The following is a 189,259-nucleotide window of genomic DNA, read 5'->3' on the forward strand; positions in this document are numbered from 1 at the left end:
GACTGCCCTGCTGGCGGCACCTGAGTTCGATACGTCATGAAGAGTTCGTGCCAGAAGGAGCGCGAGAGGAGGGTTCAGAACCACCACTCGAAAATACAGCCCGCCCCGTGCCCGGCAAGTCACGGCCGCGCGGTTATCCCCCTCAGCGGCTGGCACTGAGAGTAGAAATTTACGGTATTTTTGCTTGCCCCTTCACGGCCCGAGTCAGTATTCCTCCCTTCACGTGAATTACTCAGTAGACCGGATTAACTGATTTCACCTGGGGTGGCGCATGAATCGAAGGACCGGCAGGGTCGGAAGCCTTCTGGGAGCGGTGGCGTTGCTGGCGACGTCGGGGTGCGAGAGCTCGGCGGACAGCGACACGGCAGTTGAGCTGGAGGCCACGAGCCAGGCCGTCGTATCCGGCCCGGACTTCGTGGTGTCGGCGGTGACGGGACCGGCCAGCGCCACGCCCGGGCAGCAGCTCACCGCCTCGGTGACCCTGTGCAACCAGGGCACTCAAGGTGGCGACACCCATGTCGAGGTGTATCTCTCGACGGACACCACCATCACCCCCCACGGGCCGACGGCGCCTTCGCCGGATACCTACTTTGGCTCGGCCTCCGCGCAATACCTCAACGCCGGCCAGTGCCAGACGCTGACGGTGCAGGGCTCGGCCTACGTCCCCGCCGACGGCGCCTACTACCTGGGCGCGGTGGCGGATCCCCAGAACTCCGTGGTGGAGGTGCTGGAGACCAACAACGCCAAGGCGGGCACCCGCCTGGGCATCGGCAACAAGCCGGACTTCGTGGTCTCGGCGGTGACGGGGCCGGCCAGCGTCATGCCGGGTGGGCCTGGGCAGCAATTCCCCAGCTCGGTGACGGTGTGCAACCAGGGCACCCAGGGTGGAAGCACGCCGGTGGAGGTGTACCTCTCGGCGGACACCACCATCACTCCCAACGGGCCGATGGCGCCCTCGCCCGACTCCTACGTCGGCTCCGTCCACTCTCAATACCTCAACCCAGGCCAGTGCCAGACGCTAACGCTCCAGGGCTCGCCGTACGTTCCCACCGAGGGGGCCTACTACCTGGGCGCGGTGGCGGATCCTCAGGGCTTCACGGCCGAGCTGCTCGAGGACAACAACATCAAGCTGGGCGGCCGCATCGGCATCGGCAACAAGCCGGACTTCGTGGTGTCCACCGTGACGGGACCGGCCAGCGCTCTGCCGGGGCAGCAGCTCTCCGCCTCGGTGACGGTGTGCAACCAGGGCACCGTGGGCGGCAGTGCTCCCGTGGAGGTGTACCTCTCGACGGACACCACCATCACTCCCAACGGGCCGACGGCGCCTTCGCCTGACTCCTACGTGGGCTCGGCCTCTACGCAATACCTCAACGCCGGCCAGTGCCAGACGTTGACGGTTCAGGGCTCGGCTTACGTCCCCGCCGAAGGCCCCTACTACCTGGGCGCAGTAGCGGATCCCCAGCGCTCCGTGGTCGAGCTGATCGAGGACAACAACGCCAAGGCGGGCACCCGCCTGGGCATTGGCAACAAGCCCGACTTCGTGGTGTCGGCGGTGACGGGACCGGCCAGCATCCGGCCCGGGCAGCAGTTCACCGCCTCGGTGACGGTGTGCAACCAGGGCACCCAGGGTGGAAGCGCGCCGGCGGAGGTCTACCTGTCGGCGGACAACACCATCACTCCTCATGGGCCCACGGCGCCTTCGCCTGACTCCTACGTGGGCGTCGTCTCTCCTCAGTACCTCAACCCGGGCCAGTGCCAGACGCTGACGGTGCAGGGCTCTGCCTACGTCCCCGCTGACGGCCCCTACTACCTGGGCGCCGTGGTGGATCCTCAGGCCTCCATCGCCGAGCTGATCGAGAACAACAACGCCCGGGCAGGTACCCGCCTGGGTATCGGCAACAAGCCGGACTTCGTGGTGTCGGCGGTGACGGGCCCGGCCAGCGTTATGCAGAGCGGACCGGGGCAGCAGTTCCCCACCTCGGTGACGGTGTGCAACGAGGGCACGCAGCCCGGCAGCACGCACGTGGAAGTCTACCTGTCGGCGGACACCACCATCACTCCCTACGGGCCGGCGGTGCCTTCACCGGACCCCTTCCTGGGCCATGCCGCCTCCGAATACCTCAGCCCAGGCCAGTGCCAGACGTTGACGGTGCATGGCTCGGCGTACGTGCCCACCGAGGGGGCCTACTACCTGGGCGCGGTGGCGGATCCTCAGGGTTCCATCGCCGAGCTGCTCGAGGACAACAACATCAAGTTGGGCGACCGCATCGGCGTCGGCAGCAAGCCGGACTTCGTGGTGTCCACCGTGACGGGGCCGGCCAGCGCTCTGCCAGGGCAGTCGCTCTCCGCCTCGGTGACGGTGTGCAACCAGGGCACCGTGGGCGGCAGCGCCCCCGTAGAGGTGTACCTCTCGGCGGACACCACCATCACTCCCAACGGGCCGATGGCGCCTTCGCCCGACGCCTACGTGGGCTCGGCCTCTACGCAATACCTCAACGCTGGCCAGTGCCAGACGCTGGCGGTGCAGGGCTATGCCTACGTCCCCACCGAAGGCGCCTACTCCCTGGGGGCCGTGGTGGATCCTCAGAGCTCCCTGGTCGAGCTGATCGAGGACAACAACGCCAAGGCGGGCACTCGCCTGGGCATTGGTAACAAGCCCGACTTCGTGGTGTCGGCGGTGACGGGACCAGCGAGCATCCGGCCCGGGCAGCAGTTCACCGCCTCGGTGACGGTGTGCAACCAGGGCACCCAGGGTGGAAGCGCGCCGGCGGAGGTGTACTTGTCGGCGGACAGAACCATCACCCCGCATGGGCCGACGGCGCCTTCGCCTGACTCCTACGTGGGCGTCGTCTCCCCTCAGTATCTCACCCCCGGTCAGTGTCAGACGCTGACGGTGCAGGGCTATGCCTACGTCCCCGCGGACGGCCCCTACTACCTGGGCGCCGTGGTGGATCCTCAGGCCTCCATCGCCGAGCTGATCGAGGACAACAACGCCAAGGCGGGCAGCCGAATCGGCATCGGGTACAAGCCGGACTTCGTGGTGTCAGCGGTGTCGAGCGTGAGCACCGTGCAGCTGGGCCAGCAGCTCACGGCGTCCGTGACGGTGTGCAACCAGGGCACTCAAGCCGGCAGCACCTACGTGGAAACCTACCTCTCGGCGGACACCACCATCACCCTCAACGGCCCCATGGGCCCCTCGCCGGATACCCTCATGGGATACAAGTCCACGGCGACGCTGAGCGCGGGCCAGTGCCAGGTGCTGTCGGTGGTGGGCCCCGCCTACGTGCCTGGAACGGGCAAGTACTACGTGGGAGCCGTGGCGGACCCGTATAGCGACCTGCAGGAGATGTTCGAGGACAACAACACCAAGGTGGGCACGCTCGTCACCGTCACGCCTTGAGCAGTTAGCGCTCCTCGAGCCTCGTGACCGTAGCGGCTGGGACGACGCGCGGCAGCCGCACGGTGAAGGTCGTGCCCGTCTCCTCCGTGGAGGAGACGGTGATGTCGCCATGGTGCGCTTCCACGATGGCCCGCACGATGTAGAGCCCGAGCCCCACGCTGCGGGTCGCCTTGTCCACCCCTTCCATTCCACGCTGCATGGGTTGGAAGAGCCGCGCGAACCGCTCGGGTGGAATCGGCGCCCCCTCGTTCTGCACGGACAGCATCACCTCGCCGTCCTCCCCGCGTGTCGTGACTCGCACGGGAGTGTCTTCCGGGCTGTATTTGAGGGCATTGGTGATCAGGTTCTGCACCAATTGCCCCAGGCGATCCACATCCCACGTGCCCCGCCCGTCTCCACTGCTCCGCACCTGCACCTCGCGGGGCAGGTGGGCGATTTCCACCTCTTCCACCGTGCTCCGGATCAGCTCGTGCAGGTCCATGGGCCGGAGTGTGAGCGGGAACCCCCCGCCCACCCGCGCCTGGGTGAAATCGAGCAGATCCTTCACCATGCGGATGGCTCGCTCGGCGGACGTCTGGATGCGCACCACGGCCTTGAGCGCGCGTCCGTCCATATCCTCCCGACGGCTCAGCAGGGTGGCGCCCAGCTGGATGGCGCTCAAGGGATTGCGCAAGTCGTGGCTGACGATACCAATGAGGTGCTGCTCGAACTCCGCCCGCGCGAGGGCTTCCCGCGCGAGCTCCGCCTCCCGTTCTCTCGCGCGCACGCCCTCGGTGACATCATGCGTGAGCACGAGAATGGAATCCATCTTGCCTTCCATCGTGCGGATGGGTTGCCACGTGAAGTTATAGGCGCGCGGCTCCGGCCTTCCCTTGCCCTCGGAGTCGATCCAGTAGCGCACCTCGCGCCCCGTGAATGCCTTGCCGGTACGCAGGGTCTCCAGGAGCTGCACGTCGGCCCCCTGCCCCGCGAGCTCGGGCAGCGCTTCCAGCAAGCCTTTGCCTAGCACCTCGCGGTTGCCGACACTCTTGCGGTAACCCTCGTTGGCGAGCTCGAAGCGCAACTCCGGGCCGCGCAAGACGGCAACCCCGAAGACGGATTGATCGGCGATGGAGGCCAGCAGGCTCGTGCGTGCCGCGTCCAGATCCTTTTGGGCGGTGATGTCCGTGACCGTTCCGAGGAAGCGCAGAGGCTTGCCCGCGGCATCGAAGTAGACCTGGCCCCGTGCGCTGACCCACCTCCGCCTGCCATCGGGCAGGAAGATGGTGCGGTACTCCGCTTCCGAAGCGCCTCCATTCCTGCCCGCGAGCGCCTCCGCGGTGCCGCGCTCCACGACCGCTGCCTCCTCCGGAGGAAGAATGGAGAGCAGGCGCTTCAGGTCGAACGGCTCGTCGAGGCTCAGGCCGAAGAGGACTCGCATCCGCTCATCCGCGATGAACTGGTGCGTCGAGAGATCGAGCTCCCAGGTCCCCGCTCCAGAGACCTCCAGCGCGAGGGCGCGCCGCTGCTCGCTCTCACGAAGCTTCTCCGCTGCCTTCAGGGCGACCTCCCGCGCCTGCACCTGCTCGGTGACGTCGGTGGCCGCCGTCAGCACGCCATACACCTGCCCCGCGGCGTTGCGCATGGGGGCATAGACGAAGTTGAGGATGGCGGCCTCGCCTTCGGCGTGACGGGCGAACTTCACCGGCACCTCCTTGCCGAAGAAGGGCACGCCCTGCGTGAGGACTCCGTCCAGGAGCTTGTCGAAGCCCTGTCCCTCGATGTCGGGCAACGCCTCCCTCAGCGTCTTGCCCACCACGTCGCGCCCTCCGACGAGCTCCCGGTAGAGGGGGTTGGCGAGCGTGTACGTGTGCTCCGGGCCCTCCTGGATGCAGATCGCCATCGGCGCCTGCATGAAGAGGCTGTAGAGCTTCTGCCGCTCGGCTTCGGCCTCTGCCCGGGCCGCCCGCTCGCGCGCGAGGACCGCCTCGCGCTCGGCCTCGGCGAGCTTGCGCGCGGTGATGTCTACGCCCGTGCCGACGAAGCGCAGCGCCTTTCCGTGGGCGTCGAAGTACGTCTGGCCCCGTGCGGCCACCCATTGGTAGCGCCCGTCCGCTCGCGGCACCGTGCGGTAGTCCGCTTCGTAGTGGCCTCCATTCTTGCCGGCGATGGCATCGGCCACGGCGGCCGCGACGGTGGGAGCGTCCTCGGGGTGGATGATGGCCAGCCCCTTCGCGAGGCTGAACGGCTCGTCCTGCGTCAGCCCGAACATCTCGCGGAAGCGGCGGTCCGCCAGGACTTCCTGCGTGCCGAGCTCCACCTCCCACGTGCCCGCCCCCGAGACGGCGAGCGCCTCCGCCAGGCGCTGCTCGCTGATGCGCAGGGCTTGCGCGGTGCGCTGGGCCTCCTGACGGATGAGAACTCGCTCCGTCACCTCCGTGGCGGAGTGGAAGATGCCCGAGGGTTTTCCCTCCAAGTCCTCGATGCGGAAATACCAGGCATCGAAATAGCGGGGGTGGACCACCCCGGTCTGCTTGTCCTGGATGTCGACCCGCCCCTCCGAGACGAAGACAGGCTTGCCCGTCTCGAAGACACTCTTGAGGATGGTGGGGAACTCGGAGGTCGAGAGCTCCGGCACCGCATCCATGACGGGCTTGCCCAGGATGTGACGGTCCCGGAGTATTTCGAGGTAGCGAGCGTTCACCCGCTCGTAGACGAAGTCCGGGCCGGAGAAGAAAACCATCGGTCCGGCGGAACGGGCGAAGAGCTGATCGAGCTCGTGTTCCTTCGCCTTGGCGGATTGCTCGATGCGTCCGAGCTTCTCCTGGGCTCGCTCCGCGAAGCGGGTCGCGGCCTCACGGGTACACTGATCGATGAAGGCATGGAGGATCCGGAGGGCCTCCGGGGCGAGCCCCTGCTGCTGCGCGAGGGTGTCCACGAGCACCTCGCGCAGCACGTGGTACTCGTGGATGAGCTGACCGAGGGTGTAGTCCGGGTGCCGCGAGCGCTCCTCTCCGTGCAGTCTGGCCACCTGGGCGTTGTGGTCCGCCTGGGACGAAGAGGTGGGGGCCGTCAGCGTGCAGGCCAGTTGCTCGAGGAAGTCCGGCAGGGAGTCGATGAGTGCTGGGCGGTCCTGAGCACCTGAGGCGTAGATTTCCCGCAGCACCCGCTGCTCCCAGCGCTGGAGGATCTGGTCCTTCTGCTCGCGAACGAGCGAAGCAGCGGAAGTTCCAGCGAGCCTCTGAGAGACGGAATCCATCAGTCACGGACCCTTTCACGCTTCAGCTCATTCGGGCGAACGTTTATCTCGCGGCGACCGGGGTCAAGAGGCGACGGAATCACAGGACAAGGGGCGCTCTCGGAGCACCCGAGCGACCGAACGGTTGGCCTTCGGTACCCTCCGCGCTTGTGTACCACGTGAAGTGGAGCACGAAAGCCGCAGGTTGGGCTCAGCGTGAGACGGAGCGCGTAAGGATGCCGAGACGAACAAACACTCAGTTCACGGAAGATGAACTTGTCGCTCTCGCATTCGAAGAGCTGCACCTGAGCCGGAACACGTGGCACATCGAGCTGGTGCTCCTTGATGGTTGGATGGGGCTGAAGGTCAGACGCAAGCTGGGGCGAAGCGTGGAGAGAGGCGCCTCGTTCACCGCGAAGACGAGCGCCTCGGAGCGGAAGAAGAAGTTTCTGGAGCTGGTGCGCTCAGCGGTGGACGAGCTGTCCATCGACCCAGGGTAATCGACAAGAGAGGGTTTGACTCAAGGTAGCGGGAACCCTCTCGTTGGAACCTCTCCCTCAACCCGCCTCCTATTCGCCCTATGCGCTTCGGGGCCTCCCAATCCTGATCGCATAACCGGTTCTACCGTCATGTCGAGGGAAGACACGCCTCCTCGTAGCCCCAGCGCTCCTGTGCCTCACCTTCATCCAGGATTGGCTTCAACACCAACTTGACGACGACCTTGACCAGGTCATCTGCACGAGAGGCGGTCACTGTGCTTCCTCGGGTGTCGGGTCCTTGTCGCCCTTCTTGAGGTTACAGTCCCGGCAGCGCACCTGGGCGTTGTTCTCTTCGCCAGGTCCACCTTTCGATCAGCGTGCCGAGGCGCGCCAGATTGCCGGGCAGTGCGGCGAGCCGGATGAGAGGCGGAGCAGCCGCTCTGGCGCACGCCTTCGCGCGGGTGCGCTGCGAGAGTTGCAAGGACGAGCCGGCACATGTCCGCTGCCAGCGTCATGTCGTGCGTGTGCGGCGACGCCGGGTGCGTTCGCGGGGCGGGCACGGCTGGACAGGCAATGGGCGACGTACGCCGAGGTAGCCAGTCACCAGCGCGCGGAGCTCACGCTCGAAGCGTGGGCTGTCCCATGTCGGACAGCCCGGCGAGTGAACCCTGCCGCGAGCGCTCACCCTGGGAACCACCCATGACGATCGGCCTACGCCCCATCTTGAGCACGCCCGGGGTCCCTTGCGCCTTGCTCAAGCGAGGGTGGGGGTTCGACCGGACCGGTGCGGCGCGCGCCTGACGCTTCCGCTCTCGCACGCGATTGCGTAGCGTGAAGCGCCCGAGTCGGGAGGAACGCTCATGGCCAAGAAAGTCGCCGCCAAGAAGCCAGCCAAGAAGGCCCCAGTCAAAACGCAGAAGAACAAGGCCTCAGTCGCCGAATTCATCGCCGCAGTCGATGACGACGCCAAGCGCGCGGACGCCAAAGCGATCGACAAGCTGCTGCGCGAGGTCACTGGCGAGAAGCCCGCGATGTGGGGGCCGTCGATTATCGGCTATGGCTCGTACAAATACACGAACACGATGGGCGAGGCGGATTGGCCGAAGATCGGCTTCAGCCCACGCAAGGGCGCGACCGTGCTCTACATCGTGCCGGACTTCCTCGCGTCCGATCCGCTGATGAAAAAGCTGGGTAAGTACAAGAACGGAAAGAGCTGCCTCTACATCAACAAACTCGCCGACGTGGATCAGAAGGTGCTGCGCGAACTGGCCACGCGTTCGTGGAAGCACATGAGCGAGAAGTACGGATAAGAAAAAGGTATCCCCCTGTGGAACCCCCAGGACGCCAGCGCAACGATCCGGCCCAGGTCCCGGGCGACCTGGGTGCTGGACTTGCCCTCGGCCAGCACCCAGTCCTCCCATCCTTCTGATGCGGAGTGAGGCTCAGTTCAGCAGGGATTGGATGGGGAGCGGGATGTACAGGGGATTTCCATTGCCCAGCTGCCCATCGTCGTTGAAGCCCCAGGCCCAGCCGGTTCCATCCGAACCCACCATCATCGAGTGCAGCTCGCCAGCGGCCAGCTTCAGGCCTCCGCTCAGCCCAAGCACCTGCTTGGGCGTGTAGAGATCGTACGCATCGCCATTGCCCCGCTGGCCCCTCTCGTTGGAGCCCCAGGCCCACACGGTGCCGTCCGACTTCACGGCCATCGCATGGGTGGCGCCAGCGGCCACGAAGGCCACCCCGCTCAGGTTCTTCGTCTGCACCGGCGTCCGGCTGGTGCTCCGAAGGTCGCGGGGCTCGTTCCACCGGGAAAGAACAGCGAGAGGTGCTGGGTGCAGTGTGAAGCAGTCACCACCCAACGCGACGCGATCAATGTGCCCGTACATGCGCCGCCTCCGGTCAGGAACTGGCCCACTTCGGGCCGCGCGGTGGTGGCGGTTCCAGAGAGCAGCGGTTCCTCCACCACGCCGGCTTGAGCGCTCGCCTCTGGAATGGCCACGGGAAAGAGCCAGGCGAAAGCACAGCTGAACCCAATGAAAGCACTTGAAGATCGTGACACGGTGCCCCTCGTGAACAGTTCAAGCAGACAGACGTGGCCAGCAGGCACCGTGAGCGCCGTGAGCTGAGCCCGCTCGCCCACTCGCCCACTCGCCGGACACAGCAGGCCCAAGGCCAGCCACTTCAGGCCCATGGAGACCCACCGCCTACTGGGGGCACATGCGGCCGATCCTATTCGGCACGCTCGAATCTCACCTGCAAGGGACCGGGCTTCCTCAAGGCCTCGACACCGCCGTCGAGCGTTCCGAGCGTGATGAGCCCGCTCGCAGGGTCGGAGTCCTTGTAGAACAGGGCGAGGTTCCCCCAGGGGGCGTAGTAGGTGATGGCCCCGGCCTTGCCACCGGAGCTCGCGGGCGCGCCCTTCGTGGACAGCTTGCGCGGCAGGTAACGGCGTACGCCCGGCCGAGGACCGGGAGCCCGACGAGCGTCACGATGAGCCACTTCATGTCCGTTCTCCAAAGCTGCGCAAGCGGCACGTGCATCCGCCCACTCACCGCGCCGCATCCAGACAGAACAAGGGTGCAAGGCCACCCGCGGAAGCTCAAAAGCTGTACGCCTGGCCATCCGCCGACACCCGCACGCGCACTTGAGGCGCGCCGCGAGACAGCGTGCGGGTGAAACTTGGGCTGCTCGGCTCACGCACTCGGCGCTTCCGGCGGGAGCGCGTTTCGGCCTCGAATCATGTCAGCAGCTTTCTCGGCGATCATGACGGTGGGGGCATGGGTGTTCCCGCCGATCAGCGTTGGCATGACGGAGGCGTCCACCACTCGGAGCCCTTCGAGCCCTCGCAGCTTCAGCGTCTCATCCACGACCGCCAACGGATCGTCCGCCGTGCCCATTCGGCAGGTCCCCACTGGGTGGTAGAGGGTCTCGCCCTCGCGCCGCGCCCAGGCGTCGATCTCCTCATCCGTCTGGACCCGCGGGCCTGGCGAGTACTCCGCCCCGCGGAAGCCATCCAGCGCGCTCCTCGAGGCCACCCGACGGGTGATCCTCACGCCCTCTCGGAGCGCCCGACGATCTCCCTCCGCCGCCAGGTAGTTGGCGCGGATCGCCGGAGTGTCGAAGGGATCGCGCGAACGGAGCCGCACCTCGCCGCGGCTCTCGGGACGCAGATGGCAGACGTACAGGGTGAAACCATCCTTGTCCACGCTCACCTTGCCGTGGTCTCGCATGATGGAGAGCACCACGTGCAACTGCAGGTCCGGCCGATCGAGTTCGGGCCGTGACTTCAGGAAGGCGCCAGACTCCAGGAAGTTGTGACGCCCGAAGCCTTGCTTTCGCAGCAGGTAGTTCAACGCCAGGAGGTATTTGCGGAGGCCTCTTCGGACCGAGTAACCGGTGATCGGCTGGGGGCACTCGTAGGCCACCATGACGTTGAAGTGGTCCTGCAGGTTCCTGCCCACCCCCTTCAGGGAATGCACCACCGGCACCCCGACCTCCTGAAGCTGCAAGGGATCGCCAATGCCCGAGAGTTGCAGGATCTGAGGCGTCTGCACCGCGCCCGCGCAGACAATCACCTCGCGTGAGGCCCGCACCTGCCGCAGCTCGCGCCGCGTGCCCTGGGCATATTCCACGCCGACGGCCCGTCCCTGCTCGATCAGGATGCGCGTCACATGGACTTCCGTCCGAGCATCCAGGTTGCGCCGCACGCCCAGGAGAGGCTTGAGGTACGCCGCTGCCGCGCTCCAGCGCTCGCCGTCCTTGATGTTGAGATGGTAGGGGCCCCAGCCTTCCTGTCGCACGCCATTGAAGTCGTCCGTGACGGGGAAGCCCTCCTCACGCCCCGCCTCGATGACCGCGCGGAAGAGCGGATTGGCCGAGCGCGCGGGGGCCACGTGCAGGGGGCCTGTGCTCCCATGGTAGGCATTGCCCCCAGATTCGAACGTCTCGGCTCGCTTGAAGTACGGCAGTACCTCCGCGTAGGACCAGCCCTCCAGGCCCTGCTGCCGCCACGCGTCGTAGTCACGGGCGTGACCCCGGATGTAGACCATGGCGTTGATCGCGGAAGAGCCGCCCCAGCCCCTGCCCCGAGGCCACCACAATCGGCGTCCCTCCAAGTGCGGCTCGGGCTCCGTCCAGAAACCCCAGTTGCAGGGCCCCTGCACGCTGAACAGGTCGCTCGCGGTCGCGGGCATGCGCACCAACATGCTGTCCGCCTTGCCGCCGGCCTCGAGCAGCAACACGCGCACGTTTGCATCTTCCGTGAGGCGGTGGGCCAGAACACACCCCGCTGAACCCGCGCCGATGATGACATAGTCGTACTGGGTCATGGGCGGGCTCGCGATGGAAGGTGGAGCTTCAGGACGTACAGCATGTCCCGCTCGCTTCGCCCACGGCCCACGATGAGCCCATCGCGCAGCAGGACGCTGGCCTCCATGGCGTCCTGGAAGTGGACCAGGGGCTCGGGCTCCTCCCTCCGGTAGAGCGCGAACGGCCCATCCCCCAGGGCCTCCCAGAACCGCTGGCCCACGGCCTCCCGAGGCGTCACGCTGGCCTGGATCTCCCGCAGCGGCGCCCCCGTGGCGAGCTCGAAGAAGCGCGCGCACTGATCATTGGCCATGGTGACCACCACGCCCTCGCCCAGCGCCACGGAGAAGGCCAGGGCAGGATGGGGCAGCTCACGCACGAGCGCTCCCGTCCGCGCGTCGAAGATGCGCACGACTTCATCCCGGCAGCAGGCCGCCACCCGTGCGCCATCCGCGGACAGGCCCACGCCGATGACGGGCGCTTCCGCCGCCTGGATGACCCGCCGCGTGCCCGTCGGCACCTCGAAGAGCTCGAGCTCCCCCGAGCCCCGGCCCACGGCGATCCACGGGGCGTGGGCCGCCGCCGCATAGGCGGGCGCGGGCTTCACCAAGGCCTCGGTATCCACCACCGCCGTGCCGCCCTTCACCTCGTGCAGCAACAGGCGCGAGCCCTTGGGGGAGCCGGACACCACGCACGTACCATCGGGGGTGAAGTCCACCAGCGTGACGGGGCCCTCATGGCCGCCCAGCGAGTGCAGCAGCGCGCCGTCCGCCACGCGCCACACCCGGACCTTCCCCGGCTCCACCACGCCCGCCAGGAGCTGGCCATCGGGAGAGAAGGCCATGGGCCGCTCCTCGAGGAACAGCGCCCTCTCCCCTTGCTCTCCCCCAGGGTTGACGGACAGCGCCCGCACCGGCGTGAGGCTCTTCACGTCGAGCAGCCGGATCCCCAGGCGCGAGGACTCCTCCTCCATGAGGGAGACGGGGTAGGCCAGCAAGGTGTCATGGGGGCTGGTCTTCCACGCCTGCCCGTACGCCTCCTCGTAGTCAGGAGCGAAAGAGCGGATGTGGCCCCGCGCATCCACGGCGAGCGTCGCATCCATCCTCCGCACGATCGCCACCTCGCCCTCGGGCCGCCCCCACAGGTTCTGCACGCGCTCCTTCTCGGTCAACAGGGTGGGCGCGGGCTCCGAGTCCATCTCGCTCACGCGCACCTTGCCGTCGACCGCCGTGAGGGCGAAGCGCTGGCCCGCCGGATGGAAGGCCACACCGCGCTCGTGCCCGTCGGACTCATAGGGGCGGGTGCGCAGCACGTCTCCGCTCCGTGCGTCCAGCACCTCCAGCCGGTTGTAGGTCAGCACCCCCAGCCGCGCCGTGCCGAGCCACGCCACGTGCGAGTAGGGGTCCTTGCCCCCCGCCTTGCGCACCTGCGTCCAGCCCTCCGTCTCCACCAGGGCGATGCCCTCGCTCGCGGTCAGCGCGAGCCACTCCCCGTCCGAGCTGAACTCCAAGTCCTGCACGAGCGTCCCCGCCTGGATGCAGGCCACCTGGGTCCCCGTCGCCACGTCCCAGATGCGCGCCGTCTCGTCCGACGAGCCCGTGGCCAGCCAACGGCCCGAGGGGTGGAAAGCCACGCACAGCGCGGACTGCTCATGCCCCTCCAGCGTCCGCACCTCCTCGCCCGAGGCCACGTCGAACAGCCGCACCCTCCACCCGAGGTTCGCCGCGGCGAGCAGCCGGCCATCCGGGCTGAAAGCCACCGACGTCACCCGCCCCTCCTGCCCCGTCATCTCATGCAGCAGCTCGCCCGTCTCCGCGTCCCAGAGGCGTGCGTCATGATCGCGCGAGCCCGAGGCCAGCCGCGTGCCATCCGCGCTCCACGCCAGGCCCAGCACCTCGCCCTCGTGCCCCTCAAGCACGTGGATGCACTGGCCCGTGGCCACGTCCCAGATGCGCACGTTCTGCCCATCGTCCCACGAGCCCGTGGCCAGCCGTGTCCCCGTGGGGTTGTAGGCGGCGCACAGCACGTGCGCGCCGTGGGGCAGGACCTGGTCCTCGCTCTCCAGCTCTCCGGGCAGCGGCAACAGGGACTCCAGCCAGGGCGCACCTCCGCGCGCCTCGTGCTGGCGCCGCCACTGCTGGGCGAGCGCGTACAGGTGCGCCTCGGGATGACTCCATGGGCCCTTGCCTTCAGGGGTGAAGTGCGCGGCGGTGTCGGGCGCATCGAACCAGCGCAGGCGGTTGTAGAGGCTCTGGAAGAGCGCCTCGGGGTGCTCACGCAGGAAGCCTGAATCGAGCGCGACCGCGCTCCGGAGGATCCGCAGCGTCCTCGGCCCGACCGTGAGGCTGTCCTCCTTGCGCACCCGGGCGTCCGCGGGAAGGCGCGAGAGCGCCGCGTCCAGGGCGGCCAGGAGCGCCTCCACGCCCTCGGCCTTCACGAGCCGCTCGAGAGTGGGGAGTTCGGTGAGCGCGGAGAGTTCGTCGGTCATGGGAGGCAAGGCTCCTCGGGGGGGCGGCCAGGGGAAAGCGCGTCATATCGCGGGCACTCACCTCACGCTGGAAGTGGAGTGCGGATGGGTCCGCACAAAAAACGTCATGCGCGTGTAACCGGCTGAAAAGGGGGTGCGTATCGGCAGGCATCTCCCGTCCCCCCACCGAGGACACCATGACGATCAAGACCGCCAGCCGTGAGCTCCGCACCCTCTCCAAGCCCGCGCCCCAGCTGCAGACCGCCACTCGGATTGTGAAGCCGGCCACCGTGACCGTGAACCCGCAGGTCCGCGCCCGGCTCCAGAGCGATGACTTCCGGCCGGCGTCCACCCGCACCCGCCCGTTGTCGCTCACCGGTGAGTCGCGGGGCCAGGTGACGCCGTTCGCGGGCCCCTCCATCCGGGCCTCGCAGCTCTCCTCCCTGGAGGGCGGCAGCATCCAGGACCGGCTCGCCGTGAATGGCGGGCTCCTGGCGGACGCGCGCCTCAACACGCTGCTGGGCAAGGACGCCAGGTCCCTCCTGCGCGCCGGTGACATCGCCGGCCTGGAGGGCGCCAGTGCCGAGATCGCTCGCCTCACCGGCTCGGAGCAGGAGAGCGCGGAGGAGGCCATCGCCGAGGCGGTGGACACCGGCGACGCGCAGGCGGTGACCGACTGGCTCCGGGAGCACCCAGATGCCGAGGACCGGGCGGAGTTCTACGACCTCCTCTTCTCCCTGCCGCACCTGGCGGGCGAGGTGCTGAACAACGTGGAGAACCTCTCCACCGCGGACCGGCAACTCCTGGCCAACTCGCTGAACGCGGCCTACGAGAGCGGCGCGGTGACCGACGAGGAGCTGGCGGAGGGGGTGGTGGGCGGCGGCTACGGCGCTTCGTTCGGCGAGACCCACGAGGGCCTGGCGGACATCGTGGCCCGTACCGGGAACCCTGACCTGATCGGCACCTATGCCACGCGCGAGCTGGAGCTGGCCCGGGCCCATGGCGGGCAGGATCTCCAGCGGGTGCAGGCGGCCGCCGCCGCGCTGAACGGGCTGAGCCCCACCGAGCTGCAGGACTATCTGGCCCAGAACGGGGAGGACGTGAACTTCCTGGTGGACAACATCAACCACGACGGCGGCTTCGGCTACGCCGAGACCAGCACCGCCCTGGGGGACCTGCTGGAGACGGCCGCGCGCATCCAGCCGCCGACCGAGGAGTCGCTGGCGCTGTTCGAGCGGTCCATCCCGCAGCTGGGCGAGAACCCGCACTCCCGCGAGGGCGCGGCCAGGTTCTTCGAGCGGAACATCGAGCAGGTCCTGGCCTCGTACACCGACGACTCCGGCTCGTTGACCCTGGAGGGGCAGGAGAAGCTGGGGCACTTCTTCGGCAACACGCTGTTCTCCGAGCCGTCGTTCCCGGGCCAGGAGCAGCTCCAGGAGGCGCTGCTGGGCAAGCTGGATGCGCTGGCCAGCTCGCTCGAGGCGGAGGCCAACGCCAACCCGCCAAGCATCGAGGCGCAGGAGCGGGCCCGGTTGCTGGGCAGTCTGATTGGCACGGTGGAGGGCGGCTTCCAGTTCGCGGTGGACGAGCTGGAGCAGAAGAACCAGGCCATCGAGGGCTTCACGGACTTCCTCTTCAAGGCCGGCGAGCTGATCCCGGACCTCCCGTTCCCCGGCGGTGGACTGCTCAAGGACGTCGCCCTGGAGCAGCTCCAGGAGTGGGTGACGGACAGCCTCACCGAAGAGGCGGAGGAGGCCGAGGACGCCCTGCCGTTCCACGCCGCCTTCGCGCAGGGGATCGACAACCCGGCGCTGCGGACCGCCTACGACGCCGCCCGCGGCGACGTCTTCCAGAACGTGGTGAAGGAGCTGATCAACTAGCCGCGGTTCCTGAATTCAGATTGTTTGGTCCCGACATGTAAGCCCTGCCCCCTTTCTCGGAGGGAGAGCGCTTGAGAGCGGCGGGTTGCTCTGTGCGGAAGCGGCTCCAATCGAACCCGTGTAGGGGGGAAACCGGCCGCTCTGAAAAACGGCGCTCCCCTCGGTTTCCCTCTGAAAATCGGCCCCTCGAAGCGGCGACCATGGCTGCCGTCCTGGAGCGCGCCACTGGCCCGAGCCGGAACTGTCGGACACGGGCCTCCAGCAGAGAACCGGCGTAGCCTTGACCCGCAGCACCTCTCTTGATTGAAGGACGTGGCCATGCGTCCGCGAACTTGCAGCGCCTCCCTGCTCCTTCTCTCGGCCTGCGCCACGATGGATCCGAGCCCAGGAGAGTTGGAGGACCCGAGTCCTCCGAGTCCGAGATTCGCCAATCTTCAGCGGGCGGCGCAGTACCCGTGGACGGATGATGGGAAATGCGTGGTGCGGGAAGCCTCCAACGAGTGGCCGCTCCTTACAGAGCGGTGCTTTCATGCTCTCGATCGCGACAGGGTCAGGTTTCGGGATGTCACCGGAAGATGCGCTGTCGCCTACGCGGGTGCAGCAGTTCCCGCAGCCGTGGCCCTCTGTGTCTTTGCGGCACCCGAGATCGTTGTCGGTGCAGTGATTGTTATTGGCGCGGTAGTGGTGGCAACCGCGATCCAAGAGGGGATTGATGCTTACCAACGCAACGCATCCCGTAAGCGTGCGAAGCCCAAGACTCAAACGCGACCGACCAAGGAACTGTTAGCGAACCGAGCGCCTAAGCCAAAGGGTCCGAGCACCGAAGACCTCTTCCCCTCACTGCCGACAGACTCCAACCCACGCCACCCTGAGTGCGAGCCCATTCCGATCCCACACGCGGGTAAGGATGACCCACATGACGAGTGCGCCGATAAGTTTCCGCCGAACCGTTATCCCGGGATGGACGTGCTCGTGGGCGGTGTGCGCTTCGATGCGCTGCAAGTCGCCGTGCGCGTGCTGTGGGAGATCAAGACCCATCAGTTTGACACGTACAACGCCTTTATCCAGGACCGGGAGATTGAGAAGGAACTCAAGCAATTGCGCGAGGAGCGCGCTGCTGCGCTGGCCTGTGGATATGACTTCGTTGTTGGCGTGAGCACCCAAGCGCACAGAGACGCGCTGCTCGAAGAAATTCCCACGCTCAATGTCGTCATCACGGGATGCACACGATGACCAAGCGTAGAGCCCTCACCCTCATCGTCTACGCGCCTGCGCTCGTGGGCAAGGACGGCCGCACGCTGGATGTCGTCCATGGGATGGAGAAGGCGCTCCCCGGCTTGCGCCTGGAGTGGCGGCTCTCCGAAGGCGGGCGCCCCATCGCATTGCCCCAGCGAGACGCGTGGCTCGTAGAAAGTATTGAAGACGGAGGATTTCCTCTTATGTGCAACGGGGACGAGAGTTACCCCGTGACGGTTATGGGGTGTGAAAACCCGGCGCTCTCGAGCCCAGGCGGTCAGTCCCAGTTTGAAGTGCATGCAAAACTGCCACTGGGCGAACCTGTGATCGCGGCAGCGGCAGCTGTGCTTGAGGCCGTGGCGGAGGGAGCGCGCTCGTTCTGGGGGCATGCATCGCCGTATGGTTACGGCTCGGAAGTCTCGCAGCAGTTTCGCCGCTCCCCTCATGGACCGGAGCGCTCACCTCGTGGGCTTCCCATGCTCAACCTTCCAGAGAAGCTCCCCGCGCCTGAGATTCCCTGGTTCCTTGGCTGGCTGAACTATTGGTCTGCCGCCGCAGCGCAGGCCCTCGGGTTCCCGGATCCCGCTCGCGACGCCGAGCTGATCACGCGGGCGCGGCGCACGCCATCGGGCGGGTGGGTGGTACAGATCACGGATGCGCCGCTCGATTACGACAACCCCGCCCACTTGGACGCGCTAAAGCGGGCCTACGAACGCTTCCCGGAGATCGGCGGGCGCGTCACTCCGCGCTGAAGAAGGCTTCTGCGCGTCTCCTGTCACAACGGCATCGTCCGCCACTTCTCGAGGCCCGGCGCGAGCGCCTCGGCCAGCATCGGCAGCTGGGGCACGAGCGCGTAGCAGACGACATTGCGCAGCATCCCCACGGCATCCATGACGCGCAGCACGGACGGGTCGAGCGGCCTCACCCCCGCCTTCGCCGCCGCCGCGTCGTAGATGGACGCACCCTCTGGGCCGAGGAACGCGAGATCCCACTCGACCGGCCCGAGCGTCACGTCCTCGAAGTCCGCGTAGCGCACTCCCGAGCGCGTGCGGAGGATGTTGTACGACGGCGCGTCCCCGTGAATCGCCTGGACGCCGACCCCCGGGAAGGCCCGCTCGAAGGCCTCGCGCGAGGAGAGCATGGGCCCGAGGACGGCCCATTCGCCCCGGGCCCGCTCCAGGTCAGCGGGGGCCAAGAGCCCTGGGTGCTCCTCCAGGGAGGCGAGGAACAGGGGCACCGTCGCCACGGGGGAGAGGAAGGGAAGTTCGCCCGGGTAGTCCCGCAGCACCGCGTGCAGGTCGGCCGCGAGCGCCGCCTCCGCCAGGTAGTCCGGCTCCCGGGAGGCATCCACTTCCACGTGCTCCCAGAACGTCATCGAGAAGCCGTCTCGCCGCACGGGCTCGCGCGGGACGAGGGGGCTCGGGCGAACGACTGGGAGTCCTCGCTCCGCCAGCCAGGCCACGGCAGACAGCTCGCGCGCCTGCCGGGCCTCCTGCGCCGCTCCCTCGAACCCCGGGGGCAGCACCAGCGGCACACGGACCACCACCGGCGAGGGAGCGAGGTGCACCACCACGGAGAACACGTCATGCAGCACCTTCGGTGCTGTCACGGAGAGTCCGAGCGCTCGGCCCGCGCCCACCGCCGCATCCACCGCCCGCGCCTTACGCGCCGCGAGCTCCGCCGGAGTCAGGTTCACTGGAGGCATCTCCCCCATCGTGCCCTGCGGGCGTGGCCACGGCCATGAATTTGGCACACCCAACGCATTCACAAAAAAGTTGTCTCCTCCCCGAGTCCTTCATGTTGAGTCGACGATCCCCGCACGTCAGTCTCTTGCCGTATCCGCCTGCTGGGCCGGAAGTTGGCATCCCCCACACAACCTGTTTGTCACCTGAAGAGGAGATACAGCCGATGCATCTTCATCCCGTCTGTCCGAAGAGCGTGTTCGAATCCTTGCCGGGCGCAGCCCAGGGATTGTTGTTTCTGGCGATGGTGAGCGCATTGCCGTTGCTGGGATGCGGCGCGGGAGAGGGCTCCCCCTCTCCCCTCATCCATCGCAACCTTTCACTCGCCTCTGAACCCACCCTCTTCACAGGGGTCAACGCGGGTTCTTCCAACAACTGCGGCGTGAAGACGGACGGGACGCTCGCGTGCTGGGGGGACGACTCCGAAGGTCAGTCCTCGCCGCCGACTGGCGGCTTCACGCAGATCAGCGCGGGCAATTACCATGGCTGTGGGGTGGATACGGCCGGGGCCGTCTCGTGCTGGGGGAACAACGACGGGGGCCGGGCTACGCCGCCCACGGGCAGCTTCACGCAGGTCAGCGCGGGCACTGCCCACACGTGCGGCGTGAAGACGGACGGGACGCTCGCGTGCTGGGGAATCAACTCCTACGGCGAGACCTCACCGCCCGCGGGAACCTTCACGCAGGTCAGCGCGGGCATGCAGTATTCCTGTGGCGTGAAGACGAACGGGACCGTCGCGTGCTGGGGACTCAACTTCGGCCGCCAGGCCTCACCCCCAGCGGGGAGCTTCACCCAGGTCAGTGCAAGCTACGGAAGCACCTGTGGAGTGAAGACGGACGGGACGCTCGCGTGCTGGGGCTTCAAGCATGTGCCAGGTTCACCACCGACGGGAACCTTCACGCAGGTCAGCGTGGGCACGTACCACACCTGTGCCCTGAGGCAGGACGGGACGCTGAGCTGCTGGGGAGCCAACGACCAAGGCCAGGCCACGCCTCCAGCCGGCCTCTTCACGCAGGTCAGCGCGGGCGGGTTCCACACCTGCGGCCTGAGGCAGGACGGAACGGTGGAGTGCTGGGGAAGCAACTTCGCCGGCCAGACCACACCTCCGTAGGCCCCAGGACTCCAGCGCAGCGGTCAGGCCCAGGGCCCGAGCGGCCTGGGTGCTGGACTCATCCTCGGCCAGCACCCAGTCCTCCCGTCCTTCTCATGCGCCGTGGGGCTCAGTTCAGCAGGGATTGGATGGGGAGCGGGATGTACAGGGGCTTGCCATTGCCCAGCTGCCCATCATCGTTGAAGCCCCAGGCCCATCCGGTCCCATCCGAACCCACCATCATCGAGTGCAGCTCGCCAGCGGCCAGCTTCAGGCCTCCGCTCAGCCCACTCACCTGCTTCGGCGTGTAGAGATCGTACGCGTCGCCAGTGCCCCGCTGGCCCCTCTCGTTGGAGCCCCAGGCCCACACGGTGCCGTCCGACTTCACCGCCATCGCATGGGTGGCACCAGCGGCCACGAAGGCCACCCCGCTCAGGTTCGTCGCCTTCACCGGCGTCCGGCTGGTGCTCCCACTCTGGGTGCCGAGGCCCAGCTGGCCGAAGCCGTTGGAGCCCCAGCTCCACACGGTGCCGTCCGACTTCACCGCCATGGAGTGGATGTGGCCCGCGGCCACGAACACCACGTCGCTCAGCCCCTGCACCTGCACCGGCACGGAGCGGTTGGTCGTCGTGCCATCTCCCAGCTGCCCGTAGAACATGTTGTGCCCCCAGGCCCACACGGTGCCGTCGTCGCGCAACGCCAGCGAGTGGTTCTTGCTCGTGGCCACGGCCAGCACCCCGCTCAGCCCCTGCACCTGCACCGGCACGGAACGGCTGACCGAGGTATTGCCATCTCCCAGCTTGCCGTATTCGTTGGAGCCCCAGGCCCACACGCTGCCGTCGTAGCTCAGCGCCAGCGAGTGGGTCTTGCCCGCGGCCACGGCCACCACCCCGCTCAGCCCCTGCACCTGCACCGGCACGGAACGGTTGACCGTGGTGCCATCCCCCAGCTGGCCGTATTCGTTGGAGCCCCAGGCCCACACGCTGCCGTCGTAGCGCAACGCCAGCGAATGGCTTCCCGCGGCGGCCACGGCCGCGATTCCGCTGAGCCCTGGCACCTGCACCAGCGCGGAGCGGTTGAACGTGGTGCCATCCCCCAGCTGGCCGGAGGCATTGGAGCCCCAAGCCCACACGGTGCCGTCGGAGCGTAACGCCAGCGAGTGGTCCAGGCCGCCCGCCATGGCCACGGCCCCGCTGAGCCCCAGCACCTGGCGCGAAGAGGAAGAGGCGCTCCCCTTGCCCAGCTGGCCGTATTCGTTGGAGCCCCAGGCCCACACGGTGCCATCGAAACGCCTCACCAGCGAATGGTCATGACCGGCGGCCACCGCCACGGCTCCGCTCACCGCTCCTTGGATCTGGGTTGGCACGGGGTGAGGCAGGGAGTCCCTGCTGCCCGTCGCCAGCTCGCCGGAGAAGTTGGAACCCCAACCCCAGACGGTGCCTCCCGAGCGCACCGCCAGCGCGTAGCCCGAGCCCGCGGACACGGCCGTCGCTCCGCTAAGCCCCTGCACCTGCACCGGTACGAGACGCTCGGTCGTCGTGCCGTCGCCCAGCTGACCGTAGGAGTTGGCACCCCAACCCCAGACGGTGCCTCCCGAGCGCAGTGCCAGCGAGAAGCTGCCCGCGGAGATCGCCACGATGCTGGTGAGCCCCTGCACCTGCACCGGCAAGGTCCGGTCTGTCGTGGTGCCATCTCCCAACCTGCCGCCGTAATTGGAACCCCAGGCCCAGACCGTGCCATCCGAGCGCAACGCCAGCGAGTAGTCCGAGCCCGCGGCCACGGCCAACACACCGCTCAACCCCAGCACCTGGACCGGCGTGGTGCGCTCCAACAAGGTGCCATCTCCCAGGGCTCCGTCATCGTTCTCGCCCCAAGCCCAGACAGTCCCCGTGGAGCTCACCGCCAGCGAGTGGCTCGCTCCCGCGGCCACGGCCACGATGCTGCTCAAGCCCTCCACCTTCACCGGTGTGGTGCGATCGGACCAGTAGCCCGTTCCCAGCTGCCCCTCGAAGCCTCGGCCCCAGGCCCACACGGTACCGTCCGAGCGCAACGCCAGCGTGTGGTAGTCGCCGGCGTCCACGGCCACCACGCCACTCAGCCCTGTCACCTGCACCGCTGTGGCGCCACCGGGCGTCGTGTCGTTTCCCAGTTGGCCATATTTGTCGGAGCCCACGGCCCAGACCGTGCCATCCGGGCGGACGGACACCGAGTGATCCCAGCCCGCGCTCACCAGCAAGCGCGACTGCACGTGCTGCTGGACAGCCCCTAATACCTCTTGCTCTGCCGGGGGGCCTTCAGCGGGCAGGCCACAGCCGCTCACCAGCCACAGGCCCAGCCCCAGGCTCAACACGTGTCTCATCCAAGAACTCGCACCGCTTTGCATCGGAAGACTCCTGATCATGAGGGGTCGAAGGGTGATGCGCCGGCTCCGGGGCTTGTCAGCCAACCCCGCCCGGACGGCGCCCCCAGACGCTCGGAATTTGCGTAAATTCAAACCCATCTGGAAAAACCAGAAATAATGCGGGTGCGTGGTGAGCGTTGCACGGACGGAACTCCGGCCATTTCTGCTCATTCGAGCGCAGGAACAGACCAGAGAGCGCAGGTCCATACCGTGTTTTCGCTCCCGGTCTCGGGCCCAATGATGTCGCCGATTCGTTCGCCCCCTCTCGCCCGGTCGCGCTGTCCGCGCCGCGCCCCGTCTCACCCCTCACCCGGAGTCTCCACACCATGAGCTCGCCCCCTGCCTCCCCCCACCGCGGCCTCGATGCGCTGCTGACACCCCAGAACACCGTGCTGGTGCTCATCGACCATCAGCCCTTCCAGTTCGCCAACCTGCACAGCCACGAGCCGACGATGGTGCTGAACAACGTGATTGGGCTGGCCAAGGGCGCCAAGGCCTTCAACGTGCCGACCATCCTCACCACGGTCCTCGAGGAGCGCGGCGGCTACCTCGTGAAGGGCCTGCAGGACGTCTTCCCCGAGCAGAAGCCCATCGACCGCACTTTCATCAACACCTGGGAGGACAGCCGCGTCGTGGACGCGGTGAAGAAGACCGGGCGGAAGAAGCTGCTGCTCGCCGCGCTGTGGACGGAGATCTGCCTGGCCATGCCCGCCATTCAGGCCGCGGGTGAAGGCTTCGAGGTCTACGTGGTCACGGACGCCTCGGGCGGCGTCAGCGCCGAGGCGCACGACATGGCGGTGCGGCGCATGCAGATGGCGGGCGTGACGCCCATCACCTGGATGGCGGTCATCTCCGAGTGGCAGCGCGACTGGGCCCGCGAGGCCAGTGTCGCGGCGCTCGCCAGCATCATCGGCGACCATGGCGGCGGCAGCTCCGTGGCCTACGCCTGGGAGATGCAACTGCTGGCGGCGGGGCGGGCCAACCAGGGCAGGTGAGCAAGCTGTCTTCCCCTGTTCGGGGATAGCGCTCCTCCGTTCTATTGATATCGTCCTCCTGAGTTCCATTTCCTTCAGGGAGATTCAGGAGGGCGATGTCCGTGGAGACACGCGCGGAGCGACTGAGCCCGCTCAGGCTTGGGTGAACGCCTGGAGCAGGCGTTGAGCTCGGACGCCCTGACCGCGCCGCGCCTGCGCTTCGCCGACGACCGTCTCTGGACACTGATGCGCCTGCTGGCCGGAGCGGTGGAGACCCAGGACCCCTCCACCCAGCTCTACGGTGACGGGCTGACGACCGCCATCTTCGCCTTGGTGGGTTCTCGTCGTGAAGAAAGCCCCGCGGCTCGCAAGGGGCTGGCGCCTTGGCAGCTGCGGTGAGTCATCGACTTCCTGGAGTCGCGCCTGCCCGAGCGGGTCGAGTTGTCGAGGTTGGCCGCGCTGGTGGGCCTGTCTCAAGCGCACTTCAGCCGGGCCTTCAAGGCTTCCACTGGCGTAGCTCCGTATCAATGGCAACTGCAGGCCCGGCTCAAGCGTGCGCAGGAGATGCTGGTGACGACGTCCGCCTCGCTGGAGCAGGTCGCCGAGGAGACAGGCTTCGCCGACGCGGTGCATTTCGGCAAGGCCTTCCGACGGGCGCATGGCACAACGCCCGCGGTGTGGCGGCGGGACCGGAAGCACTAGCACGCCTCCACGCGTCGTCGAACCCGAGCCATGTGACTTCATCCCAAGCCGCTCTCGACAGCGTCCCTGTCACGCCTATGCGTCTAGCGTGGCACGATGGCGTCGATGTCGATGTACGTGTCGATCGAGGCCGGGTGCTTCGTGCCGTTGGCGGAGATGTAGATGGTGGTCCGCTGCGTCCACGGCACGCTGATGCGCACGCTCTTGCCGTACTCGATCGTCGGGCTGTATTGGTCGACCGAGCCCAGCTGCCGCCACTCACCCGTGACGTTGTTGACCGCGACGATGGTGGCGTGCCCGCGGTTGTAGGCGGCGGAGTAGAAGTAGTCGAAGGCGGTCCGGCACTCCAACGAGAAGGACACGGCCTTGTCCATTCCGTACCAGTGGTTGGGCACATCCTTCGTCCAGCTCAGCGTGCCGTACAGCGCGTTGGGGAATGAAGAGGAGTGAGTCCACGCGCCGGTGTAGGTGAAGTCCACGTCCGGGCTGTAGCCGGTGTTGTCCTGGATGGTGCCGGCCGGAGTGCAAGCCGCCTCGGCCGTGGCGCCCATTCCCAGCGTGCCAAGTGCGAGCGCCGCCATCAGCGACTTGACCAGCACCTGACCCGTCTTCACGCTGCGAGAGCTCATCGTGCGTCCCTTCTACTTGAGGAGTGTGTGAGTATGGTTTTTCGAGTCTAGTTGGCAATAACCGCCAAACAGGACAAACTCGATATACACTCTCAGTGATGGAGATGCAACACTCCCAGTCACGACACTCTCGTCCCAAAGGCGTTCAGGGTCACCGTCGCGCTGCCGTTTCCGCGGGAAGACACCTGGCCGCTTCAGGGCCGGGGAGCTGAGAGCAGCAGCTCCCCGAAAAGGGCCAAGTGGCGGCCGGTGCTCCGGAACTGCTGGTCGATGTTCAGCACCGGGTCGTCATTGATGACGTTGTTGAGGGGCGCATTGGTGATGATGTGATCAATGCCGTCATCGTGGGTCAGCACCTGATAGTCGCGATCCAGCTCCTGCATCTCCTCGGTGACATCCTGGACGTTGAAGTCTCCCACGACGACCCAGTCCTCCCGGCGGCCAATGCGTGGAGGCTCCAGCTCGTTCTCGATCTCCTGTTGCAGCTGCGCCACGTGGCCGCGGGCGTGGGTGCCCGCTTCGTTGTGCCACGACAGCAAGCGCAACACGGAGTCCCCCTGGTTGTTGGGGTGATGCACGTTGAACACCGTCCCCACGGGAGGGCGCGCCTGCAGCAGCGCTCCCTCATGGAAGGCCTCGGGGTGATGAAAGGTCAGGCCGCCGTCGATGGGGTCGAAGGGGGGCTGCTGGGGCTCGACCACCGCGGGATTGTAGATGACCACGTAGGCGTTCTGGCGCTCCGCCGTGGGCCGGCGCGGGTTGTTGAAGTCGATGGGAGGGTATTCGTTCCGGATGGCCAACAGCTCGTATCCCGCGCCCGTGACGGCGGCGGACAGTTGCTGGAGACGCGCTGGATCATTGAAGAGGCTGCGAGGCACCTCCTGCAAAGCCATGATGTCGATACGATGGGCATGGCCAAACTGGATCAACCGGATAGCGTGCTCACCTGGCTGGATCCGGCGTTGCTGATGCAGCTCGATTCCACGAAACTCGCCGCAAACGAGAAGGGAGCGACATGGCCACCGCCAAGGACATCAAGACCCAGCCGACAGCCGTCAGCGTCAAGGACTTCGTCGCCGCCGTCGAAAACGACACGCGTCGCAAGGACGCCGAACAGCTCCTCAAACTCTTCGCCAAGATCACCGGCTGGAAGCCGAAGATGTGGGGCCCGACCATCATCGGCTACGGCACGTATCACTACACGTACGACACCGGCCGCGAGGGCGACGCGTGCGTCGTCGGCTTCTCCCCACGCAAGGCCAGCCTCTCCGTCTATTGGGGCGGCTGCGAGGGCGACGAGCCCAAGGCGCTCTTCGCCAAGCTCGGCAAGCACAAGATGGGCGCCGGCGGCTGCCTCTACATCAACAAGCTCGCCGACGTGGACATGGCCGTCCTCGAGAAGATCGTCTCCGGTGGCCTCGCTCACATGAAGAAGAAATGGCCGGTGAAGGGCTCCTAGCCCATCACTCCCGCTTTCACCCACGTCGCGGGCGGCAGGAGACCCGGGAGGGAGAACGCTTCCGCGGCCCTATTTGGGGGCGAGCCAGCCGGTCAAGAAGCTGGAGACCGTGGCGATCCCGCCGCCCACAAGGCTGGCCCCGGGGATGGGGAGCGCCGCGACGACGGACCCCGCGGCGGTGATGCTGTCGCCCCATTTCTTCCCGATGCTGGTGTTGGGATCGGACCAACTCCTGACGGCCTGCGCGGTATCGAGCGCGGCGATGGCCACGTTCGCTCCCGGCACGAAGCGTCCCGCGGTCCTGGCGACGCTGGGTACCACCCGCTGGCCGAAGTCCGCGACGACCTGAGCGCCCGTTGCCACGAGGTTCGCAGCGTGCTGCGCGACCTGGCCGCCGCTGTGCAGCGCGCCAGCGACGTCGCCATTCCTCAGACTGTTGAAGGTCTCGCCCACCTGGCGAGGCGCATTCGCGATCGCGTTGCCCGCCGCGAACAAGAACCCCCCGGCGTTCAACCCCGCCCCCGCCCTCTCCAGGCCCTGTCTGGCCGTGTCTGGAGTCCTCGGCGTTTCGGGAGCGGGGCCCAACCGGTTCGCTATCTGCGGCTTGCCGCCGACGTTCTGGACGCCCGGGCCGTGGAATTCGACCCGCCGGGCGACATCCATCTCCTTCTTGGTCGTGGTGGGGGAGCCGTCGGGGCCATGCAGGCGCAGTCCGTTCTCCGGAACAAAGACGTGAACGACCCTGCCTCTGTAACGGTCCAGGTTTCCTTGCGTGGAATAGTTCCTCGAATGCACGTCGAGATCAGTGTGGATTCGCCCATACCTCTGCTCCAGGCCTGCCCGGACCGCCTCGAACTGGGCTCGCTGAGGGCCGCGGGCAACCTCCTGATTCGTGGACAGGACGTGATTGGGGAGCCTGCTGAGATTGGGCGCACGCCCCATCTTGGCCGTCGTGTTACCCCAGGCCTGCGTGCCTTGCGTGAAGGCATCACCGACGTTCCTGACCGGTGAGACGGTCGGAGCGTCCTCTCGCCGTGGCGCTGGGCCGGAGATGGCCTTGGCCTTCGCCGCTTGGGGGCCACCCGTGAGCGCTTTGCCGGCGGTACCGGTGACGGCGGCTCCGAGCCGGGCCACGGCGCCCTTCACCTTCGCCTTGAAGGGGGACTCCGCCCTCGCCGTGCCCTGCGGCGCCTGGAGATTGGCCGCCTTCGCCTTCGGCGCGGGCCCTCTCACGAAGGTGCTGCGCCCCGAGAACCCTTTGAGCTTCACCAGGCCAGCCTTCACGCCCACCGTCTTCTTCGGTGTGACCGGCGGGGGCGGAGGCGGGGGCGGGGGTGGGGGTGGAGGGGGAAGCGGCTTGGGCGGAGGGGGCCTCGGGGGGAGGGGGCGACCAGTCTTGAGGGCCAAGGGGTGTACCTCAATATGCGTGGGTACCTCCCGGTATACACCATGTACCTACAGGTTACATCCGTTAATTCGATGTATCCGTCGATTTCGGTGAAAGAGCCTTAGCACGAGGCCTGCGCGCTGGCGGCCCAGCCGGAATGAGCTGGAGTCGTGGCGGAGCCCGTCGCCGTCGGGCCATGGTCGCATCGGACTACGCGGTTTCGGAACTTGACAGTTCCGAAACCAAGCAGTACCGAATATTCCATGCGCTACGAAGTCCTCGGAAACAGCGGGCTGTGGATGTTCGCGTTCGCAGCCGCTGCTCGCACGACGTTGCCGCACACCGGTCGTCTCCCACCGAGTGACACCCAGGCACGTTGATGAGCGCCGAGACGCAACACCCTGATGAGGCCGCGCCCGCGCAGCCTGGCCGCAAGCGCGATCCTTCGCTCGACGCGAAGATCCTCGACGCCGCGCTCGACGTGCTCGCGGACGTGGGAGCGGTTGGCTTGACGATGGACCTCGTCGCCGCGCGCGCGGGAGCCGGCAAGGCGACCATCTACCGCCGGTGGACCTCGAAGTCAGAGCTGATCATCGAAGCCGTCGCGCAGATGAAGCGCAACCAGATCGATCTCAAGCACCTCCCTGACACGGGCACCCTTCGCGGTGACCTGCTCGGCTTGTTCAAGCCGCAGTCGAACGAAGAGCGCGACCGGCGGCTGAAGATCATGACCGCGCTTGCCACGCTGCTCTCGCAGGATGAAGCGCTCGCCGATGCCGCGAACGGCGCGGTGGTCGAGCCGTGGGCGGCAGCCCATCGCGCGCTGATGGAGCGAGCCATCACTCGCGGAGAAATCTCCGCGTCCGCCGACATCGTCACGCTGTCGCAGGTCATTCCGTCGATGGCCGCATACCGCAGCCTGGTCCAACGCAAGTCGTTCGACCTGGCGTTCCTCGTCTCGATGGTGGACGGCGTCGTCTTGCCAGCCCTCGGCCTTGTTCCCGGGCACTCCGGCCGCATCGAATCCTCGTCGCCTCGACGAGCCGGGCGTCGAACACGCTCGAAACCCCGAACCGCAAAGAGAGAGTCATGAGCATCGCAGTCACCCACCACCTCAACTTCCGAGGCGAAGCCCGCGCGGCCCTCGAGTTCTACAAGTCCGTCTTCGGCGGCGACATCGCCATCGTCACGTACAAGGACGCTCACAACGTCCAGGTCCCGGCGGAGGCCGATCAGGTGATGTGGGGCCAGGTCGCCGCCAGGAACGGCTTCCGCGTGATGGCGTACGACGTGCCGTCGCGGCAGCCGTGGGAGCCCGGCAAGAACGCGTTCTTCGTCTCGGTGCGTGGCGACTCGGCCGACGAAATCACCGGGCTTTGGGAGAAACTCGCGTTGGGCGCGACGGTCGTCGTGCCCCTCGCGAAGTCGGGGTGGTCACCGCTCTACGGGATGCTCAAGGACCGCTTCGGCATCACTTGGGTCCTCGACGTCGCGGTCGAGGCCAAGGCAGGGTGAGCGCATCCTCGAGGCAGTCGGCACGCCTCTACTTCAGCTCGACCCCGACGATGCCCGTGTAGCTCTGGGTCATCTTCGCTTCCTCGGAGTCGACCGTGAAGTTGAGCTCCGTCCACTCCTTGCCATCCGGCGAGGTCCAGTAGGTATTGGCCCCCTGCCCCACCATCCACCACTTGCCACCGATCCAGGCAATGTCTTGCGGAGTGGCGCGGGTGTACTTCGTCAACTGGGTCCACTTCTCTCCGTCCGGGGAGCTGAGGAAGTTGCCGTACGTCGACGCGGTGATGAAGCCCTGCGGCCCCACGCCCAGCGCCCACTTGCCGCCCTCCCACGGCGACGTACCAGCCGTTCCCGTACGCGACGGAGTGGAGCTCATGGAGCCGGGCCGCCTTCGGGAGCTCCACCTGCTTCCAGTTCTCGCCGTCCGGTGACGTGAGGATTCCGGCCCTGCCGACGGCCACGAACAGCTTCGTCTCGGGCACGTAGATGACGTTCTCGACGCTGGCGCCTTCCTTGTCCTTGTACCAGACCTCCTTGAACGTCTTGCCCCCGTCCCGCGAGAGGCCGATGGCACCCCGGAGGTTGGTGATCCCGGATGTGGAGCCCCTGGGAACAGCGTATGCGGAGGACCGGACTTTCCGTGCTCGTGCCTGGCGGAATTTCCTGAGGCGTGCTGGCTAGCTCTGGCGCAGATCTTCCAAGAGGCGGGTGGCCTGGGCGTGGAGGGGATGCTGCGGCGCCAGGCCATCCACCACCTGTTGCGCCAGGGCAAGCGCCTCGGCCATGCGCTGCGCCTTGACGTATGCCAGGACCAGGTTGAGCGAGGTCTCGGGCATCGTGGGCTCGAGCCGCCGCGCCGTCTCCAGCAACTCGATGGCGCGCGGCATATGCCGGTGGCCCTCCTTCAACAAACACACGCCCAGGCGCGTGTAGGGCTCCCAGTGCTCCGGCGCGAACGCGATCGCTTCCTCATAGGCATGGATGACGCCGGGCATGTCCGGAGGCTGGAGCATCTCGCAAGCTTCGGCCTCCAGGAGCTTGAGTGGCAGGGAGCGCGTCCCCTGCGCCCAGCCCTCCCTCAGGTGCTTCAAGGCTTCACGGCCGCGCTTGCGCTCCAGCAGCCTCGCGGCTCGATGGAACAGTGCCGCCTCCGGCGCCTCGGCGCCCTCCACGGTGGGCTCCTGGCCCGCCGTCAGCGCCTCCAGCAGGAGCTGGGCTTGGGGGACCTGCTTCAAGCCTGCTTCCAGGATGTGCTGGGCCGACCGCATCTTGCCGTGCTGCCTGAGCAGCTGGGCCAGCGCCCAGTAACCGCGTACATCCCGCGGCTCCAGGCGCAGACTTTGAACGAGCTCATGCACCGCGGCCCGAGAGCGATTCTCCATCGCCAGCGTCATCCCCAGCTCGAAGCGGAAGCCGGACTGCTGGGGCTTGAGCGCCACGGCATGCTCGTGCGCCTCGCGGGCCGCGAGGATGTCTCCCTGGGCCAACAGCGCGACCCCCAGCCCATGCCAGGCCTCGGCGGGAGGCGAAGGCTGGTGGATGAGCACCTGGTAGAACTCGCGCGCCCGGGTGAAGTCCTTGCGCTGAATCGCCGCGGCCGCGCGCAGCAGGGTCATTTCCACCTGCGCCCTCTCGGACTTCACGCGCGACAACAACTGCTCAGCCTGCTCGGCCCTGCCATCCAACAGGGCCACCTTGGCCAGGGCGAGCAGGGCCTCCTCATCGTCCGGATGCTGGGCGAGGTGGCGCGCGGCTGCCTCCCGTACCTCCTGAAGGCGCCCCTCCTCCAGCAGCTGCCTCAAGGAGTGCGTCATGTCGCCCATTTATTCTGCTTTTACTTGTTTTTCAAGGGGATTCATGGTGCAGTCGTTCAGCTGCGGGAGCCCTCAAATCCGTTTTGCCCCCGGTACCGTATCTGTGTGGACTGTTCGCACTTCTCGAGGAGAGAGCTCATGGCTCCGATCGGATTTCCCGGAAACCGCCCCATCCGTTTTCCTGCGAGCCTCCCGCTCCGAGGACTCCCCCGTCTCACACCGGCGAGCGCCCCCAGCACTCGCGAGCCCGCCAACGCTCACGTGTCCGACTACTCCCAGACGGACAGGCTGCGCGGGCAGATCGACAGGCAGGCCCAGGAGAACCCCAGCTTCTACGGCAGGCTCGTGCGCGGGGTGAACTCCGCGCTGCAGCAGGGGGGATTCGGTATCTCCCCCGCCTCCCACCGGAGCGTCATGGAGAACCTGCAGGGCGTGAGTCAGGGCACCATGCGCCAGTCCACCGCCCACTTCCGGGAGGCTTCGACCTTCGCCCGCGACTCCATCGCCAGCTACTCCCAGGGCAGGATCATCCAAGGAGAAATGGAGCGCTTCGGCGTGATGCTCAACCTCATCGGGGGCGTGGGGATGACGGCGTGGGAGCGGATGACCGGGCAGTGAAAGCCCCGTGCGACGGTTGCGAGAGTGATCGCGTGAACCGGCGGTTCGACGTCAGGACTTTCAAGCAGACAGACACGGTCAGCAGGCACCGTGAGTGCCGCGAGCTGAGCCCACTCGCCGGCCACAGCAAGCCCAAGGCCAGCTACTTCAGGCCCTTGGAGACCCACGAGGCAGCCGAGGACCCAATCGCGCCGCTCCTATTCGGCACGCTCGAATCTCACCTGCAAGGGACCGGGCTTCCTCAAGGCCTCGACACCGTTGTCGAGCGTTCCGAGCGTGATGAGCCCGCTCGCAGGGTCGGAATCCTTGTGGAACAGGGCGAGGTTCCCCCAGGGGGCGTAGTAGGTAATGGCCCCGGCCTTGCCGCCAGAGCTCGCGGGCGCGCCCTTCGTGGACAGCTTGCGCGGCAGGTAGCTGATCTTCTCGGTCGCCGCGTAGTCCGTGAGCGTGAGAGTCAGGGGTAGCAGGGCCGCGAAGTCGCGGGCGGTAGCGTTGTCGTGCAGCGTTGCCGTCAGGACCGTTTCACCGAGGATCAGTCGAATCTTCATGGGATTGGCCCTCTCGGGGGTTTTCTGCTGCGCATGGGCGGGGAGCGCCACCAACGCGAGTGCGAGGAGGAAGGAGGCCCCGGAGTGCGCCCGGGCCTTTAGAGGGGGTGTCATGGCGTCGTCCCCTTCCCCGGCTCTGCGCCGTACTGCGCGTCGCTCACCTTCTCCATCCACTGGACGACCTTGCCGTCCTGCGCCTCCTGGAGGGCCAGGTGCGTCATGGCGGTGGTGGGAGAGGCGCCGTGCCAGTGCTTCTGGCCGGGTGGAATCTGTACGACGTCGCCTGGGCGAATCTCCTCCACCGCCCCGCCCCACAGCTGAACGCGGCCCACGCCCGCCGTCACCACGAGCGTCTGGCCCAGCGGGTGGGTGTGCCATGCGGTGCGCGCGCCCGGCTCGAAGGTGACGCTGGCGCCCGAGGTGCGCGCAGGGGGCGTGGCCGAGAAGAGCGGGTCGACGCGCACCGTGCCGGTAAACCACTCAGCGGGCCCCTTCGTGGAGGCCTGCGTCCCGGCGCGAGTGATGCGCGGCGCGGGGGCGCTACCGCGCGCGGTGGTGGCAACCGGGCCCGGCTGTGTGAGCGCCACGCCGAGAACCGGGAACCCGACGAGCGTAACGATGAGCCACTTCATGTTCATGTCCGTCCTCCTGAGTTTCGCAAGCTGCACGTGCATCCGCGCCTCATCGCGCTGCATCCATCAGAAGCCTCCGATGGCGACGCCGAGCAGGGCACGTCCGATCATGAGCACGGTGAAGTTCGGCGCCAGAGCGACGACGAGGCCCGAGGCCAGCATCAACGGCTCCCCATGACGCGGAGCGAGGGGCCGCCGCCTCGGACGCTCCGGCGAGTTGGATGGTCATGGCCTTCGAGGTAACCCCCGGCTCCGCCGGGGACTACGGGCTGAATGCGCATGAGCCGTTAAGCCTGGGTTGACAGTCGGTGCGCCAGCTCGAGGCTAAACTGGGCGTGGTGCTGCTCAACCGCACCTCGCGCAGCGTGGCCGTGACGGACGCAGAGCGGCGGTTGGTGGAGGAGGCCGGTCCAGGCCTGGCCAAGGGGACATTCTCGACGTTCGTGTCTATCTGGGAGCTCGAGCGAGGGCACAAGAACTGACGCGTGCCCGTGCGCGGCGGCATCGCCACGAACGACCACATGACCAGCGTGGCGCTCGCGGCCGAAGGACAGGGGCTGGCGTATGCCCTGGAGCCAGCGGTGGCACCGCCGAGGGCCCCATGGTTCCGAGGCACGGTGAGCGGCGGTGCTCGGACCTGAGCAACCCGGCACTAGAATGGACGTTGACGTCGACGTCGATTCACTCCCACCCGAGCGCCCCATGCCGCCCACCGACTTCCAGCCCGCCGATCCCGCATACGCCGAGCGGGTGCGCGAAAGCTTCGCCCGCCAGGCCGCGATGGGCACCATCGGCGCGGAGCTCGTGCGCGTGGAGGCCGGCGAGGTGGAGGTGCAACTGGCCTGGGCTGCGCATCTCACCCAGCAGCATGGGTTCCTGCATGGAGGCATCCTCGGGGCCGCGCTCGATTCGGCCTGCGGCTACGCCGCCTCCACGCTGATGCCGGCCGACGTGGGCGTGCTCAGCATCGAATACAAGATCAACTTCGTCGCGCCAGCCCGGGGCCAGCGCTTCCGCCTGGTCGGCACGGTGGTCAAGCCGGGCCGCACCATCAGCGTAGTCGAAGGCCGGGCCTACGCCGTCGAGGGCGACCGCGAGAAGCTGGTCGCCACCATGAGCGCCACGATGATGACGGTCGCTGGCCGCGACGACGTCAAGTCCTAGGTTCGCCGCGCGCGACGAACCTCGACCGCAGCGGACCCGCTCCCGATGGTCCTCTGGCGCAAGATCCAGGAAGACCTACCAGGGGCAATTGGCCACGTGGACGGTGCGCGTCACGGGGAGGGCCGAATTGCCCGCGCTGTCCGTGGCCTGGTAGGTGACCGTATAGGTTCCCGGAGACCAGCCGTTCACATAGCCGGACACCTGCACCGACTGCGTGACGTTGCCGTAGCAGGCGTCCAGCGCCACGAAGCCGGGATCCACCCACTGGCTGCCGCACGTGTGATGCAACTCGGTGCCCCCGTTCAACTGGAACATGGGAGGCACGGTGTCCTCCACGAGGATGGTGCGCACGGCGCTCGTGTCACCATACGGGTTGCGGGCCATGTACTGCACCGCGTAGGTGCCCTCGGCGTTCGCGTTGGGACCGGGGCCATAGGCATCCGCGCCCGAGTTGAAACGCTCCACCGCCACGGGGCCGCAGTCATCCGTGGCCGTGGCGCCCGGGTCCTGCCAGGGGCTCATGCCGCACTGCAGAATCATTTCCTGGCTGCCTCGGAGGGTCAGCGTGGGCGGAGGCCGAATGAGCTCACACGCCGGTGGCTCGTAGCGGATCTCCAGTTTGGGGCGCTTGCTGGCATCGGGGTATTCAGACGCGTAATAAAACGTCTCGTACCCTGGCGAGCTCAGCCGCAGGCTCAAGAGGTTGTCCGTCTCGGCCTGGTACCGAACCAGGGAAGCGAGCACCACGGTCTCGGTGCTGCCAAGCTGCTCCGGCCGGGGCTGTACGTGGCGAACGTCATACCAAAGCCACCAGGAGCCCACGGGCGCTCCCGAAACGGCGGGCTTGTTGAGCCAGATGAGGGAACCCTCGCTCCATGAGTCGTCCGGCACGAAATGTGTGTAAACGTTGCCATCGCCCCCATAGGCGAAACCATCGTGCGCCGTAGCCCGAAGCCTGGCGGAGAGCACCTGGGAGTTCTGGGGAATGCCGCTCAGGTCGAACTTCAGGAAGGTCTCGCGTGAGGAGTCGACGCCAGCCATCGGCCAGACCGGCGACACCGCAAAGCCTGTCTGGCTTCCGTAATTGGTCCAGGGCATCGCTGAGGTCACCATCGCGTCATCGATGGGCTCCAGTTCCACGGTAATGGGGGTGGCGTTCGCGGCCAGAGGCCCACAAAGACTCACAGCCAGCAGCATCTTGGCAAGGCTGTCTTTCGACCGCGAAAGACGCAGAGAGGGAAAGCCAAAAGGCAACGGGAGAGGGATCATGGATGGAGGCTCCTGTCGGTGAGGCTGCGAAATGATACGTCTATGGAGCTTCAATCAACAACTGGTTTGGGAAGAAAAATGAAGAATGGCTTCAAATTCTTGTGCCAGAAGCATGACGGACCGCGGCATGTGCGGATGGGACTTCAACGGTGCCCGGCGCCACGTAGAGCAACGGCGACTCGCCAGCCCTGCCCGTGAGTACGACGGAACGGGGCGCGGCCCGCGTCCTTGATCTCCCCGGAGACGAGCAGCGGGCCCATCCACCCCTCGCAACGAAACGCCTGGGCGCTTCCCGCCTTGGCCTTCTCGATGCCCATGTCCCGCACGGAGAAATACTGACCGACCTTGTGAGGCACTCCGTCCTCGTGCGTCCAGAGTTGATCCGGGACGCCTTTTCATCAATACAGCGGATGATGCGGGTGGCCACGAGGATGAGGTACTGATCCGGCTGGCCCTCCACCGTCCACGGGGATCAATTACATCGTCCGCGAGCTTCGAAGAATCGCTTGGGCATGGGCTCTCTCACCAACACAGCGGCGGCCCTCCGCGCTTTCCAGGTAGAGGGCCGCCACTGCTTTCATTCACCGAGGCTCATGCCCCGGGCGTTTACTCCACCCGTCACACCGAGGGCAGCTGCCCCTTCAGCGCCTCGAGCAGCTGGCTCACCTGCTCCACGGGGATGCCCTTGAAGTCCAGCACCGCCTTGCCCTTCTGGTTGCGCACCTGCACCTTGACGAGCACCCCCTGCGGGAACCGGCTTGCCACCGCCTTGTGGTACTGCTCCGCCACTGCCACCGCCTCCGCAGGCAAGGGCTTGCTGGAGGAGGGCTTGCGCCTGCGCTGGATCGCCTTGCGCATCTGCTCCACGCTGCACGCCGAGAAGGGCTTGGCGGTCACCTGCCCCTTGTCGTCCGGCACCTCGATGAGGGTGTTGCCCGGCTCCGCGTGGTTCACCTCCAGGTCCGCCGCCTCCTTGTACGTCAGCAGCAGGTACAGGCACGTGACGCCGAAGCGGCGCGTGACAGGCTCGCTGAAGGCGGCGGCCACCGCCCCGTACATGCTCAGGGACGACTGCGACAAGTCCGCCAGGTGCTGGCTGAGGTAATCCCGGGCGTCCTTGAAGCCGGCCCCCTCCGCCAGCTTCTCCTTCACGATGTAGTTGTAGAGCTGCCCCATCCGGTGGTGGTTGGTGTGCTCCTGGGCCATCAGCCCGAGCAGCTCCTCGCGCACCTGCTGCAGCGTCGTGCCCTCCGGGATGGCGGCGGCGGCGGCGGCGCTCGTGGTGGTGGGCTCCTTGAACTTCAACAGACTGAACATGACTGCTTCTCCCCCTGAGACGCACCATGCGTCCCGGCCGATTGACCATGTGGCCGCGCAGCCCTAGAGCACACTGCGGGCCAACTCTGGGGGCCCTGAGAAAACGGGTGCTTACGAGAACAGCCGCCAGGGACCGTCCGTGCGCGCGGACGCACCGTCCACGTTTTGAGACGGTCCGAAAAAGCATTGGAGTGCCGCTGGCTTACGCAGGCAGAGCCGCAGTTCAATCGCTGGGGCGTTGTTGTAACTCACCGAATTCACAGGGATGAACTCCCGCCGCTGCTGGGACAGACCGTCCACGTTCCCGGACTGTGCAGCCAGGCCCAGGGCCCGATCGTTACTTCCAACCAGTTGGAAGTGGCCTCTCGCCGCCTCTCCCAACTGGAGCCGAGCGCGGAGCTTCACTTCCAACCAGTTGGAAGTGGCCTCTCGCCGAGGATGCCGTGGCTCGCGGCCTCACGCCGGGCATGTGCAATCCCGTCCAGCATCTGTTGGCGCGAAGAGCGCTCTTTGCTGCACCTCAACACCCGACGCTCTGTGTCCGCCAACATGGCGAAGGCGTCCCGGGCTTGCTCCGGAAAGTTCGGCAAGGACTGTACGTAAAGGCACGAGATGTGAAAGCGACTCCAGAGATTCGGAAAGCCCAGCCGCTTGAGCTTGCGCAACCACGGGCCAAAGTCCTTCCAGGGGCGATCCTGGTCGAACGCCGCTTGTACAGCATCCTCCGCCGTCAGCCGCTTGAGGTGCAGACGTTCGGCGGGGGTTCGTGCCTCTCGTGCAAACTGCCGCTCGAGGTCCTTGAGCGCCGCCACGTAGGCGTCAAAAGGCACTTCAGCGTGAATCATCCCGAAGCAGAGCCACTGGCGGGCCTCTGCCACCTCGTTCCACCACTCCCAACGCAAGCGGGCCACGCCTAGTAGCCTCCGAGACACTCAAAGTCGTTGACCTTCTCGGGCCAAGAGCCGTTCGCCTTACAAACGTCGTAACAGGACTGGCAGATGCTCCGCCCGTACTGCCCGCGCTTCTCGTATTCGCCGCCCAGCGCGACGCACTGAAGCCAGTATTGGCGGCACTCCTCTTCCCTCTTCCTTTTGTCTGGGGGAGCCGCACTCGTAGGCGGCGGAAGTGGTTGCGGATCGGGCCGGGGGGCCTGCTTTGGGGACCGCGTGGGCACCTTCATGGGGTCTACCGCCCCACACCGCTCAGGATTACCCGGATGCTGTTTGAAGCAGCACGAGACGGTGCTGTCTGTCGGACCACAAGGTGCGGCCTGCGCGATGGAGTCCCTGCGCTGCGCAATCGCATCCCACCGCTCGGCGACGCCATCCGCGGAGCCTGATCCGCCTGTGCCCCGGTAAGCGGCTTGCGTCGAGCTACAGCCCAACGCACCGATGAGGATCGTGCGTAGCACGAGAGCACAGGTAGCACGCCAAGCATCTCCGGCCAGCGTCACGGGGCCTCCCGGGAAGAACCTGCCTGATCGGAGTTATCGCAAGTCTCTGGACAGGTTGCGTACACACCGACCCAGCCGACGCATCGGCGCGGGTTGGGCCAGGCCATGCTACTCCACTCGGTTGAGCAGGTGTTGGCACTCTGCTCAGAGGTATTGCTTAGGAGGAGACGACGTCATTGTCCTTACACGGCGGCGGGCAAGCGCGGTGACTGGCCGTTGGAGGACCCCGGCGATGTGCCGAAAACCGTCTACATCCCCGGACAGTTCAGCCGGGACCGAGGCCCGCTCGCTACTTCCAACCAGTTGGAAGTGGCCACTCGCCCGGCCCGAATGTGCTCGAACTGCTCCTGAAGCCCTGTGACATTGGCCGAGTAGGTCAGTCCTCGCGAGCCTCCTCGGTCCCTCGGCTCCCGCCCCCTGCTCTTGAACGTGCCCCAGTTCTACCTATGCGCGAGAGGTCCGTCTGGATCGCCTCGAACTGCTCCAGGGCCGCACGCAGGTCGTCCACAATCTCCCCGGCAATGACATCTGGAGCAGGCAGGTTCGCTGAGTCCTCCAACGACTCGTCCTTGAGCCAGAAGATGTCCAGGCTCACCTTGTCCCGCTGGAGCAGTTCCTCGTACCCATACGAGCGCCAGCGCCCCTCCGGAGCCTTCTTCTCGGACCACGTCGCCTTGCGCTGGTGCCGGTTCTCCGGCAGGTAGCAGGCAACGAACTCGTCGAGATCCGCCCGCTTCAGCGGGTTCGTCTTCAGCGTGAAGTGCTTGTTCGTGCGCAAGTCATAGACCCAGAGCTTCTCGGTCCACGGCTTCTCCCGGCCTGGCTTCTTCTCGAAGAACAGCACGTTCGCCTTCACGCCCTGCGCGTAGAAGATGCCCGTCGGCAACCGCAGCAGCGTATGCACGTCGCACTCGTGGAGCAGCTTGCGGCGAATCGTCTCCCCCGCTCCGCCCTCGAAGAGCACGTTGTCGGGCACCACCACCGCCGCCCGCCCGTTCACCTCCAGCAGCGTCTTGATGTGCTGCACGAAGTTGAGCTGCTTGTTGCTCGTGGACGCCCAGAAGTCGTCGCGCACGACGGTGAGGGCCTCTTTCTCCTGCTCGCCCTCATCGTTGATGACGGTAACGGAGGACTTGCGGCCAAAGGGCGGATTGGAGAGCGCGATCTTCCACCGCTTGCCCGGGTCGCTGCGAATGGCGTCATCCACTACAACGATGGGAGTCTCATCCCCGCCAATGCCGTGGAGAAGCAGGTTCATCGTGCATAGACGGGCGGGCGTATCGGCGATCTCCCACCCCCGCAGCGCCTCCAGCTTGAGGTGCTTCTTCTGGTCCTTGTCGAGCCTGTTGTTCCTGGCAATGTAGTCGTGGGCCGCGAGCAGGAAACCACCGGTACCAACGGCCGGGTCCACGAGGGTCTCCCCCGGTTTGGGCTGCACCACGTCCACGATGGCGCGGATCAACGCTCTCGGGGTGAAGTACTGCCCGGCCCCGGATTGGGTGGCCGTCTTCTCCAGCAGGCCCTCGTAGGCGTCCCCCTTCACGTCGGCGTCGAGGCTCGACCACTGCTCGCGGTCCAGCAGGTCTACGATGAGGCGGCGGAGCTTCGCCGGGTCTTGAACCTTGTTCTGGGCCTTGCGGAAGATGAGCCCCAGCGTCCCCTTCGACTTGCCTAGATTCTCCAGCAGGCGGCGGTAGTGGGTTTCGAGCGCGTCGCCCTCCTTGCTCATCAGGCTGGGCCAGTCGAAGCCCTTGGGGACGGGCGATGGACGGTTCCATGGAGCCTGGGTCTGCTCGTGGGCCATCTTGAGGAAAAGCAAGAACGTGAGTTGCTCGATGTAGTCTCCGTAGGAGAGGCCATCGTCCCTGAGGACATCGCAGTAGTTCCAGAGCTTCTGGACGATTTGAGCCGAGTGGTTGCTCATCGTGTTGCCTTCATTTTGGGGACAGCGGTGGTCTGCTTGACTCGGCCCTGTTTGGTTAGGGACTTGTTCTCCACGGCGGCAGAGATACTCTCAAGGAGCTTTGAGGAGGGTTCGTCCCGCGGGTCTTGAGGAACCAGCGAGCCCTCGAAAGCAGTCTTTAGGACCGCTTGTCGCAGGCGGGTAGCGCGAGTCTCATTCGACATGAGAGTGAGTTCGATCGCATCACCAACGGAGAGTCTGCTTTCCGCCTCGAAGATGATTCGTTGCTGTTCCGAGAGAGGAGGCAGCGGAACGGGCATCTCTGATACGTCAGCGAGACTGAAATTGGCCCGCGCGACATCAACTTTCTCGCGATGGATGTACTGTTGGGCGAGAGGGGAAAGCAAGTAGCGAAGAACGTAGGCCCCAAGAGAGGGAACGACGGGTCGAATGAGTGCTACTGCCTGATTGATGTTCGCTCCAGCAAGCTCGGTCGTGGCGAGTGCTACCCGTCCAATTGATGCCCCCACTATGTTGAGGAGAACATCGCCGTCGGCCAGTACCGACCTGCTTTCCTTCTCGTTAAACGCGTGTGGAAGAAAGACACGTTCGTCAAGCTGAAGCGACCCCCAGCCAACATTCTGACTCCGTACAAACAAGACGCCCGAGGCGCAATAGTCGAAGCCCTGCCAGTTTGGGGAAGACCCTTTGGTTACCACTGAGCTCAACTGGTCGATTGTTGACCACGTCCAGCCACTCTGTAACGAAGGCAGACCAGAGGTTTCAGGGGCGACAGGTTCGACGTACTTCGCCTTCCACTTGTCGTCCTTGGGAAGCTTCCCGGCCGCCTTCATCTTGGCGAGCTGGTCGGCCTCCCAGCGGGCACGGCGCTCCTTGAGGATGCGAGCGAGGAGCTTATCGGCGGGCTCGTAGTCGCGCTTCTCGCGGCGTGCAAGTTCGGCCTCGGTCGGAACCAGCCTCCCCTCACACGCGGCCTTCAGGACCGAGGCTCGGTAGCGCTTGAGCTGGGCCTGTACGCGCTTGAGTGCCTCGACGCTGGCGTCGAGCCGGGTGAACTGCTTCTCGACCTCGGCAATAATTCGATCTTGTTCCTCGGTCGGTGCAAGCGGCAGTTCAAACCGGAGAAAAGACGCGAACTCCACGTTTGCAACCGTCGTCCCGGACTTGGTGCAGTCTTTGAGAATGCGCTGCTCGAACGCCTTGAGCCCAAGAGCGACGTACCTTGCCCGAACTCCTTCGCGTGGCGTCAGCGCCTTGAGATCCTGATTGATCGTAACCGGCTTCTTGGTGGTCGCGACTGGAAGAGTTCTCTCCAAGATGCCGCTTCGAGTCACGACGAGAACCGACTCAGCCGGTATCAGTCGGGTCGCCGACTGCTCGATTGCTGTCGGCGTGATGTGATCTTCCGTGTCGGAAATGAACTCCGTCTTCATGTCCTTCGGCGAGACCCACGGAATCGACCCATGCCAGAAGCTTGGCTCGGACTTGGAGGGTGTGCCCCCTCCAGCCCAAGTCCCCAGATCAGACAGCGAAGCGCGGATCCAATTTGCAGGCAGATCGTTCTCGCTCATGCCACCAACACCTCATTCAGCTCTTCGAGCAGCTCATCGAGCTTGCCCGCGAACACCTGATGGACCCGCCCGAGCCCGCCCTTCTGGTTGAAGGGCACGTCCTCGAAATCGTCCCTCTCGATCCTGAAGCTCGCGGCGACGTGGTCCTTGATGAGCGCGAGCCACTGGCGCTGCTCGTCAGAAAACTTCCGCCCCCGGTTCTCCTGCTGGGCAAGCCAGTTCTGGAACCGCTCCTCCACCTGATCCGTGAAGGGCACCAACTGCCGATCCTTGTGGAGCGCGAAGCGCACCAGCGACACGATGTCCGTGAGCAGCCGCTGGCCACCGGCCCCGCGCACCTTCGCCTTGTCGAGCGTCTCGTACGCGCGCCAGAGCGCCTCGGGCGTCCACGTCCGGGGCGGGGCCTTGATGTCCTCGGCCAGCGCCTTGATATCCTTGAACGTGAGCCGCTTCGCGTACGGCTGTGAGTACAGCACCTGGATGGCGGTGAGCTCGTCCTTGTGCTCCTCGATATACTTCTCAAAGGACTGCACCAGCCCACGCGCCTTCTCGGTGGCGGCGGCGTCGAAGCCCGCTCCCAGCACCGTGTCCACGCTGACCGTGTCGAGCGTCTGCTCGAAGCTGCGCTTGATGAAGGCGAGCTCGTTGCGCAAGTCCGGGTTCGCCGCCAGCGGAGCCACCGCCGCCCGAATAGCCACCTCCGCCGCCTGGGAGACCTGCGCCGCCGTGGGCTCTTCTCCGGTGAGCAGCTTGTTGGCCACCCGCGCCGCCTCGACGTGCCTGTCCGGATCCAGCGCCTCCACCAGCCCGCCCACCAGTTCTTCCAGCGACTTGCCGTGGGCCAACCCAGCGAGCCGCTCCTTCTCGGGCTTGCCCAACCGCTGATTCATCCGGGCCAGGCGACTGGCCAGCGAGGAGATGACATCGTGGTCCGTGCCACCGGCGGCCACCACCTGGAGCAGCTTGTCGAAGGCCACCGCGGGGTGCTTCTCCAGCGGGCGAGTATCGACGAAGTCGCTCTCACACATGCCCACGCAGTCTACGAGGATGAAGTGCGTCTTGGCGGGGGCGTCGGGCGTCACCGACTGAAGGTCACTCGGGCTGATGACGCGGACCCCGCGCCCCTTCATCTGCTCGAAGAAGTTGCGGCTCTTCACCGTGCGCATGAACATCACGATTTCCAGCGGCTTGATGTCGGTGCCGGTGGCGACCATGTCCACCGTCACGGCGATGCGCGGGTTGTAGGAGTTACGAAATGAGGAGAGCAGATCCTCGGGCTTGATGCCGGTGGACTTGTAGGTGATTTCTTCGACTTCCTTGCCGCCGGGCCCCTTCTTCTTCGTGACGATGCGAGCGGTCCCGGTGCGGTAGGTGATCTTCTCGCAGAACGCGTTGCCCTTGCCGAACTCCTCCCGGAGGACGCGGACGATGTCGTCGGCGTGGGAGTCGTCCTTGGCGAAGATGAGCGTCTTGGGGACTTCCTTGCGGCCGGGGAAGATCTCGGTGAAGAGCCGGTCCTTGAAGGTGCGGATGACGGTGCGCAGCTGGTCCACCGCCACCACGTCCCGGTCGAGCTGGCTGGCGGAGTAGCTCAGGTCCTCGTCAAGCTTCTGCCACCGGACGGCCCGGGACTCACGGTCGCGCTTGTCCACGAAGAGACCCGCATCCACCTTCGAGCCGCCCTCGGTGATACGGGTACGGATGCGGTACACGTCGAAGGGCACGTTCACGCTGTCGCCGACGGCGGCCTCGTGGCCGTACTCCATGACGAGGTTCTGGTGGAAGAAGCCGAGGGTCTGCTTGGAAGGCGTCGCGGTAAGGCCGATGAGGGACGCGTCGAAGTACTCCAGCACCTGGCGCCACAGGTTGTAGATGGATCGGTGAGCTTCGTCGGTCCACAGGAAGTCGAAGAACTCGACGGGGATGCTGGGGTTGTAGGGGACCGCGAGCGGCTGGGTGCTCAAGTCGGTAAGCGTGGTGAAGGCGGAGACTTCCTCGTCATCTTCCTTCAGCTCCTGGCCCGAGAGCATGGAGTAGACGCGCTGGATGGTCGCGATGCAGACCTTGGCCACCGGGTCGAGCTTGTTCGAGGTGAGGTGCTGGACGTTGTACAGCTCGTGGAACTTCCGGCCGTCGTCAGGAGTGACGTACTGCTGGAACTCCTTGAGCGTCTGGCGGCCGAGGTTGGCGCGGTCCACGAGGAACAGGACTCTCTTGGCTCCACCGAACTTGATGAGCCGGTAGATGGAGCTGACCGCGGTGAACGTCTTCCCGGAGCCGGTGGCCATCTGGATGAGGGCGCGCGGCTTGTCGGCGTACAGAGATGCTTCGAGGTTGCGCACGGCCTTGAGCTGGGCGGGCCAGAGGCCCTTGGGCTCGACGTCCGGCATCTGGCGGAGGCGCAGCCGCAGGGAGGAGGGCAGAAGACTGCGTGGCGCGGGCTTGCCGTTCTTGAGGGGGAGCAGCGGGGGTGGGTTCTGCTCTGGGTCGAGCCACTCGGCCAGTGTCTCGGGCTTGTGGAAGTGAAAGAGGCGGCGGCTGCGGGGTTCCGGATCCAGGCGGTTGGTGAACTGCGTCTCCACGCCCGTGCTCTCGTAGAGGAACGGCAGCGGGACGACGTGGGCGGGGATGAGGGGGGGCACGCCGCGCGCGTATTTCTCCGACTGCACCTCGATGCCGGTGAGCAGGGTGCCTTCTTTCTTGGCCTCGACGACACCGGCCAGCTTCCCGGCAACATAGAGGGCGTAATCGGCCTTGCCGTGGCCGCGTGCCAGGGGGAACTCGCGGACAGCCACCCCGAGTCCAGCGGCGAGGTTGAGTTCGGCGAAGTCCTGGACGTGCCAACCCGCGCTCTGGAGCGCGGCATCAATGTTCTTGCGGGCAGCAGCTTCGGGCGTTGGCATCGGGGCACCGATTTTCGCTGAAAGCCCCGCCCACGGCGATCTCGAAGTCCACACGGCGGGCTGACGCGTCAATCCAGCCGGGTAGGGTCCGCCCGCACATCAGCCAATTTGCTCTCCAACCCAGTGGATAGCGCCGCTCCTAACGCTGGGCCACGGGGCTCACCAGACACTCAAGGTCGGCCTGCTCGCGCCACACAAGGGCCCCAGGCTGGCACCCTTCTGGGGCTTTGAGCGTGCTGCCTCGCTGCGCTTCGACTCCTTGCGCGCTTGGAGCCTGTCGTGGGCTTCGCCCAAGGCTGTACTTCCCGGGAAGGGGGGTCCCGCGAAGCGCCGTGGCCGTGCCATCATGGGGCGCACACCCTCTGCCTCTGCTCCCATGTGCCGCCTCCTCCGACTTTTACCCCTCCTCGCCCTCTGCGCCTGCGTCACCCTCCAGGGCCGCGCGGATGAGCTCGCCCGCCAGGGCCAGTTCGTCGAAGCGGCGGCGATCTACGACCAGCTCCTCCAGCAGAAGCCAAATGACTTGAACCTGCTGACCTCCCGGGACGAGTTGCGGTGGAAGGCGCTGGAGCAACTGCTGGGCCGGGCGCGCCAGCACCGGCTCGAGGGCGACGATGAGGGAGCAGAGCACTTCCTCGAGAGCTTCCTGCGGCACCGCCTGGAGTGGGGCTCGAAGCTCAACGGGGCCCTGGAGAGCTCGCTGCTGGAGGAGATGGAAGGCACCCATCGGCACTTCCGCCAGATCATCGTGGCATCGGCCCAGCGCGGCCTGGCGCTGACGGCGGAGGCCTCGCTCGACCGGAAGCGCCCGCTGCTGGCCCACGCGGAGCTGGCGCCCATCCGCCGCGAGATGGAGGGTGCGGTGCTGCGTGGCGGCAAGGACACCTGCACCCGCCTGAAGAAGGTCTCCGCCGAGAACGCGCCATACTGGGCCGAGCTGGTGTCTCGCTACTGCCGGCGCTGGAACGAGGAGGCGCCCGAGCCGCCGCTGCTGCCCGAGCTGCTGGGGCCCCCCACGTGGACGGGCGCGGTGGATGGGGTAGGCCCGGAGGAGCTCCAGCTCATCCAGGACCGGCTCTCGCGGGTGTTCGAGGCTTCTCTCTGGTACTCGCCGCGCTCCAGCCGGCCCGTGGCCTTCGCGCTCCAAGGCATGTTCAGCACGCGCTTCGAGCGAGACCCCGTCCGGCTCACCGCGCCATGGGTCGACCAGGAGCCCTACACCGACCACGAGGAGCGGACGCAGACGGTCCAGGAGCCCTACACCGAAGAGGAGGAGTACGTCGAAAACGGGGAGAAGAAGAAGCGCACGGTGACGAAGTACCGGGAGAAGACGCTCACCTACACGGTCGAGGTCACCAAGTACCGGGACATCCACAAGACCTTCGAATACAACGCGCAGCGGCACTCGGCCTCCTTCCGCTTCTCCGTGACGGCCACGGGAGGCCTGGCCGAGCAGCGCAGCCCGCTCACGGCGGCGCTGTCGGACCAGATGTCCGCGTACGGCTACGAGCACGACGTCAGCTTCTCCCCTGGCAGCGTCTACCCGCAGCGCCCGGACATGCCGAAGCGGCACGCCTGGTTCTCCCAGAAGGTGCAGGAGCTGGAGCAGTCCTTCGCGAGGCAACTCACCGCGCACTGGCACGCGTACTACTGCACCACGCCAAGCCTGACGCTGAACGAGGCGGCCCGCTGCGCGCGCGCGGGCGTCGAGCTCCCCTCCCCCGTGAGCCAGGTGCTCTCTCAGGTGCTCGGCGAGGATGCTCCCCGCGCGCCCATCCTCTTCGCGACGCAATGAGACTCGGAGCCAGGGCCATCCCCGCCCCTCCGAGGTGTACCTTTGACCTCATCCCCTTCCCCCATTCGCTTCGTCGTCTACCCGTCCCTGGGTGAGGTGCGGGAGCACGTCCGGGTGGAGTTGCTCGGCCACGCGATCTCCCTGCGCATGGGACGGGCGGTACAGGTGACGACGGCCCCCTCCTATGAGGCCCTCTCCCAGGCGCTCGAGGAGAACCGGGTGGACATCGCCTGGGGCACGGCCGAGCAGTGCGCCCGGTTCGGTCCGCGAGCGTGGGCCGTGCTCCGCGCGGTGCGCTTCGGACACGGCCACTACCACGCGGCGCTCGTCTGCCGCTCGGACGACTCCCTCACCCTGGAGAGCCTGCGGGGCCGCCGCGCCGCCTGGGTCAGCCCCGAGTCCATGGGAGGGTACCTGCTCATCGCGCGGCACCTGGAGGCCCTGGGCTCTCCCCCCGCGGCGCTCTTCGCCGAGGAGCGCTTCATCGGCTCGTACGGCGGGGCGCTGCGCGCGGTCGTCTCGGGGGAAGCCGATGTGACGTCCGTCCTCACGAGCCAGCCGGATGAAATCACCGCCCGGGCTTTCATGGGCACCCACCTGGGCGGCGGAGAGCACCTGCTCAAGCCCTTGCTCTTCTCCGGTCCCACTCCCGCCGACGGGCTCATCCTCACGCGCCGCCTCTCCCGGGAGGACGCCGCCGCGCTGAGCGCCTGCATCGTGGAGCTGAGCAAGGGAGGCGCCGGGATGGAGCCGATGATCGCGGCGTTCCACTCCGAAGGCTTCACGCCCCCCGCGGACGTGCTCGAATCCACCTCCAAGCCCTGGAGCCACCGAGGCACGAACTTCGTGGCGCTCCGGCTGGATGAGGAGGACCGCTGCCGCGAGGTATGGGCGGAGGAGGACAGGGCGCTGGGCCGTGACGTGCGCGGACGCGAAGGACAAACGCTGGCCGAGGTTCTCGGTCCCCATGCCGCCGCGCGATTGCAGGCCCTGACCCGCCTGACCCGCCACAACCGGAAGGGCGGCCGGGTGAAGTACCACCTCCAGGAGGCGCCAGGCGAGACGCGCTCCTACGCCGCCGAGATGACGTGGTGTCCCCCCAGCTCCGAGCAGTCGCGGCCCGCGGTCCTCCTGCAGCTTCAAGACGTCACCGAGCTCTCCCCGCTGGAGGAGCACCTCTTCCGGCTGGCCTCCTTCCCGCTGATGCACCCCGAGCCCATGCTGGAGCTGGATATGGCGGGGGCCCTGCGCTACGCCAACCCGGCGGCCCACGAGCGCTTCCCCGACCTGCTGGCGCAGGGCCGCAACCACCCCGTGGTTGCCACCGCGTTCGCCTGGGCCCTGTCGGGGGAAGAGGCGCTACCGGCGACGGTCCACCTGGAGAACCGGGACTGGGAGCTGGCGGTGGTGCCGCTGCCGGACACGGGCGTCCTGCGGGTGTTCGCCCAGGACATCACCGCGCGCAGGCAGATGGAGCGCCAGGAGGCGAAATGGTCCCAGGAGCTGCGGACGAAGAACGACGCGCTCGCCACGGCCTTGAGCAAGCTGCGTGAGGCCCAGGACCGGCTCATCCTCCAGGAGCGGCTCGCGGCGCTGGGCACACTGACGGCCGGAATCGCGCACGAGCTCCGGAACCCCTTGAACTTCGTGAACAGCTTCTCGGTGCTCTCCGAGGATCTGCTCCGCGAGGTGACCGAGGAGCTGGCTGCCCAGGGCAGCATCCCCGCGCACCTTCAGGAGAGCCTGGCCGACGTGGCCGCGAACGTGCGGCGAATCAAGGAGCATGGCCACAGGATGGAGCGGATCATCCGCGCCATGCTCGAGCACTCCAGCGGGAACAAGGGTGAGCGCCGCGACATCGCCCTCAACGTGCTGCTCGCGGACTCCATCAACCTCGTCTACCACGGCATGTGGTCGCGAACGCCCTCCTTCAACATCCAGTTCGAGCAGGAGTTCGACGAGGCCGTGGGCAAGATGCAGCTCGTCCCGCAGGAGATCAGCCGGGTCATCACCAACCTGCTCGAGAATGCGTGCCACGCCGTGCATGCGAAGCGCCAGACGCTGGGCGGGAGCTTCCAAGGGCGGATTCAAGTGAAGACCAAGAGCCTGCCGGACAGCGTGGAGATCCACCTCCACGACAACGGCACCGGCATTCCCCAAGGCATCCGGGACAAGCTCTTCACCCCATTCTTCACCACCAAGCCCGCGGGAGAGGGGACGGGGCTGGGGCTCTCCATCAGCCACGAGATCATCGTCAAGGGCTACGGAGGCGACATGCGCTTCGAGTCGGAAGAGGGCGCCTTCACGACGTTCATCATCACGCTTCCGAGGCAGCGCTCCGAACCCCCGCGCCCGGCGGGGGCACCCGGGGAAGGAAGAAGGTGACGCAGGTCCCCTGGCCGGGCTGGCTCTCCACCTGGATGCGGCCGCCGTGCGCGGTGACGATGCCCCGCACCACCGCCAGCCCCAACCCCATGCCCGCTCCCGGTGGGCGGGTGGTGAAGAACGGCTGGAACAGGTGGCGCATCGCCTCCGGGGACATGCCCTCGCCCGTGTCGAGAACCTCCACTCGCACCTCGCCTCCCTCCGGGCGCGTGGACAGGCGCACCTTGCCTCCGGTGGGGGTGGCCTGGCCGGCGTTGGCCAGCAGGTTCACCAGCACCTTGACGATCTGCTGGGGCCGCCCCCGGAGCGTCCCCACCTCGCCCAGCTCGGTCTCCACCTGACAGTGGCGCAGCTGGTTGTGCGCGAGGCGCAGCGCCGTCCGCGCCTCGGTGTTCAGGTCATATTCGGAGTGGATATCCGGATCCCCCCGGGCGAAGCGGCGCAGATCCGCCACGATGGCGTTCACGCGCCGGATGCCCTCCAACGTGGCCGGCAGCACATCGTCCACGTACTCCTTCAGCGGCTCGGGCAGCGCGGGCTGCTGCTGCAGGTCCTTGAGCAGGGAGTGGACGTTGCTGGTGACGAAGCTCATCGGGTTGTTGATCTCATGCGCCACCCCCGCGGCCATCATGCCCAGGCTGGAGAACTTCTCCTGCTCGACGGCGCGCTGGTGGATCCGCTGGAGCCGCTGGTGGGCATCCCGCAGCTCCTGCTGGTGCTCCAGCGTGCGACCCAGCGCCCCGCGCAGGAGCTCGACCCGCTTCTCGGTGACCAGGAAGCCAAAGACGCCCAGCAGGCTGAAGGCCAGGAGCACTTCCGGAGCGGCGCCGTCCCACCAGGCGATGGCGTCGACCGACAGCAGGAAGAACACTCCGCGGGGGCGCACCCACCGGTCCAGCCCATAGAACCAGATCAGGTTGTAGGGCACGTAGATCCACACCGGCGCGGCCCAGCGGGTGAAGTGCCCCACCACCGCGATGCCCATGACGTTGAGGACCGTGCGCGCTGTCTCGAGCACCGAGCGGCTCGTCCACTTCGCGAGCCACTCGATGAGCACCAGGTTCCACAGCATCAGCACCGTGGCGACCCCGAGCACCGCGAGGAATGCGCTCCACTGACCCCAGAACCAGATGAGCAGGACGAGGTTGATCACCAAAGCGCCCAGGCCCGCGGTCTTGTTCACCCCCAGATGAACCTGTTCCGGGTCCGCTTCCGGCGCGGGAGCCTGCTTGGGTGTCGGGGTCATCCGAAGCCCGCTCAGGCGCGAGAGCTGCCACACTCCGGGCAGAACTTCGCCTTGGCCCCCATCTCCGCGCCGCACTTGCCACAGCTCGTCTTCGCCGCCAGCGGCTTGCCACATTCAGGGCAGAACTTGCCGCCCTCGACGCTGGCGTTGCAGTGCGGGCAGGCCGCCATGCGCGTGGCCTTCATGTCCAGCGCCTCCACCTGATCGACCTTGCGCGCCTTGTCCCAGGCCTGCTCCACGGCGACCTTGGACTGGATGTGCGCGGCCTCCTCGGCGAGGTTCGGCGCGCAGGACTCGCAGAGGTTGCGCGTCTCGTTCCAGCAGTTCCGCGGGCACACCCAGTGGCCACACCGGGTGCAGTTCTTGAAGTGGGCCTTGGCCTCCTGCACCGACTCGGCATACGCCTCGTCCCGCGCCTTGCCGCGCAGCGCGTCCTTCACATGGTCGCCCGCGTAGGCCGCGCGAGAGACGGCGCCGCCGAAGAACGAACCCGCCGCCTTCAGGACGCTGGCCGCGATGCCAACGCTGCTCGCCTTGAAAGGCGACATGTGACCGTTGTTGCACTTGTCGCAATAGAACTCGAACTGAAAGCCGTGGTTGTTCGAGCGATCTTTGTAGTTGCGGGTGAATTGGATCAGCGGCATGGCAAGCCGTCTCCTGAGGGGAACGAAACGCTTCCAGATTATCACGGCCCCTCTCGCGCCTCCCTTTGGTAGCTTGCTCGGTACCCCGCCTCCCAGCGGGTCCATCCCCCGCAGTCCACTGGAGTACTCATGACCCCCCTCGCTCGCGCGGCGCTCGCCGCGAGTGTCGCCGCTCTCCTCCTCGCGGCTCCCCAAGCTTCGGCCACCAACTACACGCTGTGGATCCACGGCAAGAACTCGGGTGGAACCCAGGCCGGCAACTATGCCGACTTCTCCAACTGGGGACCCAGCTCCACCGCGGCCGGAGTGAACAAGAAGGCGGTCAACTGGGATGGTCGGCAGCGAATCGGCGGGCAGAACTACCGCATCCGCGACGCCCTGGACTGCTTCTGCACGGGCACCAACTGGTGCTACATCGCCGTGCATTCCGCCGGAGACCTGCAGATCGGCTACGCGCTGTCGCTCTACGGCACCTCGGCCCGCTACAAGAAGAACGCCACCCCCAACTCCAGCGGCGTGTGCGGCAACACGGATGGCACCACCCAGACGGGCTGGAACATCAAGTGGGTGGACGTGGCCTCGGGCGCCGGTGGCGGCAGTGAGCTGGCCGACGTCGGTGAGTGGGCCACGAACGACCCCATCGTCGGGGACCTGGTCACCACCACGGCGCGCGCGATGTACAACCACAACACCACGGGCGCGAAGTGGTTCTACATGTTCGCGGGCGCCAAGGGCACGGCCTACTCGGGCATCCTCCCCGGGCAGGATGACGAGGCGGTGGCCTACCACACCACGGGCGGCGTCTCCGGCAGCTCAGGCGGCTCCTACTGCAACCCGGGTGACTGGTTCTGCGGCGGCACGCTGAACACCGGCACCAACGCCTGCAGCGACGGCCGCGCCAAGTGGAGCTACCACACGGTGAGCCTGCGCGACGACGGCGAGTCCTACAGCCACGGCGCCGGTGGCCAGTGGGGCGGCATCGTCTCCAAGGTGCGCGAGGACATCGTCCTCTACGCCAAGTAGGCAACGCATCGGGGAGCGGCTCCAGCAGCCGCTCCTCGGGCAAGGTGTACCAGTCCTAGGTGTCCACCACGGCGATCACGAGGACGCCCGCCTCTCCCGTGGTGGCCTCGGTGATGAGGAACGACCAGATGGCGACCTGGTCCTTGCGCGGAGTCCAGCTCAGGGTGCCGGTCGCCTCGTCCATGCTCGCGCCCTCGGGCAGCGGCGACACCGTGAAGCGCAGCTCGGGCGTGGAGAGCCCCTTGCCGCAGCGCAGGGTGACGGTCAGCGGCTTCCCTTCCACCGCCAGGTGTGTCCCGCCTCCCTCCGGCGCACAGAGCTTGGATTGGGAGGGTGGAGGCGTGCCCGCGTCTGGCGGCGGTGGAAGGGCTGGGAAGGGAAGCGGCGCCAGGGGAATCGGTGGCAGCGGGAGCCCCGAGCGCTCGGAGTCGGTCCCTGCCTCGTCCGGTGACGAAGGGCCGCAGCGCAGCGCGACCACGCATGCGACCAGCAACACCCCTCCGCTAAAGACCTTCGCCCTGCCCGCCATTCCGCCCCCCACCCGCCCGACTCCCCGTCGAGAGGAGTAAGCACTCCCGGTGAGCACGGCAGGAGGCCCCGGAGCCACTGTCGCTCCACGGACACGCCGCTCTCTCGCCCAACGCCCTCACTGACCTTGGGTCATCCGATTCGCCCTCACGGGCAATACATGGTTCAACGATGAACAGCGGCCCTATACTCGGGGACATTCATGTCTGAGCCCTCCTCCGTTCCCCCCACGCGTCGAGGCTTTCTCGGTGCGATCACCGTGCTGCTCGGCGGCGCCATCGCGGCGCTCGCGGCCGTGCCCGTGCTGGGCAGCATCCTCTCGCCGCTGCGCCCCGCCCCACGCACGGGCAATGACGTGCCCATCCCCGTGGGCAACGTGTCGGACTTCACCGTGGGCGTGCCGCGCCGCGTGGAGCTGGTCCGCTCCGTCACCGACGCCTGGAGCCGCTCCGAGGCCACCACCGTGGGCGCCGCCTGGCTCACCCGCAAGGCCGATGGCACCTTCACCGCCCTGTCCACCATCTGCCCGCACCTGGGCTGCGGGGTGAACATGGACAAGCAGCGCGGCCACTTCGCCTGCCCCTGCCACACCTCCGCCTTCGCCATGGATGGCGCGCGCCTGGAAGGGCCCGCCCCTCGTGGCATGGATCCGCTCACTGTGGAGGTGCGCGGCCAGGCGGTGCTCGTCCACTACCGGCGCTTCAAGCAGGGCATCTCCGAACGGGAAGAGGTGTAGGTCCCCCATGCTCAAACGCTTCGGCGACTGGCTGGACTCCCGCACCGGCCACCGCGCCCTGATGCACAGTGCCCTTTTCGAGCGTGTGCTCGGCGGGGCGCGCTGGCGCTACGTCTTCGGCTCGGCCCTCGTCGTCCTCATCCTGCTGCAGGCCGTCACCGGCATTGCCCTGGAGCTCTACTACAGCCCGTCCACCACGGACGCGTGGGCCTCCGTCAACTACATCGAGACGCAGGTGCAGCTGGGCTCGCTGGTGCGCGGCCTGCACCACTTCGGCGCCTCGGCCATCGTCATCCTGGTGGTGCTGCACCTGCTGCAGACGGCGTGGGCCGGTGCCTTCCGCGCCCCGCGCGAGGTGAACTGGCTGGCCGGCTTCGTGCTGATGCAGATCATCCTCGCCCTGGCGCTCACCGGCTACCTGCTGCCGTGGGACCAGAAGGGCTACTGGGCCACGCAGGTGGCCACCTCCATCGCCGGTACGCTGCCGCTCATCGGCGAGAAGCTGCAGACCTTCCTCCAGGGCGGAGCCTCCTACGGCAACCTCACCCTGACGCGCTTCCACACCCTGCACGTGATTCTGCTGCCGGCGGGCCTGGTCCTCTTCCTCGGCATCCACCTGGCCCTCTTCCGCAAGCACGGCGTCACCCCACCGGACATGCCCCAGGAAGAGCTGGAGCGCCGCGCCGAGCCCTTCTTCCCCAAGCAGCTCTTCTATGACACCGCCTTCGCCGCGGCGGTGGTGGGCACGCTCTTCTTCGTCGCCTTCAGCCAGGGCGCGCCGCTGGAGGGCCCGGCGGATCCCTCCTCGCAGTACCTCGCCCGCCCCGAGTGGTACTTCCTACCCCTGTTCCAGCTGCTGAAGTACTTCGAGGGCGGCGCCGAACTGCTGGGCACCGTCGTCCTGCCCGGCCTGGCCATGGGCTTCATGGCCACCCTGCCCTTCATCCACGCGTTCCTGGTGCGCCGCCTTCCCCAGGCGCACCGGGCGCTGGCGCTCGTGCTCACCTTGGGTCTCGCGGGCGTGGGCGCCCTGGGCGCGCTCGCCGTGGCCTCGGACCGCAAGGATCCCGCCGTCGCCACCATGGCCGCCCGCGCCCACGAGGAGGCCCTCGAGGCCCGCCGCCTGGCCACCAAGGGTGTACCCACCGCGGGCCCCCTGGAGCTGTACCGCAATGACCCCATCGTCTGGGGCGCGCGCGTCATCTCCGCCCAGTGCCAGTCCTGCCACCAGGCCTGTGACACCCCGAACTACACCGGCAGCCCGTGCCTGGAGGGCTACGCCTCACGCGCCTGGATCGCCCGCTTCCTGCGCAACCCCCGCGCCCCGCACTTCTTCGGCAACACGAAGATCGACGAGATGGACGCCTACACCGGCCCCCAGGAGTCCCTGGACGCGCTGGTCGAGTTCCTCTACTCGCAGGGCGAGCGGCCAGACGTGACGGTGGCGCTGGCCAAGAAGGGCGAGGAGCTGTTCGACGGCGAGGGCTGCGCCAGCTGTCACACCCTGGACGGGGTGGGCAGCGGCATGGCGCCGGACCTGAAGGGCTGGGCCTCCCACGCGTGGACCGCCGCCTTCATCCGCACGCCGGGTGCGCCCCGCTTCTTCGGCGAGCTCAACGAGATGGAGACGTTTGACCACACCCGCCTGCCCGAGGACGAGCTGCGGGCTGTCACCCTCTGGCTCCATGCTCAGGCCTCCCAGCCCTTGAAGTTTCCCTAGCCGGCGGCCGTCCGTGCCGGCGAAGACATTCACCCGAAGGACAATGGAGTCAGTGACATGAAGATGCGGTTTGCCCTGGTGCTCAGCCTCTCGCTCGCCGCCACCGCGTATGCCGAGGACACCGCCGATGTGTGGAAGGCCAAGTGCAAGTCCTGCCACGGCGAGGACGGCGCGGCCAAGACCAAGATGGGGGAGAAGGAGAAGATCCCCGACATGACCTCGGCCACGTGGCACAAGAACCACTCGGACGAGAAGATCCGCGAGTACATCGCCGAAGGCTCCAAGAAGAACCCGAAGATGAAGCCCTTCAAGGACAAGCTCACTCCGGAGCAGATCGACTCCCTGGTGAAGCACATCCGTGGGATGGAAGCGAAGTAAGCCCGGCGTGAATATCACTGGCTCCGGGCCGTAACTCCTCTACGAAGCCCGCCCGGAGCCGCCGCCATGAAGACCCTCGCCCTTACCCTGCTCTTCATCCTGTCGCTGGTCACCCTGCTCTCCGCCGCGCGCGCTGACGCCCTGAGCCAGCCCCGCATCGAGTCGCGGATGGCCCGCCCGCTCCCCCTGCCCGAGGGGGATGACAAGGACGACGACAAGAAGGACGACGAGGAGGACGAGGAGGAGTACCGCGGCTTGAGCTCCCACGCCGCCCTGGAGCTGGTGGATCCGGGTGGGCTGGACGACGTGCTGCGGCTGCGCCTCGCCGCCCGGCTCGGGCCCTGAACCCCTGGGCAGGCAAGGGAGCACCCCACCCCCGGGCCGAACGCTGTTAGCATGGGGCGCGGATGTGGCTCATCGTCAACCCAGGCCTTCTCGACGAGAAGGAACACCCGCTCCCCGAGGGGCAATCGACCATCGGTCGCACGGAGGAGAACTCCATCCGTGTGCTGCACATGAGCCTGTCGCGCAAGCACGCGCGGCTCGAGCGCCACGGGGACCGCATCGTCCTGGTCGACCTGGGCAGCAAGAATGGCACCCTCGTCAACGGCGTGCGCGTCGAGCGCTTCGCGCTGCGTGAGGGCGACTCCTTCCAGTGCGGAGATGTTCACTTCAAGCTCGTGTCCTCCCCGGCCGAGATGGAGCCCACGCACATCCAGGTGCTGACCACCCGCTTCTCGCCCTCCTCCATGGAGGAGCTGCTGGAGCAGGGCCGCGCCCCCAACAGCCCCTCGGCGCTCAAGGTGCGGCAGGCGAGCGAAGCCGATGTGCGCTCCGCCGAGAAGCTGCGGGTGCTGCTCAAGGTCAGCCAGATGCTCTCCTCGCCGGGCCCCATCGACGGCCTGCTGGAGCGCATCGCCCAGCTCGTCTTCCAGATCCTCGAGGTGGACCGGGCGGCCATCCTCCTGGCGGACCGGACCAGCGGAGAGCTGCGCCCGCGGGTGGCACGGCTGTCCACCGGCGAGGTGCCCTCGGGCTCCTTCTACAGCCAGCACGTGGTGGAGTACGTGCGCAAGCACAGCGTGGCGGCGCTCTTCGCCGACGCGCGCGAGGACCCCCGGCTGGATGGGGCCGACTCCGTCATGCTGCAGTCCATCCGCTCGGCCATGTGCGTGCCGCTCAAGCCCCAGGATGAGGTGCTGGGCGTGCTGTACGTGGACAACCAGGCCCGCGCCAACGGCTTCACCGAGGAGGACCTGGAGTTCCTCACCGCCTTCGCCAACCAGGCGGCCATCGCCTTGGAGAACTCGCTGCTCTCCCAGCGGCTGGCCGAAGAGGCGGTGATGAAGAACGCCTACCTGCGCTTCTTCCCGCCCACGGTGCTCAAGAAGCTGCAGAGCGAGAAGCAGGCCCACCTGGGCATCGTCGAGACGGAGGTCACCATCCTCTTCTCGGACATCACCGGCTTCACCTCGCTGTCCTCCAACCTGCCCCCCCGGCAGGTGGTGGACCTGCTCAACGAGTACTTCCCGGTGATGGCCGACATCGTCTTCCGCCACGAGGGCACGCTGGAGAAGTACATCGGCGACGCGCTCATGGCCGTCTGGGGCGCCCCCTTCCCCCAGCCCGAGGACGCGGACCGGGCGGTGCGCGCGGCGGTGGAGATGCAGCGCGCCCTGGCCCACCTCAACACGCGCTGGCGCTCGGAGGGCCGGACGGAGTTGCAGATCCACGTGGGCCTCAACACGGGCCGGGTGGCGGCCGGCAACATCGGCTCCGAGCAATATCTGCAGTACGCCACCATCGGCGATGCCACCAACATCGCCAGCCGCATCTGCGACGCCGCCGCGCCGGGGGAGATCCGCCTCTCGGAGGCCACCTTCCAGCGCTGCCTGGAGCGCACCTGGCCCATGACGAAGCAGGGCCCTGTCCACCTCAAGGGCAAGCAAGAACCCCTGTCGCTCTACCGGGTGGAGTGGCGCGACTCGAACGTGGAGTAAGACTCACATCCTCCCCCGTGACGTACACGCGGGGATCTGGATATGATGAAAATGATTCAATCACGTTGAAAGACGGGGGCCTGCCTCCCGGGCTGGAAAGCCGTGGCCACTCCACGGGCAGGGAGCATGTCAGAGCACCGAATCGGGGGCAGATACCAGGTAGAGCGGAAGATCGCCGGTGGCGGCATGGGCGCTATTTGGTTGGCGTTGGATCAGCAGCTCCAGCGCCGCGTGGCCATCAAGCTGATGGACACCCACCGGGTCACCTCGCTCGAGGACCGGCGGCGCTTCGCCCAGGAGGCCAAGGCGATCGCCCGGCTCCAGAACCCGCACGTGCTGCAGATCCACGACTACGGCATCGACGGGGAGGTGCCCTACATCGTCACCGAGCTGCTCGAGGGCGAGGACCTCGAGGCGCTCCTGGAGCGGCGGCAGCGGCTCATGCCCGCCGTGGTGGCGCCCCTGCTCAACCAGATCGCCCGCGCGCTGAACGCGGCGCACCTGGCCGGCGTCATCCACCGGGACCTCAAGCCGGCCAACCTCTTCCTGGCGCGCATCGACGGCGAGGAGGTGGTGAAGGTCCTCGACTTCGGGCTGGCCCTGCTGGACGTGGACACCAGCGTGCCCGAAGGGGACTTCGTGGGCACGCCCCGCTACATGAGCCCCGAGCAGCTCCGGGGGCGGTCGAACCTGGACCACCGCAGTGACCTGTGGTCGCTGGGCGTCGTGCTCTACCGGGTGCTCACCGGGCAGTTCCCCTTCCCCGCGGACGCGCTCATGGCGCTGCGCTCGGGCATGGGCGCCACGCCAGTCCTGGCCTCGAGCGTGGTTCCCGAGCTGGGCGCGGAGGCGGATGCCTTCTTCGCGCGGGCCCTGGCCGTCGAGCCCTCCCAGCGCTTCGCCTCCGCCCACGAGATGGCGGCGGCCTTCTCCGCGCTGGTCATCGCCGGCCGCCCCACCCGGGCCGCGAAGGTGCTGGTGGTGGATGACGAGCCGGACATGGAGCTGGTGATGCGGCAGCGCTTCCGCAAACAGCTCCAGGAGTCCATCTACGAGTTCATCTTCGCCGCCAATGGAGAGGAGGCGCTGGAGAAGCTGCGCCAGCACCCCGACACGGACGTCGTCCTGTCGGACCTCAACATGCCGAAGATGGACGGGCTCACCCTGCTGGGGCGCGTCGGCGAGGTCCACCCGCTCGTCAAGGTCATCATCGTCTCGGCCTACAGCGACATGAGCAACATCCGCACCGCGATGAACCGCGGTGCCTTCGACTTCCTGGTCAAGCCGCTCAACTTCCAGGACCTGAAGGCCACGCTGGAGAAGACGCTCAAGCACGCCGGCGAGGTGCGGCGGATGCTGCGCTCCACCGAGGAGAACGACCTGCTGCGCATGTTCGTACACGGCGGCATCGTCGAGCGCGTCCTGTCGGCGGTGCGCACGCCGCTGGGCGTGGCCGGCGAGCGCGTGGAGGCTACCGTGGCCTTCCTCGACGTGAAGGGCTTCACCCCCATCACCCGAGACGAGCAGCCCGAGACGGCCCTGCGGCGGCTCAACGCCAACTTCGAGGTCATCGTCCCCGAGCTGCTCTCGCGCGGCGGCGTGGTGGACAAGTTCGTCGGAGACGCGGTGATGGCCGTGTTCCGAGGACAGGGGCACGTAGGACGGGCGCTCGATGCGTGCATCTCCGCGCGCCAGCAGCTGCGCGCCATGGCCTTCCGCGGCGGAGAGTCGTCCGCCTATACCCACGGCGTCTGCATCGGCGTGGCCTCGGGAGAGCTGCTCTCGGGCAGCATCGGCGCCCGGGCGCTGGGCCGGCTGGACTACACGGTGCTCGGAGACGTGGTGAACACGGCGGCGTGGCTGGCCTCCATGGCCAACAAGGACCAGCTCCTCATCTCCGAGGAGCTGCGCGGCCGGATGGAGACGGCCTTCGAGTGCGAGGAGCAGACGTCCCGGCAGCTCCCGAGCAGGGCGGCGCCCATGCGCGTCTTCGACGTCCTCCGCCGCCGGGACGTGACGGTCTCCCCCGCGGAGCCCACGGCCTCCGTCGAGCTGCCCAAGGTCAGCGTGGAGCCCTACATGGCCGCCGCGCCGGACAAGCGGGACTAACCCACCCCGCTTCAGCTCCTGGCGGCGGTGCCTTCTCGGCCGAAGGCCTGCTGGCGCTGGGAGCGTTCATCCTCCACCGTGCCTGCCGGCGCCGGCACCGAGCGCGGCAACAGGAGCACGAAGCTCGTGCCCTCCTGCGAGCTGGAGTCGACCTCGATGCGCCCACCGTGCGCCTGGACGATCTGCGCGACGATGTAGAGCCCCAGCCCCAGCCCGCCCCGGGACGCACGCCCAGGCCCCCCCTCGGAGTGGTGGAAGGGCTCGAAGAGGTGCGGGCGCAGCGCCTCGGGGATGGGCTGCCCCACGTTATGCACCGCCACCCGCTGCAGGGAGTCCACGCTCTCCAGCCGCACGCTCACCGGTGTGCCCACGGGGCTGTGCTGGAGCGCGTTGGCCACCAGGTTTGAGAGCACCTGCGCCATTCGCTCCTCGTCCCAGAAGCCCTTGCTCTCCCCTCGTATCTCCAGGTGGATGTCTCGGTTCGGGTAGGCCAGCTCCAGCTCGGCGATGATGCGGCGACACACCTCTTCCAAGGCCATCTCCCCCGGGCGCAGCGGGATTCCCCCCGCCATGCGCGCCCGGGTGAAGTCGAGCAGTTGCTTGACCAGCCGCGCCATCCGCTCGGCGCTGGCGTCGATGCGCTGCATGACGCGGCGGACATCTGGCGTGAGCGTGTCTTTCGCCAGCATGGCCGCCGCGGAGAGGCGGATGGCCGCCAGCGGGTTGCCCAGGTCATGCCCCAGCACCCCGATGAAGCGCTCGCGGAAGCGTCCCTCCTGCTCGCGCTCCTCCTCCTGGCGCCTTCGCACGGTGACGTCGCGGCTGATGCCGAACAGCCCGTAGGCCCTGCCATCCGGGTGGCGCAGCACGCCCTTGGTGGATTGCCAGACACAGCCGAAGCCCGGTCCACCGTCCGCGTCCTCGTAGGTGGCCGTCTGCCCCGACTCGCACACCGCCTGGTCATGCGTCACCGTCGCCGCGGCCGCCTCGGCACCCAGCAACTCCACGTCCGTGCGGCCGATGACCTCTGGCGCCGGACGCCCGAAGGCCTTCGCCGCCGCCGGGTTGAGCAACACGTAGCGCCCCGAAAGGTCCTTCACGAAGACGGCGTCCGTGGTGCTCTGGATGACGGCATGGAGCAGATCCCTGTCCCGCCGCAGCGCCGCCTCACTCTCGACGCGCCGGGTGAAGTCCTCCAGGAAGAGGGTGAGCCCGCCCTCGCAAGGCGCCATCCGCGCCAGCAGCCAGGCGATGCCCGCGGGCGTCGTCCGGCCGAAGCGCTCCACCTCTGGCACCTGCCGCTCCGCGACCCGGGCGCATGCATCGAAGAGGCTGCACTCGGCCACCCAGGGCGCCTCGTCCAGCAGCCGCTTGCCCCGCGTGGGCAGCAGGCCCGGCACGCCCTGTCGCATCAGGTCTGGCGAAGAGTCCAGGCAATCGAAGTCGATGATGCGGCCCTCGGACGAACGGATCGCCCTCAGCCTCACCCAGACTTCCGACGGCGGAATGTCCGACGCCGAAGGTTGCTCGCTCTCACCCCAGAATCGCATGCGTAGCTCGCGCCCCCCATTCTCTGCCCCTCTAGAGTACCGCCGCCAGCCCACCTCGCGGAAACCACCCTGCCGTCCGAGGTAGCGGGCGATGGTGGCTGGCAGACATAAAGGGAAAGCCGAACGTTTAGCGGGACGTCACCTTCCAGGTACCCGGTGTTTCCATTGACCCGCCTCGGGCCGGCTTTTATGACGCGAGGCCTCGCGACCCGAGACGGATGGACACTCCCTTCAGTCAGAGACCTGGTGTAGAGGCGCTGCTTGGCGCGCCCCCCCCAACTGGTGACCCCTTCGCGCAGGTGCTGGAGCGGCTCCGGCCCGGGCGCCGCGTGCGCACCCAGGGCCTGCACAGCGCCGCGCGAGGCCACGCGCTCGCCCGCCTGGCTCGCGGCCTGAAGGCGCCGCTCGTCTGCGTGGCGGTGGACGAGGAGGCAGCCGACGCCCTGGCCCATGACCTGGCCTTCTTCCTGGGAGGCACCGGCACGCCGCTGGACCCGCGCGTGCTGCGCCTGCCCGGCGACGAGGTGCTGCCCTATGACGAGCTCTCCCCGGACCCGGGCACCGTCGGCGAGCGGCTGGGCGCCCTGTTCCACCTGAACCAGGGTACGCGCTTCCCCGCGCTGGTGCTCTCCGTGCGGGCCCTGTTGCGCAAGGTGCTACCGCCCTCGGTGGTGGGCACCCTGTCCCAGCTCATCACCGTGGGGCAGGACTTCGATCGCGACTCGCTGGCTCGCAAGCTCGCGTCCATGGGCTACCAGTCCAGCCCCCTGGTGGAGGACCCCGGCACCTTCTCGGTGCGCGGCGGCATCCTCGATGTGTTCAGCCCCCTGTACGAGCGACCCGTGCGGCTGGAGTTCTTCGGGGACACCATCGAATCCATCCGCGGCTTCGACCCCGACACCCAGCGCACCGTGGACTCGCTCAAGGAGGTGTACCTGGCGCCAGCGCGCGAGGTCATCCTCACCGAGGAGACGCGCCCGCGCGCCGAGGCCGCCGCCCGCGCCGTGGCCGACCGCATCAACCTGCCCACCATCAAGCTGCGCGAGCGGCTGGAGGCGCTGCGCGAGGGGCTGCCCAGCTTCGGCCTCGAGGGCCTGCTGCCCGGCTTCTTCGAGGGCGGGCTGGGCACCGTCTTCGACTACCTGCGCCTGTGGGCCAAGGAGCCCCTCTTCTACTTCGATGATCCGGTGGGCATCGACCGCGCCGCCAGCGACCTGTGGGCGGAGATCGAACGCTCGGCACAGGCGGCGGAGGAGCGGCAGGACCTCGCCTGTCCGCCCGAGCAGCACTTCCTCACCCTCAAGCAGGCGGACGCGCAGCTCGCCACCGCGCTCGTGCTGGAGGGCGGTGGCCTGGCGCTGACCCCGAGCGAGCAGCCGCCAGTGCTCTTCGCGTTCGGCACCACGCAGGACCTGCGCGAGGCCATCCTCGCCCACCACGGCGAGGACGGTGCCCTCAGCCCGTTGGTGGAGCGGCTGCAGCGCTGGCGCGACATGCGCATCGCCTGCGCCATCGCCTGCGGCACCCTGAGCCAGGCCGACCGGCTCAAGCGCCTGCTGCTGGACCGCAACATCATGGTCCGCCTCTACGACGAGCCGCTCGGAGACCCGGGCAAGCTGTACGAGGCCTCCGTCTATGCCCACCTCTTCACGGGCGAGGTGAGCCAGGGCTTCGTGGATGGCTCGGGCGGGCTGGCGGTGCTGGCCGACGAGGAGATCTTCGGGGTCCGCGCGCGTCGCCGGGTGCGCCGCGCCAAGCGCACGGAGGGCTTCGGGGCCGGCTTCCAGGACTTGAAGGAAGGCGACCTCATCGTCCACACCGACTTCGGCATCGGCCGCTACGCGGGCCTGACGAAGATGCAGGTGAACGGTGTGCCGGGCGACTTCCTCCTCCTGGAGTACGCGGGCCGGGACAAGATCTACCTGCCGGTGAGCCGCATGCGGCTCATCCAGAAGTTCACCGGCGGAGACCCCACCAAGGTCCAGCTCGACAAGCTGGGCACCACGAGCTGGGAGAAGACGAAGAAGCGCGTCAAGGAGCAGCTGCTCAAGATGGCGGCGGAGCTCCTGCAGATCGCCGCCGCGCGCAAGGCGCACCCCGGCCACGCCTTCTCCGCGCCGGACCGGTACTTCAACCAGTTCGAGGCGGACTTCGAGTTCGAGGAGACTCCCGACCAGGCCAAGGCCATCGAGGACGTGCTCTCCGACATGCAGAAGCCGCTGCCCATGGACCGGCTGGTGTGCGGCGACGTCGGCTACGGCAAGACGGAGGTGGCTATGCGCGCCGCCTTCAAGGCCACGCTGGACCGCAAGCAGGTGGCGGTGCTGGTGCCCACCACGGTGCTGGCCCAGCAGCACTTCCTCTCCTTCAAGAAGCGTTTCAAGGACTACCCCGTCACCGTGGAGGTCATCTCCGGGCTGAAGAAGCCGGCCGAGGTGCGGGAGATCCTCAAGCGCTCCCAGGACGGCAAGGTCGACATCCTCATCGGCACGCACAAGCTGCTGGCCGGGGACGTGGCCTTCAAGGAGCTGGGGCTGCTCATCGTCGACGAGGAGCAGCGCTTCGGCGTGAAGCAGAAGGAGCAGCTCAAGAAGCTGCGCACCCAGGTGGACGTGCTCACGCTCACGGCCACCCCCATCCCCCGCACGCTCCACATGTCCATGTCCGGCGTGCGCGACATGAGCATCATCGCCACCCCGCCCCAGGATCGACGCGCCATCCGCACCTTCGTGATGAAGTTCGATCCGCCCGTCATCAAGGAGGCCATCGAGCGCGAGGTGGGCCGCGGCGGGCAGGTGTTCTTCGTCCACAACCGCGTGCAGTCCATCGCCTCCATGGAGCGGCTGCTGCGCGAGCTGGTGCCCCAGGTCTCCATCGGCGTGGCCCACGGGCAGATGGGCGAGGGCCAGCTCGAGAAAGTGATGCTGGCGTTCACCGAGAAGAAGTTCCAGGTGCTCCTGTGTACCTCCATCATCGAGAGCGGCATCGACATCTCCAGCGCCAATACGATGATCATCAACCGCGCGGACGCCTTCGGCCTGGCTCAGCTCTACCAGCTGCGCGGGCGCGTGGGCCGCTCCAAGGAGCGCGCGTACGCGTACCTGCTCGTGCCGGCGCGCCGGACGATTACGCGGGACGCGCAGCGGCGCCTGGAGGTGCTGCAGAACTTCACCGAGCTGGGCGCGGGCTTCTCCATCGCCAGCCATGACCTGGAGATCCGCGGCGCGGGCAACCTGCTGGGCGAGAAGCAGTCGGGCGCCATCGCCGAGATTGGCTTCGACATGTACGCGCAGCTGCTCGAGGAGGCCGTGGCGGAGCTGCAGGGCCAGCCGCCTCGACAGCAGATCGAACCCGAAATCACCCTGCCCATGCCGGCGCTCATCCCCGACGACTACGTGCCGGACGTGCATCAGCGGCTCGTCTTCTACAAGCGCTTCAGCCAGGCCAGCCACCCGGACGAGGTGACGGACCTGCGCGCCGAGCTGGTGGACCGCTTCGGCGAGGCGCCCGACGAGGTGGACAACCTCTCGGAGACGACGCTGCTGAAGATCGACATGCGGGACTTGCGGCTGCGCGCCCTGGAGTCGGGCACCGGGCGGCTGGTGGTGACGCTGGGCGCCGACGCGCTGCTGGACGGGCCCAAGGTGGCCATGCTCGTGCAGCGCTCCAAGGGCGTCTACCGCCTCACCCCGGACATGAAGCTCATCGCCAAGGTCCCCGAAGGCACCCAGGGCCATGCCCTCATCCTGGAGGCCAAGAAGGTGCTGCGCGATCTGAACACCTGCGCGCTGCCCCAGGCCTAGAAACGCTCGCGCCCCAGGGAGTGAGTCCCCTGGGGCGCGGCGCTTCAGCTCTTTCCCACGCTCGCTTCCTACTTCAGCCAGCGACGACGACGGCTCAGCAGCGCCATGCCGATCATCAGCAGCGGCATCAGCGAGCTGGCGGCGGAGCTGTTCGACGAGCAGCCGCAGCCGCCGCCGTCCTCCTCGTCACCCCCACCGCCGCCGTTGTCGTTGCGCGGCTGCACGGCGATGGACACCGTGTCCTCACCGCTGGCGCCCTGGGCGTCGGTCACCTTCAGCGAGAACGTGAGCACCGTGTTGCTGTCCACGTCCGGCGCCGTGAAGCTGGCCGAGGCCGTGTTGGCCCCCATCAGCGTCACGCTCGGGCCCGCCGTCTGGGTCCACGCGTAGGTCAGCGCGTCCCCATCCGCGTCCGTGCCAGCGCCGCTCAGCGTCACCGTGGCGCCCTCGTTCACCGAGCGGTCCGCGCCCGCGCTGGCCGTCGGCGCGCGGTTCTGGCTCTCGGTCACGTTGCGCACGGTGATGCTCACCGTGTCCTTGGCGGACAGCGTCCCGTCGCTCACCGTCACCTCGAAGGTGAACACCGCGTCGGCCTCCACGCTCGGAGCGGTGAAGCCCGGCTGAGCGGTGGTGGCGTCGCTCAGCGTCACCGCCGTGCCCGCCGTCTGCTCCCACGCGTAGGTGAGCGTGTCGCCGTCAGCATCCGACGAGCCGCGAGCATCCAGCGCCACGGCCGTGCCCTCGTCGACCGTCCGGTCCTCGCCCGCGTTGGCCATTGGCGCCACGTTGGGCGGACGCACGGTGACGTTCACCGAGTCGGTCACGAAGCTGCCACCGTCGTTCACCGTCATCGTGAACGTGAGCACCGTGCTGGCGGTCACCGCCGGAGCGGTGAACGTCGGCGTCCGGGTGGCGGAGTCTTCCAGCGCCACCACCGGCGTGCCCCCGGTCTGCGCCCAGGAGTAGCTCAGCGTGTCGTTGTCCGCGTCCGTGGCCGAGCCGCTCAGCGCCACCGCGGCGCCCGCGAGCACCGTCTGGTCCGCGCCCGCGTTGGCCACCGGCGGGGTGTTGCCCTCGCACGTGTCCTGCTCCGGCACGAGCGTCGGGAACGGCGTGTTGGTGATGCCGGTGAACACCAGGTTGTCGATGTCCCAGCCGTTCGCGCCCACACCCAGGTCCGTGCCGATGCGGAAGCGAAGCTTCACGGTCTGCCCCTGGTAGGCCGTCCCCAGGTTGACGTTGACGTCCAGCCAGTTCGGGTAGCCCGAGCTGGTGCCGGAGTAGGCCATCCGACCCTCGATGGGGTTGTCGCCGCCCGTCTCGATTTCACCCACGTAGCCCTGGCCGCTCGCGATGGAGGCGCCGATGTCCGTCCACGTCAGGCCGCCATCCGTGGAGATTTCAATGACACCACCGTCGAACCAGGCGGCGGCGGTGCCCTCGAAGGTGTAGCGGTGCTTGAAGGTGAAGCGGAAGTCCCCGGTGGAGCCCACCTCGAGCCCCGGCGAGACGAGGTAGCTGTCCGCGGCCAGCGGCGCGTCGGCGCCGTGGTGGTAGTGGACATCCGCCGCCTCCTCATGGCGCTCCCAGTCCTGGTAGTCGCCCAGCTCCATGTCGTGGCTGGCCGTCCACACCGCCGCGCTGTGGCTGGCGCGGCTCTCCACGTCATCCGACGCGGAGGTGGCCAGCGCATCATCGCTGTTGACGCGCAGCTTGAACTCGTAGTCCCGAGTGCCGGGGATGGACTGCCCCTCGTCACCATAGGTCACCTTGATGTCGACCAGCTCGATGCCCGTCGCGCCATCCAACGTGACGGCAATCTCTCCAATGGCCGACTCGAAGGGCTCCAGGGCCGGGAAGTTGACGCGCCCGCCGTTGGCGAAGGTGAGGCCCGTGCCCGCCGCCGCGGAGACGTGCGCGGTGGACTGGGTCAGCCGCTCGGTACCCGTGTTGGTCAGCTCCACGAGCACCACGCCCGCCTCCTTGTTGTCCAGCACCATGTCCGCGTCACAGGCGTTGGAGTTCTCGGTCAGCTCCGCGGACGTCAGGTCCACGTCCTTGCCGGTGGAGAAGCTCTCCACCACACCCGCGTGGCTGGTGGAGCCGCGCGCCGGCGCCTTGGCGCGCAGACCCGCGCCACGGCGAGCAAAGGCCGCGTGACACTTCCGGAAGTCCGCCTTGTCGAGCGCGTAGACGCCCGCCAGGAACGCGTCACGCGCCTCGAGGAACGTGGGCGAGGACGGGGTGAGCAGGTAGCCCCGCACCACGTAGGTCTTCATGCGCTCCTGCGCTTCCGCGAAGGCGTGCGTGTTGAGCAGCGACGCGTAGCACTCCCAGAGCATCGAGGCCCACACCTCACCGGAGTTGTGAACCTCGGAGTTGACGCCACCGGAGTCCGGGCTGATGGGCGCCGTGGTCGGCAGCGCCACGCCGTTCTCGATGTGCTTGAAGGTGAGCGGGTTCTTGGCGAAGTCCGTGGAGTACGGGAAGCGACGCAGCGCGTACAAGTAGCCGTCGTTGCCGCCGCCGCTGGAGGCGTAGCCGCCCGTGGCGTAGGCGCCCTGCCAGGTGTTGTTGCCGGGCTCGCCCTTGTCCTCCGCGCGAACCTCCATCAGCAGCGCGTGGAAGTCCGCCCAGCCCTCGCCCATCGAGCGGCCCTGGTTGTTGCCCAGGCCGCTGGCGTTGCCGATGAGGCGGTTGGAGATGTAGTGGCCCCACTCGTGCGCCACGACGGCGTTGTCCAGCGAGCCATCGCGGTACACATCCGGCTCCCCGGCGAACATGCGCACCGTCACGCCGTTGGGCAGCTCGGGCTTGATGAGGTTGCCGTCCGCCAGGCTCAGCGAGAGCGTGGGGATGGTGATGGAGGGGTCGCTGCCGCCCATGCCCGGGGGAGCGCCCGCCGCGTTGTTGACGATGATGACGGCCGCGGCGCCCGCGTCCTGCGCGTTCTTCGTCTTGATGGCGAAGCCGCAGGTGCCACGGTCGATGACGGCGATCTTTCCGGAGACGGCCGCCGCGTTGGCGAAGGGCACCTCGCAGCCGTCCGTCAGGGAGCCACCACCCGCGTCCTGCACGAGGACCATCTGGCCGGTGACCTCGAACGACAGGGGCCCGAAGGCCGCCGTGTTCGTGCTGTACGCACGCGCGATGCTCGCCGGCGAGAGCACTTTGAGGGAGATCTCCACGTTGGGAGTGAACAGGTACATCTGCATGCGCGGCCGGCCACCGTCGGCCGGCGTGGACATGTTGGCGTTGTTGAGGCCGCTGAAGTCCTGGGCCTCGGCCTTCAGGCTGTCGCCCGCGACACCGCCGCGACCGTAGTTGTCGGCCTGCGCGTTGCCGGCCGCCTCGTCGAAGCCGTAGTCGTAGAACCAGTCGTGCAGGAAGTTGGTGACGTAGAACAGCTGCGTCACCGCCGCCTTCTGCTGGTCGAGGGAGGCGTCGGGCTCGAGCGTCACGTCATAGACGCGATCGAAGGCGCCCGGCGCGGTGACGTCGGCGCGGAAGTCCTCGGCGTCCTTGCCGTCGGCGCCGGAGATGTCCGCGTACGCGTCGATGTTGTTGCCCACCGTCTCGGTGGCGCCCGCCGGCAGCCAGGGGTCATCCGCGCTGAAGGGCGTGTTCTCCAGGGTGATGAGCTCGGGGGCAACGAAGGGGGCCTGGTAGCCGTTCGGCGTGCCCGTGGGGTGCGGCGTGCCGGCGAGCCCCTGCGGACCGTCGTAGGGGATCTTGTCCTCGGGGTGCGCCCACACGCGGTAGGAATAGGCGTCGGAGACGGTCAGGTTGTTGCGGAACAGCAGCTGCCCGTCCTTCGCGGAGATGACGTAGGAGTAGTAGTCCGAGTCGGTGCGGCCCGCGGCGCCGGTGTTGAGCTCCAGGTACCAGGCGGGAACCAGCTGGTCGGCCAGCGGGAAGAAGACGCGCTTGGCGCGCGCCGGCGTCACCATCCGCGCCGCGTGGCGGGAGACAGCGGCCGGGGCGAGCTCGAAGGAGGTGTACGCGCCCTTGGGCTTCCCGAAGAGTACGAGGCTGGCCGGGTCGAGCTGCTCGCCGTTGAGGTCCGCGAAGGCCTTGGCGATGGCGGCCGGCGCATCCAGCCGGAAGGCCAGCTTGGGGCTGCCGGACGTGGAGCTGGCGTGCGGGGCGAGGCGGCCGGAGATGGCGACGACCTCACGGCGCTCGTTCAGCAGCAACCGGACCTGCTGGCGGAACACCTCGACCCCATCCACGTCCTGGTGGAAGGTGACGAGGGTGGCGCCACGGCCCATGTCCCGAACCTCCGCCTTGAGCGCGGAGGCCACCTGCGGCGACAGCTTGTAGAGCTTGGCGAGCAGGCCCATGTGAACGCGCGCCGCCTGCTCCGGCGACATGCGCTGCAGCGCCGACTTCAGCCGGTCATCCACCTGGGAGGTGTTGCCCCAGATGAAGGTGGGCGTGCCCGTGCGCGCCTCGAAACCCGAGATACGCGCGCCCTTGACCTTCGACTGCAGCTGCAGGCGGGACTCCGCCCGAGGCGCTCCCTCACCATCGAAGGATGTATCGATGTTCGGGAGGTCCTTCGCGCTTGCTGACGGCCCCGATGCCGCTAGCAAAAGGCCGGAGATGGCCGATAACCATCGCTTCACAGTAGACCCCTTGTAGGAAAGGACAGAGCGCCCACGTGCCCGATACGTCCCCTGGGGCGCTCCGTGTCCTGGCGCGTACACGCCAAGGCTGGGTCACTGTAAGCAATGTCTAATGTGTCAGAAAAGAGACACAGTGTAGAATGGCCTACCGTATAGGCGTAGGCGCCGGCAGGTAGCCCGGCACGGGGCCGGACGAAGGCGCCTGCGGGGCCTTTGGATCCACCTGCAACTTCTGCAGGGCCGCCTCGTCGGTGCGGAAGCTGGCGCGCTCCTGGAGCTCCTCGGTGAACTTCGCCACCGCCACGTCGCGGCGCTCGCGGGTGATGCGGGCGCGCAGCATGGAAGTCACGGCTTCCAGGGATTGGTTCTTCTCGGGGCGCAGGTCCGTGAGCTTGAGCAGGTGGAAGCCCTTGTCGGACTCCACGAGGGGCGAGAGGTCGCCCACCTTCTTGAGCTGGCCGGCGGCGGTGGCGACCTCGGCGCCCAGCCGGGTCTTCAGGTCGTCCGCCGTGACGAGGTGGGTGTCGGCGTCGGCGGGCTTGGCGGCGGGGTCGCCAGAGGCCTCGGAGATGAGGGCGTCGAAGCCATCGAAGTCCAGCGGCTGGAGCGCGCGCACCTTCTCCAGGAGCGCCTGGGCCTGCTTCTTCTTCGCGGCGCGGTCGGCGCTGCCCTTGGGAGCGGGCACCAGCAGGTGCGAGTAGCGCGAGCGCGCCGGCTGAACGAACTCGGCCTTGTGTGACTCGTAATAGGCGGCGATGTCCTCGTTGGTGACGGCGGCGGCCTTCTCGTCGAACTCCTTGAAGAGCAGCCGCTGCACCATGGCGCGCTTCATCGCCTCCTGCACCTCGGGGTCGCTCTCCAGGCCACGGCGGCGGGCCTCGGCGGCGAAGAGCTCGAAGCGCCCCAGGCCCTCGGCGTACTCACGGCGCTTCTCCGGAGTCTCGACGCGGGCGCGCGCCGCCGGGTTCATCTGCGCCACGTGGCCCTGCAGCTCCTCGAGGGTGATGGAGCCGCCCTGCCACGTCACCACCGGTGTGCCCTGCTTGGGAGCGGTGGACGTGGCGGACGAGGAGCCCTCCTTCTTGTCGCAGCCGGACAGCAGGAGGAACGAGAGCGCGGAGAAGGACAGGAGACGGGAGAGGCGCATAGGGGCGAGGCGACTCGCTAGCACCCTCCCACCGGAACCGGCAAGGCGTACGTGGCCCGCCTGCCCGGTGGGAGGCCGTCCCCCCGGCCATGCCCTCAGCGGCACCACCGCCGGCGGCTCAGCAGCGCCAGGCCCAGCAGCAGCACCGGCATCAGCGTCCCCGCGCTGGCGTTGGATGACGCGCAGCCACAGCCGCCGCCGTCATCGTCACTTCCACCAACGCCTCCGCCGTTGTTGCGCGGCTGCACGGCGATGGACACCGAGTCCTCGGCGCTGGAGCCCTGGGCGTCGGTCACCTTCAGCGTGAACCGGAGCAGCGTGTTGCTGTCCACGTCCGGCGCCGTGAAGCTGGCGGACGCGGTGTCGGCGCCCGTCAGTGTCACGCTCGGGCCCGAAGTCTGCGTCCACGCGTAGCTCAGCGCGTCCCCTTCCGCGTCCGTGCCGCTGCCACCCAGCGTCACCGTGGCACCCTCCGTCACCGACCGGTCCGAGCCCGCGTTGGCCACCGGCGCGGTGTTGCCTTCCTCGGGCACGTCGCGCACGGTGATGTTCACCGTGTCCGTGGCCGACAGCGCCCCATCGCTCACCGTCAGCTCGAAGGTGAGCACCGTGTCCGCCGTTACCTCGGGCGCGGTGAAGCCCGGCTGCGCGGTGCTGGCCTCGCTCAGTGTCACCGTCGGGCCCGCCGTCTGCGTCCACGTGAACGTCAGCGGGTCGCCCTCCGGTTCCGTCGAGGCGCGACCGTCCAGCGTCACCGCCGTGCGCTCGTCCACCGTCCGCTCCGGCCCCGCGTCGGCCACGGGCCCAAGGTTCACCTGACGCACCGTGACGCTCACCGTGTCCGTGCTCGACAGCGTGCCGTCGCTCACCGTCAGCTGGAAGGTGAGCACCGTGTCCGCTGCCACCTGGGGCGCGGTGAAGCCGGGCCGGGCGGTACTGGCTTCGCTCAGCGTCACCGTCGGGCCCGCCGTCTGCGTCCACGCATGGCTCAGCGTCGAGCCCGGGTTGGGGTCCGAGGAGCCCGTCCCGTCCAACACCACGCTGGAGCCCTCGTCCACCGACTGATCCGGACCGGCGTCCGCCACCGGCGGCTCGTTCACGCACTGGGTGGGCTCCTCGACGAGCGAGGGGAAGGGCGTGTTGGTGATGCCGGAGAAGCTGAGGTTGTCGATGTCCCAGCCCGCCTCGCCGATGCTGTTGTCCGTGCCGATGCGGAAGCGCACGCGCACCGTCTGCCCCTGATACGCCGTGCCGAGATCGACAGTGACGGGGAGCCAATCCGGGTAGTTCTCGCTCACGTCGCCATAGGCGGACCGTCCGCCCAGCGGGTTTCCGCTCCCGTCGAAGATGACCGCGACATAGCCAGGGCTGGCGGACTCGCCGATGTCCGTCCACGTCGCCCCATCATCCGTGCTCAGCTCGATGACGCCTCCGTCATAGATGTCGATGGAGTCGGCCTCGAAGATGAAGCGGTGGAGGAACGTAAAGCTGAAGTTGCCCGTGGGCGACACCTGGAGCGGCGGCGAGGTGAGGTGGATGTCTGCCTTCACGGGCGCGTTCACGCCGAGGAAGAAGTGCTCCAGGGGCGTCTCGGCGTGGCGGAGCCAGGGCTGGTAGTTGCCCAGGCTCGTGTCGCGCCCGGGCGTCCACACCTGCAGATCGCTCTCCACATCGTCCGAGGCGGAGGAGGCGGGCAGCTCGTCCGCATGGACACGCTCGGAGAAGGTGACCGTCCGGTCTCCGGGGATGGCCTGCTGCCCGTCCCGGTAGGTGATCTCGAAGGTGACGAAGCGGAGTGACCCCGGACCGCTCATGGAGGCGGGCAGATCGACCGTGGCCGAGTCGAAGGGCTCGATGGCGGGGAAGGAGATCGACCCACCGTTGCCGAGGGTGACTCCCGGCTCGGTCGTGGAGACGTTGGCGGTGGTGGCCGTCAGCGTCTCCGTGCCCGTGTTGTACAGCGTCACGCGCAGCAGGGCGGGCTCTCCATCATCCACCACCCCATCGTTGTCGCAGCCGCCGGGCGCCTCCACGAAGCGCGCGCTCTCGAACTCCACGTCCTTGCCGGTGACGAAGCTCTCCTCCAGGCCCGAATGGTCCGTGGAGTCTCGGTGCGGCGCCACCGCTCGCAGGCCCGCGCCGCGGCGGGCGAAGGCGGCATGACACAGGCGATAGTCCCGTGGGTCGTTCGAATAGGCGGCCAGCAGCAGCGCGTCGCGCGCCTCGAGATAGGTAGGGGAGAACGGCGTGAGCTGGTAGCCCAGGACGAGGTAGCGCTTCATCCGCTCCCGCGCCTCGTCGAAGGTGAGCCTCGGCCGGTCGTTCAGCAGCGCCGTGTAGCACTCCCAGAGCATCGTCGCCCACACCTCGCCGGAGTTGTGGACCTGCACGTTCGGAGTGCTCGCCAGGCGCGGGTTTACCGGCACATCCTGGGGCAGGCTGATGCCGTTGCGGATGTGCTTGAACGTGAGCGCGTTGCGGGTGAAGTCCGTCGAGTACGGGTAGCGCCGCTGTCCCCAGTAGTACCCATCGTTGCCCCCACCGCTGGAGACGTACCCCGCGAAGGTGTAGCTGCCCTGGAAGCTGTCATTGTCGGGCAACTGCGCGTCCTCCTCGCGCACCTGCATCAACAGGGCATGGAAGTCTCCCCAGCCCTCGCCCATGGCGCGGCCCTGGTTGTTCGTCAGGCCGGCGCCGTTGCCGATGAGGCGGTTGGAGATGAAGTGGCCCCACTCGTGCGCCACGATGGAGTTGTCGATGGAGCCATCGCGGTGCGGCGCTCCCTCGCGAAACAGGGTCGCCGTCACCGTCGTGGTGGGCAGCTCCGCCTTGATGCGGTTGGCATCCCCCTGGCTCATCGAGAGCGAGGGGATGGTGATGGTGGCATCGGTGCCGGTCAGCGCGGGCGGCGCGCCTGGCAGGTTGTGGGCGATGATGACGCCCACGGCTCCCGCGACCTGCGCGTTCTTCACCTTGACGTTGGCGTTGCAGTTGCCGCGTTCGATCACCGCGATCTTTCCGACCACATCCGTGGTGATGGCCTGGCAGCCATCATCGATGTTGCCGGTGCTGTCCTGCCCGCGCGCCACCGCGCCCGTGACTTCGAAGCCCTGCGGACCGAAGGAGGCCGTGGCCACGGAGTACTCGCCCGCGATGGCCTCGGGTGAGAGAACGGTGATGACATTTCGGGTGTTGGGCGCGAACAGGTACATCTGCATGCGCGGCCGGGCGCCGTCGGCGGGGACCAGCATGTTGGCGTTGTTCACGCCGCTGTAGTCCTGGGCCTCGGCCTTCAGGCTGTCAGCGGCCAACCCGCCCCGGCCGAAGTTGTCGGCCTGCGCGTTGCCTGCCGCCTCGTTGAAGCCCGCGTCGTAGAACCAGTCGTGCAGGAAGTTGTTCACGTAGAACAACTGCGTCAGCGCCGCCATCCGCTGGTCCTGGGTGACGCCCGGCTGTTGGGTGACGTCGTAGACGCGGTCGAAGCCGCCCGGCGCGGTGACGGTGGCGCGGAAGTCCGAGGCATCCTTTCCATCCGCCCCGGAGATGTCCACGTAGGCATCGACGTTGTTGCCCACCGTCTCGGTGGCGCCCGCCGGCAGCCAGGGATCATTCCGACTGAAGGGCGCGTTCTGAAGGGTGACGAGCTCCGGGGCGATGAAGGGCGCTTGATAGCCATTCGGCCTGCCCACGGGGTGCGGCGTGGCGACGAGCCCCTGCGGGCCATCGTGGGGCAGGAAGGGAGCCGCCGTGTCCGCCCAGACCCGATAGGAGAAGGAGTCCGCGACGGTGAGGTTGTGGCGGAACAGCAGCCGCCCGTCCTCCGCGGAGACCACATAGGCGTAGGCGTCCGCGTCCTGGCTGGAGGGCGCGCCGGTGTGCAGCTCCACGTACCAGGCTGGCACCAGCCGCTCCGGGAGCGAGAAGAAGACGCGCTTGGCGCGCGCCGGGGTCACCATCCGCGCCGTGTACCGGCTGCTCTCGGCCGCCACGAAGTCATAGGAGGTGTACGGCCCCTGCGGATCTCCCACCCGCGCCAGGCTCGTCGCCTCCACCGCCTGCGCGTTCAGATCCTCGTATGCCCGGGCGATGGCCCTCGGCGCATCCAGGGAGAAGCGCAGCTTGCCCGCGCGCGACTCCGGTGCCACGTGCGGGGTGAGATAGCCCGAGAGGGCGAGCAGCTCGTGGCGCTCGGTCATCAGCACCGTGAGTGACTCGCGGAAGATCTCGATGCCCTCCAGCTCCTGGCGGAAGGTGACGCGCACCGAGGCGCTGCCCGGTACGGGCTCCGCCACCGTGGCCGGCACCCAGGCCGCCACCTCGGGGGTGAGCCCGTAGAGCGTGCCCATCCGTTCCAGGTGGACGCGCGCGGCCTGCTCGGGGCCCATGCGCTTCAGCCCGGACAAGGAGCGCGGATCCACCGCGGAGCGACTGCCCCACACGAGGGTGGGCACGCCCAGCCGCGAGTCGGTCCGCAGCACGTGGGCTCCCGGCGGCGCGGCGAGCCGGCGCAGCCCCGCGCGGGGCGGAGACGCGGTGCTCGTGGCGAGCGCATCGAGGGTGGGAAGGTCCCGGGCATCGGCCGCCCCGCCTCCCAATGCCAGCAGGAGGCCAGTCACGGCCAGAACGTGTCGCTTCACGATTGCCCCCGATACAGAGAGAGAACTACCCGCAGAAGTGGGTGATGGCTCGCGAGAGTACCGCTTCGCAGCGCACCAGGTCTTCCGTGGGCACGTACTCGCCCGTCTGGTGGGCCACCCGGATGTCTCCGGGCCCGAAGACCACCGCCTCCGCGCCCAGCGCCGTGAGCTGGGGGGCCTCGGTGCCGAACGACACCGTGACCGGCGCGTTGCCCGAGGCCTCGGCGAGGAAGCGCACTACCTCCGCGTCCGGCCGGGTGCTCACACCCTGGTCCGTGCGCAGCACGCGGATGTGTGCCTCGTACGCCGGCTCGGCGCGCACCAACTCCTGGCGGATGTGCTCCATCAGCTCCACCACGCGCTGGGGCGACTGGCCGGGGATAGGCCGCCACTCCACCGTGAAGCGGCACTGGCCCGGGAGGATGTTCTTCGCCTTGCCGCCCTGGATGAGCCCCACGTTCACCGTGGTGAAGGGAGGCTCGAAGCCCTCATCCCGCTCCTCGCGCAGCACCGTGCGCGCGACTTCTTCCAGCCGGTGGAGAAAGCGCCCCGCGCGGAAGATGGCCGAGGCCCCCGTGTCCGGGTAGGCGCTGTGGCCTTCCTTGCCCAGCACCTCCACCTCCGCCAGGCAGTAGCCCTTGTTGGCGCGCACCGGCTTGAGGGTGGTGGGCTCGCCCACGATGGCGTGCCGCGCCCGGCCCAGCCCTGCCTCCACCAGCCGCTTGGCGCCCACCAGCCCCACTTCCTCGTCCGCCGTGAGCACCACCATCAGCGGGGCCTTCAGGGACTGAGCCCGGGTGGCCGCGTGCAGCGCACAGGCGATGAAGCCCTTGGTGTCACAGGCGCCGCGTCCGTAGAGCCGCCCTTCCTTCTCCGTCAGGCGCAGCGCGTCCTTCCACGCCACGTCATACGGCACGCAGTCCGAGTGCCCCACCAGCGCCAGCGCCGCCCTCCCCTCGCCCCCGCCCTTCACGGCCACGAGGTTCACCTTCTCCACGCCCGCGTCGTCCTTGTAGCGCTGGCGCTCGGCGGCGAAACCGGCGGCCTCCAGGAGGCCCTGCGCGTAGTCGATGAGCGGAGCGTTGGGGCGCGCCGAGGTGGTGTCCAGCGCCACGAGGTCCGTCAGGAGGGCCCGCAGCGCGGGCAGCGTGTCGTTCACGGGTACAGCCTCCGAGCAAGCGCATGAAAGGCACGGCCGGACTCCTCCGCGCGCGGATGCTGGCCCTCCCGCACCACGAGCCGCCCCTCCACCGCCACCTCGCGCACGGCCGCCTTGTCTGCTCCGAGGACGATGCCCGCCAGCAGCGAAGCAGGGCTGGCACCCACCAGCGAGGGGTGGTTCAGGTCCACGGTGAAGAAGTCAGCGGGTGCGCCCGGCTCCAGCTTGCCCACGGGCAGCGCCAGGCTCCGCGCGCCGTTCACCGTGGCCATCTCGAAGAGCCGCGCCGCCAGCCCGTCCACCGTGCCCGTGCCCGGGTCGAGCACCGCGCGCCTCAGCCGGGAGAGCCGCAAGTGCCCCTCGAGCTGTCGCGCCTCGTCCAGCAGGTCCACGGTGGCCTGGCTGTCCGAGCCCAGGCACAGCCGCGCTCCTTCGCGCGCCAGCGCATCCGCGGGGACGATGCCGTCTCCCAGGTTGCGCTCCGTGGAAGGACAGGCGCACACGCCCGCGCCCACCTCTCCGAGCATCCGCGCTTCGTCTTCCGTCACATGCACCGCGTGTACCGCGGTGAAGCGCTCCTCGAGCAGCCCCAGCTCCTCGAGCAGCTCCACGGGCCGCAGGTTGTGCTCGGCCTTGCAGGCTTCAATCTCCTTGGGCTGCTCGGCCACGTGCATGTGCATCGGGAAGTCTCCGCGAACTCCGGAGAGCACCTCGAGCCACTCGCGCGGTACCGCGCGCACGCTGTGCGGGGCCATGCCGATACTCACGCACGCCTCGCCTTGCGTCTGCCGGATCAACGCCTCGACCGTGGAAAGGAAGGTGTCCACGTCTCGGTCGATGAAGCGGCGCTGCCTAGGGTTGTCCGGCGCTTGGAAGCCGGCGCGCGCGTAACCCACGCGCAGGAGGACGATGCGGATGCCCACGTCCCGCGCCGCGCGAATCACCTCGCGCGCCAGGGTGTTGCGATCGGCATAGGGCGTGCCGTCGGGCTGGTGGTGCAAGTAGTGGAACTCGCCCACGGTGGTGATGCCCGCGAGCAGCATCTCCAGGAAGGCCTGCCGCGAGGCGGCGTAGATGTCCTCGGGCGTGAGGGTCTCGGCGGCGCGGTACATGGCCTCGCGCCAGCTCCAGAAGTCGTCCGAACCACTGCCCGCGGCGACATACTCCGTGCGCCCGCGAATGAGCCGCTGGAAGGCATGGGAGTGGCCGTTGACGAGCCCCGGCAGCAGCGCCCGCCCGGGCAGCCGGACGACGTTGGCGCCGGCGGGAACCGGACCTTCCTCCAGGATGCGGCCATCGGCGCCCACATGCAGGGCACGGCCTTCGTGGAGTCGGCCCTGCGAATAGAGGAAATCCGGCTGGTAGACGGTGGTGGCGCTCACCCAGGAGAGCCTACGCCACTCCGCCGAGGCTCGCAGCAGCTAGGTAGGTAGAACCCACTCGGGTCGTGGGGACCTGAATAGCAACGAGACAGGTTTCCGCGCGTGCATTCGCTCATTCGGAGTGTATGCAAGCTATTCCAGGTAGCTCAGCTCCGCCTCCGCGTGCTGCCGGTACAGAGGCACGATCTCGACAGCGAGCACACCCTCGAGAAGCTTCCGCGCTCCAGCGGTGTCACCCGCCTCCTTGCAGCGGTTGGCTTCGGAGATGGCGCGCATCAGGCGCCGCGAGCCCTCGCGGATGCGGCGGCACATTTCCCGAATGAGCATGGCTGCATCAGAGGGACTCACCAACGCCCTATGTGCTTGCTCCTCCGGGATGGCCACCTCTCGCGCGACACGCCGGAGCAGGTCCGTCACGTCTGGAGTGAGATTGAGCACCTCGCCCTGGTCGAGGCGCTTCTCCCACTCCCGGACCTTGTCCCAATCGTGTTGCTCGTTCATCAGAGCACCTTTCCCTTTCGGGTGCAGAGATGGAACGGCCATTGTCGCTGTCCTTCGCAGTACCGAAAGCAGGCGTAGCAGTCTCCTACCCAGCCCTTCTGGTCCTTACAGGCGACATAGGTATCCTTGCAGTGCTGCCTCCACCCATCGTCAGGGTCGTCTACCCCTCTCGCTGCGTCCTGGGCGCCATCCGCTTCCGCTGCTTCATCCACGACAGGTTGGGTAGCTTCGTTGAGGACCCTCACCCCGTTGAGAACTTCGGCCACTTCCACTGCGGTGGCACCGCAGCTCTCCATGGGAGTGAGCGGGAACTTCTTGATGCAGCAGACGATCGAAGGGTCTCTGGGCAGGCAATTGACCACCGCCGACTGGGCCAAGTACGTGGGCAGCTCTACCGTGGGCTGTTGAAGCGTGGGCTCCTTCACCGTGGGCTGCTGCACCACGGAGTGCCCTCCTGCCGCACAGCTCGATGCGAGCACCCCTATGAGAGAAGCCAGGCCGAGAACGAGACCGTGGCGCGAGTTCTTCATGTGAACCACAGTAACCCGGAAGGCATGACGGCCCCAGACCGCTCCTGCGGCCAGTTCCGTCCTCCCACGTGGCGCGAGGCTCCGAGCCGCTGAGAGAGCGGAGCCCCCGGCTTTGGGGAGCCCACCTCTTCAAGGTCGGGCCACCCAAATCCTCTCCGGTCATGCCGAGCCCCAGGTTTATCGAGCCTGGTCCTGAGAGGGGTGAGCCTTCGTGTCGAGCCCGGGCTGTCCCAGCCCCTGCGTCACCACCGGCAAAGAGGCCGTGACGGGGCCCACGTAGAAGACGCCGTGGTAGCCCTCCTCGTTCGGCCCGCCCCAGAGATGCACGAAGAAGCGGTCCCCGTTGTCCTTGCCCTTGGCTTCCTTCACTCCGCACTCCAGCTGCTCGCCCTTCGCCCCTACCGCGCAGATCCATGCCGTGCCGCTGTTGTAGGCCATGTCCAGCGCCACCAACTTCTCGTGCTGCTCGGAGAGGAACATGCCCATGGGCCGGTACTTCGCGTCCCACGGCAGTCCGGGAGCCGTGCGTGGGTGGATGTTGCCCGACAGCACCAGGAAGAAACGTCGCGGGCTTTGGCGTACGAAAGAGAGCACCGTGGCCGCCATGGCCTCCTCGCGTGCCTGCCCCTGCTGCTTCGGATGGTCGAACACGAACACATCCACGTCCAGCCCCTGCGCCCGCAGTCGCCTCAGCTGATCCAACAGGTTCGCCATTCCCTCGCTGCCGCGCCCGTCCGGGAAGGGACTTCTCCAGAAGGGTGCTTCCATCAGCTTCAGCCAGTCGTCATCCGTGCCAGCGCTGCGGAGGAACGTCGCCACGCGCTGCTGGTTCTCCGCGGGCAGTTCCAGTCCCACGGTCACCGGCGTGCCCGACGACGCCGTCTGGCAGACGCTCTGCGCCACGAAGCGCGGCACCTCCTGGGTGCCGTGCATCTCGCCCAGCAGCATCACCCGGCCCTCCTGCACCTGCGGAGACAGACCGATGATGGGCATGCCGCACTCGAGCGCCACCGGGGAGGCCGGAGCGCTCTCCTTCGCTGGCGCCTGAGCCACGCTCTGGGCCGGCTCCACCTGCTTGCGCGCCAATCGGGGCGCGATGGCATGAAACACCTTCCACTCCATCACCAGGTCCCGCTGCCCCTGCGCCGAGCCGGCCACGATGGCGTTCTCTCCCATCGGCGTGCTCATGAACGCCGCCGTGTCCTCGGCACTGTTATTCGGGACGCCTCCCTCCTCGCTCGCATCGCCCAGCGAGCGGCTCACGCCCCAGTCGATCTGATCTCCCGGATCCGCCAGCGTCTTGTTGGCGCTGCGGGTGATGCGGATGACCCACAGCTTGCCGCGACTTGGCGTCTCACGTTTGCCCAGCACCAGGTAGCGGTGCCAGAAGCCAGACACCCGCGAGCCACCAAACTCCTCGCGCCACTCCGTCTCCAGCACGAAGCGGCCCTTATCCTCTCGGAACGGCAGCTGGCTGGCCGTGAAGAACTGGTGGACCGAGGGCCAGAGCTCCTCGAGGGGCACATCGTAGATGGCCTCCTCGTCCGGAATCCCCGTGCCCCCCTGGCGCGCGGCGCACCCCGCCAGCACGCACGTGGCCATCAACCCCATCCAGACCGCAAGACGCATCCGAGCCGCTCCCGTGAACACGACACAGAACGGCCCGGAACTCTAACAGCGCCGCGTCAGGCGTGGATCTCGGAGCCCTCCGCCGCGCTGGCGCCCTCTCGCAGCCAGGGGCGCGTGCGCACCGCGTCGCGCACCCACGTCACGTGACGGTACTCATCCTCCCGGTGCTTCTGGATCAGACCACGCACCTCGGGGCTCCAGTCGAAATTCAGCGCCAGCTCGTAGGCCCGGTTGGTGAACTCCTCGTTGCCGAGCATCGCCACCAGGGCCGCCTCCGTCCCCATCATGCTCGTCACCGCAGTCAGCCCCTTCATCGCCGTGCCCTTGAGGTCCAGCTTCAGCTCCACGGGCTCGCCCCCAAAGCGCTGGATGAGCGCGTTCAGGTCCTGCACATGCCGCACGTGGTCCACGCGGAAGTCATTGAGCCGCTCACGCACCAGGGGCTCGCTCACCCGCGCGATGGCCGCGTCGTACGCGCCCACCGCGTCCGCATCCAACTGAGCCAGACTGCGCAGCTTCGCTACCTCGGCCTTCTCCTCCATCACCCGTCCTCCTCGCGGAATCCCGAGCAATGTGCGTGGGCCCTCCCGCCGCGCCAACCCACCCCCATCACGCGTGGCGTTAAAGGGCCCCCAGCTGGAAGGGGTCCAGGCAGGCAGGCACGTACTGCCAGTCGTGACGCGATGCGCACCTTTGCTCCACACCCTCATCCAGGAGGTATCCATCATGAAGAATGAAGACGTAGCGACCACGAACATCGAGGAGCTGACGAAGAAAGTCCCCTCGGTGAGCTTCCTTGGGCTGGCCATCGGCGCCATGGCCGTGAGCGCCTCCCTGATGCTGCTGAACCGGAAGACCTGGGCCAACTTCGTGGGCCAGTGGGCGCCGACCCTCCTCATCCTCGGTACCTACAACAAGATCGTGAAGACGTTCTCGGCGCCCTACAGCGAAGCCCAGCGGGGCAACCATGGCGACCATGCCTCCATCCTCAAGTCTCCGGACGAGCTGAGCCGCCAGCCGGCTACGCGTCCGCTGATCTAAGGAGCGGCTCCACCCCTCCCCCTCTCCATCTGGAGGGGGAAGGGGTGACGTTGCCAGACTCCCCTGCCCTGCCTCGACGCTCAGGCGTGTGCCGCCCGTCCCACGGTTGCCTGCCGAGCGCCACTCCGCTCCGCCCGCCGGTGCCGGATGACGATGAGCCCTCCCAGGATGGCGCTCACCAGGAGCAACGCGTTGGTCACCACGAACACCCAATTGCCCACCATGAGGCTGTAGAGCGTAAAGCCCACGGAAGCAGTGATCTGCCCCACGAAGAGCCACTTCGACACGCCCGCGCTCGAACCTGACTTCCACTGCTTGTGGACTTGCTTGCCGATGGTCAGCACGAGGATGAAGGAGCTGAACCACCCGATGGCCTCGGTCATGCATTCCTCCGTGGGCTGAAGGATGTGCATGTTGCTCCCGCGAGCAGCGGCGTTCCCTCGCGCGGTGGGCAGGCAAGCGACCCAAGCACCCTGGACGAACGCGGGCTCCCCCTTACCTTCAGGTTGAAGGAGCGGAGTGCATTGTCGCACTTCGACACAAGCCATTGGCGGCGGAAGCAGTGCTGGCTTCCGAAACGAATGTGCCTGTGGGGGTCAGGTGGAGCGCCCCGAGCCCGGGTTCAGCGTTGGGCCCGGTAGGCCGGTAGCCCTCCGGACGTGCGGCGGGGGCCCGGGGCGCCTGGTGTCGTCTCCCGCTCCTGCTTTCGCCCACTGATCAGGGAATTGCACCTCCGGGGCTCGATGCGGACCGTTGGTGGGTGAAGACACGACACTCTCTGCGGGCCTACCGCGCCAAGCGCGACTTCCAGAAGACCTCCGAGCCCTCTCCCGACGTCCCGCTCGAGCGACATGGCTCCGAGCCCATGTTCGTGGTGCATAAGCACGACGCGACGCGCATGCACTACGACCTGCGGTTGGAAATCGACGGCGCGCTGGCGAGCTGGGCCATTCCCAAGGGCCCCAGCTACGACCCGAGCACGAAGCGCCTCGCCGTGCAGACCGAGGATCACCCACTGTCCTACGCCGAGTTCGAGGGCCGCATCCCGGACGATGAGTACGGCGGCGGCGACTCGCTGCTGTGGGACCGGGGCACCTTCGAGACCGTGCCCCCCGGCAAGGGCCATGAGCAGCGCGAGAAGGGGCACCTCACGGTGGAGCTCCATGGCGAGAAGCTCAAGGGCCGCTGGCACCTCATCCGCACGAAGATGCACGGCAAGCAGAATCAGTGGCTGTGCTTCAAGGCGCTGGATGGCACCGAGGACCCGAACTACGACGTCACCGTCGAGCGTCCCGAGTCCGTGAAGAGCGGGCGCAAGGAGACGCGTGGCCCGGTACGCAAGAGCGCGCTCGTGGCGCTGCGCCACCCCGGCGCCAAGGAGCTGATCGAGCGCGTCTGGCCGCCCATGCTCGCCAAGCTCTCGGTGCCCGACGAGGCGCGCGATGACACCCACGTCTACGAGGTGAAGTACGACGGCTTCCGCGCCGTGGCCGCCATCTCCGGCGGACAGCTGGCGCTGTGGAGCCGCAATGGCAACGACTTGAGCGAACGCTTCCCGAGCATCGCCGAGGCGCTCCGCGGGATGCGTGTCCCCGAGGCCGTGCTCGATGGGGAGATCGTCGCGGTGGATTCCAAGGGGCGCTCGCGCTTCCAGCTGCTGCAGAACCAGTCCGGCGGGGAGCTTCGCTTCGTCGCGTTCGACTTGCTGTGGCTGGACGGCGAGGACCTGCGCTCGCGGTCCCTGGAAGCCCGACGCGAGCTGCTGGAGAGCGTGCTGTCGGGGGCGAAGTCGCCGGTGCAGCTCTCCGAGCGGCTGGAGCTGCCACTGACGCGGGCGCTGTCGGAGGCACAGAAGCGCGGCTGGGAGGGCCTCATCGCCAAGCGCCGGGGCTCGACCTACGTGGGTAGCCGCTCGAGCAGCTGGCTCAAGCTCAAGGTCATCGCCGGCCAGGAGTTCGTCATCTCCGGGTACCTGCCCATCAAGAACGAGCAGGCCGGCAAGGAGATCGGCGCACTGCTGGTGGCGGTGAACGGGCGGAACGGCTACGTCGACGTGGGCAAGGTGGGCACGGGCTTCACCACGAAGGTGCGGCGGGAGCTGCGCGCGATGCTCGACAAGGAGCGCACGGCGAAGCCCATCGTCGCGGATGCCAAGTACCGCTCGGAAGCCGTGTGGGTGAAGCCGAAGTACGTGGCGCAGATCCACTTCACCGAGTGGACGGAGGAGGGCCGCTTGCGCCACCCGGTGTTCCAGGGGCTGCGCACGGACAAGAAGCCGCAGGAGGTGGTGAGAGAGCGACCGTCGACCACCGCGCGCGGCAAGGCGAAGGAGGAGTCCACGGCCATGGTCCCCAAGCGCACCCGGAAGACCGCCCGGACCGCCACCCCAGCGGCGAAGCCTCGCAAGCGCGCTGCGGCGAAGCGCTCTGCCTCACGGGAGACCGGGGCGCGACGTGTTCCCTCGGCCACGGCGGCCCGCACGGCGAAGCTGCCGGCCGGGGAACTGCTGACGAAGAGCACGGGACAGGCTCGGCTCACCAGCGGCGAGCGCGTCCTGTACCCGAAGGATGGGTACACCAAGGCGGATGTGTTCGCGTACTACGGCGAGGTGGCGCCGCTGCTCGTGCCGGTGCTGGCGGATCGCCCCATCTCCGTGCAGCAGTGGCCCGCGGGCATCCAGGCCCCCGGCTTCTTCAAGCATGACCTGACTGGCAAACCGGACTGGCTGCCGACGCTGCGTGTGAAGCACGTGGACCGGACGATCGATCACGTGAACGTGAAGACTCCTGACGCGCTGCTGTGGCTGGCCAACCAGTCCGCGCTCACCATCCACATGTGGGCCAGCCGCGCGCCGAAGCTGGAGCAGGCGCAGTGGGTGCTGTTCGATCTGGATCCTGGCAAGGGCAGCTGGGAGGACCTCATCAAGGTGGCCACGGTCCTGCACAAGCGGCTGGACCAGCTCGGCCTGGAGAGCATCCCGAAGACCTCTGGCAAGCGAGGGATCCATGTCTTCATCCCGCTGGGGCCTGGGCACACCCACGAGGACGCGGTGCGGTTCTCGAGCGAGCTGGCCAACCAGGTGGCGGCGGAGCTGAGGGACATCGCCACCACGGAGCGCGCCATCAACAAGCGCCAGGGGCGGCTCTATATCGATGCGGGACAGAACGGGCGGGGCAAGACGGTGGTGGCCCCGTACTCGCTGCGCGCGGTGGATGGCGCGAACTTCTCCGCCCCGCTCAAGTGGAGCGAGGTGACGAAGCGCCTGGACCCCAGCCGCTTCAACCTCAAGACCCTGCGCAAGCGGCTGGACGCGGTAGGCGATCTGTTTGCCCCGGTACTCAAGGGCAAACAGAAGCTGCCGTGAAGCTCAGAACGCGAGCGGCAGCGAGAAGGCCGTGCCGTTGGACGTGCCCGTGCGGTAGCTCGTCGGCGCGCCGATGATCAACGTCGGCGGGCCTCCCTGGCCACCCGGTGAGAGCGACAGGTCCTGCCCGAAGTTGGACCGCTCCGTCGTGTCGCCGGTGATCAACATCCACGGAGTCATCCGGCCCTTCACCTGCGGCCCACCCGCGTAGATGAACACCGCGCCGCCTCCGTCCGACGCCTCCGAGGCGCCCGGCGCGCTCACCACCAGATCCGGCACGCCGTCGCCCGTCAGGTCCCGGCCACCCTCCAGCGCCCGGCCGAAGTTCACCGCACGCGTCCGGTGTACCAGCGTCTCCGGGGTCACCCCATCTCCCAGCGCGCCCACTAGCGCCTCGCCCGAAGCGGGCCGCCGCGCCACCAGCTTCGACGTCTCGAAGAGCAGCACCGCCGGCTGCGTCACCCCGTCGAACGGCACGCTCGTCGCGCTGATGGCGATCCGGTCCTTGCCATCCTTCAGGAAGTTGCCCAGCCGCACCGTCGCCACGCCCATGCCCAGGTTGTTGCCACCCACCTCGGCGTCCGCCGCCAGCCGCACCCACGAGGCCGTCGTCCGCCCACCGCAGCGCCCCCCCGCCGGTTCGTAGCCGAAGAGGATGATGATGCCCGAGCGCCCCGTCTCCGTGTAGCGCCAGGACACCTCGTCGCAGCCATCCCCGTTCAGGTCGCCCAGCGCCGTCGGCGCCGACGTCTGCCGCGTCGTGGACCCATCCGTGAAGTACAGCGGGTCACACCCCATCGTCAGCTTCGCCAGCGACGCGTCATCCGGCGCACGCCCGGGGAACACCTCGAAGCCGTTGTTGCGCAGCGCTCCGATGTCCTCCCTGCCATCCCCGTTGAAGTCGAAGCCGCCCACCACCCCGCGGCCAATCTGGCTGCGCCGGCAGCGCGCGTCCGTGTCCGGCGTACACCCCGCGATCACCAGCGGCGCCCACAGCCGGTAGGCATCCTTGAAGGAGCCGTCCGCCTGCCCCAGCGACACCATCAGTCCGCCCACGTTCGGGCCCGCCGAAGTCCCCGTGGTGGTGATGCACCCCGTCTTCTGCGCGGCGTACAGCGCCAGCTCGGCGGTCTGCCCCGAGCTCGGCAGGCTGAAGGAGTTCGCACCCACCACCAGGTCCGTGCGCCCATCCCCGTTGAAGTCGGTGAACGTCACGTCCGTGCCCACGCTGCGCCCACGCGCCAGCGGCGCCGTGCTCGCCCCCTCCGCCACCATCGTCGCCGCCGAGTTCTGCGTCGCGTTGTACACCCAGGCACGCCCCGCGGTGGTGTCCGCGCCGTCCGCGTTCGGTCCCGGCCCCGCGTAGCCCGGCGAGCCCACCAGCGCCACCGTCTGCCCGCCCGCGAGCGCCGCCGCTGCCACCACCTCGCCGAAGCGCTCCACCGCCGGGCGCGCCGGCACCGGAGCCACCGTCCGGCTCCACTCCGCCAGCGACGTGCCTCCGCGCAGGAAGGTCTCCACCCGTCCGGTGAAGGCCCCCGCGTCCGACGACGCGCGTCCGGAGAAGGCCACCAGCGCCGCTCCCGCCGGCCCCGTCCACGTCGTCATACCCACGCCCAACACGTCCGAGCGGGTTTGCCCGTGAATCACTCCCAGCGACTTGTTGATGACGCTGCCCGCGGCGAGCGTCGCCAGCGGATACGCCAGCACCCGGCCCGACAGCCGCAGCGTGGTGTTGTTGGGTCCCGGCGCGGCGGCGTTCGGTGCTCCCAGCACCAGCTCGCCACCCGGCTGCCCGTCCACGTCCATCACCGTGAAGCTCCGGCCCGCGAAGATGCTGCCGGCCTCGCCGTAGATGCGCGCGTAGGCCGCCTCCCGCAGCACCTGCACCGGCGTGTTCGACGGCTCTCCCGAGGGCTGATGGGCGCTCAGGTCGAAGATCAGCACACCGCCCGAATCCGGTCCGGACTGCACGCCCCCGCTGGTGCTCAGGTTCGGCGAGTCCGCCCGGTCCGCCACCGCCATCAGCAGCGGAGGCCGGGTGCCATCGGCCGGGGCCACGCCCAGGCGCCAGGTGCCCTCGTTGCTGTCCGCCGTGTTGCCCGGCACCACGTACACGTCCGGCGTGGCCCGGAAGCGCAGCCCGTCCGCGCGCCCGAAGAACACCGACACCGCCTGGAGCGCCACCGCCTGCGTGGTGCCGTCCGCCAGGTGGCGCGACACCTTGCTCAGCGCCGCCAGGTCCACGCGCCCGTCCGCGTTGAAGTCCGCCATCACCACCGCCCGGCCCAGGTCCGTGCTGCTGCGCGCCATGGGGTTGCCCGTGCGCGACAGGTCCGCGCCTCCCAGGCGAATGGCCGGCAGGTCCGGCACCGGCTGGCCCGGCGTGAGGGTGAAGATGTCCACCGTGCCGCGCCGGCTGATCGACGAGGTGGGCGCCAGGTCTCCCGCCGGCGCGCTGACGATGAGGTCCAGGTCCCCATCCCCGTCCGCGTCCGCCATGGCCAGACCCGTGCTGAAGGCACCGCCCCGGGCGAGGCTCGTCAGCGCCGGCCGCATCAGCTCCGGCCCGTTGGAGCCCCAGCGGTAGAGGTACACCGCGCCCGAGTCCGCGCCGGTGATGTCCGCGCCCGGCGAGCTCACCGCCAGCTCCGCCCGCCCGTCCTTGTCCAGGTCTCCCGCCGCGAGGTTGTCGCCGAAGGCCGCCGTGTCCGTCTGCCCGGTCAGCACCCACGTCGGCTGCTGGGGCAGCCCCGAGGGTCCGCCCTTGTAGATGAACACCGCGCCGCCCAGCGGCCGGTTGAGATCACTCTCGCGCTGGCCCACCGCCACGTCCTGTATCCCATCCCCATCGAAGTCCGCGGTGATCAGGTGGGCCACGTCCGTGAGGCGGCCGCGGGGCTGCATGGTGCGCGTCAGGTCATCCAGCACGCGCACGGAGACGCGCGCCTTGTCCCCCGTGAAGGGGTCCGCCGCCTCCAGCACCATCACGCCCCGCGCCCCTGGCTCGAGGGTGACGCGAGCGCCCTCCAGCGAGCCCGGGCCGGTCACCTTCGTCCACGTCACCCGATTGCTCCCGCCCATGGTGCCCAGCGTCGTCGAGGAGCCCGAGGGCAGCGCCAGCACCTGCGGATCGCCCCGCAGCCGCGCGCTCGGCGTCACCTCGTACTCGAGACGGGCCACGTCGCCCGACTGCGTGTCGCGCACCTGCACCACGTCCAGGCCCGACGTCGCGCCCGCCGTGTACACGCCCGCGGGGGACAGCGTGCCGCCCGAGAGGTTCTCCACCAGGGTGTACTCGGCGTTGCCCAGGAGCCCCGCGGTGGCCACCTGGAAGGAGGTCCCCGGGCGCACCATGGCGCGGGAGGGCGCCACGTCGAAGGCGGACAGCACCTGCACCGTGGCCTGCGCGGAGCCCGTACACTGCACGTCCTCCACCACCAGCGTGTCCGAGGACGGGGTGTGGCCCGCGATGAAGCGGTCCCCGCGCATCTCGCCCGAGGAGCCTCCCGCCTCGGCACGGAAGCGGTAGTGGCCGCTGCCGCCCGAGGCGGTGAGCGCCACCACGCCGGAGACCCGCAGCCGCGTGGGCTCGGCCTTGAGCGCCAGCGGCGCCAGCCCGTCACACGCATCCACCACTGGCGGCTCTGGAGGGGGGCCCTCCGGCTCTTCACCCCCACAAGCCAGGGTCAGGAACGCGAACAGGGAGGCCGAGCGAGCGAGCAGTCGAGACATGGAAGTGAGACTCCGAGGCTTCTCTATTTACGGCTTGGCGCCAGAAGCAGCCCAGCGCTGGATCAGGGTGATGAGCTGCTGGTCCAGAGGACCGTCCGCGGGCATGCGCTGATCACGCACCGCCGCGGTGATGAGTTCCGCGTTCTCCTTCCACAGCTCATAGGTGGAGAGCTGGCGCCCCGGGCCGGAGATGTGGCACTTGGCGCAGCGCGCCTCGTGGATGGGGCGGATGTCCTTGTCCCAGCCGAGCACCACCGGGCCCACCGGCTGGAAGTCGAAGTACACCAGGCGCTTGGACTCGGAGCCATCCAGGAAGCGCGCCACCAGCTCGAGCACGTTCTTGCCCGGCTCCAGCGCGGCGAAGGAGTAGGGCTTGAGCTCCCCGTCCTTCTCCAGGCCGCCCAGGCTGTAGCCCGGCGCCTCCGCGACCACCTCCGCCCCGCCGATGCGGAACAGCAGCGTGGGCGTCTGCCCGGCCGGCGGCACCGCGCGCACCAGCAGGCTGTCCTCCACCACCCGCATGCCCTGGTGCAGTCCCAGCACGCGCGGCACGGGCGCGCGGCTGAGCACCACCGTCTCCGCGCCCAGCTGCACCCAGGCGCTGCCGCTCTCGTCCGCCGCCACGAAGCGGAACTCGCGCGTCTCCACGCCCGTGGCCAGGCCCCAGGAGTCCGCGTCCGCGTCATACAGCAACAGCTGATCGCTGGACTTCACCCAGAGGAAGCGCCCGGCGCTCAGCAGCTGCACCGGCCGCTGGGCGAACTCCACCCGCCGCCACTTCCCGTCCTTGTGCCGCAGCAGCCGCTCCGAGGTGAGCACCCACAGCTCCGCCGTCGCGTCCTTCGACGCCTCCAGCCCCGCCATGGACACCAGCGTCTCCCTCTCGTCCAGCCGCAGCTCCGCCGGGCGCACCTGGTAGACGCCCGCCGCCGTGGCCACCGCCACGTACGGCTTGCCGTCCTTCAGCAGCCACACGCCCGGGGCCCCGTCCTCGGCCGGCGCCGCGGCCAGCACGGTGATGCCCTCCAGCGCCGCGCCATCCACCTTGAGCGCCGAGAGCTTGCCCTCATGGAGCCGGTAGAGCCCCGAGGTGTGCGCCAGCCACACCGCGCCATCGGCCGCCTGCGCCGTGGCCACCAGCCCCGGCCCCAGCGCGTCCCGCCACGGCGGGGCGATCAGCCAGCCCGCGTCCGCCAGGAAGAGACCCGTCTCGGTCTCCACCAGCGCGGTGCGAGGCCCCAGCCGGAACGCCGCGCGCGCCTTGCCCGGCGCCACCGCGTTGCCCGGGTGGCCCTCCAGCGGCGCGCGCGAGCCGTCTAGCCGCAGCCGGACCGGCGCTCCCGCCACGGAGACGAAGATGCCTCCGCCCGTCTGGTCGGCGAAGCCCGAACCCGAAGCAAGCGCCTCCTGCGAGCGCACCTGCGAGGCCTGGAAGGCCGTGGGCTGGGGCCGCTCCAACGGCAGGGTGGAGGAGCCCGAGGAGTCACCGCACGCGGCGGTGACGAGGAGGAGAAGGACGGGGGCGACAACCTTCACCCCGTCCCTCTCCCAGGGGGAGAGGGGGTTTGTCTTCTTCATCCGCTTGGCTTTGCTTCGGTTCAGGCCAGGATCGGCCGCAGCGGCTCGACGCGCGTGATGCTGTAGTCCAGGTTGGCCGAGGCCAGCACCGTGGCGATGACGTGCTCGGGCAGGATGTTCTCGCCCGTCGCCGTCGCCGCACCGTTGCGCAGGTCGAAGAGACCTGGCCCCATGCCGATGTCACCGCTCGCGCCGAACACGTAGTTGTGCTTCACGCCCGCGCCCATGAGCAGGCAGCTGTTGCACAGGTGGTGGTCTCGGCCGCCCGAGCCGTTGATGAGCGGGGTACGCGAGAACTCGGAGAACACCATGATGGTGGTGTGGTCCATGAAGTTGCCACCCGACGGGTGCGACGTGGCGCGCAGGTCGTCCACCAGCGTGGCCAGCGCGTCGAAACCGCGGCGCTGGTTGTTGGCGTGGTTGAGCTGGGTGCCGAAGTGCGTGTCCAGGCCGCCCGTGAGGTTGATGGAGACGCACTGGCTGATGCCCTGCTTGAGCGCGGTGGCCACCAGCGCCGCGCGGCCCGCCTCGGTGCTGTCGTAGCCGCCCGCGGGAGGGGTGGCCGCCAGCCCGTACTTCTGGCGCAGCTCCGCGTGCTCCGGCCGCTCGAAGCGGAAGGAGTTGTCCAGCCGGCCCGAGAGCACCGCCTGCATCTGGTCCCGGCTGTTCTCGTACGTCTCGCCCACGCCGCGCGCGCCGTAGGCCGCCGCCTCGCAGGAGATGGGCTGGCCCCGGAAGTCGATGAGCTGCTGCTCGATTTCACTGTCCAGCGTGCGCGTGCTGGGCGACAGCGTCAGCAGCAGGTCGTTGGAGCGGCTGACCCGCAGCGCGTTGGCGTGGCCGGGGTAGCGGTCGTTGTACGTCTCGATGTTGTAGGCGATCGACGGAATCGGCACACGCGGGGCGAGCTGGCCGACGATCTCCGTGGCGGTGGTCGAGCCACGCGCCGCGCTGCCGATGGGGCGCTTGCCGGTCAGGAAGTAGCGGAAGCCCACCTCGTGGCCCAGCGTCGTCATGTTGATGCCGCGCACCACCGTCATCAGGTCGAAGTGGTTGGACAGCCGCCCCACCGCGGGCCCGAAGGTGATGTTCGAGAGCACCCCGTCCTTCTCGGGTACCAGCGGCATGCCCGAGAAGCGCGAGTCATTGATGAGGTTGTAGCCCGGCAGGATGCGCGTCTCGGAGATGCGCTCGGCGGTGAAGACCGTCGGGTCTCGCGGGTCGAACGCCAGCAGCTGGTCCCAGCCGCCGGAGAAGTACGCGAAGACGAAGCAGCGGTCTGGCGGGGCCAGGTTCGCCGCCTGGGCGAAGGCCCGGAAGGGCACGCCTCCGAAGAGGGTGGCGCCCATGAAGCCGGCGGCCGCCTTGAGGAAGGTGCGGCGCTCGGGGTTCGGAGAGTTCGGGTTCTTCTTCATGGCAGGGGTCCCCGAGTCAGTAGGTGAGGAAGCGCGAGTCCGTCATCATCGCGATGCACACGGCCGCGAAGGCGTGGTCTCGCTTGCGGATGGTCTCGGAACGGGCGGCGGCCTGGGTGAAGAAGGCCTGCCACTTCGTGAGCTCGTCGCCATGCAGCGGCGCGCCCCAGAAGCGGGTGGACAGGTAGACGAGCAGCTCGCTCTTCTGCGCGTCCGTCAGCTGGGTGAGGTTACCCGCCGTGCCGCTCACGACGGGCAGCGTCCGGCTGAGCACCCGGGCGTTGGGGTCGGCCACCGACATCTCGGCGGCCGCCTGCGCCAGGCACACCTCACGGGCCCCGTCCTCGAGGAACTTGGCGAACACCAGGTTGGGCTCGGTGTTCTCGGTGACGATGTTGGCGTAGTCGGCCCGGCCCAGCGAGGCAGCCAGGTTGTCGAGCTGCGTCCACGGGCGGCCCACCGTCTTCTCGATGCTCGTCTTGAGCTGAGCCACGGTGATGCGGCGAGGGGCACGGCCGACCGACCCCTCCTGCACCTCGGGGTCCGGCAGCGGGGTGACGCTGCCGTGGGGGTTGGGGATGGGCTCGAGCTGCCCGTCCATGGGCGGAGGCAGAGGCGTCTCCTCCGACTTGGAACAGGCGGGCGCGAGCGCGAGCAACGCGAGGGCGACGAGGCGGCGCATCAGTCGATCCTCCGGTAGGCGTCGGTCATCAGCAGCTTCTCGATGAGCGCCTTGAGGTTGTGATTGCTACGAGAGAACTCCTGCGAGAGCGGCGCCAGGTACAGGCGGCTCTCCTCCGTCGTCATCGGCCGGCCGAGGAACTCCGTCCAGATGCGGCGCACCGTGCAGCGCTCCAGGTCACCCGTCTGCAGCATGCGCTCCACCAGCAGCTTCGGGCCGGCCTCGATGTTCGCCTCCTCCTCGGCCGTGCGGTACAGGTACGTCTTGAGCATGCCCAGCGAGTTGGCGCCGTCGCCGTCGAAGGCCTGCATCACGTACTGGCCGCACTCGCCGCCGCAGTTGGTGTCACCCGCCAGGGCGCAGTCGCGGCACTTCGGATCGAAGCGCGGGAACTTCTCGGGCGTGAGGAACAGCGAGTTGCGCTCGTCGTAGCGGCCCCAGTGCGCGCCCGTGGGCTCGATGGTGGCGTGGCAGTAGTTGCAGCCGCAGCGCCGGGCCAGGTTGTTCTCCCGGTTGCAGTTGTCCTCGGGCGGAGGCAGCGGGTCCGAGGACGGGACGAACGTCTTGCAGAGGAAGGCCTCGTAGAAGTGGTTCACACGGGCGCGCTGCGTGGGGAAGCGGTAGAGGAACGAGGGCGTGGTGAGCACACCCGAGTGCGACGCGTCCCGCGTGTACTCCTCCCAGGTGTCCACCTGCAGGTAGGGGATGGCCGGCATCACGCTCAGGTCCGCGGGCGCGGTGATGGTGAAGATGCCGACGCCCTGCTGCTGCCGGTAGAACTCGGACATGGTGCCGTTCACGAAGGAGCGGCGCGTGGTGAGGATGTTGAAGTAGGGCTCCTCGCGCTCGATGACCGAGTTGGCGATCAGCTCCGGCTCCTCGTTGATGGCCGAGATGCGGGCGGTGTGCGTGGCGGCCACCTCGCAGCGGCGCATGCCCGTGCCGCAGCCGCAGCTCCGGTCACGCGCGAAGCGCGTCGTCTCGCACGACTCCAGCGTCCACGGGTTGATGTCGCGCTCCTGCGCCTCGATGGCGCACACGGTCACCGGCGTGGGCTCGGTGGCGAAGAAGGGCGCGGGCTTCGTGACGTAGCCCTCGCGCTGGATGCAGCCGCGCACCGGGGTGTAGGCGCCCTTGACGCCGTTGCGCAGCGGCTGCTCCAGGGTGCAGCGATCCAGCCGGGTGAGGTTGGTGCCCGCGGGCGGGTTGGGGTGTACGAAGGCCACCACCTTGGTGCCCTCCAGCTCCTCCTGCGTCAGCACGTTGGTGGTGCTCTTGTTCGGATCCGGCAGGCACAGGTGCGGGTGGAGCCGACCGTCGCCCAGCCGCCGCATGTCGCAGAAGTTCAGGTGCTTGGCCGGCACCAGCCCCTTGGTCACCGCCACGTCGCACGAGGTGACGGTGGTGTCGGTGCTGTCCAGGCGGGTACACGCGAAGAAGTTGGTGTCGTAGTCGTAGCTCACCGGCAGCGGGACGCCCTGGGCGTCACGGCATACCTTGGTGGCCGGCTCCGAGTGCGGGTCCTGCCGCGACGCGGTGGCGCCGCAGTTGTCCTGCTCGATGTAGGCGTCACACGACTGGTTGTTCACGCCGCGCAGCGAGGTGCTGGTATTGCCCCGCAGGCCGAGCGGGTTGTTCGCCCCGCCGGTGCCCACCAGGCGCGTGTCTCCGTTATCGAACACGCTGCCGGAGACGTTCGAGCGCAAGAGCGCGCGGTGGTAGCCGCGCATGCGCTCATAGAACTCATCCGAGCTCATCATTCCCCGGATGTCCTCCGGGGCGATGGAGCCCTTGGCCTGATAGGCCCGATACTCCTCGATGGTGGGGGGGCGACCGAGCAGGTCGAGAGAGAGCTGTCGAAGATGACGCTCGAGGGGGACCTTCGTCACGGGAGCGCAGACCGCCTCTTGAGCCAGAGCGGGGGTTGCGATCAGCAGGGCGAAGGCCGCGAGAGCGGTGATACAGCGTCGCACGCGAGGCACTGGGACCTCCGAGGGGGGGTGCTGGATGACTCGCGGCGTGTTATGCCCGTATTTCCGATCTTTAGCTAGTCCCCTTTCACACACAGTGTAGGTGTTCGCGAGACCCACACCACGCGGAGCAGTTGCAAGTGTGCGTGGTTCCAGACATTCAGGGGGGCATGTCGAACGCTACCCCTGTTCCCGCGTCTCGCGTCAGCGATCGGACCTTCTACGTCTTCACGGGCGTCGTGTCGGTCGCGGCCCTGGCCCTGCTGGCTTATCTGCTGCTGATCCGGCGCGGCGGGGCGACGGGCATGGATCTGCGCTTCATGCCGGCGGTGAACGCGGGCCTCAACGCGCTGGCGGCGAGCCTGCTGGTGGCGGGCTGGGTGGCCATCAAGCGCGGGGCGCGGCGAGTCCACCAGTACCTGATGGTGTCCGCCTTCGCGGCCTCGGCGCTCTTCCTGGTGGGCTACCTCGCCTATCACTACGTCCACGGAGACACGAAGTACGCCGGAGAGGGGGCGATGCGGGCGGTGTACCTGGCGGTGCTGGCCAGCCACGTGCTCCTGTCCATGCCGGTGGTGCCGATGGCGCTGGTGGCCTTCTACTTCGCCTGGCGCAAGGACTTCGGGCGCCACCGCAAGGTGACGCGCTGGCTGGCCCCCATCTGGGTCTATGTGTCGGTGACGGGCGTGCTGGTGTTCTTCCTGCTGCGCGGCAGCTTGCCGGCCTCTCCGTAGCTCAGCCCTGCCGGGGCGCCTCCAGCGGCGCGCTCCGGGACAGCTCGCGGGGCAGATGGACGGTGAAGGCCGCGCCGTGCCCCTCCTCGCTCTCCACCTCGATGGTGCCGCCGTGCAGCTCCACCAGCCGGCGCGTGCTCGCCAGCCCCACGCCACTGCCGACGAAGTCCTTCGCCACGTTGCTGCCCCGGTGGAAGCGCTCGAAGATGTACGGCAGGTCCTTCAGCGGGATGCCCACGCCTGGGTCCTCCACGCGCAGCCGCACCGCGCCGTCCGGGCCCGGCGAGTCCTCGGCCACCGTCACCTGGATGGGGCCTCCCTCGGGGCTGTACTTCACGGCGTTGCTCAAGAGGTTGTCCAGCACCCGCTCCAGGGCGGCGGTGTCCCAGTGGCCCGAGAAGTCGGAGCCCCGCGCGTCCAGCTGGAAGGTGTGCCGAGGCGCCGTGCTCTCCAGCTCGCGCACCTTGGCGCGCACCAGGGCGAGCAGATCCACCTGCGCGCGGCGCAGCGGCTGCTCCTGGCCCCGCGTCGCCTCCAGGAAGTGGTCGATGAGCTCGCCCATCCGCGTGGCCGCGCGGACGATGCCCGCCAACCGCTCCCGGGAGGACGTGTTGAGAGACTCGACGGGGATCTTGCTGCGCAGGAGTTGGGCGTTGAGGGTGATGATCTGCAGCGGCCCCTTCAAGTCATGCGTCGCCAGGGCGAACATCTCGTCGCGCACGGCCAGGGCCTCGCGGGCCGCCTTCTCGGCGCGCTCGGCCTGGTGACGCCGCTCCTCCACCGCATGCACGAGGCGCACCGCCTCCATCGCAGCGCGCAGGCTGTGGCGCAGCCGCTCGGGGGAAAAGGCATCCTTGATGAGGTAGTCCTGGGCGCCCGCCTTCATGGCCTCGGCCGCCACGTGCTCGCTGCCGCTGCCGGTGAGCAACACCGCCGCGGGGGTTCGGACGCCCAACCGCTCGCGCACCGCTTGCAACAGCTCCACCCCGCTCATCCCCGGCAGGTGGAAGTCCATCAGCAAGACGTCCGGCGGCGACTGGGTGGCACGCGCCAGCCCCTCCTCGGCGGTGGAGACGAACTCCACCTCCCACTGCGTGTCCGGATCCTTCTCCAGCGCACGCCGCACCCGGATTCGGTCGGAGGTGCTGTCATCCACCAGGAGGACGCGCACTCTCATGGCCCCCTCCTCATCCCAGCCCTCGACCGAGGGTGAAATAGAAGGTGGAGCCCTGACCGAGCGCGGAGTCCACCCACAGCTTGCCCCCGTGCAGTCCCACCAGCCGGCGGGCAATCGCCAGCCCCGCGCCCGTCCCGCCGCCGTACGCCTGCTCGGGGTGCAGCCGACGGAACAGCTCGAAGATGGCTTCGTGGAAGCGCGCGTGAATGCCGATGCCGGGGTCTCTCACGTAGAAAACGTAGGGTGCATCCGACCGCCTCGCAGCGGCGGGCCGAGCATCTCCGGGTCCATGGTAACCCACTTCAATCCAGGGCGCGGAACCCTCCTGGTATTTCACGGCGTTGGACAGCAGGTTGATCCACACCTGGCGGATGCGGATGGCGTCACACCGCACGGTGGGCAGGCGGCGAGGCACGCGCACCTCGACCCGGCCCTGCTCCAGTCGGGCGGAGAGGAGCTGCAGCACCTCCTCCAGCAGGTCCTGCATGTCCACCTCGCCCCAGGCCAGCTCCAGGCGGCCCACGCGGCTGTACTCGAAGAGCCCCTCCAGCATCTCCCCCGAGCGCTGCGCCAGCCAGAAGATGGAGTCCAGGTAGCTGGTGCCCTCCTGGCCCAGAGACTTCCCATGGTCCTCTCGGAGGAACTCCGCGTACTGGCGGATGCCGCGCATGGGCTCCTGCAGGTCGTGCGCGACGGTGTGGCCGAAGGCATCCAGCTCCGCGTTGGAGCGAGCCAGGGCCTGGGAGAGGCGAGAGAGCTCCTCGGCCTGGCGCAGCACCACGCCCACCAGGGCGCCCCGGAAGCTCTCGGCCGCCTCGAGGTCCGCGCGCGTCCACGGCCGGCTGGCGCCGCGCACCGTCTCGGTCCACGCACGAAAGGAGGCGCGCGGGTGGAGCCGGTGCTGGCCAGGCTCCGGCACCGCCGGCTTCTGGGGATTGCCCGCCCAGGTGACGGTGCGCGCCACCTCCGAACGGAACCAAAGGGCAAAGCGCGGCGCGGCCGGATCCAACCGCACCGCCAGCAGCCCGGCCGCCACGTCCGCGCGCTCGGCCAGGGGCGGATACAGGGCCCCGAGGCGCTCGGTGTGGAAGACGGTCTCGAAGGGCTGCGCCATGAGCCACGGCACCAGCGCCGCGAGCTCCTGCTCCGACGGGGTGGCCCCTACCTCCACCGGCGCCTCGCCCAGCAGCAGCGCCGCGCCGGTGGCCCCGAGCGGCTCCAGCATCAACGCGGCGTGCTGGGGCAAGCAGTCCGCCAGCGGCGCCTTCGCGTGTCCCAGCTCCGTGGCGAGCTTCTCCAGGAGCCTCGCGCGGCGCGAGTGCTCGAGCGCCTCGCCCGCGCGCTGCTCGGCCTCCAGTTGCAGCGTCAGCAGCCGGGTGAACACCTCGCAGGCCCGGCGCCGCTCGTGCGAGACATGCAGGGGCGCGTGGTGGTGGCAGGCGATGAGCCCCCACAACTTGCCGTCCTGGAGCAGCGACAGGGAGAAGGAGGCCTCCACGCCCATGTTGTGCAGGTACTCCAGATGCACCGGAGACACGCTGCGCAGCGCAGCGCCCGACAAGTCCAGGGGGCGCCCCCGACCAGGCAGCACCACGGGCACCAGCGGCACGGGCCGGGCGCGCGCGTCGGCGATGAGGCGCAAGGGGTTGCGCGTATAGAGGGCGCGGGCCTGGGTGGGAATGTCGCTGGCGGGGAAGTGCATCCCCAGGAAGCTGTCCACCCCCTCCGCCCGGCTCTCGGCGAGCACCTCGCCATGCCAGTCCGCGTCGAAGCGGTACACCATCACCCGGTCGAAGCCCGTCAGCGCCCGCACCGCGTCCGCCGCGGCCTGCAAGAGCGCCTGCGCCCCTTGGGCTCCCGGCAGCGGGGACACGAGCCGCCGCACCCACTCCAACGAGTGCTCCTCCGTGCTGGCGTCGGCCTCGGCCGGCTCCAGCTCCAGCACCGTCAGCCCGTCGCTCTCATGCCACAGGGCGCGAAAGGCCGTGCCCCCCAGCTCCACGCGCGCGGAGCCGGCTGGAGAAGGCGCACCCAGCCGGGCGAGCACCTGCGCCGGCAGCACCTGCTCCAGCGACTTGCCGAGCAGTTCCTGGGGCGGGCTCCCGAGCAGCGCCTGGGCGTTGGCGCTCACCACCGCCAGGGTGCGCTGGGGACCCTCGAAGGCCAGCAGCACACCATGGGGTTGGATGCCCCCGAGCAGGTGGATGGGCTCCCGGTCACACTGGCTGAGGTCCACCTCATGCGTCGGCAACGACATCCGTCACCTCCCGGCCCAGCCAGGCCTCGAAGGCGTCGAACGTGTCCTGCGCGCCGCGCACCACCCGCGCGTCGAAGCTCTCGGAGGCCTCGGCGGCCGAGACGCGGGTCACCGCCTCGCCGAAGGCCTTCCACATGGGCCCCACCTCCTCGCCGTAGGCCCGGAAGAAGGCGAAGGCGCCCACGGGCGCTCCCGCGAAGTGTTTCTGGAGGTGGCGGAGGATGAGCTGGCCGCCCAGCGTGGAGCCCTCGAGGACGTAGAAGCAGCCCAGCGCCTCGGGCAGGCCGGTCAGCGCCGGGAGCGTGGAGGCGCGGGGCAGGCGCGCCAGCGAGGCGGCGTCATGCCCTAGCGCCGCGAGGTCCTCCTCGAGCAGCGGCAGCTTCCAGCGCTCGGTGGCTCGCAGCTCCGGCACTCGCCCCGAGAGACAGTCGGCGAGCGCCTCCTCCAGCGGAGCAAAGAGCCCGTAGAGCGCCTCCAGGTGTCGCCGGTACCCCTCGGGCGTCAACCCTGGCTCCAGCAAGCGCACCGTGCGCTCGGCCCGTTCATGGTGCGGGCGGGTTTCCGTCTTCAATCGCAGGAGCAGGGTCTGAGGTGCCGGGGGCAAGCACTTCGTAGGATGGACTGGCTTCATCGAGGAGGGAACTGGAGAGCACGAAAAGTGTCCACCAGCTACCGAGAACAGGGGCTCAATCCGCCTGGGAGAGCCGTGACTTCACCAGCTCCCGCAACGCCTGGGGCTCGAAAGGCTTCTCCAGGCGCGTGCTGGCCACCTTGCCCAGGAACTCGCGCGCACCGGCAGTGAAGGCCCCGCCGGTGACGAAGATGATGTCCGAGACCCGCTCGGGCCAGCGCCGCACCAGCTCGGCGTGGAACTCCATTCCCGTCATCTCCGGCATCATCAAGTCACAGAGGATGAGGTCCCACGGCTGGCCCTGCTCCAGCCACTTCAGCGCCGCCCGGGCCCGGTTGAACACCGTCACCTCATGCTCCGTGCTCAGCGTGCGCTTGATGGCGTTGAGCACCATGGGCTCGTCATCCACCACCAGGATGTGGCCGCGCCGCCCGGCCGGCAGCACGTGCCGCTCGACCACCTTGCCGCGCCCCATCTCCACCGGCGGCTCGAGCACCACGCGGAAGGTGGTGCCCTTGCCCAGCTCGCTGTCGAACCCCAGCTCTCCGCCCAGGCTGGCGATGATGCCGTGGCAGATGGACAGCCCCAGGCCCGTGCCCATGCCTTGGGGCTTGGTGGTGAAGAACGGCTCGAGGATTCTCGCGCGGATCTCCTCCGGAATCCCGCCGCCCGTGTCGCGCACCTCGATGACGATGCGCCCCCGCTCGTCCAGCCGCGTGGAGACGCGAATCTCGTTGCAGTCCGCGGAGCCCTCGGGAATGGCCTGCGCCGCGTTCACCAGCAGGTTGAGGAACACCTGCCCCAGCCGCGCCTCGTTGGCGTACACCGAGGGCACCGGCTGGTAGGCCTTCACCAGCCTCGCCCGGTGGCGGATCTCGTTCCAGGCCATCGTCGTCGCCGAGTCGATGGCGCGGCGCACGTCCACCAACTCCATGCGCTCGTCGTCCGGCCGGGAGAACATCTTCAGGTCCTTGACGATGAGGCGCATCCGCTCGGAGCCCTCGCGCGCCTCCTTGAGCGCATCGGGCAGCTCGCCCGCCTCCAGCGTGCCCTGGGCCACCGCGTGCTCCACCTCCTGGCGCGCGTAGTCCAGGTTGGCGATGACGTAGGCCAGCGGGTTGTTGATTTCATGCGCCACCCCGGCCGCCAGGGTGCCCACCGAGGCCATGCGGTCGGCCAGCGCCAGCCGCGAGCGCATCTCCTCGCGCTCGCTCACGTCCACCATGGCCCCCAGCATCCGCACCGGGTTGCCTTGCGCGTTGCGCAGCACGGCGCCGCGGTCCATCACCCGCGCGTAGGTGCCATTGGCGCGCCGGAAGCGGTACTCGTCCGTCCACAACGTGCCGCTGCCATCGATGATGTGGTCGAGGCTCTTCGTCACCCGCTCCCGGTCCTCCGGGTGCAGGCGAGAGAACCACCAGCTCGACTCGGGGCTGGTGTCCTTCTGCGCGTAGCCGAACGCGGGCGCGAGGCGCTCACTCCACTTCACCTGGTTGGTCACCAGATCCCAATCCCAGACGACGTCATTGGTGGCGCGCTGGAGAATCTGGAAGCGCTCGTTGCTGCCCCGCAGCTCGTCGATGAGCCGCCGCTGCGTGTGGTTCATCCGCCGCAGCTCCAGCTGGGCCACCACCTGCTCGGCCAGCGTCTCCAGGGAGCGGACCTGCTCCGGAGAGAGCTGCCGCGGCACCCGGTCGATGACGCACACCGTGCCCAGCGCGAGCCCCTCGGGCGTCAACAGGGGCGCGCCCGCGTAGAAGCGGATGTGGGGCGCGCCCGTGACCAGGGGGTTTCGCGCGAAGCGCGCGTCCAGGTGCGCGTCCGGCACCACGAACAGCCCCTCGCGGAGGATGGCGTAGGCGCAGAAGGCCACATCGCGCGAGGTCTCCTGCGCCTCCAGGCCCACGCGCGACTTGAACCACTGGCGATCCTCGTCCAGCAGGGAGATCAACGCGATGGGGGTGCCGCACAGCTGCGCCGCCAGGCGGGTGATGCCGTCGAGGCTCGCCTCGGGCTCGGTGTCGAGCACCTCGTAGCTGCGCAGGGCCTCCAGACGCGCCTCTTCGTTCCACGGCCGCGGGGCAAGCATCAGGGAAGAGCCCTCGCCCTCCAGGGAATGGGGGCGCGCTCCCTCATCGAAACCCATGTCCCTCTCCTTGGGCATGCGAGGTCCTGACCACGGGTGTGGCGAAATGATCCCCGACGGGAACGCTCAGAAGTAGACGACGCAACCCCGCAAGAATAGAACTAAAAAACCAATACCTGGGTGTAGGCCTGCGAGCCCTCGCATGGATCCAAAGGGAAGCAGGCCGAGCCCACGTCTGGTTTGCTGCTCTCGCGGTAAGTCTGGTGCCTACTCGCAGTAACCGCTGGTGCGGTTACACGTGAAGTTGCTGCCGCACACCTCGCGCACGGTGCAGTCGGGCAAGCACTGGCCCGCCCCCGCCTCGTCGTCGTAGCAGACGTAATCCGCGCGGCAAGTGCTCCGCCCCTGGCTGGGTCCCGAGCAGTTGGCGATGCAGACCTTGTCGTCCGAGGAGCTGCCCACCACGTAGCACTTGGAGCCCGCCGGGCAGCCCTGGGTGTCGCAGTCGCGAGTGCAGTAGCCCCCCGGGTAGCTCGTCACGCACCGGCCGCCGTCCGGGCAGTCGGTGTTGCTCTGGCAGGCCGCGCCCACCACCAGCGCGGGCGAGTCATCCACCGGCGCCAGCGGCACCAGATCGAAGCTGATGTTGCCGATGTCCTGGTCCACCGCGAGTGGAATGGGCTCGAAGTCGTCCACGTTCCGCCAGAAGCCCGTGAGCTCCTCGTCCTCGAAGAACTCTCCGTCCTCGTCCTCGTCGATGGTCGCCAGCGCGTAATAGGTCTGCGGCGGCATGTCGATGGCGTACGTATAGCCGCGCGCGGCCTCGGCCACGGCGATGGTGTTCTCCTCCACCTGCCACTCGCCCAGCTCGTCCTGCCACGCGAAGGCCACCACCGCGTCCAGGCCCTGCGCCACCGCGCCCACGCGGATCTTCACCGTCACCGTGGCGCTGCCCGCCGGGCCTCCTCCCGCCGCGCTCGTGCCGGTGAGGGTGAGCGTGGCCGAGTACTCCCCGTCCGCCAGCCCCGAGGCGTTCGTCACTACGTCCAGCGCGGCGGTGGAGAAAGCCGACAGCGACAGCGTGGGCCCCGGCAGGGACACCGCTCCGGCCTGGGGCCCGCTCTTGGCCGCCGTCACGTTCAGCGTGCCGCCGCCCAGGTTGGACACGAGGATGCGCTGGGTGTCGCTGCCGTTGAAGGACAGGAGCGTGGTGGTGATGCCCAGCTTCGGCGGCTCGTTGGAGGAGCCACCCTGCGCCAGCTTCAGCGCCGCCTGCGCGTTCACCAGCCCCGCGCCGCAGCCCTCGGAGCATCGGCTGCTGGCGCTGGCGGTCGTCTTGAGGATGTTCTCCACCTGCTGCGCGTTGAGGCTGGGGTTGACCGCCAGCATCAGCGCCACCACGCCCGCCACGTGCGGGGTGGCCATGCTCGTGCCCTGGTTGAAGACATAGGCGGGCTGGTCATCCTCGTCGAACGAGGTGGAGAGCACCCCGTCCGCGTACCCGTCTCCGTTGAGGTCCTCGCGCATCTCGCCCCCGGCGGCCATCACGTCCACCGGCGCGCCGAAGTTGGAGAAGCTGCTGCGCGTGCCGGCGAAGTTCGTCGAGCCCACGCAGAGCACGTTCTGCTGGTTGCACGGCGTGGTGCCCGTGGCGTCCACGTTCTCGTTGCCCGCGGCGATGACGTAGATGGCGCCCGCCGTCACCCGCGCGTCGATGACGTCCTGGTAGGTGCGCTGCGGCGAGGAGGCGCCGCCCAGGCTCATGTTGATGACCTTGGCGGGCGTGGGATTGTTGGGCACTCCGGACACCGTGCCACCCGCGGCCCAGTTCATCGCCGCGGCGATGTCGAAGCTGGTGCCGCCCTGCCGGCCCAGCGCTCGCACCGGGAGGATGCGCGTGCTCCACGTCACCCCCGCCACGCCGCTGGCGTTGTCCGTCGCCGCGCCGATGGTGCCCGCCACATGCGTGCCGTGCCACGAGGAGCCCCCGTTCGGCTCGTCCCCGCCCCGGTCCGTGGGGTCGCTGTCACGGCCGCTGCCGTCCCCGCTGTTGGACGTGTCGGAGATCATGTCGTAGCCGGCGATGACGCGCGCGTTGAGGTCCGGATGCGAGGCGATGCCGGTGTCGATGACGGCCACCGTCACCGCGTCGCCGCCGGTGCTCACGTCCCAGGCGGACGGCAGGTTGATGGCCGGGTAGTGCCACTGCACCCCGTAGCTCTTGTCGTTGGGCGTGCGCAGCGCGTACATGCGCAGGTTCTTCTCCGTGAAGCGCACCCCCGGCACCTGCGCGAGCTGAGCGACGAGCTGCCCCGTCTCCTCCACCGTCACCGTGTGCCCGTCCAGCGCCTCGAAGCCCACCAAGTGCAGGTGCTCGCTGGCGTAGCCCTTGTGCGCCACGCGGTAGCCGGGCAGCGTCACCCGCTCCAACGCCACGGGCGCCTCCAGCCCCGCCGCCTCGAAGCGGACAATCACGTCTCCGGCGATGGTGGGGTCCTCCGCGGGCAGCCGCTTGAGCGGCGGGGGGCCCATGGGCGGCGGGACGATGAGCGGATCCGGCAGCGTCACCTCGATGGCGGACTTACGCGTGCCGAGCCCCTGCTGCCGAGTGACGGCCCGCGAGAGGGCCTGCGAGAGCCGGACCGCTGCGTCTCCCTGGAGCGGCGCGGGGCGCGCGGTGGGCTGCGCGGAGGAGCGTCCCCCGCCCTTCTGGAAGGGAGTCAACTTGCCCTGGATGCGACCCGAGGGCTCCTCCTCGCAGGCGGTGAGCAGCAGCAGGCCCAGGATGAGCAATCGGCGCATCGACATTCCCCTCCCTCACGGTGAAGGAGAGGACCCTACCAGCCCTGGCAAGCGCCGGGGGTCTCCTCTTCGAGGAGGTGTCAGCCCGCCGCCGCTTCGCCGCCGGTGCCTTCCGTGCCCTCGGTGTCCTCGCCCTCGTCGTCGGCGAGCGCGTCCACGCCTTGTGGGACTCCGTCCACCCAGGTGACGACGTTGCCCACCATGGCGGGCACGCGCGAGCCGGGCGTCACCACGCCGGTGAGGTTGAGCGGGTCCACCGCGGACAGCTGCACCCGTACGCCCGAGGGCGCCTGGCGTCGCACCGCCCGCGCCGTGTCCACCGCCTCCGGCAGCGCGAACTGCTCGCCCACGAAGCCCGACACGAAGCGTCCGCCGCGAACCTCGCCGCGCGCCTCCATGCGCCGGTAGACGAACAGCAGCTCGCGCCAGGTGGGCGCCAGCGACTCGCGCATCACCAGGTCCCTCCAGACAATGCCGTAGCGCTGGAGGAACAGCCGGGCCAGCGAGTCCCTGACTTCATCGTCCGGCTTGGGCTCGGAGGGAACCAGCAGGCTCCAGCGCCCCGGGCCGCCGCGCTGCAACAGCTTCTGGCGCCGGCGCTGGGCCGGGCTCTGCAGCACGCGCAGGTTCTGCACCGCGTCGGCCGTCACCAGCCCCCGCGCCACCAGCTCCCACAGCGCGTCCTCGACCTCCGCCGGCAGCCGGCGCGCGCGCGACACCAGGTCATTGAAGAAGCACGCGCCGCGCTGCTCCAGCACCGCCACCACGTCCTTCGCCGCGGCCGACAGGTCCGGAGGCAGCCACACCCCTCCGTCCGAGAGCACCGCGTGGGGCCGTGCCGAGGCCAGCATCCAGTCCAGGTTCTCCCGGCGGGTGAAGGTGAGGCTCGCGTTGCGCGTGGGCTGCGGCGCGCGACGTGGGGCCTCCGGCTCCGGGGCAGGCACCGGCGCTCCCCGGCGAGGACCGGGCTGCGGCTTGGGCTCCTTCACCGTCAGCCGGCCCCAGGCCACTTCGCCGCCGTAGCAGGCGCGCTCCAGCAGATCCGCCGTGTAGCCCTTCATGCGCGCGGGCAGCAGGAAGCGCTCCCAGGCCGAGGCCGGCGCCTCGTAGCCCTGCAGCAGCGAGACGGCCTTGAGCAGACCCGTGGAGCCGCGCAGCGCGTCCACTTCCTCCAGGTGGTGCCACCGGAAGAGGAAGCGCATGAAGTCCTGCGCGCTCAGCGGTTCGATCTCCTTGCGCAGCCGGCCCACCGTGAGCCGGTGGATGCGCTGGAGCAGGCGCCGGTCGCACCACTCGAGCTCGGCCTGGGTCCCCTCTGCCCGAAGCGAGGGGGGCCGGAACTGCCCACGCAGGATGTTGCCCGTGCTCTCCAGTTGGTGCAGCGCGAAGTTCACGTCTGACTCATCCAGCAGCGTCAGGCGCGCCAGCTCCGCCACCGTGGTGGGCCCCAGCATCTCCATGTACCCACGGACGATCTGGAGCACCGCCGCCTCGCGCTCCATCGGCCGGTCCCCTTCCAGCACCGGCAGCGGCGGCTGCGTCTGCACCTCCGGGAAGAGCGCCCGCACCGCGCTGCCCCGCTCCGCCGGCACCAGGAAGCTCCCACCCGGCCGCTCCAGCCACGCTACCCGGCCCTGCTGGAACAGCGACACCTCCAGGCCCTTGGGCACCTCCGAGGCGCGCAGCAGCACCAGCTGCAGGAGCGCATCGTGCAGCTCGTCCGCGTCGCGCATGGGCGGCGCCGCGTCCTCCACCACCTGGGCGATGGCCGCCGCGTCCAGCGCCCCGAAGGCCGCCGCGTCCTCGGCCGGCATCGCCCGCCGCAGCGCCACGTTGCGCACCCGCCGCTCCTCCGCTGGCGCGTCGTCCAGGAAGGTGTACGGCATGCTGTGGATCATCTGGTGCGCGAAGACGCTGGGCTCCGGCACGTCCTTCGCCTCCAGGCGGATGCGCCCGTCCTTGATGCGGCGCAGCACCTCGCGCAGGCCGTCCACGTCCATGGCCTCGCGCAGACAGTCCTCCATCGTCTGCTTCACCAGCGGGTGGTCGGGCAGCTCGATGTCTCCACCGCCGTGGTTGTCCTGGCAGCCCACCTGCGCCGGGAAGACGGAGGCCAGCAGGTCCTCGCTCCGGGCCCGCTGGAGGTTGGGCGCCACGCGCTTGCCGCCCGAGAAGCGGTTGAGCGCCAGCGCCCGCGTCGCGTTCCACCGGAAGCGCGTGCCGAAGATGGGCGCCTGGAGCACCGCCTGCACCAGCACCTCCTCGGCCTGCTCTGGGTTGAGGAAGTCGAAGATGTCCGCCAGCGGGAAGGAGTGCTGCTCGCCCAGCGACAGCAGGATTCCATCCTCGGTGGCCGCCGCCTGCAGCTCGAAGTCGAAGCTGCGGCAGAAGCGCTTGCGCAGCGCCATGCCCCAGGCCCGGTTGATGCGGCTGCCGAACGGGGCGTGGATGATGAGCTGCATGCCGCCCGCCTCATCGAAGAAGCGCTCGGCCACCACCGTGGTGTGGCTGGGCACCACCCCACCCAGCATCTTCTGTCCCAGCCGCAGGTAGCCCAGCAGCGCATCCGTCGCCGGCCCGGGCACGTTCAGCTCCTTCTGCAGGAAGGCAGCCGGGTTGTCGTGCTTCAGCAACTCCTCGCGCAGCTTGCCCACCTGCAGGGACAGCTCATCCGTGCGCCCCGGCGCCTCGCCGCGCCAGAAGGGCACCGTGGGCGGCGCGCCCTTGGCGTCCTCCACCTGCACGGTGCTACCCGACACGCGCTGGATGCGCCACGCCGTGGAGCCCAGCAGGAAGATGTCTCCCGGCGAGGACTCCACCGCGAAGTCCTCGTCGAGCTGGCCCACCACCTTGCCCTCGGGCTCGGCGGTGACGGAGAAGGTGAAGGTGTCGGGGATGGCGCCCCCGTTGGTCAGCGCGGTGATGCGCACCCCGCGCCGGCCCTTGAGCCGGTGGTTCACCCGGTCCCGGTGCAGGTGGACGCCGCTGCGGCCCCGCCGCAGGGAGATGCCCTCCGAGAGCGTCTCCAGCACCCCCTGGTACTCCTCCCAGGTGAGGTTCCGGTACGGGTAGGCGCGCTGGAAGATGGAGAACAGCGCCCGCTCGTCCCACTCCTCGCAGGCGCACGCGGCGACGATCTGCTGCGCCAGCACATCCATCGGCTTGTCGGGGATGCGCACCGCGTCCAGCTCGCCCTCGCGCACCGCGTTGAGCAGCGCCACGCACTCCATCAGCTCGTCGCGCGTCATGGCGATGAGCAGGCCCTTGGAGATGCCTCCTTTATAGTGGCCGGCGCGACCCACCCGCTGCAGCAGCACGGAGATGGCCTTCGTGCTGCCCAGCTGCACCACCAGGTCCACGTTGCCCACGTCGATGCCGAGCTCCAGCGAGGCCGTGGCCACCATCGCCACGAGCTGCCCCGCCTTGAGCTTCTCCTCGGCCGCCAGGCGGATCTCGCGCGACATGCTGCCGTGGTGCGCCGCGACCTTGCCCTCTCCCAGCCGCTCGCCCAGGTCGTGCGCCACGCGCTCGGCCATCTTCCGCGTGTTCACGAAGATGAGCGTGGTGCGGTGCTGCTGCGTGAGCTGCACCAGCCGGTCGTAGACCTGGCCCCACATCTCGTGGGTGGCCAGCGAACTCAGCTCCGCGTCCGGAATCTCGACGGTCAGCTCCCACGGCCGCAGGTGCCCCACCTCCACCCGCTTGCATTCCTGGTAGGAGGCGCCGGTGAGGAAGGCGGCGATGGTCTCCAGCGGCTTCTGCGTGGCCGACAGGCCGATGAGCTGCGGGCGCACCTCGGTGAGCGTCTTGAGCCGCTCCATGGAGAGCGTGAAGTGGCTGCCGCGCTTGTCCCGCGCCAGGGCGTGGATCTCGTCCACGATGACGGTGCGCACCGAGCGCAGCGTGCCGCGGGCACGGTCCGCCGTCAGGTAGAGATAGAGCGACTCCGGCGTGGTGATGAGGATGTGCGGCGGCCGGCGGATCATCTGCGCGCGCTCGGAGGCCGAGGTGTCCCCGGTGCGCACCTGCACGCGCAGCTCCTGGGGCGTGTACCCGGACGTGCGCGCCAACGTCATCAGCTCCTCCAGCGGCTGCAGGAGGTTCTTCTGCACGTCGTTGCCCAGCGCCTTCAGAGGCGAGACGTAGAGCACCTCGGTCCGGTCCGACAGCGTGCCTTCGAGCGCCTGCCGGAACAGCCCGTCGAGGGCCGCCAGGAACGCGGTCAGCGTCTTGCCGCTGCCGGTGGGCGCGGCGATGAGCACGTCATTTCCGGCCTGGATGAGCGGCCAACCCTCCACCTGGGGCCGGGAGGGCTCGCCCAACCGCTCGGCGAACCACTTCCGAACCACCGGATGGAACGGCATCAACGAGGGGTGCGCCGCCTGCGCGGCGTAGAAATCGAGGGCGATTTGCGGAGCCATGACGCGCACCCCTCAGACTGAACACAGGTGCAGGGCGCCGTCAACCGCCCCTCACACCCACCTGTCGGGTCTTCTCCGTACCTCCCACCCTGATCAAAGCCTGGACAGTGCGGGAAGCTTCCGCTCAATCGGGTCCAACGGTGATGGGCAGCTTGAGCGCCAGCGACAGCCCGATGTCATGGCCGTGCCCCGGCCGATCGTCGCCGCGCGTCCAGACGGGAATGCCGAAGCGCACGCTCAGCGCCACGTACCCGATGCTGACGTAGGGGGCCAGGTGGAGGCTCGCCGTCGCGGCGCGCTCCTCCCCTGCCGTCTCGTAGGTCCCCCCGAGTTCCATTCCAAAGATGAGGGCGCCCGCCTGGATTCCACCGCTGAAGCGGTGGTGGTCGGAGCCCACCCGCTGCCACTGCATGAAGGCGCCCACCGTGGAGGCCGGAATCCGGCTCTCCGGGATGGACTTGTAGATGCTCAGCTCGGCTCCCAGGGAAGTTACGGAGCCCCCGGGTCGGGTCGAGAGGGTGCCCAGGACTCCCGGGCTGATGACGACGTCGTCCGGCCCGGTGCCCAGGTTGAGCAGGCTCACCTTCGCCGCCAGGGCCGTGGGCGCGAAGAGCAGCACCGCCACCGCCAGGGCAGTCCCTCCGCTCCCCGGCCTCATCCATGTCCGCAGTGCCATGTCCGCTCCTCCCAGCCCGTCCGGGCCCGAGTCGCCTGGCTCCTCGGCGACCAACCCACCCCAGACGTCGCTGGAACTGCCCTATCATGCCGTTAAGGGAGCACCGTGACCGCGCGCGCGAGCAAGAAGCGAATCCTCATCATCGATGACTCGGAGGCCATTCATCACGACTTCCGCCGTCTGCTCTGTCCAGAACGCAAGGAGGGCAGGAAGGCGCTAGACCTGATGGAGGAGGCGCTCTTCGGAACGGCTCCGACAGAGAGCCCCCCCGAGCTGGACTTCGAGGTGGACTCGGCCCTCCAGGGACAGGAGGGGCTCGAGAAGGTGAGGCAGGCCCAGGAAGCCGGCCACCCCTACGACCTGGCCTTCCTGGACTACCGGATGCCCCCCGGCTGGAACGGCGTGGAGACGCTGCGCCACCTGCGCAAGGTGGCCCCCAAGCTCCCCGTGGTGCTGTGCTCGGCCTACTCCGACTACTCGTGGGAGCAGATCCTCGAGGAGTTCCCGGAAACCGGGCCGCTGACCGAGCTGCGCAAGCCCGTCAACCGGGACCAGGTACGCGAGGTGGTGCGCACCTTCACCGAAGAAGGCGACGCCTCCCACACCTGAGCGGCTCCCGGGGCCTCACTCCTCCGAGGGAGGGAGCGCGGGCTCCTCGGCCTGAGCGGCCTGCGCCGTCTCCTTCTTCTTCTTGAGCACCTTGAGCTGCCGCTGCTCCCGGCGACGGCGGCGGCGGGCCTGCAGCACGTCGATCCACCGGATGAGCGGATCCCTCCAGGCGGAGTGCTGCTCACGGGGCAGGTCCTTGGCGTTGAGGCCCCAGCGCTCGCGGGCGATCATCTTCGCGTCGTAGCCGAAGAGCGCCTCGTAGAAGGCCTCCCAGTTCTCGCCGCTGTAGGTACACACGAACTGGCGCAGCGCGCTCTCCTCCAGCCCGCGCAGGCGCATGGAGCGCAGCATCTGCTCCACCTGGCTCACCGGGGGCCGGCGCTCGGCCTCCACGCGGCGATCCACCAGCAGGTAGAAGGCGATGGCGACCAGGAGCGCGCTGCCCATCATCGCCACCGTCGGCACCAATACCCCGAAGTGGTAGAGGCCGTAGCCTGCGCCTCCCAGCAGCAGAATCCACAGCAGCCAGGTGATCAGCGGCGCCTGGAAGACGAACTGGCGGAAGCGCAGGAAGAGCGCTCCCTTCTCCAGCAGCCCGCGCATGATGAAGGAGGCCAGCCACGAGAAGCCGGCGAAGCTCGCCACGCCCAGCCCCGAGGGCTCTCCCAGCCGCCACTCGGCCAGGCCCGTGCCCAGCGCCGTCAGCAGCATGAGGACGAAGACCAGCCAGCGGCGCCGCAGCGCCCAGGCCGACTGATTGAACTCCTGCACGCAGCGCTCCAAGAGGCTGGCGTGCTGCTCGCGCGGCGCGAAGCTCGCGTTCCCCTCCACCCCCAGGAAGCCCTCGAGCGCGCGGATGACCTCGCCCATGTCCTGGTAGCGCTCCTCGGGGCGCTTGGCGATCATCCGCATCACCACCGCCGAGAGCGCCTCGGGCACGTCCTTGTTGCGCTTGTCCGGAGGCAGGGGCGCCTCCTTGACGTGCATGTCCATCACCGTGTTGAGCGACTCGGCCACGAAGGGCGGGCGCCCCGTGAGCAGGTGGTAGAGCGTGCACCCCAGCGAGTAGATGTCCGCGCGCGCGTCCACCTTCGAGGAGTTCATCACCTGCTCGGGCGCCATGTAGGCCGGCGTCCCCATGGCGTACTCCTGGGGATTCTTGCCGATATACGTGACCGGGCGCGGGGTGGAGCGCGCGGCCCTGGCGAGCTTCACCAGGCCCATGTCCGCCACCTTGACGATGCCGTTGTTGTTGAGCAGCAGGTTGTCGGGCTTGATGTCCCGGTGGACCATGCCCCGCTCGTGGGCGAACTTCAGCCCGCGCGCCGCCTGGAGCACGTAGCCGGTGGCCACCTCCGGCTCGAGCGCGGCGCCGCGCTTGAGCAGGGCCAGCAGCGTCGTGCCATCCACGAACTCCATGCTGAAGAAGTGGATCTGCTTGTCCGAACCACAGTCGTAGATCTGCACGATGTTGTGGTGGATGAGCTGGGCGGCGGCGAAGGCCTCCTGCGTGAAGCGGTAGACGAACTGCGGATCCCCCGCGAAGCCCGGTCGGAGGATCTTCACGGCCACCTCGCGGTCCAGCGAGAGCTGGGAGGCCAGCCACACGGTGCCCATGCCGCCGGCGCCAATCCTCCGGATGAGCTGGTAGCCCCCCAGCTTCATGCCCTCGACGACGGAGGCGGCCTCCTCTTCCTGCGGCTGGGTCTCGGCCCGCTCGGGGCCCACCTGCGTCTTCCGCGAGCTCGGCAGAGTGCGGCCGCTGGCAACCTCAGGCTCCTCCTCCGTCGGCGGGCTGCTGGAAGTGGGGGCCTCGGGCGCCCGCACCATGACGGTGCGCTCGACGGCGATCGCCGGACGCTTGTCCGTGATAGGGGGCTCTCCCGGCAGGGTGAGGAAGGGCGACTCGGGCGGGGCTTCCAGCTCGACCGGGGGAGCCGACAAGGCACCGGGCTGCGTCCGGGACGCGGGGGGCTCGGGATGCCGCACCATGACGGTGCGCTCGACGGTGGTCGGGGGCGGCGCTTCCTCCGCCAGGAGGGGCACTCCCGGAAGCGTCCGGAGGGGCGCGTCCTTCAGGGTGTCGGGGTCCGCCGAGGCCTCCGCACCGGAAGGCGCTCCGGGCAGGGTGGTGGGGGCGGTCGGGATCTTGTTCTCTTCTTCCTCGACGCGGACCACGGGCACCGACGTGGAGGACCGCTTCGCCTCGCGCTCCGGAGGGAGCGCGAGCTTGCGCTCGGAGGTGCGGGTGCGCGCGGGAGCCGCCTGAAGCTCGGGAGAGAGCTGAAGCTTGCGCTCTACCGTGCGCGTGCGCGCGGGGGGACCCGAAGGCTCTGAGGGGAGGTCGAGCTTGCGCTCCACCGTGCGCGTGCGCGCGGGGGGACCCGAGGGCTCGGAGGGAAGGTCGAGCTTGCGCTCGGAGGTGCGGGTGCGCGCGGGAGCCGCCTGGAGCTCGGGAGAGAGCTGAAGCTTGCGCTCCACCGTGCGCGTGCGCGCGGGGGCGCCCGGGGGTTCCGCGGAGGGCTGAAGCTTGCGCTCCGCCGTCCGGGTACGCCCCGCGCCATCCCGTGGCCTCTCCTCCGGCGGCGGGGCGATGACAGTCTTGTCCCGCGCCTCGGCTTGAGGCGGCTTCTCCTCCTCGTCCATCGGTTGCCTACCTTAGCACAGGCCCTTTCGGCATGGCCCAGCCGCCCCCCGAGGGCGTCCAACCCCCAGGAAGTTGGAGCCCCACACGCCCGAGAACTTCTCTTGTAGAACTCCCCGTATGAGCACGCCCACCGCAATCCCTCCCAGCCCTCCCTACCTCCTGAGAACGCCCCGACTGCTGTTGCGTTGCATGGAGCCGGCGGATGCCGCGCGCCGCAAGGAGGCGGTGGATTCCAGTGGAGACCACCTGGCGGACTTCTTCCCGCGCTTGCCGGAGGGGCTTCTGCCGCTGGAGACCCATGCCGCGCAGGTGCGCAAGTTCCGCGGGGGCTTCGATCTGGATCAGGACCGCGTCTATGGGACGTTCGAGCCCGACACCGGGAAGCTGCTGGGAGAGGGCTATCTGCTCAAGCGGGCCGGCCTGGGCGCGCTCGAGGTGGGCTACTGGCTGCGCCTCGACGCGGTGGGTCAAGGCATCGCCTCGGAGATGGCCTCCGCGCTGGTGAAGATCGCCTTCGAGTTCGACAAGGTGAAGCGCATGGACCTGATGTGCTCGCCGCGGAACGAGCGCAGCGCGGCGGTGGCGCGCCGGCTGGGGTTCACCTTCGAGGGGCGCCTGCGCGACCGGCAACTCGCCCCGCACCACCAGCGGGGCGACCTGCTGTGCTTCACCCTCCTGGACTCCGAGTACCCGCGAACACCGGCCAGCCAGCTGCCGCTCCAGGCCTTTGACTTCATCGGGCAACGAATCCCCTGACGCCAGGATTGCTGGATTTACATGTATTTCTGGCGTTACGTTCTCCCAATGAACCTCCAACGCCCCCTCCTGCTCCTGACTCTTTCACTTCTGGTAGCAGTCGAAGCCTCCGCGCAGTCGGCCACGAAGTTCTCCGTCCCGGGTTCCGCGGTGACGGCCAGCACCTACGACGCGGCGAACAACGCCGTGCCCACCAACGCGGTGGACGGTAACCTGAGCACCCGCTGGGCAGGCCAGGGTGACGGCGCGAACATCACCTTCGATCTGGGCGCCGCGCAGAGCGTGCAGTTCATCAAGATCGCCTGGCACCAGGGCGACACCCGCACCACGACCTTCGATGTGCTCGCCAGTGCCTCCCCGAGCGGCCCGTGGACGACGCTGCTCAACCGGAGCGTGAGCAGCGGGGCGACGACCAGCTTCGAGACCTACGACTTCGCCGACACCAGCGCCCGCTATGTCCGGATCGTGGGACACGGCAACAGCTCGGGCAACGGCTGGAACAGCATCACCGAGGTGGAGCTGTGGGGAGCGGCGAACACGCTCGGAGCGCTGCCGGTTCCGGGCTCGGCGGTGACGGCCAGCACCTATGACACGACGAACAACGCCGTGCCGGCGAACGCGGTGGACGGCAACCTCGGCACCCGCTGGGCGGGCCAGGGCGATGGCGCGAACATCACCTTCGACCTGAGCGCCACCCAGAGCGTGCGGTTCATCAAGATCGCCTGGTACCAGGGCAACACCCGCACCACCACCTTCGACGTGCTCGCCGGCGACTCCACGAGCGGCCCTTGGACGACGCTGATCAGCGGAGGCGTGAGCAGCGGGACGACGACCAGCTTCGAGACCTACGACTTCGCCGACATCAACGCCCGCTACGTCCGAATCGTGGGGCACGGCAACAGCTCGGGCAATGGCTGGAACAGCATCAGTGAGGTGGAGCTCTGGGGAGTGGGCAGCACGGCGGGCCAGGTGGCGACGCCCTCGTTCAGCCCCGCCGCCGGGACGTACACCAGCGCCCAGACCGTCACCCTTGGCTCCAGCACGCCCGGCGCCTCCATCCGCTACACCACGGATGGCAGCACGCCGAGCGCCTCCACCGGTACGCTCTACAGCGGCCCGGTGACGATCAGCGCGACGACCACGCTGAAGGCCATCGCCTACCAGAGCGGGCTCACCCCCAGCGCGGTGCGCAGCGGCACGTACACGATTACGGCGAGCTCGGGCGGGCTGGATCCGTCGGCGCCCCCGGGTGACAACTTCGACCTGACGCACTGGAAGCTGACGCTGCCCAGCGCCAGCGAGATCAGCGCGGCCTCACTGAGCAACGGCTATGAACTCGAGGGCACGTTCTTCACGGACCCGGAGACGGGCGGAATAACGTTCCGCTGTCCGAACCTCGCGGACACGACGGCCAACTCCAGCTACTCGCGCACGGAGCTGCGCGAGATGCTCGCTCCGAGTGGCAGCGCGAGCGCCGCCGCCAACAACTGGGTGTTCTCGACCTCCTCCTCGTCCGCCAAGAGCGCCGCGGGCGGCGTGGACGGGACGCTCCGGGCGACGCTCACCGTGGACCACGTCTCCACCACGGGTGAGAGCGGCAAGGTCGGCCGCGTCATCGTCGGGCAGATCCACGGACCGGACAGCGAGCCGATCCGGCTGTACTACCACAAGCGCCCCTCGGACTCGCGCGGCGCCATCTACTTCGCCCACGACACGCCGTCCAACAGCACCAGCTACCACGCCATCATCGGCGATCCGAACAACCTGAACCCCAGCAACGGGGTGCTGCTCGGTGAGAAGTGGAGCTACGAGATCAAGGTCGTCGGCCAGGCCATGACGGTGAAGGTGACGCCCGAGGGCCGCGCGACCGTCACGGCGAACTTCACCCTGGAGTCCGGCTACAACAACCTGAGCATGTACTTCAAAGCCGGCGTCTATAACCAGAACAACACCGGCACGAGCAGCGACTACGTGCAGGCCACGTTCTACTCCGTGACCCACACGCATCCGTAGCTTCCAGGCTTCAGACGGTGAGACCGGCGGCGCGGGCTTCGGCTCGCGCCGTCCGTCTTCGCGAACCCGTCAGGCCGCGACCTTCCCCTCCTGCGGCGGGATGGGCTCCGGAGGAGCGAGCTCCACGGACTTGGGGTAGGGGATCTCCAGGTTGTGGGCGTTGAAGCCCTCCACCAGGAGCAGGTTCAGCATCCGCTTCACCTCGTAGTGACACCCCGGCGCCACCTTGGTCTCGATGCGGACCCGGAGGCAGCTCTCGTCCATGGCCTCGATGCCCATGACCTTGGGCGCCTCCATGGCCTTGCCCGGCAGCAGGTCGGGCAGTGCGGCGCTGATCTCGTTGATGACCCGGAGCGCCTTCCTCAGGTCCGTCTCATACGCGACGCTCATCTCCACCACCGCCAGCGTCCAGCCTCGGCTGTAGTTGATGACGTTCTTCACCTCGCCATTGCGCATGATGTGCAGGCGCCCGAAGCGATCCCGGATGCGGGTGACGCGGGGGGTGATCTCCTCCACCACGCCCTCGGTGTCGCCGATGCGGATGTAGTCCCCGTTGAGGATCTGATCCTCGAACAGGAGGAAGATGCCGTTGAGCAGGTCCTGGACGATGGTCTGGGCGCCGAGGCCCACGGTGAGGCCCACGATGCCGGCGCCCGCGAGGATGGGCGTGGGGTCGATGCCGAAGTCGCTCAGCACCATCATGCAGATGCAGAAGTAGATGACGTACTTGATGATGCTCTGGAGCAACTGGACGAACGTGCTGCGCCGACGCTGCACGTCATCGGCCACGGAGGCGGTCGAGGAGGACAGCAGCCGCGCGACCATGACGCGGCCGAACTCGACCACCACGCTGGCGGCGAAGAACATCGAGACGACGCGGATGAGGACGGGCCCGTAGGGGGCGGCAGGCTCCAGCGCCTGGAACCTGTGGACGATCAGGGTGGCCACCGAGATGTAGGTGATGGCCTCGAGGCTCTTCTGGCCCACGGGGAGCAGGCGCCGCAGGGCGGCGTAGTACTCCTCGAGTGGAGTCCCCTTGCTCTTGTCCTCCCAGGAGGAGACCAGCCGCTCGGAGATGAAGTAGAGCAGACACACCAGCGCGCGGCCGCCGGTGATGAGCAGCAGGATGTAGATGGCGGTGGTGAGCAGCCACTCGACGGCGGACGGCACGCCGATGGCCGCGACCGCCAGACGCACCACGGTGTAGGCGAGCGCGAGGTTGATGACGGAGGGCAGGTAGCCCAGGAGCTTCTCGACATGGATCCGCTGCGCCTCGGGGAGCTGGCGCTCGTGGATCACCCGCTCGACGCGAGCCATCACGCGCCGGCCGCTGCGCTGCAGCGTGTAGAAGCCGATGAGCAGCAGCACCAGCAGGCCCGAGCTGCGTCCCAGGGCCTTGAGCATGTCGGGGGTGATTTCCAGCAGGAGCCGGTCCCACCACGGCTGCAGATCGGCGCTCTGCCAGATGGCGTAGCCGAGCAGCCCGGTGCCGGCGAGGACCAGCCCGAACGAGAGCAGGGCGGCGATGAGCCGTGCCCGCTTGGAGAAGCCCTCGCCAAAGGAGATGAGGGCCTGGATGCCACTGGCCCGGATGCCCTGGCGGACCAGGAAGCTGGAGACGCCGACCACCGTCCAGATGGCGAGCAGCGAGAGAAGGACCGTGGAGCCGACGAGCAGCGCGTTGTTCAGCTCGGGGGTGTCAGCAAAGCGGGAAATCACCATGACGGGGGGTACTCTAGACCCACGCCGCGTCACTTTCACTCCACCCCTGATATCAGGGAGGAGCAGCCGAGCGGGCTGCCGGTGGCCCCTTGCGAGCCGGATCCCAGATGTACTCCTCCGTGGGGATGAGCTTCATGTTCGTGAAGCCGTGGCGTTTGACGAGCGCTGCGAAGCGCTCGGAGACGACGATGTCCCCTTGAAGGCCACGGGGGCGGAACACGTCCTCGCCCTGCCAGGTGCCCGGCTCGAGAACGAAGCCGTGGATGGAGTCCAGACTGGAGTAGCGGCACTCAGCGCAGGTCATGGGCTTCTTGTGGCGCAAGTGGCTCCGAACCTCGTCAACCGCCGCACGCCCAAAGCCTGGGCTCACGACAACGTAAGCTGGCACGGCACCAGGCTTGGGGCCCTTTCGTTTCCGACGCGCGCGCACCACCTCGACGGTGTGGAAGCCGAGCAGTCCGGTCAGGCCTTCCGCTCGAAACGCCTGTGCGAACCGCTCGGAGATGAGCACATCATTCCCAGGCCCCGCCGCGAAGTCGCCAAAACCCTGGCCATGCAACTCCAGCTCGACTCGGTAGGGCGGCAGCCACGTCAGCAAGCCGATGGGCTCACCACATTGTGGGCAACGCGGGGCATCTCCTCGGTTGACAGCTCCAGCCTTATCGAACTGGGTGTCGAGAGGCCCCCACACGTCCGCCTCGAGCACGAAGAAGCGCGGGTCAGGTGGCAGGTCCGAAACCATGGGGAAACCTCTTGAGCATATCCTCGCGGTTGTAGATCTCGCGCAACTTCGCCATGAACTCTGCTGGCGTCGCTCTGCTCTCCCTGCTCAGCCACCGGATGATCTCCAGGTCCACATCGCGGTGCCATTTCTGATAGCCACAGTGCGACTCTTTGTCCTTCGCCTTGGCCACGTAGCGTTCATCCCTTGGCTCGTACAGACCGCGAAGCGTTGGATGCTCCTCCAGCGCCTTGGCGATGGGGCGAGAGATGACGTGGTGGTTCTGCCCTTGGCAGTCGGGAGGCTCGGGGGCGGATTCTCCTTCGGCTTCGGCGGCTTCGGAGAACCTGGCGTCCTCTTCGTCTTGGGCCTGATCTTTGAGCGTCGCCGCCCTGGCTTGCGTAGCACCGTGGAGCGTCTTCACGCCGTTGAGGACTTCGGCGATCCTCGTCGGGGTGACCATACAGCGGTTCGCCGCGGTCAGCGGATCCCTCCAGATGCAGCAACTCTCCGTGTCCCAGCATGAGACTTGAGCCAGGTAGATGGGCTGGCTCGCGTCGGTCGGCTGACTCGTGTCGGCCAGTCGGCTCGCGGTGGAGTGTGCTCCCGAGGAGCAACCCGTCGCGAGGCTCAAAAGCACGACCCACAGACAGAGAAGGCGGAAGAGACCCGCGTCTTTCATTCGCCCCATGCGTGAACTCCTCCCTTCATTTCCTTGATGTACCAAACGATTGGCTTCGTTTCTCTGATGGGAGCCATCGCTCTCCGCCGGGGACAGCGGGCAGGCAAGCAGGCTCCATGTTTCGTGGACGTGCCATGTTGACACCCTCATGGCTGTCAGCGTCTTCGACCTCTTCAAGATCGGTATCGGTCCCTCCAGCTCGCACACCGTCGGCCCCATGCGCGCCGCTCGGACGTTCGCCCTTCAGTTGCGGGAGGAGGGCAAGCTCGAGCGCCTGGCCCGCCTCAAGGTCGAGCTGTTCGGCTCCCTCGGCGCCACGGGCAAGGGCCACGGCAGCGACAAGGCGGTGCTTCTTGGCCTCCAAGGTGAGACTCCCGAGGGTGTCGACGTGGAGTCCATCCCCGCTCGCGTTTCCCGCTGGCAGTCCGAGGGGCGTGTCTCCGTGCTCGGCCTGCGCGAGGTGCCTTTCCGCGAGGGCGAGCAGCTCGTGCTCCACCGCCGCCGCACCCTGCCCTATCACCCCAACGGCATGCGCTTCTCCGCCTGGGACGCCTCCGGTGCCGAGCTCTCCGTTCGCGTCTACTACTCCGTGGGCGGCGGCTTCGTCGTGAACGAGGGCGCCGAGCAAGGCCAGCCTCCCCTCCGCGAGGATGAGACCCGCCAGCGCTTCCCCTTCCGTCTGGCCTCCGAGCTCCTGGCGCACTGTGACCGCGAGCGGCTGTCCATCAGCGCCGTGATGCTCGAGAACGAGAAGGTCTGGCGCTCGGAGGCGGACATCCGCTCCGGCCTGCTACGGGTGTGGGACGTCATGCAGGCCTGCGTGAAGCGGGGCTGCGCCACGTCGGGCATCCTCCCCGGCGGGCTCAAGGTCGAGCGTCGCGCCGCCAAGCTCTACCAGCGCCTGTTGAGCCGCCCCGAGGCGGGGCTCACCAACCCCCTCACCGTGCTCGACTGGGTGAACCTCTACGCCCTCGCCGTGAACGAGGAAAACGCCGCCGGCGGGCGCGTCGTGACGGCGCCCACCAACGGGGCCGCCGGCATCATCCCCGCCGTGCTGCACTACTACTGGCGCTTCGTCCCGGGTGCCGACGAGGGTGGCGTCGTCCGCTTCCTCCTGACCGCCGCCGCCATTGGCGTGCTCTATAAGGAGAACGCCTCCATCAGCGGCGCCGAGGTGGGCTGCCAGGGCGAAGTGGGCAGTGCCTGCTCCATGGCCGCTGGCGCGCTCACCGAGGTGCTCGGCGGCACCCCGCTCCAGGTGGAGAACGCAGCCGAGATCGCCATGGAGCACAACCTGGGGCTCACCTGCGACCCCATCGGCGGGCTCGTCCAGGTGCCCTGCATTGAGCGCAACGCCATGGCCTCCGTGAAGGCCATCAACGCCGCGCGCATGGCGCTCTCGGGCGATGGCACCCACTTCGTGAGCCTCGACAAGGTCATCAAGACCATGCGCGACACCGGCCGAGACATGAAGGACAAGTACAAGGAGACCGCGCGCGGCGGGCTCGCCGTCAATGTCCTGGAGGTGTCCAACCTCAGCGTCGGCCTGCCGGAGTGCTGAAGTCCCAGCAGGCCGTGGCCTACTTCTTCTTCTGCGCCAATTCCTTCCGCGCTTCCTTCATCTTCGCCGCCCAGAACGAAAGGCTATCGAAGATGCCGTTGGCCGCGGCGACGTGCTTGTCATTGAACTGGTACTGGCCCTGCGCGTCCAGGTGCTCCCAGTAGTTCGGCAGCAGGATCTGCTCGCGCAAGTCATACATCTTCACCTCGGCCGCCACGCCCCGCAGGTGCTCGACCGCGCGAGAGCCTCCCGCCAGCGAGCCGTAGCTCACGAAGCTCACCGGCTTGTAGTTCCACTCCACGAACAGGTAGTCGATCGCGTTCTTCAGCACCGGAGAGAAGGAGTGGTTGTACTCGGGCGTGACGAAGATGAACCCGTCTCCCGCCTCGATGGTCGCGGACCACTTCTTCGTGTGCTCGTGCGAGTACTTGTGCTGCGCCGGAGGCGTCGGCTCGTCCAGGAACGGCAGCTTCACCTCCGCCAGGTCGATCAACTCCGTCTCGAAGTCCGTGCGCTTCTTCGCCAACTCGTAGATCCACGTGGCCGGCTGGATGTTGAACCTGCCGGGACGCACCGAGCCAGCAACGACGTAGATCTTGACCATGAGTGTGCCTGTCCGTGGGTCGAGGGTGAGTTGAAACAACGGGTTTGAGTGTAGGCAGCCGCGCACCTTAATATCCGCCGCCATGGGACGCATCTTCGAAACCCGCAAAAGCACGATGATGGCCCGCTGGAACAAGATGGCCAAATTGTTCACGCGGATCAGCAAGGACATCGCCATCGCAGTGAAGGCCGGTGGCCCCAACCCGGACACCAACCCCACCCTGCGTCGCGCGCTGCAGAACGCCCGCGCCGGCAACATGCCCAAGGACAAGGTCGAGGCCGCCATCAAGCGCGCCAGCGGCCAGGACTCCAAGGCCTACGAAGTGGTGCTCTACGAGGGCTACGGGCCCCACGGCATCGCCATCCTCGTGGAGACCGCCACCGACAACGTGGTGCGCACCGTGGCCAACGTCCGCATGCACTTGAAGGACGGCGGCGGCAACCTCGCCACCTCCGGCAGCGTCTCCTACCTCTTCCAGCGCATGGGCGTCTTCCGCCTCGCTCCCGAGGGGCTCGACCTGGATACGCTCGAGCTGGAGCTCATCGACCACGGCCTGCAGGAGATGGGCGAGGGGACCGGTGAGAAGGGCGAGAAGCAGATCATCATCCGCTGCGCCTTCAACGACTTCGGTCAGCTCCAGTCCGCCATCGAGGCCCGCGGACTCCACCCGCTCTCCGTGGAGTCCGAGTACATCGCCCAGAACCTCATCGAGCTGCCCGAGGACAAGGCCAACGAGGTGCTGGAAGTGGTGGACGCGCTGGAGCAGGACGAGGATGTCCAGCGCGTCTTCCACAACCTGGGGTAACGGCCGTTACTGGCAGAGCTGCCGGTTGTTCAGCGCGTTGACGTGGCCCTCGGCGTTGCCCGTCAGCGAGATGGCGTAGATGCCACCATCCCAGCTGCCGTTGTTGAAGTTGACGCGGGCGTGCGGCGCCAGCACCGTGCCCCAGAAGCCGAAGCTGGAGGCGGTGATGCTGGTGGTATCCACGAAGTTGAACAGGATGCCGTGCTGGTCGATGCCGCCGTTGCGCTGGATGCCGAAGTTCCGGAACGTGGCCGAGCTGCCGTAGATGTTGATGATCGCCAGCGAGCCGGCCGGCGCGGTGATGTTCATCAGCGCCGCGCCGTTGAGGGCGCTGGCGTTCAGCGTGAAGACGTTCGTCTGGGCGTGGGTGCCCGTCAGGAAGATGCCACCCCAGGACTCACGCTTCGTCGTGCCGTTGACCGGCAGGGCCGCCAGCTGGGCGGTCAGGCCGCGCAGCTCCGCGAACCGCGCCGCGAAGTTGATGGGCGTGCCCTTCTGCACGGGGCCCCGGCGAGGCGTCACGCCCTGGTTGGCGCTGTAGGTGCCACCGTACCAGGCGTTGCCCCAGATGCTGCCGTTGGCCAGCGTCAGGTTGCCGCCCGCCACCAGCACGTTCGCCGTGTCGCTGGCCGGCAGGCTGGCGCCCACCGCGAAGTTCGTCATGGAGATGTTGCCGCCCGCGGCCACCTTGCCCTGCACGTCCACGCCCCCGCTGTAGTCCTCCAGCAGGAAGAGGTTGTAGTCCCCCAGATGCACGTCGATGCAGGTGGAGCAGGGGCCCACCGTGAGCTGGCGCTGCGCGGTGCTCACGTGGCCCGAGGGGTCCGCCACCCGGTACGTCACCGTGTACTGACCGGCGCGCGTCTGGTCCAGGTTGCTCGTCACCGTGACGTTCGGCGTCAGGTCGCCCGCGCAGCCGTCCGAGGCCGTGGCGCCCGGATCCACGTAGGGCGCGCCCTTGCACGCCACCGTGGCGGGGCCAGAGCGAACCTGGAGCTGCGGCGCCTGCGTGTCCTGCACGGAGACCGTGCGCGTCGCCGGCTCGGAGGTGTTGCCCGCCGAGTCCGTCGCCAGGTAGCTCAGCACGTACTCGGCGCCCGGCACCTCCAGGCTCACCCCGCCCTCCGTCGAGATGCTGCTGGCGGGCAGCTCACCCTCGCACAGGTCGCTGGCCGCAACACCAGGGTCGGAGTACGTGCCGCCCCGGACGCACTCCAGCGTCTGGCTCTCCGGACCGTTGAGCGCCAGCATCGGCCGCACGCGGTCCAGCACCGTCACCACGCTGGTGCATTCCGACTGCTGGCCCTCCGTGTCCACGCACGTCAGCTTCACCAGCGTGTCGCCGATGGCGTACGGGCCCGCCGGGCTCTGGGTGCAGCCCACCAGGTCCCCATCCGCGTCCCCCGAGCCCGCGTCGATGCTCGCCGACACGCCGCAGGTGTACTCCGCCACCACCGTCACGTTCTGGCAGAGCGCCGTGGGCGGCTGGGTGGAGGGCGGCTGCTGGAGCTGGGGCAGCTTGCAGAACGAGGTACAGGTGCCGATGCTGCCCGAGGAGTCCCGGGTCCGGCCGTTCATCGAGCCGTTGTCGCACTCCTCACCCTGGCTCGGATCCACGAAGCCGTCACCACACCAGGTGTTGCGGCACGCCCACGAGCACGTCTCGTGCGCCGACTGGCCCATGAGCGCCGGCTGCCCGTTCAGGCCGTCGCCCATGTCGCACTCCTCACCCGGCTGGAACTCGGGGGTGCCGCACCCGGCGCCCAGCGGCGAGGCCCCGCGCACCAGCACGTAGGGCGTGCCCGCGAAGGCCGTCTGCTCGCCCGGCGAATAGGTGAAGTCCAGGATGCTCTGCTGGCCGGGCAGCTCCGCGTCACCCGCGCTCATCGCCAGCGCCGCGTACGAGAAGGTGCGGTCCGGGTAGCGGGTGAACACCGAGCGCGCCACGCACCCGTTCGTGCCCAGCAGCATCCCGTCCTGCAGGTCCCGCGACATCAGGTCCGTCCACATCTCGAACATGTGCCCGGCGCCGGCGCAGCCCGGAATGCCCTCCACCTCGAAGGTGCCGAAGGGCTCCAGCAACGTCACCTGCGTCTGGGGCGCGGCGTCCTGGTAGGCGCAGCCCAGGGCGATGTACATGCCCGTGCGCTGCACGGCGTTGAGCGCCGAGCGCACCCCGTTCTCCACCAGCTGCTCGGTGCCGTTGGTCGTCGGGTCCGTGCTGATGAGGACGACGTCGCCGTCCACGATGGCGCCCCACGTCTTGCGCGTGTCGATCGCCGCCTGGAACGCCGCCGTCCCGCTCTGGCACGCCGCATCACCGATGATGAGCGCGCGGTAGGACATGAACTGCTCGGCCGTCATCGCTCGCCACTGCTCCGGCGTCACCACCTCCACCGCCATGTTCGAGTCCCAGGCCCGCACCGCCTTGGCCTCGCGGCTCTCCAGCCCTCCCTCCACGCTGCTGCCGAGGATGAGCACCTGCCGGGAGCTGCGGACTTCCTGCTCCGCCGTGCCCACGGCCAGTCCGGACTGGCGGGCGGGCTCTCCACCGCAGGCCACCGCGGCCATCGCGGCCACCCACAGCAGACAGGCCCTTCCCACAACCCCACGCGTCTTCTGGCAACCCTCTTGGTGCTGGATCGATGGCTGGCTCATCTTGGGCTCCTTCTCGGATTCTGAGAAAGTGTGTATTGCCGGGATTTCTGGATATTATTCCTGCGAAAACGGAAGATTTCAAGCCCACTGCTGAAATTTTCTATGCCCGCCCAAATTTTCCAGTGGAGAGGTAAGCCACTGTACGCGGTGTGTCCGGGCAGGTGGATCAGCTCCCACTCATGCTAGAGAGGCGCTGTTCCAAGGGCTCTTTCCGCCCCTCGGTGCGAGGCCAGGCATGTCCGAGCAGAAGGGTTTGGGTTCCAGGCTCCTCGGTATCTTCGTGGAGTCGGACGGCAACAAAACGGAGGAGGCAGAGGCGCTGCCCACCGAGAGCGGAGACAAGAGCGCCGCGGATCTCGTCGCCGAGCTGGCCGCCGCGGGCGCCGCCGTGCCGGGCACTCGCCGGGGTGCTCCGGCCGCCTCGGCGCCGATGCCCGAGCCCGAGCTCGCCTCTCCGCTGCCCGCCCTGAGTGCCGACAAGCTGCCGGCGGCGATGCCCGGCGCGCCCACGGACTTCGACGCCATCTTCCGCGAGCTGGGCATGGACTCCGCCGAGCTGGATCGCGTGCGCAAGGCGGAGGACCTGCTCAAGAGCCTGCCCGAGGCCACGCCCCAGGCGGTGAAGAAGCAGATCGTCGAGGCCTCGCTCAAGGCCTTCGGCTTCGAGTTGGACAAGATCGTCCTGGCCGCCCAGAACCAGCGCCGCGCGCTGGACGCCTATGTGAAGGTGAACGAGACGGCCACCGCCAAGGCCGTGCAGGACGCGGAGGCGCAGGTGCGCGCCCTCAACGAGAAGATCGCCGCGCTGCGGGGCGACATCGAGAAGCGCACCCAGGGGCTCACCCAGCTCACCACCTCCGTGCAGGCGCGCAAGAAGGAAGTCCAGAAGGTCATCGAGTTCTTCCAGGGGCCTCCCCCTGGCACCCCCGGCGCGCCGTAGTCCCCGCGCCCTCTCACCGCTCTTCACCGAACGAAGGAAACCCTCTCGTCCATGAAGCTCACTCCGTTTGGAAAGTTGTTCCTGGCCCTGATCGTCCTCGCGGTCGTCGGGTTCGTGGTCTTCAAGCGCTACGGCGACAACCTCCGGCAGTGGGCCGGCGCCAGCAGCGGCGGCGAAGGTGGCACCACCACCAAGGCCGAGCCCGTTGGCAAGGATGACTTCAAGGACCTGCAGCAGCAGGGCCTCGAGGACGCCCCGCGCGATGGCAAGCTGGCGCTCAACCCCAGCGCCTCGCCGAACAACGCCACCGCGCCCGTGGGCTCGGGCACGCTCAACCGGCCGCTGAAGGTCGCCATCAACACCTGGGCCGGCCACGCCCCTGGCATCGTCGCCAACGGCGGCCTGGAGCCGGGCTCTCCGGCCAGCCTCTACAAGAAGAAGTACGGGCTGGACGTGCAGTTCATCCTCATCGAGGACCCCGTCGCCAAGCTCAACGCCTTCATCAAGGGCGAGATCGACATCATGTGGGACACCGTGGACTCGTACGCCAACGAGGCCTCGCGGCTGGCCGAGCAGAACCTGCAGGCCAAGGCCATCCTCCAGGAGGACTGGAGCCGCGGCGGTGACGGCATCGTCGCCATCAAGTCCATCAAGTCCATCGAGGATCTGCGCGGCAAGAAGGTCGCCACCACCAAGTACACGCCCAGCCACTTCCTGCTGCTCTACCTCATGTCGCAGTCGGGCCTGACGCCCGAGCAGCGCACGGAGGTCGAGAAGAACCTGGTGTTCACCGCCGAGGCGCCGCTGGCCGCCGCGGCATTCAAGGCCAAGCAGGTGGACGCGGCCGTCACCTGGGAGCCGGACCTGTCGGGCGCCGTCGCCGCGCGCGGAGACGAGGCCCACATCCTGGTGTCCACCACGGCGGCCACCCACGTCATCGCCGACACGCTGGTGGCGCGCCAGCAGCTCATCGACACGGCGCCCAAGTCGGTCCAGGCCTTCGTGGCCGGCTGGTTCGACGGCATCGCGGTGATGAGTGAGGACCCCCAGGGCGCCAACCAGATCGTCGGCCAGGCGCTCAAGCTCGGGCCGGATGACGTGTCCGGCATGCTCTCGGGCCTGAAGCTGACGCCCTTCGCGGACAACGCGCAGTTCTTCGGCCTGTCGGGCCCCAAGGCCTACGCCAACACGCTGTTCAACTCGGCCTTCATCATCTGGCGCAAGAAGGGCGTGGTGAGCAAGGCGGTGGACGCCAAGGACTGGTTCGACGGGCGCTTCGTCAACGCGCTGTCCGACCAGTACCAGGGCCAGAAGGTGCAGGAGGCGTTCGTCTTCAAGGAGAAGCCCAAGGTCACCGACCGCGCCATCGTGAACAAGAGCCTGTCCATCCACTTCACCACCGGCTCGGATGAGATCATGCCCGGCAGCTACTTCACCCTGGACTCGCTGGGCGAGACGATGCTGGCCTTCGGCAACACGTACCTCCAGGTGGAGGGCAACACGGACGCGCGCGGCAGCGCCACGGCCAACAAGACGCTCAGCCAGCGGCGCGCGGAGGCAGTGCGCGGCTACCTGGTGAAGAACTTCGGCATCCCCGAGGCGCGCTTCGTCGCGGTGGGTCGCGGCGCGGAGAACCCCGTGGCCAGCAACGCCACCGAGGATGGGCGCGCGCTCAACCGCCGCACGGACATCCGCGTCGTCCTCAACACCCAGGAGTAGAGACTGGCACGTATGAGCCCCGCACCGCGCCGCCGCGCCGCGGCCTCCCCTCCCCTGTGGGGGCTGCGCTCCAACATCCCCGCCACCACGAGCCGCATCCTCGGAGCCTCGTCCGTGGCCCTGCTGCTGCTGGTCTGGTGCGTGCTCAGCTACGTGCGCGTGGACAAGGGCGGCACGGCCGGGCCCGAGCCGCTCGTCAGCCACTTCTTCCTGCCGCCGCCCGGAGAGGTCATCCGCAGCCTGCTCTACCTCTTCTTCGAGCAGGACCTGCTGTCGGCGGTGTGGACGAGCATCAAGCGCATCCTCATCGCCTTCGGGCTCTCGGTAGCGGTGGCGCTGCCGCTGGGCATCCTCATGGGGAGCTTCGAGGCGGTGAACCGCTTCTTCGACCCCATCGTGGCGCCGCTGCGCTACCTGCCCATCACCGCCTTCATCCCCCTGCTCATCCTCTGGTTCGGCATCCAGGAGAGCCAGAAGGTCGCCTTCCTCTTCCTGGGCACCTTCGTGTTCCTGCTGCCGGTGGTGGTGGACGCCATCCGCGTGGTGCCCGATGAGCTGGTGCAGACGGCCTTCACCCTGGGGGCCAGCCGCGCGCAGGTGATTCGCACCGTGCTCATCCCCGCCGCGATGCCGCAGATCTTCGACAGCTTCCGGGTGATGAACGCGATTGCGTGGACGTACATCATCCTCGCGGAGATCGTGAACCCGCAGAACGGAATTGGCTACATCCTCCGGCTGGCCGAGCAGCACTTCAAGCCGGCCTGGAGCTTCGCGGGCATCCTCGTGGTGGGCGTCATCGGCATCCTCACGGACCTGGGCATCCGCGGCATCAACCGCCTGCTGTTCCGCTGGAGGGACGTCGATGTCTGAGCCACTCACCGGCATGGCCGGCGGCGAGGTGCCGAAGCTGGACATCCAGGACCTGCAGGTCTCCTACGTGGACCGCAAGGGCCAGAGCGTGCATGCCGTGGACGGGCTGTCGCTCACGGTGGCCAACAAGCCGGGGCATGGCGAGCTGGCCGTGCTGCTGGGCCCCTCGGGCTGCGGCAAGAGCACCGTGTTCCGCGCGGTGGCGGGGCTGCTCCAGCCGGACTCGGGCTCCATCCTCATCGATGGGCAGCCCGTGCAAGGCACCGGGCGCGACCGGGGCATGGTGTTCCAGAGCTACACGTCCTTCGCCTGGCTCACGGTGCGCGAGAACGTGGAGTACGGCCTGAAGCTGCAGGGCGTGCCCGCCGCTGAGCGCAAGGCGCGCTCCCTGGCCATGCTGGCGCAGGTGGGCCTCAAGGACTTCGCCGAGGCGCTGCCCAAGCAGCTCTCCGGCGGCATGAAGCAGCGCGTGGCCATCGCCCGTACGCTCATCAACCAGCCCAAGCTGGTGCTGATGGATGAGCCCTTCGGCGCGTTGGATCCGCAGACGCGCTTCGGCATGCAGAGCCTCATCCTGGACGTGCTGGCCAAGCAGGACAACACCGTGCTGTTCGTCACCCACGACATCAGCGAGGCGGTGTACCTGGCCGACGTCATCTTCGTGCTGGCGCACCGGCCCACCAAGGTGCTGCACCGGGTGGAGGTGCCCCGCTTCGAGCAGCGAGACCCGACGGTGAAGCAGAGCGCGACCTTCAAGCAGGTGGAGAACCACCTGTTGGACTTGCTGCACTCGCTCGAGGTCAAGGGCAACGTGCGCGTGAGCCTGTGACGCCATGGCGAGCGACGAGCCCAGCTACCTGAAGGCGGCGTTCCTCAACATCTACAACCTGAGCATGCTCGGGGGCGCGCTGACGGCCAGCGCGCTCACCGGCGAGTACGTGCTGGGCGCCGTGGCGCTGGGCGTGGAGGCGCTGTGGCTGCTGTTCGGCCCGGACCTGCGCCCCTTCCAGCGCGCGGTGCGCGAGGGCCACCGCAAGGAGCAGGAGGCGGCCGACCGCGAGCGCGTGGACAAGATGCTCAAGGAGCTGCCCCAGCAGGACTGGCAGCGCGCCAAGGCCCTGGACGAGCTGCGCCGCGACATCGAGCGCGACATGGCCAACAACCCCTCGTTCCAGGCCATCCTGCTGCAGACGGAGCTCGACAAGCTGCGCCACCTGCACCAGAGCTTCGTGGCGCTGGCGCTCGCGTGCAACCGCGCCGAGAGCTACATGGCCGCCGTCGACCCTCGCCAGCTCAAGCGCGAGATGGAGGCGCAGACGCAGCTGGAGAAGACCCTGAAGGATCCCGCCGCGCAGGCCATCGCCCGCAAGAACCTGCAGGTGCTGGCCAAGCGCGAGGAGACCATTCAGGAGATCCAGAACTTCCTCATGCGCGCGCGCGGGCAGATGAACCTCATCGAGAACTCGGTGCGGCTGCTGCGCGACCAGGCGCTCACCATGGCCAGCCCCGGTCAGCTCGGCGAGCAGTTGGATGATCTGCTCACCGGCGTGGACGCCATCCAGGCGACGGCCAAGGACCATGCGGACGTGCTGGGCTCCTCGGTCATGGAGCCGCTGGCGGAGGTGGTACACCCCGCCCCCGTGGCCGAGGGCGCACACGCTCCCGCCAAGCGCGGCCGCAACCGGAGCTGAAGGCTCAGCTCGGGGCGCTGCCCAGGGAGCGCTCCTGCTGGGCCTGCTCCAGCGTGAGGGCCAGCATCAGCGCCGGGCCGGTGAATGCCTCCAGTTCCTCCTCGGTGGAGGGCACCATGCGCTGCTCGGCTTCAATCCATCCGTCTCGGATGCGAAAGGCCGTGTAGGCCCGCGCCAGCTCATAGAGGTGCTCCTGCACGCCCTTGTGCCGCAGCACCGAGGCCGTCGCGGGTGAGAGGCTCTTCAAGTCGAAGAGCGCGTCGAACCGCGCGTCGCCAATCTCCGGGTCACCCTTGCCCACCAGCCGCAGCGCCTTGTCCCCGAGCCCCTCCCGCTCCAGGGAGAACTCGGGCGGCAGCAGCGCGGCCACGTTGAGGCGGAGCACGGCCGCGACGTACGTCCCCCTGCCCGCGCGGACGTACCGTGCCTCCACCGTGAGCGGCAACCCCTCGTAGGTGCCTTCGATGCGCAGCCCCCGGGGGCTCATGCTCATGCCGTGGCTGCGCGCGAACGCGGCCCAGGCCGCGGCCTGCGCCGCATTGGCCCGGCGGAGGAGGTACACGCTCACGAAGGCGATCAACGCCGCGGCCAGCAGGAGCAGGAAGACGGCTGGATCGAAAATCATGGCCCGGATTGTGCCCTCGGGCCCTGGGGCGTGCCAGCCGACTCAGCCCACGGCGGCGGCAGCCACGGGCATGGCGCGGCGGCCCGCGACTTCCCACGCCAGCCGGAAGGTGGCCGCGGTGCCATCGAAGGCGATGGGCTCCACGTGGATGTCGGTGGCGCCCGAGCCCCTCAGCATCTCGGCCACGAAGCCGCAGCCGAAGAAGGGGTTGTCAGCCAACACGTTCTTCATCCACAGGGTGGCGGTGCGCTGGCCCAGCTCCTCCACGCGCACCTCGTTGAAGTTGTTGCCCGCCCGCGCGCCGTGGGAGATGCGCTCCAGCGTGCCCTTGGGGCTCATGTGGGCCACGAGTGACATGCTCGCGCGCCCCACCGCCGTCTGCCGGTAGCCCTGCACGTAGCGCTCACCCAACCCGAAGTGCGCCGCCTCGAGCGAGAGCTCGGGGAAGACCTCCGGCGCGGCCACACGCAGGAAGGTCCGCCATTGCTCCAGGGGGTAGGAGGGCCGTAGCGGCTCGGACAGGTCCAACCCCACCGCGCGCAGGCGGCGCCGTCCCTCGGGGGTCAGACGCGGCCCGAGCGACCGGACGAAGAGGGCCTCCACGGACTGGGCGAAGACGAGCTTCTCGTTCGGCATGCGGCAAGACTTGCAGCCGGACCCCGAAAAACGCGATCCCCCCCGCTCGCAATCCGTTGGCTGGTGGAAGCTCGTACCTCCCCGCCGTACAGGCAGCGCGGAATCCAGCCGTGGAATGTCAGGTGTCGATCACACCAGCATCTTCAGCCGCGTCTCCTGCACCGGCTCGTTGCTGGCGGCGCCGGGCTTCTCGCGCTCCACCGAGCGCAAGAGCCGCAGGATGGCCGGGCCCAGCACATCCAGCTCGGTGGACACGTACATCTCCGTACCGAAGCGGTGGATGGTGTCCGTCTGCTGCCGGAGGATGCGCTCATCCTGCGAGAAGATGTGGAGCGCCACCGGGGTAAGGAACGGCTTCACCAGCCAGTGCGGAATGGGCAGCCGGAATGTCACCACCGCGTAGATGAGGGTGTCCCAGTCGGACACCGGCGTCATCGCCGAGGTCACCATCAGGTGGCTGGTGTCGCCCATGCGGTACTCCACCTGGGCGATGGAGGGCAGCAGGAAGCGGTCGAAGTGCTGCACCACGCTGCCGCCCGGTGCCAACACCCGCCCCACCAGCCCCTTGGGGGCCGGCTCACCGATGTACTCGGCTTCCACGCGGTCCGCGCTCCGGCGCACCACCACTTCGATTTCGTTGTGCTTCTGCGCGGTGCGGAACAGGCCGCCGTGGAGGAAGGCGGTGTGCGGCACATCCAGCGTGTTCTCCAGCGCGGCGTGCAGCGAGCCTGGGGCGCGCACCTGGCGGCGCACGGTGCTGTAGCCCCGCGCGTCCAGCAGCGGGAAGCGGTAGGGCTCGGAGGTGGGCTCCACCCCGGGCGTGGAGTACACCCAGACGAAGCCGTCCTGCTCGCGCACGGCGTAGGAGGCGGCGCAGCGGGCCTTGGCGCGGGTGTCTCCGAACAGGCCGGGGATGGCGCGACACTCGCCGGCCGCGTCGAAGGTCCACCCGTGGTAGCCGCACTGGAGCTGGCCGCTCACCACGCGCCCCAGGGACAGCGGCACGTTGCGGTGCGGACAGCGGTCCAGCAGCGCCGCGGGCTGGCCGCCCTCCCCCCGGAAGAGCACCAACGGCGTGCCCTGCAGGGTGCGCGCGATGGGCTTGTGGCCCAGCTCGCGCGAGGCACAGAGAATGAACCAGGAGTGCGGCAGCCGGACCACGGAGATATTGCCGGCCGGCGCGCCGGGCGCTTTCGCCTCGTCGCGGGAACTCATCGCGCCCACTCTAGCGGGCCATCGGACCGTGTGCATCTGATGAGCGTCCGTGTCCCTCGTGCCCCGCGTGTCCCTCATGTCCCAAAGGAGCGGCGGACAGACGCAGGAAGACCATGCCGCCCACGGGCGTGCGGCTGCCATAGGTGGGCTGGAGCGCCTCCGGTACGAAGTTCACCGCGGCGCGCACGCCCACTCCCGGCAGCACGGGCCCTAGCGGCCCCAGGTTGCGCAGGTAGCCCAGCGCCAGGGTTGCCACGCCGAAGGTCTGCTCTTCGAAGGGCTCGGACAGCACCAGGTCATGCCCCGTCTTTTGGATGTACTCGGTGCGCCCGAAGAGGACGTTGCGCCCGTCGAGGTCCAGGTTGGACTCCAGGAGGAAGGCGTTGGTGGCGCCGTGCTCGCCCTCCACGTTGCGCCCGAAGACAGCGGTGGTCGCCCAGGAGCCCCCGCCGCTCAGTGGCTGGTGGTACATGGCAGAGGCGGTGAGGCGGTGCAGCGGCTCGTCCGTGTGGAGCACGTCGTGGCTCGGCATGAAGCCGTAGGACACCTGGGCGCTGACACGCGGGTTGGGGTTGACGCTCAGGCGCACGGAATAGGAGTCCAGTCGCCGGAGGTCGAAGTCGCGGCGGTGCTCGTCGGGCTCGCGGCCGTTGAACCAGGAGGCTTCCAGCTTCGCGGTGGGCGTGAGCAGGCCGGCGGTGAGCACACCAAAGGCGATGTGCGAGGAGTCCTGCCAGTGGTGGCTGAGCGCCGCCAGCGGATCCGAGGAGGCAGACATGCGGTGCGGGAAGGCCACCGGCCCCAGCGCGGGCTCTCCGGAGGGCGCCGCGTAGAGCTGGAAGCCCCAATCCTCCGAGAGCGCGTGGGTATAGGTGAGCGCCATCTCCATGAAGAGGTCATGAGGGTGCTGCCGGTCGCGCAGCCGCTCGCCCTGGTAGGTCTCTCCCGTCTGGAGGAGCAGCGGATAGCCGCCGTCGCGCTGGGCGGTGAAGGGCTCGGGGCTGAGCATGACGCGGGCTCCGAAGCGCCCCGCGCCGAGCTCGCGGTCGGCCATCAACATCAGCCACCCCGTGCCGAGGATGGCGTCACCTCCTCGTGGTCCCTCCTGCCAGTCGTACCCGCCGAAGAGCAGTCCGTGGAACATGAGGTCCCAGCCACCGACGCTCGCGTGGACCCCGGCATGAGGCGTGGCGTCAGGCTGCCACGCCGTGCCCGAGACGCTGCGGGACATCGGAATGTCGCGGACGGAAGGGGCCTCCGCCGGAGCAGGCGTGGGCTCCGCTGGGTGCTCGTGCGCCTGCCCCAGAGCGGACAGTGGAAAGACAAACAGTAGGCAAAGCAGCGGCGTGAGGCGCATGGTGGTGGCCTTTGATTCTCGGAAAGAGGTTGGGGACCGGGCCCTCCCGCGACGAGCCGTCTCGGGGGACACTGGGTGGGTACACGCCTGCCCCTGCACGGAGCAGGCGAGCGAGAGCTACAGAGAGAGCCTGCGCAGCCGCAGCGCGTTGGCGATGACCGAGACGGAGGACAGGCTCATCGCCGCGCTGGCGATCATCGGGCTCAGCAACAGGCCGAACACTGGGTAGAGCGCCCCGGCCGCCAGGGGCACTCCGAGCACGTTGTAGAGGAAGGCGAAGAACAGGTTCTGGCGAATGTTGCGCAGCGTGGCCTGGCTGAGTCGACGCGCCCGGGCGATGCCGCGCAGGTCTCCCTTCACCAACGTCACCCCCGCGCTCTCCATGGCGATGTCCGTGCCCGTGCCCATGGCGATGCCCACGTCCGCCTGGGCCAGCGCCGGCGCGTCGTTCACGCCGTCCCCCGCCATCGCCACCACCCGCCCCTCGGCCTGGAACCGCTTCACCACGTCGCCCTTCGTCTCTGGGAGCACCTCGGCCAGCACCTCGTCGATGCCGAGCTGGCGCGCCACCGCCTCCGCCGTGGTGCGGCTGTCGCCGGTGAGCATCACCACGCGCAGACCCTCGCGCCGCAGCAGTGCCAGCGCCTCGGGCGTGGAAGCCTTGAGCGGATCGGCCACGCCGAGCAGCCCTGCGGGCCGGCCATCCACCGCGACGAAGACCACCGTCTGCCCCTCGCGCCGCAGCGCCTCGGCCCGCTCGGCCAGCGCCTCGGGCTCCACCTCCAGCGCGGAGAGCAGCGCCGCGTTGCCCAGCCCCACCCAGACTCCGTCCACGCGCCCGGTGACACCCTTGCCCGTGAGCGAGCGGAACTCGCTCACCTGCGCCAGCACCACGCCCCGCTCCTGGGCCCCGGCGACGATGGCGGCGGCAAGGGGGTGCTCGCTGCCCCGCTCCAGGCTCGCGGCCAGCCGCAGCAGCCGCGCCTCCTCCATGCCCGGGGCCGGCACCACCGAGACGAGCCGCGGCTTGCCCTCGGTGAGCGTGCCCGTCTTGTCCACCACCAGTGTGTCCACGCGCTCCAGCCGCTCGAGCGCCGCCGCGTCCCGGATGAGCACGCCCACCTGCGCCCCCCGGCCCGTGCCCACCACCACGGAGATGGGCGTGGCCAGCCCCAGCGCGCATGGGCAGGCGATGATGAGCACCGCCACCGCGTTCACCAGCGCGTGCGCCAAGCGCGGCTCCGGCCCCCACACGCCCCAGATGATGGCTGTCAGAACCGCCACCGCGATGACCACGGGGACGAAGACGGCGGACACCTTGTCAGCCAGCCGCTGGATGGGCGCCCGCGTGCGCTGGGCCTCGCTCACCCGCTGGACGATGCGCGATAGCAGCGTGTCCCGCCCCACCCGCTCGGCCAGCATGATGAGGCTGCCCGTGCCATTCACGGTGCCGCCCGTCACCTTCGTGCCGGGTGCCTTCTCCACCGGCAGCGACTCCCCCGTCACCATGGACTCGTCCACGGCGCTCTCACCCTCCAGCACCCGGCCGTCCACGGGCACCTTCTCCCCGGGGCGCACGCGGAGCCTGTCTCCCGGGTGTACGTGCGCCAGTGGCACGTCCTCCTCGTTCCCGTCCTCGCGAAGCCTCCGCGCCGTGGTGGGCGCCAGGCTCAGCAGCGCTCGAAGTGCCCCCGAAGTCGCCCGGCGCGCGCGCAGCTCCAGCACCTGTCCCAGCAACACCAGGGTGGTGATGGCCGCCGCCGCCTCGAAGTAGACGGGGATGCTGCCCGCGTGCCCCGTGAAGGCGTGCGGCAACGCGCCGGGGAAGAACGTGGCGAAGAGGCTGAAGAGGTACGCCGCGCCCGTGCCCAGGGCGATCAGCGTGAACATGTTGAGGTGCCGGTTGCGCACCGAGGCCCAGCCCCGCTGGAAGAAGGGCCAGCCGCCCCACAGCACCACCGGCGAGGCCAGCACGAGCTGCGCCCACGCCATCGTGCCCGGCGAGAGCAGCCGCTGCACCGGCTGGCCCGGCAGCATCTCCGACATGCCCAGGAACACGACGGGCACACTCAGGACCAGCGACCCCCAGAACCGCCGCGTCATGCCGAGCAGCTCGGGGTCCGGCGGCTCCTCCGCCGTCACCGTGCGCGGCTCCAGCGCCATGCCGCACTTGGGGCAGGTCCCCGGGTGGTCCTGCACCACCTCCGGGTGCATGGGGCAGAAGTACTCCGTGCGCAGCTCCAACGCGGGCGCCTCGGGCTCCAGCGCCATGCCGCACTTGGGGCACGCCCCCGGGTGGTCCTGCCGGACCTCGGGGTCCATCGGACATATATAGGTGGTGCCGGGCGGGGAGGCAGGCGCCGGCTCGGCCTTCGGGGCGAGGTACTTCAGGGGCTCCGCGCGGAACTTCTCCCGGCACTTCGGATTGCAGAAGAAGTAGGTGTGGCCCTGGTAGTCGAAGGTCCCCCCCTTGGGAGCCTGGGGGTCCACCTTCATTCCGCACACCGGGTCCACCGGTCGGGTGTCCTCCTCCAGGGGAGGCGGAACGTGGGAATGGGGGTGAGCGTGCGCCGGGGGGTGAGGGTGATGGTTCATCACACTGCTCCTTTCACCCGGGCTGACGGAGCATGTCTCATGCTCTTACAGTGGGCTCAGCGCAGTGCTCCCGGCACGCCGCTCGCCCGGTTGCCTGGGGCGAGCGGCGGAGCAGCCGCCTAGATGCCCAGGCGCTGGGTCAGGTCCTTCCAGTCGGCCTCGGACAGGCTCGGCTTGGCGGCCACCTGGAGCACGGCGTTGAAGGCCTCCGGCGGAGCGCCCTGCTTCATGCCGCCGAGCATCCCGGCGCGCTCGTCGCGGTTCATCGCGGGGATCATCCCGCGCATGAAGGCCATCATCACGTCCGGCGCGATCGAGCCGAGCAGCTTGCCCTCGATGGCCATCAGCTCCGGGTCGCTGTACTTCTCGTGGAACTGGGGCTGGATCTGCAGCTCCTCCTCGGCCATGTGGACGAGGTTCTCACCGACGAAGCGGCTGTAGACGAGGTAGAGCTTGCGGCCAATCTCGTGCCGCGCCGGGCCCGCCGCCTTCTCCAGCTGCCCCGCCAGCTCGCGCAGCTCGGCGATCTCCTTCTCGTGCTCCACGTGCTCCTGGGCCTTCTTGGCCGAGGCACCCTTGGAGCGCTCCTCGAGCGCGACGTGGAAGTGGTTGTTCTCGTGCTTCAGGTGATGGGCACACAGGTCCATCACGAAGCGCACGTCCCGGACGATCTCCTGTACCTGAGCGTCATCGCCAAAGCTCACCGAGCTCATGCGCGCCAGCAGGCTGCAGAACTCCCGGCGCAGACCCTTGTGGACCGGCCCGTAGAGATCGTAGCGAGGAGCCTGGTTGGACGGTTCGTTCTTCGCGGACATCCGTGTGCCTCCAGTGAATGGAAGTAGGGGGAGGCACATTCTTAGTGAGTTCCGCTGATAGCTCAACTCACTCTCCGAAAAACCCACCGAGGGTGCTGCGCACACCGACCGGGTGCGTCATAAGCAGGGAGATGGCGGAGCACGACGGACGGGCGGCGCCCCTGAGCAGGGGCATGGTGTGGCTGATGGCGGCGGCGTCGGGCGCGGTCGTGGCCAACCTCTATTACAACCAGCCGCTGCTCGGAGACATCGGCCGGGAGTTCGGCGCCACGGGCAGCGCGCTCGGCTGGGTGCCGACCCTGACGCAGGTGGGGTACGCGGCGGGCATGCTGCTCATCGTGCCGCTGGGCGACAGCCTCGAGCGCCGGCGCGTCATCGTCACCATGACGGGGCTGGTCACCCTGGCGCTGGTGGGCGCGGCGCTGGCGCCCGGCCTGGAGTGGATGGCGGTGGCCAGCTTCGTGGTGGGCCTGACCAGCGTCGTGCCCCAGTTGCTGGTGCCCTTCGCCGCGCACCTGGCCGCGCCAGCCCAGCGCGGGCGCGTGGTGGGCACGGTGATGAGCGGGCTGCTCATCGGCATCCTCCTGTCGCGCACCGCGGCGGGCTTCATCGGCACCCACCTGGGCTGGCGGGCCATGTTCTGGATCGGCGCCGCGCTGATGCTGGTGATGGCGGCGGTGCTGCGGGTGACGCTGCCCAGCCACGCCCCGGCGGCGGCCCTGCCCTACCCCGCGCTCCTGCGCTCACTGGTCGGATTCGTGCGCAACGAGCCCGTGCTGCGGCTGCACTCGCTGCTGGGCGCGCTCAGCTTCGGCGCGTTCAGCGCCTTCTGGGTCACGCTGGCGCTCTACCTCCAGAGCCTGCCCGAGCACTACAGCCCCCAGGTGGCGGGGCTCTTCGGGCTGGTGGGCGTGGCGGCGGCCGTGGCGGCGCCGCTGGTGGGGCGCTACGCGGACGTGCGCGGAGACCGGAAGATCAACGCGCTGGCCATTGGCGTGCTGCTGTTCTCCTTCGTCGTGCTGTGGCTGCTGGGGCGCTGGCTGTGGGGAATCGCCCTGGGCGTCATCCTGCTGGACCTGGGAGCGCAGGCGAACCACATCTCCAACCAGACACGCGTGTACTCGCTGCACCCGGAGGCTCGGAACCGGCTCAACACCATCTATATGGTGACGTACTTCGTGGGCGGCGCGACGGGGGCCTACCTGGGGACCACGGCGTGGACGCACCTGGGCTGGACGGGCGTGTGCCTGGTGGGCGCGGGCCTCTCGGTGGCGGGGCTGCTCGCCCTGGCGATCGGCGGTCGACGGGCGCCGTAGCTCAGACGCTCGGCTCGCGGTGGCCCTGGCAGGAGCAGTCCAGGCACCCATGGGTGGCGCAGGTGCCGCAGCTGCGCTCCAGCTGCTTCTTGAGCGCCTGCCGCGCCCGGTGCAGCCGCACGCCCGCGTTGTTCGGGGTGATGCCCACCTCGGCGGCCACCTCGGGCACGGCGCGCTCCTCCAGGTCCACCCGCTGGAGCAGCTCGGCGTACTCGGGCTTGAGCGTGGGCAGCAGCTCGCCCATGCAGGCGCAGACGGTGGCCTTCAGCTCTGGGTCATCACCCTGTTCGGTGGCCTCGCGTGCCTCCCGCTCCATCGCGCGGCCCTCGGAGGCCTGCTTGCGGTAGTGGTCCACCAGGGCGTTGCGCAGCAACCGATAGAACCACGCCACCGCGCTCTCGCCCTCGCGCAGCTCGTGGCCCTTCTCCAGCGTCCGCACATAGGCGGCCTGCAGCAGCTCCTCCGCCACCGCATGGCTGCCCACGCGCCGCTCCAGGAAGGACAGGAAGCGCCGGTGGTTCTCCACCAGCACCCGCACCACCGCCTCCCCTTCCGCCTCTCGGAGTTCCATGACCCGCCTCAGTTCACCACGAGCGTGCCCTTCAACATCCGCATGCCGCAGGTGAAGGGGAAGGAGCCAGTCTTGTCCGGGGTGAACTCCACCACCGTCTCCGTCAGCCCCGGCAGCGGCTGCTTCACACCGAAGTCCGGGATGAGCAGCTCATCGGCGCACCCGCCGGTGTCCTTGCGGATGAAGCGCAGCCGGACCGGCATGCCCTTCTTCAGCTTCACCTCGCTCGGCGAGTAGCCGCCCGCCACGGTGATGGTCACCTCCTGCACCCCGCTCGCGTCCGCCTTCGCCGCGGGCGAGGCCACCGCCACGCTGCCGTCCTTCGGCGCGAGCAGGAAGGTGATGAAGTACTCGGGATCTCCCGGCATGGGCAGGCGCACCGTCGTCTCGCGCTCCTGCTCCGAGGCCGGCAGCTTCGCGGCGAGGAACTGTCCGCCTGGCTCGGGCGTGAGTGGCACGTTCTGCCCGCCGGCCTCCACAGTCCCCTTCATCCCCGCGAGCGGCACCGGCTTGCGGAAGGCGTCCGTCACCCAGACGCGCACCTCGCCCGAGCGCAGCGAGAGCACCTCCAGGTGCATGTCTCCGCTCATGGCGACGATGCCGCCCTGCAGCGGCGTGTGGTCGTGCTCCACGCTGAGGGCCTCGGCCTGTACGCGCCGCGAGCCTCCCACCTCCTCCACCGCCCCGGCGATGTGGACGCGCTGGCCCACCTTCGGCCCGAGCAGGGCCTTGGCATCCTGGCCCGGCGCGGTGAGCACCAGCACCGGCGCTCCACCCTGCACCGCCACCGTGTACACCCCGCCCTGCTTCGCGCACTGCTCCGCCGTGAGCCCCTCCGGGAGCGTGGATGGGCACGGCTCCTGGCGCAGTTCCCCCATCAGGTCTCCGTGGCCCTCGGCCTCCAGGTGCGCGTTGAAGCGCGCCGTCTCCGGCTTTCCCTCCCGCACCACCGTCACCACCATCACCAGGTGCTCGTCGGTGTGCGCGGGCCCCTGGCCCTCCAGGTGGTCTCCCACGACGGAGAGCGCCACGTCCGGATACCCGCCCTTGGCCACCTTGATGGAGCCACTGGCCCCATCCACCGGGCGCGGGCTCAGCGCGTCATCGAGCAGGTAGACGCGATAGCCACCCTCGCGCGAAGCCACCAGCTCCAGGTGCCCCCGCGCCGTCGTCTCCACCCAGCCCCCGTGAGGCGCGGCGTGCGCGTGCGGCTCGGCGGCGTGGGGCTGCTTCGCCGAGGCCTTCGCGGTCTCCGCCGGCGGCGCGGCCGGGGCTTGCGTCTTCTTGTCGCACGCGGCCAGCAGCCCGGCGACCACCACCACTCCCATCAAGCGCTTCATACGGTTCTCCCGAAAGTTCCCGCCCATCGTCCCCTCTCAAGCTCTGCCTGGCAGGCTGCTCTCGGACGCGGCAGCCAGGGCATCGCCCTCCTCCTCGCGCGAGGCCTGCTTGCGTGCCAGGTACTTCTCCATCGCTGGGCGGCCGAATCGATAGAACACGGCGGGCGTGACGACCATGTCCAGAATCGTCGAGCTGACCAGGCCTCCCAGGATGACCACCGCCACCGGGTGGAGGATCTCCTTGCCCGGCTCTCCCGCCGCGAGCGCCAGCGGCACCAGCGCCAGCCCCGCCGTGAGCGCCGTCATCATCACCGGCACCAGCCGCTCCAGCGAGCCGCGCACCACCATCTCCGGGCCGAAGCGCTCGCCCTCCACCTCCACCAGATGCAGGTAGTGGGAGATCATCATGATGGTGTTGCGGCTGGCGATGCCGCACAGGGTGATGAAGCCGACCAGCGTGGCCACCGAGAGCGTTCTATCCGTGAGCCACACCGCCGCCACACTGCCCACCAGGGCCAGGGGAATGTTGAGCATCACCTGGAGCACCAGCCGCACCGAGCGGAAGTGCGCGTAGAGCACCAGGAACATGCCGGTGAGCGACAGCAGGGACAGCAGCGCGATGAGGCGCGTGGCCGACTGCTGGCTCTCGAACTGCCCCTCGTAGGCCACGGTGGTGCCCACGGGTAGCCGCACCCGCTCGGCGACGCGCGCGCGCACCTCGTCCACCGCGCTGCCCAGGTCCCGGCCCGCCACGTTGGCCATGACGACGACGCGCCGCTGGAGGTGGTCGTGGTTGATGAGGTTGGGCCCGCGCGTCTCCACCACCTCCGCCACCGCCGCCACCGGCACGCGCGCGCCCGAGGGCGTGTCCACCAGCGCGCGGCGGAACGCGTCCGCGCTGACGCGGCTCGGCTCGTCGTAGCGCACCAGCACGTCGAAGGTGCGCTGGCCCTCCAGCACCTGCCCCACCACCACGCCGTTGAAGGCCTTCTCGAGCTGCTCGGCCATGGCGCCCGGCTGCACTCCCAGCCGCGCCGCCTCCTCGCGCTTGAGCCGGAGCTGGAGCTGGGGAATCAACGTCTGCTGCTCCACCTGGAGGTCCACGATGCCCGGCACCTCGGCCATCACCCGGCGCACCTCCTCGGCCTTGGCGCGCAGGGCGTCCAGGTCGCTGCCGAACACCTTCACCGCCACCTGCGCGCGGATGCCGGACAGCAGGTGGTCCAGCCGGTGGGAGATGGGCTGGCCGATGGACACGGAGACGCCGGGCAGCTGCGCGAGCCGGGCGCGCATGTCCGCGAGCACCTCGTTGCGCGGGCGGCCCCCTTCCTTGAAGTCCACGTCCAGCTCCGAGTAGTGGACGCCCTCGGCGTGCTCGTCCTGCTCGGCGCGGCCGGTGCGCCGGCCCACGGTGCGCACCTCGGGGATGGAGACGATGAGGCGCTCGGCGAGCAACCCGTAACGGTTGGACTCCTCCAGCGAGGTACCCGGGGCGGCCAGCACGTTCACCGTGGCGGTGCCCTCGCTGAAGGCCGGCAGGAAGGCACGGCCCATGAAGGGCACGGAGGCCACCGCCACCAGCACCAGCAGCACCGCCGCCGAGAGCACCGCGCCGGGGTGCGCCAGGGACACCTCATAGAGCTTGCGCGCGCGCGCCTTGAGGGCCCGCACCAGCGCGCTGTCACCGTGCTCCAGGAAGCGTGCCTTGGGCAGCAGGTACGCGCACAGCACCGGCGTCACCGTGAGGGACACGAGCAGCGAGGCGACGATGGATACGATGTACGCCACGCCCAGCGGCGCGAAGAGGCGGCCCTCGATTCCACCCATGGCGAACAGGGGCAGGAAGACGAGCACGACGATGAGGGTGGCGAAGACGATGGAGTTCCGCACCTCGGAGGAAGCGCGGTAGATGACGCGCAGCGGGGGCTCGGGCCGCTCCTTCTGGCGGTTCTCCTTGAGGCGCCGGTAGACGTTCTCCACGTCCACGATGGCGTCATCCACCAGCTCACCGATGGCCACCGCGAGGCCACCCAGGGTGAGCGTGTTGATGGTCAGCCCGAAGGCGCTCATCACCAGCGCCGTCATCACGAACGAGAGCGGGATGGCGGTGAGCGTAATCACCGTGGTGCGCAGATTGACGAGGAACAGGAAGAGCACCACCACCACGAGGAAGGCCCCGTCCCGCAGGGCCTCCGCCACGTTGGAGATGGAGGCCTCGATGAAGTCGGCCTGCTCGAAGAGCGTCTCCATGTGGACGTCCTCGGGCAGGGTCCGCTGCAGCTCGGCCACGGCGGCCTCCACCTGCCCGGTGAGCTGCAGGGTGCTGGCGCCGGGCTGCTTCTGCACCGCGAGGATGACCGCGGGCCGACCGTTCATGCCGCCATCGCCGCGCTTCACCGCGGGACCCACCTCCACCTTGGCCACCTGGGACAGGCGCACGGGCACGCCGTTGCGCACGGCCACCACGGTTGCGGCCAGGTCCTCCACGGAGGCGCTGCGCGCGAGGTTTCGCACCAGGAACTCACGGCCGCCCTGGGTGATGAAGCCGCCAGTGGTGTTGTTCTGGGACAACCCCGCCGCTCGCTCCACCTCCTCGAAGGTGAGCCCGAAGGCCAGCAGCTTCTCCGGATCCACCTGCACCTGGTACTGCTTCACCCCGCCGCCCATCACCGTCACCTGGGCGATGCCGGGGATGGTGAGCAGGCGCTGGCGGATGACCCAGTCGGAGAGCGAGCGCAGCTCCAGCGGCGAGGTGCGCTCCCCCTCGCTCTGCACCCCGAGCAGCAGAATCTCTCCCATGATGGAGGAGACGGGCGCGAGGTGCGGCACCACGTCGCGCGGCAGGCCCTCGCGCGCCACCTGGAGGCGCTCGGCCACGAGCTGCCGATCCAGGTAGATGTCGGTGCCCCACTCGAACTCCACGTAGACGACGGCCAGCCCCACGCCCGAGGAGGAGCGCACGCGCCGCACGCCGGGCGCGCCGTTCATCGCCACCTCGATGGGCCGGGTGACGAGCGTCTCCACCTCCTCGGGGGACAGGCCGCCCGCCTCCGTCATCACCGTGACGGTGGGGCGGTTGAGATCCGGGAACACATCCACCGGCAGCCGGGTGACGGCCCAGCCTCCATAGAGGAGCAGCGCCACCGCCGCGAGGACGACGAAGAGGCGGTGCCGCAGGGAGAAGCGGATGATGGCGTCCAGCACCTAGCGCCCTCCCCTGGCGGCCTGGAGCGTGGAGGCGCCGCGCACCACCACGCGCTCGCCCTCCTTCAGGCCGCGGCGCACGGCGGACCACTCGCCGTCCCGGACGCCCAGCACCACCTCGCGGCGCTCGAAGTCCTCGGGACCGGTGTGGACGAAGACGAAGGCGCGGCCCTCCTCCCGCACCACGGCGGCCTCGGGCACGGCGAGCACCTGCTCTCGGCCCCCGGCACCGATGGCCACCTCCACGAACATACCGGGGCGCAGGCGGCCCTCTTTGTTGTCCAGCTCGAAGAGGACGCGGACGCTGCGGGTGCCTTCCTCCACCACCTGTCCCACGTGGTAGAGGCGCGCGGGGAAGTGCTGATCCGCATAGGCCTCGCTATGCACGAGCGCGCCCGTGGCGGCCTCGACGCGGGCCACGTCGTTCTCGAAGACACGGGCCTCCACCCAGACGATGGCGGCGTCCAGCACGGTGAAGAGGGGGCGCGAGGGGTCCACCTGCTCGCCCACGGTGGCGCGCGCCTCGACGAGCACCCCGTCGATGGGAGCGGTGAGCGGGAAGCGCGCGGTGCCCTGGCCCTGACGGGCGCCGGAGAGCACGTCGCGGGCTGCGCGGGCGCGGTACAGCTCCTCTTCGGCGGTGCGCACGACGAGGGCAGCCTGCTGCACGTCCTTCTCTGCGACGACCCCCTGCAGGGACTCGAGGCGCGCGAGGTCCCTCCGGGCCTGCTCCAGGGTAGCCTGGGCGCGGGTGGCCTCGGCTTGGGCCTGGAGGAACTCGGTGGACAGGCCCGTGGCCTCGGAGGCGGAGAGGCTCTGCTGGACGGTGGCGAGCACCTGCCCCTTCTTCACCCGCTGGCCCACCAGGGGCATGGCGGCGCCCGAGGCGGCGACCACGCCGGAGACGGGCGAGGACACCTGAGCATAGCGGTCCGTGCGAGGGACGACCTTGCCGGGCGCCACGAGCCGCGCTTCCAACTGGCGGACGCGAGCGCGCTCGGTGCGAATCTCCAGAAGAAACTGGGTCTCCTTGGGGACGGAGAAGGAGGGCCCCGTGTCGGCGGGAGCGGCCGAAGCCCCTCCTCCATGGTCTTCGCCGCCATGGGCCAAGGCCCCTGAGGCCACGAGCCACACCGCCACCCCCACAACGCCGCGCCACCGTGTCATGACGCCACCCTCCGAGCCCGCCGCGCCACGGCCCAGGCCCCGAGCGCCAGGGCGACCAGCCCCACCCCGGCCAGGAGCCACGGCCCCGAGGCGCCACCCGCGTGCGAGCCAGCGGCCTCCTCCTCGTGCTCCAGGTGGACGGTGCCGAGCGCCAACACATCCACGGTCTGCCCACGCGTCACGGTGGCGACGGCGGCGAACTCGGCCTCCACGGGCAGCTCCGCCTCGGCCCGGTACACGCCAGGCGACTCCATCTTCGGCGCGAGCGCCTGCGTCGTCGGACCGGTGAGCGTCAGCTCCACCTGTGCGCCCGCCACCGGGGCATTGGTGTCCAGCTCGGCGACGAACACGCGCAGCGGCGTCTTCCCACCCTCGCCATGCGCCGGGTGCTTGAGCACCACCTCGAACACCTCTCCGGAGGCGCCCAGCACATGCATCTCCCCTTGCGTGGAGGCCACTGCGGGAGCGTCCCCGGCATGCTCCTCGCCGCCATGCGCCAGCGCCGTCGCGGCCATCAACGCACTCAACACGAAGGACCAGCGCCTCATCTCAGAGCCTCTCCCGTGGGAAGGTGGCCGAAGGCCTCCAGGAGCGCGGAGCGGGCCCGCGCGTGCGCCGCGGAGGCATCGATGGCCTCTCCGCGCGCGGCATAGGCCCGGTCCCGGGCGAGCAGGAACGCATCCAGGCCCAGCTGCCCGGCCTCATAGGCACGCTGCACGAGGACCAGGTTGCGCTCGACTCCGGGCAACACGGCGGTGAGCGCGGCCTCGGCGGCGGAGGCGGCCTTGTAGGCCTCGAGGGCGGAGACGCGCTCGGCCTCCACCTGCCGTGCCTGGGCCTCGCGCTCCGCCTCCCGCGCGGCGCGGCGGGCGCGGGCCGCGGCGAGCTCTCCCTGGTTGCGGTTCCACAGCGGCAGCGGCACGGAGAGCCGCGCCACCACCATCGGCGCGGTATGGAGGTCCGGGCCCGTGGCGTGCTCCTCCGGCCGGGTCTCCCGCTCGTACCCGAGGCTCACGGTGGGGTCGGGGATGCGCTCGCGGCGCAGCAGCTCCACCTCGACCCGAGCCGCCTCGGCCGCGGACTGAGCGGCCACCAACTCCGGCTGCTCCCCGCGCAGCTCCGAGGGAACGGCCAAGGGCGTCAGCCGAAGCGACAGGGCCGAGGGAGCGGCTCTTCCGAGCAGGCGGTTGAGCATGGCGCGGGCGGACACTGCCTGCGAGCGAGCCAGGACAGCGCGAGCCTCGGCCCGGGCCCGCTCCAGCGCCGCCGCGTTGCGCTCCACCTCTGGCGCATCTCCCGCCGTGAAGCGACGCTCCGAGGCCTCCTCCAGCGCCCGGGCCACCGCGAGCGCCTCTTCGGCCAGCCGCGCATGCGCCTCGAACCGCACCCACTCCGCCGCCGCGTCCGCCGCCGCGCGAGCCACCCGCAGTTCCACCGCGCGCCGCTGGGCCCGCGCCGCCGCGAGCGCGGCCTCGGCGCGCTCCACCCTCAAGCCACGCTGGCCGGCCACCTCCAGCGTCTGGCTGAGGGCCACCGACAACCTCCGCTCCCCGAGATTCTGGGCCGGAGCGTCGGTGCCGTACTCCACCTCCAGCTCGGGGTTCTGACGCAGCCAGCGCCCATCCGCCTCCAGCTCGCCCTCGGCGCCCGTCTCCTGCGCGCGCGCGGAGGCCACCTCGGGGCTCTTCGCGAGCGACTCGCTGACCACGCGCTCGAGCGACCACGCCTCCGCCTCCGCGACGGGAGCGGTGGAGAGGAGCAGCGTGAGCACGGTGGACACGGCGAGCATGTACCCCACTCCTTCGCAAGCCACGTGCCGGCCGGCAGCCTCGCGATTCCAGGTACTTGGCGCCGCCAGCGCGTGCCCAAGTGTGACCACTTCCATCACAGTGTGACCGAGCCCGCGAGCCCCTCCCACTTTCACACAGATTGCTGCTTTATCGTGTTTTGTCAGACCTGCCCTTTAGAGTGCGCCCCGCCTCAACCCATGGCTGGAAGCTCCGCAGCCGTGGGGAGGGGCCTGTGAACCATCACTCGAAAGGTGTTCCATGCGGATTCCCAAGAAGTCACTCCTGGCGCTCACCTGCTTCGCCCTGACGGCCAGCGCTCAAGCGCCCGAGAAGGACATGGCCGCGCCCCTGGCCGCGGAGAGCAAGTTCCTCAAGTCCGCCGACAGCCTCAGCGGGCAGTACATCGTCGTGCTGAAGGACTCCGAAGTGGGCGTCGCCAGCGTTCCGAGCGTGGCGCAGTCGCTCTCCCTGCGGCACGGCGCCAACGTGAGCCGCACCTACTCGCACGCGCTGCGGGGCTTCGTCATCCAGGCCAGCGAGGAGCGGGCGCGCTCGCTCGCCGCCGAGCCGCAGGTGGCCTACGTGGTGGAGGACGGCAAGGCGCACGCCATCGGCACGCAGCCCAACGCCACCTGGGGCCTGGATCGCATCGATCAGCGCAACCTCCCGCTGGACACCACCTATAGCTACAGCGCGAGCGGCGCCGGGGTGCATGCGTACATCCTGGACACGGGCATCTTCACGGGCCACTCGGACTTCGGCGGCCGGGCCACGGGGGATTTCACCTCCATCAACGATGGGCGCGGTGCCGCGGACTGTCAGGGACACGGCACGCACGTGGCGGGCACGGTGGGCGGCGCCACGTGGGGCGTAGCCAAGAACGTGCGGCTGCACGCGGTGCGCGTCCTGGATTGTAGTGGCTCTGGCACCTGGTCCGGCGTCATCGCGGGCATCGACTGGGTGACGGCCAACCACGTCAAGCCGGCGGTGGCGAACATGAGCCTCGGCGGCGGCGCCAATCCGGCGGTGGACGACGCGGTACGCAACTCCGTCGCCGCGGGCGTGACGTACGCGGTGGCCGCGGGCAACAACACCTCGGATGCGTGCAACTTCTCTCCGGCGCGCACGGGTGAGGCGCTGACGGTCGGCGCCACCGACAGCTCGGACAACCGGGCCTCCTGGTCCAACACCGGCACCTGCCTGGACCTCTTCGCTCCGGGCGTGAACATCACCTCCTCCTCGATGACCGGCGGCACGGCGGTGATGAGCGGCACGTCGATGGCGTCTCCGCACGTGGCAGGCGCGGCGGCGCTGTACCTGGAGAAGAACCCGGCGGCCTCGCCCGCCGCGGTGGCCTCGGCGCTCCTGAGCGACGCCACGCCGAACAAGGTGGGGAACCCGGGCAGCGGCTCGCCCAACCGCCTGCTCTACAGCAACCCGACTCCGTCCGGTTCCTGCGGCGTGCTGATGGCGGGCCAGTCCCTGGCTCCGGGTCAGTCGCTCTCGTCCTGCGCGGGCAACGTCACGCTGGTCCACCAGACGGACGGCAACGTGGTCGTCTACGACCGGCTGGGCGCGCTCTGGCACACGAGCACCTACGGCCAGGCCACCTCGAGCCTCGTCATGCAGGGGGATGGCAACTTCGTGCTGTATCCGGCTTCGGGCGCCGCGCTCTGGCACACGAACACGTACGGGAACCCGGGAGCCTTCGTGTCGATGCAGGACGACTGCAACCTCGTGGTCTACAACGCCGCGGGCGCGCCTCTCTGGGCGACCATGACGTTCTGCCGGTAGCCTGACGGCGGCCGCGAGCTGGAGGCGCTCTTCCTCCAGCTCGCGGTTCTGAGAAAGAGCTTCCGCCTCGTCCTCCCCTTCAACCCGCCTACGCAGGCCGGTGCCGGGCACGCCCACCCGAGTTCGGGATGACAACCCACAGTCTGCCCGGCCTTCGCACCGGGGACAGAGAAGCCACCGCCGAGAGCCTCCGTGCGCCGTGGGACAGCGCTGCTGGGCGATGCGCACTTCCACCACAACCCTCCCAGGCCGGGGATGCCGCACCCCTCCTTGGCCAATCCCTCGGCCATGTGGAGCGAGCCGTTGACGCCGAGTCGCGTAACCTGCTGGGTCGCGCGTCCTGCGCGAGACCTGTTAAGATGGCTTGGTGAACCTCCGCTTCCTTCCTCTCCTTCTCCTGGCCTGCTCTGGCCCCGCCGAGTACCAGCGCGGAACCATGCCAGCCCCGCCGGCGGCGCCAGCTCGCCCTGGCGTGGGCGCTCCCGTCATGGGCCAACCAGGCTCCTTTTCCGAGCCCCTTCCGCGCTCGCCCAACTCCCGGGTGCTGCCGCCTACCAAGGAGCCGGGCCTATGGAGCGCGGACAGGCCGAGGGCGGCTGCGGGCGAGTACGAGTTACCGAGCGTCCTTGGTTTCACCCCGCCTGCCGTATCCAAGGAGGAGGCCATGGTGGCAATGTACGCGGACAACTGCGCTCAGCTGGTGGACGACACAACCCGGTTCCCGTCGGTTTCACGAGCGCTCGCGCGCGCCTCAGAACGAGAGGTGGTGTGCATCGGGGCGCGGGCCTACTTCTCGTGCTTGGCGAATCTGTGGATCGAGGTGTCCAAGAAGAAGGACCGCCCAAGCATGGCGCTGTCGCAGGCTCTTCTGCAGTATCAACTCCGCCTGGAGCAGGAGGTATTGGAGGCGTGCAAGGATCTCGACGAGCTCCCGGAGTTGACGGCTCTTCTCAAAACGGTGGAGACCGCGTGGATGAACTCACTGAAGAAACGATGAGCCCGATGTTCAAACAGGTAGTCGCCGAGATGAGGGAGCGCATGAAGAAGGACCCTGAGTTCCGGCAGGCCACCAGACGCATGATTCAGTCCGTCGAACGCGGGGACTACGTGCTCCGGGGCCGGTGGGTGGAGCGAAAGGACGACGCACCCTCTGGCCAGGAGTAGCGCGGCAAGAGCCTTGGTAGTTCCCGGCGGACCTCGTTGGGGAGCGTGAGAATTGCCCGCCGGGTGGTGGCCAACTGCGCATTGGATCGCTCTCACCAGAAGTTCCAAGCGGCGGGTTCGATTCCCGCCGCCTCTCTCTCGAGAAGCCCAGCAATAACCTGAGCAGGTGTTCGACCGGCTCGCATCCTGTACGCTCTGGCACGAGCCACTTGGGCTGGAGGCGTCCCGATGCGAGTTTCACTCCTGCTGCTGTGTTTCCTGCCGGGCCTGGCACTGGCGCAAGAAACGGTGGAAGCGCACGCGGTGATATGGACAGGGGGGCGCTCAGCCGACGAGGCGAAGCAACACCAGGAGCGCTGGAGCAAGGAGGCGCCCCTCGCCGCCGGAGTCGTGGCATTTCCTAAGGATGCTCCGCGCTTGGTGAAGAGCGACGAAGTGCAGGGCCTCAAGCCTGGGTTCCACGTTCTGCTGCTCGGCCTGTGTGAGCCCGCATCCGCCGAGGCCGTGCTGCCGCTCCTGCAGGCGCTCTACCCGGGCACCTACGTACGACCGGTGCGCGTCCCCGCCGAACAGCTCGACTGCCCGCGCCCCGAGCACGAGGCGAAGCTGGTCAGCAAGGAGGCGCTGACGCAGGGCAACCGCGGCCTCACGGTGACGCTCGTGCGAACCGAGAACGGCTCGCCGGCCACCACCCCCGCTGTCCCGCGCATGTACGTGCGCACCGTGCTGCGTGATTCGAACGGCAAGCAGGTGGACGCCCAGCTCCAGGACTTCGAGGCGCGCTCCGGCGAGATGTCCGGCTGTGAGGTGAGCCTGCAGCGCAAGGGGGCAGCGCTCGTCCTGCGCACCGAGTGCTCCTCTCCCACGGTCAACTACCCGTTCTGCACGCCCATCGTCGAGACCTCCACCACCACGTTCAAGCCTGGCCCGGAGAAGCTCCAGTCGAGCACCAAGGAGTCCAGCAGCGGTGGGGAGTGCAACTGGTCCAACGCGGACTAGGGCGCATCAGAGGGATGGGAGCCTTTACGGTACGGGGGCCTTCGTGAAATCGACGAAGGCCCGGAGCGTCGCCGGGAGCTGGCGTCGGCTGGGGTAGTAGAGGAAGAAGCCAGGGTAGGGAGGGCACCAGTCTTCGAGGACCCTCACCAGGCGTCCCTCCGCGAGCAGCGTGCTCACCTGCCCCTCGAAGACATAGGCCAGACCTACGCCCTCCAACGCCGCCTCCACCATGAGGCCCTGGTCACTGAGCGTCAGCGGGCCGTCGACCTCAATCACGACCTCTTCGCCGTCGCGCTCGAACTCCCAGCCGTAAAGCACACCGCTGAGAAACCGGTAGCGGATGCAGGGCAGATCGCGCAGGTCATGCGGCGTCCTGGGCTTCGCGTGTCGCTCGAAGTACTCCGGCGAGGCCACGACGGCGGACCTCTGCCGCGGGCCCAACGGAACGGCGAGCATGTCAGCGGCGATGCTCTCGCCGAAGCGCACCCCGGCGTCGAATCCCGCCGACACGATGTCGCTCAGCGCGTCGTCCACCCGCACCTCCACGCGCACGTCCGGATAGGCCCGGAGAAATCGGGTGACGATGGGCATGAGCGCCAACTGCGCCGACTGCCGGGCCGCGTTGATGCGCAGCGTCCCCATCGGTCGGCCTCGGAAGGTGTTCAGATCCTCGAGCGCATCGCTGATGTCTCGGAAGGCGGGGCGGAGGCGCGCGAACAGCCGCTCACCGGCTTCCGTCAGCGCGACACTGCGCGTGGTGCGATTGACCAGCCGCACGCCCAGACGGTCCTCGATGGCGTTCAACGCATGGCTCAGCGCGGAGGGCGACACCCCCAGCTCCACGGACGCTCGACGGAAGCTGCGGTGGGTGGCCACGGCCAGGAAGGGCGACAAGGCTGAAGGATCGATCCGCTTCATTGCTGAAATGAACTCATCAGCCCATTGAAGATTCAAGAGATTAACTCAGCACTGCTCCACCGCTACCTTCTCTCTCGCCAGCCCGACGCACCTGCCGGGGGGCTTTCTGGAGAGGAACTCATCATGCGCGTTTGGTTCATTACTGGAGCTTCTCGTGGTTTTGGCGCCCTGATCGCCGCCGAGGCCCTGGCCGCTGGCGACGCGGTCGTGGCCACGGCCCGTGACCCGAAGAGCGTCACCGCGAGGTTCGGGGAGCACCCGCGGCTGCTCGCCGTCACGCTCGACGTCACGAAGGAGGAGCAGGCCCGGGATGCCGCGGCGGCGGCAATCCAGCGCTTCGGGCGCATCGACATCCTGCTCAACAACGCGGGCTACGGGCTGCTCAGCGCCGTCGAGGAGGCCAGTGCCCAGGAGGTCGAGCACGTGTTCGGCACCAATGTCTTCGGGCTGCTGGCCGTCACCCGCGCGGTGCTGCCCCACATGCGGCGCCAGCGCTCGGGGCATGTCATCAACATCTCGTCGATTGGTGGTTACAGTGCCTTCGCGGGATGGGGCGTCTACGGCGCCACCAAGTTCGCGGTCGAGGGCCTCACGGAGGCTCTGGCCGCCGAGCTGGCCCCCCTGGGCATCAAGGCGACCGTCGTGGAGCCCGGCTTCTTCCGCACGGACTTCCTCGATGCCCAGTCCCTCTCGGTGTCCAAGCCGATCGCCGACTATGCGGAGACCGTGGGCGCCACGCGTCAGCTCGCGGGCGATCTCAACCACGCGCAGCCGGGCAATCCCGCGAAGCTGGCCAAGGCCATGCTCGCGCTGGTGGAGGCCCCCCATCCTCCCTTGCGACTGCCGCTCGGTAGCGACACGCTCGCGCGGATCGAGTCCAAGAACCGCGGCGTCGCCGAGGAGATCGCCACCTGGCGCCAGCTCGCGCTCTCCACCGATGGGTTCGGCACGGCCCCGTGAGCTCCATGGGCGCTGGCGTGCTCGTGCGGCCAGCCCTGACGTGTCAGCCCTGTCACTGACATGCCAGCTCCATCACGGACATGTCAGTCGGCTCCGGGTGTATGGGTTCAGAAGGGAGAGGTTTCAAGGTCGGTCTCGTTTGTGCAGAAAAGAGCGGCGCTTTTCCTGTCGGGAACACCCTGAACCCCACACCGCACCGCGATCCATTGAACTCCTCTCCCTGCTCACACGTGAACCTTCGCTTCATCTCGGTGGATGCGCCACCCGCCGCTCCGACGTGTCAGTCGCGGCTGCTGACGTGTTGCTCGTCACGCTGGCGTGTCAGCGCTCCCTCCTGACACGTGCCCTTCCCCAGGGCACCACGCCGCGCTCCCTTCACGAGAGCCCTCTTCCCAGCAGCGCGTCGTCCTGGCGCAAGCCCTGCATTACTCCGGCTCCGCAGAGCACCTGAGCCGGAGAACCGCATGCCTTTCCATAGACCTCCCCGCCATGCCTCATCCCCCACCCGCCCTCGCCACCGAGGTGGCCGCGTGCGGGCGGGCCTCTTCTCCGCGCTCCTGCTGCTGGGCTCGACAGCCTCCGCCCAGCCCGCCGCTCCCCCAGCCAAACCCAGCGCGCTCAACAACGGCAGCGCGGCGGAGGCCTCGGCCTACTACAAGAAACTCGCCAGGACGCTGAACTTCCTCACGCCGGAGACCATCGAGTCGAAGGCCAACATGCAGGAGCTGCTCAACTACCTCGGCTACTCGGAGCTCTCTCCCGAGTTCGTGGAGTTCGAGGCCCCTGAGAAGTTGATGGGCGGCGGCTCCAACCCGCCCCCTGCGGCGGCCTTCCCCTACTGTGGCAAGTCCATCGAGCTCAAGTCGTGGAAGGGCGACTCGCTGAACCGTCCCGACATCGCCCAGGGTGTCACCTCCGCGGCCACGGGGACCGGCAACCTCTGGGCCGTCGAGTGTGTGGGAGACAAGGTCCGGCTCAAGTCCTCGAAGGGGGACTACCTGCACCGCCCCGACAGCAACCAGGGCATCACCACCTGGCACACGGGCGTCGGCAACGATTGGACGGCCGAGTTCACCAACGGCAAGCTCATGCTCAAGTCGTGGAAGGGTGACTACCTGCACCGTCCCGACAGCACCCAGGGCGTCACCACCTGGCACACGGGCATCGGCAATCAGTGGACCGTCGTCGAGCGCGGCGGCCCCACCCCGCCCCCCGCGGTGGCCTTCCCCTACTGTGGCAAGCCCATCGAGCTCAAGTCGTTCAAGGGCGACTCGCTGAACCGTCCCGACACCGCCCAGGGTGTCACCTCCGCAGCCACGGGGACCGGCAACCTCTGGACCGCTGAGTGCGTGGGAAACAAGGTCCGGCTCAAGTCCTCGAAGGGGGACTACCTGCACCGCCCCGACACCGCCCAGGGCGTCACCAGCTGGCACACGGGCCCCGGCAACGATTGGACGGCCGAGTTCACCAACGGCAAGCTCATGCTCAAGTCGTGGAAGGGCGACTACCTGCACCGCCCCGACACGGCCCAGGGCGTCACCAGCTGGCACACGGGCCCCGGCAATCTGTGGACCGTCGTCGAGCGCACCTCCGGCGGCACCCCGCCTCCCCGCCAGAAGGGGGACATCCTCGTCTCCCGCTTCTTCGCGCCCAAGATTGTCAACTTCGCCGTGGCTCCCGAGAAGCGCGACATCGGCTGGCGCCGGCTGGTGCGCATCAACCCCCGCCCCAACTCCGAGGCGGCGAAGCACCACGTGGAGAGCGCGTGGATCCTCTTCAACCACTTCACCAGCCCGCCCACCCATAGCCCCTACGGCGGCACCCCGCCCACCGAGCAGCTGAAGGACTCCCCGTGGGGCCCGGTGAAGGTCACCGTCCCCGGCAACATGAAGAACGGCTCCGTCAACACCCAGGTGTCCCTCGTCACCCATTGCACCGGCGCCAAGGAGGAGTGCGCGGAGATCGACAGCATCTACTGGGTGGACTTCGGCCCCTCGTCGAAGGGCTACAAGCTCTCCTACCAGCTCGATGCCTTCTTCGACGCGGGCAACCTGGTGGCCGCGGGTGACACGGCCGGCGCGGCGCCCTACTTCGTGCCCAATGGGTGCGACACCTGCCACGGCTCGCTCAAGGGCCAGGCCATCCTCAACCTCCTGGACACGGACCACTGGATGGACCGCGTCACGGATGGCGACTTCCCCGCTCTGGCCAAGCCGGCCGCTCCGGCCCCCCTGTTCGACGCCGGCAAGGATACGAACTCGCCTCAGTACGCCGCTGCCTTCGACATCATTCGCACCCTCAACCGAGAGATCGCCGACCAGCAGCGGCGCGTCAACAAGCAGAGCTTCCACCTCGCCGCCACCGACGAGTGGCTGCAGCTGCACCAGAACTCGGTTCAGCCAGTGCCGGACCTCATCAAGCGCGGCTTCGAGTTCGCCAACGTCAGCCACCCGCTCCACAAGACGCGCAAGCCGACTCCCACGCCTCTGACGTGGAGCTCCACGCCACAGGACAAGGAGCTGCTGGGGCTGCTGAACAAGTACTGCTACCGCTGCCATGGCGCCATTCGCTTCGATGTCTTCAGCAAGGACCTGATCGCAGACCAGACCAGTCCCATGCTCGACCGCATCGACCCGAACCCCACTCAGGCCAAGGTCATCGGTTTCAAGATGCCCCCCGACCGCGACATGCCCGCCAAGGACAAGCAGCGCCTGTTGGACCTCCTCGACCAGCTTGATCAGGAAACCCACTAAGAGAACGGAGCATTGACCATGAGCCAGAGATTCTTCCGCATCCACCCCTCCATCGGCGTCGCCCGCGTGGGCGACTCCCCCACCGAGTTCTTCATCGGCCCCGAGCGGCCCAACGAGCGGCCCAACTACGACGCTGCCCAGAAGAAGTTCCGCCCCTTCAAGGACAGCCAAGGCCGCGTCAAGCGCCAGGCGGCCCGCTTCCGCATCTTCGAGTACGAGCTCCAGGGCAGCAAGATCGTCCCCTTGCGCGAGGTGACCGCTGGCAGCCAGGGCATCACCCAGATCACCTGGAAGGCCCACCTGGCCAACCGCAAGGCCGCCTTCTTCAAGTTCGACGGGCAGGACGGCGCGAACGGCCAATGGAAGGGGCCGGAGACCGAGCCGGGCGTGCATGACACGCCGAACCGGCTGCGCAACAGCCACGTGCCCGCGGCGGACCGCGAGCGGCTGCTCGTCATCGACCCGGGCGCGAAGTCCATCTCGGGCCGCAACACCCCGCCGGTTCCCTTCACCAACACCAAGAGCCACATCCCCATCAAGTCCCTGGGGGAGCTGCGCACGGATGAGAATGGCCACCTGCTCGTGCTCGGCGGGCCCGGCGAGGCCCGGACGACGAAGCCCGGCACGCTCATCAACAACTACGTGAACAACGACCACTGGTTCGACGACATGGCGGACGGGCCGGTGTCGGCCGAGGTCACCTACGTGCTGAACGGCACGACGCAGGTGGCGAAGCTGGAGGGTGACACCGGGGCCTGGGTCCTGGTGGGGCCGCCCGACTTCGCGCCCTCGGTGGGCATCACCGTCCGCCTGCTGGACACCCTGTGGGACGTGGCGGTGCGCTTCCCCCAGGAGGTGAAGCTCTTCGACACGGATGGCCTCTTCTCCCAGGGGCTCTTCGCGCGGCTCGCGGCGCAGCGGGCGGACTGGAACGCCCAGGAGAACAAGTTCAATAGCTACAAGCCCTCCTTCCTCCACGAGGTCTACCCGCTGCTCGAGCGGGCCCTGCAGCAGCGCCAGGTGCATAACCCCGAAGCCTCCAAGTCCTTCCATGGGAGCCTCGCGGGCGTGGAGCAGGACCTGGGCTCGGTGTCCTCCAGCCGAGGCAGGCGCATGCGCAGGACGATCTTCGGCTACATGCGCAACCCCTCCAACAACGCCGGCAACGACCCCCTGCTCATGCCCAAGGGGCTGGGAGACAAGTACTCGGACCTGGAGAAGCAGCCCGGAGCGGACTACTTCATGAGCCTCACGCGCGTGCAGTACGCGGTGCTCGAGCGCTGGGCCGCGGGTGAGTTCGTGGAGGACTGGGATCCGGCGGCGGCCCAGGCCGTTCCCCAGGCCATCACCGCCGAGGGACTGGACCGGGCCGCGATGGAGAACTCGGTGGGAGGCCCCTTCTTCCCCGGCATCGACTGCAGCTGGATCGTGCGCAGGCCCGAGTTGTACGGAACGCCTTTCCGCGTCAAGCACTCGGGGAATGTCTTCCCCGGCGCCCCGGACACGCTGCCCATCCGCCCAGGCTTCTTCTCCCAGCAGATGGCGCTGCCCTGGCAGGCGGACTTCTACCAGTGCAAGAAGCAGCTCTACCCGCCGGCGCACGTCCCGTACGACGGCGAGCGCATGTACCACATGTGGTGGTGCGCCCACCGGCCGGATGACGTGTTCGCCAAGAAGGGGGACCTCGCCATGGTCTCCTGGACGCGCGAGCTGGAGAAGGTGGCCGAAGTCGAGGCGCAGAAGCCGGAGCTCCAGTCCCAAGCCACGGAGGACACTCCCGCCAAGGACCTGGCCATGTACATCCAGATGCAGCAGAAGTGGTCGAGCCTGGGCTTCGTCCTCCAGGAGGGCGAGCAGTTCTTCGAGTCGCAAGAGCGGAGCAAGTGATGGACGGGCGAGCCACCTATACAGCCGTGGTGGTGGGCGGCGGGGTCGCGGGGCTGAGCGCCGCGCTGACCCTGGTGCGGACGGGGGTGTCCACCTGCGTGGTCGAGCGCACGGACTACTCGCCCTGGCGCCCTGGGGAGACACTCTCCCCGGTGGCGTTCGCCGAGCTGCGGCGGTGGCTCGCCCCTGAACCGTTGGAGACGGAGGGCTTCCTGGCCTCGTACGGCCTGGAAGCCACCTGGGGCTCGGAGAAGCCCCACCACCACTCCTTCCTCACCAACCCCTACGGCCAGGGCTGGCACGTGGAGCGCCGGCAGTTGGACAGCCTGCTGGCGCGCCACGCGCGGTCCCAGGGCGTGGAGCTGTGGTCGAACGCCTGCGTCACCCACCTGGAGCGTGAGGAGCGCGGGTGGCGGCTCCAGCTCAGCACGCCCGAGGGCCCGAGGAAGTTGCACTGCACGGTGTTGGTGGATGCCACGGGACGCTCGGCACAGGTGGCGCGCTACTGCGGCGTGCGGCGGCAGAACCATGACAAGCTCTGCAGCGTGTCGGCCGTCGTGGACAGGCCGCCGAGCCATGAGGAGCACCTGCTCCGGGTGGAGGCCACCCCCTCGGGCTGGTGGTACGCGGCGCCCCTGCCCCAGGGGCGCATCATCTTCACCCTGATGAGCGACGTGGATGTGCTGGAGCGCCACAACGCGTTGCGCCCTGCCGGGTGGAGCGCGCTGCTGGCCCAGACCCGTCACCTGACGCGGGGGCTGGGAGAGCTGCCGACGGTGCAGCGGCTGCATGTCCGCCCCTGCGAGACGAGCCGCCTGGAGCGTGCGGCCGGAGAAGGCTGGGCGGCCGTGGGGGACGCGGCGGCCATGTGGGATCCCCTGTCCTCGAGCGGCATCGTCAAGGGGCTGCGCACGGGGCAGGCCGCGGCACGCGCTCTGTTGGCCTCCCTGAGAGGGGACCGAGAGGCGTTGGAGGACTACGCACGGGAGCGGGAGGAGGAGTTCTCCGGCTACCTGGAGGCACGCCAAGCCCACTACGCTCAGGAGCAGCGTTGGATGGGCGAGGCCTTCTGGCAGCGGCGACACGCGCCTGCTCCGCTAGCGCTGGGGTGATGAGACGGCTACTTCGAGCCGAGGGGCACGGGGCTGTGCTTGGCTCGGAGATTGATCTCGAGATAGCCGTCCATCTCACAGACGTATTTGTCCTTCACGCGGGCTTGGAGCTCCTCCGGCAGCAGGCGGAAATCGCTTTCATCGTTGAGGGAGAGGCGCTCGAGCCGAGAGAGCTCCGCGATCCGGGGCGAGATGGCCTTGATGGGGTTGCTGCCAAGCCGCAGGTGCTCCAGGTTCGAGAGCTGGGCGATCTCATCGGGAATCCGAGTGAGTTGGTTGCCGGTCAGATCGAGATCTCTCAAGCTCGACATGTGCCAGATCCCTGAGGGCACGTGGTCAAAGCGGTTTCCGTCGAGATGAAGCTTCTCGAGGCGAGCAAGTCCGGCCACCGACCCAGGCAGCGCGGTGAGCTGGTTGTTGTTGAGATAGAGGGCTTTGAGCTTCCCCAGCCGGCCAATCGCTGGCGAGACGGACTGGAGGCGTTGGAAGTTCGCGTAGAGCACCGTGAGCTCTCCAAGGAGCCCGATCTCTTCAGGTATTGCCTCCAGGTCCCCGTGGATCAGCGACAGATCCTTGAGCTGTGCGAGCCGGCCGAGCCCCCCCGGAAGCGCGGGCTTCGAGTACCCATCGAAGCGAAGACGCGAATAGTCTTCGAACAGCTCGAGATGACCGCACTCGAACGCCACCCGCTTGGCGGTCCCGTCTTCCAGCAGGAGTTCACGCAGCGAGGTGGACAGCGGCGCCGGGAAGTCGTCGCGCTGGAGCAGCCCGCACACGAAGGCGATGTTGGCCGGCTCCTTACTCGCGATGAGCTGCACGAGCTGCTCTCTCAGGGGCAGCGTCAGCGCCTGCTCTACCCGGAGCTTCCCGCCCTTCGCAGGGACGTAGCCCTTCTGAAGAAAGGCGGTGACGACCGATTCAATCGGCGGCGGTTGGGACACGGTCATCACGACAGGCTACAGCATCGGAGGAAGCACCGCGACGATCCACGCTCAGCCCTTTTCCTTCCGGGTCGCGAAGAGCCAGTAGCCGGCGAGCGTGAACAGGATGACCGCGAAAACGATGACCGCCCGGATCCAGGCGCGCAGCACCCGCCTCCGCCGACTGATGACGTTGCTGGTGACCTTTCTGTTGGCGTTGCTGGTGCTCGAGCGCTTCTCCGCCGTGACGATTGCCCTCGTCCGCGAGGGAGGCGCAGAACCGGCGCGCCGACTGGCCATGCAGTGCGTGGCGGCCAGCCCTGAGGTGTTCTATTTGCTGGCGCTCTGGTGGGTCCGACAGGCCTTGGCCGCGTTCGCGCGAGGCGAGCTCTACACCCCGACGATCACCGGGCCCTGCATCGCGTCGGGGTCATGCTGGCGACCGGTGCGTTGATCGGCGTGTTCATCGTCCCGAGCGTGACGCGCGCGTTCGGGTTCGGGCCGGGCTACGTGATCGCCTACGACGTGAGCGGGCTCGCGCTGGGCGCGGTCGGTCTTGCGCTGATGCTCCTCGCGAACGTCTTGGCGCATGCCTCCGCCCTGCAGCATGAACTCGACGAGATCTTCTGATGCCGATCCGAATCACGCTGGATGACGTGCTCGCCAGAAAAGGCATGAAGGCGAAGCAGCTCGCCGAGCTGATCGGGGTGAGCCAGACGCACCTGTCCCTGTTCCGCTCGGGCAAGGTCCGCGGGGTCCGGTTCTCGACCCTGTCCAAGCTCTGCGCGGCACTCGGATGCGAGCCGGGCGAGCTGATCAAATACGACCCTGACCCCGCGGACCTGTTGACGCCAGACGAGGAGTGAGCCCAGGCGGGCCTGGGCGTGGCGCGACGATGGCGCACTCCACCGGCCTCCGTGGCTGACTAGGTTTTCGCCACCGGCAGAAGATACGTGAGCTTGAGCGGCACCAGTTCGAGGTACAGCTTGAGGTGCTCCAGGGCGACAGTGGAGGCACGGTGGCGCTCGAGCACCTTGCTCATCGCCGCGATGGTTGCCTTGTTCGCGGACTGGGACTTGTCCTGCTCCCGCTTGGCGATCTCCTCGTAGATGCCTTTCACGTCGTACTCCAGGTTCTTCTGGCCGCGGGTGATGACGGCGTCCTTGAACGGTCCGACGTAGGCGAACTCCACGGTCCCGGAGCGCGGATCATACCGGGCCTCGTCGACCTGGACCCGGTCCAGGTAACGCCGCACGTACTCCGAGATCGGCTTCTTCTTGGGCCCGGAGACCCGGTACTCATTGGGGGTCATCCCGCCTTGCTTGGTAAACGTGATGCAGCCGTTGGCCATGCAGGAGATGATCGAGGAGGCATTGTCACTCATGCCCCGCGCGTCCTGCTTGAAGGCGTACTTGCACTGCCGGAACAGGAGGATCAGCTGCTCGGGTGAGACGTTGAAGTGCAGATCGATCGGCAGCGTGTTCTCGTCGGGGCCGATGGGCTTGGTGGGCTTGGCGAGCTTGAGCACGGCGATCTCCCGCTCGAGCCGCGCCTGCTCGTCCCCATCCGCCGCGACGACAAGCCCCTGCTTCAGTTTGCCTAGGCGCACCCCCTTCTCTCGGGCCTGCTGCTCTTTGTCCGTCCAATCCGGGGACTTGAGCTGGTCGTTGTAGGTCTTGAGTGCCCCCGGAAACAGCCTGCGCAGGTCCCGGCACCTCGTGTTGAGGTCGAGCAGCGCCTGCACGTTCGTATCGGCGCAGGCCTGATTCACGATCGCCTCCCACCCAGGCTCTACGGCCAGCAGCATGTTCCTGCCGTAGGCGTTCTTCATCAGCAGCTTGACCGTCTCCGCGTCACTGGCCTTGCCCGCGACGACCACGCGCCAGGGCTTCTTGCCATCCTTGAACTGCTTCGCCAGCCGGATCGCGTCCTGAGCCACGATGAGGTGCCGGATCATCCCGAAGCTGATCACCGCCACCTCGCGAGCGAGGATCTCCCGGGTATCGATGGGCTGGGAGGGAACGGTGATGACCACCGGGATGTGTACCGCCCGCTGGGCGAGATCCGGGGCGTCGAGCGTCGCGCTGGCCTCCTGCACCTGCTCATGCGTGAGCACGAGGGTCTCGGGCACCCGGAGCTTGGTCGCCTGGGCGCTCTTCACCGCGTTGTTGAGGTCATGATCATTGAGGAAGATGACCCGCTCGGAGGAGCGGCAGTACTGGTTCAGCACGCCGACATTGCGCGAGGTCGTCACCGGCAGCAGGAAGTTGAACTTGAACTCATGCACCGTGGAGACGACGTGAATCCCCTCCTTCCGCAGCTCGCGGATGCGCTCGTCGTTGAACGCGCTGCCGCTCTCGGGATAGCGCGACTGGATGTGCAGCACGTGGGCGACCTTGGGATGCTTCTTGAGCTCGCCCAAGAGGTACGCCTTGATCTTCGTGTAGGCGGCCAGCTGTTTGACTGCGTTGCGCACATCGTTGTTGGGAGCGTCGTAGTCCAGACCTAGCAGTTCGCCGGCCTCCATCAGGCGTCGTTGGTGCGCGTCCAGCGCATTGCAGCGTCCAACGAGCCTCACGGCGTGAACGTCCAGCACCCTCAGCCCATGCACGACCGCCTCGATGTAGTCGGCGTCGCCGTTCTGGAAGCCCTCGAAGAGCGCGGACGAGAAGTACACCCGCAGCTTGGGCTTCCCCCGTGTCGCGTCGACCAGCGGCCCGATGGGCTCGTCTGGCTCGAGCCCTGGCTTGGAAGGAGAGGGCCCCGGGCTGAGGCCTCCGAACCGTGACCAGGCGCTCGGGGCGAGCACGGTCCAGACGCACTCCACGCTCAGGACTGGCACCTGCGAGGGCACTCCGAACAGCGCCGCAGGGCTGGCCGCAGGGTCGACGTTGGCGCCCTGGTACTTCACGCCGCTGATGTTCGAGCAGCTGGGGATTCGGCCCTGCGCGTGGAGGAGCCGCACCGCGTTGTGGAGAGAGTTCCCAAGTGGACCCGGGCCCAGGGGCACGTCATCACACGCGAGCACGCCAATCGGCGTGTTCACAAAGAGGAGCTTGACCTTCATCAGGCGCCCAGTCCGGATGGCCTCAAGAGAGAAGACTCGAAGCTTCGCCGCTGCTGGGCGCCTGTCAAAGATCCGCGAGCATCGCGTCTCCAAGGCGGGTACCCATCTCGCGGCAGAGGTCATCGAGGCGGGCGTCAGGTGCGAGCACCAGAACACGACCGCTAAAGTCTGCTGACGGCTTCCTACGTACAACATAGGATCTTCCCGAGGGAGAGAGGTGCTCTCTCCTCCAGCGGGAGGTCCCTTCATGAGCCCCAAGTCCGTCTCCGAGGCCCCTTCCCTCCTCCTCCCGGGAACGCAGGTGGGCGACTGGCGCGTGGAGGCTCGACAAGGCGAGGGCACTTACGGAGTCGTCTACCGCGCCGTCCGGGTGGGCCAGGAGGACTCAGGCCCCGTGGCCCTCAAGCTGGCCGTGTACCCGTGGGATCCTCGCTTCGCCCGTGAGGTGGGCCTGCTCGCGCGCATCCGCTCCCCGAGCGTCCCACGCCTGCTGGGCCACGGGCTCTGGCGCCACGCCTCCGGAGCGGAGCACCCTTTCTTCGTCATGGAGTGGGTGGAGGGCACCCCGCTCTACGCCTGGGCCGAGCAGCATGCCGCCTCCTGCAGGCAGGTGCTCCGGCTGCTGGCCCAGGTGGCTCGCGCGCTTGCCGCCACCCATGCCGCCAACGCCGTCCACCGCGACGTCAAGGGCGCCAACGTCCTGGTGCGGCACTCGGACGGCAGCGCCGTGCTCATCGACTTCGGCGCGGGCCACTTCCAGGGAGCCCCCCGTCTCACATGGCAATCCCTGCCTCCGGGCACGGTCGCCTACCGCTCTCCCGAGGCCAGTCTGTTCCTGCTGGCCTCCGTTCGTGCTCGCGATGCCTACTACCCGGCCACTCCGGCGGATGACTTGTTCGCCCTGGGGGTGACGGCCCACCGCCTCGTCACGGGGGAGTACCTCCCAGACATGGAGCCCTCTCAGGATGAGGCGGAGTCCTGGCATCTGCTTTGCCCGGATCCGCGACCCTTCCTGGTGCGCAATCCCCGAGTACCCCCACGGCTGCGGAAGGGGATCCTCCGCCTCCTCTCGGAGTCTCCCGAGGCTCGTGGCACGGCAGTGGAGTTCGCCGAGGCGCTGGAAGCCGCCGCGGAGCAAGCAGGCCCCGAGGCAGACCTTCCTCTGCTCACCGCGCAGGCACCGCAGACTTTGCCCTTACCCCGCGAGCAGGCCCTTGCTCCTGTATCCACCCGAGAGATACCGCCGCAAGAGAAGGCACCCTCAGGCCTGGCACCCATCCCGAAGCGATCCGGCTTCCGGACGCATGTCCTGGCAAGGCGCCCCTGGCTTGCCCTGGCCACCCTGGGGATGATTGGGGGCCTTGTGTGGTCCTTGAAGGCAGTGCATGCACGGTTCGAGCGGCTGGCTGCGCGCGGGCAGCAGTCCTCTGCTTCCGAAGTGCCAGATGCGGGCACTGCCGCCGTGGGGGACTCCGCGCCAACGGCGCCCCTGGCCTCCATCCATGTCCCCTCCAAGACGGAGGCCATGGCCCGGGACATGCCTCCCAAGCCTCTTCCCGGTCAGACCCGACCCGACGAGAAAGGCCACTGCCCAGGCCGCAAGCAGGTGGCCCTCAACGGAGGCTGCTGGGTGGAGACCCTGCCAATGACCGCCGAGGAGTGCGCGGAAAACGGCTCCGTGTACAGCCAAGGCCGGTGCTACGCCCCTGCCCTCACTCCGCCCAGTAAGCCTCCGCCCACGTCGAGTCCGCCGGACTCCCGCTGAGCCCCGGTCTCATCCGCTCGGAGCTTCTGGCGAGAGCGATCCAACTCAGTCGAGTGCCGTTTCCATTAGAACTCATCCCTCCATCTATACAGCGTAAACCATCCACATTTGGCGCACTGGATCTCGCTGCATTCATTGACGCCGTCCAATCCTGCACTCTCGTCCATGAAGATTTTGACGTTGCCTTCAACGTTGCCGCAGCCGTCGCGTGCGCAGGGCGACTGAGTAGGCTCGCCCGCGCTCACCCAGCGGGTGCCGTACGAGTGTGTCTGGTCGACGCGATTCGGACCCATGGACGCGTAATTTGCTGGCGCCCTCTGCGGCTTCTCCGACGCACTCGCCGATCCGCGGTGGTAATAGCTCTTCGGGGCATGTGCCACGCCGCACGCATGGCACATAGAGATCTCGGCAGCGTTGCTCTGTGACATGAGGAAGACCCAAGATCCAAGCTGTGCAGAGGGCAGAAACGGGCAACTTTCCTGCAAGCAGACGAACATACCATCAAGTGAGCTGTGTGTTCTCAACCAAATCGCGCATCATCAATGGCCGCTGAGCATCCGCAGCGCACTCGGGGCCGTCATTTGGACAGCTCAACCGTGGGGCCTAAGCTGCCGCCTTCCCATCGTTTCGGAGGTTCATCATGCGCCCCACCATCTGGCTGGGTCTTCTGCTCTTGTTCCTTGGCGGATGTACAGATTCTTCGACTGACCCTCAGGTCGAGCCCCCGCCGTCCCCCGTGGATCGCCTCAAGGCCGCCTCGCGAGTCGTGTTGCGCAATGCCTCGCTGGTCGTCACCATGGACTCGGCGCTGGGGACGGGCCCGCTGGGCACCCTCGAGAATGCCGACGTTCTCTTCGCTGACGGAGCCATCCTCTCCGTGGGCAAGGGGCTGGAAGCTCCCGATGCCCTGGAGCTGGATGCATCGGGCAGGATCGTCATGCCGGGGTTCGTGGATGTCCACAATCACCTCTGGCAATCACTCATCCGAGGCTGCGGCGCCGACAAGAACGTGCTCGGCTGGCTCGACGAGTGTGTTTACTCCATGCGCCGGGTCGCCCTCACCGAGCAGGAGGCTTTCGCGGCGGTGCGGCTCTCGATCGTCGACCTGATCGACACGGGGGTGACCACCGTGCTGGATAACTCGCACGCGTTCAATGTCAACTTCAGCCGGGGGAACCAGCGGGCCTTGGATGAATCGGGACTGCGCTATGTCTTCGCGCACTGCGCCAGTGGATCCCGGTACCCGGAGCATCGGACCATCAAGGCAGAGCTGGATGCGAAGTGGCCCATGGCCTCCTTCCAGGTCTGCTCGCATCCAGGCACCAGCACGCAGACATGGCTGACCAACGCCACGGCCCTTTCCAAGGAATTGAATGTGCCGCTCAACCTGCACTTGTCCGAGAACATCGCGGACCGGGAAGAGCGGCAGCTGGAGAGCATGCAGCAGGCGCGCTCATTCGAAGCGAAGCTGCTGGTCAACCACGCCGTCCACCTGACAAACGAAGAGATCGCGCTGCTCGCGACGAGTCACGCACGGGTCGCCCACAACCCTCTCAGCAACATGCGTCTGGCGTCCGGTGTCATCAACCTCCCCGAGATGCGGGCGCAGGGTATCAAGGTCGGCCTGGGATTGGATGGAGGCACGAACGACATGAGTGACTTCTTCGCGAACATGCGCGCGGCGGTGGGCCTGCAGCGTGCGAAATTACTGAGCGCCTCCGCCTATCCTTCGATTCCCGAGGTGCTGCGCATGGCCACGCTTGGAGGAGCGGAGGTGCTCGACCTGCAAGACGTCATTGGCTCTCTCTCGCCGGGCAAGAAAGCAGACCTGATCATCATCGACCCACGAGCGCCAAACTTCGGGCCGCGCTGGGACTGGCTGAACCAGCTTGTCTTCAACGGGCGGCCGGAGAACGTGGAGTACGTGTTCGTGAACGGCCGGGTGCGCAAAGCAGAGGGCCGCGTCCTGGACGTGTCAGAGGTCGAACTGGGGCAGGAAGTGGATGCGACGGTCCAGCGCATCAAAGCCGTGCTCCAGCCATAGACGCCAGAGTTCGGCCAGGGGCAACGCACCGCAAGAACGCGCGCGCCAGCCGGCTTTCGTCGCCACGTTGCTGGCGGAGGCAGACGAGTTGGGGCGCGCGGCCTGCCCCGGTACGTGGAGCGGGACGTAAGCCCGGTACCTGGAGTGCTGGCGCGCGGCTTCGCGCGGGTGCGCTGACTGGAACGGTGTCTTCGCACCAGGCGCGAAACTCCGGCCATTTCTGCTCCCTCAAGCGGTGACAGAACCAAAACCGGAAGAGGCCACTGCCCACACAGCCTGGGAGGCTGGCCCCGGCGCGAGGCCCATCCCCAAAGCTGCTTGGAAGCGGCGGAAATCGGACTCGCCGCTCGAAGCTTCTGGCGAGCGCGATCCAACTGGGCACTGGCCGCTGACGGGAGCCAGGGGGCGGGCCCCTCAGGGGGAGGCCGGCTCGCGTGTGCCTCGGCGGGTAGGCCCACGGCACGGCCCCTTGTACGCTGACCTGACGCACGCCGGGTGGTAGAAGCGTCGATACGAGGACAAGGTGACCGATGACGCCGTTGCTGTGGCCCGAGGCAATCTCATGAGACGGTGGCTCTTCTGGATCGTGTGTCTCCTGGGCACGGCCTGTGCCCACTCCGAGCCCTCGCCTCCACCGGGGCCCGCTCGGATCCGGCCCCTCCTGCAGGTGCTGTTCGACGACAGGTTCCAGAGCTCGCCTCGCGAGCTCTCGCCGCACACGCAGCGGCTCCCGGCCTACCAGGCGGAGATCCAGGAGCCGATCAAGTGGCCCCGTGTCCAGAAGAGGCCAGCGCTGGCCATCACCCATGTGACGGTCATCGATGTGACCGGGGGTCCTTCACGTCCAGACATGACGGTGTTCGTGGAGGGGAATCGGATCGCGGAAATCACCCCGAGCCAGGGGGCCCCCACCCGCGCTGGCGTCATGGTCGTGAATGGACGGGGGAAGTTCCTCATCCCCGGGCTCTGGGACATGCATGTACACACGACGGTCCCTGTCCTCCGGCAACCGGACGAGAAGGATCTACCGGGCGTGGAGGACATGTTGGCCCTCTTCGTCGCCAGCGGTGTCACAGGCGTGCGTGACATGGGCGGCTGGGGCACCTACACGGTCGATCTCAAGCGCCTCGCGAACTCGGGGCACATCCTCAGCCCGACCATGGTGGTGGGCACCATGGTGGATGGTCCGGACGGGATGATGTCCGTGGGGTACATCCGGCTGGCCAGCGGCCCGAAGCAGGCACGCCGGCTGGTGCGCAAGATCAAGGCGGAAGGCTTCGACTTCGTGAAGGTGTACTCGTTCCTCCCGCGCAACATCTACCGCGCCATTGTCGATGAGTGCCGGCGTAATGACATACCCTGGGTAGGCCATGTCCCCATGGAGATACCGCTCGCGGAGGTGGCCAAGGAGGGCCAGCGCAGCATCGAGCACATGGGGGACATGTTCTCGCTCGAGATCGCGTGCTCCAGCCGTGAGAGGGCTGTGCGCGCGCTCCTGAATGCCCCGCTCGAAGACAACACGGTGATGGGCGACGCCATGATCAAGGTCTTTGATCTGGCGATGAAGACTTACGACGAGAAGAAGTGCGCGGCGCTCTACGAGCAGTTGGCGCGGTCGCACACCTGGCAGGTCCCGACACTCAGCGTCTTCCGGATGGCCGCCAACCTGGGGGTCTACAGCAATGTCTATGCTTCCGAGCGCCGCTTCCTGCCCTACTACATCGAGAACTTCTGGACAAAGGCACACTTCGACTTGAACGCGCACCCCAAACCGTTCCGGGAGATGATCAAGCGCAAGCAGCAGTTCTACTCCGCGCAGGTGAAGGAGATGGTGAAGGCGGGCGTGCACATCATGACGGGGACGGACACACCGATGTACACGCTCTACCCAGGGCTGAGCCTCCACTATGAGCTGGAGGATCTGGTCGCCGCAGGGCTCACCCCCCTGCAGGCGCTCCAGGCGGCCACGATCGAGCCAGCGCGCTTCCTCGGGAAAGAGGGGCTCCAAGGCACCATCGAGCAGAACAGTGTGGCGGACATGGTGCTCCTGCGGGCCAACCCGCTAGAGGACATCCGGAACACACAGGAGATCGAGGCCGTGGTGCTCCAGGGCCACCTGCTCACGCGTATCCAGCTCGATCAGATCCATGAGGGCGTGGCCCGCCGCACGGAGGCGGAGCTGGCGAACCCGAACCGGAGGTGAGGGAGTGGGGCGCTGCAGGTAAAAGGTATGGTTGCCCATGGGAGTCACCTCACTCAGCCTTGAACTCAAGCCGAAGAAGCCGAGCCAGGAGCCCGAGCTCGACGACGAGGCATGGGAGGAACTCTTCGACGAGGTGAATGGCCTCCTCTCGGCCTATCTCGAGAAGCACCTTCGCCGCGCCGCCGAGGCCGGGTTCCTGGAAGACATCGACGCGGGCTGTGTCGTCGAGCTGGATCACGAGGACTGCGAGAACGGTCGGCTCACGTTCCGGTTCAACGACAGCTGGGCCTTGGGGGCCGAGGCGGCAGCGCACTGGTACACGCTCGCACTGGCGGCCTGCTTCGATGAGGTGGAGACGGTGCTCGGCAAGCGAGGCTTCAAGTCGAAGCGCCTGCGACGGGACGTGAGCGCGCTCGCGCGCAAGGGAACCGGCACGCTGCCGCTCGTGGCCATCGGGACAGAGCTGGTCGGGGTCGACAAGCGCGGGGAACTCATGAGCACCGAGGGTGTGGAGCTCGAGCTCTCGGCGAAGGACAAGGCGCTCATCGCCAAGGCGGCGAAGACGCGGCAGTGCCAATGCAAGCTCTGTGAGAAGCTGCTCCGCCGCCAGCGGGCTGCGCGCCTTGCTCCGCCAGCCGGTCGTAGAGCTCGCTGAGCGGCTACCCATTCTCGACCCGGGCCGCGCGTGAAGCGTCTCGCGCGCGGCCTGGACTGGACCGGCTTCTCAGGTCTCGAAGTAGACGTAGTCGATGTTGATATAGGTGCCCGAACTCTCGGGACGCTTCTGGTTGAGCGCCTTGAACATGACGGTGCCCGCCGGAACGCCCCCATACAGCCACAAGACACAGTTCTCCGTCGTCGTCGGGGCATACATGTCGATGGTGGTCACGAACTCACCATTGAAATACACCCCCGCCTTGCCCGCATTCCGCATCATCGTGAAGCCCACCGCGATTTGATACGGGAAGGTCGGCATCGTGAAGGAGACCGTCGAGCCTCCCACGTTGGTGATGTGCTGCGTCCCCAGATAGAGCCCGCGGCCCGGCGTTTCCGCCTTCCAGGTGCCCGCGTACTTCACGGCGGAGTTCGTGTCGTCGTAGGTGTATTCATTTCCGATGAAGAGCGGGGGGCCACACTCGACCAGATAGTCGAAGTCGATCAGCGAGGATCTGGCTTCCTTGAGCGTCACCTCCGTCGAGGTGCTCGAGTCCCGTTCCGCAGCGGGCGACACGGGAAACTCACCGCCACACGCGGAAGCGAGGAACACCAGAGACATCCCCAACACGGACTTGCGCATCCTGAGCATCATTTCTCCTTGGGTTGCAGGAACTGCGTCGTCCCCTTGTGCAACCCGTCGGCCACGCCACGGCTCCGAGTGATGCTTTGTAAAGCTGTGGAACGGCTGTGTGTCGCAGGCGGGCCGACGTGTCGAGCCAACCGCTCTTGACGCGTCGGCTTGTGTCCCGCCGGCCACAGGCCGCCTCAGCGGTAACCAGGCGCCCCAGTGGCGTTCGAGGCCGAGGGGCGTTAAACCCGTCGGTATGCCCAAGGGTTCCGTTTTCGGTGGAAAGGCCCAAGGCCTCCGCCTCGAGCGCATGCGCGCCTCGTCCCGCTTCCGGGAGGGCGTCTTCCAGAACACCGCGACGGTGACGCCAGGCCTCAAGCCCGGCACCACGTTCTCGACGATGGGCGAGTTCGTCCTGGGCGGTCAGCGCCGGACGCCGCCCGCGCCTCTGCCGTCCGAGAGCCCGCTGGCGACGTGGGCCCGGCCGCTGGACACGGGGCTGCGCGCGACGTGGCTCGGCCACTCCACGGTGCTGCTCGAGGTGGACGGGCTGCGCGTGCTCACGGACCCCGTCTGGGGCGAGCGCGCCTCTCCTTGGGCCTTCGCGGGGCCGAAGCGGTTCCATCCCGTGCCGGTGACGCTCGCGCAGTTGCCGCCGCTGGATGCGGTCATCCTCTCGCACGACCACTACGACCACCTCGACCACCCGACCATCCTGCAGCTGGCGCGCACGAGCGCGCCCTTCTACACCTCGCTCGGCGTGGGCGCGCACCTGGAGGCGTGGGGCGTGCCCACCGAGCGCATCACCGAGCTGGACTGGTGGGAGTCTGCCATGCTCCCCCGGGGGGAGCTGCGCATCACCGCCGCGCCCTCCCAGCACTTCTCCGGCCGAGGCATCGGAGACCGCAACCGCACGCTTTGGTCCTCGTTCGTCATCGAAACCCCGAGGCACAAGGTTTTCTTCAGCGGCGACACGGGCCTCACGCCGGAGTACGCCGACATCCGCCAGCGGCTGGGGCCCTTCGACCTCGTGATGCTGGAAGTCGGCGCGTACCACCCGGCGTGGGGCGACATCCACCTGGGGCCAGAGAACGCGCTCGAGGCGCTGGGGCTGCTTGGCGGCGGGGCGTTCCTGCCGGTGCATTGGGGCACCTTCAACCTCGCCATCCACGCATGGGACGAGCCGGCCGAGGTGCTGCTCCGGCTCGGGCAGGAGCAGCGGGTGCGCCTGGTGATGCCGAGGCTGGGTGCTCCGGTGGTGCCGTCGCGGGTGGAGACCGTGGATCCGTGGTGGCGCACGGTGGGTGCCGCCCGTGAACTGGAGCCGCCCTCGGCGGGCGCGGTGGGCCCGGCGAGCTGAAGCGCTACATCCGCTCCTGTCCATCGAGGCGCACCCATGGCTACAGTGATTCTCGAGGCCCGCTGTGTTGCCCCCTTCGTCGTCCGGGTCCGCTTCAGCGATGGGCAAGAGGGCGAGGCAAACCTCAAGCCCTGCCTCTTCGAGTGGGAAGCAGCGCGCGTCCCTGACCTCTCTGCCGAGACCCGCGACTGGCTGCGCTCGCCGGAGAACTTTCAAACCGTCCGTGTGGACCCTGAGACGGGCACGCTCGTCTGGGGAAACATGAGACCCTTCAGCGCGTCGCTGGTGTACTGGCGCGTGGAGAGGTACCGGGTGACGGCGACCATCCGCTCGAAAGAGGGGGCAGTCCTCTCCAAGCTCTTGCTCGGCGGAAGGTACGAGGTCTGGTCGAAGGGGCTTACCCTCGGGCGAGCCGGAACCAACACCGTCGTCGTGGATCAGGAAGGTGTGGCTCCGCTCCATGCCCGGGTGACGGTCGGCGGGGGGCACCACCCCTGCTACTTCATCGAGGTGGTGGAGGGAACGACGACCGCCGGAGGGACCTGCTCGTCAACGCCCGGCGAGCGCTTGCGGGTTCCCGCTCGCGCCCCGCTCTTGCTTGAGGTGGGCGCCTGCATCGTGGAGATTGAATGAGCGCTGTGTGGATGCGCTGATTGCACCGCCAATTTCCAGGTTACCTCAAGAAAAGAGGAGTCATGACGAACGCAAATTCTCGCCGCAGCGGGTCCAGCGTCAAGCGCTACTTCCAGTTCGGAGAGAGGCCCTTCCTCAAAGGAGCCGGCACCAAATCACCGGAGGCCTGGTTTCTGGGCACCAAGGCCGAGAACGCCGAGGAGCTCGAGCGGCTCGTGGTCGAGGCCATCCGCGATCACTCCTTCTGGCGGCGAAACTTCCACCCGCAGGATCCCACGCACATCACCGAGCAATCCAAGCGACATCCGGCGTACCTCCACGCGATGGACTCGCTGAGGGATAACTTCCGGTCGCTCCTTTCGTTCCTCAAGAAGTCCGTCCCCTTCTTCAGCGGTCGGTATCAGGGCCACATGAACTGGGACACCACGCTCCCCAGCGTGCTCGGTTACTTCGCGGCCATGCTTTACAACCCCAACAACGTCGCGTTCGAGGGGTCCACCGCCACCACGCTCCTCGAGATGATCGTCGGCGACGATCTATGCCGGATGCTCGGTTACAGCATCCCCGAAGAGGACGCCATTGATCAGGGAGCCATCCGGCCCTGGGGGCACATCACCAGCGGCGGCACCGCCGCGAACATCGAGGCCATCTGGTCCGCCAGGAACCTCAAGCTCTATCCCATCGCGCTGCGCGAGGCGCTCAAGGCCGAGGCCTCCCTCGCGGCGGCGCGCGCGCTCACGGTCACCACATGCGACGGGAGGACAGCGCCGCTGTCATCGCTCGACACGTGGTCGCTCCTCAACCTCAAGGTCGACGACATCCTCTCCCTGCCCGGGCGCTTGACGGCCGAACACGGAATCTCGGGCGACACCATCACAGAGGCCCTGTCGAGGCACTCCCTCCAACACCTCGGCATCCTCGAGTTCTCGCGGCGCTACCTGGGGGATCTGAAGGAGTCGCCGGTAGTGCTGGTCCCCGCGACGAAGCATTACTCGTTCCCCAAGGCGGCGGCGATCCTTGGCATCGGCTCGGCCAACGTGATTGACGTGCCCGTGGATCGCGACGCGCGGATGAGCCTCCCCGCTCTTGAGCGAATCTTGAGAGAGTGCCTCCAGGCCCGGCGGCCGGTCCTTACGGTGGTCGGTGTGATTGGGAGCACGGAAGAGAGCGCGGTGGATCCGCTGAAGGGGATCCTCGAGATGCGCCACGCGCTCCAGAAGAGCGGACTCTCGTTCACGGTCCACGCGGACGGCGCGTGGGGCGGGTACTTCGCCGCCGTGCTGCGCCCCGACGAGGGGCCGCGCGTGAAGGAGGCGCCGCATGAGCCGCCGCCCGAGGTGGGGATGAGCGGGTATGTGACGGCCCAGCTCTCGGCGCTGGGGCGGGCCGACTCCATCACGGTGGACCCGCATAAATCGGGCTACATCCCCTACCCTGCGGGGGCGCTCTGCTATCGGAACGGCGCCATGCGCGACATGGTGACGTTCAAGGCTCCCTATATCGTCCACGGTGACGAGGAGCCCGCAGTGGGCATTTACGGGCTGGAGGGCTCGAAGCCCGGGGCCGCGGTGGCGGCGGTATATCTGAGCCACAAGGTCATTCGGCCGACGCGCAGCGGCTATGGGCAGATCCACAGGAGGGCGCTGTTCAACTGCAAGCGCTTCTACGCGCGGCTTCTGTGCATGGCCGGGCCGAACGACAGGTTTGCCATCGTCCCGGTCCCGCGGCTCCAAGCGGAGGTTTCGGGCAGCGACGTCGAGGCCGAGGTGCGCTTCATCAGCGAGCGCATCAACCGAAGAAGCGAAGAGGAGCTTCTGTCGGATCCCGAGGCCATGGCGCTCCTGCCCGAGCTCGGGCCGGATCAGAACATCTTGACCTACGCCGTGAACTTCAAGAACCCGGACGGCTCGCTCAACACGAATCTGGAGCAGGCAAACCGGTTGAACAAGGCCATCTACGATCTCTTGAGCATCGATCCCGGGGACGAGATCTACGGCTACGGGATGATCGTGAGCACGACCGACTTCAGCGAGGAGCACTACGGGAAGACGTTCATCGAGGATTACAAGAGGCGCCTGGGCGTCGCGTCGTCGCCGGGCTCTACGGTGACGGTGCTCCGATCGACGACGATGGCGCCGTGGCTCTTGTCGACGCCCGACGGGAGCTTCCTGGACGTGCTGGAGTTCGAGCTCCGCGACGCGATCATGAAGGCGATGATGCGGGACTCGATGTTCCAGATCTTCAATGAGATCGACACGAACAAGGACGGCGTCCTAGAGGTGGCGGAGGTGATGAGCAAGTTCCGCGAGAGGGGCTACCAGGACGAAGAAATCGACGCGTTCTTGGAGATGTGCGACCTCGACAAGAGCGGCACGGTGTCCCTGGACGAGTTCCTGGGCGCGTTCGCGCAGTTCGTGGCCAGGTCGAGGCTCGCGAGCGTCAGCGCCTAAGCTCTCGGACACGAACTCTGTCCACCTTCACGCCAAGCCACACGGGCATCATTCTTCGACTGGCCGCACATCCGTGCAGACGCCTGGAAGGAAGCGAACATGAAGAAGCTACTGCTCGTCGTGGCCTGGGTCCTGGCCACCGCGGCCTGTGCTCCAGCCAGCTCCCTGGATCCCCTCCCCGGCATCGAGGAGCCGTCACCTCCGCCCCCGCCTCCGCCCCCGCCACCTCCGCCCCCACCACCTCCGCCTCCACCGCCGCCCCCCGCCGCCGTGGTCGCGCCGTTCGATCCGATCTCCTCTCCCATGGTCGTCCCCGTACCGAACGATCTGCTCATCGATCTGGAGACGGGCCGGGTCAACGTGCCCATCGACCCCAGCGCCACCGAGGCGCAGCAGGAGTTCACGAGGGACTACCTCAATACCCTCAACGGCTTTCCAACCAGCGTCATAGCGGGAACCAAACTCGCCGACCTGGACAGGACCACGGTGAACGTATCGACGGTGCGGTTCATCGACCTGCTTGCGGGTACGCCCATCGCCAGGCCCCCCGTCACGCCGACCCTCACGTATGACGAGGACACCGATCAGCTCATCCTCGCACCACCGGCCACGGGCTGGCCCAAGGGGGGCCGGTACGCCGTGGCGCTCATCGCCGGCGAGGCGGGCTTGAAGGGGTTGGATGGCAAGGCGGTGGTGGGCTCGCTGATGTGGACGCTCATCGCCCAGTCGACGCCGCTCGTCACCTGTGACGATCTGAATTCGCCGGACTGCGCGCTCGCCACGGAGCAGATTCCCTCGGACAAGACGGATCCCGCCGAGCGCCTCAGGGAACAGCTCGCGCGAGCGCTGCGACTCGAGGAACTGCGTCGCACCTACAAGCCGCTGCTGGACGCGATCGCGGCGCAGGGGGTGAGTCGAGGTGACATCGTGCTGCTGTGGACCTTCCGCATCATGGACCAGCCGGAGATGACGTTCGATCTCGCCACCAACGTCATGCCCTTTCCCAACGACCTGCTGCTGCAGCGCAATCCGGATGGCACCGCGCGCGTGAACCTGCCGCTACCGCCCAATGCCTCGCCCGCGCAGGAGCAGCTCATCCAGGGCCTGAACACGCTGGATGGATTCTCCACCACGGCGCCCATCGTCTCGGAGAACAGCGACGTGCGAGGGGTCCTCGACACGGGTCGCGTGGACGCGGCGAGCCTGGCAACGGGCACGAAGTTCCTCAAGCTGACGCCAGGTGGCACGGCACCCAACGTGGTGGCGTGCATCAACTGCGTCTCCAGCAGGAACGCGGACGGCAGCATCCCGAACAACCCGCAGCAACTGCAGTTCGTGCCCCAGGTGCCGCTGGACGAGAAGTCCTCCTACGCGGCCACGGTGACGACGGACCTGCGGGACGAGCAGGGCCGAAGCGTGGCGCCCACGGCGGCGTTCGCGCTGATGCGCCTGAGCGTCCCGCTGGTGGTGGACGGCACGAGCCAGGTGTCGGGAATCTCGGACATAACGGCCCAGACGCTCGAGCCGCTGCGCGCCAGGCTCGAGGCGACGCTCGACACGCTGGTGGAGCAGGGACTCCCACGCTCGAAGCTCGCGCTGGCGTGGACCTTCACCACGCAGAGCACGGTCTCCACGCTCCAGAAAGTGCATGCGCTGCCGGCCGCCTCGTACGGCCCTGCCGGCCTCCCCAACCAGCCGCTCTACCTGTTCGACATCACGACGCAGCTCAAGGCACAACTGGCGGCGCAAGGCCTCTCCAGCAACAACATCGGCAGGGCCTTCCAGGGCGCGCTCGTCCTGCCCTTCGCGTTGACGGGGAGTGGTGGGACCCTGAATCCCGCGCAGCCCCGGTTCGACCGCGTTCCGTTCCTGCTGACGCTGCCCACCGGCGCCGTGCCGGCACAGGGCTACCCCATCACCCTCTTCAGCCACGGGTTCCGAGGTGACCGGAACAATGTCCTCTCCGTGCTCGATGCCCTGGCGGGAGCAGGGCACGCGACGGTCGCGGTGGATGCCGTCTTCCACGGTGACCGCAGCAGCTGCGCGGGGATCACCGCGAGCGCCGGCCTCATGGATCCGAGCAATGGGTCCTCCATCGATACTCCCGACAAGGCCTGCGCCACGGGAATGTGCGACACGGTCACAAGCAGCCCCACGTATGGCCGCTGCATCTCCGCCACGCGGAACACTTGCGATCCTTCTTCCTCGGCGGCGGTTCCCGGCGACATCACCTGCGCCCAAGCGAACCAGGGCCGTTGCCTCTTGACGAGCACGACGGATCCGACCGTGGGAGTCTGCGAGGGGGGAAGCTTCAAGGTCGGCTCTCGCCAGACGCCGTACATCTCCGGTTGGAACTTCATCGACATGTCCAACCTGTTCGCGATGCGCGACAACTTCCGCCAGGATACCCTCGACTATGCGCAGCTCGTACGCGTGCTCACCTCGGGGACGCTCGATCCTCTGCTCGCGGCGCGGGGAGCGGGAAAGCTCGATAGCGCCCGGATCGGCTACCTCGGGCAGAGCCAGGGTGGCTTGCTGGGAAGCCTCTACACCTCCGTGTCACCGAACGTCCGGAACGTGGTGCTCAACGTGCCAGGCGGAGACCTGACCCAGCTCCTGCTGACCTCTCCCGCATTCGTCAGCCCACGCTCCCGCTTCCTGGCAAGCCTCGCTGCCCAAGGCATCCAACAGGGCACGCCGGCCTTCGATCAGTACCTCGGGTTCTCCCGGATGATCCTCGACCCGGCCGATCCTGTGAACTACGCCTATCACGTGGAGAACGGGTCCGCCGTTCCCGCGGGCCGCGAGGCGCTCATCCAATACATCGACCAGGACCAGGTCACCCCCAACCCGACGACCGAGGCACTCATCGCCGCCGCCAACCGGGCCGGTGACACCAGGAAGAAGGTGACCACCTTCAGGTTCACCTTCGACCCGGCGCAGCTGCCGCTCCCCCTGCGCCACGGCTTCCTGCTCGACCCCGGTGTCGCGCCCGAGATCCGGGCCCAGGTTCAGAATCAGGCGATCGGGTTCCTCGACACCGGGGGTCTTCCGTAGACGGCGGTTCGCGACGGCCCCCCAAAGCGGCTCGCGCTCAAGAACCGGTGAAGGGCCTCAGAGGGTGCAGGTCCAGGTGCCGCCGGTGCAAATGCACCCTCCCTGGCCCCCATAGTTGGCGTAGCAGCAGGGGAGCCGAGCCCGATCCGGGGAGCACTCCGTTCCATGTACGCTGTCGCAGATGTCTCCTTCGCAGAGCGGCTCCCAGGCACAGTACTGGTACTGGCCATCACACCCCACCCAGTCGTTCTGCTTGGCGGTGCAGGTGGTCCCCGTGCAGGACTTGGAGACGCCCTCCCACTCGCAGTACGTCGAGCAGGTGACCAGCTCCTGAGCGGCACTCTTCAGGCTCTCGGACGCGGGCGGTGACGCGGGCGCGGGCTCGACGCCCCCACACCCCACCAGGACAACACTGACGAGCACGGCAAGTGAAACCCAACGGTGGTTCATGACTTCTCCTTCATGGGAAGAGCGCTCCTCGACCACCGAGGAGCGAACGGCTTGGAGCCGTCCCGCTTAAAGGACAAAGCCAGCTGCCACTTGTTGCGGCGGGCCATGCGCCACGGGCGCTTCCAGGTCAGCGCGCCGGGCCCACCACGCCCGCGTCCGAGGCTGTCTGGGCCTGGGGTAACACGACCGGGAGAGGCGGCAGGCCCCTGCGCAGCGCCTCCATGCGCTGGCGCGTCTCCGACGCCAGGGCCTGGGCGGTCCCTTCGAAGGCCCTCAGGGCCCGCTCGAACCACTCCATCGCCGCCCGAGGATGCCCGCGCTTCGCCTCGATCTGACCGAGCAGGAGCCACGAGTAGGCCCTGCGCGAGGGGTTCTGGGTGCCCACCCGCTCGAGGGCGGCGAGCGACTCCTGGGCGTGGTGCCAGGCCTCCTCCGGCCGATCGAGCCCCAGCAGCGCCGTCGCCACCATGGAGTGGGCAATGGCGACCATCTCCGCGCGTGGGGCCTTCGCATTCCGCTCGATGTCCAGGGCCCGCTGGACGAGCTCGAGTGCGCCAGCCATGTCTCCCTGCTCGACGGCGACCCGGCCTTCGAACAGGAGCGCCTCGGCCACCCGCGTGTGCCCTGGCCCCAAGGCCTTCTCTCGCAGCCGCAGGACCTGCTGGTACGTGGCGCGCGCCGCTGCCAGCTCCCCCGCGCACTGCTGGCCCCTGCCCAAGCTAAGCAGCCCGCCATCTCGCTTCAGGGAGTCCGCAGGGGCCGCCTTCTCCGTCAGCGCCCAGGCTCGCTGGATGTGCGGCCACGCCTCGGCGCAGTGGCCCTGCTCCATGAGCACGCTGCCGAGGATCTGCGCCAGCCGGGCCTCGAGTTCGTCATCTCCTCCCAGGCGTTGGACCGCGGCATGGGCGTCTCGGACCCAAGGGGCACCCAGGGCAGGCCGCAGCAGCATGTCCCCGTGGATGAACACCAGCGCGATGCGTGCCTCCGCGGCCACCCGGTCATGGTGACCCGCCTCAGCCTCCCACGCCGCTTCCAGCAGCATCTGTTCAGCCTGGCGCGTCTCGAAGCGCGCCCTGTGCAACTCGCCGATCTCCAGGAAGAGCTCCGCGCGGCTGGGCGCATGATCCAGCTCCCGCAGCAGCTCCTTCGCCGCGAGTGCCTTCTCCAACGCGAGGGGGTACTGCCCGGTGAAGTGGAGCGCGCGCACCTCGCTGAGGTGTCGCGCCAGGGTGTCCGCCAGCACTCGCGCCGGGGCTGGCACCGGCACCACCGCCTGCGCGTACGGGGCCGCACAGGACTCCAAGCCAGGCAAGCGCTCGGCGGCGGCGATCGCCTGGTCTGCCGCGATCGGCGGCTGGGTGGCGAGCAAGTCCGTCAGGGCCTCCAGGTCTCGGGCCCGACGATCGAGACACAGCATGCGGGCATCGAGCAGGGCCTCGGACTGCTCGCCGCGCACCCGTGTGGCCTCGCAGGCCTCGGTGTAGTGGGCCACCCACGCGGAGGCATAGGCGTTCAAGGTGCGCTGGACGCCGCCCCAACTCCCCTCCGCGGTGAGCCCTTCAGCGGACAGCAGCATCTGCCGTACCGCGTCTCTGCGCCGCGGTCCCCAGGCCGACTCCAGCCGACGCTCTCCTCCTCGGCACGGCTGCGGCTCCTCCCGAGCCCCGCCCAGCACCCCGCCCAGCACCACGAGCCCCAGCGCGGCCGCGGTGGCCAGGGGGATGCGCCAGGCCGTGAGTGGCTCACGCGTGAGCGCCGCCAGCAGCTCGCGCATGGAGGGAAAGCGCGCCTCGGGAGCGGACGAGAGGCCTCGCTGGAGCACCCGGCGGATGCGCGCGGGCACCCGGCGGCCTCGTGGCACGAGGAGGAAACCCTCGGCCTTGGGGGGACGCTCGCCGTAGAGCGCCTCGTACAGCGCGACGCAGAAGCTGTACTGATCCGACCGCGCGTCGGCTTTGCTCCGCTCCCACTGCTCGGGAGCCATGTACGCGGGAGTCCCCGCCCGGGCTCCCCTCCAGGTCGCCGAAGACGCCCCGGACAGCGGCGGTGCGGCGTCCCGCGCTCCCAGCGCCGGAGAGGGGCCCTCAGGAGACGCGACCAGTCGCGCGAGGCCGAAGTCCGTCACCTGCACACGCCCGTCCCGGCGGATGAGCACGTTGGAGGGCTTGAAGTCCCGATGCACGATCCCCGCCTCGTGCGCCGCCCGCAGCCCCTCGCCCGCGGCGAGGAACACCGTCAGCACCTCGCGCCAGGAGCGCGACCGTTCGCGCAGCCAGCTCTCGAGCGTGCCTCCGTCGGCGAACTCGAGCACCAGGAAGAGCTGCTCGCCGATGACACGGGCCTCGTACACGGTGACGACATGGGGGTGGGAGAGCCGGGCCAGGGCCTGGGCCTCGGCCAGCAGCCAGCGGCGGTGCACCTCGGACGAGCCGCCGAGCGACTGGGGACCGTGCAACACCTTCAGGGCCACCTTGCGATCCAGGGACGGGTCGAACGCGGCGTACACCACCCCCATCCCCCCGATGCCCACCTGCTTCAGGATGAAGTACCGGTCCAGCCGAGCCCCAGGCACGAGGAAGACCTGCTCGCCCTCGTGCCCCGGGCGACCCTCCAGGGCCTCCGCCCGCGCCAACTCGCCGACGAGGCGTTGACACAGTGCGCAACCGTCGAGGTGTGCGTGAAACGCCTCCGCGCTCGGAGGAGGCAGCGCGCCCTCCAGGAACTCCAGGACGAGGTTCTCTCCGGGACACTCCATCTCACTCTCAAGGACAGGCGGACGCGCCAGGTGTTGCACACGTCAGTCCAGCGCGCGGGCAAGGCTCAGGTCCAGCTGGCTGCGCATCTGCTCCACGAGGCTGTCGAGCTCCGAGACGCTCAGCGCCAGACGCTCCTGGAGCTGAAGGCGCATCTGCTGGAGGACCGTCTCGCGGGCGCTGGCCATCCGGCGCGACACGGTGGACTTGTGGGTACCGTCCATGCGGGCGATCTGCTCGACGGTGAGTCCCTCGATGAAGAAGAGGCGCAGGAAGTTGCGCTCCCGCGCGGGGAGGTTGCTCAACGCGGCCTCCAGCGCGCCCTTGAACTCCGGGGCGTAGCGGCGCTTGAGCAGGGCCAGCTCGGGATCCGGGCCCGGAGCGGCCAGCTCCGTGATCGCTCCGAGCGGCTCCTGGGCGCCACGGGCCTGCTGCTGCGCGAGCAGATTGAGCGCCTCGCGCAGCGCCACGGCTCGCAGCCAGTGGGCGAGCGTGCCCCGGCCCCGGTACTCCAGCACCTTGGGCAGGGCTCCCTCCTGGGCGAGCAGCAGCCTTTGGCGGAGCCGCTGGTGGACCTCCTCCACGAAGACGCGGCTGGGACGCAAGTGGGTGATCGCGGCGCCGACCACCCCCTCCAAGCGCCGCTCGAACTCCGCGAGCGCCGGCGCGACGCCCTGGGCACACGCAAAGGCGAGGTAGAGGTCCGTAGCGTGGGCGAGGCCCTCGGGGCGCTCGGCGAGGAAGCGGAGGAACCCTGCCCGATCCGCATGGATATCGGGGAGGGTCTCCTGGGCGCGCGTGGCTTGCGCTTCGAGGTCTGGGGAGCTGGGAGCGTGGGCCATGAGGACAGACGCGAGGAGCGAGAACCGGGCTGCTCTCCGGTTTGAAAGCCTCTATCTATCGCAGGTCGACCTCTTCATGAGCGTGAGCCTTCTACGGCTTGTTCGAGGGTCATGGCCCAGCCCGTGCGCAGAGCCCCTTCGCTCAGTTGCCGGTGCCGTAGACCGCGTTGCGCACGGAGGAGGTGAAAGCTCCCGACATGCCTTCGAACGCCGTATTGGTGAGTGCCACCACCGTCAGGCGGCGCTGCGGATCCACGAACCAGTTGTGGCCGTAGGCTCCGCCCCACTGCCAGGTCCCCACCGACTGCGGGCTCCCCGTCTTCGCCGGGTCGACGAGCACCGCCCCGACGAAGCTGAAGCCCCAGCCGGGCCCCTGGGTCGCGGCCTCCGGGCCTACCTGGGCAGAGCCCAGCTGCTCGGCGGTGGACGCCGCCAAGACCGGCGCTCCGCCCGCGCGCAGCGTCTCCAGAAACTTCAGGAAGTCACCCGCCGTTCCCACCATTCCCGCACCTCCTGACGGGAAGGCGCGCGGGTTCAAGGCCCGCCCAGGAGCGAAGCGGACCCCGGCGCCGTTGAACAGCACCACCTGCTCCTTGCCCATGCGAACCGGCTCCGGCTTCCCGTCCGCATAGGGCGTCGCGAGCCGCTTCGCGTCCTTCACGCTGAAGCCCGTGTCCTTCATGCCCAGCGGTCCGGTGAGGACCCGCTCGACCACCTGAGGCAGGGACGCGCCTCCGGCCTTTGCGACGACCGCGCCCAGTACGTCCGTCGCCACCGAATAGCCCCAGCGCTTCCCGGGCTCGGAGGACAGCGGCACTGAAGCGATCCGGCGAAGGTTCTCATCCAGGGACACCTCGGACGCGTCCAGGCCATCCGAGACCCCAGCCCGGCGATACGGCCCCTGCTCCGACTCCGCGAAGCCGTAGGTCAGTCCCGCGGTATGGGTCAGCAGGTGGCGCACCGTGATGACGGGCTCGCGGCCATCCGGCAGCTTCGGCCGGAAGGTGGGAAGCCACTTCGTGATGGGGTCATCCAGCGTGAGCTTGCGCTGATCCACCAGCACCAGCGCCGTCGCGGCCACGATCGGCTTGCTCACGGACGCCAGGCGGAACACCTCGTTCTCCTTCATGGGCCGCCCTGCCTCGCGATCGGCCAGACCCGCGGCGCGCCGGTAGACGACCTTGCCGTCCTTCGCGACGAGGATGACGGTTCCGACGATGCGCTTCTCCGCGATCGCCTGGTCGATGACCCCGTCCAGACGCGCCGCCAGGGCACGCTCCTCGGAGATGACCGTGGGGACGGGAGGAGGAGTGGAGGGGGTGGGGGCCTGAGCGACGCTGACGGCCACCAGGGCGGCGGCGATGGCAGAATACATGGTGTGACGCTCCTGTTTATTGAGTGCTCGTTACAGAAATAAAGAGGCCGCCACCTCATTTCAATATCGATCGCTATGAAAAACGACTCCACCTCAGAACGGCGTCCACGCGGGCGCCCCCGCGGCTTCGACAGCACGCGGGCACTCGACCAGGCCCTGGAGGTGTTCTGGCGGCTGGGGTACGAGGGTGCGTCCATCGCCGACCTCACCAAGGCGATGGGAATCACCGCTCCCAGCCTCTATGCCGCGTTCGGCTCCAAGGCCGAGCTCTACCGCCGGGTCCTGGAACGCTACCAGGCCCGGCAGGGCGCCTCGACGTCTCGCGCCTTCACCGAAGAACCCACCGCCCGCGCCACGGTGGAGCGCATGCTGCGGGAGGCCGCCAGGGACTTCTCCAGCGGCAAGCACCCGCCTGGATGCATGATCTCGACAGCGGTCCTGACGTGCGCGGAGGAGAACCAGCCTGTCGCCGAGCATGTCGCCTCGCTGAGAGCCAATTCACTGGCAGCGCTCCGGGCTCGCATCGAGCAGGGTATTTCCCAGGGGGAGCTGCCGGCGGGCACGGATGCTGTGGCGCTCTCCCGGTATTTCGGCGCCGTATTCCAGGGCATGTCCGTGCAGGCGCAAGATGGCGCGAGCAAGACCGAGCTCCTCGCGCTCGTAGAGATCGCGATGCTGGCCTGGGACAAGGTGGTCCAGCGGTCATCGCCGCCACGAGGCCGTTAAGCGGCGGATGCTATTCGCCCGGATTGCTGGAGCCGAAGGGCCTACCGCCTAGTCAACGGACATGAGCCAGCGAGGGATCGAAAAGAGGAGCCACACGAAGAACGCGACGAGCCCGAGCCCGAGCGCCATCGTGAGGCTCCAGGAGAGCCAGGTCCACCAGCGGCTCTGGCGCTGCACCTCGTCGCAGGTGTCCGAGAAGAGCGAGGTGTCGGCAAACAACCGCCATCCGCCGTCGACCCAGACGAGATCTGTCCCTTTGATCTTTCCCGCGAGCAGTTGCTGTCGAAGTTCGCCTTCGGTCCCTTCGAGTTCGGTGGACTCCACGTGTCGCGTCCCAGAAATGAGGGCGTCGAACACTCCGAGCAGCCGCAGTCCCGCCGAGAGTGGCACGGCGTAGATAAAAGCCAGCGACCCACTGATGACGAAGAAAAACGCTGCGTTCTGCTTGAGGTCCCTTTCGTCTTGCCGCACCTGCGCCTTCCAATTGGAAAAGAAGGCGGCTCCGTCGAAGCGGCTCTTCAGCACGCGATAGCGCAACATCATGGGTGTTACTCGCTGAGAGTGGGAGCCGTGAGAGACCGGAACCGAATCTACGAAAGGTGCTGGCGTCGACACCAGCCTCTCTGCGTACTCCCTCATGCGTGCCGCTCACCGAGCAGCTGGAGGTACCGCTGCCGGCTGATGTTGCGTCCAGTGAGGACGACCACCACGTTCCGAAAGCCCGTCGGTGGGTAGCGCAGGAGCGCCGCGACAGGCGCGGCTCCGGAAGGCTCGACGACGAGCTGGTGCTCCTCCAACAGCCACCCCATGGCGTCGCGAATGTCCGCCTCGGAGACGAGCACCATCCGATCCGCCAGCCGCTGGAGCAGCGGGAATGTCAGCGTATCGGGCTCGGGGTGGGCGCCCAGCCCATCGGCGATGTTTGGACGGGTCTCCACGGCTACGGGCTGGCCCCTCTCCAGCCATGTGGCCATGACGGGGCTGGCCTCGGGTTGGACACCCCAGATACGTGCGTTGGGAGCCTGGTGCTCGAGCACCAGCCCCATCCCCGCCATCAGCCCTCCCCCGCCTACACCGACGACCACCAAATCCACCTCTGGCAGATCCTCGACCAGCTCCAGTCCCACCGTGCCGCCGCCGGCGATGATGTCCGGATCGTTATAGGCGGAGACGAAGAGCTGCGCATGCTCTCGCGCATGCGCGCGGGCGGCCTCGCGTGCCTGCGCCACGGTGTCGAAGAAGTGCAGGCGAGCACCGTTCTGGCGGATGACTTCCACCTTACGCACGTCCGCACCATGAGGGAGGAACAGCTCCGCGGGGGCCCCCAGGACACGCGCGGCGTGGGACAGGCCAATGCCATGTCCCCCCGCCGAGGAGGCCACCACGCCCCGAGCGCGCCGCTCCTCCCCCACCGCCAGGAGCTTGTTGAAGGAGATGCGGGGCTTGAAGCTGCCGGTCACCTGCAGACACTCCAGCTTGAGGAAGGCGCGGGCGCCGATGCGCTCGGAGAGAGCGCGCGACGGTTCCAGCGGCGTGTGCCGGATGAAGGGCGCGATGCGGGTACGCGCAGCCTGGATGGCGGAAAAAGCGGGAGGGTGGAATTCGGTGCTCATGAGGCGACTCCTGCCTGGAACCGGGAGCAAGCGCTGCGGTTCCGGGCACACTCAGAAGTACGAGGGTTCAGGGGCAGAGTGAATGCGCGAATGCGCACAGCTACCCATGCAAGAATGCAGGGGTATGAACTGGGATGACCTCCGATATCTGCTGGCCTTGAGCGAGCACGGCTCGCTCTCGGCGGCGGGCCGTCACCTCCGGGTGGATCAAGCGACCGTGGGCCGGCGGCTGGCGGCGCTTCAACGCGCAGTCGGCATTCCACTCGTGGAGCGCTCCTCGCAAGGCATGCGCCTGACGGCCGCGGGAGAGCAGGCGGTGCTGACAGCCCGCCGGATCGAGGACACCACCGCCGCGCTCGCGCGCCAGCTCGCCGAAGCGGAGCCGCGCGTGGCGGGCACCGTCCGAGTCACCGCGCCCGATACCGTGGCGAGCCAACTCCTGGCGCCGAACCTGGCGCTGCTGCGAGAGCGCCATCCGGAGCTACAAGTGGAGCTGCTGGCCAGCTCGCGTGCCGTCAACCTCGCGCGCCAGGAGGCCGATGTGGCCGTCCGCCTCTTCCGCCCGCTGGAACCCACGCTGGCCGTGCGCCGTCTGGGGACGCTGGCATTTGCCCTCTATGCCTCACCCGACTACGTGCGTCGGCGGGGGCGCCCCCGCCTCGATGCGCTACGCGAGCATGTGCTCGTCACGGATGATGCCTCCGTGCCCGGAACCGCCGAGAAGCAGTGGCTGGAGGAAGTCGGGCAAGGGGCCTCCGTGGCCCTGAGGAGCAACACCCGGTATGCGCTGCTCACCGCGGCCCGGGCGGGCGTGGGACTGGCCCTGCTGCCCTGCTACCTGGGGGATACCGAGCCGGGCCTGCTCCGGGTGTGTCCACCGGAGAAAGTGCCCCCACGCGAGGCCTGGCTGGTCGTACATCAGGACCTTCAGCGAGTGCCGCGTGTGCGCGCCGTCATCGACTTCCTGGGAGAGGTCTTCACCCGCGAGGTGCCACGTCTCCGAGGAGATAAGCCCGCGGTGGGTACGCGTCGGAAGCGGCGCTAAGGGCGAAGAGGGCGCCCCAGCGCCAGCCTGAGTAGCCGCTCCCTCGGCATGGAGGATGTCGTCCCATCCCTCGGGGCGTCTCCTGCGGCGGACCGTTCCCCAGTGCGACCGGACTCCCTGGGAAGAGGGCCCCCAGCGCATGCCTGCCCTCTGATCCGTGACGTGCTTGGAAGCGACAGCGTGGCCAATCCCTTGCTGTGGCCTGTCCACATGCCGTGAAAGGAGCCCTACCGTGCGAGCCGCGCTGCTTCCTCCCTCTCCTCTCAAGGGAGCCTTGCTTCTCGGATGCCTGCTCTTCACCACCAGCCTCTTCGCCGCGCAGCCGCTGGCCCCCATTGGGGACAGCCAGGCGTTGACGTCCCCGGCCCAGCGGCACGTGGTGAGGCTCGCACCGCCAGAAGGGAGCGCGGTCTGGTTGGTGGCACTCCAACAGCAGGGGCAGCAGGGCCGAGGCCTCGGCCTGTTCCGCAGCGATGACGAGGGCCAGACGTGGAGCTACCTCGGCCCCCTCCAGAACGACCCGACCCACCGTGACACGGCGGACCTACTCGCCGTGGGTTCGGATGTGGCCCTGGTTTATTCCTATGAAGGCTCCACCTTCTCCGGCTCTTCCCGACACGACGTGTCCTTCCAGTGGTGGCGCTACCAGGCGAGCACCCGGACCTGGACGCCCTCCGCCGCCGTACGCGTCTTCGATTCCCCGAACAGCAGCACCGGCTACAGCCGCGCGGAGCTCACCCGGGACTCCCAGGGTCGACTGTGGGTACAGGCCTTCCGCCTGGAAGCGGATGGCTCCAACACCGCCGTCCTCGCCGTGAGCACGGATGGAGGCCGCACCTTCCAGCCCCAACAGCCCCTGGTCACCCTGCCCCGGCGCGGCGGCGGCAGGATCCTGCACCTGGGAGACCGGCTCCTCTTCCTCTATGGGCAACAGGGAACCGGCCCCGCCTGGTTCCGGGTGCGCAAGGACAGCGCGCCGCTCGACTCCTGGGAGCCGCAGCAGCAAGCCTTTCCGGAGGGCATCTACCAAGGGTTCTCCCTCAGCGCGGTGTCCCCCGGCGGAGGGCGCATGCACCTCGTCTACAAGTCCTCCGGAGAGCGGCTCTTCTACCGGGCCTTCAACGGCACGGCGTTCGATCCTCCCATCACCCTGGAGAGCTCCGGGGACTGGGCCCTCCAGCCCGCTGTCACCCTCGTTGGCGATGAGCTCGTTGTCTTCGCCAATCCCCCCATCACCTTGAACACCCACCACACGCTGTCGGCACGGGTGCTCACCGGAGGCAGCGTCAACCCGCCCCAGGTGCTGGAGCGCTCGATCCGCTTCCGAGGCTACCTCGCGGCCCCCGAGCGCCTCCCCGCCTCGGTCACCCGCGTGCCCTGCTTCAGCGCGGAGACAGCCGACCCGAACTCGGCCGGAATGGCCTCCGTCACCTTCTTCGAGCGGGGCGAGGCGAGACCTCGCCTGGAGGTGGTCCATACCAACACCACCCACCGCTTCCTCACGCTCGCCCCTTCGGGCGCGGCGTATGCGCTGCAGCTGAACGACTCTTCGAACCGCCTCTACATGAGCACCGATGGCGCGCGGACCTGGAGCTTCAAGGGACAACTCCCGCAGGGAGGCTCCTTCCGCTTCATGGCTGCGCTCTCCGACGGGACGCTGCTGGCCCACTCCTCCCGCGATGGACGCAACTACATCGCTCGCTCGGGAGACGGCGGCGCGACCTGGAGCGAGGTCCTCCTGCTCGGCGACTACCGCGTCCTCACCCCGCGCAGCTTCGCGGAGCTCGACGGCACCGTGTACGTGCTCGAGTACCAGACCTTCACCACGCAGGACGTCCCCATCCGGCTGCACGCGAGCACGGACCGGGGCCGGACCTGGCAGGTGCGGCAGACCTTCTCCGGGCACCGCCACGGGCATGGGCTGGCGGTGGACCCGGCCCGCCACGCCCTGTGGGCCTTCTTTGGAGATACCACCGTCCAGTCGGGCACGTTCCGCTCGACGGATGGGGGCCGCACGTGGAAGAGCATCGCCAAGGGAGCCCCGGGGCGTATCGTCGACGCGACGGTGCTGGAGGACGGCAGCCTGCTGTACGCGCAGGACACCCTCTATCTGCCGCCACGGCCCTATATCGCCCAGCTGTCGCCGGATGGGACGTATGTCGAGCTGGGCCTGCTCCCTGGCCCCTCCTACTCCGCCTTTGCCGCGAGCGCGGGAGGCTTCGTGGTGGGGAGCGCTCGCGAGCCGGGCGGAGACGTCTATCCACCGGGCGAGGAGAGCGCTCACGTCTTCGCCAGCGTCAACATGTTCGACTGGGAGAAGCTGCTCAGCTATCGCCGCCTCGATCCCACCGTAACGGCCCGCGCCGATGTCTACTACGAGCTGCCCTCGGGCTTGCTCATCCTCCAGCTCCAGAATGTCCAGGGTTTCGGCCCCGGAGGCTTTGGCTACCAGTTGCTGCGCCTCACCCGGCGCTGACCTGGGCCCGAGCTTTGTGCTGGGCACCGATGCGGCGGGTTTGATTTCCTGCGAGCTCCTGGATGGGGAGTACACATGGGCTCGTTGGACGGAAAGATCGCAGTGGTGACGGGAGGCGGCTCGGGAATTGGCTTCGCCATCGCCGAACGCTTTGCCCGCGAGGGCGCGCAGGTGGTCATCGCCGGCCGGAGGAAGGAGCGGCTGGCGGCGGCGGTGGAGAAGCTCGGGCACGGCGCCCGGGCCGTGCAGACGGACGTCGCCGACGAGGCCCAGGTCCAGCGGCTCATCGACTCGGTGCCTCGGGTCGACTTGCTGGTGACGTGCGCCGGGGGAGCGGTGTTCGGTCCCGTCGAGCAAGTGCCACCCCAGTCCTGGCGCGAGATGTTCGAGGGCCGCTTCTTCGGCCAGCTCTCTGCCTGTCATTACGCCGTTCCGAAAATGCGGCCGGGTAGCACCATCATTCTGTGCTCGGGCATCGCGGGCCACGCGGCCCTGGTGAACTACTCCGGCGGCGCGGGCCTGTGCGGCGAGGTCAACGCCATGGGCCGCTCCCTGGCGGTCGAGCTGGCTCCCAAGGGCATCCGCGTGAACGTCCTGTCCCCCGGCTTGACGCGCGACACGGCCATCGACTGGGGCGTTCCCCCCGAGAAGGTGGGTGACTTCCTGGCGGGCCTCACCCGGCAGGTTCCGCTCAAGCGCCCGGGCACCGTCCACGACATGGCGGATGCGGCGTTCTTCCTGGCGGCGTGATCTTACGCCACCGGCATGGTGCTCGACATCGACGGAGGCTGGACGGCGATGTAAGCCGTGGGAATCCTCCGGAGGAAGGAACTGCCCAATGTCCAGCCACACGGCGGAGTCGAGACCCGATTCGCTCGCCCCGGGAACGAAGATAGGCCCCTGGTGCGTGGAGCGTCTGCACGGCCGAGGCACTTACGGCACGGTGTATCGGGTACGGAGCGATGAGCCCGGAGAAACGGGAGTCTTCGCGCTGAAGCTGGCCCACTTCCCTTGGGATCCTCGCTTCGAGCGGGAGGGGCTGCTGCTGTCGCGAATCCGCCACGACAGTGTGCCGAAGTTGAGGGATCGCGGCGGGTGGAGACAGCCGCGCGGAGACATCTATCCCTGCCTCGTCATGGAATGGGTGGAGGGAGTGGCGCTATACGAGTGGGCTGCGAGGGGAAAATGCACCTCGCGGCAGATACTCCGAGTACTGGCGCAACTGGCCCGAGCGTTAGAAGCCACGCACCAAGCCGACGGAGTGCATCGTGACGTGAAGGGGGACAACGTCTTGGTCAACCCTGAAGGCTTCGCCTGGCTGGTGGATTTCGGGGCCGGGAAGTTCAAGGGAGCGCGCTCGTTGACACAGGAGACGCTGCCCCCGGGCACCCAGGCGTATCGCAGCCCTCAAGCGCTGCGCTTCCTCAAGGAGAACTACCGCGATCGTGGGGCGCACTACGAGGCGACCGAGGCGGATGACGTGTATGCGCTGGGAGTGACCGCCTATCGGGCGGTAACGGGGCGCTACCCTCCACCGGGCACGGACCTGGATAGGGCCTTCGATCCGAAACACGCGCCGCTGCCTCCGCTCCAACCCCCGAGCGCGCTCGTGAGCATGTGCCCCGAGTTGGAAGGGCTCATCCTGCGCATGCTGTCGGACATGCCCGAAGAACGGGGTAGAGCGGGAGAGGTAGCACACTCTCTTGAGCAGGCTGCTGCTTCGGCGGGCCACAGGGCTGACGCTCCCATTCTCCCCCATGGCAGTGGGGCCGCTGCCAAGAAGAGCAGGCCCCGGAGCCGTCGCATTCGCCAGGCATTCGCGCCTGCAGTTCCCTGGCTTGGTGGGGCTGTGGGAGGCGCCTTCCTCGCGGCAGTGACCTGGTGGATGGTGCAACCGCGTGAGCAGTCTCCCAGCGAAGTCCAGCAGGAGCATGTCTCGGATGAAGAGAGCGAGGGGACGGTGGCGCTGGGAGACACGGGCCAGCCGGTGCCTACGACCGAAGGCGCTCAGCGCGCTCAGCCGAGCGGGATTGGGCTGGAGATGCCCAAACGTCCCTTTCCGGGGCAGGTCGTCCCTCCGTGCAAGAAGGGATTCGAGGCGGAGATCGAACTGACCCCTGGCAAGAAAGAGACGCGGAGTTGCTGGATTGAGGTCAAAGCCGCCGAGGGGCTGTGCAAACCGAATGGCTACGAGTACCGAGGTGGCTGCTACCTGCCTGTCTACCCACCGGCGAAGCTGCCACAGTCCGTTAAGCAGTAGGCATGCGGAAAAAGAGCGGCACCACGTTCCGGTGAGCCAGGAGCGCGATGCCGACTTTCCTTCGCCAGCACTCCCACTCCGTGCAGTTCCTGCTCCTCCCCCAGGCCTGATCCAAAGTCGGCTGTTTGCGATGGGATGAGCAGAGCTTGATAAGAGCGGGCGCGCGCAGGCAATGAGGTGCCGTTCGGCCGGGCGACCGTGCAGTGACGGTGCGTTGAGGGGAAGGCGGAGGGGCCGGCGAGCCCATCAGGCGAGTGTGGGCAGGGGCACCTCCGCCCGACCGTGGACGAGCGCGTCGCGCAGCATCTCGCAGGCGCGCACCCAGGCCACCGGCAGCCGGTCCTTGAGAGGCAGCCGCACGCGCCAGGCCGACAGCAGGTTGTAGGCCAGCACCCGCAGCCAAGCAGTCACTTCCAGGGCGGAGCGCGAGTGCAGGCAGGGCTGGCGGTCGTCTTCCTCGAGCACCCTGTCCAGAGTCCAATGGTGTCGGTTCTCGATGGCCCAGTGCAGGCGCACCAGGCGCA

At 68.3% G+C, this 189,259-nt stretch carries 139 protein-coding genes and 2 pseudogenes; 65 read left to right on the forward strand and 76 right to left on the reverse strand.

Features of this window, described 5'->3' with window-relative positions; all coding sequences use genetic code 11:
• The first annotated feature begins 271 nt into the window (after positions 1 to 271).
• The gene (locus SYV04_RS11535) at positions 272 to 3,400 is read left to right on the forward strand and encodes a CARDB domain-containing protein (protein WP_321545745.1); all 3,129 of its coding nucleotides are present in this window, start codon (positions 272 to 274) and stop codon (positions 3,398 to 3,400) included.
• A gap of 4 nt (positions 3,401 to 3,404) precedes the next feature.
• On the opposite strand, the gene SYV04_RS11540 is transcribed toward SYV04_RS11535, so the two are convergent.
• Positions 3,405 to 6,638 carry a PAS domain-containing protein gene (locus SYV04_RS11540; RefSeq protein ID WP_321545746.1) on the reverse strand — a complete coding sequence of 1,078 codons (3,234 nt, stop codon included), beginning with the start codon at positions 6,636 to 6,638 and terminating at the stop codon, positions 3,405 to 3,407.
• A gap of 215 nt (positions 6,639 to 6,853) precedes the next feature.
• Here SYV04_RS11540 and SYV04_RS11545 point away from each other — a divergent pair, with 215 nt between their 5' ends.
• Both SYV04_RS11545 and SYV04_RS11550 read left to right on the forward strand, forming a co-directional pair.
• Entirely contained in the window at positions 6,854 to 7,117 is a 264-nt protein-coding gene (locus tag SYV04_RS11545; RefSeq protein ID WP_321545747.1) for a hypothetical protein, read from the forward strand.
• Positions 7,118 to 7,956: 839 nt separating this feature from the next.
• On the forward strand, positions 7,957 to 8,406 hold the full coding sequence (locus tag SYV04_RS11550; RefSeq protein ID WP_321545748.1) for a DUF1801 domain-containing protein: 450 nt from the start codon (positions 7,957 to 7,959) through the stop codon (positions 8,404 to 8,406).
• 132 nt (positions 8,407 to 8,538) lie between these two features.
• Here the strand turns inward: SYV04_RS11550 and SYV04_RS11555 are convergent, their stop codons facing one another.
• From SYV04_RS11555 to SYV04_RS11570, 5 genes are all read right to left on the reverse strand, one after another.
• Positions 8,539 to 8,859, reverse strand: a complete 321-nt coding sequence (locus SYV04_RS11555; protein WP_422723927.1) for an RCC1 domain-containing protein — start codon at positions 8,857 to 8,859, stop codon at positions 8,539 to 8,541.
• The gene (locus SYV04_RS43710) at positions 8,841 to 9,287 is read right to left on the reverse strand and encodes a trypsin-like serine protease (RefSeq protein WP_422723928.1); all 447 of its coding nucleotides are present in this window, start codon (positions 9,285 to 9,287) and stop codon (positions 8,841 to 8,843) included. Before SYV04_RS43710 ends, SYV04_RS11555 begins: the two co-directional genes overlap by 19 nt.
• Positions 9,288 to 9,325: 38 nt before the next feature.
• A complete protein-coding gene (locus SYV04_RS11560) occupies positions 9,326 to 9,595 on the reverse strand; it encodes a cyclophilin-like fold protein (RefSeq protein ID WP_321545750.1) in 270 nt (89 codons plus the stop codon).
• Positions 9,596 to 9,789: 194 nt separating this feature from the next.
• On the reverse strand, positions 9,790 to 11,424 hold the full coding sequence (locus SYV04_RS11565; RefSeq protein WP_321545751.1) for a choline dehydrogenase: 1,635 nt from the start codon (positions 11,422 to 11,424) through the stop codon (positions 9,790 to 9,792).
• A complete protein-coding gene (locus tag SYV04_RS11570) occupies positions 11,421 to 13,889 on the reverse strand; it encodes a WD40 repeat domain-containing protein (protein ID WP_321545752.1) in 2,469 nt (822 codons plus the stop codon). The genes SYV04_RS11565 and SYV04_RS11570 overlap by 4 nt, the downstream gene beginning before the upstream one ends.
• A gap of 176 nt (positions 13,890 to 14,065) precedes the next feature.
• On the opposite strand from SYV04_RS11570, the gene SYV04_RS11575 reads away from it, so the two are divergent.
• The 3 genes from SYV04_RS11575 to SYV04_RS11585 all read left to right on the forward strand — a co-directional run bounded on the left by SYV04_RS11575 (position 14,066) and on the right by SYV04_RS11585 (position 17,736).
• Positions 14,066 to 15,748, forward strand: coding sequence for a hypothetical protein (locus SYV04_RS11575; RefSeq protein WP_321545753.1), 1,683 nt, complete (start codon positions 14,066 to 14,068; stop codon positions 15,746 to 15,748).
• Between the two features lie 318 nt (positions 15,749 to 16,066).
• A complete protein-coding gene (locus tag SYV04_RS11580) occupies positions 16,067 to 16,981 on the forward strand; it encodes a DUF6310 domain-containing protein (RefSeq protein ID WP_321545754.1) in 915 nt (304 codons plus the stop codon).
• Complete coding sequence (locus SYV04_RS11585; protein ID WP_321545755.1) at positions 16,978 to 17,736, forward strand: DUF5953 family protein; 759 nt, start codon at positions 16,978 to 16,980, stop codon at positions 17,734 to 17,736. Before SYV04_RS11580 ends, SYV04_RS11585 begins: the two co-directional genes overlap by 4 nt.
• Positions 17,737 to 17,759: 23 nt before the next feature.
• Here SYV04_RS11585 and SYV04_RS11590 read toward each other — a convergent pair whose 3' ends face one another.
• A complete protein-coding gene (locus SYV04_RS11590) occupies positions 17,760 to 18,680 on the reverse strand; it encodes a phosphotransferase (RefSeq protein ID WP_321545756.1) in 921 nt (306 codons plus the stop codon).
• 212 nt (positions 18,681 to 18,892) lie between these two features.
• On the opposite strand from SYV04_RS11590, the gene SYV04_RS11595 reads away from it, so the two are divergent.
• Complete coding sequence (locus tag SYV04_RS11595) at positions 18,893 to 19,837, forward strand: RCC1 domain-containing protein (RefSeq protein ID WP_321545757.1); 945 nt, start codon at positions 18,893 to 18,895, stop codon at positions 19,835 to 19,837.
• A gap of 109 nt (positions 19,838 to 19,946) precedes the next feature.
• On the opposite strand, the gene SYV04_RS11600 is transcribed toward SYV04_RS11595, so the two are convergent.
• Positions 19,947 to 22,175 carry an RCC1 domain-containing protein gene (locus SYV04_RS11600; protein ID WP_321545758.1) on the reverse strand — a complete coding sequence of 743 codons (2,229 nt, stop codon included), beginning with the start codon at positions 22,173 to 22,175 and terminating at the stop codon, positions 19,947 to 19,949.
• Between the two features lie 368 nt (positions 22,176 to 22,543).
• Here SYV04_RS11600 and SYV04_RS11605 point away from each other — a divergent pair, with 368 nt between their 5' ends.
• The 3 genes from SYV04_RS11605 to SYV04_RS11615 all read left to right on the forward strand — a co-directional run bounded on the left by SYV04_RS11605 (position 22,544) and on the right by SYV04_RS11615 (position 23,893).
• Entirely contained in the window at positions 22,544 to 23,212 is a 669-nt protein-coding gene (locus SYV04_RS11605) for a hydrolase (RefSeq protein WP_321545759.1), read from the forward strand.
• 162 nt (positions 23,213 to 23,374) lie between these two features.
• Positions 23,375 to 23,590, forward strand: a complete 216-nt coding sequence (locus SYV04_RS11610) for a hypothetical protein (protein ID WP_321545760.1) — start codon at positions 23,375 to 23,377, stop codon at positions 23,588 to 23,590.
• A 24-nt stretch (positions 23,591 to 23,614) separates the two neighbouring features.
• Positions 23,615 to 23,893: a helix-turn-helix domain-containing protein gene (locus tag SYV04_RS11615; RefSeq protein ID WP_321545895.1), complete on the forward strand. Its 279-nt coding sequence runs from the start codon at positions 23,615 to 23,617 to the stop codon at positions 23,891 to 23,893.
• Between the two features lie 83 nt (positions 23,894 to 23,976).
• Here SYV04_RS11615 and SYV04_RS11620 read toward each other — a convergent pair whose 3' ends face one another.
• Positions 23,977 to 24,522 carry a hypothetical protein gene (locus SYV04_RS11620; RefSeq protein ID WP_321545761.1) on the reverse strand — a complete coding sequence of 182 codons (546 nt, stop codon included), beginning with the start codon at positions 24,520 to 24,522 and terminating at the stop codon, positions 23,977 to 23,979.
• 194 nt (positions 24,523 to 24,716) lie between these two features.
• Complete coding sequence (locus tag SYV04_RS11625) at positions 24,717 to 25,451, reverse strand: endonuclease/exonuclease/phosphatase family protein (RefSeq protein ID WP_340371383.1); 735 nt, start codon at positions 25,449 to 25,451, stop codon at positions 24,717 to 24,719.
• Positions 25,452 to 25,537: 86 nt separating this feature from the next.
• Between SYV04_RS11625 and SYV04_RS11630 the strand changes: the two genes are divergently transcribed.
• Positions 25,538 to 25,981 carry a DUF1801 domain-containing protein gene (locus SYV04_RS11630; RefSeq protein ID WP_321545763.1) on the forward strand — a complete coding sequence of 148 codons (444 nt, stop codon included), beginning with the start codon at positions 25,538 to 25,540 and terminating at the stop codon, positions 25,979 to 25,981.
• A gap of 69 nt (positions 25,982 to 26,050) precedes the next feature.
• Here SYV04_RS11630 and SYV04_RS11635 read toward each other — a convergent pair whose 3' ends face one another.
• Entirely contained in the window at positions 26,051 to 27,265 is a 1,215-nt protein-coding gene (locus tag SYV04_RS11635) for a hypothetical protein (protein WP_321545764.1), read from the reverse strand.
• 482 nt (positions 27,266 to 27,747) lie between these two features.
• Between SYV04_RS11635 and SYV04_RS11640 the strand changes: the two genes are divergently transcribed.
• Positions 27,748 to 28,461, forward strand: coding sequence for a TetR/AcrR family transcriptional regulator (locus tag SYV04_RS11640; protein WP_321545765.1), 714 nt, complete (start codon positions 27,748 to 27,750; stop codon positions 28,459 to 28,461).
• A complete protein-coding gene (locus SYV04_RS11645; RefSeq protein WP_321545766.1) occupies positions 28,458 to 28,883 on the forward strand; it encodes a VOC family protein in 426 nt (141 codons plus the stop codon). The genes SYV04_RS11640 and SYV04_RS11645 overlap by 4 nt, the downstream gene beginning before the upstream one ends.
• 28 nt (positions 28,884 to 28,911) lie before the next feature.
• Here the strand turns inward: SYV04_RS11645 and SYV04_RS11650 are convergent, their stop codons facing one another.
• Entirely contained in the window at positions 28,912 to 29,259 is a 348-nt protein-coding gene (locus SYV04_RS11650; protein ID WP_321545767.1) for a hypothetical protein, read from the reverse strand.
• A gap of 301 nt (positions 29,260 to 29,560) precedes the next feature.
• Positions 29,561 to 30,706, reverse strand: a complete 1,146-nt coding sequence (locus SYV04_RS11655; RefSeq protein ID WP_321545768.1) for a tetratricopeptide repeat protein — start codon at positions 30,704 to 30,706, stop codon at positions 29,561 to 29,563.
• Positions 30,707 to 30,958: 252 nt separating this feature from the next.
• Here SYV04_RS11655 and SYV04_RS11660 point away from each other — a divergent pair, with 252 nt between their 5' ends.
• On the forward strand, positions 30,959 to 31,315 hold the full coding sequence (locus SYV04_RS11660) for a hypothetical protein (protein WP_321545769.1): 357 nt from the start codon (positions 30,959 to 30,961) through the stop codon (positions 31,313 to 31,315).
• Positions 31,316 to 31,512: 197 nt separating this feature from the next.
• Here the strand turns inward: SYV04_RS11660 and SYV04_RS11665 are convergent, their stop codons facing one another.
• Positions 31,513 to 31,863: a cyclophilin-like fold protein gene (locus tag SYV04_RS11665; protein ID WP_321545770.1), complete on the reverse strand. Its 351-nt coding sequence runs from the start codon at positions 31,861 to 31,863 to the stop codon at positions 31,513 to 31,515.
• A 110-nt stretch (positions 31,864 to 31,973) separates the two neighbouring features.
• Entirely contained in the window at positions 31,974 to 32,501 is a 528-nt protein-coding gene (locus tag SYV04_RS11670; RefSeq protein WP_321545771.1) for a (R)-mandelonitrile lyase, read from the reverse strand.
• Positions 32,502 to 32,797: 296 nt separating this feature from the next.
• On the opposite strand from SYV04_RS11670, the pseudogene SYV04_RS43715 reads away from it, so the two are divergent.
• The 3 genes and pseudogenes from SYV04_RS43715 to SYV04_RS11685 all read left to right on the forward strand — a co-directional run.
• Positions 32,798 to 32,908, forward strand: a pseudogene (locus tag SYV04_RS43715) (LysR family transcriptional regulator); the annotation flags it as partial.
• A 72-nt stretch (positions 32,909 to 32,980) separates the two neighbouring features.
• Positions 32,981 to 33,136: a hypothetical protein gene (locus tag SYV04_RS11680; protein WP_321545773.1), complete on the forward strand. Its 156-nt coding sequence runs from the start codon at positions 32,981 to 32,983 to the stop codon at positions 33,134 to 33,136.
• A 61-nt stretch (positions 33,137 to 33,197) separates the two neighbouring features.
• Entirely contained in the window at positions 33,198 to 33,659 is a 462-nt protein-coding gene (locus SYV04_RS11685; RefSeq protein ID WP_321545774.1) for a PaaI family thioesterase, read from the forward strand.
• Positions 33,660 to 33,734: 75 nt separating this feature from the next.
• Here the strand turns inward: SYV04_RS11685 and SYV04_RS11690 are convergent, their stop codons facing one another.
• The 7 genes from SYV04_RS11690 to SYV04_RS11720 form a co-directional block, all read right to left on the reverse strand.
• On the reverse strand, positions 33,735 to 34,928 hold the full coding sequence (locus SYV04_RS11690; RefSeq protein WP_321545775.1) for an immunoglobulin-like domain-containing protein: 1,194 nt from the start codon (positions 34,926 to 34,928) through the stop codon (positions 33,735 to 33,737).
• Between the two features lie 143 nt (positions 34,929 to 35,071).
• Positions 35,072 to 35,284, reverse strand: a complete 213-nt coding sequence (locus SYV04_RS11695) for a hypothetical protein (protein WP_321545776.1) — start codon at positions 35,282 to 35,284, stop codon at positions 35,072 to 35,074.
• Between the two features lie 262 nt (positions 35,285 to 35,546).
• A complete protein-coding gene (locus tag SYV04_RS11700; RefSeq protein ID WP_321545777.1) occupies positions 35,547 to 36,245 on the reverse strand; it encodes a hypothetical protein in 699 nt (232 codons plus the stop codon).
• 401 nt (positions 36,246 to 36,646) lie between these two features.
• Entirely contained in the window at positions 36,647 to 37,156 is a 510-nt protein-coding gene (locus tag SYV04_RS11705) for a hypothetical protein (RefSeq protein ID WP_321545778.1), read from the reverse strand.
• Positions 37,157 to 38,074: 918 nt separating this feature from the next.
• Complete coding sequence (locus SYV04_RS11710) at positions 38,075 to 39,622, reverse strand: class I SAM-dependent DNA methyltransferase (protein WP_321545779.1); 1,548 nt, start codon at positions 39,620 to 39,622, stop codon at positions 38,075 to 38,077.
• Entirely contained in the window at positions 39,619 to 41,193 is a 1,575-nt protein-coding gene (locus SYV04_RS11715) for a restriction endonuclease subunit S (RefSeq protein ID WP_321545780.1), read from the reverse strand. Before SYV04_RS11715 ends, SYV04_RS11710 begins: the two co-directional genes overlap by 4 nt.
• Complete coding sequence (locus SYV04_RS11720) at positions 41,190 to 44,096, reverse strand: type I restriction endonuclease subunit R (RefSeq protein WP_321545781.1); 2,907 nt, start codon at positions 44,094 to 44,096, stop codon at positions 41,190 to 41,192. The genes SYV04_RS11715 and SYV04_RS11720 overlap by 4 nt, the downstream gene beginning before the upstream one ends.
• 376 nt (positions 44,097 to 44,472) lie before the next feature.
• Here SYV04_RS11720 and SYV04_RS11725 point away from each other — a divergent pair, with 376 nt between their 5' ends.
• Positions 44,473 to 45,891: a hypothetical protein gene (locus tag SYV04_RS11725; protein WP_321545782.1), complete on the forward strand. Its 1,419-nt coding sequence runs from the start codon at positions 44,473 to 44,475 to the stop codon at positions 45,889 to 45,891.
• 42 nt (positions 45,892 to 45,933) lie between these two features.
• Positions 45,934 to 48,276, forward strand: a complete 2,343-nt coding sequence (locus tag SYV04_RS11730) for a PhnD/SsuA/transferrin family substrate-binding protein (RefSeq protein ID WP_321545783.1) — start codon at positions 45,934 to 45,936, stop codon at positions 48,274 to 48,276.
• Here SYV04_RS11730 and SYV04_RS11735 read toward each other — a convergent pair.
• Positions 48,209 to 49,522 carry a sensor histidine kinase gene (locus tag SYV04_RS11735; protein ID WP_321545784.1) on the reverse strand — a complete coding sequence of 438 codons (1,314 nt, stop codon included), beginning with the start codon at positions 49,520 to 49,522 and terminating at the stop codon, positions 48,209 to 48,211. The two genes, SYV04_RS11730 and SYV04_RS11735, sit on opposite strands and share 68 nt — an antisense overlap.
• An 11-nt stretch (positions 49,523 to 49,533) precedes the next feature.
• Positions 49,534 to 50,166 (reverse strand): zinc ribbon domain-containing protein, encoded by a 633-nt coding sequence (locus tag SYV04_RS11740; RefSeq protein WP_321545785.1) that lies wholly within the window; start codon positions 50,164 to 50,166, stop codon positions 49,534 to 49,536.
• Between the two features lie 129 nt (positions 50,167 to 50,295).
• Here SYV04_RS11740 and SYV04_RS11745 point away from each other — a divergent pair, with 129 nt between their 5' ends.
• A complete protein-coding gene (locus SYV04_RS11745) occupies positions 50,296 to 51,189 on the forward strand; it encodes a hypothetical protein (RefSeq protein ID WP_321545786.1) in 894 nt (297 codons plus the stop codon).
• A gap of 55 nt (positions 51,190 to 51,244) precedes the next feature.
• Here SYV04_RS11745 and SYV04_RS11750 read toward each other — a convergent pair whose 3' ends face one another.
• Entirely contained in the window at positions 51,245 to 51,682 is a 438-nt protein-coding gene (locus SYV04_RS11750) for a putative Ig domain-containing protein (protein WP_321545787.1), read from the reverse strand.
• A gap of 237 nt (positions 51,683 to 51,919) precedes the next feature.
• Here SYV04_RS11750 and SYV04_RS11755 point away from each other — a divergent pair, with 237 nt between their 5' ends.
• From SYV04_RS11755 to SYV04_RS11780, 6 genes are all read left to right on the forward strand, one after another.
• Complete coding sequence (locus SYV04_RS11755) at positions 51,920 to 52,453, forward strand: QcrA and Rieske domain-containing protein (protein WP_321545788.1); 534 nt, start codon at positions 51,920 to 51,922, stop codon at positions 52,451 to 52,453.
• 7 nt (positions 52,454 to 52,460) lie between these two features.
• Positions 52,461 to 54,173 carry a cytochrome b N-terminal domain-containing protein gene (locus tag SYV04_RS11760; protein WP_321545789.1) on the forward strand — a complete coding sequence of 571 codons (1,713 nt, stop codon included), beginning with the start codon at positions 52,461 to 52,463 and terminating at the stop codon, positions 54,171 to 54,173.
• 57 nt (positions 54,174 to 54,230) lie between these two features.
• Positions 54,231 to 54,551, forward strand: coding sequence for a c-type cytochrome (locus SYV04_RS11765; RefSeq protein WP_321545790.1), 321 nt, complete (start codon positions 54,231 to 54,233; stop codon positions 54,549 to 54,551).
• A gap of 66 nt (positions 54,552 to 54,617) precedes the next feature.
• Complete coding sequence (locus tag SYV04_RS11770) at positions 54,618 to 54,896, forward strand: hypothetical protein (protein WP_321545791.1); 279 nt, start codon at positions 54,618 to 54,620, stop codon at positions 54,894 to 54,896.
• 62 nt (positions 54,897 to 54,958) lie between these two features.
• Entirely contained in the window at positions 54,959 to 56,551 is a 1,593-nt protein-coding gene (locus tag SYV04_RS11775) for an adenylate/guanylate cyclase domain-containing protein (RefSeq protein ID WP_321545792.1), read from the forward strand.
• A 126-nt stretch (positions 56,552 to 56,677) separates the two neighbouring features.
• Positions 56,678 to 58,660 carry a protein kinase domain-containing protein gene (locus SYV04_RS11780; protein ID WP_321545793.1) on the forward strand — a complete coding sequence of 661 codons (1,983 nt, stop codon included), beginning with the start codon at positions 56,678 to 56,680 and terminating at the stop codon, positions 58,658 to 58,660.
• Between the two features lie 11 nt (positions 58,661 to 58,671).
• Here SYV04_RS11780 and SYV04_RS11785 read toward each other — a convergent pair whose 3' ends face one another.
• Positions 58,672 to 60,147, reverse strand: coding sequence for a PAS domain-containing sensor histidine kinase (locus SYV04_RS11785; RefSeq protein WP_321545794.1), 1,476 nt, complete (start codon positions 60,145 to 60,147; stop codon positions 58,672 to 58,674).
• A gap of 281 nt (positions 60,148 to 60,428) precedes the next feature.
• Here SYV04_RS11785 and mfd point away from each other — a divergent pair, with 281 nt between their 5' ends.
• Complete coding sequence (gene mfd / locus SYV04_RS11790; protein ID WP_321545795.1) at positions 60,429 to 64,013, forward strand: transcription-repair coupling factor; 3,585 nt, start codon at positions 60,429 to 60,431, stop codon at positions 64,011 to 64,013.
• 68 nt (positions 64,014 to 64,081) lie between these two features.
• Here the strand turns inward: mfd and SYV04_RS11795 are convergent, their stop codons facing one another.
• The 8 genes from SYV04_RS11795 to SYV04_RS11830 all read right to left on the reverse strand — a co-directional run bounded on the left by SYV04_RS11795 (position 64,082) and on the right by SYV04_RS11830 (position 80,168).
• Positions 64,082 to 68,641: a myxosortase-dependent M36 family metallopeptidase gene (locus SYV04_RS11795; RefSeq protein WP_321545796.1), complete on the reverse strand. Its 4,560-nt coding sequence runs from the start codon at positions 68,639 to 68,641 to the stop codon at positions 64,082 to 64,084.
• 145 nt (positions 68,642 to 68,786) lie between these two features.
• The gene (locus SYV04_RS11800; protein ID WP_321545797.1) at positions 68,787 to 69,788 is read right to left on the reverse strand and encodes a peptidylprolyl isomerase; all 1,002 of its coding nucleotides are present in this window, start codon (positions 69,786 to 69,788) and stop codon (positions 68,787 to 68,789) included.
• 95 nt (positions 69,789 to 69,883) lie between these two features.
• Positions 69,884 to 74,425: a myxosortase-dependent M36 family metallopeptidase gene (locus SYV04_RS11805; RefSeq protein ID WP_321545798.1), complete on the reverse strand. Its 4,542-nt coding sequence runs from the start codon at positions 74,423 to 74,425 to the stop codon at positions 69,884 to 69,886.
• A 25-nt stretch (positions 74,426 to 74,450) separates the two neighbouring features.
• A complete protein-coding gene (gene argE, locus SYV04_RS11810) occupies positions 74,451 to 75,584 on the reverse strand; it encodes an acetylornithine deacetylase (RefSeq protein WP_321545799.1) in 1,134 nt (377 codons plus the stop codon).
• Positions 75,581 to 76,966, reverse strand: a complete 1,386-nt coding sequence (gene hutF, locus SYV04_RS11815) for a formimidoylglutamate deiminase (RefSeq protein ID WP_321545800.1) — start codon at positions 76,964 to 76,966, stop codon at positions 75,581 to 75,583. Before hutF ends, argE begins: the two co-directional genes overlap by 4 nt.
• 132 nt (positions 76,967 to 77,098) lie before the next feature.
• Entirely contained in the window at positions 77,099 to 77,467 is a 369-nt protein-coding gene (locus SYV04_RS11820) for a DUSAM domain-containing protein (RefSeq protein ID WP_321545801.1), read from the reverse strand.
• Between the two features lie 707 nt (positions 77,468 to 78,174).
• Positions 78,175 to 79,626 (reverse strand): hypothetical protein, encoded by a 1,452-nt coding sequence (locus SYV04_RS11825; RefSeq protein WP_321545802.1) that lies wholly within the window; start codon positions 79,624 to 79,626, stop codon positions 78,175 to 78,177.
• A gap of 56 nt (positions 79,627 to 79,682) precedes the next feature.
• Positions 79,683 to 80,168 (reverse strand): DUF2383 domain-containing protein, encoded by a 486-nt coding sequence (locus tag SYV04_RS11830; RefSeq protein WP_321545803.1) that lies wholly within the window; start codon positions 80,166 to 80,168, stop codon positions 79,683 to 79,685.
• 184 nt (positions 80,169 to 80,352) lie between these two features.
• Here SYV04_RS11830 and SYV04_RS11835 point away from each other — a divergent pair, with 184 nt between their 5' ends.
• The gene (locus SYV04_RS11835; protein WP_321545804.1) at positions 80,353 to 80,667 is read left to right on the forward strand and encodes a hypothetical protein; all 315 of its coding nucleotides are present in this window, start codon (positions 80,353 to 80,355) and stop codon (positions 80,665 to 80,667) included.
• 80 nt (positions 80,668 to 80,747) lie between these two features.
• Here SYV04_RS11835 and SYV04_RS11840 read toward each other — a convergent pair whose 3' ends face one another.
• Complete coding sequence (locus SYV04_RS11840; protein WP_321545805.1) at positions 80,748 to 81,050, reverse strand: hypothetical protein; 303 nt, start codon at positions 81,048 to 81,050, stop codon at positions 80,748 to 80,750.
• 377 nt (positions 81,051 to 81,427) lie between these two features.
• Between SYV04_RS11840 and ligD the strand changes: the two genes are divergently transcribed.
• Entirely contained in the window at positions 81,428 to 84,031 is a 2,604-nt protein-coding gene (gene ligD / locus SYV04_RS11845; protein WP_321545806.1) for a DNA ligase D, read from the forward strand.
• 3 nt (positions 84,032 to 84,034) lie between these two features.
• Here ligD and SYV04_RS11850 read toward each other — a convergent pair whose 3' ends face one another.
• The 5 genes from SYV04_RS11850 to SYV04_RS11870 all read right to left on the reverse strand — a co-directional run bounded on the left by SYV04_RS11850 (position 84,035) and on the right by SYV04_RS11870 (position 93,201).
• On the reverse strand, positions 84,035 to 87,766 hold the full coding sequence (locus tag SYV04_RS11850; RefSeq protein WP_321545807.1) for an FG-GAP-like repeat-containing protein: 3,732 nt from the start codon (positions 87,764 to 87,766) through the stop codon (positions 84,035 to 84,037).
• A 27-nt stretch (positions 87,767 to 87,793) separates the two neighbouring features.
• A complete protein-coding gene (locus SYV04_RS11855) occupies positions 87,794 to 89,302 on the reverse strand; it encodes a hypothetical protein (RefSeq protein WP_321545808.1) in 1,509 nt (502 codons plus the stop codon).
• Between the two features lie 62 nt (positions 89,303 to 89,364).
• Positions 89,365 to 90,759, reverse strand: coding sequence for a DUF1501 domain-containing protein (locus SYV04_RS11860; RefSeq protein WP_321545809.1), 1,395 nt, complete (start codon positions 90,757 to 90,759; stop codon positions 89,365 to 89,367).
• A gap of 16 nt (positions 90,760 to 90,775) precedes the next feature.
• Complete coding sequence (locus SYV04_RS11865) at positions 90,776 to 91,441, reverse strand: hypothetical protein (protein WP_321545810.1); 666 nt, start codon at positions 91,439 to 91,441, stop codon at positions 90,776 to 90,778.
• Positions 91,441 to 93,201 carry a DUF1585 domain-containing protein gene (locus SYV04_RS11870; RefSeq protein WP_321545896.1) on the reverse strand — a complete coding sequence of 587 codons (1,761 nt, stop codon included), beginning with the start codon at positions 93,199 to 93,201 and terminating at the stop codon, positions 91,441 to 91,443. The genes SYV04_RS11865 and SYV04_RS11870 overlap by 1 nt, the downstream gene beginning before the upstream one ends.
• Positions 93,202 to 93,581: 380 nt before the next feature.
• On the opposite strand from SYV04_RS11870, the gene SYV04_RS11875 reads away from it, so the two are divergent.
• Positions 93,582 to 94,145: a DUF420 domain-containing protein gene (locus SYV04_RS11875; RefSeq protein WP_321545811.1), complete on the forward strand. Its 564-nt coding sequence runs from the start codon at positions 93,582 to 93,584 to the stop codon at positions 94,143 to 94,145.
• A gap of 1 nt (position 94,146) precedes the next feature.
• Here the strand turns inward: SYV04_RS11875 and SYV04_RS11880 are convergent, their stop codons facing one another.
• From SYV04_RS11880 to SYV04_RS11910, 7 genes are all read right to left on the reverse strand, one after another.
• Positions 94,147 to 95,322 (reverse strand): ATP-binding response regulator, encoded by a 1,176-nt coding sequence (locus tag SYV04_RS11880; RefSeq protein WP_321545812.1) that lies wholly within the window; start codon positions 95,320 to 95,322, stop codon positions 94,147 to 94,149.
• Positions 95,323 to 95,332: 10 nt separating this feature from the next.
• The gene (locus tag SYV04_RS11885; RefSeq protein WP_321545813.1) at positions 95,333 to 97,579 is read right to left on the reverse strand and encodes an ATP-binding protein; all 2,247 of its coding nucleotides are present in this window, start codon (positions 97,577 to 97,579) and stop codon (positions 95,333 to 95,335) included.
• Positions 97,560 to 98,210 carry a biliverdin-producing heme oxygenase gene (locus SYV04_RS11890; RefSeq protein WP_321545814.1) on the reverse strand — a complete coding sequence of 217 codons (651 nt, stop codon included), beginning with the start codon at positions 98,208 to 98,210 and terminating at the stop codon, positions 97,560 to 97,562. The genes SYV04_RS11885 and SYV04_RS11890 overlap by 20 nt, the downstream gene beginning before the upstream one ends.
• A 55-nt stretch (positions 98,211 to 98,265) precedes the next feature.
• Positions 98,266 to 100,356, reverse strand: coding sequence for an ATP-binding protein (locus SYV04_RS11895; protein ID WP_321545815.1), 2,091 nt, complete (start codon positions 100,354 to 100,356; stop codon positions 98,266 to 98,268).
• A gap of 207 nt (positions 100,357 to 100,563) precedes the next feature.
• A complete protein-coding gene (locus SYV04_RS11900) occupies positions 100,564 to 103,098 on the reverse strand; it encodes a S8 family peptidase (protein WP_321545816.1) in 2,535 nt (844 codons plus the stop codon).
• Between the two features lie 80 nt (positions 103,099 to 103,178).
• Positions 103,179 to 107,519, reverse strand: coding sequence for a DEAD/DEAH box helicase (locus SYV04_RS11905; RefSeq protein ID WP_321545817.1), 4,341 nt, complete (start codon positions 107,517 to 107,519; stop codon positions 103,179 to 103,181).
• Between the two features lie 124 nt (positions 107,520 to 107,643).
• The gene (locus SYV04_RS11910) at positions 107,644 to 108,195 is read right to left on the reverse strand and encodes a hypothetical protein (protein ID WP_321545818.1); all 552 of its coding nucleotides are present in this window, start codon (positions 108,193 to 108,195) and stop codon (positions 107,644 to 107,646) included.
• A gap of 105 nt (positions 108,196 to 108,300) precedes the next feature.
• Between SYV04_RS11910 and SYV04_RS11915 the strand changes: the two genes are divergently transcribed.
• A complete protein-coding gene (locus tag SYV04_RS11915) occupies positions 108,301 to 108,804 on the forward strand; it encodes a response regulator (protein ID WP_321545819.1) in 504 nt (167 codons plus the stop codon).
• A gap of 15 nt (positions 108,805 to 108,819) precedes the next feature.
• On the opposite strand, the gene SYV04_RS11920 is transcribed toward SYV04_RS11915, so the two are convergent.
• Positions 108,820 to 111,450, reverse strand: a complete 2,631-nt coding sequence (locus SYV04_RS11920) for a serine/threonine-protein kinase (protein ID WP_321545820.1) — start codon at positions 111,448 to 111,450, stop codon at positions 108,820 to 108,822.
• A gap of 118 nt (positions 111,451 to 111,568) precedes the next feature.
• Here SYV04_RS11920 and SYV04_RS11925 point away from each other — a divergent pair, with 118 nt between their 5' ends.
• The gene (locus SYV04_RS11925; RefSeq protein ID WP_321545821.1) at positions 111,569 to 112,207 is read left to right on the forward strand and encodes a GNAT family N-acetyltransferase; all 639 of its coding nucleotides are present in this window, start codon (positions 111,569 to 111,571) and stop codon (positions 112,205 to 112,207) included.
• A gap of 48 nt (positions 112,208 to 112,255) precedes the next feature.
• Entirely contained in the window at positions 112,256 to 114,220 is a 1,965-nt protein-coding gene (locus SYV04_RS11930; protein ID WP_321545822.1) for a polysaccharide lyase family 7 protein, read from the forward strand.
• A gap of 69 nt (positions 114,221 to 114,289) precedes the next feature.
• On the opposite strand, the gene SYV04_RS11935 is transcribed toward SYV04_RS11930, so the two are convergent.
• From SYV04_RS11935 to SYV04_RS11945, 3 genes are read right to left on the reverse strand one after another with little or no spacing between them, the layout of a single operon-like run.
• Entirely contained in the window at positions 114,290 to 115,942 is a 1,653-nt protein-coding gene (locus SYV04_RS11935; protein ID WP_321545823.1) for a mechanosensitive ion channel family protein, read from the reverse strand.
• Positions 115,943 to 115,994: 52 nt separating this feature from the next.
• Positions 115,995 to 116,684, reverse strand: a complete 690-nt coding sequence (locus tag SYV04_RS11940; RefSeq protein WP_321545824.1) for an imm11 family protein — start codon at positions 116,682 to 116,684, stop codon at positions 115,995 to 115,997.
• A complete protein-coding gene (locus tag SYV04_RS11945) occupies positions 116,662 to 117,354 on the reverse strand; it encodes a Wall-associated protein precursor (protein ID WP_321545825.1) in 693 nt (230 codons plus the stop codon). The genes SYV04_RS11940 and SYV04_RS11945 overlap by 23 nt, the downstream gene beginning before the upstream one ends.
• Positions 117,355 to 117,493: 139 nt before the next feature.
• Between SYV04_RS11945 and SYV04_RS11950 the strand changes: the two genes are divergently transcribed.
• A complete protein-coding gene (locus SYV04_RS11950; protein WP_321545826.1) occupies positions 117,494 to 118,906 on the forward strand; it encodes an L-serine ammonia-lyase in 1,413 nt (470 codons plus the stop codon).
• A 19-nt stretch (positions 118,907 to 118,925) separates the two neighbouring features.
• On the opposite strand, the gene SYV04_RS11955 is transcribed toward SYV04_RS11950, so the two are convergent.
• Positions 118,926 to 119,510, reverse strand: a complete 585-nt coding sequence (locus SYV04_RS11955) for an NADPH-dependent FMN reductase (RefSeq protein WP_321545827.1) — start codon at positions 119,508 to 119,510, stop codon at positions 118,926 to 118,928.
• Positions 119,511 to 119,592: 82 nt separating this feature from the next.
• On the opposite strand from SYV04_RS11955, the gene SYV04_RS11960 reads away from it, so the two are divergent.
• Positions 119,593 to 120,315, forward strand: coding sequence for a YebC/PmpR family DNA-binding transcriptional regulator (locus SYV04_RS11960; RefSeq protein WP_321545828.1), 723 nt, complete (start codon positions 119,593 to 119,595; stop codon positions 120,313 to 120,315).
• Between the two features lie 6 nt (positions 120,316 to 120,321).
• On the opposite strand, the gene SYV04_RS11965 is transcribed toward SYV04_RS11960, so the two are convergent.
• Positions 120,322 to 122,973 carry a choice-of-anchor A family protein gene (locus SYV04_RS11965; protein WP_321545829.1) on the reverse strand — a complete coding sequence of 884 codons (2,652 nt, stop codon included), beginning with the start codon at positions 122,971 to 122,973 and terminating at the stop codon, positions 120,322 to 120,324.
• Between the two features lie 235 nt (positions 122,974 to 123,208).
• On the opposite strand from SYV04_RS11965, the gene SYV04_RS11970 reads away from it, so the two are divergent.
• Genes SYV04_RS11970 through SYV04_RS11990 form a run of 5 tightly spaced genes read left to right on the forward strand, consistent with a single transcriptional unit; the run spans position 123,209 to position 128,193 of the window.
• On the forward strand, positions 123,209 to 123,913 hold the full coding sequence (locus SYV04_RS11970) for a hypothetical protein (protein WP_321545830.1): 705 nt from the start codon (positions 123,209 to 123,211) through the stop codon (positions 123,911 to 123,913).
• 51 nt (positions 123,914 to 123,964) lie between these two features.
• Positions 123,965 to 125,632, forward strand: a complete 1,668-nt coding sequence (locus SYV04_RS11975; protein WP_321545831.1) for a phosphate ABC transporter substrate-binding/OmpA family protein — start codon at positions 123,965 to 123,967, stop codon at positions 125,630 to 125,632.
• 12 nt (positions 125,633 to 125,644) lie between these two features.
• Positions 125,645 to 126,502, forward strand: a complete 858-nt coding sequence (locus SYV04_RS11980; protein ID WP_321545832.1) for an ABC transporter permease — start codon at positions 125,645 to 125,647, stop codon at positions 126,500 to 126,502.
• Positions 126,495 to 127,331 carry an ABC transporter ATP-binding protein gene (locus SYV04_RS11985; protein WP_321545833.1) on the forward strand — a complete coding sequence of 279 codons (837 nt, stop codon included), beginning with the start codon at positions 126,495 to 126,497 and terminating at the stop codon, positions 127,329 to 127,331. Before SYV04_RS11980 ends, SYV04_RS11985 begins: the two co-directional genes overlap by 8 nt.
• 4 nt (positions 127,332 to 127,335) lie before the next feature.
• The gene (locus SYV04_RS11990; protein ID WP_321545834.1) at positions 127,336 to 128,193 is read left to right on the forward strand and encodes a hypothetical protein; all 858 of its coding nucleotides are present in this window, start codon (positions 127,336 to 127,338) and stop codon (positions 128,191 to 128,193) included.
• 4 nt (positions 128,194 to 128,197) lie between these two features.
• On the opposite strand, the gene SYV04_RS11995 is transcribed toward SYV04_RS11990, so the two are convergent.
• The 6 genes from SYV04_RS11995 to SYV04_RS12020 form a co-directional block, all read right to left on the reverse strand.
• A complete protein-coding gene (locus tag SYV04_RS11995) occupies positions 128,198 to 128,818 on the reverse strand; it encodes a hypothetical protein (RefSeq protein ID WP_321545835.1) in 621 nt (206 codons plus the stop codon).
• Positions 128,819 to 128,860: 42 nt separating this feature from the next.
• Positions 128,861 to 129,454, reverse strand: a complete 594-nt coding sequence (locus SYV04_RS12000) for a DUF2378 family protein (RefSeq protein ID WP_321545836.1) — start codon at positions 129,452 to 129,454, stop codon at positions 128,861 to 128,863.
• 129 nt (positions 129,455 to 129,583) lie between these two features.
• Positions 129,584 to 130,669, reverse strand: a complete 1,086-nt coding sequence (locus tag SYV04_RS12005; RefSeq protein ID WP_321545837.1) for an aromatic ring-hydroxylating dioxygenase subunit alpha — start codon at positions 130,667 to 130,669, stop codon at positions 129,584 to 129,586.
• A 10-nt stretch (positions 130,670 to 130,679) separates the two neighbouring features.
• Complete coding sequence (locus tag SYV04_RS12010) at positions 130,680 to 131,900, reverse strand: hypothetical protein (RefSeq protein ID WP_321545838.1); 1,221 nt, start codon at positions 131,898 to 131,900, stop codon at positions 130,680 to 130,682.
• Positions 131,901 to 132,143: 243 nt separating this feature from the next.
• Entirely contained in the window at positions 132,144 to 134,621 is a 2,478-nt protein-coding gene (locus SYV04_RS12015) for a heavy metal translocating P-type ATPase (protein ID WP_321545839.1), read from the reverse strand.
• Between the two features lie 119 nt (positions 134,622 to 134,740).
• Positions 134,741 to 135,436, reverse strand: a complete 696-nt coding sequence (locus SYV04_RS12020; protein WP_321545840.1) for a hemerythrin domain-containing protein — start codon at positions 135,434 to 135,436, stop codon at positions 134,741 to 134,743.
• 131 nt (positions 135,437 to 135,567) lie between these two features.
• Between SYV04_RS12020 and SYV04_RS12025 the strand changes: the two genes are divergently transcribed.
• Positions 135,568 to 136,752, forward strand: coding sequence for an MFS transporter (locus SYV04_RS12025; protein WP_321545841.1), 1,185 nt, complete (start codon positions 135,568 to 135,570; stop codon positions 136,750 to 136,752).
• Between the two features lies 1 nt (position 136,753).
• On the opposite strand, the gene SYV04_RS12030 is transcribed toward SYV04_RS12025, so the two are convergent.
• Genes SYV04_RS12030 through SYV04_RS12055 form a run of 6 tightly spaced genes read right to left on the reverse strand, consistent with a single transcriptional unit; the run spans position 136,754 to position 144,823 of the window.
• Entirely contained in the window at positions 136,754 to 137,323 is a 570-nt protein-coding gene (locus tag SYV04_RS12030) for an RNA polymerase sigma factor (protein ID WP_321545842.1), read from the reverse strand.
• Positions 137,324 to 137,331: 8 nt separating this feature from the next.
• Positions 137,332 to 138,663: a cupredoxin domain-containing protein gene (locus SYV04_RS12035; protein WP_321545843.1), complete on the reverse strand. Its 1,332-nt coding sequence runs from the start codon at positions 138,661 to 138,663 to the stop codon at positions 137,332 to 137,334.
• Between the two features lie 36 nt (positions 138,664 to 138,699).
• On the reverse strand, positions 138,700 to 141,867 hold the full coding sequence (locus SYV04_RS12040; RefSeq protein WP_321545844.1) for an efflux RND transporter permease subunit: 3,168 nt from the start codon (positions 141,865 to 141,867) through the stop codon (positions 138,700 to 138,702).
• A complete protein-coding gene (locus tag SYV04_RS12045) occupies positions 141,868 to 143,034 on the reverse strand; it encodes an efflux RND transporter periplasmic adaptor subunit (protein WP_321545845.1) in 1,167 nt (388 codons plus the stop codon). It abuts the gene before it with no gap.
• Positions 143,031 to 143,582, reverse strand: coding sequence for a hypothetical protein (locus SYV04_RS12050; RefSeq protein WP_321545846.1), 552 nt, complete (start codon positions 143,580 to 143,582; stop codon positions 143,031 to 143,033). Before SYV04_RS12050 ends, SYV04_RS12045 begins: the two co-directional genes overlap by 4 nt.
• Positions 143,579 to 144,823: a TolC family protein gene (locus SYV04_RS12055; RefSeq protein WP_321545847.1), complete on the reverse strand. Its 1,245-nt coding sequence runs from the start codon at positions 144,821 to 144,823 to the stop codon at positions 143,579 to 143,581. The genes SYV04_RS12050 and SYV04_RS12055 overlap by 4 nt, the downstream gene beginning before the upstream one ends.
• A 259-nt stretch (positions 144,824 to 145,082) precedes the next feature.
• Between SYV04_RS12055 and SYV04_RS12060 the strand changes: the two genes are divergently transcribed.
• The 4 genes from SYV04_RS12060 (at position 145,083) to SYV04_RS12075 (ending at position 148,781) form a co-directional block, all read left to right on the forward strand.
• Complete coding sequence (locus SYV04_RS12060; RefSeq protein ID WP_321545848.1) at positions 145,083 to 146,618, forward strand: S8 family serine peptidase; 1,536 nt, start codon at positions 145,083 to 145,085, stop codon at positions 146,616 to 146,618.
• Positions 146,619 to 147,282: 664 nt separating this feature from the next.
• Positions 147,283 to 147,615, forward strand: a complete 333-nt coding sequence (locus tag SYV04_RS12065) for a hypothetical protein (protein WP_321545849.1) — start codon at positions 147,283 to 147,285, stop codon at positions 147,613 to 147,615.
• 41 nt (positions 147,616 to 147,656) lie between these two features.
• Positions 147,657 to 147,782 (forward strand): hypothetical protein, encoded by a 126-nt coding sequence (locus SYV04_RS12070; protein WP_321545850.1) that lies wholly within the window; start codon positions 147,657 to 147,659, stop codon positions 147,780 to 147,782.
• 420 nt (positions 147,783 to 148,202) lie between these two features.
• Positions 148,203 to 148,781 (forward strand): hypothetical protein, encoded by a 579-nt coding sequence (locus SYV04_RS12075; protein ID WP_321545851.1) that lies wholly within the window; start codon positions 148,203 to 148,205, stop codon positions 148,779 to 148,781.
• A gap of 24 nt (positions 148,782 to 148,805) precedes the next feature.
• Here SYV04_RS12075 and SYV04_RS12080 read toward each other — a convergent pair whose 3' ends face one another.
• Positions 148,806 to 149,699 carry a LysR family transcriptional regulator gene (locus SYV04_RS12080; RefSeq protein ID WP_321545852.1) on the reverse strand — a complete coding sequence of 298 codons (894 nt, stop codon included), beginning with the start codon at positions 149,697 to 149,699 and terminating at the stop codon, positions 148,806 to 148,808.
• Positions 149,700 to 149,822: 123 nt separating this feature from the next.
• Between SYV04_RS12080 and SYV04_RS12085 the strand changes: the two genes are divergently transcribed.
• The 4 genes from SYV04_RS12085 to SYV04_RS12100 all read left to right on the forward strand — a co-directional run bounded on the left by SYV04_RS12085 (position 149,823) and on the right by SYV04_RS12100 (position 156,411).
• Positions 149,823 to 150,659: an oxidoreductase gene (locus SYV04_RS12085; RefSeq protein ID WP_321545853.1), complete on the forward strand. Its 837-nt coding sequence runs from the start codon at positions 149,823 to 149,825 to the stop codon at positions 150,657 to 150,659.
• A 530-nt stretch (positions 150,660 to 151,189) separates the two neighbouring features.
• Positions 151,190 to 153,412, forward strand: a complete 2,223-nt coding sequence (locus tag SYV04_RS12090) for a hypothetical protein (RefSeq protein WP_321545854.1) — start codon at positions 151,190 to 151,192, stop codon at positions 153,410 to 153,412.
• Between the two features lie 18 nt (positions 153,413 to 153,430).
• Positions 153,431 to 155,299 (forward strand): LodA/GoxA family CTQ-dependent oxidase, encoded by a 1,869-nt coding sequence (locus SYV04_RS12095; protein WP_321545855.1) that lies wholly within the window; start codon positions 153,431 to 153,433, stop codon positions 155,297 to 155,299.
• Positions 155,299 to 156,411, forward strand: a complete 1,113-nt coding sequence (locus SYV04_RS12100; protein ID WP_321545856.1) for an FAD-dependent oxidoreductase — start codon at positions 155,299 to 155,301, stop codon at positions 156,409 to 156,411. The genes SYV04_RS12095 and SYV04_RS12100 overlap by 1 nt, the downstream gene beginning before the upstream one ends.
• 8 nt (positions 156,412 to 156,419) lie before the next feature.
• Here the strand turns inward: SYV04_RS12100 and SYV04_RS12105 are convergent, their stop codons facing one another.
• Positions 156,420 to 157,358 (reverse strand): leucine-rich repeat domain-containing protein, encoded by a 939-nt coding sequence (locus tag SYV04_RS12105; RefSeq protein WP_321545857.1) that lies wholly within the window; start codon positions 157,356 to 157,358, stop codon positions 156,420 to 156,422.
• Positions 157,359 to 157,449: 91 nt separating this feature from the next.
• On the opposite strand from SYV04_RS12105, the gene SYV04_RS12110 reads away from it, so the two are divergent.
• Genes SYV04_RS12110 through SYV04_RS12120 form a run of 3 tightly spaced genes read left to right on the forward strand, consistent with a single transcriptional unit; the run spans position 157,450 to position 158,197 of the window.
• Positions 157,450 to 157,785 carry a hypothetical protein gene (locus SYV04_RS12110; RefSeq protein WP_321545897.1) on the forward strand — a complete coding sequence of 112 codons (336 nt, stop codon included), beginning with the start codon at positions 157,450 to 157,452 and terminating at the stop codon, positions 157,783 to 157,785.
• Positions 157,680 to 157,961, forward strand: a complete 282-nt coding sequence (locus SYV04_RS12115) for a DUF2975 domain-containing protein (protein WP_321545858.1) — start codon at positions 157,680 to 157,682, stop codon at positions 157,959 to 157,961. Before SYV04_RS12110 ends, SYV04_RS12115 begins: the two co-directional genes overlap by 106 nt.
• On the forward strand, positions 157,961 to 158,197 hold the full coding sequence (locus SYV04_RS12120) for a helix-turn-helix domain-containing protein (protein ID WP_321545859.1): 237 nt from the start codon (positions 157,961 to 157,963) through the stop codon (positions 158,195 to 158,197). The genes SYV04_RS12115 and SYV04_RS12120 overlap by 1 nt, the downstream gene beginning before the upstream one ends.
• Before the next feature lie 59 nt (positions 158,198 to 158,256).
• Here the strand turns inward: SYV04_RS12120 and SYV04_RS12125 are convergent, their stop codons facing one another.
• Entirely contained in the window at positions 158,257 to 160,398 is a 2,142-nt protein-coding gene (locus SYV04_RS12125) for a hypothetical protein (protein WP_321545860.1), read from the reverse strand.
• Between the two features lie 247 nt (positions 160,399 to 160,645).
• Between SYV04_RS12125 and SYV04_RS12130 the strand changes: the two genes are divergently transcribed.
• The 4 genes from SYV04_RS12130 (at position 160,646) to SYV04_RS12145 (ending at position 167,065) form a co-directional block, all read left to right on the forward strand.
• The gene (locus SYV04_RS12130) at positions 160,646 to 162,163 is read left to right on the forward strand and encodes a serine/threonine-protein kinase (protein WP_321545861.1); all 1,518 of its coding nucleotides are present in this window, start codon (positions 160,646 to 160,648) and stop codon (positions 162,161 to 162,163) included.
• Positions 162,164 to 162,803: 640 nt separating this feature from the next.
• Entirely contained in the window at positions 162,804 to 164,207 is a 1,404-nt protein-coding gene (locus SYV04_RS12135) for an amidohydrolase family protein (RefSeq protein WP_321545862.1), read from the forward strand.
• Between the two features lie 562 nt (positions 164,208 to 164,769).
• Positions 164,770 to 166,410, forward strand: a complete 1,641-nt coding sequence (locus SYV04_RS12140; protein ID WP_321545863.1) for an amidohydrolase family protein — start codon at positions 164,770 to 164,772, stop codon at positions 166,408 to 166,410.
• Between the two features lie 37 nt (positions 166,411 to 166,447).
• The gene (locus SYV04_RS12145; protein WP_321545864.1) at positions 166,448 to 167,065 is read left to right on the forward strand and encodes a hypothetical protein; all 618 of its coding nucleotides are present in this window, start codon (positions 166,448 to 166,450) and stop codon (positions 167,063 to 167,065) included.
• Positions 167,066 to 167,134: 69 nt separating this feature from the next.
• Here the strand turns inward: SYV04_RS12145 and SYV04_RS12150 are convergent, their stop codons facing one another.
• A complete protein-coding gene (locus tag SYV04_RS12150; protein WP_321545865.1) occupies positions 167,135 to 167,707 on the reverse strand; it encodes a hypothetical protein in 573 nt (190 codons plus the stop codon).
• Between the two features lie 298 nt (positions 167,708 to 168,005).
• Here SYV04_RS12150 and SYV04_RS12155 point away from each other — a divergent pair, with 298 nt between their 5' ends.
• From SYV04_RS12155 to SYV04_RS12170, 4 genes are all read left to right on the forward strand, one after another.
• Positions 168,006 to 169,055 (forward strand): MBL fold metallo-hydrolase, encoded by a 1,050-nt coding sequence (locus SYV04_RS12155; protein WP_321545866.1) that lies wholly within the window; start codon positions 168,006 to 168,008, stop codon positions 169,053 to 169,055.
• 36 nt (positions 169,056 to 169,091) lie between these two features.
• Positions 169,092 to 169,688, forward strand: a complete 597-nt coding sequence (locus SYV04_RS12160) for a hypothetical protein (RefSeq protein WP_321545867.1) — start codon at positions 169,092 to 169,094, stop codon at positions 169,686 to 169,688.
• Positions 169,689 to 169,750: 62 nt separating this feature from the next.
• Positions 169,751 to 172,138: a pyridoxal-dependent decarboxylase gene (locus SYV04_RS12165; RefSeq protein ID WP_321545868.1), complete on the forward strand. Its 2,388-nt coding sequence runs from the start codon at positions 169,751 to 169,753 to the stop codon at positions 172,136 to 172,138.
• A gap of 99 nt (positions 172,139 to 172,237) precedes the next feature.
• Positions 172,238 to 175,195, forward strand: a complete 2,958-nt coding sequence (locus SYV04_RS12170) for a hypothetical protein (RefSeq protein WP_321545869.1) — start codon at positions 172,238 to 172,240, stop codon at positions 175,193 to 175,195.
• Between the two features lie 57 nt (positions 175,196 to 175,252).
• On the opposite strand, the gene SYV04_RS12175 is transcribed toward SYV04_RS12170, so the two are convergent.
• The 4 genes from SYV04_RS12175 to SYV04_RS12190 form a co-directional block, all read right to left on the reverse strand.
• Entirely contained in the window at positions 175,253 to 175,645 is a 393-nt protein-coding gene (locus SYV04_RS12175) for a hypothetical protein (RefSeq protein ID WP_321545870.1), read from the reverse strand.
• A gap of 127 nt (positions 175,646 to 175,772) precedes the next feature.
• Positions 175,773 to 178,400, reverse strand: a complete 2,628-nt coding sequence (locus SYV04_RS12180) for a protein kinase domain-containing protein (RefSeq protein ID WP_321545871.1) — start codon at positions 178,398 to 178,400, stop codon at positions 175,773 to 175,775.
• 42 nt (positions 178,401 to 178,442) lie between these two features.
• Entirely contained in the window at positions 178,443 to 179,240 is a 798-nt protein-coding gene (locus tag SYV04_RS12185; protein ID WP_321545872.1) for a sigma-70 family RNA polymerase sigma factor, read from the reverse strand.
• 142 nt (positions 179,241 to 179,382) lie between these two features.
• Positions 179,383 to 180,615 carry a serine hydrolase domain-containing protein gene (locus tag SYV04_RS12190; RefSeq protein ID WP_321545873.1) on the reverse strand — a complete coding sequence of 411 codons (1,233 nt, stop codon included), beginning with the start codon at positions 180,613 to 180,615 and terminating at the stop codon, positions 179,383 to 179,385.
• A gap of 75 nt (positions 180,616 to 180,690) precedes the next feature.
• Between SYV04_RS12190 and SYV04_RS12195 the strand changes: the two genes are divergently transcribed.
• The gene (locus SYV04_RS12195; RefSeq protein WP_321545874.1) at positions 180,691 to 181,341 is read left to right on the forward strand and encodes a TetR/AcrR family transcriptional regulator; all 651 of its coding nucleotides are present in this window, start codon (positions 180,691 to 180,693) and stop codon (positions 181,339 to 181,341) included.
• Positions 181,342 to 181,389: 48 nt separating this feature from the next.
• On the opposite strand, the gene SYV04_RS12200 is transcribed toward SYV04_RS12195, so the two are convergent.
• Both SYV04_RS12200 and SYV04_RS12205 read right to left on the reverse strand, forming a co-directional pair.
• Positions 181,390 to 181,884 (reverse strand): hypothetical protein, encoded by a 495-nt coding sequence (locus SYV04_RS12200; protein WP_321545875.1) that lies wholly within the window; start codon positions 181,882 to 181,884, stop codon positions 181,390 to 181,392.
• 92 nt (positions 181,885 to 181,976) lie between these two features.
• On the reverse strand, positions 181,977 to 182,954 hold the full coding sequence (locus SYV04_RS12205) for a threonine ammonia-lyase (RefSeq protein WP_321545876.1): 978 nt from the start codon (positions 182,952 to 182,954) through the stop codon (positions 181,977 to 181,979).
• 124 nt (positions 182,955 to 183,078) lie between these two features.
• Between SYV04_RS12205 and SYV04_RS12210 the strand changes: the two genes are divergently transcribed.
• From SYV04_RS12210 to SYV04_RS12225, 4 genes are all read left to right on the forward strand, one after another.
• Positions 183,079 to 183,999 (forward strand): LysR family transcriptional regulator, encoded by a 921-nt coding sequence (locus SYV04_RS12210; protein WP_321545877.1) that lies wholly within the window; start codon positions 183,079 to 183,081, stop codon positions 183,997 to 183,999.
• Positions 184,000 to 184,273: 274 nt separating this feature from the next.
• Positions 184,274 to 186,475, forward strand: coding sequence for a sialidase family protein (locus SYV04_RS12215; protein WP_321545878.1), 2,202 nt, complete (start codon positions 184,274 to 184,276; stop codon positions 186,473 to 186,475).
• Positions 186,476 to 186,550: 75 nt separating this feature from the next.
• Positions 186,551 to 187,225 carry an SDR family NAD(P)-dependent oxidoreductase gene (locus SYV04_RS12220; protein WP_321545879.1) on the forward strand — a complete coding sequence of 225 codons (675 nt, stop codon included), beginning with the start codon at positions 186,551 to 186,553 and terminating at the stop codon, positions 187,223 to 187,225.
• An 88-nt stretch (positions 187,226 to 187,313) separates the two neighbouring features.
• Positions 187,314 to 188,735: a serine/threonine protein kinase gene (locus tag SYV04_RS12225; RefSeq protein WP_321545880.1), complete on the forward strand. Its 1,422-nt coding sequence runs from the start codon at positions 187,314 to 187,316 to the stop codon at positions 188,733 to 188,735.
• Positions 188,736 to 188,981: 246 nt separating this feature from the next.
• On the opposite strand, the pseudogene SYV04_RS12230 reads toward SYV04_RS12225, so the two are convergent.
• A pseudogene (locus SYV04_RS12230) lies at positions 188,982 to 189,259 on the reverse strand (hypothetical protein); the annotation flags it as partial.

The sequence above is a fragment of the Hyalangium ruber genome, assembly GCF_034259325.1.
Lineage (GTDB): Bacteria > Myxococcota > Myxococcia > Myxococcales > Myxococcaceae > Hyalangium_A > Hyalangium_A rubrum.

Coding starts and splice junctions, on each gene's coding strand:
- SYV04_RS11865 (WP_321545810.1), bottom strand. CDS start 91,441: ATGCGCCGCCTCGTCGCCCTCGCGTTGCTCGCGCTCGCGCCCGCCTGT.
- SYV04_RS11910 (WP_321545818.1), bottom strand. CDS start 108,195: ATGGCACTGCGGACATGGATGAGGCCGGGGAGCGGAGGGACTGCCCTG.
- SYV04_RS12015 (WP_321545839.1), bottom strand. CDS start 134,621: ATGAACCATCACCCTCACCCCCCGGCGCACGCTCACCCCCATTCCCAC.
- SYV04_RS11690 (WP_321545775.1), bottom strand. CDS start 34,928: ATGATCCCTCTCCCGTTGCCTTTTGGCTTTCCCTCTCTGCGTCTTTCG.
- SYV04_RS12190 (WP_321545873.1), bottom strand. CDS start 180,615: ATGTATTCTGCCATCGCCGCCGCCCTGGTGGCCGTCAGCGTCGCTCAG.
- SYV04_RS12200 (WP_321545875.1), bottom strand. CDS start 181,884: ATGATGTTGCGCTATCGCGTGCTGAAGAGCCGCTTCGACGGAGCCGCC.
- SYV04_RS11945 (WP_321545825.1), bottom strand. CDS start 117,354: ATGGGGCGAATGAAAGACGCGGGTCTCTTCCGCCTTCTCTGTCTGTGG.
- SYV04_RS11755 (WP_321545788.1), top strand. CDS start 51,920: ATGTCTGAGCCCTCCTCCGTTCCCCCCACGCGTCGAGGCTTTCTCGGT.
- SYV04_RS11640 (WP_321545765.1), top strand. CDS start 27,748: ATGAGCGCCGAGACGCAACACCCTGATGAGGCCGCGCCCGCGCAGCCT.
- SYV04_RS11990 (WP_321545834.1), top strand. CDS start 127,336: ATGGCGAGCGACGAGCCCAGCTACCTGAAGGCGGCGTTCCTCAACATC.
- SYV04_RS11745 (WP_321545786.1), top strand. CDS start 50,296: ATGACCCCCCTCGCTCGCGCGGCGCTCGCCGCGAGTGTCGCCGCTCTC.
- SYV04_RS11600 (WP_321545758.1), bottom strand. CDS start 22,175: ATGAGACACGTGTTGAGCCTGGGGCTGGGCCTGTGGCTGGTGAGCGGC.
- SYV04_RS11830 (WP_321545803.1), bottom strand. CDS start 80,168: ATGGAGGAGAAGGCCGAGGTAGCGAAGCTGCGCAGTCTGGCTCAGTTG.
- SYV04_RS12125 (WP_321545860.1), bottom strand. CDS start 160,398: ATGAAGGTCAAGCTCCTCTTTGTGAACACGCCGATTGGCGTGCTCGCG.
- SYV04_RS12155 (WP_321545866.1), top strand. CDS start 168,006: ATGCGCGCCTCGTCCCGCTTCCGGGAGGGCGTCTTCCAGAACACCGCG.
- SYV04_RS11825 (WP_321545802.1), bottom strand. CDS start 79,626: ATGCGTCTTGCGGTCTGGATGGGGTTGATGGCCACGTGCGTGCTGGCG.
- SYV04_RS12210 (WP_321545877.1), top strand. CDS start 183,079: ATGAACTGGGATGACCTCCGATATCTGCTGGCCTTGAGCGAGCACGGC.
- SYV04_RS12180 (WP_321545871.1), bottom strand. CDS start 178,400: ATGGAGTGTCCCGGAGAGAACCTCGTCCTGGAGTTCCTGGAGGGCGCG.
- SYV04_RS11735 (WP_321545784.1), bottom strand. CDS start 49,522: ATGACCCCGACACCCAAGCAGGCTCCCGCGCCGGAAGCGGACCCGGAA.
- SYV04_RS11665 (WP_321545770.1), bottom strand. CDS start 31,863: ATGAAGATTCGACTGATCCTCGGTGAAACGGTCCTGACGGCAACGCTG.
- SYV04_RS12035 (WP_321545843.1), bottom strand. CDS start 138,663: ATGAAGCGCTTGATGGGAGTGGTGGTGGTCGCCGGGCTGCTGGCCGCG.
- SYV04_RS11870 (WP_321545896.1), bottom strand. CDS start 93,201: ATGATGAGCTCGGATGAGTTCTATGAGCGCATGCGCGGCTACCACCGC.
- SYV04_RS11935 (WP_321545823.1), bottom strand. CDS start 115,942: ATGGTGATTTCCCGCTTTGCTGACACCCCCGAGCTGAACAACGCGCTG.
- SYV04_RS12050 (WP_321545846.1), bottom strand. CDS start 143,582: ATGAGGCGCTGGTCCTTCGTGTTGAGTGCGTTGATGGCCGCGACGGCG.
- SYV04_RS12055 (WP_321545847.1), bottom strand. CDS start 144,823: ATGCTCGCCGTGTCCACCGTGCTCACGCTGCTCCTCTCCACCGCTCCC.
- SYV04_RS12205 (WP_321545876.1), bottom strand. CDS start 182,954: ATGAGCACCGAATTCCACCCTCCCGCTTTTTCCGCCATCCAGGCTGCG.
- SYV04_RS12025 (WP_321545841.1), top strand. CDS start 135,568: ATGGCGGAGCACGACGGACGGGCGGCGCCCCTGAGCAGGGGCATGGTG.
- mfd (WP_321545795.1), top strand. CDS start 60,429: ATGGACACTCCCTTCAGTCAGAGACCTGGTGTAGAGGCGCTGCTTGGC.
- SYV04_RS11885 (WP_321545813.1), bottom strand. CDS start 97,579: ATGTCGTTGCCGACGCATGAGGTGGACCTCAGCCAGTGTGACCGGGAG.
- SYV04_RS12065 (WP_321545849.1), top strand. CDS start 147,283: ATGGTGGCAATGTACGCGGACAACTGCGCTCAGCTGGTGGACGACACA.
- SYV04_RS12175 (WP_321545870.1), bottom strand. CDS start 175,645: ATGAACCACCGTTGGGTTTCACTTGCCGTGCTCGTCAGTGTTGTCCTG.
- SYV04_RS11605 (WP_321545759.1), top strand. CDS start 22,544: ATGAGCTCGCCCCCTGCCTCCCCCCACCGCGGCCTCGATGCGCTGCTG.
- SYV04_RS12150 (WP_321545865.1), bottom strand. CDS start 167,707: ATGCGCAAGTCCGTGTTGGGGATGTCTCTGGTGTTCCTCGCTTCCGCG.
- SYV04_RS11880 (WP_321545812.1), bottom strand. CDS start 95,322: ATGAGAGTGCGCGTCCTCCTGGTGGATGACAGCACCTCCGACCGAATC.
- SYV04_RS11925 (WP_321545821.1), top strand. CDS start 111,569: ATGAGCACGCCCACCGCAATCCCTCCCAGCCCTCCCTACCTCCTGAGA.
- SYV04_RS12165 (WP_321545868.1), top strand. CDS start 169,751: ATGACGAACGCAAATTCTCGCCGCAGCGGGTCCAGCGTCAAGCGCTAC.
- SYV04_RS11840 (WP_321545805.1), bottom strand. CDS start 81,050: ATGACCGAGGCCATCGGGTGGTTCAGCTCCTTCATCCTCGTGCTGACC.
- SYV04_RS11975 (WP_321545831.1), top strand. CDS start 123,965: ATGAAGCTCACTCCGTTTGGAAAGTTGTTCCTGGCCCTGATCGTCCTC.
- SYV04_RS12010 (WP_321545838.1), bottom strand. CDS start 131,900: ATGTCCCGCAGCGTCTCGGGCACGGCGTGGCAGCCTGACGCCACGCCT.
- SYV04_RS11595 (WP_321545757.1), top strand. CDS start 18,893: ATGCATCTTCATCCCGTCTGTCCGAAGAGCGTGTTCGAATCCTTGCCG.
- SYV04_RS11575 (WP_321545753.1), top strand. CDS start 14,066: ATGACGATCAAGACCGCCAGCCGTGAGCTCCGCACCCTCTCCAAGCCC.
- SYV04_RS12185 (WP_321545872.1), bottom strand. CDS start 179,240: ATGGCCCACGCTCCCAGCTCCCCAGACCTCGAAGCGCAAGCCACGCGC.
- SYV04_RS11780 (WP_321545793.1), top strand. CDS start 56,678: ATGTCAGAGCACCGAATCGGGGGCAGATACCAGGTAGAGCGGAAGATC.
- SYV04_RS11580 (WP_321545754.1), top strand. CDS start 16,067: ATGCGTCCGCGAACTTGCAGCGCCTCCCTGCTCCTTCTCTCGGCCTGC.
- SYV04_RS11960 (WP_321545828.1), top strand. CDS start 119,593: ATGGGACGCATCTTCGAAACCCGCAAAAGCACGATGATGGCCCGCTGG.
- SYV04_RS11725 (WP_321545782.1), top strand. CDS start 44,473: ATGTGCCGCCTCCTCCGACTTTTACCCCTCCTCGCCCTCTGCGCCTGC.
- SYV04_RS11875 (WP_321545811.1), top strand. CDS start 93,582: ATGTCGAACGCTACCCCTGTTCCCGCGTCTCGCGTCAGCGATCGGACC.
- SYV04_RS11630 (WP_321545763.1), top strand. CDS start 25,538: ATGGCCACCGCCAAGGACATCAAGACCCAGCCGACAGCCGTCAGCGTC.
- SYV04_RS11545 (WP_321545747.1), top strand. CDS start 6,854: ATGCCGAGACGAACAAACACTCAGTTCACGGAAGATGAACTTGTCGCT.
- SYV04_RS11550 (WP_321545748.1), top strand. CDS start 7,957: ATGGCCAAGAAAGTCGCCGCCAAGAAGCCAGCCAAGAAGGCCCCAGTC.
- SYV04_RS11700 (WP_321545777.1), bottom strand. CDS start 36,245: ATGTTCAGTCTGTTGAAGTTCAAGGAGCCCACCACCACGAGCGCCGCC.
- SYV04_RS11670 (WP_321545771.1), bottom strand. CDS start 32,501: ATGAACATGAAGTGGCTCATCGTTACGCTCGTCGGGTTCCCGGTTCTC.
- SYV04_RS11800 (WP_321545797.1), bottom strand. CDS start 69,788: ATGCGCCTCTCCCGTCTCCTGTCCTTCTCCGCGCTCTCGTTCCTCCTG.
- SYV04_RS11900 (WP_321545816.1), bottom strand. CDS start 103,098: ATGCGCCGATTGCTCATCCTGGGCCTGCTGCTGCTCACCGCCTGCGAG.
- SYV04_RS11835 (WP_321545804.1), top strand. CDS start 80,353: ATGAAGAATGAAGACGTAGCGACCACGAACATCGAGGAGCTGACGAAG.
- SYV04_RS11890 (WP_321545814.1), bottom strand. CDS start 98,210: ATGAAGCCAGTCCATCCTACGAAGTGCTTGCCCCCGGCACCTCAGACC.
- SYV04_RS11740 (WP_321545785.1), bottom strand. CDS start 50,166: ATGCCGCTGATCCAATTCACCCGCAACTACAAAGATCGCTCGAACAAC.
- SYV04_RS12020 (WP_321545840.1), bottom strand. CDS start 135,436: ATGTCCGCGAAGAACGAACCGTCCAACCAGGCTCCTCGCTACGATCTC.
- SYV04_RS11995 (WP_321545835.1), bottom strand. CDS start 128,818: ATGATTTTCGATCCAGCCGTCTTCCTGCTCCTGCTGGCCGCGGCGTTG.
- SYV04_RS11820 (WP_321545801.1), bottom strand. CDS start 77,467: ATGAACGAGCAACACGATTGGGACAAGGTCCGGGAGTGGGAGAAGCGC.
- SYV04_RS12045 (WP_321545845.1), bottom strand. CDS start 143,034: ATGACACGGTGGCGCGGCGTTGTGGGGGTGGCGGTGTGGCTCGTGGCC.
- SYV04_RS11565 (WP_321545751.1), bottom strand. CDS start 11,424: ATGACCCAGTACGACTATGTCATCATCGGCGCGGGTTCAGCGGGGTGT.
- SYV04_RS11760 (WP_321545789.1), top strand. CDS start 52,461: ATGCTCAAACGCTTCGGCGACTGGCTGGACTCCCGCACCGGCCACCGC.
- SYV04_RS11775 (WP_321545792.1), top strand. CDS start 54,959: ATGTGGCTCATCGTCAACCCAGGCCTTCTCGACGAGAAGGAACACCCG.
- SYV04_RS12220 (WP_321545879.1), top strand. CDS start 186,551: ATGGGCTCGTTGGACGGAAAGATCGCAGTGGTGACGGGAGGCGGCTCG.
- SYV04_RS11620 (WP_321545761.1), bottom strand. CDS start 24,522: ATGAGCTCTCGCAGCGTGAAGACGGGTCAGGTGCTGGTCAAGTCGCTG.
- SYV04_RS11715 (WP_321545780.1), bottom strand. CDS start 41,193: ATGAGCGAGAACGATCTGCCTGCAAATTGGATCCGCGCTTCGCTGTCT.
- SYV04_RS11940 (WP_321545824.1), bottom strand. CDS start 116,684: ATGGTTTCGGACCTGCCACCTGACCCGCGCTTCTTCGTGCTCGAGGCG.
- SYV04_RS12060 (WP_321545848.1), top strand. CDS start 145,083: ATGCGGATTCCCAAGAAGTCACTCCTGGCGCTCACCTGCTTCGCCCTG.
- SYV04_RS11770 (WP_321545791.1), top strand. CDS start 54,618: ATGAAGACCCTCGCCCTTACCCTGCTCTTCATCCTGTCGCTGGTCACC.
- SYV04_RS12000 (WP_321545836.1), bottom strand. CDS start 129,454: ATGCCGAACGAGAAGCTCGTCTTCGCCCAGTCCGTGGAGGCCCTCTTC.
- SYV04_RS11955 (WP_321545827.1), bottom strand. CDS start 119,510: ATGGTCAAGATCTACGTCGTTGCTGGCTCGGTGCGTCCCGGCAGGTTC.
- SYV04_RS12070 (WP_321545850.1), top strand. CDS start 147,657: ATGAAGAAGGACCCTGAGTTCCGGCAGGCCACCAGACGCATGATTCAG.
- SYV04_RS12080 (WP_321545852.1), bottom strand. CDS start 149,699: ATGAAGCGGATCGATCCTTCAGCCTTGTCGCCCTTCCTGGCCGTGGCC.
- SYV04_RS12225 (WP_321545880.1), top strand. CDS start 187,314: ATGTCCAGCCACACGGCGGAGTCGAGACCCGATTCGCTCGCCCCGGGA.
- SYV04_RS11535 (WP_321545745.1), top strand. CDS start 272: ATGAATCGAAGGACCGGCAGGGTCGGAAGCCTTCTGGGAGCGGTGGCG.
- SYV04_RS12145 (WP_321545864.1), top strand. CDS start 166,448: ATGGGAGTCACCTCACTCAGCCTTGAACTCAAGCCGAAGAAGCCGAGC.
- SYV04_RS12005 (WP_321545837.1), bottom strand. CDS start 130,669: ATGAGTTCCCGCGACGAGGCGAAAGCGCCCGGCGCGCCGGCCGGCAAT.
- SYV04_RS12085 (WP_321545853.1), top strand. CDS start 149,823: ATGCGCGTTTGGTTCATTACTGGAGCTTCTCGTGGTTTTGGCGCCCTG.
- SYV04_RS12140 (WP_321545863.1), top strand. CDS start 164,770: ATGAGACGGTGGCTCTTCTGGATCGTGTGTCTCCTGGGCACGGCCTGT.
- SYV04_RS12105 (WP_321545857.1), bottom strand. CDS start 157,358: ATGACCGTGTCCCAACCGCCGCCGATTGAATCGGTCGTCACCGCCTTT.
- SYV04_RS11850 (WP_321545807.1), bottom strand. CDS start 87,766: ATGTCTCGACTGCTCGCTCGCTCGGCCTCCCTGTTCGCGTTCCTGACC.
- SYV04_RS11905 (WP_321545817.1), bottom strand. CDS start 107,519: ATGGCTCCGCAAATCGCCCTCGATTTCTACGCCGCGCAGGCGGCGCAC.
- SYV04_RS11985 (WP_321545833.1), top strand. CDS start 126,495: ATGTCTGAGCCACTCACCGGCATGGCCGGCGGCGAGGTGCCGAAGCTG.
- SYV04_RS11710 (WP_321545779.1), bottom strand. CDS start 39,622: ATGAGCAACCACTCGGCTCAAATCGTCCAGAAGCTCTGGAACTACTGC.
- SYV04_RS12170 (WP_321545869.1), top strand. CDS start 172,238: ATGAAGAAGCTACTGCTCGTCGTGGCCTGGGTCCTGGCCACCGCGGCC.
- SYV04_RS12095 (WP_321545855.1), top strand. CDS start 153,431: ATGAGCCAGAGATTCTTCCGCATCCACCCCTCCATCGGCGTCGCCCGC.
- SYV04_RS12120 (WP_321545859.1), top strand. CDS start 157,961: ATGCCGATCCGAATCACGCTGGATGACGTGCTCGCCAGAAAAGGCATG.
- SYV04_RS11720 (WP_321545781.1), bottom strand. CDS start 44,096: ATGCCAACGCCCGAAGCTGCTGCCCGCAAGAACATTGATGCCGCGCTC.
- SYV04_RS12130 (WP_321545861.1), top strand. CDS start 160,646: ATGAGCCCCAAGTCCGTCTCCGAGGCCCCTTCCCTCCTCCTCCCGGGA.
- SYV04_RS11655 (WP_321545768.1), bottom strand. CDS start 30,706: ATGGGCGACATGACGCACTCCTTGAGGCAGCTGCTGGAGGAGGGGCGC.
- SYV04_RS11930 (WP_321545822.1), top strand. CDS start 112,256: ATGAACCTCCAACGCCCCCTCCTGCTCCTGACTCTTTCACTTCTGGTA.
- SYV04_RS11585 (WP_321545755.1), top strand. CDS start 16,978: ATGACCAAGCGTAGAGCCCTCACCCTCATCGTCTACGCGCCTGCGCTC.
- SYV04_RS11980 (WP_321545832.1), top strand. CDS start 125,645: ATGAGCCCCGCACCGCGCCGCCGCGCCGCGGCCTCCCCTCCCCTGTGG.
- SYV04_RS11765 (WP_321545790.1), top strand. CDS start 54,231: ATGAAGATGCGGTTTGCCCTGGTGCTCAGCCTCTCGCTCGCCGCCACC.
- SYV04_RS11645 (WP_321545766.1), top strand. CDS start 28,458: ATGAGCATCGCAGTCACCCACCACCTCAACTTCCGAGGCGAAGCCCGC.
- SYV04_RS11950 (WP_321545826.1), top strand. CDS start 117,494: ATGGCTGTCAGCGTCTTCGACCTCTTCAAGATCGGTATCGGTCCCTCC.
- SYV04_RS11860 (WP_321545809.1), bottom strand. CDS start 90,759: ATGAAGAAGAACCCGAACTCTCCGAACCCCGAGCGCCGCACCTTCCTC.
- SYV04_RS11895 (WP_321545815.1), bottom strand. CDS start 100,356: ATGGGTTTCGATGAGGGAGCGCGCCCCCATTCCCTGGAGGGCGAGGGC.
- SYV04_RS11570 (WP_321545752.1), bottom strand. CDS start 13,889: ATGACCGACGAACTCTCCGCGCTCACCGAACTCCCCACTCTCGAGCGG.
- SYV04_RS11920 (WP_321545820.1), bottom strand. CDS start 111,450: ATGGACGAGGAGGAGAAGCCGCCTCAAGCCGAGGCGCGGGACAAGACT.
- SYV04_RS11965 (WP_321545829.1), bottom strand. CDS start 122,973: ATGAGCCAGCCATCGATCCAGCACCAAGAGGGTTGCCAGAAGACGCGT.
- SYV04_RS11970 (WP_321545830.1), top strand. CDS start 123,209: ATGTCCGAGCAGAAGGGTTTGGGTTCCAGGCTCCTCGGTATCTTCGTG.
- SYV04_RS11540 (WP_321545746.1), bottom strand. CDS start 6,638: ATGGATTCCGTCTCTCAGAGGCTCGCTGGAACTTCCGCTGCTTCGCTC.
- SYV04_RS12135 (WP_321545862.1), top strand. CDS start 162,804: ATGCGCCCCACCATCTGGCTGGGTCTTCTGCTCTTGTTCCTTGGCGGA.
- SYV04_RS12100 (WP_321545856.1), top strand. CDS start 155,299: ATGGACGGGCGAGCCACCTATACAGCCGTGGTGGTGGGCGGCGGGGTC.
- SYV04_RS11685 (WP_321545774.1), top strand. CDS start 33,198: ATGCCGCCCACCGACTTCCAGCCCGCCGATCCCGCATACGCCGAGCGG.
- SYV04_RS12195 (WP_321545874.1), top strand. CDS start 180,691: ATGAAAAACGACTCCACCTCAGAACGGCGTCCACGCGGGCGCCCCCGC.
- SYV04_RS43710 (WP_422723928.1), bottom strand. CDS start 9,287: ATGGGCCTGAAGTGGCTGGCCTTGGGCCTGCTGTGTCCGGCGAGTGGG.
- SYV04_RS11650 (WP_321545767.1), bottom strand. CDS start 29,259: ATGAGCTCCACTCCGTCGCGTACGGGAACGGCTGGTACGTCGCCGTGG.
- SYV04_RS12160 (WP_321545867.1), top strand. CDS start 169,092: ATGGCTACAGTGATTCTCGAGGCCCGCTGTGTTGCCCCCTTCGTCGTC.
- SYV04_RS12030 (WP_321545842.1), bottom strand. CDS start 137,323: ATGGAACTCCGAGAGGCGGAAGGGGAGGCGGTGGTGCGGGTGCTGGTG.